General features: G+C 42.9%; 182 protein-coding genes and 1 riboswitch (1 of these 183 running past the window's edge). Of the genes, 110 read left to right on the top strand and 72 right to left on the bottom strand.

Going from position 1 to position 230,686, the window contains the following annotated elements; all coding sequences use genetic code 11:
• Together GL182_RS06425 and GL182_RS06420 are read right to left on the bottom strand one after the other, a co-directional pair.
• Positions 1 to 1,147, bottom strand: the 5' end (the start) of a protein-coding gene (locus tag GL182_RS06425) for a TonB-dependent receptor (RefSeq protein WP_163378827.1). Its footprint begins 1,283 nt before the window's first position; only the first 1,147 of its 2,430 coding nucleotides appear in the window; it begins with the start codon at positions 1,145 to 1,147; the stop codon falls past the left edge of the window.
• 183 nt (positions 1,148 to 1,330) lie between these two features.
• On the bottom strand, positions 1,331 to 2,344 hold the full coding sequence (locus tag GL182_RS06420) for a nucleoside hydrolase (protein ID WP_163378826.1): 1,014 nt from the start codon (positions 2,342 to 2,344) through the stop codon (positions 1,331 to 1,333).
• 185 nt (positions 2,345 to 2,529) lie between these two features.
• On the opposite strand from GL182_RS06420, the gene GL182_RS06415 reads away from it, so the two are divergent.
• The 6 genes from GL182_RS06415 to GL182_RS06390 all read left to right on the top strand — a co-directional run bounded on the left by GL182_RS06415 (position 2,530) and on the right by GL182_RS06390 (position 16,108).
• On the top strand, positions 2,530 to 4,437 hold the full coding sequence (locus GL182_RS06415; RefSeq protein ID WP_163378825.1) for a hypothetical protein: 1,908 nt from the start codon (positions 2,530 to 2,532) through the stop codon (positions 4,435 to 4,437).
• Positions 4,438 to 4,439: 2 nt separating this feature from the next.
• Entirely contained in the window at positions 4,440 to 5,585 is a 1,146-nt protein-coding gene (locus tag GL182_RS06410; RefSeq protein WP_240469703.1) for a PKD domain-containing protein, read from the top strand.
• A gap of 88 nt (positions 5,586 to 5,673) precedes the next feature.
• On the top strand, positions 5,674 to 6,684 hold the full coding sequence (locus tag GL182_RS06405; protein ID WP_163378824.1) for a Gfo/Idh/MocA family protein: 1,011 nt from the start codon (positions 5,674 to 5,676) through the stop codon (positions 6,682 to 6,684).
• Positions 6,685 to 6,697: 13 nt separating this feature from the next.
• Positions 6,698 to 7,729 (top strand): Gfo/Idh/MocA family protein, encoded by a 1,032-nt coding sequence (locus GL182_RS06400; protein ID WP_163378823.1) that lies wholly within the window; start codon positions 6,698 to 6,700, stop codon positions 7,727 to 7,729.
• Positions 7,730 to 8,097: 368 nt separating this feature from the next.
• Positions 8,098 to 14,532 carry a PAS domain S-box protein gene (locus GL182_RS06395; protein ID WP_163378822.1) on the top strand — a complete coding sequence of 2,145 codons (6,435 nt, stop codon included), beginning with the start codon at positions 8,098 to 8,100 and terminating at the stop codon, positions 14,530 to 14,532.
• Positions 14,510 to 16,108, top strand: coding sequence for a sensor histidine kinase (locus GL182_RS06390; protein WP_163378821.1), 1,599 nt, complete (start codon positions 14,510 to 14,512; stop codon positions 16,106 to 16,108). Before GL182_RS06395 ends, GL182_RS06390 begins: the two co-directional genes overlap by 23 nt.
• A gap of 55 nt (positions 16,109 to 16,163) precedes the next feature.
• Here the strand turns inward: GL182_RS06390 and GL182_RS06385 are convergent, their stop codons facing one another.
• The 4 genes from GL182_RS06385 to GL182_RS06370 form a co-directional block, all read right to left on the bottom strand.
• Positions 16,164 to 17,633, bottom strand: coding sequence for a Gfo/Idh/MocA family protein (locus tag GL182_RS06385; protein ID WP_163378820.1), 1,470 nt, complete (start codon positions 17,631 to 17,633; stop codon positions 16,164 to 16,166).
• Between the two features lie 552 nt (positions 17,634 to 18,185).
• Positions 18,186 to 18,596, bottom strand: a complete 411-nt coding sequence (locus GL182_RS06380) for a hypothetical protein (protein ID WP_163378819.1) — start codon at positions 18,594 to 18,596, stop codon at positions 18,186 to 18,188.
• Positions 18,593 to 19,429, bottom strand: a complete 837-nt coding sequence (locus GL182_RS06375) for a hypothetical protein (RefSeq protein ID WP_163378818.1) — start codon at positions 19,427 to 19,429, stop codon at positions 18,593 to 18,595. Before GL182_RS06375 ends, GL182_RS06380 begins: the two co-directional genes overlap by 4 nt.
• Before the next feature lie 215 nt (positions 19,430 to 19,644).
• Positions 19,645 to 20,349 carry a class I SAM-dependent methyltransferase gene (locus tag GL182_RS06370; protein WP_163378817.1) on the bottom strand — a complete coding sequence of 235 codons (705 nt, stop codon included), beginning with the start codon at positions 20,347 to 20,349 and terminating at the stop codon, positions 19,645 to 19,647.
• Positions 20,350 to 20,702: 353 nt separating this feature from the next.
• Between GL182_RS06370 and GL182_RS06365 the strand changes: the two genes are divergently transcribed.
• Positions 20,703 to 21,650 carry a ketopantoate reductase family protein gene (locus tag GL182_RS06365; protein WP_163378816.1) on the top strand — a complete coding sequence of 316 codons (948 nt, stop codon included), beginning with the start codon at positions 20,703 to 20,705 and terminating at the stop codon, positions 21,648 to 21,650.
• Between the two features lie 35 nt (positions 21,651 to 21,685).
• On the opposite strand, the gene GL182_RS06360 is transcribed toward GL182_RS06365, so the two are convergent.
• The gene (locus tag GL182_RS06360; protein ID WP_163378815.1) at positions 21,686 to 21,934 is read right to left on the bottom strand and encodes a hypothetical protein; all 249 of its coding nucleotides are present in this window, start codon (positions 21,932 to 21,934) and stop codon (positions 21,686 to 21,688) included.
• A 118-nt stretch (positions 21,935 to 22,052) separates the two neighbouring features.
• Between GL182_RS06360 and GL182_RS06355 the strand changes: the two genes are divergently transcribed.
• Entirely contained in the window at positions 22,053 to 22,655 is a 603-nt protein-coding gene (locus tag GL182_RS06355; protein ID WP_163378814.1) for a Crp/Fnr family transcriptional regulator, read from the top strand.
• A gap of 128 nt (positions 22,656 to 22,783) precedes the next feature.
• Here GL182_RS06355 and GL182_RS06350 read toward each other — a convergent pair whose 3' ends face one another.
• From GL182_RS06350 to GL182_RS06305, 10 genes are all read right to left on the bottom strand, one after another.
• Entirely contained in the window at positions 22,784 to 24,487 is a 1,704-nt protein-coding gene (locus GL182_RS06350) for a DEAD/DEAH box helicase (protein ID WP_163378813.1), read from the bottom strand.
• Positions 24,488 to 24,747: 260 nt separating this feature from the next.
• Positions 24,748 to 26,034, bottom strand: a complete 1,287-nt coding sequence (locus tag GL182_RS06345) for a citrate synthase (RefSeq protein WP_163378812.1) — start codon at positions 26,032 to 26,034, stop codon at positions 24,748 to 24,750.
• Between the two features lie 286 nt (positions 26,035 to 26,320).
• Positions 26,321 to 26,737 carry a BrxA/BrxB family bacilliredoxin gene (locus GL182_RS06340; protein ID WP_163378811.1) on the bottom strand — a complete coding sequence of 139 codons (417 nt, stop codon included), beginning with the start codon at positions 26,735 to 26,737 and terminating at the stop codon, positions 26,321 to 26,323.
• A gap of 19 nt (positions 26,738 to 26,756) precedes the next feature.
• Positions 26,757 to 27,107 carry an SUF system Fe-S cluster assembly protein gene (locus GL182_RS06335; RefSeq protein ID WP_240469701.1) on the bottom strand — a complete coding sequence of 117 codons (351 nt, stop codon included), beginning with the start codon at positions 27,105 to 27,107 and terminating at the stop codon, positions 26,757 to 26,759.
• Entirely contained in the window at positions 27,100 to 27,531 is a 432-nt protein-coding gene (locus GL182_RS06330) for a SufE family protein (RefSeq protein WP_163378810.1), read from the bottom strand. Before GL182_RS06330 ends, GL182_RS06335 begins: the two co-directional genes overlap by 8 nt.
• Positions 27,531 to 28,787, bottom strand: a complete 1,257-nt coding sequence (locus GL182_RS06325; protein ID WP_163378809.1) for a SufS family cysteine desulfurase — start codon at positions 28,785 to 28,787, stop codon at positions 27,531 to 27,533. Before GL182_RS06325 ends, GL182_RS06330 begins: the two co-directional genes overlap by 1 nt.
• Entirely contained in the window at positions 28,762 to 30,069 is a 1,308-nt protein-coding gene (gene sufD, locus GL182_RS06320; RefSeq protein WP_163378808.1) for a Fe-S cluster assembly protein SufD, read from the bottom strand. The genes GL182_RS06325 and sufD overlap by 26 nt, the downstream gene beginning before the upstream one ends.
• Before the next feature lie 26 nt (positions 30,070 to 30,095).
• Complete coding sequence (sufC, locus tag GL182_RS06315) at positions 30,096 to 30,857, bottom strand: Fe-S cluster assembly ATPase SufC (protein ID WP_163378807.1); 762 nt, start codon at positions 30,855 to 30,857, stop codon at positions 30,096 to 30,098.
• Between the two features lie 14 nt (positions 30,858 to 30,871).
• The gene (sufB, locus tag GL182_RS06310; protein WP_163378806.1) at positions 30,872 to 32,317 is read right to left on the bottom strand and encodes a Fe-S cluster assembly protein SufB; all 1,446 of its coding nucleotides are present in this window, start codon (positions 32,315 to 32,317) and stop codon (positions 30,872 to 30,874) included.
• Positions 32,318 to 32,570: 253 nt separating this feature from the next.
• Positions 32,571 to 33,044: an Lrp/AsnC ligand binding domain-containing protein gene (locus GL182_RS06305; protein ID WP_163378805.1), complete on the bottom strand. Its 474-nt coding sequence runs from the start codon at positions 33,042 to 33,044 to the stop codon at positions 32,571 to 32,573.
• Between the two features lie 296 nt (positions 33,045 to 33,340).
• On the opposite strand from GL182_RS06305, the gene GL182_RS06300 reads away from it, so the two are divergent.
• A complete protein-coding gene (locus GL182_RS06300) occupies positions 33,341 to 36,151 on the top strand; it encodes a prolyl oligopeptidase family serine peptidase (protein ID WP_163378804.1) in 2,811 nt (936 codons plus the stop codon).
• A gap of 200 nt (positions 36,152 to 36,351) precedes the next feature.
• Here GL182_RS06300 and GL182_RS06295 read toward each other — a convergent pair whose 3' ends face one another.
• Positions 36,352 to 37,380 (bottom strand): LacI family DNA-binding transcriptional regulator, encoded by a 1,029-nt coding sequence (locus GL182_RS06295; RefSeq protein ID WP_163378803.1) that lies wholly within the window; start codon positions 37,378 to 37,380, stop codon positions 36,352 to 36,354.
• A gap of 357 nt (positions 37,381 to 37,737) precedes the next feature.
• On the opposite strand from GL182_RS06295, the gene GL182_RS06290 reads away from it, so the two are divergent.
• From GL182_RS06290 to GL182_RS06165, 26 genes are all read left to right on the top strand, one after another.
• Positions 37,738 to 38,988: a PmoA family protein gene (locus GL182_RS06290; RefSeq protein ID WP_163378802.1), complete on the top strand. Its 1,251-nt coding sequence runs from the start codon at positions 37,738 to 37,740 to the stop codon at positions 38,986 to 38,988.
• A 32-nt stretch (positions 38,989 to 39,020) separates the two neighbouring features.
• Positions 39,021 to 39,866, top strand: a complete 846-nt coding sequence (locus GL182_RS06285; RefSeq protein WP_240469699.1) for a ThuA domain-containing protein — start codon at positions 39,021 to 39,023, stop codon at positions 39,864 to 39,866.
• A 77-nt stretch (positions 39,867 to 39,943) separates the two neighbouring features.
• Positions 39,944 to 41,365 carry a Gfo/Idh/MocA family protein gene (locus tag GL182_RS06280; RefSeq protein WP_163378801.1) on the top strand — a complete coding sequence of 474 codons (1,422 nt, stop codon included), beginning with the start codon at positions 39,944 to 39,946 and terminating at the stop codon, positions 41,363 to 41,365.
• A gap of 33 nt (positions 41,366 to 41,398) precedes the next feature.
• Complete coding sequence (gene uxuA, locus GL182_RS06275; RefSeq protein WP_163378800.1) at positions 41,399 to 42,559, top strand: mannonate dehydratase; 1,161 nt, start codon at positions 41,399 to 41,401, stop codon at positions 42,557 to 42,559.
• Positions 42,560 to 42,589: 30 nt separating this feature from the next.
• A complete protein-coding gene (locus tag GL182_RS06270; protein WP_163378799.1) occupies positions 42,590 to 43,414 on the top strand; it encodes a glycerophosphodiester phosphodiesterase in 825 nt (274 codons plus the stop codon).
• A gap of 243 nt (positions 43,415 to 43,657) precedes the next feature.
• Positions 43,658 to 43,879, top strand: coding sequence for a hypothetical protein (locus GL182_RS06265; RefSeq protein ID WP_163378798.1), 222 nt, complete (start codon positions 43,658 to 43,660; stop codon positions 43,877 to 43,879).
• A 163-nt stretch (positions 43,880 to 44,042) separates the two neighbouring features.
• Positions 44,043 to 44,630, top strand: a complete 588-nt coding sequence (locus tag GL182_RS06260) for an RNA polymerase sigma-70 factor (protein WP_163379135.1) — start codon at positions 44,043 to 44,045, stop codon at positions 44,628 to 44,630.
• 148 nt (positions 44,631 to 44,778) lie between these two features.
• Positions 44,779 to 45,750, top strand: a complete 972-nt coding sequence (locus GL182_RS06255; protein WP_163378797.1) for a FecR family protein — start codon at positions 44,779 to 44,781, stop codon at positions 45,748 to 45,750.
• 125 nt (positions 45,751 to 45,875) lie between these two features.
• Positions 45,876 to 49,328: a SusC/RagA family TonB-linked outer membrane protein gene (locus GL182_RS06250; protein ID WP_163378796.1), complete on the top strand. Its 3,453-nt coding sequence runs from the start codon at positions 45,876 to 45,878 to the stop codon at positions 49,326 to 49,328.
• A 42-nt stretch (positions 49,329 to 49,370) separates the two neighbouring features.
• Positions 49,371 to 50,849: a RagB/SusD family nutrient uptake outer membrane protein gene (locus GL182_RS06245; protein ID WP_163378795.1), complete on the top strand. Its 1,479-nt coding sequence runs from the start codon at positions 49,371 to 49,373 to the stop codon at positions 50,847 to 50,849.
• Positions 50,850 to 50,887: 38 nt separating this feature from the next.
• On the top strand, positions 50,888 to 52,225 hold the full coding sequence (locus tag GL182_RS06240) for a sulfatase (RefSeq protein WP_163378794.1): 1,338 nt from the start codon (positions 50,888 to 50,890) through the stop codon (positions 52,223 to 52,225).
• Between the two features lie 410 nt (positions 52,226 to 52,635).
• Positions 52,636 to 54,075: a sulfatase gene (locus GL182_RS06235; RefSeq protein WP_163378793.1), complete on the top strand. Its 1,440-nt coding sequence runs from the start codon at positions 52,636 to 52,638 to the stop codon at positions 54,073 to 54,075.
• Positions 54,068 to 56,119: a sulfatase-like hydrolase/transferase gene (locus tag GL182_RS06230; RefSeq protein WP_163378792.1), complete on the top strand. Its 2,052-nt coding sequence runs from the start codon at positions 54,068 to 54,070 to the stop codon at positions 56,117 to 56,119. Before GL182_RS06235 ends, GL182_RS06230 begins: the two co-directional genes overlap by 8 nt.
• A gap of 271 nt (positions 56,120 to 56,390) precedes the next feature.
• Positions 56,391 to 57,848 carry an alkaline phosphatase D family protein gene (locus GL182_RS06225; protein ID WP_163378791.1) on the top strand — a complete coding sequence of 486 codons (1,458 nt, stop codon included), beginning with the start codon at positions 56,391 to 56,393 and terminating at the stop codon, positions 57,846 to 57,848.
• 295 nt (positions 57,849 to 58,143) lie between these two features.
• The gene (locus tag GL182_RS06220) at positions 58,144 to 59,532 is read left to right on the top strand and encodes an alkaline phosphatase D family protein (protein ID WP_163378790.1); all 1,389 of its coding nucleotides are present in this window, start codon (positions 58,144 to 58,146) and stop codon (positions 59,530 to 59,532) included.
• 234 nt (positions 59,533 to 59,766) lie between these two features.
• A complete protein-coding gene (locus GL182_RS06215) occupies positions 59,767 to 60,111 on the top strand; it encodes a RagB/SusD family nutrient uptake outer membrane protein (RefSeq protein WP_163379134.1) in 345 nt (114 codons plus the stop codon).
• Positions 60,112 to 60,168: 57 nt separating this feature from the next.
• A complete protein-coding gene (locus GL182_RS06210; protein ID WP_163378789.1) occupies positions 60,169 to 61,098 on the top strand; it encodes a dihydrodipicolinate synthase family protein in 930 nt (309 codons plus the stop codon).
• A 10-nt stretch (positions 61,099 to 61,108) separates the two neighbouring features.
• A complete protein-coding gene (locus GL182_RS06205) occupies positions 61,109 to 63,814 on the top strand; it encodes a sodium:solute symporter family transporter (RefSeq protein WP_163378788.1) in 2,706 nt (901 codons plus the stop codon).
• Between the two features lie 84 nt (positions 63,815 to 63,898).
• Positions 63,899 to 65,416: a sialidase family protein gene (locus GL182_RS06200; protein WP_163378787.1), complete on the top strand. Its 1,518-nt coding sequence runs from the start codon at positions 63,899 to 63,901 to the stop codon at positions 65,414 to 65,416.
• 507 nt (positions 65,417 to 65,923) lie between these two features.
• Positions 65,924 to 67,018, top strand: coding sequence for a PAS domain-containing sensor histidine kinase (locus GL182_RS06195; protein WP_240469697.1), 1,095 nt, complete (start codon positions 65,924 to 65,926; stop codon positions 67,016 to 67,018).
• A 272-nt stretch (positions 67,019 to 67,290) separates the two neighbouring features.
• Positions 67,291 to 68,640 carry an NAD(P)/FAD-dependent oxidoreductase gene (locus GL182_RS06190; RefSeq protein WP_163378786.1) on the top strand — a complete coding sequence of 450 codons (1,350 nt, stop codon included), beginning with the start codon at positions 67,291 to 67,293 and terminating at the stop codon, positions 68,638 to 68,640.
• A gap of 116 nt (positions 68,641 to 68,756) precedes the next feature.
• Positions 68,757 to 70,304 carry a 4Fe-4S binding protein gene (locus GL182_RS06185; protein WP_163378785.1) on the top strand — a complete coding sequence of 516 codons (1,548 nt, stop codon included), beginning with the start codon at positions 68,757 to 68,759 and terminating at the stop codon, positions 70,302 to 70,304.
• On the top strand, positions 70,301 to 71,776 hold the full coding sequence (locus tag GL182_RS06180) for a cellulose synthase family protein (protein ID WP_163379132.1): 1,476 nt from the start codon (positions 70,301 to 70,303) through the stop codon (positions 71,774 to 71,776). Before GL182_RS06185 ends, GL182_RS06180 begins: the two co-directional genes overlap by 4 nt.
• 140 nt (positions 71,777 to 71,916) lie before the next feature.
• A complete protein-coding gene (locus tag GL182_RS06175; RefSeq protein ID WP_163378784.1) occupies positions 71,917 to 72,633 on the top strand; it encodes a glycosyltransferase family 2 protein in 717 nt (238 codons plus the stop codon).
• 67 nt (positions 72,634 to 72,700) lie between these two features.
• On the top strand, positions 72,701 to 73,588 hold the full coding sequence (locus GL182_RS06170) for a hypothetical protein (RefSeq protein ID WP_163378783.1): 888 nt from the start codon (positions 72,701 to 72,703) through the stop codon (positions 73,586 to 73,588).
• A gap of 11 nt (positions 73,589 to 73,599) precedes the next feature.
• Positions 73,600 to 74,928, top strand: a complete 1,329-nt coding sequence (locus GL182_RS06165; protein ID WP_205603594.1) for a carotene biosynthesis protein — start codon at positions 73,600 to 73,602, stop codon at positions 74,926 to 74,928.
• 9 nt (positions 74,929 to 74,937) lie between these two features.
• Here GL182_RS06165 and GL182_RS06160 read toward each other — a convergent pair whose 3' ends face one another.
• The 4 genes from GL182_RS06160 to nirB all read right to left on the bottom strand — a co-directional run bounded on the left by GL182_RS06160 (position 74,938) and on the right by nirB (position 80,516).
• Positions 74,938 to 75,618, bottom strand: coding sequence for a response regulator transcription factor (locus GL182_RS06160; protein WP_163378782.1), 681 nt, complete (start codon positions 75,616 to 75,618; stop codon positions 74,938 to 74,940).
• Positions 75,619 to 75,636: 18 nt separating this feature from the next.
• A complete protein-coding gene (locus GL182_RS06155) occupies positions 75,637 to 77,460 on the bottom strand; it encodes an ATP-binding protein (RefSeq protein WP_163378781.1) in 1,824 nt (607 codons plus the stop codon).
• Positions 77,461 to 77,591: 131 nt separating this feature from the next.
• A complete protein-coding gene (gene nirD, locus GL182_RS06150; protein ID WP_163378780.1) occupies positions 77,592 to 77,969 on the bottom strand; it encodes a nitrite reductase small subunit NirD in 378 nt (125 codons plus the stop codon).
• Positions 77,970 to 78,020: 51 nt separating this feature from the next.
• On the bottom strand, positions 78,021 to 80,516 hold the full coding sequence (nirB, locus tag GL182_RS06145) for a nitrite reductase large subunit NirB (protein ID WP_163378779.1): 2,496 nt from the start codon (positions 80,514 to 80,516) through the stop codon (positions 78,021 to 78,023).
• Positions 80,517 to 80,678: 162 nt separating this feature from the next.
• On the opposite strand from nirB, the gene cobA reads away from it, so the two are divergent.
• Positions 80,679 to 81,443, top strand: coding sequence for a uroporphyrinogen-III C-methyltransferase (gene cobA, locus GL182_RS06140; RefSeq protein ID WP_163378778.1), 765 nt, complete (start codon positions 80,679 to 80,681; stop codon positions 81,441 to 81,443).
• A 20-nt stretch (positions 81,444 to 81,463) separates the two neighbouring features.
• Here the strand turns inward: cobA and GL182_RS06135 are convergent, their stop codons facing one another.
• From GL182_RS06135 to GL182_RS06120, 4 genes are all read right to left on the bottom strand, one after another.
• Positions 81,464 to 81,856 (bottom strand): DUF7009 family protein, encoded by a 393-nt coding sequence (locus GL182_RS06135; protein ID WP_163378777.1) that lies wholly within the window; start codon positions 81,854 to 81,856, stop codon positions 81,464 to 81,466.
• 224 nt (positions 81,857 to 82,080) lie between these two features.
• A complete protein-coding gene (locus tag GL182_RS06130) occupies positions 82,081 to 83,511 on the bottom strand; it encodes a rubredoxin (protein WP_163378776.1) in 1,431 nt (476 codons plus the stop codon).
• A 167-nt stretch (positions 83,512 to 83,678) separates the two neighbouring features.
• Entirely contained in the window at positions 83,679 to 87,188 is a 3,510-nt protein-coding gene (locus tag GL182_RS06125) for a molybdopterin-dependent oxidoreductase (RefSeq protein WP_410265686.1), read from the bottom strand.
• Between the two features lie 31 nt (positions 87,189 to 87,219).
• On the bottom strand, positions 87,220 to 88,578 hold the full coding sequence (locus tag GL182_RS06120) for a NarK family nitrate/nitrite MFS transporter (protein ID WP_205603593.1): 1,359 nt from the start codon (positions 88,576 to 88,578) through the stop codon (positions 87,220 to 87,222).
• A gap of 448 nt (positions 88,579 to 89,026) precedes the next feature.
• Between GL182_RS06120 and GL182_RS06115 the strand changes: the two genes are divergently transcribed.
• The 17 genes from GL182_RS06115 to GL182_RS06035 all read left to right on the top strand — a co-directional run bounded on the left by GL182_RS06115 (position 89,027) and on the right by GL182_RS06035 (position 107,600).
• Positions 89,027 to 89,770, top strand: a complete 744-nt coding sequence (locus GL182_RS06115) for a DUF6503 family protein (RefSeq protein WP_163378774.1) — start codon at positions 89,027 to 89,029, stop codon at positions 89,768 to 89,770.
• A gap of 20 nt (positions 89,771 to 89,790) precedes the next feature.
• Complete coding sequence (locus GL182_RS06110; RefSeq protein ID WP_163378773.1) at positions 89,791 to 90,723, top strand: patatin family protein; 933 nt, start codon at positions 89,791 to 89,793, stop codon at positions 90,721 to 90,723.
• A 3-nt stretch (positions 90,724 to 90,726) separates the two neighbouring features.
• A complete protein-coding gene (locus tag GL182_RS06105; protein WP_163378772.1) occupies positions 90,727 to 91,416 on the top strand; it encodes an SGNH/GDSL hydrolase family protein in 690 nt (229 codons plus the stop codon).
• A gap of 390 nt (positions 91,417 to 91,806) precedes the next feature.
• Positions 91,807 to 92,328, top strand: a complete 522-nt coding sequence (locus GL182_RS06100) for a plastocyanin/azurin family copper-binding protein (protein ID WP_163378771.1) — start codon at positions 91,807 to 91,809, stop codon at positions 92,326 to 92,328.
• Positions 92,329 to 92,766: 438 nt separating this feature from the next.
• Positions 92,767 to 95,178 (top strand): DUF6797 domain-containing protein, encoded by a 2,412-nt coding sequence (locus GL182_RS06095; RefSeq protein WP_163378770.1) that lies wholly within the window; start codon positions 92,767 to 92,769, stop codon positions 95,176 to 95,178.
• A 106-nt stretch (positions 95,179 to 95,284) separates the two neighbouring features.
• Complete coding sequence (locus tag GL182_RS06090) at positions 95,285 to 97,195, top strand: DUF5060 domain-containing protein (RefSeq protein WP_163378769.1); 1,911 nt, start codon at positions 95,285 to 95,287, stop codon at positions 97,193 to 97,195.
• 107 nt (positions 97,196 to 97,302) lie between these two features.
• On the top strand, positions 97,303 to 98,406 hold the full coding sequence (locus tag GL182_RS06085; protein ID WP_205603592.1) for a hypothetical protein: 1,104 nt from the start codon (positions 97,303 to 97,305) through the stop codon (positions 98,404 to 98,406).
• Positions 98,407 to 98,451: 45 nt separating this feature from the next.
• Positions 98,452 to 99,510 carry an isocitrate/isopropylmalate dehydrogenase family protein gene (locus GL182_RS06080; protein ID WP_163378768.1) on the top strand — a complete coding sequence of 353 codons (1,059 nt, stop codon included), beginning with the start codon at positions 98,452 to 98,454 and terminating at the stop codon, positions 99,508 to 99,510.
• Positions 99,511 to 99,512: 2 nt separating this feature from the next.
• Positions 99,513 to 100,157, top strand: a complete 645-nt coding sequence (locus tag GL182_RS06075; RefSeq protein ID WP_163378767.1) for a cyclase family protein — start codon at positions 99,513 to 99,515, stop codon at positions 100,155 to 100,157.
• Between the two features lie 3 nt (positions 100,158 to 100,160).
• Positions 100,161 to 101,552, top strand: coding sequence for a four-carbon acid sugar kinase family protein (locus GL182_RS06070; protein ID WP_163378766.1), 1,392 nt, complete (start codon positions 100,161 to 100,163; stop codon positions 101,550 to 101,552).
• The gene (locus tag GL182_RS06065) at positions 101,549 to 102,586 is read left to right on the top strand and encodes a Gfo/Idh/MocA family protein (protein WP_163378765.1); all 1,038 of its coding nucleotides are present in this window, start codon (positions 101,549 to 101,551) and stop codon (positions 102,584 to 102,586) included. The genes GL182_RS06070 and GL182_RS06065 overlap by 4 nt, the downstream gene beginning before the upstream one ends.
• 73 nt (positions 102,587 to 102,659) lie before the next feature.
• Positions 102,660 to 103,304 (top strand): GntR family transcriptional regulator, encoded by a 645-nt coding sequence (locus tag GL182_RS06060; protein WP_163378764.1) that lies wholly within the window; start codon positions 102,660 to 102,662, stop codon positions 103,302 to 103,304.
• Positions 103,305 to 103,371: 67 nt separating this feature from the next.
• Positions 103,372 to 104,661 (top strand): MFS transporter, encoded by a 1,290-nt coding sequence (locus tag GL182_RS06055; RefSeq protein ID WP_240469694.1) that lies wholly within the window; start codon positions 103,372 to 103,374, stop codon positions 104,659 to 104,661.
• A 40-nt stretch (positions 104,662 to 104,701) separates the two neighbouring features.
• Positions 104,702 to 105,346, top strand: coding sequence for a SulP family inorganic anion transporter (locus GL182_RS06050; protein ID WP_410266153.1), 645 nt, complete (start codon positions 104,702 to 104,704; stop codon positions 105,344 to 105,346).
• A gap of 170 nt (positions 105,347 to 105,516) precedes the next feature.
• Entirely contained in the window at positions 105,517 to 105,942 is a 426-nt protein-coding gene (locus GL182_RS06045; protein ID WP_163378763.1) for a sensor histidine kinase, read from the top strand.
• A 72-nt stretch (positions 105,943 to 106,014) separates the two neighbouring features.
• A complete protein-coding gene (locus GL182_RS06040) occupies positions 106,015 to 107,007 on the top strand; it encodes an aldo/keto reductase (protein ID WP_163378762.1) in 993 nt (330 codons plus the stop codon).
• A 200-nt stretch (positions 107,008 to 107,207) separates the two neighbouring features.
• On the top strand, positions 107,208 to 107,600 hold the full coding sequence (locus tag GL182_RS06035) for an arsenate reductase family protein (protein ID WP_163378761.1): 393 nt from the start codon (positions 107,208 to 107,210) through the stop codon (positions 107,598 to 107,600).
• A gap of 442 nt (positions 107,601 to 108,042) precedes the next feature.
• Here the strand turns inward: GL182_RS06035 and GL182_RS06030 are convergent, their stop codons facing one another.
• Positions 108,043 to 108,912 (bottom strand): ChaN family lipoprotein, encoded by an 870-nt coding sequence (locus tag GL182_RS06030; protein WP_163378760.1) that lies wholly within the window; start codon positions 108,910 to 108,912, stop codon positions 108,043 to 108,045.
• Positions 108,913 to 109,049: 137 nt separating this feature from the next.
• Here GL182_RS06030 and GL182_RS06025 point away from each other — a divergent pair, with 137 nt between their 5' ends.
• A complete protein-coding gene (locus tag GL182_RS06025) occupies positions 109,050 to 109,901 on the top strand; it encodes an oxygenase MpaB family protein (RefSeq protein ID WP_163378759.1) in 852 nt (283 codons plus the stop codon).
• Positions 109,902 to 109,908: 7 nt separating this feature from the next.
• On the opposite strand, the gene GL182_RS06020 is transcribed toward GL182_RS06025, so the two are convergent.
• Together GL182_RS06020 and GL182_RS06015 are read right to left on the bottom strand one after the other, a co-directional pair.
• A complete protein-coding gene (locus GL182_RS06020) occupies positions 109,909 to 110,073 on the bottom strand; it encodes a DUF5522 domain-containing protein (protein ID WP_163378758.1) in 165 nt (54 codons plus the stop codon).
• A 2-nt stretch (positions 110,074 to 110,075) separates the two neighbouring features.
• On the bottom strand, positions 110,076 to 110,807 hold the full coding sequence (locus GL182_RS06015; protein ID WP_163378757.1) for an SIMPL domain-containing protein: 732 nt from the start codon (positions 110,805 to 110,807) through the stop codon (positions 110,076 to 110,078).
• 191 nt (positions 110,808 to 110,998) lie between these two features.
• Between GL182_RS06015 and GL182_RS06010 the strand changes: the two genes are divergently transcribed.
• From GL182_RS06010 to GL182_RS05970, 9 genes are all read left to right on the top strand, one after another.
• The gene (locus tag GL182_RS06010; protein WP_163378756.1) at positions 110,999 to 111,628 is read left to right on the top strand and encodes a hypothetical protein; all 630 of its coding nucleotides are present in this window, start codon (positions 110,999 to 111,001) and stop codon (positions 111,626 to 111,628) included.
• A gap of 63 nt (positions 111,629 to 111,691) precedes the next feature.
• Positions 111,692 to 114,145, top strand: a complete 2,454-nt coding sequence (locus GL182_RS06005; RefSeq protein WP_163378755.1) for a heavy metal translocating P-type ATPase — start codon at positions 111,692 to 111,694, stop codon at positions 114,143 to 114,145.
• Positions 114,136 to 114,318 carry a cbb3-type cytochrome oxidase assembly protein CcoS gene (ccoS, locus tag GL182_RS06000; protein ID WP_163378754.1) on the top strand — a complete coding sequence of 61 codons (183 nt, stop codon included), beginning with the start codon at positions 114,136 to 114,138 and terminating at the stop codon, positions 114,316 to 114,318. Before GL182_RS06005 ends, ccoS begins: the two co-directional genes overlap by 10 nt.
• Position 114,319: 1 nt before the next feature.
• Entirely contained in the window at positions 114,320 to 116,452 is a 2,133-nt protein-coding gene (ccoN, locus tag GL182_RS05995; RefSeq protein WP_163378753.1) for a cytochrome-c oxidase, cbb3-type subunit I, read from the top strand.
• Between the two features lie 12 nt (positions 116,453 to 116,464).
• On the top strand, positions 116,465 to 116,656 hold the full coding sequence (locus GL182_RS05990) for a cbb3-type cytochrome c oxidase subunit 3 (RefSeq protein ID WP_163378752.1): 192 nt from the start codon (positions 116,465 to 116,467) through the stop codon (positions 116,654 to 116,656).
• Complete coding sequence (locus tag GL182_RS05985) at positions 116,643 to 117,569, top strand: cbb3-type cytochrome c oxidase N-terminal domain-containing protein (RefSeq protein WP_163378751.1); 927 nt, start codon at positions 116,643 to 116,645, stop codon at positions 117,567 to 117,569. Before GL182_RS05990 ends, GL182_RS05985 begins: the two co-directional genes overlap by 14 nt.
• Positions 117,570 to 117,642: 73 nt before the next feature.
• The gene (gene ccoG / locus GL182_RS05980; RefSeq protein WP_163378750.1) at positions 117,643 to 119,058 is read left to right on the top strand and encodes a cytochrome c oxidase accessory protein CcoG; all 1,416 of its coding nucleotides are present in this window, start codon (positions 117,643 to 117,645) and stop codon (positions 119,056 to 119,058) included.
• 22 nt (positions 119,059 to 119,080) lie between these two features.
• Complete coding sequence (locus tag GL182_RS05975) at positions 119,081 to 119,506, top strand: FixH family protein (protein ID WP_163378749.1); 426 nt, start codon at positions 119,081 to 119,083, stop codon at positions 119,504 to 119,506.
• Complete coding sequence (locus GL182_RS05970) at positions 119,507 to 120,220, top strand: sulfite exporter TauE/SafE family protein (RefSeq protein WP_163378748.1); 714 nt, start codon at positions 119,507 to 119,509, stop codon at positions 120,218 to 120,220.
• A gap of 10 nt (positions 120,221 to 120,230) precedes the next feature.
• Here GL182_RS05970 and GL182_RS05965 read toward each other — a convergent pair whose 3' ends face one another.
• From GL182_RS05965 to GL182_RS05950, 4 genes are all read right to left on the bottom strand, one after another.
• Positions 120,231 to 120,899 carry a PorP/SprF family type IX secretion system membrane protein gene (locus GL182_RS05965; RefSeq protein WP_163378747.1) on the bottom strand — a complete coding sequence of 223 codons (669 nt, stop codon included), beginning with the start codon at positions 120,897 to 120,899 and terminating at the stop codon, positions 120,231 to 120,233.
• Between the two features lie 12 nt (positions 120,900 to 120,911).
• Complete coding sequence (locus tag GL182_RS05960) at positions 120,912 to 121,511, bottom strand: Ig-like domain-containing protein (RefSeq protein WP_163378746.1); 600 nt, start codon at positions 121,509 to 121,511, stop codon at positions 120,912 to 120,914.
• 596 nt (positions 121,512 to 122,107) lie between these two features.
• Positions 122,108 to 122,650 carry a phage tail protein gene (locus GL182_RS05955; RefSeq protein WP_205603591.1) on the bottom strand — a complete coding sequence of 181 codons (543 nt, stop codon included), beginning with the start codon at positions 122,648 to 122,650 and terminating at the stop codon, positions 122,108 to 122,110.
• Positions 122,651 to 123,168: 518 nt separating this feature from the next.
• Positions 123,169 to 123,951 carry an SDR family NAD(P)-dependent oxidoreductase gene (locus GL182_RS05950; protein WP_163378745.1) on the bottom strand — a complete coding sequence of 261 codons (783 nt, stop codon included), beginning with the start codon at positions 123,949 to 123,951 and terminating at the stop codon, positions 123,169 to 123,171.
• A gap of 336 nt (positions 123,952 to 124,287) precedes the next feature.
• Here GL182_RS05950 and GL182_RS05945 point away from each other — a divergent pair, with 336 nt between their 5' ends.
• The 10 genes from GL182_RS05945 (at position 124,288) to GL182_RS05900 (ending at position 143,934) form a co-directional block, all read left to right on the top strand.
• The gene (locus GL182_RS05945; RefSeq protein ID WP_163378744.1) at positions 124,288 to 126,120 is read left to right on the top strand and encodes a DUF1080 domain-containing protein; all 1,833 of its coding nucleotides are present in this window, start codon (positions 124,288 to 124,290) and stop codon (positions 126,118 to 126,120) included.
• A gap of 20 nt (positions 126,121 to 126,140) precedes the next feature.
• Positions 126,141 to 128,090, top strand: a complete 1,950-nt coding sequence (locus GL182_RS05940) for a hypothetical protein (RefSeq protein WP_410492708.1) — start codon at positions 126,141 to 126,143, stop codon at positions 128,088 to 128,090.
• Positions 128,091 to 128,678: 588 nt separating this feature from the next.
• Positions 128,679 to 131,867, top strand: coding sequence for a SusC/RagA family TonB-linked outer membrane protein (locus GL182_RS05935; RefSeq protein ID WP_163378743.1), 3,189 nt, complete (start codon positions 128,679 to 128,681; stop codon positions 131,865 to 131,867).
• Between the two features lie 27 nt (positions 131,868 to 131,894).
• A complete protein-coding gene (locus GL182_RS05930; RefSeq protein ID WP_163378742.1) occupies positions 131,895 to 133,673 on the top strand; it encodes a RagB/SusD family nutrient uptake outer membrane protein in 1,779 nt (592 codons plus the stop codon).
• 105 nt (positions 133,674 to 133,778) lie between these two features.
• Complete coding sequence (locus tag GL182_RS05925; protein ID WP_163378741.1) at positions 133,779 to 137,339, top strand: VCBS repeat-containing protein; 3,561 nt, start codon at positions 133,779 to 133,781, stop codon at positions 137,337 to 137,339.
• Positions 137,340 to 137,506: 167 nt separating this feature from the next.
• Positions 137,507 to 138,664 carry a glycosyltransferase family 4 protein gene (locus GL182_RS05920; RefSeq protein WP_163378740.1) on the top strand — a complete coding sequence of 386 codons (1,158 nt, stop codon included), beginning with the start codon at positions 137,507 to 137,509 and terminating at the stop codon, positions 138,662 to 138,664.
• 83 nt (positions 138,665 to 138,747) lie between these two features.
• Positions 138,748 to 139,566 carry a polysaccharide biosynthesis/export family protein gene (locus tag GL182_RS05915; protein WP_163378739.1) on the top strand — a complete coding sequence of 273 codons (819 nt, stop codon included), beginning with the start codon at positions 138,748 to 138,750 and terminating at the stop codon, positions 139,564 to 139,566.
• A gap of 2 nt (positions 139,567 to 139,568) precedes the next feature.
• Entirely contained in the window at positions 139,569 to 142,016 is a 2,448-nt protein-coding gene (locus tag GL182_RS05910; protein ID WP_163378738.1) for a GumC family protein, read from the top strand.
• 65 nt (positions 142,017 to 142,081) lie between these two features.
• Positions 142,082 to 143,128 (top strand): dTDP-glucose 4,6-dehydratase, encoded by a 1,047-nt coding sequence (gene rfbB, locus GL182_RS05905; RefSeq protein ID WP_163378737.1) that lies wholly within the window; start codon positions 142,082 to 142,084, stop codon positions 143,126 to 143,128.
• Between the two features lie 11 nt (positions 143,129 to 143,139).
• Positions 143,140 to 143,934, top strand: a complete 795-nt coding sequence (locus tag GL182_RS05900) for a thymidylate synthase (RefSeq protein WP_163378736.1) — start codon at positions 143,140 to 143,142, stop codon at positions 143,932 to 143,934.
• 14 nt (positions 143,935 to 143,948) lie between these two features.
• Here GL182_RS05900 and GL182_RS05895 read toward each other — a convergent pair whose 3' ends face one another.
• Positions 143,949 to 144,725 carry an aminotransferase class IV gene (locus tag GL182_RS05895; RefSeq protein ID WP_163378735.1) on the bottom strand — a complete coding sequence of 259 codons (777 nt, stop codon included), beginning with the start codon at positions 144,723 to 144,725 and terminating at the stop codon, positions 143,949 to 143,951.
• Between the two features lie 258 nt (positions 144,726 to 144,983).
• On the opposite strand from GL182_RS05895, the gene GL182_RS05890 reads away from it, so the two are divergent.
• Entirely contained in the window at positions 144,984 to 146,321 is a 1,338-nt protein-coding gene (locus GL182_RS05890) for a TolC family protein (protein ID WP_163378734.1), read from the top strand.
• A gap of 12 nt (positions 146,322 to 146,333) precedes the next feature.
• Positions 146,334 to 147,632: an efflux RND transporter periplasmic adaptor subunit gene (locus GL182_RS05885; RefSeq protein ID WP_163378733.1), complete on the top strand. Its 1,299-nt coding sequence runs from the start codon at positions 146,334 to 146,336 to the stop codon at positions 147,630 to 147,632.
• A 126-nt stretch (positions 147,633 to 147,758) separates the two neighbouring features.
• Here the strand turns inward: GL182_RS05885 and GL182_RS05880 are convergent, their stop codons facing one another.
• The 3 genes from GL182_RS05880 to GL182_RS05870 all read right to left on the bottom strand — a co-directional run bounded on the left by GL182_RS05880 (position 147,759) and on the right by GL182_RS05870 (position 151,966).
• Entirely contained in the window at positions 147,759 to 148,940 is a 1,182-nt protein-coding gene (locus GL182_RS05880; RefSeq protein WP_163378732.1) for a trans-sulfuration enzyme family protein, read from the bottom strand.
• Between the two features lie 134 nt (positions 148,941 to 149,074).
• Positions 149,075 to 149,175: riboswitch (SAM riboswitch) on the bottom strand.
• A gap of 71 nt (positions 149,176 to 149,246) precedes the next feature.
• Complete coding sequence (locus tag GL182_RS05875) at positions 149,247 to 150,449, bottom strand: OprO/OprP family phosphate-selective porin (RefSeq protein ID WP_163378731.1); 1,203 nt, start codon at positions 150,447 to 150,449, stop codon at positions 149,247 to 149,249.
• Positions 150,450 to 151,315: 866 nt separating this feature from the next.
• Positions 151,316 to 151,966 carry an SGNH/GDSL hydrolase family protein gene (locus GL182_RS05870; RefSeq protein ID WP_163378730.1) on the bottom strand — a complete coding sequence of 217 codons (651 nt, stop codon included), beginning with the start codon at positions 151,964 to 151,966 and terminating at the stop codon, positions 151,316 to 151,318.
• Positions 151,967 to 152,288: 322 nt separating this feature from the next.
• Between GL182_RS05870 and GL182_RS05865 the strand changes: the two genes are divergently transcribed.
• The 10 genes from GL182_RS05865 (at position 152,289) to GL182_RS05820 (ending at position 160,256) form a co-directional block, all read left to right on the top strand.
• Positions 152,289 to 153,362 carry a DUF4407 domain-containing protein gene (locus tag GL182_RS05865; RefSeq protein ID WP_163378729.1) on the top strand — a complete coding sequence of 358 codons (1,074 nt, stop codon included), beginning with the start codon at positions 152,289 to 152,291 and terminating at the stop codon, positions 153,360 to 153,362.
• 231 nt (positions 153,363 to 153,593) lie between these two features.
• Entirely contained in the window at positions 153,594 to 153,821 is a 228-nt protein-coding gene (locus GL182_RS05860; protein ID WP_163378728.1) for a hypothetical protein, read from the top strand.
• A gap of 3 nt (positions 153,822 to 153,824) precedes the next feature.
• Positions 153,825 to 153,977 (top strand): PIN domain-containing protein, encoded by a 153-nt coding sequence (locus GL182_RS24475; RefSeq protein WP_163379126.1) that lies wholly within the window; start codon positions 153,825 to 153,827, stop codon positions 153,975 to 153,977.
• Positions 153,978 to 155,028: 1,051 nt separating this feature from the next.
• Entirely contained in the window at positions 155,029 to 156,132 is a 1,104-nt protein-coding gene (locus GL182_RS05850) for a DUF4221 family protein (protein WP_163378727.1), read from the top strand.
• On the top strand, positions 156,125 to 156,472 hold the full coding sequence (locus GL182_RS05845; protein ID WP_163378726.1) for a hypothetical protein: 348 nt from the start codon (positions 156,125 to 156,127) through the stop codon (positions 156,470 to 156,472). The genes GL182_RS05850 and GL182_RS05845 overlap by 8 nt, the downstream gene beginning before the upstream one ends.
• Positions 156,473 to 156,601: 129 nt before the next feature.
• A complete protein-coding gene (locus GL182_RS05840) occupies positions 156,602 to 157,990 on the top strand; it encodes a glycosyltransferase family 1 protein (protein ID WP_163378725.1) in 1,389 nt (462 codons plus the stop codon).
• Positions 157,968 to 158,735, top strand: a complete 768-nt coding sequence (locus GL182_RS05835; RefSeq protein ID WP_163378724.1) for an FkbM family methyltransferase — start codon at positions 157,968 to 157,970, stop codon at positions 158,733 to 158,735. The genes GL182_RS05840 and GL182_RS05835 overlap by 23 nt, the downstream gene beginning before the upstream one ends.
• Before the next feature lie 19 nt (positions 158,736 to 158,754).
• On the top strand, positions 158,755 to 159,225 hold the full coding sequence (locus GL182_RS05830; protein WP_163378723.1) for a colanic acid biosynthesis glycosyltransferase WcaL: 471 nt from the start codon (positions 158,755 to 158,757) through the stop codon (positions 159,223 to 159,225).
• Between the two features lie 87 nt (positions 159,226 to 159,312).
• Positions 159,313 to 159,969, top strand: a complete 657-nt coding sequence (locus GL182_RS05825; RefSeq protein WP_163378722.1) for a glycosyltransferase — start codon at positions 159,313 to 159,315, stop codon at positions 159,967 to 159,969.
• The gene (locus GL182_RS05820; RefSeq protein WP_262889322.1) at positions 159,936 to 160,256 is read left to right on the top strand and encodes a DUF4407 domain-containing protein; all 321 of its coding nucleotides are present in this window, start codon (positions 159,936 to 159,938) and stop codon (positions 160,254 to 160,256) included. Before GL182_RS05825 ends, GL182_RS05820 begins: the two co-directional genes overlap by 34 nt.
• 710 nt (positions 160,257 to 160,966) lie before the next feature.
• Here the strand turns inward: GL182_RS05820 and GL182_RS05815 are convergent.
• The 5 genes from GL182_RS05815 to GL182_RS05795 form a co-directional block, all read right to left on the bottom strand.
• Positions 160,967 to 161,614 (bottom strand): peroxiredoxin, encoded by a 648-nt coding sequence (locus GL182_RS05815; RefSeq protein WP_240469692.1) that lies wholly within the window; start codon positions 161,612 to 161,614, stop codon positions 160,967 to 160,969.
• 80 nt (positions 161,615 to 161,694) lie between these two features.
• Complete coding sequence (locus GL182_RS05810; RefSeq protein WP_163378720.1) at positions 161,695 to 163,326, bottom strand: hypothetical protein; 1,632 nt, start codon at positions 163,324 to 163,326, stop codon at positions 161,695 to 161,697.
• Positions 163,319 to 164,476 (bottom strand): DUF4249 domain-containing protein, encoded by a 1,158-nt coding sequence (locus GL182_RS05805; RefSeq protein WP_163378719.1) that lies wholly within the window; start codon positions 164,474 to 164,476, stop codon positions 163,319 to 163,321. The genes GL182_RS05810 and GL182_RS05805 overlap by 8 nt, the downstream gene beginning before the upstream one ends.
• A complete protein-coding gene (locus GL182_RS05800; RefSeq protein ID WP_163378718.1) occupies positions 164,476 to 167,235 on the bottom strand; it encodes a carboxypeptidase-like regulatory domain-containing protein in 2,760 nt (919 codons plus the stop codon). Before GL182_RS05800 ends, GL182_RS05805 begins: the two co-directional genes overlap by 1 nt.
• Entirely contained in the window at positions 167,232 to 167,939 is a 708-nt protein-coding gene (locus GL182_RS05795) for a hypothetical protein (RefSeq protein ID WP_163378717.1), read from the bottom strand. Before GL182_RS05795 ends, GL182_RS05800 begins: the two co-directional genes overlap by 4 nt.
• Positions 167,940 to 168,111: 172 nt before the next feature.
• Between GL182_RS05795 and GL182_RS05790 the strand changes: the two genes are divergently transcribed.
• Positions 168,112 to 168,867: a TIGR00730 family Rossman fold protein gene (locus tag GL182_RS05790; RefSeq protein WP_163378716.1), complete on the top strand. Its 756-nt coding sequence runs from the start codon at positions 168,112 to 168,114 to the stop codon at positions 168,865 to 168,867.
• Positions 168,868 to 168,992: 125 nt separating this feature from the next.
• On the top strand, positions 168,993 to 170,330 hold the full coding sequence (locus tag GL182_RS05785) for an FAD/NAD(P)-binding oxidoreductase (protein ID WP_163378715.1): 1,338 nt from the start codon (positions 168,993 to 168,995) through the stop codon (positions 170,328 to 170,330).
• A gap of 11 nt (positions 170,331 to 170,341) precedes the next feature.
• Here the strand turns inward: GL182_RS05785 and GL182_RS05780 are convergent, their stop codons facing one another.
• The gene (locus GL182_RS05780; RefSeq protein WP_163378714.1) at positions 170,342 to 170,695 is read right to left on the bottom strand and encodes a hypothetical protein; all 354 of its coding nucleotides are present in this window, start codon (positions 170,693 to 170,695) and stop codon (positions 170,342 to 170,344) included.
• Between the two features lie 439 nt (positions 170,696 to 171,134).
• Here GL182_RS05780 and GL182_RS05775 point away from each other — a divergent pair, with 439 nt between their 5' ends.
• Positions 171,135 to 171,554, top strand: a complete 420-nt coding sequence (locus GL182_RS05775; protein ID WP_163378713.1) for a LytR/AlgR family response regulator transcription factor — start codon at positions 171,135 to 171,137, stop codon at positions 171,552 to 171,554.
• A gap of 6 nt (positions 171,555 to 171,560) precedes the next feature.
• On the opposite strand, the gene GL182_RS05770 is transcribed toward GL182_RS05775, so the two are convergent.
• Positions 171,561 to 172,793, bottom strand: coding sequence for an S-adenosylmethionine:tRNA ribosyltransferase-isomerase (locus GL182_RS05770; protein ID WP_163378712.1), 1,233 nt, complete (start codon positions 172,791 to 172,793; stop codon positions 171,561 to 171,563).
• On the opposite strand from GL182_RS05770, the gene GL182_RS05765 reads away from it, so the two are divergent.
• The 6 genes from GL182_RS05765 to GL182_RS05740 all read left to right on the top strand — a co-directional run bounded on the left by GL182_RS05765 (position 172,697) and on the right by GL182_RS05740 (position 179,530).
• Positions 172,697 to 173,014, top strand: a complete 318-nt coding sequence (locus GL182_RS05765) for a hypothetical protein (protein ID WP_163378549.1) — start codon at positions 172,697 to 172,699, stop codon at positions 173,012 to 173,014. The genes GL182_RS05770 and GL182_RS05765 overlap by 97 nt on opposite strands.
• A 138-nt stretch (positions 173,015 to 173,152) precedes the next feature.
• The gene (locus GL182_RS05760; protein WP_163378711.1) at positions 173,153 to 174,268 is read left to right on the top strand and encodes an o-succinylbenzoate synthase; all 1,116 of its coding nucleotides are present in this window, start codon (positions 173,153 to 173,155) and stop codon (positions 174,266 to 174,268) included.
• A 102-nt stretch (positions 174,269 to 174,370) separates the two neighbouring features.
• Positions 174,371 to 175,774 (top strand): sugar porter family MFS transporter, encoded by a 1,404-nt coding sequence (locus GL182_RS05755; RefSeq protein WP_163378710.1) that lies wholly within the window; start codon positions 174,371 to 174,373, stop codon positions 175,772 to 175,774.
• A gap of 8 nt (positions 175,775 to 175,782) precedes the next feature.
• Positions 175,783 to 176,937: an AGE family epimerase/isomerase gene (locus GL182_RS05750; protein WP_163378709.1), complete on the top strand. Its 1,155-nt coding sequence runs from the start codon at positions 175,783 to 175,785 to the stop codon at positions 176,935 to 176,937.
• A gap of 34 nt (positions 176,938 to 176,971) precedes the next feature.
• A complete protein-coding gene (locus tag GL182_RS05745) occupies positions 176,972 to 178,702 on the top strand; it encodes an FAD-dependent oxidoreductase (RefSeq protein ID WP_163378708.1) in 1,731 nt (576 codons plus the stop codon).
• Between the two features lie 369 nt (positions 178,703 to 179,071).
• Positions 179,072 to 179,530 carry a cold-shock protein gene (locus GL182_RS05740; RefSeq protein ID WP_163378707.1) on the top strand — a complete coding sequence of 153 codons (459 nt, stop codon included), beginning with the start codon at positions 179,072 to 179,074 and terminating at the stop codon, positions 179,528 to 179,530.
• Between the two features lie 120 nt (positions 179,531 to 179,650).
• On the opposite strand, the gene GL182_RS05735 is transcribed toward GL182_RS05740, so the two are convergent.
• The 5 genes from GL182_RS05735 to GL182_RS05715 all read right to left on the bottom strand — a co-directional run bounded on the left by GL182_RS05735 (position 179,651) and on the right by GL182_RS05715 (position 183,611).
• Positions 179,651 to 180,625, bottom strand: a complete 975-nt coding sequence (locus GL182_RS05735) for an MBL fold metallo-hydrolase (protein ID WP_240469690.1) — start codon at positions 180,623 to 180,625, stop codon at positions 179,651 to 179,653.
• Between the two features lie 89 nt (positions 180,626 to 180,714).
• Positions 180,715 to 181,263, bottom strand: coding sequence for a 5' nucleotidase, NT5C type (locus GL182_RS05730; RefSeq protein WP_163378705.1), 549 nt, complete (start codon positions 181,261 to 181,263; stop codon positions 180,715 to 180,717).
• Positions 181,260 to 181,856: a hypothetical protein gene (locus GL182_RS05725; protein WP_163378704.1), complete on the bottom strand. Its 597-nt coding sequence runs from the start codon at positions 181,854 to 181,856 to the stop codon at positions 181,260 to 181,262. Before GL182_RS05725 ends, GL182_RS05730 begins: the two co-directional genes overlap by 4 nt.
• A 108-nt stretch (positions 181,857 to 181,964) precedes the next feature.
• Positions 181,965 to 182,378: a peptide-methionine (R)-S-oxide reductase MsrB gene (msrB, locus tag GL182_RS05720; RefSeq protein ID WP_163378703.1), complete on the bottom strand. Its 414-nt coding sequence runs from the start codon at positions 182,376 to 182,378 to the stop codon at positions 181,965 to 181,967.
• A 36-nt stretch (positions 182,379 to 182,414) separates the two neighbouring features.
• Positions 182,415 to 183,611: an aspartate aminotransferase family protein gene (locus GL182_RS05715; RefSeq protein ID WP_163378702.1), complete on the bottom strand. Its 1,197-nt coding sequence runs from the start codon at positions 183,609 to 183,611 to the stop codon at positions 182,415 to 182,417.
• Between the two features lie 243 nt (positions 183,612 to 183,854).
• Here GL182_RS05715 and GL182_RS05710 point away from each other — a divergent pair, with 243 nt between their 5' ends.
• Both GL182_RS05710 and GL182_RS05705 read left to right on the top strand, forming a co-directional pair.
• Positions 183,855 to 184,616, top strand: coding sequence for a DUF1080 domain-containing protein (locus GL182_RS05710; RefSeq protein WP_163378701.1), 762 nt, complete (start codon positions 183,855 to 183,857; stop codon positions 184,614 to 184,616).
• A gap of 29 nt (positions 184,617 to 184,645) precedes the next feature.
• Positions 184,646 to 185,989, top strand: a complete 1,344-nt coding sequence (locus GL182_RS05705; protein ID WP_163378700.1) for a Gfo/Idh/MocA family protein — start codon at positions 184,646 to 184,648, stop codon at positions 185,987 to 185,989.
• A 48-nt stretch (positions 185,990 to 186,037) separates the two neighbouring features.
• On the opposite strand, the gene GL182_RS05700 is transcribed toward GL182_RS05705, so the two are convergent.
• Positions 186,038 to 186,481 carry a peroxiredoxin gene (locus tag GL182_RS05700; RefSeq protein WP_163378699.1) on the bottom strand — a complete coding sequence of 148 codons (444 nt, stop codon included), beginning with the start codon at positions 186,479 to 186,481 and terminating at the stop codon, positions 186,038 to 186,040.
• 153 nt (positions 186,482 to 186,634) lie between these two features.
• Here GL182_RS05700 and GL182_RS05695 point away from each other — a divergent pair, with 153 nt between their 5' ends.
• On the top strand, positions 186,635 to 187,456 hold the full coding sequence (locus tag GL182_RS05695; RefSeq protein ID WP_163379124.1) for a DMT family transporter: 822 nt from the start codon (positions 186,635 to 186,637) through the stop codon (positions 187,454 to 187,456).
• Positions 187,457 to 187,517: 61 nt separating this feature from the next.
• Positions 187,518 to 188,999 carry a nicotinate phosphoribosyltransferase gene (locus GL182_RS05690; protein WP_163378698.1) on the top strand — a complete coding sequence of 494 codons (1,482 nt, stop codon included), beginning with the start codon at positions 187,518 to 187,520 and terminating at the stop codon, positions 188,997 to 188,999.
• Between the two features lie 55 nt (positions 189,000 to 189,054).
• On the opposite strand, the gene GL182_RS05685 is transcribed toward GL182_RS05690, so the two are convergent.
• From GL182_RS05685 to GL182_RS05675, 3 genes are all read right to left on the bottom strand, one after another.
• Positions 189,055 to 189,606 carry an META domain-containing protein gene (locus GL182_RS05685; RefSeq protein ID WP_163378697.1) on the bottom strand — a complete coding sequence of 184 codons (552 nt, stop codon included), beginning with the start codon at positions 189,604 to 189,606 and terminating at the stop codon, positions 189,055 to 189,057.
• A 168-nt stretch (positions 189,607 to 189,774) separates the two neighbouring features.
• On the bottom strand, positions 189,775 to 190,323 hold the full coding sequence (locus GL182_RS05680) for a ferritin (protein WP_163378696.1): 549 nt from the start codon (positions 190,321 to 190,323) through the stop codon (positions 189,775 to 189,777).
• Positions 190,324 to 190,340: 17 nt separating this feature from the next.
• Entirely contained in the window at positions 190,341 to 192,227 is a 1,887-nt protein-coding gene (locus GL182_RS05675) for a CocE/NonD family hydrolase (protein ID WP_163378695.1), read from the bottom strand.
• A gap of 173 nt (positions 192,228 to 192,400) precedes the next feature.
• Between GL182_RS05675 and kdsB the strand changes: the two genes are divergently transcribed.
• A complete protein-coding gene (gene kdsB, locus GL182_RS05670) occupies positions 192,401 to 193,135 on the top strand; it encodes a 3-deoxy-manno-octulosonate cytidylyltransferase (RefSeq protein ID WP_163378694.1) in 735 nt (244 codons plus the stop codon).
• Positions 193,136 to 193,177: 42 nt separating this feature from the next.
• Here the strand turns inward: kdsB and GL182_RS05665 are convergent, their stop codons facing one another.
• Entirely contained in the window at positions 193,178 to 193,882 is a 705-nt protein-coding gene (locus GL182_RS05665; RefSeq protein WP_163378693.1) for a 16S rRNA (uracil(1498)-N(3))-methyltransferase, read from the bottom strand.
• 102 nt (positions 193,883 to 193,984) lie between these two features.
• On the opposite strand from GL182_RS05665, the gene GL182_RS05660 reads away from it, so the two are divergent.
• Entirely contained in the window at positions 193,985 to 194,440 is a 456-nt protein-coding gene (locus tag GL182_RS05660; protein WP_163378692.1) for a GAF domain-containing protein, read from the top strand.
• Positions 194,441 to 194,444: 4 nt separating this feature from the next.
• On the opposite strand, the gene GL182_RS05655 is transcribed toward GL182_RS05660, so the two are convergent.
• On the bottom strand, positions 194,445 to 195,611 hold the full coding sequence (locus GL182_RS05655; protein ID WP_163378691.1) for an acyltransferase family protein: 1,167 nt from the start codon (positions 195,609 to 195,611) through the stop codon (positions 194,445 to 194,447).
• 272 nt (positions 195,612 to 195,883) lie between these two features.
• Here GL182_RS05655 and GL182_RS05650 point away from each other — a divergent pair, with 272 nt between their 5' ends.
• From GL182_RS05650 to GL182_RS05640, 3 genes are all read left to right on the top strand, one after another.
• Positions 195,884 to 197,287: a Gfo/Idh/MocA family protein gene (locus GL182_RS05650; RefSeq protein WP_163378690.1), complete on the top strand. Its 1,404-nt coding sequence runs from the start codon at positions 195,884 to 195,886 to the stop codon at positions 197,285 to 197,287.
• Positions 197,288 to 197,388: 101 nt separating this feature from the next.
• Positions 197,389 to 198,141, top strand: coding sequence for a glucosamine-6-phosphate deaminase (locus tag GL182_RS05645; RefSeq protein WP_163378689.1), 753 nt, complete (start codon positions 197,389 to 197,391; stop codon positions 198,139 to 198,141).
• A 15-nt stretch (positions 198,142 to 198,156) separates the two neighbouring features.
• Positions 198,157 to 199,473 (top strand): sugar MFS transporter, encoded by a 1,317-nt coding sequence (locus GL182_RS05640; protein WP_163378688.1) that lies wholly within the window; start codon positions 198,157 to 198,159, stop codon positions 199,471 to 199,473.
• Positions 199,474 to 199,478: 5 nt separating this feature from the next.
• Here the strand turns inward: GL182_RS05640 and GL182_RS05635 are convergent, their stop codons facing one another.
• The 12 genes from GL182_RS05635 to pdeM all read right to left on the bottom strand — a co-directional run bounded on the left by GL182_RS05635 (position 199,479) and on the right by pdeM (position 211,166).
• The gene (locus tag GL182_RS05635) at positions 199,479 to 200,081 is read right to left on the bottom strand and encodes an NTP transferase domain-containing protein (protein ID WP_163378687.1); all 603 of its coding nucleotides are present in this window, start codon (positions 200,079 to 200,081) and stop codon (positions 199,479 to 199,481) included.
• A gap of 12 nt (positions 200,082 to 200,093) precedes the next feature.
• Positions 200,094 to 201,566, bottom strand: coding sequence for a hypothetical protein (locus GL182_RS05630; protein ID WP_163378686.1), 1,473 nt, complete (start codon positions 201,564 to 201,566; stop codon positions 200,094 to 200,096).
• A gap of 11 nt (positions 201,567 to 201,577) precedes the next feature.
• Positions 201,578 to 204,466: a TonB-dependent receptor gene (locus GL182_RS05625; protein ID WP_163378685.1), complete on the bottom strand. Its 2,889-nt coding sequence runs from the start codon at positions 204,464 to 204,466 to the stop codon at positions 201,578 to 201,580.
• A gap of 693 nt (positions 204,467 to 205,159) precedes the next feature.
• A complete protein-coding gene (gene gldC / locus GL182_RS05620) occupies positions 205,160 to 205,498 on the bottom strand; it encodes a gliding motility protein GldC (RefSeq protein ID WP_163378684.1) in 339 nt (112 codons plus the stop codon).
• A gap of 58 nt (positions 205,499 to 205,556) precedes the next feature.
• Positions 205,557 to 206,219: a 3-oxoacid CoA-transferase subunit B gene (locus tag GL182_RS05615; protein ID WP_163378683.1), complete on the bottom strand. Its 663-nt coding sequence runs from the start codon at positions 206,217 to 206,219 to the stop codon at positions 205,557 to 205,559.
• 12 nt (positions 206,220 to 206,231) lie between these two features.
• Positions 206,232 to 206,927 carry a CoA transferase subunit A gene (locus GL182_RS05610; protein WP_163378682.1) on the bottom strand — a complete coding sequence of 232 codons (696 nt, stop codon included), beginning with the start codon at positions 206,925 to 206,927 and terminating at the stop codon, positions 206,232 to 206,234.
• Positions 206,917 to 207,870 (bottom strand): bifunctional riboflavin kinase/FAD synthetase, encoded by a 954-nt coding sequence (locus GL182_RS05605; RefSeq protein ID WP_163378681.1) that lies wholly within the window; start codon positions 207,868 to 207,870, stop codon positions 206,917 to 206,919. The genes GL182_RS05610 and GL182_RS05605 overlap by 11 nt, the downstream gene beginning before the upstream one ends.
• Positions 207,857 to 208,546, bottom strand: coding sequence for a tRNA pseudouridine(55) synthase TruB (gene truB, locus GL182_RS05600; protein ID WP_163378680.1), 690 nt, complete (start codon positions 208,544 to 208,546; stop codon positions 207,857 to 207,859). Before truB ends, GL182_RS05605 begins: the two co-directional genes overlap by 14 nt.
• Complete coding sequence (locus tag GL182_RS05595; RefSeq protein ID WP_163378679.1) at positions 208,546 to 209,337, bottom strand: undecaprenyl-diphosphate phosphatase; 792 nt, start codon at positions 209,335 to 209,337, stop codon at positions 208,546 to 208,548. Before GL182_RS05595 ends, truB begins: the two co-directional genes overlap by 1 nt.
• Positions 209,338 to 209,340: 3 nt before the next feature.
• Positions 209,341 to 209,544, bottom strand: a complete 204-nt coding sequence (locus GL182_RS05590) for a DUF3098 domain-containing protein (RefSeq protein ID WP_163378678.1) — start codon at positions 209,542 to 209,544, stop codon at positions 209,341 to 209,343.
• A 4-nt stretch (positions 209,545 to 209,548) separates the two neighbouring features.
• Positions 209,549 to 210,439 (bottom strand): cell division protein FtsX, encoded by an 891-nt coding sequence (locus tag GL182_RS05585; protein WP_163378677.1) that lies wholly within the window; start codon positions 210,437 to 210,439, stop codon positions 209,549 to 209,551.
• 43 nt (positions 210,440 to 210,482) lie between these two features.
• A complete protein-coding gene (gene pdeM, locus GL182_RS05580; RefSeq protein WP_163378676.1) occupies positions 210,483 to 211,166 on the bottom strand; it encodes a ligase-associated DNA damage response endonuclease PdeM in 684 nt (227 codons plus the stop codon).
• Between the two features lie 127 nt (positions 211,167 to 211,293).
• Here pdeM and GL182_RS05575 point away from each other — a divergent pair, with 127 nt between their 5' ends.
• The gene (locus tag GL182_RS05575; protein ID WP_163378675.1) at positions 211,294 to 211,914 is read left to right on the top strand and encodes a hypothetical protein; all 621 of its coding nucleotides are present in this window, start codon (positions 211,294 to 211,296) and stop codon (positions 211,912 to 211,914) included.
• Positions 211,915 to 211,921: 7 nt separating this feature from the next.
• Here GL182_RS05575 and GL182_RS05570 read toward each other — a convergent pair whose 3' ends face one another.
• Complete coding sequence (locus GL182_RS05570) at positions 211,922 to 215,749, bottom strand: PVC-type heme-binding CxxCH protein (RefSeq protein WP_317167787.1); 3,828 nt, start codon at positions 215,747 to 215,749, stop codon at positions 211,922 to 211,924.
• A gap of 18 nt (positions 215,750 to 215,767) precedes the next feature.
• Positions 215,768 to 217,348 carry a sulfatase gene (locus GL182_RS05565; RefSeq protein WP_205603589.1) on the bottom strand — a complete coding sequence of 527 codons (1,581 nt, stop codon included), beginning with the start codon at positions 217,346 to 217,348 and terminating at the stop codon, positions 215,768 to 215,770.
• Between the two features lie 98 nt (positions 217,349 to 217,446).
• On the opposite strand from GL182_RS05565, the gene GL182_RS05560 reads away from it, so the two are divergent.
• On the top strand, positions 217,447 to 218,343 hold the full coding sequence (locus tag GL182_RS05560) for a LamG domain-containing protein (protein WP_163378674.1): 897 nt from the start codon (positions 217,447 to 217,449) through the stop codon (positions 218,341 to 218,343).
• Positions 218,344 to 218,365: 22 nt separating this feature from the next.
• On the opposite strand, the gene GL182_RS05555 is transcribed toward GL182_RS05560, so the two are convergent.
• Positions 218,366 to 219,577 carry a PmoA family protein gene (locus tag GL182_RS05555; RefSeq protein WP_240469688.1) on the bottom strand — a complete coding sequence of 404 codons (1,212 nt, stop codon included), beginning with the start codon at positions 219,575 to 219,577 and terminating at the stop codon, positions 218,366 to 218,368.
• A 270-nt stretch (positions 219,578 to 219,847) separates the two neighbouring features.
• Here GL182_RS05555 and GL182_RS05550 point away from each other — a divergent pair, with 270 nt between their 5' ends.
• The 3 genes from GL182_RS05550 to GL182_RS05540 all read left to right on the top strand — a co-directional run bounded on the left by GL182_RS05550 (position 219,848) and on the right by GL182_RS05540 (position 226,136).
• Positions 219,848 to 222,664, top strand: coding sequence for a M16 family metallopeptidase (locus tag GL182_RS05550; RefSeq protein WP_163378673.1), 2,817 nt, complete (start codon positions 219,848 to 219,850; stop codon positions 222,662 to 222,664).
• A gap of 64 nt (positions 222,665 to 222,728) precedes the next feature.
• The gene (locus GL182_RS05545; RefSeq protein ID WP_240469686.1) at positions 222,729 to 223,874 is read left to right on the top strand and encodes a sialidase family protein; all 1,146 of its coding nucleotides are present in this window, start codon (positions 222,729 to 222,731) and stop codon (positions 223,872 to 223,874) included.
• Between the two features lie 78 nt (positions 223,875 to 223,952).
• A complete protein-coding gene (locus GL182_RS05540) occupies positions 223,953 to 226,136 on the top strand; it encodes a right-handed parallel beta-helix repeat-containing protein (protein ID WP_163378671.1) in 2,184 nt (727 codons plus the stop codon).
• A gap of 4 nt (positions 226,137 to 226,140) precedes the next feature.
• On the opposite strand, the gene GL182_RS05535 is transcribed toward GL182_RS05540, so the two are convergent.
• Together GL182_RS05535 and GL182_RS05530 are read right to left on the bottom strand one after the other, a co-directional pair.
• Complete coding sequence (locus GL182_RS05535; RefSeq protein ID WP_163378669.1) at positions 226,141 to 227,322, bottom strand: lactonase family protein; 1,182 nt, start codon at positions 227,320 to 227,322, stop codon at positions 226,141 to 226,143.
• Between the two features lie 65 nt (positions 227,323 to 227,387).
• Positions 227,388 to 229,232 carry an alkaline phosphatase gene (locus tag GL182_RS05530; protein ID WP_240469684.1) on the bottom strand — a complete coding sequence of 615 codons (1,845 nt, stop codon included), beginning with the start codon at positions 229,230 to 229,232 and terminating at the stop codon, positions 227,388 to 227,390.
• Positions 229,233 to 229,430: 198 nt separating this feature from the next.
• Between GL182_RS05530 and GL182_RS05525 the strand changes: the two genes are divergently transcribed.
• Positions 229,431 to 229,754, top strand: coding sequence for a YtxH domain-containing protein (locus GL182_RS05525; protein ID WP_240469671.1), 324 nt, complete (start codon positions 229,431 to 229,433; stop codon positions 229,752 to 229,754).
• A 73-nt stretch (positions 229,755 to 229,827) separates the two neighbouring features.
• Positions 229,828 to 230,550 carry an SDR family oxidoreductase gene (locus GL182_RS05520; RefSeq protein ID WP_163378668.1) on the top strand — a complete coding sequence of 241 codons (723 nt, stop codon included), beginning with the start codon at positions 229,828 to 229,830 and terminating at the stop codon, positions 230,548 to 230,550.
• The last annotated feature ends 136 nt before the right edge of the window (positions 230,551 to 230,686 follow it).

Below are 230,686 nucleotides of genomic sequence, written 5' to 3'. Positions count from 1 at the left end.
GTGAAAATTCTTCAGTTACAGGGTTTCCTGCCTGGTCTTTGGCGACAATTTCAAGTTCCACCTGCTCCCTGCTCGAAAATTGCGTTTGGTTGGGTTGTATGCTTAATTTAACCTGATCGTCATGGTCTATAAATACCAGGCGTTCATTTAATGGCTCTCCCGATTCCTTCGCCAAAGTGAACCTTACGATACCTGTGGGGAATGCTGATTTTGGAATTTCCATGACAGTGTCTCCTGCCGCAGGAATCATTATTGAAGCATTGTAAAGCAATTCATCCCGGGCTATGCCCGTTAGCAAAAGGTTTTCAGACTCCTCTAGGTTAGAGCTTGTGGTAATCCTCAGCTTGTTTTCCAGGTGGACAATGGACAGGGTGTATCCTTTTTCAGCAACTTCCGGAAAAGGGATGTTTTGAGTCAGGTCATTTGAAAAGTTTACCCTGGCAACGTATTCCTCAGAAGCTGAGGGTGTGATTTTAAAGGAACCCATACCGTCATGCCGGGATTTGAATTCCGTTATTTTTGTCCCTGAATCATCAAGTATTTCTCCCGAGACTTCCATTCCTTTTCCGTCAGGGTTTGTTGCTTTAAAGGCTATTTTTCCGGGGATACCAGCGACCAGATTCCCCCCCTCCGGGAAAAACTGGAAATCTGGCGGGGTATTTTTTTCCTTTTGTGTTTCACTCCCTTCGGAATCAGCTTGCCAGACATATATTTCCTTGCGAAAATAGGGCGTTTCGTCAAAATTACCCATCCAATTGGTATAGCCAAGCAAGTAATACCGACCCTCCGCCAGCTCCTCAGGAAGTGAAATATCTCCCCTTGTTTTTCCCTGATCCAACTCAAGCCTGAGTTTTTTGATAAGCTCCTGTTTTTCATTGACCAGGTCGACGTAAAGGATCCTACTTTTTGAACTCGGTTTCAGGTTGGATGCATGAACAAGGTAGCCCTTCAGCCATATAATTTCTCCTGCCATGTAGTAAGACTTGTCATGATGCAGGTAAACTTTTTCCGGGGCAAAATTGGTCTTCCAGACAGACAGGTTGGTGGCCACTTTCTCCAGAATAGTACGCTCTGAAAAGGCCAGGGCAGCTAAAACCAGAAAAGCCAGTGCACTTATTAATATTATTTTTATGTTTCTTATCATCATTTGTATTGCGGGTCTTCGCCAATAATTTTTGCAATCAGTATCCCGTAAGGGCTCACTTTACTAACGTAAGAAACTGGAAAATAGGTTTAGAAGCTGATCCTATTGGCAAGCGAAATCAGCCCGGTCCGTACCGACATTAACCAGGGATGTTGGAGTGTTGGAAACGAATCATCGATATCCAAATTATTGGACCCTGTACTCCTGTATTTTCCGAAAGAGGTCTCCAAAAATGGCATCCCTGTTCAGGTAATTGGCTACCCGGTATAAATGTCGGGTATGGTCTACACTGTACGTAAGTTCATCTGTAAGGATAGGACTACTTCTGATCTCGGTATTGAACCATCCCGGATTAATCACATAGGCGATGGCTGAAATATCCCAAATCACCTTAGACCAGCCAAATCCATTTTCTGGCTGGTAGTCATTAAAAATTTCTACCAGGTAATCCCCAATCGCACCCTGACCCTTCAGGTAAGTTTCCACTTCGGCAACGGTGGTCAACAAATGGGAAGTAACCGGCTGGGTGGGGATTTGCACCAGGGGTACGCCGGAGTCAAAAAGCACCTGGGAGGCTATGGGGTCCTGCATCAGGTTGAATTCGGTGGCAGTTTTCCAATTTAGCCCTTTGCCTCCCAGCCATACCACTACAATTTTGTGGATGATTTCCGGCTCTAAAAGTATGGCGGAGGCTACATTGGTTGGGGCACCTAAAGTAAGGACATACAGGGGTCCATCCGAATTCATTGCTTTGCTAATCAAATCCTGGGCAGCCGGGCTTTCAATTGGTTTATCCAGGCTTTCAAGGAAGGCATCCGAACCCCGGTAAACAAAATTTTCCCGCTTTATGGCCAATTTATCCAACAGCCGCTCAATTTCCCCAAAGCTTTTCTCCATCCCATCCTTGGGACTTACAGAACGGTTATTGAGATAAGGTGCCGCATAGATGGCCTGTACTTCCATTTGGTCCGGTGAAAGCAACCCATAAACCACCGCAAACTGATCGTCAATCTCATTATACGTATCCGTATCTATCACCACTTTCACTTTTTCCTGACTGGGTTGTAATTGACTCAACCTGAATGGTTCGGTTAATTGTGGGTAATCCTGAGAAAAACAGGGATAAAGGGGCAAAAGGATAACCAGGATAAACCAAACCGTTTGGCTAAAACTTGGAGATATATTTAAGGAGTTTCTCATAATTTACTTAGAGGAATAGGAATTTTGGTTGTATGTGTCAAAAAGGTAAAAACAAATGGTCTTTGATGCAACATATTTCCTATAATACATTTTAGACAGCCGTGATATTAAGCCTTCCTAACTATTCGCGAATTTCAATTTGAAGGGAACTTTTGCTATATTCCCTTTCCAAAATATTCCTGAAAATGAAAACATTGCTGAAACCTGGCCTGGTATTTTTGCTTTCTTTTCTGATTTACCCTGGGTTTTCCCAGGTGAAAACGGATCATCTGAAATCGGTACCCTACAATGCGCCTTCTCCGCCACCGGAATGGGCCCTGTTGCAAAGGCAGTTAATGGATGCGCTCTATCCGGCGGCTATCGAATTCGTGGAGAAATACACCCATCCGGATGGCAGCTTGATATGGCGGGATGAATGGCCGGGAATGGATGGATCGGACGATGGTTATGAAAGTTTTTACAATTTCCCTCTGTATTACGCCCTGGGAGGGCCAGTGGAAATGGACAAGCTTTCCAGGAAATTATGGGAGGGAGTAACCCGGCAGTTTACCGAATATGGTCAGATCGTTGATGAATTTGATGCGGGCTACGATTGGATGCATCACGGAGAGGCCTATACCAATTTTTACTTTTTTGGTTTGGCAGATCCCACAGATAGAAAAATGAGGGAAAGGGCATTGAAGTTTGCGGCTTTATATTTTGATGATGGCACTGAGAATTCCAATTTTGACAGTGAGTTGAAAATCATCCGCTCCCCTTTAAATGGAAGCCTGGGTCCCAGAATGATCAACACAGCCGAAGATTGGGTTACCCACAGGCCTATCCTCTCCAATTACCCCCTGCCTTACGACGATATACCCCATGTCACTTCAGGAAAAGACTGGAACAACGACGAAAAATTCGCTTATATCCTGGAAGCGTTAAACGAAAGGATGATGAAAGGGGACGTGCCGTTGAACCTGGCGGCTACCAGCTTGATGCTGAATGCGTATATGTATACCGCAGATGACAAATACAAAAATTGGGTGCTGGAGTATGTACAAGCCTGGATGGATCGGGTAGAAAAAAACGAAGGCATCATTCCGGACAATGTAGGCTTGTCCGGACAGATTGGCGAACACATGGATGGCAATTGGTGGGGTGGTTATTACGGATGGAAGTGGCCGCATGGTGTCCGGAATAAACTGGAGGCTACCACCATTGGAGCTTCCAATGCGTACCTGGTATCAGGCGATGACCGTTACCTGGAATTGCCCAATTCTGTCATTGAAGCCATCAGCCGGGAGGCCAGAGAGGAGGATGGTAAAAAACTTTTACCCCATCGGTACGATCAAAGCGGCTGGTACGATTACAGACCCTTACAAGCCATGTATCCCACCCATATCTGGTACATGTCCAGAGAAAAGAAGGACTGGGAAAGGGTAAAAGAATTGTTGGATCCGGAGGAAATGTTGCAGCTAAATTACGTTAAAGGTAAGGGTGAAGAAAGGAATACGGCAACCTGGTTGGGGTATTTGGAAGGAGAGGTGCCCAACTATCCGGTTGATATCCTAAAAGCGACCTATCAGGAAATGCAAAACCGACTGGAGAAGATCAGAACGGATACTACTACTCCGGATCAACAGGACGTTCATCATTGGCTAAACCTCAATCCGGTAATTCTGGAAGGTATCGTGCAAACCATGCTTGGAGCTCCCAATCACATTTACCATGGTGGGCTACTCCATACCTCTGTCCGGTATTTTGATCCGGAGAATCAGCGGTCTGGCATACCGGCAGATATGGCTGCCCTGGTGGAACAAATAACGGAGGCCGGAATTTCCCTTACTTTGGTCAACCTTCATCCTACGAAAACCAAAAAGGTCATTATTCAGGGCGGCATGTTTGGTGAGCACCAAATAAAGAGGGTGAATCAAATTGAAAAATATCCATACCAGTTTGATACGATTAATCATTCATTTTTTGAGGCAGTGGTAAGCCCCGGGTCGGTGGTAAAGCTGGAATTAGAAATGTCCCGCTTTAAAAATGCTCCGAGCTATGCCTTCCCCTGGCATGGTGATGAAATACCGGTGGTAGATAAAACATATGACTAAGGATGGATTCAAGAAATCGATGGCGTTTTGGTTTGATGTGGAGCATGCTGTTATGCAGCGCCTCACTGGTCTGGTCTCAGGAAGCCAGCGAAGGATCCTATGCCACCGCCAGGGATGGCAGGGTATTTAAGATTTATCAGTTTTCACCTGAGACGATGCCGCATATAGACGGCAAAGCAGGTGATTGGGAAAAGGTGCCCGATTCCTACACCTATGGCACTTCATTACTAAAGGATACCGAAGATGGGCATGGGACTGAGATTGACACTACCGACATCGATGTTCGGGTGAAAGTAGGATGGGTCAAAGGTATGAACCGGTTATATTTTTTATACGAGGCCTATGACGATTTTTGGGATTTCGAACGGTTTAATCCTAAAGGGTACCTCAATGATATTTTCGAAATTGTGGTTGACGGTGATTTCTCCGGAGGGCCTTTTATTTATAATCCCCTGCATCCGGAAGCCAGAAAGTGGGGGAATCATCCGGATCATATCCAAAATCACCTGGAATTCAGCGGTTATCACGCCCAGAATTACCATATTTTCACTCCCCCGGTCAACGGCAGCTGGGTGATGATTTGGGGTTCCCAGCCTTGGATAGCTGCTTTTCCCCATGCCCACCAGGCCTATGATTTTGATTTTAAACAGGGAGAATCAGGAAAATTGACCCTTGAATTCTGGATTACTCCTTATGACCATGCCCCCTATGAGGGGCCGGAGCGGGCAGTGGAATCACAGCTATATGAAAACAAGGTAATCGGCTTGTCCTGGTCTGTTTTGGATTTTGATGGGGGAGACAGAGATGGACATTACAATTTATCCCACGACACCCGAATGGTATCGGACGCTTCCTATTTGTGCGCCTTTCGGTTGATGCCGCTGGAGAAGGACCAAATGCCTGAAATCAAGGCGGACTGGTCTTTTGCTTTGGTAAAGAATAAGGATAGGACGGTAGCCTTTAAAGATGAGTCGGAAGGAGAAATTGAAGCATGGAATTGGGATTTTGGAAATGGTGATTATTCCAGGGAGCAACATCCTGTCTATCAGTATCCTGAATCCGGAGTACATTACAATGTTACGCTGGAAGTATCCGGCTCAGGGGGAAAGGATAAGAAAACCCGTTTTTGGGAAGTGATGATTCCCTGATACTGTTTTTGAATTTGATTTGGTAGTAAGCAGAAATCTACTGCTGCCATCGTTACACATTTAAAAACTTTTTCCTAAGTTTAGCCTTATGAAGAAAATGGAAGGTAAAGAAGTAAAATGGGGTGTTCTTGGTGTGGGGGATGTTTGTGAGAAGAAAAGTGCACCAGCCATGCAAAAGGTAAAGGGCTCCAGCTTAGTGGCGGTCATGCGTCGGGATGGGAAAAAGGCCGCAGATTATGCCCGAAGACATGGGGTTCCCAAATGGTATGATGATGCCCAAAAGCTGATCAACGATCCGGAGGTCAATGCCATCTACATCGCCACTCCTCCCAATGCCCACCTGGAGTTGACTAAACAGGCAGCAGCAGCGGGAAAGCCGGTTTATGTCGAAAAGCCGATGGCCCGTAATTACCAGGAATGCAAGGAAATGATCCGGGTATGTCAGGCGGCGGAAGTGCCGCTATTTGTCGCTTATTACCGTCGAACCCTACCCAATTTTCTGAAAGTAAAAGAACTGGTCGAGGCAGGAGAAATCGGAGAGGTCCGCTATGTCAACATTACCATCAACCAACCCAGGCATCCGGACATGAAGGAGGATAAGGCAGCCAACTGGCGCATTGATCCTGAGGTAGCCGGAGGGGGATATTTTTACGATTTGGGTTCTCATCAGTTGGATTACCTGGATTTTTTGTTTGGTCCCATAACCGAGGTCAGTGGAATAGCCGGGAACCAGGCCGGTGAATACCCGGCAGAAGACATCGTATTGGCTAATTTTAAGTTTGAAAGCGGGGTTTTGGGTAATGGAAACTGGTGTTTTACCACGGGAGAATCATCGAAAAAAGACGAGATCAAGATTATTGGTACGGCAGGTGAAATCAGTTTCCCCTGTTTTTGGGGCACCTCGCTTACCCTCCGTAAAGACGGGGAAGAAGCACAGGAATTTACGTTTGACATGCCCGAAAATATTCAGTATTTTTTGATACAATCAATTGTAGAAGAATTATTGGGTAGGGAAAATGCCAGTCCAAGTACGGGAGAGACCGCAGCACGAACCAATTGGGTAATGGAAGAAATAACAAAGAATTATTACAATAAATAAGCGTAAGAAGAAGATGACTCAAAACAGACCATTAGGATTTGGGATTATAGGAACAGGGGCCATAGCCGGAATGCATGCTGCAGCCATAGCAGCTTGTGAAGGCAGTGAATTGCTGGCAGTATGCAGTTCCACCAGGGAGCGGGCCAAACAAGCTGCTGAAAAGTTTAAGGTACCGGCAGACCATGACCTGGATGAATTTTTAGCAAGGAAAGATTTGGACGTAGTGTGCATTTGTACCCATAGCGGACAGCACCTGCAGCCTGCCCTTGCTGCGGCTAAGGCAGGAAAACATATCCTCTTGGAAAAACCCATAGAGGTGAGCCTGGCACGGGCTGATCAATTGATACGGGCCTGTGAGGAAGGGGGAGTTAAATTGGGTGTAATTTTTCAAAACAGGTTAAAGCCTGGCTACCTGCAACTGAAGGAGGCTGTAAATGCAGGTAAAATAGGGAAACTGCTGATGGGAACAGCTGCCATTAATTGGTACCGGGATCCCTCCTATTATACATCCAGTAGCTGGAAAGGAACCAAGGAAGGGGATGGGGGAGCAGCCCTGATCAACCAGGGGGTGCATACCATTGATTTGTTGTTGGATATTATGGGAGATGCTGCTGCTGTATATGGTCAGGTGAGGACCATGGTCCACGAAATCGAGGGAGAGGATTTGGGTGCTGCCGTGGTTAACTTCAAAAATGGGGCCCTGGGAACCATTACCGGTGGTACCTCCCTTTACCCCGGTAACCCTGAGCGGCTGGAAATCTATGGGGATAAAGGAAATATCATTCTGGAAGCGGGGAAAATTGTGGCCTGGAATGTAAAAGGAGAGGAAGATAAGCCCTTAGTCGCAACCAATCCGGGAGGAAGCGGTGCCTCAGACCCCATGGCGATAGACTATAAATTGCACCAGGGACAGGTGGAGGACATGGTGGCAGCCATTCGGAAAAACAGGACTCCTATGGTAACCGGTAAAGATGCCAGAAGATCCCTGGCTTTGATCTTAGGGATTTATGACTCATCAGAAAAAAATAAAAAAATAGAATTATAGGTTTAAATTATTATGATATACCGGTTGATTTTTTAATTGGTTAAAAGTTTTCGTATACTATTTTTTCGCCTTCATTTATTTTGAGGAGATAATTTTTTGAATCAAAACTATTAATTTAAAAGCAAAGTACAGGTATTCTTTCGGTAAAAATCCATTGAAAAGGGCTTTATTAGTTTGTGATGGCTGGTATTAAGACAAACATTTAGGTAAATTTGTATTTTTAATGGTGGGTACACTATTTTAATGTTCATATTGTTTTTTGATAAAAATTTGGTCATTTGAATAGATATAGTACCTTAGGTATGAGATTAAATTATTTTACCGGTGTTCGAATAATCAGGAGTACTTAGTGCAAATTTTTGTTTTATATGGAAGGGAATGAGGGTTTTATAAGCTTGGGGGAACTGGAATCCTACCAAATTCTGGATACACTTCCGGAGAAGGAATTTGATGATATTGTCGGTTTAGCTTCGTTAATCTGTCAGGCACCGGTATCATTGATTACTTTTTTAACCACCGAGAAGCAATTTTTTAAGGCGCACCGCGGATTGGATCTTCAGGAGACTCCCATAGACCAATCTTTTTGCTTACAGGCAGTCAATAGCAAAGAGGATATTTTTATTGTAAGGGATGCACGAAAAGACCCCCGTTTCAGGGATAATCCTTTGGTGCTGGGTGGCCCCGGGATTGTATTTTATGCAGGAGTACCCCTGCACGCATCCAATGGACAGGCCTTTGGAGCTTTGTGTGTGATTGATACCCAAGCCCGGGAAATCAATGACAGCCAAAAATCTTCTTTAAAAGCTTTGGCTGATCAGGTAATCAAGTTGCTGGATTTGAGAAAAAAGCAGCTCCAATTGGAAGAGGCCAAGGATAGCCTTCAGGAGGAAAAAAACAGGTTAAATAATATCATCGAAGCCACCAGGGTGGGTACTTTTGAGTGGAATATTGAGACCAGTGAAGTTCGGATCAACAGCAGGTGGGCGGAAATTGTAGGCTATACCCTGGAAGAATTGCAGCCGGTAAACATGGATACCTGGTACAAGCTGGTACATCCGGATGATGTGGCACATTCCGATGCGGCCCTCAAAGATTGCTTTGATAGAAAGACGGAATATTATGATATAGAACTCCGCATGATCCACAAAAAGGGTCACGAAGTGTGGATCAATGACAGGGGAAGGGTAGTGAAATGGTCAGTTGAGGGCAAGCCGCTCTTGATGTCGGGTACGCATACCGATATTACGGATAGAAAATTGGCAGAGAGGGAACTGGATGACACCTTAGTTTCACTCAAGGAAAGAATAAAAGAACAACAATGCCTGCATCAGATCACCCAATTGAGGAACTCTGGATACGATGTTAATACATTTCTTGAAAAAGCAGTGGAAATTTTGCCTTCAGGATGGAGATTCCCACAGCTTGCTGCTGCCAGGATCCAGCATGGGCAAGAAAATTTTTCTACGCCAGATTTCAACCCCTCTAGATGGATACAAACTGCCAGTTGTAGTACAGAAGAAGGAAAAACCCTGAAAATAACAGTAGCTTACCAGGATAACGCGCCTGATCTTCAGGATAACCCATTTTATAAGGAAGAATACCAACTTTTAGAAATTGTTATCCAGAATATTTGTATCTATATAGACCAAAAAGTAAGTCGTAATCAGCTTCAATCTTCCAATGAGAAAATCCAGGATTTGATCAGTACCATCGATGGTATTGTCTGGGAATCTGATTATCAGCACTTTAAGCTGACCTATGTCAGCCCAAAGGCTACCGCAATTTTGGGATATTCTCCGGAGGATTGGAAATCAGAGGCAAATTTTTGGGAAAATCACCTTCATCCCGAAGACAAAGATAGGGTGATCGAATTTACCAAACGTGAGATAAAGAAGGGTCGCAACCATAATATTGAATACCGGATGTTTGCCGCTGATGGGAGTGAAGTATGGTTCAATGATATGGTTACCATCAACAAGAAAGATGGTGAGACTTTCCTCCGGGGATTAATGGTGGATGTAACGAAACGGAAGTTGGCTGAAAAGGAATTACAATTAAGTGAACAACGTTTCAGGTCTCTGGTGCAAAATGGAAGTGACCTGATCGCTATTTTGGATGTTGAAGGCAATTACCGCTATGTAAGCCCCACATCTACCAATATTTTAGGTGTATCTCCGCAGGACTTTATTGATAAAAATGCTTTTGATTTTATTCATCCTGAGGATAAGGATACGATTATTTCTTATTTTTCTGCTTTAGAAAGTTCTTTTCGAATTGCCATTCCACCCTTCAGGTTTAAACACCTGGACGGTAGCTGGAGGTGGATTGAAACAGTGGCGACCAACATGATGGATGACCCCTCTATACAAGGTGTAGTTGCCAATTCAAGAGATGTAACCGAGAAAATAGTTTCTGATAAGAAACTTGCCTTGAGTGAAAAAAGATTTAGAGCCATGGTTCAGGAAGGGGCGGATTTGACGGCTATTTTAAACCTGGATGGAGAATACCTATATGTCAGTCCAAATTTCCCACAAATCGTAGGTTTTTCTGAAGAGGAGCTCATCGGCAAAAGGGCCAGTGAATTTTTTCATCCTGATGATTTGGAAAAAACTGAAAGTGAGTTTAGGAATATAGCTCATCAGAAACGGATAAAATCTTCCCCATACCGATACAGGGTAAAAGGTGGAGGTTGGTGCTGGCTTCAAAGTGTGGCTACCAATCTGGTAGAAGATGAGGCAGTCAAAGGAGTCGTAATTAACAGCATAGATATTACCCATTTGATTGCGACCCAGGAAAAACTCAAAACGAGTGAGGCCCGGTATAGGGGATTTTACGAATCACAAACCAATTTTGTCATCAGGACCGATCTGGAAGGAAATTATACGTATGTAAATAAAAAATTCATAGCCGACTTTGGATGGATTTATCCTGATGGAAAAATTATCGGGAAAAGTTGCATGCCCTCCATCTGTGAGCATGATCAGGAAAGGGTGATTGCTATTGTAGAGAAATGCCTGGCCCTTCCGGAAAAAGTTTTCAAAATCGAAATTGATAAACCTAAGCAGGGGGGAGGTACGGTTACCACCCTATGGGATTTTATTTGTATGGTGGATGGCCACGGGAATCCTCAGGAGATACAATGCATGGGTATTGATATCAGCGAGCGGATCGAATTCGAAAGGGAGCTCAAGAAAAATAATGAGCGGTATGAATATGTAAATAGGGCCACCAAAGATGCTATTTACGAATGGGATGTAGTGGCCGATGAATTCCAATGGGGAGAGGGTTTTTACCGAATTTTTGGTTTTGAAAAAGGAGAGCAAGTTAGAAAAATCTCCGACTGGCCGAAATTTATGCATCCTATTGATTCCGCAAACCACCAAAGGGACTGGGATAATTTTTTATCTGATTCTGATCAAAACCGTTGGCACAAAGATTTTCGCTTTCGTCATAGACGCGGTGGCTACTTGTATACCGAGGAGATCGGGCATCTGATCCGGGACGAGTCGGGAAAACCTGTGCGAATGATTGGTGTATTGCGGGATGTTTCGGAAGTAAAAAAAGCGTCGCTTCTACGGGAAATGGAATATGAAGTTTCCAGTTTCTTCAAAAATGAAATCAACCTAAATGAAACACTTTCTGGAGTTTTGGCCTATCTATCCCGCTATGGAGGCTATTCGGGTGGAGAAATCTGGATGGTCGGTATCAAGGGCAAGCGGATTAATTTGGTTCAGAGCCATTGGCAAAACGATAAACTGGCTCAAATAGCTGGGAATACCGGTAGTTTCGCTTATGGAAGCGGGCTCCCGGGCAAGATATGGCAAGATGGAATCCTGCAGGTTTTCGAAAATTTATCGGACCTTTCATACTTTAACCGTAAAAAGCTGATCACTTCGGGGAATTTGAGAGAGGCCGCAGGAATTCCTCTCTTTCAAAAAGAGGAAGTGGTGGGCGTGGTGTTGCTTTTTGGAGAGAAACAGGGTGGTGACAATTTGATCGATAGTCAGGTATTCCATCCTTTGGGAGCATTTTTGGGGGCTGAGATCAAGCGGAAACAGCAGGAAGAAGAAATGATGTTGTTATTTGAAAGTGCACCCGAGATTCTGGCCATCACGGATCCTGATGGTTATTTCGTAAAGGTTAATCCTGCTTTCTGTGCGTTATTGGGCTATTCATCCGAAGAGTTGGTTTCAAAACCATTTACGGATTTTATTCATTCTGAAGACCTGGCAAAAACAAAAAGTGAGATGCCGGAAATGTTTTCGAGCGAACGAAAGACCCGGAATTTTGTAAACCGCTACCGTACCAAGTCAGGAGCTGTTCGATGGATTTCCTGGAATTCTTCCGAAGTTTTTGGAGAAGAAGGATTGGTTTTTTCCTACGGACACGATATTACCGAGATGGTGGAATTGCAGGAGTTACTGGATAATGCTTCCCAGCTTTCCCGGGTAGGAAGCTGGGAGATAGATTTGATAAACAATAAATTGTTTCTCTCATCAACTTCCAGGGAAATTTACGAACTCCCCAAGGATCAATTTCCGACACTTGAAGAAGCTATAAATTTTTATCGTCCGGATGTCAGGGAATTTTTAAAAGAGACCATTAATGAAACGATTCAATCAGGTAATCCATGGGATGTGCAACTTCCACTAATTACCTATGCGGGGAATGAAAAATGGGTAAGAAGCATAGGGAAAGCAGAGTATGAAGATGGCAAGTGTAGGCGATTGTTCGGATCCTTTCAGGATATTCATAAGCAAAAAACCAATGAAATCGAACTTACCAAAAATAACCGTTTATTGGAAGTAATTTCCCGGGTGATTGGTAAGTTCTTATTGGTAGGGGATTGGAATCAGGTTTTGAATGAGGTCTTGGAACTAACGGGAAAAGCGATCAGCGTCGATCGGGTGTATTTTTTTCAATGTCACCTACACCCTGTAAATGAAATGCCGGTAATCAGTCAAACAGCTGAATGGTCCAGAAAAGGAATACCTTCTCAACTTCATAATCCCGATCTCCAAAATATGCCTCTGGATGATTATCCTGACATCTATCAACGGCTAAAAAACGGAGAAACCTTTGCAAAGAATCGGAAGGATTTGCCATCCGGCAAATTGAAAGATATACTGGAGTCCCAGGGTATTGTCTCCACTTTAGCTGCGCCAGTCATGATAGACAATGAGTTAAATGGATTGTTGGGATTTGACGATTGCGCCAAAGAGCGGAGTTGGTCTGAAAATGAATTGTCCTTTTTGCAAACCATTGTCTCTAACCTTTCCTCAGCCATTCAGCGAAGAAAAAGCCAATTGGCACTACAGCAATCCTTTGAGGAAAAAAATGCCATTTTAGAAAGTATTGGAGAGGCTTTTTTTGCACTGGATAAGGACTGGAAAATTCGCTATTGGAACCATAGGGCAGAGCAGCTTATGGGCTTAAACCGAGCCAGTCTTTTGGGAGAGGACTTGTTTGGAGTATTTCCCGATGCAAAGAAATTTAAATTTCAGAGGCAATACCTTCATGCACTGGCAACGAAGTCTCCGGTTCATATCGAAGAGTACTTTGAACCTTTGAATAGTTGGCTGGAGGTAAACGCCTATCCTTCAGAAGATGGACTGAGTGTGTTTGTCAAGGACGTTACGAAGGAGAAAATGGCATTTGAAAATGTCCGCCAATCAAATGAGCGATTTGAAAAAATTGCGGAGGCTACCAATGATGCTATCTGGGATTTCGATGTCGAAAATAGCCGGTTGTTTTGGGGAAAAGGGTTTAGCACCTTGTTTGGTTATGATCTGGATTCCCTTACACCTACCTTGGATCTTCTAGTGGATTTCATTCACCCGGATGATCGGGAAAAGGTGGCCAATAAAATACAGCAATTTTTTAAAAGTGAAACCCTGACGAGCTGGTTTGAGGAGTACAGGTTTTTGATGGCCAATGGATATTATGCCTTCGTCATGGACCGGGCGGTTTTTATCAGAAACCAGGAAGGCAGGGTAAGCCGGGTGGTTGGTGCCATGACAGATATTTCCTATCGAAAGGAATATGAGGAGTCCCTGCAAGCCTTGAATCAGCAGTTGGAACAACATGCCAAAGAACTGGAAATTTCCAACAAGGAATTGGAACAGTTTGCCTATGTGGCTTCCCATGATTTACAGGAACCTCTGCGAATGGTCAGCAGCTTTATCGGGCTGTTGGAAAAGAAGTACGGAGATGTGCTGGATGAAAAAGCCCACCAATACATCAACTTTGCCGTAGGAGGTGCCAGGCGCATGCGTCAGATTATCCTTGATTTGCTGGAGTACTCCAGGGTAGGTAAAAATGATGAAGGGTTGAAAATCATCCACTTGGATGAAGTTTTGGATGAGGTTTGCCTGCTACACCGAAAGATTATTTCAGAAAAAAAGGCCAGCATCACTTACCAGGATTTACCTGCTCTGATTACCTATAAATCACCCATGACGCAATTGTTTAGCAACCTGATAGGAAATGCGTTGAGGTACAGCCAGGAGCAGGTGCCTCCAAAGATTCACATTTCTGCCAGTTCAGAAAAGGATACCTGGCTTTTTGCGATAACGGATAACGGTTTGGGGATTGATCCTCAGTTTCATGAGAAAATATTTATTATTTTCCAAAGTCTTCACAACAAGGAAAAGTATGGAGGGACGGGTATGGGTCTGGCTATCGTCAAGAAAATCATTGAAAACCTGGGAGGTAAGATCTGGGTTGAATCGGAGGAGGGAAAAGGGAGTACTTTTTATTTTACTTGGCCAAAAGTGGAAAATGACAGTGTGGAAAAGGTTTAAGGAATTTACTCCCTTACAATGGGGTTGGACTGTTTTCTTGTCGTTGAGTTTGTTGGCACTTTTACTGTCAAAGCGGATTTATACGATGGAAAAGGCCAATGAAACCATGCTGGTCAGGGAGGAAGCTTCCAAAGTACAGAACCTTTTGTCTATCTCTTTGGCCAATAGTGTCAGTTCCACGGAATTGCTCGCTTATATGGTAGAAAAAGGTTTGACAGAAAGTGATTTTGAATCCCTTAGTCGGAAAATTTTAAGTCAAAATGCTACCCTGGACGCCCTTCAATTGGTGGAAGCGGAAACCATTATCAAAACCTTTCCTCTGGAAGGTAATGAATCAGTAATCGGTTATAATATTTTTGAGGACATCAATCACCTTCAAGCAGCTGATTCGGCGATTGCACGGAAGAAATTGTATTTTGAGGGTCCTTTTGAACTCAGGCAGGGAGGTTTGGGTCTGGTAGGGAGATTACCTGTATTCAAAGACGGTCTTTTCTGGGGCTTTACCGCTGTGATCATCAGAATGGAAACACTCAAGAGTTCCCTGCAAATTGATGATAAGGGGATGAGTGAAAACTATATCTATCAACTGGCCAAACTGGATGGGTTTGATGCTTATCCCTTGTTCGATTTTGAAAAGGACCCTGATTTTGAAACAGGAATAGTTCATAAAGCATTTTTTGAAGAAGGAGATTGGTACCTCTATGTTAAGTTAAGGCATCCTACCTATTTCAGAAATACCCTCATATTTTTGGTTTTTGGATTGGTTTTCGCCGGTATGGTTGGGCTTTTTGTTTACCAAAAGACTACTGAACCGATAAAACTTAAGATGTTGGTGGAAGAAAAAAGCAAAGAACAGCATGAACTGAATCAGGCACTTGAGAAGAAAGCCCATGACTTATCCAGGTCTAATGAGGAACTGGAACAATTTGCTTATGTAGCCTCTCATGATTTACAGGAGCCTTTGAGGATGATCAGTAGTTTTATTGCCTTGCTTGGTCGCAAGTATGGGGAGAGATTGGATGAAAAAGGAATGCAATATATTCATTTTGCTGTAGATGGTGCCAGCAGGATGAGGCAGATTATTTTGGATCTGCTTACCTATTCACGGGTGGGAAAGAATCTTGAGGAAAATCCCCGTATTCAGGTAGCCTTTTTACTTGACGAGGTACTGCACCTATACCGGAAGCAGATCCGGGAGAAAAAAGCAGTAGTTCATTATAAAGATTTGCCTGAAGTATGGGTAGATAAATACCTGTTGGGGCAGCTATTTCAGAACCTTATTGGAAATGCATTGAAATACAGCAAAAAGGATGAATCTCCTCTGATTAAAATCAAGTTGGATTCCCAGGGGAACGAATGGTTGTTTTCAATAGAAGATAATGGCATAGGAATAGATAAAGCCTACCATGAAAAAATTTTCCTGATGTTCAATCGTTTGCATTCCTTCGAATCCTATGAGGGCACGGGGATTGGTTTGGCTGTAGTCAAAAAGACTGTAGAACATTTCGGGGGTAGGATTTGGCTGGATTCGGAAATGGGTGTGGGTACTACTTTTTACTTTACCCTGCCCAAATAAAAAAGCCACTAAATAATAGTGGCTTTGGTTATTGGAATGGTAAATTGAATCCGGTTTAAACGGTGGGCAATTCAAACCCTTCCCTATATGATTTGCTAACAAATTGATTGGCCGGCTCAAAATTGGTGATTTTCATGTTTTGGCCATCCCAGATCAATTTGATGTCTCTTGCCGGGTATATGTATCCATTTCCATTGGGATTTTCTTCCCTGTAATCGTAGCTTCTGATGGCCAGGTTACCCATCAGAACAGATTCAGTCAATGGACCTGCAATAGAAAACGGAGAACTGAGTTCTTTGTACTCTTTACTTCCATGCCCGGCTATACATGCATTTACCCATTGGGCATAGTGGCCACCGATAGCTCCTTCTACTCTGGGGAGAGTGGGAGCAACATTTACACTTTCATTGATGGAGGTAGGTAGCAATTTGGGGTCAATACCGTAGGTTGAACACATCATTTTTCCTCTGGTACCTTCAATGATCACACCATTTCCGCCATCACCCATTTGCTCATTGGGTCCTAATTCCTCCGGTCTGCTGGGCTTGATTCCGCCATCCATCCAGTGAAATTCCAAATCATCTCCTCCAGGTTTTTTAAACCTGAGGGTAATGTGAGAGGAGGGAGGACAACTTCTAGGAAAATACCCCTGGGTAAACTCACCCGTATACACAGAACCTACACTGCATTCCGCTTCAGTAGGATAGCCGAGATCCAAAGTCCGGAAGGCAGGTTCCATGATGTGGCACGCCATATCTCCCAGTGCACCCGTACCGAATTCCCACCAGCCTCTCCAATTGAATGGATGCAGGTTTTCTACATACCCTTTCTCTTCTGCCGTTCCCAACCACAAGTCCCAATCCAGGTTTTTGGGCGCTTTTTTGCCCGACTCACCAGGCCAGGGAACACCCTGAGGCCATACGGGCCTGTTTGTCCAGCAATGTACTTTAGTAGCCTCTCCGATTAAGCCGGCAGCATACCATTCACGCATCTGCCGTACCCCATCTCCGGAGGACCCCTGGTTACCCATTTGGGTGACCAGTTTGTATTTTTCCGCCGCTTCTGTTAGCATTCTGGCCTCCTGAATGGTATGTGTAAGTGGCTTTTGCACATAGACATGCTTGCCCATTTTCATAGCCGTTAGGGCTTGAACGGCATGGTTGTGATCAGGTGTAGATACCGAGACTGCATCAATGTTATTGCCTTCCTTATCCAGCATTTCTCTGAAATCCTTGTAAAACTTAGCTTTAGGATAAGCTTCTATACTACGGGAAGCCCTTTCAGGGTCTACATCGCACAAGGCCACTATATCTGCATTGCCGCTTTCGTAAAAACTCCTGATATCACTGTAACCCTTTCCTCCGGCGCCTATTCCTGCGATGCGGAGTTTGTCACTGGGAGCCTTAAATCCTGGACCTCCAAGCACATGGCGGGGTACAATGTAGAATCCAGCAACTGCAGTTGCGGATGTTTTCAGAAAATTCCTTCTGGAATTACTGTCATCGGGCGTATTGTTTTTCTTCATTTTATATTTTTTGATTAAACGAACGGTCTAAAATAAAAATAATTGATGAAATATTTCAGGAATTCTCGGTTTAATACAGGCCGTGCCCAAATTGGTATATGAAAGGTTACCCATAGGCTACTTTTTTGAAACGAAATAGATCAGGTGTTTATTGGATCCGGTTAATTGCTGGCTCCCAAGGGTACTATGGGTTCTCCGAGCATAGCAAAATTTTAATTTTAAAATGGGTTAATTCTTCCTTTCCTTAGGGCTTAAACCCAGATCATGTATTAGGTTTCGTTATGAAGGTTGAAATTGCAAGAAAATCAGGCAGTTTGCAAACTAGCACCGCTATGGTGAAGTTGAAAACTGCAACGATTGACTGATTTTGAAGTAATTTCAGTCTGGAATAGAATTCCTAATGCATATTTCGGGTTAAACCTTTGTATTCTATTGGTTAAGGAAATTCATAATCACTTCTGATATCGGGATGATTTGAAAAGCAGACTGGCGAAGCATTTTCAATCCCTTCCCCTGGCACTTTTTTATGAGGAGATTTTTTGGAGTCGGAGTTTAGCTTGCTTTTTTTTTTAACAGGGCCATTAAACCATTGATTTTGTCTGAAATGGTGGCGGGGTTTTTTTCTACAATAGCCAGAGCCAAAGCTCCAAGTCCACCGATAAGGTCAAAAGCGACCTGAATTTGTTTCAAGGAAGTTATGGTTTCCTTTATCTCCTGATTGAGGGCTTTAAGATGTTGCAGTGCCGCTGCTGTTTCTTTTTCCACGATGAGGGTGGAGAGTAATTTCATTTCCCGGGCTGTATCCATCAGTACCCTAGCATTCTTACCCATTTCTATAAAGGTGTCCTGGCTGATTTCCTGTTGGCTTATTTTTTCAAAGCGGAAATCATTGAATTTCTTGGCTATTTCTAAAAAGTCATCCGCCAATTGGCTCAAAAATACGCTATCCAATCTTTCTTTCATTGCTTCAGTTGCTCAAGTGCATAATGTAATTCATTTAAATCGTTTGCCAGTGACCGAACACCATCTTTAAAAATATCCCCATTAATATTCATGTCTTCAGCCGTAAATAAGTGATGCGTTTCCGAAAGGTGGTGCAAAATACGTACCAATAAAAGTGTTTTTTTGCGGATCCTTGCCGCATTATCCTTCAATTGATAATACCTTTCAGCAGCTAATTCTTTTTCTATAGTATTTAGGCTGGCATCCAATACCTGGGTCTTATAATACATGTACCAGCTTTCCTCTTGTATATCAAGAATTCCCAATAGGTTTTTCTCCAATACAAAAGTAAGCTTTTCACTGATCAAACTGATGTGAGGATCCGCCTCATTCATGTAACGGACCAATTTTTTCCTTCTGTATTTTCCTGCTGCAGCATTTATACCCATTTCAGAAAGTTTTTGATAGGCATTCAACTGTTCAGGGTCAAGTTGGTTCCAGCCCGCTCCAGCTAAACTAGCTGCAGGCATATCCAACTGATACCGAATCAACTCTGAGGAGGATAAACGGTATAATCCATCCCAATAATTTATTAAGGTCTGATATAAATCGCTAACCAATGAATCCGCTTTCTCATAGTCGGAACAATTGCACTGGATATTCCTTTCAATGCTGTAGTGGCTGATCCTCTCAAAGGTACAATCCCCGAGGCAACTTGTTGTAAAACCATAATCCAATTCATGGAATTGATCCAATCCCTTTAAAGCCTCTTCGGAAAACAGTTGGACGGGCTTCAAATTGGTACAAGCCAAAAATGGATATACCAGCAGGCAAAGGGCCCATCCTTTAATCATTTGCATGACATAAAGGTACCTAAATTTCCTGTAAAAAAGTGTATCCACACCTGGGAAGGCTGCCTTTAAGAAGAAAATTTGGTGTTTGATGTTAAGGTACCAGGTTTATCCGATGAAAATGTCGACTGAAATCCATGTTAAAATGCCATACAATATTTCGAACGTTATCCAGGTAGCTGATAATATTGCTAACGCATATTACTCGAGAATACTAATCATTCCTTCTGACAAAGATACCTTTTCAGTACATCATCCTCGGTAATTTCCCGGGTAAGCGCGAAACCTTGTTTGGTAATTAATCCTTTCATGATCCAGTCAAAGGTTGAATATTCTTCTTTGAAATGAATAAGGGTGTCTTCTCTTAGAAAATCTCCGCCACGATGAGCTTGTCGTTCAATAAATCCGTGAATTCCGTCATCTCCATCAATATCCGGAATCACCACATCGTAAATGTACAATTTTCCTTCTGGTTTTAAGGCCCTGTAAATTTTTTCCAAAGCCTTTGCTTTCCAGTAGTCTGGCAAATGATGCAGTGAAAGGGAACTCATGACGGCATCCAGACTTTTATCGGGCAAGCTGAAATTCAGATAGCCACTGTGTTGAAATTCTATATTCATTACACCTTGTTCTTTGGCTTTTTTTTGGGCAAGCCCCAGCATGGGTTGGGAAATATCGATGGCAAAGATCTTTTTGCATTTTTTAGCGAAATGTATAGAAAAGTTTCCTGTGCCACATCCAATGTCGGCCCATTGGCAGGTTTTATCTGGTGCCAGCCATTGATCGATCAGATCGTATTCATTTTGTATGTTCCTGAAATCATCATGAGAGGGATCATACACATTTACCTCCTCTAATGAAGCATAGTTTTTACCAGTTTGTTGGAATTCCTGGTAAAGCCAATTTTTTGCAAAATCATTCACGGATAATCTGGGTTTTAAAATTTAAATTGGATTTGATATCAAAATAAAGATTTACCGGGTATTAAAAAAATTGAATCTCCGGTTTTGATTGGATTCCCGTGTTATGGTAAATTTATTTTTAATTTCGGCCAGGTTTCTGTAGCCAAATTTGTTATACCTGCTTTTTTCCTTCACTTTTGATCGGATAGAGGCAGAGGTTTTGACCATAAAAAAAAGAATCCATGTGGCCTATTAAAAAAAGATTATTAACACATGAAATCGACACGATTAAAATCATCATTAAACACACAGGGCAATGATTATTTTAATCGTCAAAGATTCCATCTGACCGCTTAAAGACAAATTATAGACACATGAAAGCAAAAAAAAGCATTGCCATCCTTGGAATAGGGGGAGTAGGTGGCTATATCGGAGCGAAATTATCACTAAACAGGGAAGAAGATCTTTTTCGACTGGTTTTTATTGCCAGAGGCACTACTTATAAGACTATTCAATCTTCTGGCTTGCATTTTAGTTCGGAAGATCATGATTGCCACCTTGAACCGGATTACCTTCAGTACAGTGGGGCAGAGGAAGGTCCGTATGATTTGGTGCTGCTGGCGACCAAAGCTCCGGCTTTGAAGGAAGCCGTGATGGGCAATAAAGCCTTGTTTTCAGCAAAGACACTGGTAGTCCCGCTGCAAAATATGGTAGATGCAGCCAGTCAGGTAAGACCTTTGGTTGGCGAAGCAGAAGTACTGGATGCCTGTATTTATTTGATTTCAAATGTTCAACAGCCTGGTCATGTAAAACATTTGGGTGGTCCAGGAAAAATAGTAGCCGGAAAGCCAAAAAATAATACCCACCAATGGTTTTTTGATGCCTTGCAAAAAGCCCGGATTCCTGTGGAACAGACCGATAAGGTAGCTGAATACCTGTGGAAAAAATTCCTTTTTATTTCCAGTTTAGGTGCCTTGACAGCCGCTTATGAGGTGACTTTCGGCGAGATATTGAAATCTCCGGCATTATTGAGCAGCTGGCGGAAGTTAATGGAAGAAATAGTAAATCTGGCTCAAAAGCATCAGGTAGCCCTTTCCCATAAGGATATAAATGAAGCACAAGAGCTGATCCGTCATTTTCCTGAGGATGCCAGGTCTTCTTTTCAGTTGGATGTAGGCGATGGCCATTTTGGAGAAAAAAAGACACTGATAGATGATGTGATTGCTAAATCTTTACATCATGGCCTGTCTCCGGAAACCTATGAGTTGATGGAAAGCCTTATCAGCCAAAATATTAGGAAAAATGCAGGATTTGGTTCTTGAATAGAGGGAACCCTTCCATTTCAGTAAGGATTTATTCATGATTTTTCATCCGTGTACGGTTGAATTATCTTTTTATTTTTAAGTATAGTGACCACTAAAAAGGCCACAAAAGGGTAAATGGCGCCCTCCATCTGATCCATTTGATCCATTAGGGAAGTCGTTTCAGATTTAGAATAAATGTACACCTGCAATAAAATGATCAATAGGGCTGATCCAAGAAAGGTATACTGCAGGAAATTTATCAATACTTTTAACCCTGCCTTTTGCTTACTGTTCTTTGTCATGATTTTTCCGTTTGATTACCTTCCAAAGGTATTACCCGATAACATGTATAGCATTGACCTATGTTATTTAATTAATTAAATTGAGCCGTCAGGATGTTTTTAAATTTTTCTATAGGATATGCAAAACCGGGAATCAACAGAATATCATTTAAAAAAGGCCAAGGAACTGTTGTCTCCCTATTTGCCCATGAGTGATGAAGAGTGGGCTGTTTTCAGTGAAGGATTGTCGATCAGAGTATTCAAAAAGGGAATGACGGTGCTGAATACGGGGGAAGTGGAACCCTACCTATCCATTGTTCTGGATGGACTTACGAGACATTACCTTTTACTTCCCAATGGGGAGGAAAAATGCTTTGATTTCTCTTTTCAGCATGAATTCAATTGCTCCTATGCAAGCTACATTCAGCAAAAACCAAGCGTATTTCATATTCAGGCCCTGGAGGATACAGTGTTGGCTTCTTTACATAAAAATTTCCTGGACCAGTTATATGAGCAATATCCCATCAGCAACAAGTTTGGTAGGATAGCGGTAGAACAATATTATTTGTGGAGGGAAAAACGGGAGTTGTCTTTGCTTGTTGATGATGCTAAAACCAGGTACCTGAACCTGATGAGAAAATATCCCGAATACCTGCAACAGGTACCTTTGAAATACCTGGCTTCTTATTTGAACCTCAAGCCCGAATCTTTGAGCCGAATTCGAAATGATCTTAGAAAATAGGATGGAAGGGTTTTTTCCAGCCCCGGAGTTGGTAGGATTATACGCAAACCCATTTAAGTTTTAAAAAAAATAAGCCATTCTTAAAATAAGAATGGCTTAAACAATTTATTCATTTATTATAAGGGCCATCAGGGCTTTGATATTTCAAAATTGACCTGTTTTCCTTTTATGGTGTTGGTATTCATAACACTAATCACATGGGTGACATCCTTCTTGGGAATATCAACAAAGGAAAAGCTATCATAAATATCAATTTCACCGATATTTTTACCTGATACACCTGTTTCACCTGCTATTGCACCTACAATATCATTGGGGCGAATGCGGTCTTTTTTACCAAGATTCAGGAAAAGGCGCGCCATATTTGGTTCTCTTTCTTTTTTGTTTTTTCTACCGCCCCTGTCGCTGGAACGCGGACCCCTGCTGCTGCGGTCCCTATCGGAACGATCCCGATCCCTTCTGGGCCTGCGGTCATCTCTTCCTGAACTTCGATCCCTGTCAGGCGTGAAGTTCATTTCTTTGAATTTATCTACAGCTTCTCCCAACTGTAGTTTCACCAATCCAAGGGCAACCTGCTCCAGACTGAGCCCCTCTGCCAAAAGGTTGCCAATAGCTTCTTCATAAATCTGATTTTCATCGGATTTAGCAATTTGCCTGTGGATATCCTTGATCAGTTGATCTTTTTTCATTTGAATCAGCTGGTCTACAGACGGAGGAGCGGCTTTATCAATGGAGGTTTTTATAAACCTTTCCAGGTCATTTATTTTACCGGCATCCCTTCTTCCTGAGACAAAACTGATGGCAGTTCCCGTTTTACCGGCCCTACCTGTACGTCCTATCCGGTGAACATAATTTTCCTCGTCTAAAGGGAGGTCAAAGTTAAACACCGCTTCAACGTTTTCTACATCTATGCCCCTGGCAGCTACATCTGTTGCTACCAGTACAGAACAATGACCTTTCCTGAATTTATTCATTACTTTGGTCCGCTGTGCCTGTGACAGGTCTCCATGTAATGCTTCCGCAGGTACTCCTTTTGCATTGAGTTCTTCCGTCACCTCGTCAGTTACCCTTTTGGTGTTACAGAAAATAACACTCAGCTTGTATTGGTGAAGGTTGATCAGCCTGCTGATCAGGTCAGTTTTCAGTCCTGACCTCACTTCATAATAAAACTGAGAAATATTTTCTACGGTAAGTTCCTTTCGGAGTACTTTAACGATTTCCGGATTGGTTTGATATTTCCTGGTCAGCTCCAAAATGGGTTTGGGCATGGTAGCGGAAAAAAACACCGTTTGCCTGGCTGCTGGCATAGAACTCAATATGGTCTCTATATCCTCACGGAATCCCATGTCAAGCATTTCATCTGCCTCATCTAGTACGATCACTCCTACCTGACTAAGGTCTAGGGTACCTCTGCCCATGTGATCCATGATCCTGCCAGGCGTTCCAACCACAATCTGAACTCCTCTTTTCAGACTCCGGATCTGTCGGTCTATGGCTTCACCACCGTATATACAGGTGGAGGAGATTTTTTTCTTGTATTTGGAGAGTTTGACTATTTCACCCTCTACCTGTACCGCCAATTCTCTGGTGGGACAGAGGATCAGTGCCTGAGGTTTGCTTTTACTTTCATCTATCCTGTCAATGATAGGAATGCCGAAAGCGGCTGTTTTACCTGTTCCTGTTTGTGCCTGTCCGATGACATCAGCACCCTGAAGCAAAAGAGGAATGGTTTGATTTTGAATGGGGGAAGGTTGGGTATAGCCCATATCTTCCACTGCCCTAAGAATTTCTTCCGAAACCCCCAGGTCTGAAAATAATAATTCGTTTTCCATGAAATGTTCCTTACTTCTCAAAGCCACGGTATTCCTAAATATCCCAGTGTCGATCAACAATAAGGAACCCCACGGCGTAGGAGAAAAATTTATTTAATAATAATGTGCAAAATTAAGTAAAAATATTCTGATAAACAATAATTCCGTGTTGATATTTAGAATATATACTTACAAAGCATTAAAATTAGTTAATTATATTTTGCATAAATAAAAAAAGGGTCAACAGACCCTTTTTTAGTTTATATTTTTCATCCAAAAGCTTAACGTTTATCCATGGGAACGTAAGACCTGTCAGTAGAACCAACATATACCTGTCGTGGTCTTCCAATGGGTTCATTATTTTCCCTCATTTCTTTCCATTGAGCAATCCAGCCCGGAAGTCTGCCAAGGGCAAACATTACAGTAAACATATCTGTAGGAATACCCAAAGCCCTGTAAATGATCCCGGAATAAAAATCAACGTTCGGATACAATTTTCTATCTACAAAATAGGGGTCATTTAAAGCTGCAGTTTCCAGTTCTTTTGCAATTTCCAAAACGGGATCTGAAATTCCCAGCTTATCCAATACATCATCGGCAGCTTTTTTGATGATTCTGGCTCTGGGGTCAAAGTTCTTATACACCCTGTGTCCAAATCCCATCAAGCGAAAAGGATCATTTTTGTCCTTAGCTTTTTCCAAATATTTCTTGGAATCTCCTCCGTCTGCTTTAATGGACTCCAACATTTCAATCACGGATTGGTTGGCCCCTCCATGCAGAGGACCCCAAAGGGCATTTATTCCTGCAGAAATAGAAGCATATATGCTCGCCTGCGATGATCCTACTATCCTAACAGTAGAGGTAGAGCAATTTTGCTCGTGGTCCGCATGTAAGATAAGTAACTGATCCAATGCCTTGGAAATAACAGGATCTACTTCATATTTTTCGGAAGGCAGGGCAAACATCATTTTCATGAAATTCCCACAATAGTCCAGGTTATTATCCGGGTAATTAACAGGATGCCCCATTTTGTTTTTATAAGCCCATGCCGCAAAGGTTGGCATTTTAGCCATTAGCCTGACAATACTCAGTTGGATCTCTTCATCTGAATTATTGGGGTCGAGAGAATTGGGGTAAAAAGCGGTAAGAGAGCAAATCAGGGAAGACAAAACCCCCATGGGATGTGCTACTGAGGGAAATCCGTCCAATATTTTCTTTATATCCTCATGGACAAGGGTATGTTTTGTAATCCGATTAGAAAATCCCTCATATTGAGAAGCCGTGGGTAATTCACCATTGATCAACAAATAAGAAACCTCTAGAAAATTGGAATTTTCGGCCAAATCTTCAATATTATATCCCCTGTATCTTAGAATACCCTCTTCTCCATCTAAAAATGTAATGGCACTTTTGGTGGAACCGGTATTTTTGTAGCCCGGGTCAATAGTGATCAAACCTGATTGCCCTCGAAGTTTAGCAATATCTATAGCCTGTTCATTTTCAGTACCTTCAATAACTGGGAGTTCATATTCTTTTCCTTTAAAGGAGAGTTTAGCATTATCGGACATATTGATTAAATTAAATGTATTTTAAAATTCTAAATCTGTTCAATTCAAAATAATATTTGGATCAAATTTAAGAAAAATTGATCAATTTTCTTTCATATTATTGTTTGAATCAGCTTAAAATCGCAATGAAAAATAGATTATGCTACCGGTAAATTTGATAGTAATGGCCTTGTCACCTATAAATGTGGAGTTTAAAAAAGTTTAAACTCAGCTGGTAGCATCTGGTACCGGGCTTCACAAGCTTACACAAAAGGGACTGTTAAAAAAAGCCCACTGTGGGCTTTTCCTAACAAAAGTGTTCAAATACCTCTATCAAATGATCTCCAATCATTTGGGCATTTCTACCTTCGATGTGATGTCTTTCTATGAAATGGACCAGGTCTCCGTCTTTGAAAAGCGCCATGGCAGGGGAGGAGGGTGGATAAGGCATGACCAATTCCCTGAATTTTGCTACGGCATCCGTATCATTTCCAGCGAAGACGGTGGCCAATGTGGTGGGCTTTTTCGAAGATTTGTCTAAGGCATGTCTTACCCCCGGTCTGGCAGCACCAGCCGCACAACCACAAACAGAATTAACCACTACGAAAGTTGTCCCTTTATGCTCTTTGAGATGATCTTCAACGTCTTGGGAAGTCCTGAACTCTTTAAACCCTACATCTGTAAGCTCTGCACGCATAGGTGCAATCAATTCTTCTGGATACATATTTTTTTAATTTTATTTTTTACAAAAAACCTAACTCTAGTTTGGCTACTTCAGACATCATGTCCTGGGAGTAAGGAGGATCAAAGGTCAGTTCTACTTCCACATTATTCACTCCTTCGATTTCCGAAACCCTGGACTTTACCTCTGATGGAATAGATTCTGCCGCCGGGCAATTGGGAGAAGTCAAAGTCATCAGTATATAAACATTATTAACCGGGTATACGGTGATCTCATAGATCAAACCCAACTCATATACATCCACCGGAATTTCAGGATCATATACATCCTTGATGGCATCGACGACCTTTCGTTTGATTTCCTCCTGATGGTCTATTTGTTGATCTGAATTTCCCATATTGTCTTTATGCATCAATTTTAGATTGGTAGGCCAGTGCGAATAATTTCATTTGCTTGATCATCGCTGAAAGCCCATTAGACCTTTGTGATCCTATGATATTGCCCATCCCTATTTTTTCTATAAAATAAAGATCGGCATCAATGATTTCCTTGGCCTTTCTACCTGAAAGAACCCGAATCAATAAACTGATCAATCCCTTTGTTATGGCTGTATTGGAATCGGCCAGAAATTGGATTTTCCCATCCTGAAATGAAGTGATAAGCCAAACCTTTGATTGACAACCTTTGATTATATTCTCTTCTTTTTTTTCTATTTCAGGAAAATCAGGAAGTTGGTCTCCCAATTCCATGATATAATAGATGGTAGACTCCTTGTCATCACCTAAAATTTCAAACTCTCCAATGATTTCATCCTGAACTGTATTGATGTCTTTCATTAATTATTTCTTTTGGCAATTCTTACCAGACTTTCGTACAGCCGGTCAATTTCTTCAGTGGTGTTATAAACAGCAAAAGATGCCCTGACAGTTCCTTCAATACCATACCAATCCATCAAAGGTTGGGTACAATGATGTCCTGTTCGTACGGCAATCCCTGAAGCATCCAACATCATCCCCACATCAAAAGGATGGGTGTTTCTGACGTTAAAACTCATGACACTCACCTTATCATTTGCTGTGCCAACAGGCTCAAACCCCTTTATAGTGGCACATTTTTTCGTTGCATAGCCTAATAAATAGGATTCGTGGTTTTGAATATTTTCTTTTCCACAATCATTAATGAAGGAGAGTGCCTGCTCGAAAGCAATTACATCTGCTATATTTGGTGTTCCGGCCTCAAACTTATATGGGATCGTATTATAGGTGGTTTTTTCAAACCTAACTTCACTGATCATTTCTCCTCCTCCCTGGTAGGGGGGCATGGCTTCCAGCAATTCACGCTTTCCATACAACACACCCACCCCGGTGGGGCCATACAATTTATGGGCTGAAAAGGCGAGGAAATCACAATCCAATTCCTGCACATCTACAGACAAATGAGCCGTACTTTGTGCCCCATCAACCAGAAATTTTGCCCCTTGCTCATGAGCCAGATCAATCATCTCTTTGATAGGATTAACAGTCCCAAGAGCGTTTGATGCATGCACTACAGCAACAAGTTTGGTTTTTGGGGACAATAACTTTTTATAAGCTTCAAAATCAAGTTCCCCATTATTGAAAATAGGAATAACCTTTAAAATGGCGTTGTTGTTTTCACATAGCATTTGCCAGGGAACAATATTGGAATGGTGTTCCATGGTGGAAATGATAATTTCATCTCCCTCCCTGATGAATTTTTTGCCAAATGTGTTGGCCACCAGGTTTATACCTTCCGTTGTGCCTTTGGTAAAGATCACTTCTTCAGCGGATGGGGCATTGATAAATTCCTTTATACGGGTCCGGGTGAGCTCGTAATGTTCCGTGGCTCGGGAAGCCAGGGTATGGGCCCCTCTGTGAATGTTGGAATTGTCCTGCTCGTAGTAGGCCTTTAATGCGGCTATTACCCGTGCTGGCTTATGAGTGGTGGCTGCATTATCAAAATAGGCCAAAGGTTTACCGTTAACTTCCTGATGAAGCACCGGAAATTCCTTGCGTATACTGAGTACATCTATTCCCTTGTTATTTGTATCAATAACTTCCACCAAGTCGCTCATGTACTAATTTTTCACAATATTTTTTAAAAGGCTCAATGCTTATTTTTTCAAGTACTTCACCCGCAAAAGCGTATAGCAATAAGGCCCGGGCTGATTCCTTACTCATTCCTCTGGCTCTCATATAAAACAACGCTTCTTCATCCAACTGCCCGGTAGTACAGCCATGTGAACATTTCACATCGTCCGCCCAAATCTCAAGTTGAGGTTTGGTATTTACCGTTGCGTCCTCAGATAAAAGGATATTATTATTTTGTTGAAAAGCATTGGTTTTCTGAGCGATTTGCCGGACGAAAATTTTACCGTTGAAAACTCCCCTGGAATGGTCAGCCAAAATGCCTTTGTAAAGTTCATTTGATTGGGAATGCGGCTGGGTATGGTCTACGTTGGTATGATTATCCACGTGTGTTTTTCCGTTGAGGAGGTATAAACCGTACATGTTTCCTTCACAATTGCTGGCATTCAGGTCTATACTCAGGTTGTTTCGAATCATTCCTGCTTCCAAGCTCAGGACCACGGAGGTAAGGGTAGCGTCTTTATGAATATTCGCACCGGTATTGTGTACCTCAAGGGTGTTTTTGTTCCCATCCTGAAGTTTGTAATGGCGTATATGGGCATTTTCAGCTACAGCCCACTCAGAAACGGAGTTGACGAAGACAGTTTCATCGTTTAAAAAAACTGTCAGTTCTATCACCGAAGCCTGGGAATTTTTTCCAGCATTAATAAATATCCTGGGATAAACACAGGCTCCATTTTCGTCTGCCCGCACGTAATGAACCATTACCAGCGGTTTTTTTAATATCTTTCCATCAGGAATGTCTATCCGCAAGCCCTGAGAAAAGGAAAATGTATTCAAAGCACTGAAAGCATCATTTTCGGGCTTTTCAATTTGACCAATTTCCTGAATAGCGGAAGCATCCAGATCGGTGAAGTGGTGCAAGCCAAATAAACCCTCAGGCGAATCCGATAGGGCTTCTTCCGGAATGCCATTATTAGTTATAATTTGGTATCCATCAATTGAATCTAAAAGATCTCTTAGGGCTTCCACCTTTTCAAGATTTGAAATGGGAGAAGGAGAACCTGGATTTTCAATTGAATCAGCGATTTTTTTGCTGATATTGGTGTATTTGTATTCCTCAGCTTTGACTGTAGGAAAGCCAACTTCCTCCAAAACAAGTCTTGCTTTTGACTTTAAATCCGAAAAAAATTTCGGACCAGCGCTTTCCGGCTTTGCCTGGAGAAATAAGTCTGCTAATTTATGATCTTTTTTGAGAGACAATGTCATGTTGTAAGTTGAAATCTTAAAATGAATTAGACAGCTGTGCCAGCGACCTCATCCTTAATCCAGTCGTAACCTTTTTCTTCCAGTTCCAGGGCCAGGGCTTTGGTTCCCGATTTTACTATTCGCCCATTAAAAAGGACGTGAACATAGTCGGGTACGATATAGTCCAGCAGACGTTGGTAGTGGGTGACGACGATGGTGGCGTTGTCTTTGGATTTTAACTGATTCACCCCATTAGCCACCACTTTCAGTGCATCGATGTCTAATCCGGAATCTGTTTCATCAAGGATGGAAAGGGTGGGTTCCAAAACCGCCATTTGAAAAATTTCATTTTTCTTTTTCTCTCCCCCTGAAAATCCTTCATTCAAGGCCCTGCTGAGCAATTTTTGATCGATTTCCACCAATTTCATTTTTTCCTTCATCAGGGAAAGGAATTTTACTGCATCCAAGGGCTCCTGACCCCGGTATTCCCTGACTTGATTCACTGCTGTCCGCAGAAAATTGGTGGAACTCACTCCTGGAATTTCAACAGGATATTGAAAGGCTAGAAACACACCTTCCCTGGCCCGGTCTTCAGGACTGAGGTCCAACAAGTCTTTTCCTTTAAAGGTAACTTCGCCTGCCGTTACCTCATATTCTTCCCTGCCCGCAAGTACAGAGGCCAGGGTTGATTTGCCGGAACCATTGGGTCCCATGATGGCGTGTACCTCTCCAGGCTTGATTTCCAGGTTAATACCATTGAGTATAGCAGTACCTTCTACCGAGGCATGTAAATTTTTTATTGATAACATTTTTTATCTATTTTTTATCCTACGCTTCCTTCCAATGTGAGTGCAAGCAATTTTTGCGCTTCCACCGCAAATTCCATGGGCAATTGGTTCAATACTTCTTTGGCATAGCCGTTAACAATCAGCGCAACGGCATCCTCGGAATCTATACCTCTTTGGTTGCAATAGAAGATTTGATCTTCACCAATTTTGGAAGTAGTAGCTTCATGCTCTACCTGAGCAGTGGAGTTGTGAATATCTATATAAGGAAAAGTGTGTGCTCCGCAATTGTTACCCATGAGAAGAGAATCACACTGGGAGAAATTCCTTGCGTTCACAGCCCTTTTCATGATTTGTACCTGACCTCTGTAAGAGTTCTGAGATTTTCCGGCAGAAATACCTTTTGAAACAATTCTGGATTTGGTGTTTTTCCCAATGTGAATCATTTTGGTACCCGTATCCGCCTGCTGGTAATTGTTGGTAACGGCTACAGAATAGAACTCACCAATAGAATGATCTCCCTTCAAAATGCAGGAAGGATATTTCCAGGTAACAGCAGAGCCTGTTTCTACCTGTGTCCAGGATATTTTGGAGTAATCTCCTGCACAAATACCCCTTTTGGTCACAAAATTATAAATTCCACCTTTGCCGTTTTTATCTCCCGGGAACCAATTTTGAACGGTAGAATATTTTACCTCGGCATTTTCTGCGGCATAAATTTCTACGACAGCGGCATGCAATTGATTCTCATCTCTTTGCGGAGCAGTACACCCCTCAAGATAGGACACGTAAGACTTATCTTCCGCTATGATTAGCGTTCTTTCAAATTGACCGGTATTGGCAGCATTGATCCTGAAATAGGTAGACAATTCCATTGGGCACCTGACACCCTTGGGGATATAGCAGAAAGATCCGTCTGAAAACACAGCAGAATTAAGTGCTGCAAAATAATTATCTGTGGCAGGAACTACAGAACCCAGGTATTTCTTAACCAATTCGGGATGTTCCTTAACGGCTTCACTAAACGAACAGAAAACCACCCCCAATTTGGATAAGGTATCTTTAAAAGTTGTTCCAACAGATACAGAATCCAAAACGGCATCAACGGCTATTCCCTGCAATCGTTTTTGTTCATTTAAAGAAATACCCAGTCGTTCGTATATTTTAAGCAACTCAGGATCAATTTCATCGATACTCTTGGGTTTGCTTTTTTGTTTGGGTGCAGAATAATACCTCAGGCTTTGATAATCAATTTTTGGATAACTAACATTTGGCCAGGTAGGCTCTTCCATTTTTTCCCAATGCCTGAAAGCTTTTAATCTCCAATCCAACAGCCATTGAGGCTCTTCCTTTTTTGAAGAAATCCACCTGATGATATCCTCATTTAACCCCACGGGAGCCTCGTCAGCTTCATAATTTACCGACCAGCCATGTTCGTATTCCTTAGAGGTAAATTCTTCTAAAATTTCATTGTCTTTGCTCATAAAAAGAGTTATTTAGACTAATTATATTTTGATGCACAAATATACAACATTAATCTATTTTTTATTGTTCGAAGAGTCGGCAAATTAATAGAAAAATTTACTTATTTAAAGCCTAAAATGCTTTATATTAATCACTTAAAATATAAAAAATGCCAAATACAAACCTTTTTCATTCTATGAAAAAACACATTAAATATTTAAAAATAAAAATAAATTTTTTATTTAGATTTAATCTTAATAATTAACTATATTGTTATTTTTTACTCTCCAGAAGCTGTATCGGCCGGTTGATGCTTTCTTCCAGAACGATGAGTGTTTCAGTACGGTCTATCCCTTCCACCAATTGGATCTTGTTGAGCACATCCCTTAAGTGATTGGTGTCTTTACAGATTATTTTGGCAAAAATACTGTAGTTTCCGGTAGTGTAGTAGGCGTTAATTACTTCTGCGATTTCTTTAAGTCTTTCAATTACATTGTCATAAAGAGAGCTTTTCTCCAGATAAATTCCTAAAAAGGCAGAAATATCATATCCCAATTTTGAAAAATCGATGTTAAGGGTCGCACTTTTGACAATGCCCAAATCCTCCAACTTTCTCATTCGGACATGGACTGTACCTGATGAAACAAAAACCTTTTTGGCAATTTCGGTAAAAGGTGTTTTGGCATCTTCATTGAGCAGGGAAATGATTTTAAGATCAATATTGTCAATATCTAAAATTTTGTCCATTATTCAGCGAGTTAATTGTTAATTCCAAAATAAAGATCTGGTTTAATTATTAAATTGTCAAAGTATTTGAGGACTTTTTTCTATTTTGAACAACAGCAGCCGTATGTTCACCATTTTTTTTAAATTTACAAAGGGAAGGCTATTCCGGGTTTTCCGGTGTTGTAGCGAAACAATGTTTTTTTTTGCGGATTGACTTTTTTATAACATTTCAGCCTTGAATCAATTAAAAGCATACGCCCTTCCCTGTTTTAATTATAAATGTGTACTATCAAAATTAGTCAAAATAACCCCAGCACATGATTGTAATCAATAATTTCAAATCACTTTACCTGTTCATTATTGTGTTTTTTTGTTTGTCGCGCTCCGGAAATGGGCAGGAAAATAAACGGGCCTTGGCGCACAAGGACTATGATTCCTGGGAGTCCATTTCTAGTTCCACGATTTCAAATGATGGAAGTTGGGTCGGAGTAGAAATCGGGTTACAGGATGGGGATGGAAGGGTGGAGCTAGTTCCTGCTTCCACTTCAAAAAGTACCCTGTTGATACCCAGACTCACAAAATTGGTGTTTTCTGACAACAACCGGTGGGCGATAGGGCTGCTGGTTCCAGAAAAGGATTCCATCAGGAATATGAAGCTTCAAAAAGTTAAGAAAGAAAAATTTCCAAAGGATACCTTGTTAATAGTAAACCTGGAGCTGGGAGAATTAAGGAAAATACCCCATGTAAAAAATTATAGCATGCCTGCTGATAATAAAATGTGGTTTGCCTATGAAGTATCAGAAGAAATGTCAGAGTCAAAGGCTGAGGATGCAGAAAATGAGAAGGAAGAGGAAGAAAAAATCACCCTGCACGTGGCGCATTTTGAAGCTGATACAGTCTTCAAGCTGGAAAATGTGACCGATTATGGATTTGCTGCCAACGGTAAGCAACTTTATTATGTGCAACGCATCAATTCAGACCAAAAGCGTTCCAATCGGCTGGACATTATTGGATTGGAATCTGGTCAGGTGATGACAATTAATGATAGCTTGAAGCAATTCAAAAAAATGGTTTTTTCTGAAGATGGGGATCAGTTTGCTTTTTTAGGATGTATGGATGCCGAATCAGACGAATCAATCTCATTTGACTTGTTTTATATGGGGCTTGATGGTAACGTAAAAAAAGTGGCCCTTGATCCCGATTTGGAAATCGAAAAGATAAGCGAGCACTTTCCCCTGAGTTTTTCAAAGGACGGACAAAAATTATTTTTTGGTTGGCAAAAATATCCTCAGGAATATGCCTATGCTGCCGACACTACTATTCTGGATGAAGAGCGGGTAAGCGTTGATATTTGGGGCTGGCAGGATGAGGAAATTCAGCCCATGCAGCTAAAAAACCTGGAGGAAAAGAAGAAGGAGAGTTTTGTAGCCGTCTACCATACTGAATCAGGGAAAGTTGCTTCACTTGGGGATCCTGAGCGAGGTGACTTGTTTTTCAACAAGGATAAAACGGGTAAATGGGCCATTGCCCTGGATGATAGTCCCTACCGAAGAAATTACAGTTGGGACATTCAGATTGGAAAAGACCTGTGGCGGATTTTAACTGAAAGTGGGGAGGCTGTATTGTTGGAAGAGGAAATCATTGGCAATCCCCGGATCTCTCCTTCCGGGAAATATGCCTTTTGGTATAGCCATCCGGACAGTGTCTGGGTGGCCTATGGACTGGAAAGCAGGGAAAAGCTTTTTCTCACCGCAGGCATTGAGGATGTCTTTTATGATGACTTGCATGATAGTCCCGTATTGCCGGGAAGCAATGGACATGCGGGATGGTCAGCAGATGACCGTTATTTTCTGGTGTATGGAAAGTATGATACCTGGATGGTGGATCCGCTGGGAAAGGAAGCGCCAGTTAATCTCAGCAATGGATTTGGTGAGACCCATCAGGTTGAATTCCGGCTTTTAGACCTGGATCCTGACGCAGATTTTGTAGACCTGGAAGAGGATTTGATATTCAGCGGCAAGGATATGGTAAGCATGAGTAGTGGATTTTACCTGATTGATCCAAAAAAGAAAAAAAATCCTGAGTTGTTGGTGGATGGAAAGGCCGCTTTCTTTGGCTTGAAAAGATCAAAAGACAAATCAGGTTTCATCTACCAAAAATCCACCTTTCAGGAATCTCCCGATATATTCTTTACCGAAAAAGGATTTAATAAAAGCGAGCAGCTTACCCGTATTAATTCCCAACAAGAGGACCTACTGTGGGGTGAGGTTGAATTGGTCGAATACCGGGTAAATGATGGAAACATGATGAACGGTTTACTCTTTAAACCGGAAAATTTTGACCCGCAAAAAAAATACCCGATGATGGTTTATTTCTATGAAAGAAGTTCCGAGTCTTTACATCAATATCGTTCTCCCGTACCATCAGCCTCAATAATTAACATTCCGTATTTTGTAAGCAATGGATACCTGGTATTTGTTCCTGAAATTCAATATAAAATCGGATTGCCCGGTCCGAGTGCCTACGATTGTGTAGTGCCTGGTGTGCAAGCCATGATTGCCAAAGGATTTGTTGACCCGGCTAATATTGGCATTCAGGGGCAGAGTTGGGGTGGCTACCAGGTGGCTTACATCATCACGAGAACCAATATGTTTAAAGCTGCCGGGGCCGGTGCTCCGGTGGCCAATATGACTTCCGCTTATGGGGGGATCCGCTGGGGAACGGGCATGAGCCGCATGTTTCAATATGAGCAAACACAATCCAGAATTGGAGGTACCCTATGGGAGAAACCCATGCATTACCTGGAAAATTCGCCGCTTTTTTATGCAGACAGGATCCAAACTCCCACATTGATCATGCATAATGATGCCGATGGTGCCGTCCCCTGGTATCAGGGGATTGAATTTTTTATGGGATTGAAGCGCAACGATGTGCCTTCCTGGCTTTTGGTTTACAACAATGAAGACCATAATTTAAAAGAGCGGAAAAATAAAAAAGATTTGAGTATTCGGCTGGCCCAGTTTTTTGATCATTACCTGAAGGAAGCGCCCGCTCCCTTATGGATGGAAGAAGGAATCCCTGCCATAGAAAAGGGTAAAACATTGAAATATGAGCTAAGTGATGATTAGAAGTTTTTGGCAATGTCAAGCGAATCGGGCTAGGGTTTGTAATCAGAAACAATAATTGACAGCACATCCTGTTTACCCTGGCATACCCGTCCAAGTGAAGCGGGTTATTGGTATTTCTCATGCCTGACCTACCTGCTCTTACACCTTGATACTGAAAGTCGGACTTTGCGTTAGGGGATTAAACAGTTGTTTTCACAGCATCAGGTAGTTCTTTGGGACGATTCCCGGATGATCAATGCCGACCTCAAGGTGATGGTATTCGTTTTCTGAAGAATTTCCTGGTTTTCGTCATCCAGGTGATTGATCAGGTTTTTCATGGCCACTTCTCCCATGTGATAACTTGGGTAATTAATGGTGGAAAGATTAGGTTCTACCATTCGGGAAATCAAGTCATTGTTAAAACCTACAATGGCCATATCTTCAGGAACTTTGACACCTCGTTTTTTCAGAGCCATCAGGCAACTGGCGGCACTGGTATCGTTGGAGATCAATAGGCCGTCCGGTCTGGGATGTAGTTTTAATATTTTTTCAACGATACGTTCTCCCGAATCTTCATCTAACTCGTCGGTGATCACATTAGCCGAATCAAAAACAAAGCCGTGGTCCATCAAGGCGTATTTATATCCTTTCAACCGGTCTGCATAGACATTGATTTGCAGGTTGCCCAATACATGGACAATTCTTTTACATCCCTGTTTGATGAGGTGTGCTGTAGCATCATAAATCGCCTGTGTATTGTTGATGACCACTCCGGTACAATGATTGTTTTCGGGTACCCTGTCAAAAAATAAAACAGGAATGTTCTTCTGAAAAAAGGGCTGAAAATGCTCGATATTATCTGTTGTTCCTGCTTTTGAAACAAGCAGACCATCTACACGGCTGTTAAACATTATGTTTGTATTGGAAATTTCCTTGTCAAGAGATTCCACAGATTGACTGATGATAAGATTATATCCTGCTTGGGTAGCTATTTTTTCCATTCCGGCCAAAACTGAAGATTGAAACGCACTATTCAGCTTGGGAACGATAACCCCAATACTATTAGACCTTCTTTTGCGCAGGCTGGACGCAAAAATATTGGATTGGTAGCCCAGGTCCTTTGCCGCATGCAGGATTTTGTTTCGGGTTACATCCTTTACCCTTGGATGGTTGCTTAAAGCCCGGCTGACTGTAGTTGGAGATAAACCTACATTAGCTGCAATATCATAAATAGTGATTTCTTTTTTCATTAATTTACTTCAATTCTTAGCACAAATAATATTAGAAATAATTTTAGAAGTATGCAACCGATTTCAATACATTTAAAATTTGGATTAAAGTATTATAACCTAAGTTTTGGTTTAAAAAAGAATAAAATACCTAATTTTAATAAATTTCGAAATTGAAACCAAGATATGTAGCTGGTTAATGATGAAAAACTTTTCATTTATTTGGCGGATTTTACAAATCATTTTTTTTGTCCTTTATTGTTTTCCTGAATAAATGGATAATAGGAACCATAAAATTATATGAAATCGGTTGTAACAAAATAAATATATTGATATGTTTACGTTTATTAGCAAAGCACATTACATCCCAATTAATCTATGAATAAAATTAAACAGTTCATTGTTTTGTTCCTATCTTTTTCGTTTCCAATTTTAGGTTTGGCACAAAAGATAGCTACATTGGAAGTAGAACTGCCAGCGGTGTCTACCTACGCCTACCCTGTTTCTATTCCTTTAGATCCGATAACGCATGTACCGGATTCCTTGTTAACATTAGTGGAGGTAACTGCTGATGCAAGTGTAGAAATTCCTTTTCAGATAGATAATATGCAGGGACGGACCATCTATTGGATAGTGAAACCTACGGCAGGTGGTGAAAGGGTAAGGTCCTTTGAGATCCATAAAAAGCAACACCCAATGAAATCCGGCAGTCTTAATATTTCTCAAACAGATAAAGCTTTGATCATAAAAAAAGGGGACCGGGACTTATGGCAATACAACCATGCCATTGCCTACCCGCCCGAAGGAGCTGATCCGGCCTATGCGCGTAGTGGTTTTGTGCACCCCATGTGGTCACCTTCAGGAAAGTCTCTGACCAGAATTCAGCCACCGGACCATTACCACCATTATGGGCTATGGAACCCCTGGACAAGAGCTGAGTTTAAAGGAGAAACCATCGATTTCTGGAACCTCAAGGAGAAACAGGGAACGGTTCGATTTGCGAACTTTGTAAGTAAAACCCAGGGGCCGGTTTTTGCCGGCTACAAGGTTTTGCATGAACACCTGGTATTGCAAAATAGAGATGAGCCGGAAGTAGCCATGACTGAAGTACAGGGAACCCGCATTTTTGCACTCGATGAAGAGGAAGATTATTACCTGGCTGATATCAGTATCATGCTCAACCCGGCTACCGATCATCCGGTGATTTTAAAAGAATACCGCTATGGAAGCCTGGGATGGAGAGCTACAGAGAAGTGGGACAGAAATAACAGTGAAGTAATCACTTCTGAAGGCCTGGATAGAAAATCTGCTGATGGAAGTCTGGCAAGATGGTGCATCGTTCAGGGTGAAATAGATGAGGATTTTGCATCCGTGGTGATGATGTCATTCCCCTCCAATTACAATCATCCCGAACCTCTGCGGATCTGGCCGGAGGATATATATGACAGGGGAGACATGTATGCCAATTTTGCCCCAACAAAAAACATGGATTGGGATCTGGATCCCGGAAAAACCTATTTGCTTACTTACAGGTTTTTGGTTTCTTCAAAGAAGATCAGTAGCGAAGAAGCCGAAGCTGCCTGGCAGCAATTTGCACATAGCCCAAAAATCACCATCCATAAAGATTAAAGATGACCATTATACGCATTGAAATGGAGTCAATGACTAATTTTAAAACTACCTGTCTGGCCTTGCTGTTCATGATTTTCTCCATGGTTGTGGTAAAAGGCTACGCCGAAACTCCCAAAAATAACCTTAAGAATAAAAGGGTTTTGGTTTACACAAAAAACGGAGAAGGTTTTGTGCATGACAACATCCCTTATGCCGTGGATTGCCTGGAAAGAATGGCGGAGGAGCAAGGTTTTGACATTACCATTTCAGAAGACCCTTCCTTCTTTACAAGCAGGAATTTGGAGGATATTGATTTGATGGTTTTTACCAGTACAAACAACGATGTATTTGATACCAATGCCCAGCGGCTGGCTTTTAGAAAATACATTCAATCCGGAGGGGGTATTGTGGGTATCCATTCTGCTGTTGGTACAGAAAGGAACTGGGAATGGTTCAAAATGCTGATCGGAGGTCGCTTTGTCTGGCATCCGAAATTTCAGGAATTTAATATAAATATAATCGATAAATCACATGTATCTGTATCCGGCTTGCCAGATGTCTGGACCAGAGAGGATGAGTGCTACCTGATGCAGGAACTATACCCTGGGATAAAGGTGGTCATGGCCCATGATCTGGAGTCTCTGAATACGGACCAACAGGAGCGGGTACTGGAACTTTCCTCTCCGTTTCACAGATTTTATCCAGCTGTCTGGTATCAGGATTTTGATGGGGGGCATGTCTGGGTGACGGCTTTGGGTCACCACAAGGATGATTATAAAGACCCCGTATTTGTGCAACATATTTATCAGGGAATGAATTATATTGCCGGAAAAATCAGTAAAAAAGATGATTCGAAAATCTATGCAACAGCCTGGGATACTCCGGTTAAGTTTTAGTGCCAAAGGGTATGTCAACTGATTTGAACCATTTAAAATAACAATCAATAAACAGGACAACCAAAACACGTGTTTCCATGAAAAAAGAAAAACAATCCAATCTTTCCAGAAGAAATTTTATGAAATCCAGTACCAAGGGAGCTCTGGCAGCTTCCCTGGCCGTTACGGGATTTCCAACCATAGTTCCGGCATCGGTATTTGGGAAAAATGCTCCCAGTAATAAGATCAATATAGGGCAGGTAGGCTTTGGTAGAATAGCCATGACCCATGATTTGCCGGAGACCATGAAAAATGACATTGCCAGGGTGGTAGCTGTGGCGGATGTGGACCGGAATCGTGCTGCGCAGGGCAAAACCTGGATAGAAAAATATTATGCCGACAAAACCGGAAGCAGCAATTATGTGGATGTAAAAGTCTTTGAAGATTACAAGGAAATGATCAATCACAAAGACGTAGATGCAGTTATTATCAGTACGCCAGACCATTGGCATGCCCAGCCTGCCATGGAGGCTGCCCTTGCTGGAAAAGATATCTACTTGCAAAAACCTACCTCATTAACCATAGAGGAAGGGAGGATGATGAGTGATACCATTCACAGGACCGGTGCCATCTTCCAAATAGGAAGCCAGCAGCGATCCATGAACCCCTGGCCTCAATTTAAAAGGGCCTGTGAATTGGTAAGGAACGGTCGAATAGGAAAGGTGGAAAGGATTTTAGTAGGATTGCCAGGTGATCCTGCGGGTGGAAATCCGGAAGAAATGCCGGTACCGGACAACTTGAATTACGACATGTGGCTGGGGTCCACACCCTGGGTGCCCTATACCCTGGACAGGGTCCATTCTCAGGATAATCTTCGTTCCAGGCCAGGATGGCTCAGGTGCGAACAGTTCGGAGCTGGAATGATTACTGGCTGGGGTGCCCATCACCTGGATATCGCCCATTGGGGAATGGGCAAAGAGTATTCTGGTCCCATAGAGCTTGAGGCCTCTGCTTCCTTTCCTACCGATGGACTTTGGACGGTTCACGGAGATTTTAAAGTTACTGCAAAATATGACAATGATGTGATCATGGAAGTCAGTGGGGATTATCCCAATGGTGTAAGGTTTGAAGGAACAGAGGGGTGGATTTTCGTTGCCCGTGGTAATGTAGGTGTAACGGACAGTGATCCTGTACCAGGTGGAAAAGCCAGCGAGGCCTTCAAGGCCAGCGATCAAAAGATACTAACTTCAGAAATAGGGCCTGAGGAGATCCATTTGTATGCAAGTGAAGAGCAGCATAAAAACTGGTTGGATTGTATTGTTTCCAGAGAACAACCCATAGCACCTGTAGAGGTGGCGCACAGATCCTGCAGTGCTTGTTTGCTTTCCCATATTGCCATGAAGCTGCCAAGAAAATTGTACTGGGATCCCATACGTGAAAAATTCAAAAATGACGATGAGGCCAATGCCATGCTGTCCCGGCCCAACAGGCATCCTTACGGAACTCAATACGTGATTTGAGCAAATTATTTTAACAAAGGATAGCAAACAAGTATGTCTTTGATTCAAAGCTGGCGCTGGTTTGGGCCGAATGATCCTGTATCCTTGCAGGATATTCGCCAGGCCGGCGCTTCTGATGTGGTATCGGCCCTGCACCATATTCCTCATGGAGAAGTCTGGCCCCTGGAAGAAATCCTGGAAAGAAAAAAAATAATTGAAGCAGCCGGTCTGGTTTGGACGGTAGTGGAATCCGTTCCGGTACATGAATCCATCAAAACCAGGGCAGAAGATTGTGAACAGTTCTTGGAAAATTACCGGCAAACGTTGGTTCACCTCGCTCAGGCAGGTATCCGGCTGGTCTGTTATAATTTTATGCCTGTTTTGGATTGGACACGAACAGACCTTTCCCTGGAGATGCCTTCTGGTGCCCGTGCCTTGTATTTTGACTGGGCAGATCTGGCCGCCTTTGATCTTTTTGTATTAAAGCGGGAAGGAGCAAGGGCAGAATACCCTGCTCCCATTGTGGACCAGGCAAGTGACAAATGGACGGCCATGTCTGCCAAAAGAAAGCAGGAACTGGCGGATATTATCCTCATGGGAGTTCCCACAGAGAAAAGCATGACCTTGGAAGGGCTTTCTAGGAGCATTTCACGCTATCAATCCATTGGGAAGGAAGGATTGCGAGAAAATTTGCTATATTTTTTAAAGGGCATCCAAAGTACCTGCGAAAAATATGGGATGACCATGACCCTTCACCCGGATGATCCGCCTTATTCTATTTTAGGTTTGCCACGGATTGCTTCCGGTCTGGAAGATTTGGTATTCATCACGGATGCCATCAGGGAGCCTTTCAATGGAATCTGTCTTTGTACCGGATCTTTGGGAGCCGGGAAAGAAAATGATTTACCTGAAATCATCAGTGCCGTGGCGGATCGCATCCATTTTGTCCACCTCCGAAATGTAAAGAAAGACGAAAGAGGCAATTTCCACGAATCCGATCACCTCGATGGAGATGTGGATATGTTTGAGGTCATGAAACGATTGGTGAAAATTAATAAAAACCGGTCCAAGCCCATTCCATTTCGTCCTGATCATGGGCATCAAATGCTGGACGATTTGCAGAAGGAAACCATTCCCGGTTATTCTGCGATTGGCCGGTTAAAGGGACTGGCAGAATTGAGGGGTTTGGAAATGGCTTTGGAAAAGCACATTTAATAAAAATCCATTGATTTTTGCTGAATTGAAATGATTCAAAAACTAATCGTCTTCATTTTTCTTCTCGTGCTGAGTACGGTGCCTATTGTGGCACAGGATTTCGAAATGCCAGAAAAAGGTTTTTGCGCACATAGAGGAGCCATGGCCAGTCATCCTGAAAATACCATCCCGGCTTTTCTGGAAGCCATAAGAGTGGGGGCTCATATGATCGAGCTGGACGTGCAGTTTAGTAGGGACTCTGCATTGGTGCTGATGCACGATGCTACGGTGGACCGCACCACCAATGGAAGTGGGGCGGTAGCTGCACTGACTTTATCCGAACTCAAACGGTTGGATGCAGGGAGTTGGAAAGGCGATCAATTTTCCGGCATCCAAATCCCCTTACTGGAGGAAGTGCTGGAGGTCATGCCACGGAATGTCTGGTTAAACATCCATTTAAGAGGGGGGCAATCCCTGGGAAGCTGCGTTGTCAGGTTACTGGAAGAAACGGGCAGGAGTCATCAGGCATTTTTAGCGGTGCAGGAGCAGGCTCGCCTTGGTGCTCGAAAGGCATCGGATTCGGTATTAATTTGCAATATGGAGAGGTTAACTGGAGGCAGGGATTATGTAGCTGCTACAATCGAAATGGGAGCAAATTTCATTCAATTACGGGGAGAGATCTTACCTGAATTTAAGGATTATGCCCGGATGTTACATGAAAAAGGAATCAAAGTGAATTATTTTGGTACCGATGATCCGGTTGTTTTTGAGGCACTTTTTGAATTGGGGGTTGATTTTCCATTAGTGAATGACATTGCTGCAGCTATGGATTGGGCAGGGGATAATGGTCTAAAACCAGTTAAACCTATCTATTGAAAATCCGTTGACTATTCCGGAGCCTTTAGATTTCACTACTTCAAACTGCCAATCGGTAAGATAAATGGCCTATATCTATTATTCAATCAAATGATGTAGCGTTGCGCCCAAATGTTAGCTTTTCCAATCGAGAATGCCAAAAAGTTTTACATTCTATTTACGCAGATTGGTAAAATAATCTCATGCTTTCTGCTTAATTGGAGGGGTTTTTGTGATGGTATTTGTTAACAAACAGATGAAATTATGAAACGTTTAACTAATATTTGGAAGCAGCTATTGATGGTACTTTTTTTCTCTTTGGTTCAACTCCAATATGCGTTGGCCCAAACCGGTCAGGACTCAGGGGACGACTACCCCTTAAATCCTTCTCCTATACGAATAGTTTTTTATATCATCCTTTCTTTTATCGTTATTGCAGTAGTGTTCAAATTACTTTACAAACCCAGGAAAAAGAACCAGCCTTAAAAAGCTATGAATGAATGCGGGGATTGGGTGAAGTGACTTCAATAACAGTTTACGAATCGGAAAATGAAAGAACGAATCTGCGGGAGGAGAGGAGATGTGTAATTTTTACGTTGGCAATTTTTTGATTGGTAAAAAAATTCTAAATTGACATTCTTTGAAAAGAATGGCCCAACCCAAAATAACCGATAAAGCCCTTTGCGAGGCATTGTTTCACCAAGACAAAAGTGCCTTTGATACCATTTACGATAGGTATTGGAAAAGACTTTATTGTTATGCCTATAAGATTTTTGAGGACCAGGTGCTTTGTGAGGATGTGGTTCAGGAAGTATTCTTAGGTTTATGGGAGAGAGCCCAAAAGAAAAAGATCAATCATCTGGAGGCTTATCTTTTTAGGGCAGTAAAATTTCAGGTCTTGAATCTGGTCAGGAATATAAAACAAACCACAGATCTGGAAAGTATCTTTTCTCACCTTCCCGAACAGCTGGAGGCGGATCATTTTTTGGAATATGAGGAAGTGGATAAAATTTTGAAGAAGAGTGTTCTTGCCCTTCCGGAAAAGTGCAAAGAAGTATTTCAGTTGAGCCGGGAAGCTGAGATGTCTAATCAGGAAATTGCCGTAAAAATGAATATATCTGTCCGGACGGTAGAGGCCCATCTGTACAAAGCACTTAAATCCATTAAAAAAAACCTTAACCAAATTTATTTTTGGGCCGCTCTGCTGTTAGGTAATCCTACTTATATTTTATTTTGATGTTTTTATTTTTTATGATTATTAATTCCCTTTTTATTTGGAGTTTACGCATTTAAAATTGGCCAATTCTAGCCTTTGTAATTTTTTTTCTCCTGGGTCGTAAGTATTTCAGTGGGTTAAAGGTACTATCCTTTAGATGCTAAGTGAGATGAATAAAAAAGAATTCCTAAATCTGCTTCAGAAAAGAAGTACGGGAGAGCTGAATAATATAGAAGATGCCAAATTGCTGCGGATTTTGGATCAGCTACAGCGACGGGAATTGGATTGGGAGATGGATAGCCTGGAGGAAGTGGAGTTAAAATACAAGATGAAGGAAAAAATTGATTCAAGGCTCCAATCAAGAACAGTTACCACGACTTCCAACTATGGGATGATGAGATGGGCTGCATCTTTTTTATTATTGATAGGTCTTGCTTATCTGGGGTATCAAGTCCAGCAATTAACCCCAAATATGGTTTGGGAAGAAAGGATCACCAATGAGCGGCAGAAGGCCTCCATTACCCTGCCAGATGGCAGCATTGCATTTCTAAATACCAATACCAGGCTGCGGTTCCCCAAGGAATTTGTGAATGGAAAAAGGGAAGTTGAATTGGATGGAGAAGCTTTTTTTGAGGTGGTAAAAGACAAGGGGGCAACTTTTGAAGTAAACAGCCAGGGGGTAAAGACGGTAGTTTTGGGAACGGCGTTTAATGTCAGGGCACACCAGGAATTGCCTGTAAAAGTGGCGGTGCAAAGCGGAAAGGTAGCTGTTTTTCACCAAACTTCCACAGCCGACGCAAGTGGTGTGGAACTGCAGCCCAGGCAAATGGCTACGGCCATTCCCGGTGCTGAGCGCTTTGCGATAGCCGAAATGGATTCTGATTCTTTTCTGGATTGGAAAGCGGGTTCTGTATCCTTCGATATGGATCCCTTCGATGAAGTGATACAGCGGCTGGCTTCCATATACAATTACAGGATTGAATTAGTGGGCGAGGGAATGGATCAATGTCAGATCAAAGCGACCTATGCCAATGGGAACTTGTTTGCGGTATTGTACGGTCTGAAAAACCTGGTTGCATTTGATGTGGAAAATACCGGCGAAAGGACGCTAAAAATAACCTATAAAAATTGTAAAATATAAAAATTAACAGCCTATGCGATAAGTTCAAGTTTTAACCTTCAATCAGAAAAATCCGGAACTGCTGCAACAGTCCCGGATCAGTTTCGGTGGAAAACCACCTTGTTTAACAATAAACATTTAAAATTATGAAAAATAATTTACTAAGGCTAATTGTGCTTTATTCAAAACAAACCCTAAAGTACTTTTTGCTTCAATTACTTGTCATACAGGTGATTATGGCAGAACCAGGCTCCAGTCAGAGCATGGAAGATTATCAGGTACAGTTACAAGCCAAGAATCAGAAGCTGGTAACGGTGTTGGCAGCTTTAGAGCAGCAGACAGATTTTGTCTTTGCCTATAACCAGGAGGTAGCCAAAGACAAAACGAAAATTTCCCTCCATTTATCCACGGACCTTAAAACCATGCTTAAAAAAATCACAGAGCAGGTGGATTACGATTTCAAGCGTGTAAATGAGCAGATTTATGTGGTAAGGAGTGAGGTGGGATTAAATGGTAATGAAAAAACAGATTCTGAAAGTGTTTTTGAATTACCAATTCTTGCAATAGAAATCAAAGGGAAAGTTCTGGATAATACCGGACAGCCGATCCCGGGTGCTACAGTAATTATTGAAGGAACGAATACGGGGACTGTTACTGATATCGATGGTAATTTTTCTATTGATGCTTCCGAAGAATCTACTATTAGGATTTCTTTCATCGGGTACCAGAGTCAATCTGTCGCTGTGGGAAACCAAACTTTTTTAGAAATTACCTTAATTGAGGATCAATCCTCCTTAGAAGAAGTATTGGTGGTGGGATATGGAACCCAAAAGAAGGAGGACGTTACCGGAGCAGTTTCATCCGTCAATCAGAAAGCTATCAAAAATTTACCTGTATCAACGCTTGACCAAAAAATGGTAGGGCAGGTGGCAGGAGTTCAGATCCAGCAAGTATCCGGAGCGCCGGGAGCAGGAACATCGGTCAAAATCAGGGGTAGCGGATCTCTGGGTGCAGGAAATGAGCCATTGTATGTAATAGATGGTATGCCATATTCATCGGGGATGAACCAAACCCTGAATCCCCTTATGTTTATAGACCCCAATAACATCGAATCTATTACCATATTGAAAGATGCCTCATCTACAGCAATATATGGGTCTAGAGGAGCCAATGGAGTAATAATGATTACAACCAAAAAAGGCGAGTACGAACAAACTCAGATAAATTTTTCTTCGATGGTTGGCGTACAGCAAGTTCCTCAAAAGGGAAGACCTAATCTTTTGAATCAAAGGGAATTTGCCCAATTCCAAAGAGACCGTATTGATATAGGGGTAAGACAAACAGAAAATAGAGAGCCTACCCTTGATGATTATCCCGAGGAATATAGGAATCTGGATGCGCTATCTGGCAAGGGAACAGATTGGTATGATTTAATCTTTCAGTCAGCTTCAATCCAGGATCATAATTTTAGTATGCAAAAAGGAACAAAGGATTCCAGAATAAATTTCAGTTTGGGGTATTTCAAACAAGAAGGAGTCCTAAAAAGTACAGGGATTGAGCGGTTCAGTAGTAACCTGGGTATCGACACCAATGTAAGTGATAAAATAAAAGTGGGGGCCTCCATACAGCCCACCTTTATTAAACAGGACAGAGCGAATACCAATCTTAACAGAGGAGATGTACTTGGAGTAAGTATCTGGGCCAATCCAATTTCAACCCCATATGATGAAGACGGAAACCTAAAACCATATATAGTAGCTCCCCAAAGTAGGTTTCACTCTGCCTGGAGTTTTGCTAATCCGTTATTTGTTCTTCAGGAGTCAAAACGACAACAAAATACTTTTCAAAACCTGGGAATTGCCTATGCGGAATTGGAGATTTTACCAAATCTTAGGTTCAGAAGTTCCCTAAATACAATTTTTGAGGTTTCCAAGTTTGAACAGTTCATTCCAAGTACGGTTGGAGACTCTAACCGTCCTCCCACTCCGGGAACAGGTTTTTCTTCCAATAGCAGGAGCAACAGTTTTGATTGGTTAATAGAGAACACTTTGAATTATGATCTGACCAAGGGTGAACACAGGATCAATGCTTTATTGGGATATACCACCCAAAAATTCACATCGAATAGTATTTCTTTGGTAGCTGATCCTTTTCCGAATGATTTAATTAGAACGATAAATGCAGCTCAGGCAATTGAATCATGGGGTGAAGGAGTGAATGAGTGGAGCATGATTTCTTACCTGGGTCGGGTAAATTATGCCTGGAAGGAAAAATACCTTTTGACTGCTACCTTCAGGTCAGATGGTTCCTCAAGATTTGGTCGGGAAAATAGATACGCCCTTTTTCCGTCTTTGGCCGGCGCCTGGCGTATTTCAGAAGAAGAATTCTTCAATGGAGTTAATTGGATGGATGAATTGAAGATCAGGGCCAGCTACGGTAAAAGCGGGAACAACAATATAGGTAATTACGCTCATTTGGCTTCCATTAGTGCAGGTTCCTACGTTTTTGCTAATAATCAGGTTACCGCTTCTAGTGTAGGGCTACCTAACCCCTTTCTGACATGGGAAGAATCAAACCAATTTGATTTAGGTATTGACTTTCAATTTCTAAGTAATCGCCTTTCTTTATTGATAGATCTTTACAGAAGAGAAAGCAATAATATGCTGTTGAATGATGTGATACCAGCCATAACGGGTTTTAATTCTCAAACTATCAATCAGGGAAATGTAAGAAACACCGGATTGGAAATAGCTTTAGGTGGTTCTCCCTATGCGGGAGAATTTTCCTGGGACATAAATGCTAATATAGCCTTTAACAGAAATAAAGTAATTGCGCTTAATGAAAGCACTGTGCGGATCTTAGCTGGTAATAATGATGGTAATCCTACCCATATTTCAGTGGTAGGTCAGCCTATTGGTCAGTTCTATGGTTTCATTTTGGAAGGTGTATATACACCGGAAGACCTTGAAGATCCGGACATTGTTCAGACACCCCAGGTTTATGAAGGAAATGTTAAATACAGGGATGTCAACGAAGACGGGTTGATAAATGACGTTTTGGATTATACCATCATAGGAAATCCCCATCCTGATTTTATTTTTGGTCTTACCAACAATTTCGCTTACAAGGGAATTGATTTGGGTGTTATCATAAATGGCCAAAGTGGTGGGCAGGTGATGAATGGATTAAGACAAACTACAGATAATTTACAAGGATTTTTTAATGTAGATAGGGATTGGGAAAATAGATGGAGAAGTAGGGATAATCCAGGAGATGGAATACATTCAGGGATTCCGCAGGTAAGACCTAGCTGGGGTCATCGGGTTTCTACCCTATGGGTGGAAGACGCATCCTATTTAAGAATTTCAAATTTGACCCTGGGATATACCTTTTCTGGAAGTTTGATTGATAGATTTCGAATCCTTAAAGGCTCCAGAATTTATATGACCATTCAGAATCTGGCCATGTTTACCAACTATAAGGGAGCAAATCCTGAAGGTCAGGCTGCCAACCAAAACAATACGCTTGTACCAGGATTTGACATGACTTCTTACCCACTTTCTAGGACCACGTCTTTAGGTATAAATTTATCTTTTTAGACTGGTTGGAAAGTCTTAATATTTCACATTAATTATTCAGATATGAAAAAGCTATTATATATATTTTGTCTTGTTGCAATAAGTTCATGCTCCGAGGATTTTTTAGAATTATTCCCAGAAACCACCTTAAATGAAGGAAACTTCTATCAAAGCCAGGAGGAGTACATATTATTGGCCAATGGCTGTTATGTTCCAATGAGAAATTACGAAAAAGACCTGCATTGGGTATTGGCTGAATTGGTTTCTGACAATACGAGTTTTCAGTATAATATAAGGACTGGAGAAGCGGTGAGAGGGGTAATTGATCAATTTATTATCACCTCCGATAACCGTGGTTATAGCAGTTTTTGGGAACAATCCTATAATGGTATTACCCGGTGCAATAAATTGCTTTTCGAAATTGACAGGCCGGAAGTAGTTTGGTCTAATGAAGCCTTTAAAGAAAGGTCCTCAGGGGAGGCTCTTTTTCTAAGAGCACTATATTATTTTAACCTTGTAAGGCAATTCGGGGGGGTTCCTTTGGTTACCACACCGATAACTTCTCAAGAAGCCGTGGAGATAAAAAGATCCAGTGAGGAACAAATCTATCAATCTATAATAAATGACCTGAACCAGGCGATAAACCATTTTTCAAATGCTACCGATGTTCATGAAGACGGTAGGGCTAATAAAATAGCTGCCTTGGCATTGTTGGGTAAGGTAAATTTAACCATAGGTAATTTTGACGAAGCAGAAAACAATTTGAAGGAAGTGATAGATTCAAATGAATATTCTTTGCTACCCAACTATGAGGACTTGTTTGATCCTTCTAATCCTGATTTTACAGAAACAATTTTTGCTATTCAGTATTCAGAAAATAACAGGGAATTATCCAACCGGTTCATATTTATGTTTGTCCCATGGAGTTCGGAAGGAGAAATCACCGAACGCCCAAACATTAACATCATAAGCGCAGGATGGAATATTCCTACAAATGACTTAATTGATGCTTTTGAAGAGGGGGATAAAAGAAAAGCTGTTTCAATAAATACCTGGATAGGTGAGGATTGGGATGGAGAAATCAGAGAATTGTCCTATACTGGAAAATTTAAGCCTCCGGTTTCTGCACCCGATGACCGCTGTGGGGACAACCTTCCTATTTTGCGTTATTCAGATGTGCTGCTGATGTATGCCGAAGTCCTTAATGAATTGGGAAGGACAGGAGAAGCCATTCCCTACGTTGAAATGGTTAGAAATAGGGCTGGATTGACAGCGCCTCTTTCAGGATTTGATCAAACCTCTCTAGGAGAACTGATTCTAAAGGAACGACAAGTGGAGTTTTGTTTTGAAAATCAGAGGTGGTATGATTTAAAAAGGACCGGTAAAGCAGTTGAAGTAATGTCTGAGCATGGTATACGGGAGAAAGAAATGAAACCTTTTCTTTTTGATGCTTCCTTTAACATTACGTCAAATAAATTATTAGCTCCTATACCAGCTGAACAAATTTTAATCAATAGGCTTGAACAAAATCCTGGGTATTGAAAACCCCAATTTTATTCCAATCAAATGATGATAAAAATATGAAACACAGGAAAATAATTTATTTAATAGTTTTGCTCTTTCTGTTTATGCCAATAGAAGCGGCTATCAGCCAAACAGAGAAACCAAACATCATATACATCCTGTCAGATGATCAGTCCTGGACCGATTATGGGTTTACCGGACACCCGCACATAGAGACCCCCCGCATCGATCAACTGGCAGCGGAGGGGCTTACCTTCACCCGCGGCTATGTGACGGCTCCTCTTTGCAGTCCTTCCCTGGCTTCCATCATCACAGGATTGTACCCCTACCAGCATGGTATTACGGGAAATGATCCAGAGTTCACCTTTGAAAAACCACGGTACCAAACCGATTGGCAGGAAGCCAGGTCTCGGCTTTACAAAGACTACCTGGACGAATTCCAAAAGCACCCAACGGTACCCCAGCTGTTACAAAAACTCGGCTATGTATCCTTTCAGTCCGGCAAATGGTGGGGTGGCCACTGGAAGGAGGGCGGCTTCACCGATGGCATGACGCATGGAGATCCCACAAGGGGAGGCCGCCATGGGGATGAGGGATTGAAAATCGGAAGAGAAGGTATGGACCCCATTTTTGATTTCATGGATCAGGCCATAGCCGATCAGGATCCGTTCTTTATCTGGTATGCTCCCTTTTTGCCCCATTCGCCGCATACGCCACCGGATTCTCTTCTGCAAAAATACCTGCCCAAAGCACCTACCGAAGCGGTGGCTGCCTATTGGGCCATGTGTGAATGGTTGGATATCACGGTAGGCCAGCTATTGGATAAAGTGGAAGAGGAAGGATTGACCGAAAATACCCTGGTGGTATTTGTAACCGACAATGGCTGGATTCAGGATCCTGACCGGCCCAACCGATATGCACCCGGATCCAAACAAGACCCACAAGACATGGGCATCCGGACACCTATCATTTACAAGTGGCCGGGAAAAATCACCCCCCGCATGGATACCGAAAACCTGACGAGCAGCATCGACATGGCAGTGACCACCCTGGCAGCGGTAGGTATGGAGCCGTTACCAGACATGCAGGGAGTCAATGTGCTGGACACCAAAGCATTGTCGAAAAGAAAACAGATTTACAGCATGGATTTCTCCCATGACATGGTGGCCGTGGACCAACCGGAGCAAACATTGGAAAGCCGCATCATAATCAGTGGTTCCTGGAAGTTGATTGACCCGGGTATTGCCAATCCCGACAACCAGGACGTCCTACTTTACGATATTTTGAAAGATCCCATGGAAACTGAGAATTTAGCGGATGAGCACCCTAAAGTAGTTGACAAACTCCTGGCTAATCTGGATAAATGGTGGGTAGGTGCCAAAAAATCGAGGTAATTTATCTACAGTCAATTAATTTATAATAATGAGTGGGAACATGTTCCCGCTCATTTTGTCTATTTCTATTTTCTCCAATTGCCCAACTTTATTTTCGGACTTTTTCAATAAATATTTCTTTCTATACATGACTTTATTTGTAAAACACCTTAAGTATTTTACCATGAAGATTATTATTGAAGGGAAATTTGACATGTAACAATGACCTGATTTTTCCGACAGTAGATTTATAGCTTCTTTGGTAAGTAATCATTCCTTCCTAACTTGTATGCCATTGGCCATCCGCACCTGAGTCATTGGCAGTAAGTTGAATTTCATGGTGACAATATATTAAAGGTAATTCTGGAGGTAGATTTTATATTTACCCGACTGTGTTGAATGTAGATGTTAACATTTTAATAACATAATAGATGGACAGGCGATCCCTGCACTTTACCGTGTTTTTTGTGATCATAGGCCTTCTTTTTTCCTGTACGGAAAAAAGCAAACCCAACATCATTCTGATCAACGTAGATGATCTGGGTTATAAAGACCTGGGGTTTATGGGAAGTGAATTTTATGAAACCCCAAACCTGGATCAATTGGCAGGGCAGGGCATGGTTTTTTATCATGCCTATGCTGCTGCTGCCAATTGCGCCCCCAGCAGGGCCAGCCTGATGAGTGGCAGGAATACCCCCAGACATGGGGTCTATACGGTAGACAATTCGGAAAGAGGAAATGCAAAAACCCGTAAAATCATTCCTACCCCCAATCGGGATTTCCTGCCTGATTCCTTGTATACCCTGGCCATGATGCTAAAGGATAATGGCTATACGAATGGGACTTTTGGGAAATGGCATATCAATGAGGATCCCTTGCAACATGGTTTTCATGTCAATGTGGGAGGGGCGCACCACGGAAATCCGGGAAAGAATGGGTACTTTAGTCCCTACAATATCAGCTTTATAGAAGACGGGCCGGAGGGGGAATACCTGACCGACCGATTGACCCGGGAGGCCATCGCATTTATTGAAGCCAATCAGTCCAAACCGTTTTTCTTAAACTTACCCTTCTATTCCGTACATACCCCCATTATCGGCAAGGAAAGCCTGATTGAAAAGTTTAAGAATAAACAGGGAAGGGAAGGACAGGACCGGGCTGATTATGCGGCCATGGTAGCTTCGGTAGATGAAAATGTGGGTAAACTATTGCAGGTCCTTGATGAATTAAACCTTTCAGATAATACGCTTTTGATTTTTACTTCTGATAATGGCGGGATCAGGGATATCTCCTACCAAGACCCTTTGAGAGCAGGAAAGGGTTCCTATTATGAAGGAGGTATCCGAATCCCTTTGGTAATTCGCTGGCCTGGAAAAATTCCCGCCGGAACTACCTCCGATGTTCCCGTGACTCATATGGATTTTTACCCAACGATAAGGAATATCGTTGAAGCGGAGCAGGTGGGGGAGGAGAAATGGGATGGAATGGACCTGGCTCCCCTGTTTAAGCAAGAATCGCTAGCGGAGAGGCCCCTCTTTTGGCATTTTCCCGTCTACCTTCAGGCCTATAATCCCAAAGAAGATGGGGGCAGGGATCCCTTGTTCAGAACCCGGCCGGGGTCTGTCGTCAGAAAAGGGAAATGGAAGCTCCATCATTATTTCGAAGAGGATGATTACGAACTCTATAACCTGGCGGAAGATCCGGGAGAAACAACCAATTTAGCGGAAAGTCAACCAACAGTCAAGGATCAACTGATTGAAATGCTCGAAAACTGGAGGAAGGAAGTCAATGCACCTGTTCCGGATCAGGCAAATCCCCATTATGATAAAGCATTTGAAATGAACCTGATAAATGAAAAATTGAATGAATAAGCTGTCTCTAATAATGTTGCTGGTAGTTTCCGGCATTTTGATGCCTGAAGTTGCTTTTGGAACCAGGCCGGTAGCTAAAAAGCCCAACATCATTTTTATTCTGACCGATGATTTGGGATATGGTGACCTGGGGATATTGTATCAAAACCAGCGGAAAGCGGAAGGAGAACCCTATCATCGTACACCCAATTTGGATCAAATGGCCGCAGAAGGAATGATCTTAACCCGTCATTATGTACCTGCACCGGTTTGTGCACCTTCCCGGGCTTCCTTGCTCCTGGGTCAACACCAGGGACATGCCGAAATCAGAAACAATCAATTCGATAAAGCCCTTCCTGATAACCATAACCTGGCGACCGTGCTGAAAGAGGCCGGTTATGCGACGGCATTGATTGGTAAATACGGGCTTCAGGGTTTGCAGGGAGACAGCCCTGCTACCTGGGAAGCCTATCCTACCAAAAGGGGCTTTGATTATTTCTTCGGATATGTCCGTCACCGGGATGGACACAATCATTATCCGGCACACGATGTGGCAAACAGGGGACCGATGGAATTTTACGATGGAAATGAAGAGATATCCAGTCAATTAAAGGGAAGTTACACCACGGACCTTTTTACAGCCAGGGCAAAAAAATACATTCAAGACCATCAACAGGGCCATCCCGATCAACCGTTTTTTATGTACCTGGCCTACGATACCCCGCATGCAGGTCTGGAAATACCCAGCATGCCCTATCCTTCCGGGGGAGGGACGAGCGGAGGCGTTCAGTACCTGGGAGAAAGCGGCAATTTTATCAATACGGCCAACGGAGAAATAAACAGTTTTATCCATCCCGAATACCGCAAGGAAGAGTGGCCGGAAGTTCAGCGACGCTTTGCCAGTATGGTTCGCCGAATTGATAACGCCATCGGAGATCTGATTCACTTATTGAAGGACCTGAATATTGACGAGGAGACGCTGATCGTATTTACATCCGACAATGGTCCACATCACGAGTCCTACGGTTATGGAGATTATGATCCTGTTTTTTTTGAAAGTTTTGCCCATTTGGATGGAACCAAACGCGATACCTGGGAGGGAGGTATCCGTGTGCCGGCACTGGTTAGGTGGCCGGGAAAAATACAGGAAGGGCTGAAAAATGATTCTCCCTCCGGGTTTCATGATTGGTTGCCGACATTTGCTGAAATCAGCGGTTTGCCAGCGCCAGCCAATACCGATGGCAGGTCACTCTGGCCCATACTTTCCGGTCAGGCCAACGACCACGATGGTAAAGTTTACATCGAGTACCAGGTCAACAATAACACGAAGAGTTACGAATCTTTTCTGGAATCCAAAAGGGGAAAAAAGCGGGGAGAAATGCAGGTGTTGTACCTGGATGGCTATAAAGGTATCCGGTACAATATTTTATCTCATGAAGACGATTTTCGTATTTTTGATACGAAATCCGATCCCGGAGAAGCCAATGATCTCTCTGGAACGAATGGGGAGTTTGTCAAGCTCCAAAAAGAAATGAAAAATGCTGTTCTACGTTGGCGAAGGTACAATGCTTCAGCCGAACGGCCCTATGACGATTTGCCGGTTCCTGCGCTGGACCTGAATGAGATTCCTGAAACAGGGGTACAGGTTGCCAGCTACCGGGGGGATTTTCCATGGGTGCCTTTTATCGATACCGCAAAGGATCTACCATCGGAGCTTCACCTTTTGGCCCAACTGGATGACTTTGTTCCAAAGGAGGAGGCTAAGGTATTTGTATTCCAGGGGCTGCTAAAAGTAGATCAAACCGGTGCTTATGAAATCCGCTTTCACACCAATGGCGGTCTGGTGATGCATGTCCACGATGCGCTGGTGGTGGATAACGACCATTCAAACCTGGCAAAGGAATCCGGAAAGTCCAGCTTGTTTCTGGAGAAAGGGTATCATCCGGTTAAATGGGTTGCCAAAAGGCCGGAGGACAAGGAAAACCTGAAGTTGGAGCTGAAATGGTCCGGCCCTGGTTTTCAGGACAAGCCCTTGAGCCTGTATCAACCAAGGCCAACCAACTAAATGGAAGAATTATAAACATACGTTCGACCTATTTTCATAATAAAACCGTCATTCCGAGGCTCCTATGGCCGATTTGTGCGGAGGAAGCCGTGGGAATCTTTAGTAAACCGGGACTGCCACACCTAAAAACAAAAAGGAAGGATATTTTTCCTTCTTTTTTTAATTCCTGCTGATGTATTCATCAAAAAGCTAAGTTTCCACCGATTGAAATGGTCGTTTTCAGGTTTTTTCGGTAGATTGATAAGATCTGAAAATTAATAATTCTGACTGTATGGAAGAAAACAGGCGCACATTTTTAAGCAAAATCGGATGGCTAGCGGGAAGTTTGCTTACTCCTATCAATGCCATTTGGGCCAGGGTTCCTTTCAAAGGGTCAATTGCACCGGTATATTTCACCAATGGATTTAAGATGACGGAAGTTTCCCAATCGGAAGTAACTGTATGGAGCCGTCTTGGTGCTCAGGCCAAACCCAATCCCCTTATCCACCAGAAAGAAAAGCATCCCAGTCAAAACAACGAATATCCTATTGACTTTGATGAACAAATGCCTGTAGAAAAAATGGATGGAGGCCTGACCGGTTCACCCGGATGGGTACGGGCAATTCTAGAAAACAAGGGAGACAGGATGGTGTCCGACTGGCAGGAGGCCAGGGCAGAAAGGGATTTTACCGTCCATTTTTCCTTTTCAGGTTTGCATCCCGCTACGGAATATAAGGTGCAGCTGGAAGGTAAAGCGGAAAAGGGTGAAGTTACGGCCTTAGAAACCGGATCATTTATGACTGCAGGTAGTCAGACAGATCCTTCGGAACTTTTACTGACTACTTCTACCTGCCAGTATTTCTGGAATCATGATGATAGGGAACGGGGTTTTAAAACCTATGATGCCATGCGAAAGCTACAACCGGATTTTTTTGTGCATACCGGTGATTATGTGTATTACGACAGAATAGGGCCTCTGGCTACTACCCTTGAAAAAGCCAGACATAAATGGCATGCCATGGATGGCTGGCCCGCTTTAATGGAATTTTACCGGCAAGTCCCCCTTTATATGTTGAAGGATGATCATGACCTCCTGAAAGATGATGTTTATCCCGATACCAGTCCTTTGGGTGAGTTTACCCTGGCGCAAGGCCTCCAGGTCTGGCGGGAGAATGTCCCCTTAAAGGGGGAGCCGTACAGGACCTACAGGTGGGGTAGGGATTTGCAGATATGGTTAGTGGAGGGCAGAGAATTCCGGACGCCGAAAGATAATCTTTCAGGAAGTTACAGGACCATTTGGGGTGAAGCACAGAAGCGGTGGTTTATGAATACCATCAAGGCCTCCGATGCAACCTTTAAAATCCTTTTTTCTCCTACCCCAGTGGTAGGTCCCGATAGGGAGAAAAAAATGGACAATCATGCCAATCAACTGTTTGATGAGGAAGGAAATTGGTTGAGGCAATTATTGTCTGAAATCGAGGGTGTTTTTGTGGTCAATGGAGACCGGCATTGGCAATATTTTTCCATAGACGATGAAACAGGCCTAAGGGAATTCGGTGCAGGTCCCGTGTCGGATGCGCAGTCAGGGGGCTGGTCAGATGACGATGTGCGTCCCGAACATCAATTCTTAAGGGTAAAAGGAGGATTTTTGAGCATCAGGCTATCTCATCAGGCTGGTAAACCAAAAATTGAATTCAGACATCACGATGTAACTGGTATGGTAATGCATCAGAAGGAATTTGAAGCCTAGGGATGTAATCAATTGTACCTGTTCGGGAAACAGGTTGAATGAAATAAAAAAAAATACAATCCGGTATTCCTCTTTATCCGGTCATTAACCGCTACTTATTAGGATAAGTGTTTGTATCATTTGTTTAATATCAATACGTTAATAAAGCTTAATGATGGATACCAGCTATTTAAAAAATCATCAGAACTTGACTAAACACACTTTTTTAACGATAGTCATATGCTTTACATTTTTTCTGTTTTTTGGATTGCTTTTTCAAAATTATGCTCAGGATTTCGGTGAACAAGGTCACCCGATGAATAAAAATACCGATAACTTAGACATCCTTAACTATTGGGGCACTACTTCCGATGCTGATCAAAAATTTTATGAATCGGCTTATACCATTTTATCTTCGAAAAAAAACAGCTCCTATGCGGACCTTCTGGAATCAACCTTATTTAATCAACTGGTTGAACGGCAGGGAAGGAAAATTTTGGCCGGTCCCATGCTTGGGCAAATCAAATCCGATGGTGCTACAGTATGGGTTAGAACATTGGAACCGGCAAAGATTGAGGTGAAAATAGAAAAGGAAGATGGAATAGTTGTTTTTGGTCCGGTATATTCCAATTATGAAACGGATTTATCTGTTGAAATAAGGATTGATGGGTTACAATCTTCCTCTAGCTACCCCTATCAGCTAATAGTTAACGAGAAGGTTATTTCTCCCAGCACCGATCAAGTGATCAATACCGTACCGGAATTGGGAACTAACGAAGAGGTTAAAGTTGCCTTTGGTTCTTGTCCCCACCGCTGGGGATTGGGCAATCACAAGCTATTGGAACAGATCAGGAATAGGGGAAATCATGCCATGTTATTATTGGGAGATATTGCGGTACAGGATCGAAATGATCACCTGGGTTTGCATCGTGCCGATTACCTGCTCCGGGATTTTTTACCTGCCTGGAAAGATTTTGCCTCTAAAGTTCCTGTTTATGCCTCCTGGGATGATCATGATTATTTTGATAATGACAAAGCCGGAATACCCGAAGGATATTCCGATAAAGACCGGGAGGGAGTCAGGAGCGTATTTCAACATTCCTGGGTAAATCCATCTTACGGGAATGAGCCAATTAACCAAGGAATTTTTACCAGGGATAGGATTGGTCCTTTTGATATTATCATGACAGATAACCGGTTCTTCCGGACAGGGCAAAAAGGGTCCTTTTTAGGCAAAGGCCAGATGGATTGGTTGAAAGAGCAATTATTGGACTGTAAAGGCCCCTTTATCATCTTATCCTGTGGTACCATGTGGAGCGATTACGTTTCCAATGGAAAAGATTCCTGGGGTGTAAATGATCCCGAAGGTCGAGAAGAGATTTTTAGTTTTATTGAAGAAAATAAGATCAGTGGCGTACTACTGATATCAGGGGATCGACACGGTGCCCGTGGATTTACGATTCCCAGGAAATCCAACTTTGGATTCTATGAATTTGAAGCAGCAAGTCTGGGGGCAAGAGTTGGACCCCCGGCACAGGATCCCTCCTGGGATACCCAGTTGTACGGTATTGATGCGGAATTTGCCTTTGGTGAATTTACTTATCATCCGTCTAAGGAAGATCCAGCTGTTACCTTCCGACTTGTAAGTGAAGATGGTAACTACCTATTTGAAAAAACCATAAATAAAAGTGAATTAACACCATGATGATCAAACTCCTTTTTTCATCTGTTTATATTTTTTTTTATTGGTCAGATGGAATCTTTGACGATTAAAATCATCATTGCCCTGTGTGTTTAATGATGATTTTAATCGTGTCGATTTCATGTTAATCTTCATTTAAAAGTGATAAAAATTGTTTTATTAACATATCAATAAAAAAAAGCCATTATTAATATGGAATACATCAAGCTGATTTCTTCTTTAAAAGAGATCTAATGGATATTAAATAAGAAAGGCTCCATTTTAAATTTTGTTAAAAATGGGAGATCGAGGCTTAAAACCAACCAGGTAAGACAAAGGGCATATGGCGATCAGTTTTCAGCAGTTGCATACAGTGATTCAGGCCAGAAAGTCAACGATGAAGCAATTCTTCAGGAAAGGATGTTGGAGTTGGCGTTTGAAGGCAAGCGTTGGTTTGATCTGGTGAGGTTTGACCAGGCATTTGAGCGGGTGCCCTCTTTGCAAGGAAGGAGTAGTGAACGCCACCTTTTGCTTTGGCCAATATCCCTGGGTACCATTAGTTTGAATGCTAAAATTGAACAGAACCCGGGATACGGAAATTGAGAGGAACTAGAATGGAAGCCAAATAGTATCTTTGGCTTCCATTTAAAAATAGAAAATATGAGATTTAAAAAAATTGAAGGGCTGATTGCCGCTACTTTTGCTCCCTATAATGGAAAGGGGGAAGTTAACCCAGATATCCTATCCAACTATGCCCATTCTCTAAAAACCAATGGCATAAAAGGGGCTTTTATCAATGGCACAACCGGTGAAGGTGCGTCTCTGGACCTGGAAGAAAAACAAATTTTAATGCAAGCCTGGGCAAGCGAGCAGACGGAAGCTTTCAATGTCATGGCCATGCTTGGGGGAACTAACCAAAAAGAATCGATCATACTGGGTAAACTAGCGGCGGATTTGGGATTATATGGGGTGGCTGTCACGGCGCCCTATTATTTCAGGCCGGGTAATGTGGCCCAATTGGTGGATTACATGCAGCCCATCGCTGCTACAGCTCCCGACCTGGCTTTTTACTTCTACCATATTCCGCTGCTCACCAAAGTAGATTTGCCCATGTTAGGATTATTGGAGGCTGTAACCGATAAGATTCCCAATTTTGCGGGTATCAAGTACACCCACCATAACCTGATGGAATTTAACCAGTGCCTGCGTTTCAATAATGGCAGCTATGATGTGCTTTGGGGTTGGGATGAGACCTTTTTAGCCGGACTGGCCATGGGGGCAAAAGGAGCCGTAGGCAGCACCTATAATTTTGCGGCACCACTGTATCAGGGTATTAAAAAAGCCTTTGATGAGGGAGATTCAGATAAGGCATTGGCACTTCAGGAAAAGTCAATTGACTTTATCAACTTGTATGGAAGGTTTGGGGGACCGGCTGCTGGAAAGGCCATATTGAAGCTTTGTGGCATCGATTGCGGTGATTTCAGGGCACCAGTGAAAAGCCTGAACCAGGAAATGATGGACGCATTGAAAGCCCAATTGACGGCACAGGGATTTTTTGATTTTATAAATCTAAATACCCAAGTTTCATGAAATCCCTGCTATGGTAAAAGTGTATAAATCGATTCTTTTTTACCTGATCTTGTGTCCGTTGCTGTGGAGCCAACTCTGGGCACAGGGAGTACCGAAGACCTATGGTGATTATAATTGGGAAAGGGTAGCGGAGCTGCCTGCCTGGCCGGAGCAAAGTGTTTCCCTGGGATATGCCGGAATGTATGCCGGTACACACAACGGGGCATTGATACTGGCTGGAGGAGCTAATTTTCCAGATAAAAAACCCTGGAAGGGAGGGGAGAAAAAATTCTGGGATAGGATTTTCGTACTGGAAAAAGACAAAGCCGAGGCCAGATGGGTGGAGGGTATTGACATACGGCTTCCGGTAAGCATGGCCTATGGGGCATCTGTGAGTACGCCCAAAGGGCTTTTCTGTTTAGGGGGAGAGAATGAAGAGGGGTACCACAACAGCACCTGGTGGATATCCTGGGACAGTAACAATCAAAAAGTTGCTTTGAAAGAAGGTATTGCTCTTCCTATGGAACTGGCTAATGGATCAGCTGTTTATGTCGAAGGTTATGTTTACCTGGCAGGAGGTGAAAATCAGGAGGTATGGAATCGATTTTACCGGCTTGACATCAATGACCCGGGAGCGGTGTGGGAGGCATTACCACCTATTCCGGGACAAGGCCGGTCTCATGCGATGATGGCCGTGCAGCATGACGGCAGGGAGCAAAAAATATTTTTAGCCGGTGGAAGAAGAAAGCAGACAGATGCGCCTGCCTACTTTTATGACGATTTTCTGTCCTACTCCCCGATGAGGAAAGAATGGGTAAGGCAGGGAAACATAGAAGACGGACAGGGTAAAGCGATTCCATTGGCAGCAGGCACAGCAGCAGCTTTTGGTTCCGGTCATATCTTGCTGTTGGGTGGAGATGAAGGAATATTGTACCGGCAACTGGAGCAAATTGCCCTTAACCTGGAGGATGCTACTTTGAGTAGGTCAGATTCCTTACAGTTGATAGCAGAAAGAAATGGAATGTTGGATGCGCACCCGGGTTTCAGTCAAAGGGTATTGGCCTATCATGCGGTGACAGGCACCTGGTCCCGGTTGGCCGATATGCCTTTCCAGGGCCCGGTAACCACTACTGCTGTATTTTGGGAAGGGGAACTTATCCTGCCTTCGGGAGAAGTTAGCCCCGGAACCAGAACTCCTGCCATCCGTGGGATGAAACTTTCAAAAAAAGAAGGTTTTGGCTGGGTGAATTATTCAGTACTGGGTTCGTACCTGGGAATTTTGGTGGTTATGGGGATTATCATTTCCAAAAAACAAACCTCCGTTACAGATTTTTTCAAGGCAGGAGGAAGGGTGCCTTGGTGGGCCGCGGGAATCAGCGTTTTCGGTACTCAGCTCAGTGCCATCACTTTCATGGCGATCCCTTCCAAAACCTTTGCCACTGACTGGACATTGTTTTGGCTACTCATGACGATCATAATGGTTTCTCCCATTATCATTTTTTGGTTTTTGCCTTTTTTCAGACGGCTTAACCTCACCTCAGCATATGAATACCTGGAGATGAGGTTTGACAAAACCATTCGTCTGCTGGGAAGCCTGATTTATATTGCCCTGCAGCTGGGAAGGTTAGGTATCGTATTGTTGCTGCCTTCTCTGGCACTTGCAGTGATTACCGACATTGATGTCATGGCCTGCATCCTTTTAATGGGAGTATTGAGTATTTTGTACACCGTCTTGGGGGGAATTGAAGCCGTCATTTGGACAGATGTGATCCAGGTAGTGGTATTGTTAGGGGGAGCCCTGATGTGTTTGGTGCTGATGGTATTCAGCATTGATTTGAGTTGGGAGGAATTAGTTACCTTTATCATGGAGGATCAAAAAATGAAGTTATTTGATACCCGGCTGGATTTCACAGGAACGGCCATTTGGGTCATCTTACTGGGAGGCTTGGCCTCTAATATTGTACAGTATGGCAGTGATCAAACCGTGATACAAAGGTACCTGACCACCAAAGACGAATCCTCAGCCGCCAAAAGTATTGTGACAGGGGCTTTGATGGCATTGCCCTCAGCCCTGATTTTCTTTTCTATAGGGACGGCCCTGTATTTGTTTTACCTCAGCCATCCCCAGGAATTATCACCTGTCATGTCCAATACCGACAGTATTTTCCCCTGGTACATCGTTACCCAATTGCCCAATGGGGTGTCAGGCTTATTGATTGCGGCTGTTTTTGCGGCGGCCATGTCCAGCCTGGACAGCAGCATGAATTCGGTGGCTACCGTGGTGACCACCGACTTTTACCATCAATGGTACCCCCGCGATGGGGAAGGTAAAAATTCCCTCCTTTTTGCCAGGTCCATTACCGTGATCGTTGGTTTATTGGGGACAGGTTTTGCTCTGGTGATGGCCAATATGGGCATTCCTTCGCTCTGGGACCAATTCAATATGCTGATCGGCCTTTTTGCCGGGGGGCTGGGGGGCATCTTTCTGATTGGTATACTTTCCTCCAGCACCAATGCAAGGGGAGCGCTGATCGGCATTTCTGGCAGTGCGGTCATTCAGGTTGTGATCAAGTATCAAACCGAGCTGAGCATCCACCTTTATGCATTGACCGGTTTGGTGAGTGCCATGGTGCTGGCTTACCTGGCCAGTAAATGGTTTCCCAGGCCAAGCAAAGAAAAACTGGCAGGACTTACCCTCAAAACCATGGGTAAAAGGGTAAAAGAGGAATTGGCCTGATGGCAAAAAAGATAATAAGGAGGTCGTTAGGGCAAACCATAACAGGCCAATACAGAAAAAAACTAAACTATTAATCAAGTGATTATGAAACTGCTTAACATTTGCTTACTGATTTTTATACTGTCTGGCTGCCACAGCGAAAAAAATTGGCCATTATCAGAAGACATGGCCTGGAAGCAGACCTATGTTCCGGTAATTACAGGAAAAGCTACCACCATAGGCCGGCTTGAAATGAATTTAAAAACGGAGAAAAGCTTTAACGGGATGGGATTGGACCTGGAGTCCGACATAGAAATAATGGACATTTCCCTTTTTCGGATGATGGATAATGGGCTGGAGAAAATGGGGTCTTTCAAAGCTACTGATGGCCAATGGTTGTTGGAGGCAGAAACGGTTTTGCCGGCGGGGAATCAGCAACTCGAAATCGCCATAACTACAGGAAAAGACGCTGATATAAAAGAAAGCATAGATTTAAAGGTGGCTTATGTGAATTTGGCAGGTGAAAGTGTCAGGCCTCAGGGGCAGGAAAACCTGATGCCGTACCGCCTGGCTAAATCGCTCAGAAACAAGGGGGACGATGGGGTGCATACTTACAGGATTCCAGGTCTGGCGACCAGCAAAGCGGGAACACTATTGGCTGTCTATGATGTGCGTCGTGAGCAGGGAGCTGATTTGCAGGGAGATATTGACGTGGGCTTAAGCAGGAGTACGGATGGAGGTCAAAATTGGGAGCCCATGAAAATCATCATGGATATGGGAGAGTGGGGCGGCTTGCCCCAGGATCAAAATGGGATAGGAGATCCTGCCATATTGGTAGATGAAGAGACGGGCACCATCTGGGTAGTGGCTTTATGGTTGCATGGAAAACCCAATACGGCAGCCTGGAACAGCTCCGGTCCGGGTCTGAAACCGGAAGAAACAGGGCAGATGATGTTGGTAAAATCTGAGGATGATGGAAAAACCTGGTCTGAATCCATCAATATCACAGAACCTATGAAAGACCCTTCCTGGAACCTTTTTTTCAATGGTCCGGGAAAGGGAATTACCATGAAGAATGGCACCTTGGTTTTTGCCGCTCAATATAAGGATGCTGATAAAATGCCCTACAGTACCATTATTTACAGTGAAGACCGGGGAGCGTCCTGGAAGGTAGGAACAGGTGCCAAATCCAATACCACGGAAGCTCAGGTGGTAGAATTGGCTGATGGAAACCTGATGTTAAACATGAGAGACAACAGGGGAGGTTCCCGATCTGTGGCGGTTACAGCGGACATGGGAAAAACCTGGAAGGCCCATCCCAGTAGCAGGTCTGCCCTGATTGAGCCAGTATGCATGGCCAGCCTGATCAAATTCAATGAGGAGGTATTGTTTTTCTCTAATCCGGCCTCTACGGAAGCCAGGCAGGATATTACCATAAAAACCAGCATGGACCAGGGAAACAGCTGGCCGGAGGACCTGCAGGTATTGTTGGATCAGGAGAAAAGTGCCGGCTATTCTTGTCTGACCATGATTGATGGTGATCACATCGGTATCATTTATGAAAGCAGCCAGGTCCATTTGGCTTTTCAGATCATCCCAATGGATGATTTGATAAAGGAATAAGGATAAACTTCTAAATGAAATTACCAGGGATCCATTTTCCCACCTGTTTGTCATCAGTTGACGGGCAGGTGGGATTTTTATTATAATGGCAATGCCATGTCAAATTTAGAGGACAGATAGTCAGCAAGCCCATGGGGTAGCGGTAAGGATAAAGGAAACTGCGAGGATTTGGTTATTTTTTATTCTTTTATTTGGAACCCTGGATCGCTGTATATTTGTCTTCATTTTATTGATGGAGAAAGGGTAAAAAAAAATTATTTAAAGCATCAAGGGTGAATGAGATTTTTCTATAGATTAAAAACAAATTTGTTTATTTATAAAATTCACGCATCGATTTTGCGCATGAAGCAGGTTTTTTTGGCTCAGTAATTGTTTAATTCAACTTGTACAAAAGAAAAACTTGAAATTGATTTTTTGGTCGTAGAGAGGTCCGTTGAATTTCCGAAAAGGTTGGATTTTAATTTAATGGACTTTTGAGACGGAATGTCAATTTTAAAAATATCAAAGATGTTAGAAGATTCAGTGAAAATTTTGGACAGTTCAGCTTATGATTTGGATTTGTTTTTCAAGATGTCTCCGGATTTACTTTGCATTGCAGGATACGATGGCTTTTATAAACAGGTAAATCCTTCCTTTCAAAAATTAATGGGGTATACTGAGGAAGAATTGCTAACCCAACCGATAATTTCTTTTTTATATGGCGACGATCAGGACATTACCGCTAAAGTCCGAAACCATACAACTATTGGAGATACATCATTGAGAAATTTTGAAAACCGTTACCTCACCAAAAATGGGGAAATGGTATGGCTTTCCTGGACTTTTTTCCCGTTGCAGGAGGAAAAATTGCTGTATGGAATAGCAAAAAATGTGACTTACAAAAAGGAAATGGAGTTGCATAGGAATGATTTGATTAGAAAACTCAGCGAAACGAACGATAAGCTCAAGCAATTGACCTTTGCGGCTTCACATGATTTAAGAGCCCCTGTCAATAACATTCTCGCCATTTTTAAATTGATGGACCTGAAAAAAATTGAAGATCAGGAAACCTACGAATTGGTAGCTCTTTTGAATCAATCCACAGATGCCTTGAAAAGCATGTTGGATAGTTTTCTGGCCAATCTGAAGCAAGAAGATGTGATGCAGGTCAAGGTAGAAAAACTTAATTTTAAAGAGGTTTTTAACCAGTCTATCAATACCATTCAATCGTTGGTAGACAATTCGGGAGCTGTGATTTTGCCCGATTTTTCACTGAGCCCGGAAGTTCATTTCAACAGGACCTATCTGGAGAGTATTTTTCTCAACCTGATATCCAACTCCATAAAATATTGCCGGCAAAACGTAAAACCATTGATTGAGATCCGGTCTTTTGAAAAGGATGGTAGTGTTAAACTTGAGTTTATTGACAATGGCCTTGGTTTCGATTTAGACAAAGTCAAATTGAAGATTTTCGATTTTGATCAAAAGTTTCACCATCACAAAGACAGCCAGGGAATTGGGCTTTACCTGGTGCACAAGCAAGTCACCGCATTGGGAGGAAAAATTGAAATCAAAAGCAAGCCCAATCAGGGAGCGAAATTCACCATTTCTTTCAAAGGATAAGAGGATGATAACAAAAATACCGGATTTTAACCTATTTATGGTACTATTTCGCTACAGTTGGGGTTAATTATTCGTCAGTGGTAAGCCTGCTCTATCAAATGATATTTTTGGCAATCCGATTGCGTTTCAAAAGCAGGCTTCGATTTTTTTAAATGCTGATTTTTTTCATCAACTTGTCAGGAAAATAGCAGCTTCTCGTCTGATAGGTAATATAAGTCCGGTTTGATAACAGGTGGGTTTATTAAAGGTATTTACATTGAGAATTTTCACAAATGATTGAAAACAACATTGTCATTCTGGGTAACGGAATTTCAGGGGTGACTTGTGCCAGGCATATCCGAAAAAACAACCCAAAAGTCCCGATTACCCTTGTATCTGCGGAAACCAGGCATTTCTTTTCCAGAACGGCCCTGATGTATATTTATATGGGACACATGACGTATGAACATACCAAACCCTATGCGGATGACTTCTGGGAAAAGAATGATATTTCACTCCGATTCGGATGGGTAAAAGAAATTGACTTTGGGCAAAAGCAACTGAAATTTGAAGATGGAGAAGTGCTGGGCTATCAGCAATTGGTTCTGGCCACCGGCTCAAAGCCCAATAAATTTGGCTGGCCAGGCCAGGATTTGAATGGGGTTCAGGGTTTATACAGTTACCAGGACCTATTAAACATGGAGGAAAATACCCGTGATATTGACCATGCCGTATTGGTAGGCGGGGGCTTGATAGGCGTGGAAATGGCAGAAATGCTGGCTTCGAGAAACATACCGGTTACCTTTTTGGTTCGGGAAAAAGGTTTTTGGGACAATGTACTTCCAAAGAAAGAAGCGGCACTGGTGGGCAGGCATATCCGTGAACACCATGTGGACCTTAAATTGGAAACAGCATTGGAAGAAATCATACCAGACAGCTCAGGTAGGGTTAAAGCTGTAAAAACATCCAATGGAGAGACCATTAATTGCCAGTTTGTAGGACTAACAGCAGGTGTAAGTCCAAATATTGAGGTATTGAAAAACAGCGAATTGGAGACCAATCGCGGAATCCTGGTGGATCATCAGTTCCGCACCAATTTACCTGATGTCTTTGCCATAGGGGATTGTGCGGAATTTAAAACAACACCCGGAAAGGGTCGCAAGCATATAGAACAGGTATGGTATACGGGCCGCATGCATGGCGAAACCCTGGCTCATAACCTTACACAAAAGAAAGCGGTGAATTATACCCCAGGGATCTGGTTTAATTCTGCTAAATTTTTTGACATTGAATACCAAACCTACGGTCAGGTCCCTGCTGAATGGACCGAAGACAGCTGGTCTTTTTATTGGGAAAGCGAATCCGGAAAAGTAGCCTTGAGGTTTTTATTTGATTTAGAAGACAGGATACTGGGAATGAATGCATTTGGTTGGAGAATGAGACATGAGTTTTTTGACCGGGCCATAAGCGAAGGCTGGAAGGCAGAAAGGGTAATCCGGCAGTTGGATAAGGCTGATTTTAATCCTGAATTTCACAAGAATTTCCATCAGCAATTGCTCAGCCAGTACAATCGGGAAAAGGGAACTTCCATTACCCTACCCAAACAATCATTTATTCAAAAGTTAATCGGTTCAAGATCATAAAATAAGCCATTAGATAGACTGGTGGATGGCCCGATACCTTTTGGGGAAACATGCGAAATTCTCCCAAACCCCTTTCGGGAAAGGCTACCTGACCATAAAAAAAAAATTATAAACACATGAAATTCCTTCAAAATATTGGATTGATTCTTTTTATACTGGGTTTATTGGTATTCACAGCCCTACCTTTTTTGGGTACTTATCAGCTTGAGCCTTCGATGGTGGAGGAGCACACCAAAGAAATGCACCAGGAAGCCATGCAGGAAATATTGGAACCCATGGTTGGCAAGACTTATTCCTCCAATTTTTCTTTTATCAAAGCATATAATCAGCATTTCAATACCTACAACGAGGCATTAAAAGAAGAACAGGCCTGGGATCAAGTGATCTGGGATGATTATCTTTTTCCGCTGACAAAAGCGGCATCATCCGGTCCCGTGGCAGAGGCTCCGAATTTGTTTATGGCATTATCCATAGGGCTGGCAGTTTTGGGAGGTTTGCTTTACATTTTTCCCTTGTATAGAAATGTACCTGCTGGGATCAAGCATGATGGGATTTATTTTTCGGCCATGAAAGCCAGGGGCTGGCTGGGGATTATAACAGGGACCTACCTGATAGGGTTTTATGTTATCCTCTATTGGTACCCTGAATACCTGGCCAATCTGGTAATCATGGTAGATCCACTAAGCTATTTGCTTTCGGGTAACCCGGCCAGCCAGTGGTTTTTGTATGGCTTGATTTATACACTGGCCATTTTGGTGATGGGAATCAGGATGTTCAGAAAGTATAAGGGAAACAATTACCAAACCATTCGTACCGTATCGGTGATGTTTTTTCAGTTGTCCTTTGCCTTTCTTATTCCTGAAATCCTGGTCTTGTTTAACATGCCCTGGCATGATTTCAAAAATATATGGCCCTTGGATTATTCCTTCTTTTATGAATACCGCATAGATGGCATGTTAAGTTCCGGAGCACTGGGCATGTTTATGCTGGTTTGGGGTATTATACTGATCGTGATAGGGGTGCCCATTTTTACTTACTTTTATGGCAAGCGCTGGTATTGCAGCTGGGTTTGTGGCTGTGGAGGCCTGGCCGAAACCCTGGGAGATCCCTACAGGCAGCTATCAGACAAATCTCTCAAATCCTGGAAGATAGAACGCTATCTGGTCCATGGAGTGCTGGTTTTTGCCGTGCTGATGACCGCCATCACCATTACCAATTATTTCATGGAGTTTTCCTTGCTGGGCCAGGCGACGGATCAATTGCATGCTATTTATGGATTTGCGATTGGATCGGCTTTTGCAGGTGTTATTGGTACAGGATTTTATCCTTTTATGGGGAACCGGGTTTGGTGTAGGTTTGGTTGTCCTTTGGCAGCTTACCTGGGAATGGTGCAGCGGTTTAAATCCAGGTTCAGGATTACTACCAATGGTGGGCAGTGCATTTCCTGTGGCAACTGCTCCACCTACTGCGAAATGGGAATCGATGTCCGCTGGTATGCCCAAAGAGGACAAAATATCGTCCGCTCTTCCTGCGTGGGTTGTGGGGTATGTTCAGCAGTCTGCCCCAGAGGAGTATTGAAGTTGGAAAATGGGTCAGAAGAAGGGAGAATCAACGATATGCCGATAATTATAGGCAATGAATCGATAAATGTAAAGTCATCATAATGTGGATTTATTTGTTTTTAGGGATATATGGTTTGGCCATGTGCTTTATACTGTGCTATAGTCTGGCACAGGCCAATCTGTTGTGGTACTTTTTCCGGTTTAAAAAAAATGGGACTGCAGCAGCCCTAAGCTCGGATAGTGATCTCCCTGCAGTTACCATTCAATTGCCTGTTTTTAATGAAAAATATGTCGTCCGCAGGTTGATGGCTGCGGTGGCCCGGATGGATTACCCATCCGATAAATTAGAAATTCAGATTTTGGATGACAGTACGGATGAAACCTCTTCGATCATACAGGAAGAACTTCAAAAATTTCCAAATACCAATTTTCAATACCTATACAGAGAAAAAAGAACAGGTTTCAAAGCAGGAGCCTTGCGGGCAGGACTTGAAAAGGCCGCTGGTGATTTGATTGCTATTTTTGATGCTGATTTTATCCCGGATGCTCAATTTCTGTTGAAAACAGTTCCCCATTTTACTGACCCGCAGATAGGAATGGTCCAGTCCAGGTGGGGTCATTTGAATGAGAGTTATTCCCTGTTTACCCGCTTGCAGGCCTTTGCCCTGGATGCTCATTTTATGGTGGAGCAGATGGGCAGAAATGCCCAGCAGGCCTTCATCAATTTTAACGGGACCGGGGGCATTTGGAGAAAATCATGCATAGTAGATGCGGGCAACTGGCAGGAAGATACACTAACGGAGGACCTTGACCTGAGCTACCGGGCCCAGCAGAAGGGATGGAAATTTTTGTACCGGCCCGATGTGGTTTCACCTGCAGAGCTTCCCCCAGTTATGTCTGCCATAAAATCCCAGCAATTTCGCTGGACAAAAGGTGGAGCTGAGTGTGCTGTCAAGCATCTCAGACAGGTTTTGACCGGTTCATTTCCCCTTAAGGTCAAAATTCATGCTGCAGCCCATTTGCTTAATTCCATGATATTCATCGCTGTCCTGTTGGTAAGCCTTAGCAGTATACCCATATGGTGGGGATTTTATCAGGGACTGATTCCCCTCTTCTATTTTAAAGCAGCAGCTCTTTTTCTTCTCAGTTTCGTGATTATCGCTTCCGTGTATTTTTTCGCCAATCTTTCATTAGCCAACTATTCACGCAGGGGATTGATTCGTTACCTATGGGAATTACCGGTTTTTCTTTCGGTTTCCATGGGGCTTTCGGTACACAATGGGCAGGCAGTTTGGGAAGGATTGACCGGTAAAAAATCGCCCTTTATTCGCACCCCGAAATACAATCTGGGTGAAAAGCCAGGGGCCTGGGTCAGCAATGTGTATCACCAATTAAAAGTTCCTGCCGGAACCTATGTGGAAGCGATTCTGGCCCTGGTTTTCCTTTTTCTGGTTGGCCTTTCCATTTACACAGGCACCTATGAAATGTTGCTGTTTCATGCCATGCTGGCTATGGGTTTTAGCCTGGTGAGTTTGGCTTCCTTCAAAAGCTATTGGATAAGGGAAGGGCTTTAGATCCCTTGAAATGTTTTATGGACCACAAAAAGCAGAGGCGACCAGACCCGTATGTGTATTACCATATTACTGCTATCAGCTTCTTTTAGCTTGGCCCAGAAAATTAATAAAAAATGAAAAAAGACCTTAATTGCAAATAAATGACCGTTGAAAGTGAGCAAGATTCCTTTTCAGAACTACAAATTGACGTTCTCATTCCCGCCTTCAATGAAGAAAATGCAGTTGGAAAAGTCATCGCAGCTATTCCATCTTTTGCAAGAAATATTGTAGTGGTCAACAACAACTCCAATGACAATACCCGAAAGGTAGCATCAGAGGCGGGTGCCATTGTGCTGGATGAGCCCCAAAAAGGATATGGAAAGGCTTGTCTCAAAGGTATGGAATACCTTAACGACCTGGAGACTGCTCCTGAAATAGTGGTTTTCCTCGATGCTGATTACAGCGATTATCCCGAAGAAATGCACCAGCTTATTCAAGTCTTGGTGGCAGGGAATTATGATATGGTAATCGGTTCACGGGCCAGGGGCAATAAAGAAAAGGGCTCCATGACCTTCCCCCAGGTATTTGGAAACTGGCTGGCTACCTGGTTGATGAGAAGGATGTTTTCGGCCGAATTTACGGATTTGGGACCTTTCAGGGCTATCCGATGGAATGAATTGAAGCAATTGGAGATGCAGGACCAGGATTATGGATGGACCATTGAAATGCAAATCAAGGCCGTTAAACTGGGTTTGCGATATACCGAAGTTCCGGTCAATTACCGGCAAAGAATAGGGGTGTCCAAAGTAAGTGGCACCATACATGGGGTGGTAGGGGCAGGCTATAAAATCTTGTGGACCCTTTGGAAATACCGATAAGGACTTCCCTGTAAAAATGAGATAAAGTTGTTTATTTTCTCTAAATTGACCTAAAAATAGAAAGGTGATGAATAAAAGTTTATGGTTGCTTACGTTGCTTGTCTTATCTCTTTCCTGCGCCAGGCCAGAACGGGAAGAAGTGGATTTTGAAGCCTGGGGAGAATATTGGTTTCAGGGAAAGGCTGAAATTAACAGCTATGACCTTACCCAATACCGCTATGGTGAACCCAGAGAAGGAGAAGCAGTTTTGATTTTTGTGACAGAGGATTTCTCCAGGAAGAAGCAGGTTAAGCTGGATGATCCTGACGGAGCGGGGAGGGACAAAATTTCGGTCATCAAGATGAATCAAACCCGGGACTTTCTTACCGGCATTTACCCATACCACATGATGCTCTCTGCTTTCACGCCTACCAAGGAAGCCTCACAGGGCCTCAAGTTTACTGCTTCGTCTCAGGAGTGGTGTGGACAGTCTTTTACACAGGTAAACCTGAATAGCGGTGAGGATTACAGTGGTCAGTTGTATTCTTATTTCGAGGAAGAGGGAGATAAGAGTTTTTCCGTCTCAGGCCTTGCAGAGGATGACCTGTGGAACCTGATCAGGATCAACCCCAACCAAATCCCCACCGGAAGTGTACAGATGTGGCCTTCCCTGATTTACCAGCGATTTACCCATCAGGACTTTGAATCCGAAGAAGCATTTATTCGTCTGACAGATAGTAGCAATAACCGGAGGCAGCTGGAAGTAACCTATAGTTCAGGAAAAAGGGAATTGAAAATTGATTTTGAAAAAGCCTTTCCCTATACCATACTGGCCTGGGAGGAAACCCATACCCTGGAAAACGGGGAAAAGGAAATTACCAAAGCTACCCGCAAAGGGATGAAGGTGGTCGATTATTGGACAAGAAATGCCCTGGAAGATGAATTTTTACGTGATGAATTAAATCTTAATCCATAAATCCCGACTCCTTGAAAGCCATTCTATGTTTGATCGGGATCACGTTTGGCTTGCTGGGCATGGGCTATTGGATTCCCAGAACCGCTTTTCCGGAGTTGTTGGGGTTTTATGGTATAGCTTTTATTGCTTACCTTTTTTTTGTTAAGCTTCATAAAAACACAGGATTTTCACCAGTACTGGTGCTGGTGTTGGCGATGGGCTTAAGGTTGCTGTTGCTGGGGTCCATGCCAGGACTTTCAGATGATTTTTACCGCTACCTCTTTGATGGCCAATTGTTGCTGAGAGGTATCAATCCCTACCTGGAATTGCCGGATTCACTCCAGGGTCTTCCGGATAATGCCTACTGGGCTGCCTTACTGGAAAAGATGAATTCCCCTGGATATTACTCCCTTTATCCTCCATTGCATCAGCTTTTTTTCTGGCTGGCCGCCATGGCAGGAGAGCATATTTTCCTCAATGTCCTGGTTTTGCGTATTTGTTTGTTGTTGGTGGAAGGGATTAACTTGTGGTTACTTCAAAAGTTGCTTTTTCTATGGCGCAAGCCGGCTCACCATATTTCCTGGTATGCCTTTAATCCATTGGTCATCATGGAACTGACAGGGAACCTGCATTTTGAGGGACTTGTTTTGATGGGATTGTTGCTTGCGATTTACTTTTACAGCAAGAACAATGCCTTGGGAACAGGCCTGAGTTGGGCCCTGGCCATCGGTGTAAAGCTTAACCCCCTTATCCTGGCACCCGTATGGATCCGTTTCTGGGACCATAGAAAATTTTGGAAATTCACCCTGACTGCCGGCTTTTTTGTGCTTCTTTTTTTAAGCCCGATTGTATTGCTGGATGGGGCAGAGCATTTCTACCAGAGCTTTCGGCTTTACCAAAGTAAATTTGAGTTCAACGCTTCTATTTATTACCTGGTCAGAGAAATTGCGGTACTATTTGTCAGCTATAATCCCATCGCTTATGTAGGACCTGCTCTGCAGGGGGTTGCAGCCCTCATTTTGCTGGGAATGGGCTTGTACCAGCGGAATTTTACCAGGGAAGCCCTGGTTTCGAAAATGGTATGGATGTACCTCGTCTTTTTATTGCTACAGACCACAGTTCATCCCTGGTACCTGATTCCAGCTTTGGGTATTAGCGTGCTGACGGCTAATCGCAGCTTTGTGGTTTGGACTGGTTTGGTGTTTTTATCCTATCATGCCTATGCTCAGCCGGCGTTTCAGGAGAATTTATGGATCACTGGCTTGGAATATGGTTTATTGGCCATAGCCATAGTAAACATTGTTTACCGGGATTATGAAAACCAAAGGAGCCTTTCTAAGGGCACTTCACTTGATCCTTGAAAGCATGGCTTAGGCGTTCTCGATATGATCTTTCAATCCAGGTTCTTCCTCGATCTTTTTAAGTAGCTCCACCACATTGCTGACCTTGAGTTTTTTCATGATATTAAACCGGTGGGTTTCAATGGTCCGGATACTTTTGCCCAATTGTTCAGCGATTTCTTTGTTGCCCATACCATCTGCTATCATTCTAAGTATTTGTTTTTCCCGTTTGGTGATTTCGTATCGTTTGGCAGTTCCCATCGGTTGAACGATTTTTCTGTCTTTGACATTCAGGTAGCTGTTGACCAAAACCTGACTGATGTCCCCGCTAAAATACTTTCCCCCCTGATGGATGGTTTTGATGGCTTTAAGAAACTCATCTTTACTGGTGTCCTTGAGCAGGTAGCCGGCAGCACCACTATCGACGGATTGCAGAATATAATCCTCATCATCGTGCATGGAAAGGATCAGGGATCTGGTGGAACCCGGATTTTTGGAAAGTATTTTTGTGGCCTCCAATCCATTCATAACCGGCATCCGGATATCGATGATCAATAAGTCCGGCTTGAGTTTTTCAACCGCTGCCAGGGCTTCCTCTCCATTGGAAGCTTCCCCGACCACTGTTATATCCCCTTCATTTTCCAATAGATTTTTGATGCCGTTTCGTACGACCACGTGGTCATCAGCTAAAACTACTTTTATTTTTTCCATAATGCTTTTTTCAATCGGTTAATCTAAGGGCACACTGATACTGATACTGGTGCCTTTTCCCGGTGCTGTTCGTATGTCACATTGGCCATTGATGAAATTGGCCCTTTCCCGGATGTTGAATAATCCATGCCCTGAGGCAGAAAAGTGGCCTTTATCTTCCAGTTTTTTGATGTCAAAGCCTTTTCCATTGTCTTCAATTTCCAAATGCAGGGTCTGTGAATTGTGGGAGAGGGTGATTTTCACCTCCCTGGCTGCAGAATACTTGATGGCATTGTTTACGGCTTCCTGACAAATCCGGTAAAGGTTGTTTTCTACTTTTCCTTCCAGCCTGCTCAGAAAACCTGTTTTATTCTCAAATACTACTTCCAGGTCCGAAATTTTGGTAATTTCCCGGGCAAATTTATTCAGTACAGGAACAATCCCGTAATCTGAAAGGGCATTGGGAGTAAGGTTAAAGGAAATCCTCCGCACTTCCCTGATGATGTTTTTGAGCAGGTCTTTCGCCGTTTGCAGTTTGTCTTTTTCGAAATCTGAACTGACGGAATGGATCCCTTCCAAATTGAACTTCATGCCCGAGAGCAACTGCCCAATGCCATCATGCATGTCTCTGGAAATTCGCTTTCTTTCTTCTTCCTGCCCTTCCAATATCAGCGCTGAGCGGAATTGCTGCTCCTTTACCTTTTTCTCTATCCTTTCCCTGTTGATCTCCCGGGAAATGGCTTCTGCTTCCTTTTTCTCCGTTTCGTTAGTGCTGACCATAAGAATGCTATCTGTTTGGCCCAATTCATTTTGAGTTGGGATCAGATTCACTTTTAGCCATACAAAATCTCCGGTTTCATTGACTACCTTTATTTCCCCATTCCAGGCATCACCTCTATTAACCATGCCTTTGATATTTTCCAGGTACTGCGCATCGTATCCCTGATCTTGCAGCCATTCAAACAGGTTTTTGGGGCGAAAGGCTTCAAATTCCATCAGGGAAATAAATTGGTCTGAAAAATCCCGGAAATCTCCTGCTGCTCCACACCTGGCATAAATGGTGAAATCATCCACTTTGACATCTACTTCGAGTAGGTCCTGATAGGCTTGTTCCAGAGAACTGTACAAGGCACTCAATTCCAGGGTCATCTTTTTTGATTTCTGCTGTGACCTGAGCAGCTTCATAAAAGTTTGCCTGATGGTTTTGGCCGAAGGAATGAAAACGAAAAATATTTCAAAAATAATGACACCCAATGAAATCACCAACAGGAATAATTCAATGTTCCTCAGGTTCATTACTTTAGACTTGGCTTCATGGTCATATTGGAATACAATGAGATCCATGCCTTTCAAAAATGCCGATTCCCTGGTAATGATGGTTTGGATATCGCTTCTTAAATGCTCTGCAGGAAGGTTGATGTCCTGCCGAAGCTTATTTACTATGTTTGAAGCAGCCTGGGCCATGAGCTGATGGTCAGGTTCGATGTCCCGAAACAGGGCTTCAACTTTCTTGCTGTTTTTACCATTGATTTCCAACGCATCATTTCCCGTTTGCAGCGCCTGGTGAGTTTCATTCCACTCCTGCAGCGCCAGGTCAAGTTCTTTCAAAATAGCCTCCCTTCCTGAGGAAGCACTAGCACTACTGTCCTTTAATAAAAGGGCACATTTACTTATCCTTTGACTCAGCATGCGTTGCCTGCCCGAAAGGTTGACTACTCTGGAGTCATTCTTTTGCTCACTGATAAACTTCTGAACCAGAACCTGACTAACGATGATGCTAATGGCGATGGCACAAAGGGCTACCAGGTAATACCTGCCCAGTTTTTCAAATGTTGGTTTTTCGGATAAATTTTGATTTTCCATGCGATATCGGCTGCTTAAAAATACGTAAAACCACTTAAAATTCCCACTAAGTGATGGGGAAGGAAAATAAAAAAAAGCAGGGTTTGTCCATCAAACCCTGCTCCCGATCAAATCAACCCGATGTTAAGGTATCAATCCTCGAAGCCTACGTACACAAAACCGTCCTCCACCTTGACAGGGTAGGTGTCTATGCTACAGGTATCTCCATTGAGGTTTTTTCCCGATTTCAGGGAAAAGGTTTTTTTATGAAAGGGACAGGCTACTTTGGGTTCGTCTCCTTGAGAACCAATCATCCCCCGGGACAATGCCATTTGCATCTTGTGGGGGCACAGGTTCTGACAGGCATACCATTCATTCCTTCGGCTGAATTTGTAAATGGCAATTTGCAGGTCTTTGTATTTGATACAGGCACCTCCGTTTTCCGGAAGTGCGCTTACAGGGGCAGCTTTAAACCAGGTAGTGATCCGGGACGTAGCTGCCGTTTGGTATTTTTCCAAATTTGCTGACATGATATAAAACTAAAGGTTGATGATGTATATTAATGGATTGTGCTGAAGCTATCACCAGGATGCCGGGATTTTTTGCCCACGCATTTCCTGAAAGGCTACGGAAGGGTCTCCACCGTCATCGTTAACGAAATGTTTGAATTTGGCTCTGAGTTGGGGATTATTGACTACTTCCTTCCATTCGCAGGCATAAGTTTGTATCATAAATTCCATCTCTTTTTCCAATGTTTCCCCAATTCCCAGTGTGTCATTCACCACCACATCACGAAGATAATCCACCCCCCCTTCCAGTTTGTTCAGCCAGGTGGCCGTTCTGTTCAATGGTTCTGCGGTCCGGATATAAAACATCAGAAAGCGGTCGATGTATTTCAAAACAGTTTCCCTATCTACATCATTGACAAGGAGTTGGGCATGTTGAGGTTTGGAACCCCCATTGCCACAGACATAAAGGTTCCAGCCTTTCTCCGTGGCGATAAGGCCAAAGTCCTTGCTTTGGGCTTCGGCACATTCTCGAATACAACCGGATACAGCCCCCTTTAATTTGTGGGGAGATCGCAGACCCCGGTACCTTTCTTCTACCTGAATGGCGAAAGAAACTGCATCCTGTACACCGTAGCGGCACCAGGTAGATCCCACACAGCTTTTTACCGTTCTCAGCGATTTGCCATAGGCATGACCACTTTCAAATCCGGCATCGATCAGCTCCTCCCAAATGTCAGGAAGCTGGTCCACCCTTGCACCAAACATGTCTATCCGTTGTCCACCGGTAACTTTGGTGTATAGGCCGTATTTTTTGGCTACCTGACCAATGACGATCAGTTTTTCCGGTGTGATCTCTCCTCCGGGTATCCTGGGCACTACAGAATAGGTGCCGCCTTTTTGAATATTGGCCAGGTACCGGTCATTGGTGTCCTGGATGGTGTCCTGCCTGGTAATCAATTCGTTCCAGGTACTGGCAAGGATGGATGCAACCGCAGGTTTGCATATCTCGCAGCCGTCTCCTTTTCCAAATTGATCTATCAGTTCATCGTAGCTTCGGATGTCTTTTATTTTTACCAAATCCATAAGTTCCTGACGGGAATAATCAAAATGTTCACAAAGGTTATTTTTGACCTGCTTTCCAAGGGCTTTGAGTTGGTGTTTAAGCAAATCATTGACCATTGGAACACAGCCACCACAACCTGTTCCGGCTTTACAGCAGGACTTGATTTCGTCCAAACTGCCAAGACCCTCGTTTTCGATAAGTTGACAGATATCTCCTTTGGTGACGTTTTCGCAAGAGCATATTTGCACCTCGGCAGGAAGGCTTTTGAACCCTGCTCCCTCAGTGGCTTGCCCATCCCTGTTGCCAAGGATCAGGTCTTCCGGCTTTGGAGGCAAGGGCAGCTGGTTTTGGGTCATTTGCAACAGCATGCCGTAGGCTGTTGCATCTCCCACCAACAGGCCACCTAAAAGTCGTTTACCATCTTTTGAGACATTGATTCTTTTGTATATGCCGGAATTTTTGTTTTCATAAACGATGGCTTTGGTGGATTCGGTTTCTCCGAAAGGATCGCCGAAGCTGGCCACATCCACGCCTAGAAGTTTCAGTTTGGTAGACATGTCAAAACCCAGGAATGGTTTGGATGCTTTACCACAAAGCTGGTTGACTACCTGGCTGGCCATTTCATAACCCGGAGCTACCAGACCATATATCATGTTTTGACAGGAGGCCGCCTCTCCAATGGCAAAAATGTCGGGATCATCTTCGGTTTGAAGAGATTCGTTGACGATGATTCCACCACGGGGAGCGGTGGACAATCCACAGGTTTTGGCCAGCTCATCACGGGGTTTGATGCCGGCAGAAATGACCAGCATGTCTACGGATAAATCGGATCCGTCCGCAAATTCCAGACCGGTAAGTTTTCCGTTTCCATGGATTGTTGTCGTATTTTTGCTCAGGTGGATGGAAATGCCCAGGTCCTCCAGTTTTGATTTCAGGATGGCAGAACCGGCCTCATCCAATTGCCGCGGCATTAATTTTGGGGTAAATTCAATAACATGGGTGTCTAGTCCCATGTCCATGACGGCTTTGGCTGCTTCCAGTCCAAGTAGACCTCCTCCAATAACTGCCGCAGATCTGGCCGTTTTTCCAAAGGCCATAATAGCATCCAGGTCTTCAATGGTCCGGTATACGAAAACCCCCTTCTTTTCTACACCTCTGATGGGAGGGACAAATGCAGCCGAACCTGTGGCCAGCACCAGCTTGTCATAGTGCCTGGCTGTACCCGAATGGCTGATCACCTTTTTTTGTTCCCGGTCGATGGCTACAATGAGTTCATTGGTCCGCAGCTCAATCCCCTTTTCCTGATACCAGGTGCGAGGAGCCATACTCAAGTCATCTACCTTGGACCCGGAAAAATAGGTACTTAAATGAACCCTGTCGTAAGCCGGCCATGGTTCTTCTCCGAATACCGTGATTTGAAAGTCCCCATGGGAAGAGGCAGCTAACAGTTTCTCGCAAAACTTGTAGCCTACCATCCCGTTTCCTATTACTATTATCCTTGTCATGCCGATTCATTTTTCTAATAAAGGAAAAATTACTTTCCTAAGTAATACAACTGAATCCTTATGCTGAATTCAAAAGCTAAGGTAAATAAATTTTTTAATAATACGTAAAAATACGTAAAAAAATACTTAAATTTGTTTTAAGTAAATAAGTAGTAAATAGGCATGAAAGACGTGGAAGCAAGATTAACCCTGGTCGGGGCGGGGCCCGGAGACCCTGATTTGATTACATTGAAAGCGATTAAAGCACTGGAAAGTGCTGATGTCGTTCTTTATGATGCCCTGGCCAATGAGGCATTATTGGAGTATGCGCCTCAGACTTCTCTCAAGATTTACGTAGGGAAAAGTGCCGGGATGCATTTCCGACAGCAAAAGGAGATCAACCGCATGATCATCAATTATGCGTCCACCTTTGGCCATGTAGTCAGGCTCAAGGGAGGTGATCCTTACGTATTTGGCCGGGGTCATGAGGAGTTGGAATACGCCCATAAGCATGGGATTCCCACCACGTATGTTCCTGGAATCAGCAGTGCCATGGCCGTTCCTGGCCTAGGTGGCATTCCCTTGACCAAGCGGGGTATAAACGAAAGTTTTTGGGTAGTGACAGGCACATTGAAAGACCAGAGTACAGGAAAGGACCTGTATTTTGCCGCTCAATCCTCGGCTACGGTGGTGGTCCTTATGGGATTAAAGAAACTTCCTGAAATCGTAGGAATATTTAAAAAGTACCGGGGTGAGGATGAACCCATTTCCCTGATTCAAAATGGAAGTAAAACCAATGAACGGTCTATCACAGGAGATTTAAGTACTATTCTTTCCCTGCAGGAAGAAGCAGGGCTTGGTGCTCCGGCCATTATCCTTATTGGAAAGGTGGTCAGGGAAAGGGAACTGATGAAAAAGGTACAAAAGGAAATAAATTGGGTTAAATGAATTAAAAACAGATCCATTATTTATCCAAAATCTTGATCATCCTCCAAAGAGTTGGGGTTTGGAAAGTTGTCGCTTTCGTCTTCACCAGGCCTTTGGTGCAGGCATTGAAAATCTTTTTCTACCAGGATCGTACAAGCCAGATCAGTACCTTCATCCTGAACATGACGTAAGCTGACTTCATCGGTTTGCGCCCAGGCAGTAGCACGATGGGCAGGAAGCCGTACTTCCAGCTTTTGTGCGATAAAGGAAGCCTTGGGAAAATCAGCGGCATCACAGGGAATCAGTTTATAAGAAAAAACCTGTTTATTGCCCAGGTGAAGCTCCTGACAGAGCTGTAAGCCCTGTCCGATGGTATCCACTTCTGACTGGCTCAACCTGAGCCGGATGGAATTGTTATTGATCCTGAGTTTCATGTGTTTATAATTGTCTTTTAGCGGTCACATAGCCTGTCCCGATCACATCGGGAGAATCTCGCATGGTTTATAATCATCCCGGTGTGTGACGGGTACGTCATGCTCGATTTCATCTGTTTATATTTTTTTAATTGGTCAGATGGAATCTTTGACGATTAAAATCATCATTACCCTGTATGTTTAATGATGATTTTAATCGTGTCGATTTCATATGATTTAATGATTTATTGATCGATTCGCTTAAATGCCGATTTTGGGTTTTCACAAAGGGGACAAATATAGCTGTCAGGAAGTTTCAAAAATGAGGTTCCGGGCAGTATATCTGATGCAGGGTCACCGTATTTTTCATCATAAACGGTAAGGCAACTTTCACATTGGTATTTCCTTAGGTGCTTTCTATGGGCGACGGGCTTGTCGTCAGTGGATTCAGGAGACTTGGGAACTTCCAATTGGTCGTAGTATTTATAACTCAATTCGATCAATAAGGGTGGCAATGTTTCTATGGGTACATTTTTCACAAAGTAAAAATACTCAGAAAGGTTGGGATTGAAATCTTTCGAGTACAAGATATTGAACGCATCCGGATCATCTGGCCTGTTTTTTTTTGCTTTTTCTATGGCCACTGAAGTAAATAAGGCCATGTGTCTGGTCTTGACGGAAAAGCTCAATCCATAGGTACTGATATCCTGTTTGTCCAAAGCCCTTACCAGGTAATTTTTTATTCCAAGGGCTTCTTCATCCATTACGGGCAAATGCCAGTTGAGTTCCAGGGAACTATGCCGGATATTTATGCCAAACTTACCCAATAGCTTTTCCCAACTTAAACGGTCTTTTTCAGCTATTCCCTTAATGATGATGGATTTCCAGGGTGTGAGGCATATCTTACCAATATTTGTGGCCACACAAAGTTGGCAAAGCGCTTTAAGAAAGTTAATGGTAAACTTGTTGTTTCGCCAGTAAAGTCCCAGCCAATACTTACCTCCGACAATGCGATTCATGCCTTCGTAATAGGGGGAATTAGATTCCGGATAGTCCAGTTCATGTTCGACTTTTAGACTATTGGGGGACAGGGAAGTTTTGACTTTTTGGTAGATTTCTTCGTATTTCCATCCACTTTTTACCGGGTTGATTGCTTCTATTTCTTTGGCAATTTTGGCCAGGTCATAGCCGTAGATCAGGTCTGGAGCTGCCCAGGGCTTAGGGCTAATTTCTGAAAATCTCAGGTACAGGTACCAGTAATTGTCAATTGACGATGCCACAAAATTGATGTTGCCGGTAAAAAGTGGGACCAGGTTTTGGACCGGATCTGTGATATTGATTTTAAGTTTTGGCCTGTAATCAAAGGTGTCCAGGATATAATGATAGGTGTGAGATGCCAACCAGTGGGTGGTAGGCATCACGTCAAGGGCAGGGTAGGAGGAAACGATATTTTGGAATTCTTCCCCATCTGTATCGTATGCAGTATCGATGGCCTGAAACGTACGGGAAAGGGTTTCCAGGTTCTTGTTTTTAAGGGGAAAGAGAACATCCTGCCTGGAGCCCAGGTGAATGTATCCGGCACCAAGTTCATTGGCTGTTAGGATCATTTTCAGGAAGTCTCCGGGAGAAATGATTCCTCCTTTCACAAAAACCCTGACTAAATCTTCTTTTTGCATATCGTTTTATCTGGCTTGCCCATAGGGGAAGCTAATTATTTTATTGGTAACCAGCTAATTTCCTTTAGAAAGTCAAATTATCTCCTTGTTTTGGTTATTCATTGGTTTCAGCGAGCAGTCAGGTGAGATGCAGGACTTGAAACTGAAGCAAACGGTACAGGGTTTTTTCAGCCAGACATTACCAGGGCCTGCAACTCCCTGTCCAGTATCCCTTTTACTTCCGGTTTACAACTTCCGCATCCCAGACCTGCTCCTGTTTGTTGGCAAAGCTGGCGAAACTCCCTACATCCCGAATGGATGGCATTGCGGATGTTATCATTGCCGACATTGCCACAGGAACAAACCATTTCTCCCATCATTTCCTCTCTGTTAGATTTACCTCGCAAAAGCTCCTGGCGTTTGGAGGAAAGTTCTGATTTTTCCTCAATCAGGTTTTTAAATTCAGCAAATTCTGATTTGTCCCCCATCAGAATGGCACCTACCAGCTTGTCCTGGTACACAATGCATTTTTTATAGTAGGTCTGCGAAGTGTCAATTAGCAGAATTTCCTCGTATCCATCAGCATTGGGAGGAACCTCCGCTATACCAATGGAGCAAAGGTCCAGGTTGGCAAATTTAAGGATATTCATTGGAATACTCCCTTTATAGATGCTGAGCAAATCACCCGTAACAAACCGTGCGGCAATATCGGCCTGCATTTCAGCTGCAGCGGTGATGCCGTTAAGTTTTCCCTTGTGCTCAGCGATTTCTCCCATGGCAAAAATGTCAGGATCACTGGTTTGCAGGTAATCATTGACCTGTATCCCACGGCCACAAATCAAGCCGGCAGATTTGCCCAGTTCAATATTCGGCCGCGTGCCTATGGCGTAAACCACTGCATTGCATTCCAGGGTTTGCCCGCTTTTCAGGCTGGCAGTGAGCTTTTTGCTGTTTCCATGGGTCTGCAGGTGGGATAACTGGTTATTCATATAAAGTTGTACCCCCATTTCTTCCAGCTTTTCACGAAGTAAGGAACTGGCCATAGGATCCAACTGTCTTTCCATTAGCCTGGATCCCAGCTGAACGATGGTAACTTTCAGGTTGATTTCCCGAAGTGCCGCCGCCAGTTCCAGTCCAAGTAAACCTCCGCCAACGATCAGTACATGTCCCTGAAAATCCAGGTATTCCTTTAATTCATCTGCATTTTCTCTATTGCGCATGGTAAATACTCCGGGTAAATGCATGGGGGCATCTCCCGGGATAAAGGCCCGACTACCCGTAGCCATGATCAAGGTCCCATAATGATGTACCCTTCCTTTTTCATCGGTTACCGTTTTATTGGAACGGTCTATGGATTCGATGCCATTTTCTACATACAGGTGGATGTTGAGCTTATCCATATCCGTGGAAGATTTGAATTTTAACAGCTCTTCCCAGTCCCTGTGCTGGTTGACGTAATCGGGAAGCAAGACCCGGTTGTAAAAAGGATGTTTCTCTTTGGAAAACACATGAATTTCATCTTCCTGGTTGAATTCCCGATAGGAATTGACAAAACGGTAAGCTGCTGCCCCTGCGCCTATGATGACAATTTTCTGCTTTGGTTTCTTGTAGGGCCCCACTTGCACTGTAGAATACTTGAAGTCGGGTTGCTTCGAAACCGGATCGATACCGTTGCCGGTCAGGTTGTTGGCCCGGGCAAAATCGTTCTGAAGGATTTTACCCCAGTGCATGGGAAGAAAAACTACCCCCTTTTTAATTTTATCGGTGATTTGGGCATGGACACGTACTTCTCCCCGGTTGCCGGAGACCAGTACCGTGCTGCCTTGCCCAATGCCCCTTTCGTTGGCATCTTCCGGGTGGATTTCCAGAAATGGTCCGGGCAGGTGCTTTTTAAGCCGGTTGACCTTGCCTGTGCGGGTCATGGTATGCCATTGGTCCCTGATCCTGCCGGTGGTTAAAATAAGCGGAAAATCAGGCGTTGGTTTTTCGTAGCTGCCTTTTGGTCCGGAGACCTGTATTTGTGCCCGGCCATTGGGGGTATGGAATCTTTTGTTGGTAAAGAGCCGACTGGTCCCACCCTGGGTTTTGTCGGGAAAGGGCCATTGTACCGTTCCCTTGTTTTTGAGGTGACCATAATCCAAGCCGGATATATCGATGTTGGTACCCTTGGTCATTTGGCAATACTCAGCATAAACTTCTGCCATGTTGCGAAAGTTAAACCCGTGAAATCCCATTTTTTGTGCAAATCGCATGAGTATTTCAGCATCAGGAAGGGCCTCTCCGGGAGCTTTGGTAAATTGACTTAGGTGGCTGATCCTCCTTTCGGAATTGGTCATGGTACCTTCCTTTTCTCCCCAACCGGCAGCAGGAAGCACCAGGTCAGCATAGGGTATGGCCTCGCTCTTGCTGGAAATGTCCTGTACCACAACGAATTTCGCTTTTTTCAGGGCAGCCTCTATCTTCCGTGCGTCGGGCATACTTACCAGGGGATTCGTGCAGATAATCCAAATGGCTTTGATGGTTCCTTCTTCTATACCTTCAAATATTTGGGTAGCAGTTTTACCGGGTTTTTCAGATATGCTTTCAACTCCCCAAAATTTGGCTACTTCCGCCCTGTCTTCCGGATTTTTGAGGTTCCTGTGAGCGGCCAGCAAGGTGGCCATGCCACCCACTTCCCGGCCCCCCATCGCATTGGGTTGTCCGGTAAGGCTGAATGGGCCAGAACCTGGTTTACCTATATGGCCGGTGACCAGGTTCAGGTCGATCAATGCCAGGTTTTTATTGACACCATCCGCACTCTGGTTGAGTCCCATGGTCCAGAGCGTGAGGAAGCCGCTGGCATTCCCAATATAGGAGGCGGCAGTTTTGATGTCTTCCATGGGCACTCCGCAAATCTCCGCAGCCTCTTGAAGGGATGTCTTCAGTACCTGTTCTTTGTAGGCATCAAAACCGTCCGTATGATGGGTTATAAATTCCAGGTCAATGTCTCCCTGCTCAATCAGACACCTGCCTAGGGCATGATAAAGGACTTCATCTGTGCCCGGAATGATTTGCAAATGGATGTCTGCTATCGAGCAACTCTGGGTGCTGCGAGGGTCTACCAGAATTATTTTCACATCCGGATGGGATTCCTTATGCTTTTCTATCCTTCTCCAAAGTATGGGATGGCACCAGGCCGGATTGGCACCGGCTACAAAAAAGCAATCTGCCAACTCAATGTCCTCGTAAGCGATGGGTACACTGTCCTCTCCCAGGGTTTTGATGTAGCCAATGACAGCGGAACTCATGCATAGCCGGGAGTTGGTGTCTACATTGTTGGTTTTCAGAAAACCTTTGGCCAATTTATTGACCAGATAATATTCTTCGGTAAGGCATTGACCGGAAACGTAAAAAGCCACAGAATCCGCTCCGTGTTTTTGTATGATGGCATTAAATACTGCACTGGCCCTGTCCAATGCGGTGTTCCAATTCACTTTTTCTAAAGGATGGTTTTTACCCCAACGAATTTGGGGATGAAGCAGCCGGTCTGACTTGTCTTCTACTACATAATGGAGGTTCATGCCTTTGGAACATAGCATTCCCTTGTTGACGGGGTGTTCAGGATCTCCCTCTATGGAGATTTTTCCTTTTTTGTCCTTCTGTACGTTGATCCCACAGCCTACGCCACAGTAAGAACAGGTGCTTTTATAACTGGCCATTGACATGCTTGATTGGGTTAGCGTTAGAATATTAACTGTTGACCATTTCCGGTTGTAAGGCAGCCTTTTGGTCCAAAGAGGCTTGCAGCTCTTCCTGAGCTACCTTTTCATCTACTTTTGAAAACCTGATTAAAAGTGAGGAAGCACTGATAGCGGCCACCGTAATCCCCAGGATGGACAGGGCATCACTATAGCTTATCCCTTCCATTTTCAAGAGAACTCCGGCCATCACCGCTCCTACGTTTCCTCCTGCTCCCACGATTCCTGAAATCATTCCTATGGCTTTCTTATTGACAAAGGGTACCACAGAAAAAGTGGCTCCTTCAGCCATTTGGACAAATAGGCTAAAAAGAATCATGGTACCTATTGCCAGGGATAACAAGGTCATTTGGGAAAATAAAATGAGAGCGATACCTTCTACCAGTAATACCACACCCAAAAATCCAACCCTGCCCTTCAGACCCCATCTGATACCGGCTTTGTCACCGAAAAAACCACCCAGCGTCCTTGCAAAAAGATTCATTACCCCGAACAAACCTGCAATTAAACCTGCAGTTTTTAAGTCCAGCTGGAAGAAGTCATGGTAATAGATGGCTGCAATATTGTTGATGGTGAGTTCTATTCCGAAACAAGCGCCATAGATCAGGAACAATGCCCATACACGTCTGTCGGATAAGGCAGATTTCAGGGCGCCTTTTCCATCAGCCTTTTTCCTTCTTTTATATTCCAGGTCCTTTTTGCTGAAATCCTTGATGTTCCCCTCCGGAAAATCTGTTGTCCAATGGTAATAGGCAATACCCGTCAAGATCATGGCAATACCTGGTACCATCATGGCATATCTCCAGGCTTCCCCTTCAAGAAACCCCAATGAAATGAATAGGGTAAAAATGATCGGCATGACCATTTGGGTGACCCCGCCCCCCATATTTCCCCATCCCGCTGAGGTGGCGTTGGCAGTCCCTACCACATTGGGAGCAAACATCACGGAAGTGTGGTACTGGGTGATCACAAAAGATGCCCCTATGATCCCAATGGCCAGCCTGAACAATAAAAAAGTTTCGTAACTGTCGCTTAATCCTATCAGAATAACAGGCAAAGATCCCAGGATCAGCAGGTAGGTATAAGTAATGCGTGGACCGATGCGGTCTACCAGCCAGCCGATAAATAACCTGGCCAGTACGGTTACCGCTACGGATGCAATGATGATATTACCAATCTGTGATTTGGTCAAATCCAATTCTTCCCGGACGACGGCCATCAATGGAGCAATGCCAAACCAGCCGAAAAAACAAAGGAAAAAGGCAAACCAGGACAGGTGAAATGCCCGCATCTGCGGGGATTTGAAGTCAAACAGCTTGATGGTAGTTGCTTTTTTGTTTAGAAGTGTCATGTTGTGCTTTTTAAGGTTGTGATTGTGGATAGGAAGGTTGGGTTTATGTTTTAGGTCAATTTCGCATGTGCTTTATAAATGCTAAAGGTAAGGTAAGTTTTTAAAAATAAGTAAAAATACGTAAAAAAAATTACGTAAAAACCACAAAATACTTAGAATATAAGTAGGGGTAGTTTATGGGGCAGCCCCCAAATCCTCAAAGTGGTAGATAGAAATCAATGTCAATTATTATTCAAGTCCTGGAAACACTTCTAACTCCTTCAGGTTAGTTTTAATAAAATTTTATGGTTAGTAGGTGAAGAATATGTATTATTGTCTCTGACTGCTTAGATGTATCCGAGAAGATAAACCGTTTTTTAGGTGGTTTTTTACGGTGAGGCAAAAAATAATAGGTCAGTTAAAGTTTATACCTACGTCTTTATGATAAACCATATAATTTTGTGATTTTATGAAAAAGTTAAAGTACCTGCTATGTCTTGGGATTATTTTTTCTTTTGGCTCCTGTCATTCGGATGATGAAGCCCAAAAGATCATTGATCAATCCATAGCTGCTCATGGAGGGGAACTGTTTCAAAATGCCAACATCAGCTTTGATTTCCGTGACCGTCATTATGAAATTTTCAAATCCCCGGATAGGTTCAGGTATGTCAGGTTATTTACGGATGAATCGGGATTGGTAGAGGATGTGTTGGATAACGATGGTTTTGAGCGGAGAATCAATGGAGAACCTGTCGAATTAACAGAGAAGGAGGTAAATGCCTATTCCAACTCGGTCAATTCAGTGGCATATTTTGCTTTTTTACCCTATGGACTCAATGATTCAGCCGTTATCAAGAATTATGTGGGAGAGACAACGATGGAGGGCAACGGATATCACCTCATCAAGGTAACTTTTAAGCCTGGGGGTGGGGGAGAAGATTATGAGGATGAATTCTTGTATTGGATCAATAAGGAAAATTCAAGGATGGATTACTTGGCGTATTCTTATCATACCGATGGGGGAGGGTTGAGGTTTAGAAAGGCCATCAACACCCATACAGTTTCTGGAATTCTTTTACAGGACTATGACAATTATAAACCTGCCGACGAAACCTTGCCGGTGGAATCTATGGAAGAGTTGTTTAAATCAGGGGATCTTGAGCTTTTATCAAAGATTTTGTTGGAGAACATTGAAGTTGAATTGATTCCGTAAAATTAAGTAGTGGAAATAGCATGCAACAAAAAAGAGCATTGGTAATATCAGGGGGAGGGAGCAAAGGTGCCTTTGGTGGTGGTATTGCCGAATACCTTATCCGGGATTGTAATTATAAATATGACATCTTCGTGGGGACCTCTACCGGAAGCCTGCTGGTACCGCTGTTGTCTATAGACGAAATCGAAAAGATAAAGGCCATCTATACCACAGTGACTCAGGATTGTATATTTAGTACCAATCCTTTTATTATTTCGAAAGAAAATGGTGTATACAAAACCCGGATCAATCACCTGAGTACGATAAAAATGTTTTTAAAGGGGAAAAAGACCTTTGGAGAAAGCAAAGCCCTATTCAAACTCATCAAAAAAATCATCACTCCCGGAGATTTTGATAGCATGAAACAGAATACAGCTGAAATTTATATCACGGTATCTAACCTGAGTAACAATACGGTAGAATATAAGCGGCTGAAGGACTATGAATATGATGATTTTTGTGAATGGATTTGGGCTTCATCCAACCTGATCCCCTTTATGAGTTTGGTAGAAAAAGATGGTTGTGAATATGCAGATGGGGGATTTGCAGATCTTGTCCCTATTTCTGAGGCCATTTATCGTGGAGCCACCGAAGTGGATGTGATTGTTTTGAAAGCCAGGGCAGGTAGGGAGATGAAACGGCCTGTTAGGAATGCTTTGGAATTGACCACCAGGGCATTTGATTTTATGTTGGATCAAATATCAAGTGATGACATCAAAATTGGCGAGTTGCTGGGCAAGAGGAAAAAGGTGACCCTTAATTTTTATTATCCTCCTGCAGTGCTCACCGAAAACAGTCTTATTTTTGACCCTTATCAGATGAAAAAATGGTGGAGGCAGGGCAAGCGCTTTGCAAAAGAACAGAATCCGGTATGTAAATGTATAGAAGTAGGGATCCAGGAAGAAAACATATAAGAAATGATGAGCAGAAAACTTGTAGGATCGTTGTTGCTGATTTTACTTCTTATGGGGATGAATAAACCAATTTCACCCAAGTTGTTTGTAATCGGAGATAGTATTTCCATGCAATACGGTCCTTATTTGGCGCAATACCTACAGGGGACCTGGGAATATGACCGAAAGAGAGATGAGGGTACCAATTCTTCCAACCTGGACAATCCTGCCGGAGCCAATGGAGGAGATTCAGGTATGGTGCTGGACTATCTCAGGCAAAAATTAAAGGATCCTGCCTTCAGGCCCGATCTGATGTTGATCAATTGCGGGCTTCACGATATCAAAACCGATGTCCAAACTGGAGAGCGGCAAGTTGGCTTAGACCAATACCGGGAAAACCTGGAGCAGATATATGGAATATTAGCGGAAAGAGGAATTCCTATGGTTTGGATCCGCACCACCCCGGTGGATGATGAGCAGCACAATGCCCATCAGTCATCCTTTCACCGGTATAGTGCAGACCTGGCTACCTACAATGCCGTCGCTGATGAAGTGTTTGCCTCCAGAGATATTCCTGTCATTGACCTTCACCGGTTTACCCTGAACCTGGGAGAAAACCTGTATGTGGACCATGTCCATTTTGATGACGCAACCAGGGCCAGGCAGGCGGCTTATATTGCCGGGTTTTTGAGCTTATATAAGGGCAAACTGTAACAATAATTACATTTAACACCTGGGGATGTCCTTCAAAACCGGCTGAATATTTTTTTGAAAGGTCATTGGAAAATTTCCATTTTGTTGATTTACAATTTCATTGGTTTTATTATCTCAGGACCTTTCATTTAAAAAAAACATGCATATATTTACATTTACAAAAAATGTATACGGTATTCAATAATGAAAGCGGTTACCATTTAATGAATCAAGAATGAATTTTGGGCGATAATTACTAATTATATGTCCATTTGGGAGAATCATCGAATATGAAAAAGTGGAAGTCTAAATTAAATTTTAGTTTTCCGGTAAAATATGAACAGGTATCAAATCCATATTATTTATTTCGCTTAAAGGTCAAAGCTTCTAAACCGATATTACTCTTAAAAAATGAATAGTATAGCTAAAATTTCTTTATGCTCTATTTTCTTTTTCCATTTCATTTTTCCCCCAAATGCAAGAAAGACGGAAATAAATAGCATTTCTATACCTGCAAGAGAGATTTTGGCGTCAGAGAACAGGCGAGATCTTGTGGAAAATACCGATACCACCGAAGTAGAGATCATCACTGAAGGAATCGAATTGAGCTATTCGGTGACCGAGTTACAGGCCAAATCCGGAGATATATTACGGATTCGCTATATCAATAACAGTGATATGAATCATAACATGGTATTCGTTAGGGAGGAGGCGGATATTCGGCCAGTAGGAGTTGCAGCCCTGCAGGCCATAGCGAATGATTGGATTCCGGAAAAAGAAATGGACCGCATTTTTGCATACAGCAAGCTGGCACATTCAGGGGATACCGTGGAATTTTCCTTCAAAGTGCCGCCACCGGGAACCTATCCCTACATCTGCACTTATTCGGCTCATTGGACGCAGATGCAGGGTAGGTTGATTTCAACGGAATAAAACACTTCTCCTACAAATCCATGCTAGCTACCATTCAATACATAATAATATTACAGTATAGTATTACAGTGGGGTGTTAATGCTGATCAAAATTTAATCTAAACCTGAAGCAAATGGATGTCTAAATCTAATTGTTCTTCCTTTCAGATGGGTTGCTGGTGCTGCTTTTTTTATTAAGGTTGAGGAAAGTGACAAAATGCCATCCCGAATCCCTAGCATTTTTGGGTGCCAGCCAGGTAAACAATTATAAATTCTCCCTTGCAGATAAGGAAGATATATTTCTGTGGTATTGATGAAAGGAAACTTCTAGTGATTTGAATAGGACAATTGGTAAAACTTAGAATCCTCAAACCTGACAGTTTTAATCCTTTCTTTATCAGTTGAATAAAGGGAAATGTAGCGGATTTAATGTAAATACAAACTCTTGAAAAACATTTTATGGCAAGTTCAATTAATCAGGTTTTATTCAGTTCATTATTTGTTTTGGCCACAAGCCTAAATGCTTCTATTCCCCTTCAGGCCCAGTTTCAACCTTCGGATAATATGAACCCGATGGATCATGGACCCTTTGTAACCACCACCATTGCGCATGATCCTCTTACAACGAGTAGCATATTCGTAAATAAGGGAATCGCAGTCAAGGTAGGAACCGATCCTCAGGCAGTAATGACTTTTGATACAGATTTACTGCGGATGGCCAGTGCCTGGACCGGTGGGTTTCTGCATTGGTATTTAGGACGTGATGGACTGGAGGATTGGCCCAGTCCGGATGGATTTACTCATTTCGAAACCAGCAAAACGCCGGGGTGGTCACTTGATGGAGATTTTGATGACCCCAGAACCTGGCCATATGGACCAATTCCAAAAAAGCAAGGGCATTATAAGGGACTTTATATCAATGGCGATAAGGTTCTTTTTTCCTATTCGGTTGGTGATAGCGATGTGCTGGAATTACCTGGTTTCGAGCTGGTTGATGGCCACCCCGTATTTACCAGGACACTTAATTTGAGCCCCACTGATGAAACGATTTCCTTGCGGGTCCTGCAAGTACCAGAAAATGCAGAAATGAAGATCGGTTCAGTCTCCGATTCAAAGCAGCATATCACCTTAAAGGTAGGCAACAATACCCGTGTCGTCGGCTTGCAAGGAGATTTTGATGCCACCCCAGCATGGAGGATACAAAACCGCCACCTTATACTGGATCTTCCCGTGTTACAACGCAATGTAAAATTCATGCTTGCTATCGGCCCGGTTCTTTCCGACCAGGGATCGTCTTATATGGCTTCTTTCCTGAATCAGGCCAACAGTGTATCCAATTTGTCAGATTTAGAAAATCCCGGACCGGATCAGTGGGAACCAGTACAAACGGAAGCGCTGATGGGAGCCGAAGACGGACCATTTAGGGTAGATCAGCTTACCATTCCCTCAGAAAACCCCTGGAAATCTTTTATTCGTTTGATGGACGTAGATTTCCTTTCCGATGGGCGTGCCGTGGTGGTTTCTCTGAGTGGAGATGTATGGTTGGTCGATGGAATAGAAGAAGAGTTAGGCACTTTAACATGGCATCGGTTCGCGACCGGTTTGTTTCAACCCAGCGGAGTAAAAGTAGTGGATGACCAGATTTATGTGATTGGACGGGATCAAATCACGAGGTTAAATGATTCAAACAATGATGGTTTTGCGGATTTTTATGAGAATTTCAATAATGAGCTCATGGCTTCCACCAATTTTCATGCATTTACCTTGAATTTGGAAACGGACGCAGAAGGGAATTTTTATTTTGCCAAATCGACTCCCTGGCCTCCCTATCTAAGGGGAGAAGGGCCTGCTAAAAATGCCGAAATAACTCCCCATCATGGTGTGCTATTTAAATTATCTCCCGATGGGGAGCAACTTGAAATTATCGCCAGGGGTCTTCGTAATCCCAACGGAATGGACGTTAGCCCTGACGGAGAAATCGTTTACGCTGACAACGAAGGAAACTGGGTGCCTACCAGCAAGGTGCACAGGATTAAGAAGGGTGGCTTTCATGGATTTATTCCCTCCGCCCATCAACAGGGCAATCCTGGCTCATTTGAACCTCCCATTGTTTGGACACCGCATTATATGGATAATTCTCCAGCTAAGCCCATGTTTATCACAAGCGACAAATGGCCGGAAGAACTCCGGGACGATTTATTATTGGCCTCTTACGGTCGTGGAAACCTTTCCCTGATTCTAAAGGAAGAGGTGGATGGTGTATGGCAGGGGGCTCATTTAAACTTGCCAATATTGTTTAAATCGGGTCTGGAGCGTGGCCGCTTTCACAAAGATGGGCACCTTTATATTGCAGGGATGACCAGTTGGCAATCCATTGGGGAAGACTGGGGTTCTTTTCATCGGGTCAGGTACACCGGTCAGCCTTTGAATGTACCCATAGCAGTTCAAACCAAAGCTGGGGGAATTGAACTGCGTTTCAGCCAAAATCTCGATTCTCAGGTAGCAACAAATACCGAAAACTATCAATTGCAAAAGTGGACCTATCCCTGGACAAGTCAATATGGCACACGGGGAAAGCAATATTCTGTTGACAATCCCGGAAAAACTGAACCGGATCCTGTGCAGATTGAGTCTATTCGTTTATCCGATGACGGAAAATCAGTATTTATCGAAATTCCGGCATTGAAACCTGGTTTAGTAGATAGTGCTATAGGCACACTTGAAGAATTACCGGATATGATAGAAGCTTCATTGGGATTGGTACTGTCAATAAGTTACCAGCTTGCTACCGATGAAGGGGTGGAATTAAGTCACATGATCCATAAAACCATACACCGGGTACCTTCTGAGGGATTTGATTTGAGTCAATAAAAGTGAAAGGAATACGAACCAAAATAACATAAACCCAAAAATCATGAGGAAATTAACATTATTAATACCATTTATATTTTTATTATTGAGTTGTCCGGGTTACCTAATGGCTCAAGCTAATGTTTCAGTTGATGGCGAATTAAAAAAGTGGCATCCAATTACCATAACATTCGATGGTCCTGAAGTCGGCGAAACCGATGAATTCAATCCCTTCAGCGGCTACCGGTTAAATGTTACCTTTAGACATGAAGACGGAAGAGATGCCTTGGTGGTACCCGGGTATTTTGCCGCAGATGGAAATGCTGGAGAGAGCAGTGCCCAGTCGGGAAATAAGTGGCGGGTGCATTTCAACCCGCCCAATATCGGTCAATGGACCTATACGGCATCTTTCAGAACAGGGGAAAACATCGCGGTAAATACAAGTTCAAGTGCAGGAGAACCTGTTTCCTTCAATGGAGCTACCGGAACATTTTCTATTGCCGAAACGGATAAGAGTGGCGTAGACCACAGGGGAAAAGGGATCCTCCGGTACGTGGGCGAGCATTACCTGAGATTTGATAATGGAGAGTGGTTCATGAAAGGAGGGGCCGATGCCCCCGAAACCTTATTGGGGTACGCAGATTTCGATGGCACCTATACCCATACAGGCCTTTCAAAAAGCCATGGAGATAACCTTATTTGGGGTACCACCCAACACAAAGACGGCCGTGGAGCCACACCTTTAAAAACATATGAAGCTCATGTTCAGGACTGGAAGGATGGGGACCCGACCTGGAAAGGAGACAAAGGAAAGGGACTTATCGGGGCCATCAACTACCTTTCTTCTAAGGGGATGAATGCGTTTTCATTTTTGACTCTTTCTGCCGGTGGAGACGGTAAGAATATCTGGCCATGGATCAGCCATACAGAAGTGGATAGGTATGATGTTTCCAAACTCGACCAGTGGGAAGTTGTTTTTTCTCATGGAGATAAGCTGGGAATGTTTCTTCATTTTAAAACCCATGAAAATGAAAATGACCAGCTGTTAAACGGGGGAAAATTGGGTCCTGAGAGAAAACTCTATTACAGAGAATTGATCGCCAGATTTGCCCATCATCATGCCTTGAACTGGAACCTTGGTGAAGAGCATGACCTTTGGGAGGAATTGAATGACCCGGATCAGCTCAATGCCAAATCAGATGCCCAGTATATTCACAGCCTTGACCCATACGATCATCCAGTGGTGACCCATACCTTTCCAGGGCAGTACCAACAGGCTTATACTCCCTTATTGGGTTTTGAATATTTTGAAGGCCCCTCTATCCAAACCAATAGCATGCGTCCCTGGCATAATTTTGATGTAATCTCCTATTGGGTAAACGCATCCAGTCGAACGGGTAGAAAGTGGAATGTTTCCATGGATGAAGCCGGAACAGGAGGATTGGGTGTCACCACCGATGATTATGATGACAATTATAACCAGGATGAGGCCAGGGCCACCTACTGGGCAACCATCGCCGCAGGAGGTGACGGCGTGGAATGGTATTTTGGTTATTCCGAGGAGCAAAATGACCTGAACATGGAAGATTGGCGAAGCAGAGATGCCCTATGGGACTATACCCGACATGCCATGGATTTTTATAAAAGCCATAATATTCCTTTTTGGGAAATGGAAAATGCCAATAATTTAACCCGGAGTGAAAAAGATTTTGTCTTTACTGATGAGGGGGAGCTCTATGTCATTTACCTTCCTGCAGGAGGCGGTGCTTCACTTAACTTGCAGGGCCATAGCGGTACCTTTACCGTGGATTGGTACAATCCCAGAACCGGGGGAAGTCTTCAAAAAGGTAAGGAAATGGTAATTAACCAAACTTATTCAAGGGAACCGGCTTCTGTGCTTTCAGCCCTTCCCGATATCAAAAAGCCAAGGATACAGGGAGGAAATGTGACGGAAGTTACCGGACCTGGATGGGTTAATCTGGGCATGCCGCCTGATGAGGTGAAGGAAGATTGGGTAATTTTGGTGAGGAAAAAATAATTCATCCATGTAATTTAAACTATCGTTAAAAAATAAACAGAAAATAGCAATAGGAGCACCTGAGAGCTTTTCTTTTGAAATTTCTATTTTCAACAAACTTAACCATTATGAAAAAACCAAATTATTTTACCCTGACACTAATTGTACTCTGTTTGACCGGGTTTTTTACCCGCTCGTCTCTGGCTCAAAATACTGTTGTCACTATAAATGGAGATGCCTTTTATGTTAATGGTAAACCTACCTACGAAGGCAGGACCTGGAAAGGGAATAAGATAGAGGGGCTACTCATGAACTCCCGCATGGTACAAGGGATCTTTGATGACCTGAACCCGGAAACCAGGAAATTATTTGGCTATCCGGATACCGGTGAATGGGACCCTGACCGGAATACAGCAGAGTTTATGGAAGGAATGGAAGAATGGAAAAAGTATGGTCTGAATTCTTTTACCATCAACATGCAGGGAGGCAGCCCTACCGGATATGGAAATAAGGAATGGTACAATTCACCTTTTCATCCTGATGGAGAGTTAAGGCCTGAATACATGGATCGGCTGAAATTAATTCTGGATAAAGCCGATGAAATGGAAATGGTGGTCATGCTGGGCATTTTCTACTTTGGTCAGGACCAAAATCTGGAAGATGAACAAGCAGTAATCAATGCAGTAAAAAATTCGGTAAACTGGGTTTTGCAGGAAGGGTACAGAAATGTGTTGATAGAAGTGAATAACGAATGTAATGTCAATGCTTATGTGCACGAAATCCTAATGCCGGACAGGGTACATGAACTCATTGAATTGGTAAAAACCATGGAAGGCAATGGATACCGGCTCCTGGTTAGCACCAGTTATGGAGGAAATACAGTACCCAAGCCCAACGTGGTGAAATCTTCCGATTATATTTTAATTCATGGCAATGGGGTGAATACCCCGGAAAAAATGGAGACCCTGATCAAAAATACCAGAAAGGTGGAAGGGTACCGATCCATGCCGGTGGTAGTGAATGAAGATGATCATTATGACTTTGATCTGGAAAGAAACAATTTTACCGTGGCCGTAGAAAACTATGTTTCCTGGGGATACTTCGATTACAGAAGGGATGGCGAACCCTATGAAGAGGGGTATCAAAGTGTGCCAGTGGACTGGGGAATCAATTCAGAGCGAAAGCAAGGGTTTTTCGACCTGGTGAAAGAAATAACTGGAGGAAAATATTAATTTTTTATTAATCAGGCTAATTATAAAACCACATTATAATATACTATGAAAACGTATCGATTAGCAATAGTTCCCGGTGATGGCATCGGCCATGAAATCATTCCTGCAGCCCTTAAAGTTTTGGAGGCAGCTGCGAGGAAGTTCAATTTTAAACTGGATTATACCTTTTATGACTGGGGAGCAGGCAGGTACCTCAAAGAGGGTGCTTTTATGCCGGAAGATGGTTTGTCCACGCTCAAGACTTTTGATGCTGTATTTTTCGGTGCCGTGGGATTGACCGAAGTGGACGACACCCTTCCCGCCAGGTTATATACGTTTAAGGTAAGAACTGCTTTTCAGCAGTATGTCAATTACAGGCCAGTAAAACTGTTTAAGGGATTGGAAAGCCCGCTCAGGAACAAGACGTCCCGGGAAATAGATTTTGTGGTGATCCGGGAAAACAACGAGGGGGAATTTGTGCAGTCAGGTTCCATCTTAAGACCGGACAGCCCGGATGGCCTGGCAACGGATACCAGTATCTTTACCCGGAAGGGAATCGAGCGGGTAGCCCACTTTGCATTTAAACTGGCACAAAAAAGAAGGAAAAAAGTCACCAATGTCACCAAGTCCAATACATTGATTCACAGTTTGAAATATTGGGATGAGGTAATTGCAGAAGTGGGGGAGCAATACAAGGATGTGAAGTTGGAAAAAATGTACATTGACAATGCAAGTGCCAATTTTATTTTGCACCCGGAATATTTTGACGTCATCCTCACCACCAACCTGTTTGGGGATATTCTGAGTGACCTGGGAGGCGGCATAATGGGAAGCCTTGGTCTGGGAGGAAGTGGTAATATCAACCCGGAAAAGGATTATCCTTCCATGTTTGAACCCATTCATGGTTCGGCACCCGATATTGCCGGAAAGGGAATTGCCAACCCTGTGGGTACGATTTGGTCAGGAGCTCTCCTGTTGGAGCACGTGGGGGAAACGGCAGCAGCAGGTGAGATAGTGAAGGCCTTAGAAGCGGTATTTCAACAAGGGGTGAAAACCATTGATCTTGGAGGTAAGGCCAAAACGGAGGAATTTGCAGATAGCGTAATCAAAGTACTGAACCAGTAAAGATGAATTGGATAGACCTCACGCAGACCATAAATCCAATGATGCCTGGTGTTGCCATCAGTGAAGCCAAAACCCTGAAGAAAGATGGGTGGAATGCTGTGAACATTCAAATATACAGCCATGCAGGCACTCACATGGATGCGCCAGTTCATTTTGGGGTGGATGGTCCTACCATTGACCAGATGCCGCTGGATAGCCTGATGGGCCAGGCCAGAATCCTGGACCTGAGGGGTATTTCCCCTGGTGCGATAATGGATACAGGGGACCTGGGAAGCTTAAAGGAAACTTTGAATGACGGTGATAGTTTAATAATAAGGACCGGTTGGAGTAAATACGCTGTTTCTGATCCCGGAAAATACAGGGATCAGCTGCCCAGGATCAGCGAAAAACTGGCCCATTGGCTGGTCCAAAAGAAGGTGAAAATCCTCGCCGTCGAGCCCCCTTCTGTTGCTAACGTAAATGATTTAGCGGAGGTAACCTTAATCCACCGGATTCTGTTTTCCGGACAGGTCATCATCGTAGAAGGCATCTGCAACCTGGATGAAATCAAAGTAGAAGAAGTGGAGTTGATGGTTATGCCACTAAAAATCGGTGGGGGTGACGGTGCCCCCGCACGGGTGCTGGCCAGGCCATTACATAATAGTTAACGCATGGAAGACATTAAGAATCCCCTTACAAGGCCTTTTAAAGATGAAATCAGGAGCTTGTTTTTTGATCAACAATTAACCCTGGTGATTGTTGACGATGATCCAACGGGCACCCAAACGGCTCATGATGTGCCAGTGCTGGGGCATTGGACAGAGCAGGCTTTTATCGATGAATTTAAAAATAAAACTCCGTTGTTTTTTGTTCTGGCCAATACCCGGAGTTTGACTCAACGGAAAGCCTCAGAAAGAGCCAGGGAAATAGGACAAAATCTACTGAAAGCTGCTGAACGAACAGGACGAAGGTTTCTGGTGATTAGCAGGAGTGACTCCACCCTCAGAGGGTATTTCCCTTCAGAGGTTGAGGCCTTGAGTGAGGGTGCAGGATTGGGCAATCTACCTACCCTGCTGATTCCGGCTTTTTTTGAAGGAGGAAGGATCACCGAAGACAATGTTCATTATATTATGGAAGGCGGCACTAAAATACCGGTATCTGAGACGGTATTTGCTAAGGATAAAAGCTTCGGATATGTGAATGCTGACCTGACCAAATGGGTAGAGGAAAAAACCAGCGGAAGAATACGTCATGAAGCGGTGAAAAGCCTGTCTATAGCGGATATTGAGCGAGGCGAAGAGGCTATTTTTGATAAGTTGGATTCACTTGGTGAGGATGATGTGATGGTGATCAACAATACGACCTACCGGCACCTGGAAAAAACCTGTATGGTTCTTCACTGGTTAATCAAAAAAGGCAAGGGGTTTAACTTTAGAACTGCAGCATCCTTTGTTTCTGCTTTTTCGGGTATGGGACCATTGTCCTGGCATCCTCAAAACAGCTCCTCGTCTTCTGGTTTGGGAGGTTTGATCATAGTAGGGTCCTATGTAAAAAAGTCTACTTCGCAGCTTGAACATCTCCTGAAGAAGAAAGGGATTAAAGCCATTCCCATCTCTGTAGAGAAAATTATCGCTACAGAGATTTTAAATGAAGCTTACCTGGAGGAGATGGTTCAAAATATTGAAACTTGTTTAATTGCCGGAATACATGCGGTGGTGTATACTTCCCGAAACCTGATCTCAGGAGATAGCCCGGAGGAAAGCCTGGCCATAGGAGAAAAGGTTACCGGATTTTTAGTGAATCTTGTCAGGAATATCCATGTACAACCGGCATTCTTTATCGCAAAGGGAGGCATTACCTCCAATGACATTGCCGTGAAGGGTTTGAATATGAGAAGGGCCAAGGTATTGGGTCAAATTATCCCTGGGGTGCCTGTATGGGAATTGGGGGAGGAGACCAGGTTTCCAGGAATGCCTTATGTGGTATATCCCGGTAATGTAGGAGATGCGGAGAGCCTGGCCAGGGTTTATGATTTGTTTACTGCAAACCCCTCAAAATCATGAAAAAACTTAAAGGGGTAATTGTAGGCGCAGGGTATTTCAGTCAATTTCACGGTGATGCATGGTCCAGGATGGAAAAAGTGGAAATAAGGGCCATCGCAGACAAGGACATTCAAAAAGCCAGGTTATATGCCAAGAATTTTAATATTCCCGGTGTCTACGCTGATTTGGTGACCATGCTGGAAAGGGAAAAGCCAGACTTTATTGATATTGTGACCCCTCCGGTAACCCATAAAACCATCATTGAAATCGCATTATCTAAGGGAATTCATATCATTTGTCAGAAACCTCTGGCAGATACCTATAAAGAAGCCAGGGAAATCAGGAAACTGGTGAAAGCATCTGATGTTCGGTTTATGGTGCACGAAAACTGGCGGTTTCAGCCCTGGTACAGGGAAATCAAATACCTGGTAAATGCCGGAAAAATTGGAAAGAAAATATTCCAATACACCTTTAAAATGAGGCTTGGCGACGGCTGGGGAGAGAATGCCTACCTGGACCGACAACCCTATTTCCGGACCATGCCCAGGCTCCTGATCCATGAGACAGGAGTACATTTTGTGGATACCTTTCGTTTTCTTGAAGGAGAAGTGAGTGAGGTTTTTGCCAACCTGAAAACCCTCAATCCCATCATCAAGGGAGAAGATACCGGAATGGTTTTTTTCCGTTTCAAATCAGGTTGTACAGCGCTATTTGACGCCAATCGTTATAACGAGCCCTTACATGATAACGCCAGGTTTACCTTCGGTGAAATGTTGGTGGAAGGGGATCAAGGAAGCATTATCCTACACACCAATGGTGAAATATCCATCAAACCATTGGGCATGCCGGTGTATAAGCTTCCATTTAAACCTACAGAGACTGGTTTTTCCGGGGACAGTGTTTTTGCTTGTCAGGAGCATTTTATCAATGGAATTATCAATAAATCACCTTTTGAAACAGGCATTGAAGATTACCTTAAAACCCTGAAGGTGGTAGAAGCTATCTACCAGTCGAACCGTACAAAAACTAATTTCCCGATAAGCCATATTAAATGAGAATAAATAACTATTTTAGTATTTGGTGTACAGTATACTAAAAACATTTATAGCTTGTCAAAACCTTAATAAAATGCTGAAAAACGATGAATTGGGCATTCAGGCCTACCGGGAACTTCGAAAAATGATCATCAATGGGAAGCTGGCTCCCGGACAAAAAATTGTTCAGGAAAAATTGGCTTCGCAAATGGGAATCAGCAGGACGCCGCTTCGCGTTGCCCTTCACATGCTTGAAGCTGAAAACCTCATAGAACCCAAAAACAAAACAGGATTTAAGGTAAAAACCATAGACAATAAAGAGATATTGGAAATCTTTGATTGCAGAATAGCCCTGGAATCAACGGCTGCCGGTATTTTGGCCAAAAACATAAGCCCTGCTGATGCACAAAAGCTAAGCCGTTTTTTTCAGCCCTATGAAAATAAAAAAGGAGGAGAATACGACAGTTATAAAAAAACCGATACCCAATTTCACGATTTTATTGTGGAAAAATGTGGGAATAAGTATTTATACAAGTTATTTAAACAAGGTAACCTCATCACCTATATCGAACGGATCGGATTGATCCGACCTCCCGAGTTCACACTTGATGATCATTTGGATATCATCCGCGCGATCTTAGCTCATGATCCGGATGCTGCAGAAAAAGCCATGAAATCCCATTTGATAAAATCCAAGGAGGTTATAGAAGAGCGAATGAAAGGGGAAGACCTCACCTAAATTTTATAACACATATAATATGTGATATAAATCAGATACCATTTATTACACCAAAACCCAAAATAGCGTGCCCAACCTCAATAAAAAACCCATTTTCCCCAGCCGGTATTTTATGGTGGCAGGAACATTCCTTTTGTCCATGTTGGTTTATGTGGACCGGATAGGTATTTCGGTGGCCAAGGAACCCATGACAGAAGCCCTTCAGCTAAGTGATAAACAATTTGGTTGGGTTTTGTCCATGTTTGCATTAGGCTATGCCCTTTTCCAAACACCACTGGGAATTTTATCGGACAGGTTTGGCCCCAGGAAGGCTTTGGCAACTGTGGTAAGTTTATGGTCCCTGTTCACGGCCCTGACCGGTGCGGTGACGAATTTCATAACCTTATTTTTCATCCGGTTTTTATTTGGGGTAGGGGAGGCCGGCGCCTATCCTGGCATATCAAAAGCGGTATATCATTGGATACCAATCAGGGAAAGAGGGATCGTGAATGGTATCAATTTTTCAGGGGGCAGGTTTGGGGCTGCATTCGCACTGCCTTTGATAGCGATCGTCATTGATTCCTTAGGCTGGAGAAACACTTTTTTGACCTTGGGATTATTGGGAATCGTCTGGGCATTGGCTTGGTATTTTTTGTTCAGAGACAATCCCGAAGATCATCCCATGGTGTCTGAATTTGAAAAGGAGGAAATTGTGCTCCAGAGGTCCAGGCAGGAAAAGGAAGTAAATACCGCATTCTCAGTTAAACCTTTGGTCAAGTCCAGGAATTTATGGTTGGCCATGGGGCAATATTTTGCCAGTAATTTTACTTTTTTCTTTTGTCTCACCTGGTTGTTTCCGCATGTCAAGGAGCAATTCATGCTGGATAATATTGAGGCCGGCCTTTATTCTTCCTTGCCATTGGTGGCAGGAGCCTTTGGAAACATGTTTTCCGGCTGGTTGGTGGACACGATTTATAAAAGTGGCAGGTTTAAATGGTCCAGGGTCATTCCGGCATCTATAGGATTTAGCCTGGCTGCTTTGGGACTTTTGGCCAGTTTGTATTCCGGAAACATCATGTCCTCCATCTTCTTTTTGTCCATTGCCATTTTTGGTGCGGACATGACGATCAGTCCCTCCTGGACCTTATGCAATGATATTGGGAAATTACATTCCGGAGCTGTATCAGGCACCATGAACATGGCGGGAAATATAGGTTCCTTTATCACGGCCTTAGCTTTTCCCTATCTCAGGGATTGGACAGGATCCGTCACCCCATTTTTTATTATCGGTGCGGTGTTAAATCTAATGGCCATTTTCATGTGGCTGAAAATTAATCCTGATAAAACCATTGTTTTTAAGCCTTCAAAAAGCAATTGAATGCGAGGTTTTAAATCACATTACCCCTAATGCAGGCATTTTGATAACCCGGCTTGTCTGGCGCTTTCCAAGGTACCAGATGGATGGATTAAACCTGAATACTGCTTTTATTATAAGATTGATCACTTCTATCATGGGAGGCCGGCCTGGTATGATCTCGGGTGCCACAGGCGCCATTGCCGTGATCATTGTGGCTTTGGTGATTGAACATGGTATTGAGTACCTTTTCGCTGCTGCCAACTTGATGGGGCTGATTCAGATACTCGTGGGATGGCTTAAATTGGGTAAACTGATTCGCCTGGTGCCACGTCCGGTAATTTTCGGTTTCGTAAATGGGCTGGCCATCATCATTTTTATGTCTCAATTCAGCCAGTTTAAAGTGGTGAGCGACAGTGGTTCCGTTGAATGCCTCAGTGGAAATAATTTATATATTATGTTGGGATTGGTGGTGTTGACCATGGCAATTATCAAGTTTTTGCCTAAATTGACTAAAGCCGTAGCTTCTTCTCTGGCAGCCATACTTGTGATTCCTCTAACCCTGATCGACGAGATTACAGAAACAAGGGGGCATGGAAATAAGGAATGCAGCGCCCGGGGTGTGGGAAATGTAGCCACCGGTTTCTTTGGTGGCATGGGAGGAGGTGCCCTGGGGACAAAACCTGATCAATGTCAATGCAGGCGGTAGAAGCAGGGTTTCCACTATCCACAGCATTTTGGGAATGGCAGTTTGGTTTTAACCTTTTCTTCACTTCAAATTCATGGCTAAACATAAAATCAGGATCTTCATTTTTGATCAATTGTAGGATGAGGTGATTTTTCGGATTACCTTTTAAAAAAAATTAAACAGCAATTTTTATGGACAGTCCCATTCCCGAGGATGAATGCAACAGGTTAGTACAATTGGCAGATTATGACCTGGATAACGATGAGATGCCCTTTCCTAAGGCTAAACTGTTGCAAATTTTAGGTAATCTGATTTCCAATGCCATCAAGTTCACCCCTGCAGGAGGCCAGGTAGTCGTCAATCTTAACCTCATTGAAAGATCACAATATAGGAAATTAGTGGTAAAGGTAACCGATACTGGTGCCGGAATGACCGAAAGGCAAATCGAAGACATCATGAAAGGGGAAGGCAATACTACAGCAGGAAGTGCCGGAGAAAAAGGATATGGTTTTGGCTTGCCCCTGGTAAAACACCTGATTGATGGCATGAGGGGTTCTCTAAAAATAGATTCCAAAATAGGTGAATATGCAAGCTTTGAGGTAAGCCTACCGGTTTGATTTTTTAGCATTGGGTTTGATTTTGGTTTTAAAATCCCTTTTTTTGAATAATAAAAGATTAAAATACAAGTTATGGAGAAGTACTTATTGCCCCACAGTTCGCTGGAAATATCCCGCTTGATTTTTGGTTGTTGGGCAGTAGTAGGAGGCTTTAACTGGGGACCACAGGACAAAAGGGATTCCCTGGCGGCGTTAAAGGAGGCCTATGACCAGGGGATCACCACCTTTGACACGGCGGAAGCTTATGGAGCAGGTGCTTCCGAAAACCTGCTAGCCGAAGCTCTTGGTAAAGAAAGAAAGCGGATAGAAATTGCTTCCAAGGTAGGGCCCGGGGATTTTTTGCCTCAGGATCTGATCAGTGCCTGTGAAAGAGGGTTGAAAAACCTAAAAACAGATTTCATAGACCTGTACCAGTTGCATTGGCCCAATCCGGAAATCCCCCTGGAGGATACCCTGGGGGCACTGCAACAACTCAGGGATCAGGGCAAGATCAGGGCGTATGGGGTATCTAATTTTGGTGTGAAAAGCCTGGAAACCTGCAAAGCATCCGGATATTCCATCAGTAGCAACCAGATGGCCTATAACCTGCTTTTCAGGGCCATAGAATACAGCATCTTGCCCAAATGTGTGGCAGATGAAGTGCCCATACTTTGTTATTCTCCCATCATGCAAGGCTTGCTTACCGGTAAATTTTCCTCAGAAATCGAAGTTCCGGACGACAGGGCCAGAACCAGGCATTTTACCAAAGAGAGGTCCCAATCGAGGCACCAGGATAAGGGATGTGAAACCCTGACCTTTCAAACGATCGGGCAGATAAAGGCCTTTGCTGAAGAGGTAAATATTCCTATGGGAAACCTCAGCCTTGCCTGGCTGCTCAAACAAAACGGCGTGGCAGCGCCTATTGTTGGAGGAAGAAATGCGGAGCAGGTTAGGAGAAACATGGGCACTTTGCAGGTGAATCTTACTGCTGATATGGTGAATCGACTTGAGGAAATTACGGCCCCTCTGAAAAAAGAGCTTGGCCCAAATGCGGATCTTTGGCAGACGGATAGCAGGGTGGTATAACCTCTCGTTCCCCCGGACTGAAGCCAAAATATCAGATGGAGTGTATCAGTTTCCCTGGACAAGGGTTTTGTGTTGGAACACTTAATTCATTTTAGATGTAAACGTATTAAAATTGAAGGAAAATAAGCAAATGGCATAATTTATGTTCCATGGTTATCGTATTTTAACTTATTTTTTATTCTTCTAAACTTAGCGGAAACATGTTTGAATTAGGCAAAAACGAAATTAAATTTCTTTACAACAGCAAAAAATTGGAGGATAAGGAAGCTTATGCCTATGCTTTAACCCTGCACAAACATGTAATCAACGAATTGGACATTTCTAAAAATGACATGACCCCAACACAGGTTTCGGAATTGGCCAATAAACTGAATAAAAGAATAATTGATCTTTTTGACAAGGATTCGGAATATTTCAAAGATCAGATTCAGGGGAAAAACATAGTAGAATCAGACCTTTTAACATTATTGATCAAGGAAAAATCTGCGTTGAAAACACCCATTTTAATTTCAGAGGAAAAGGCTGAGGTTTTGGAATACCCGAGGGATACGATTAAAATAGACATGGTGTTCAATGCAATAAAGGAGGATTAGCAATCTCCCTTTTCAATTTTGTCAGGTGGTTTTTAATGATTTGGAGATTTCTCTTTCTGAGGTAATTTTTTTAAAACACCTGAATAGCAATAAAAGGCAGAAAATTTCAAATACGGTCAATATCACCAAACCGGGTAAAGCAGGTTGTTTCATGGCTGATTTTTGATTTGATTTCTCAGGCAATAAACAGAGTTTTTTTTAATTCGACTTGAATAAATCTTGATTTTTTCCCGACATCCACCCGACATTTAATTTTTGAAACAAGGCATACCTCCCCGGACCAGTAGTAAAGCTTGCCTGTCAAACAAGGTGTTTTTTTTCCGGCAATCCTCATAGGAAAATTGTTATCATAAAATTTAAAATCACGGTTAAGCATTTGAATTAACCATAGTTTTGCTCTGATTCAATGGTTCAATTAACAAAAAAAAATTCAACCGTGATGTTATTTTCCCGGTGGTTTTGTCAGGATAATGTAATCTGCCAAGGATTGAATCGCTTTGAAATCCGGGTTTTGGAAATCCGGTGAAGGGAAGGAGGATATGGTAATAATTCTTAGATTTTTTTTTCTTTGCTTTAATTCATTGACCGTTCCTAATCCCTCATCGCTATGGAATCTGCCCGTAACGTGCAGGATTTTGGTTTTCCGGTTTTTGCGCCAGGATTGAAGAATGCTTTCGGCCATGGTAGCATCCCTGAGCAATTGCGCATTAAAATATCGGGGTCCCATGTGCTGGGCATGTTCCCCCATAGCCTCATGGAACTTTATAAAATAGGCATCCTCTTTACCCGGGGGCTGGAATAAGGCAAAATAACTTTTGGCCTTTCGGTCCAGTAATGCCAACGCACCCAAACCCTTTCTGCTAACCATATTCGCATACCTTCCGGGAACATTGGCAGCCGATACCAGCTGGTCTTTTTCTTGGGCCAGGTTGACCAGTGGTGCATAATCCCGATAATTGCTCCAGGCCCGGCCCTCTTCTACAAGTTTGGCTTCTGTAATCAACCCGGAAAGGTACTCGTCCATGACAAGCTGAACATCTCTTTCAAACATCTCCAGGCTCAAGGTCACCTTCTTATGTTTTGCAATCAAGCCCTGGTACAGCTTTTTCTGCAATACGTGGGTAATGCTGTCATCATGTTCCTCACCGAATACCAGGATTTGGGCTTTATCCATAGCAGCTATAATTGCCGGTAGTTCTACGGTTTCCCCGGTTTCTGCGGCCACTATTTTCCATGGGTGAACAGTGTTCTGTCGAGCATTTATGGCATAGGGAAGTGTACAAAAGAATAGGAGTATGAGCGATTTTTGCATGTCAGGTTCCTGAGTTAAGGTTCGAAAATAAACAATGTGGAATAATTTTTCCCAAAGCAATTTATCTTTTTAGTGATCTGGTGGTTTTGATGCATGGTTTCTCCTGGTTAAATTGTACCCCTAATGGAAAATATGCCATGAGCAATAAACCATTTACCAGACAAATAAGGCGATTGCACCCCGTAGAGGACCATGAAAAAATTGCCTTTTTGCTTTCTTTCCACTGTTTCCCCTGGGATATGGAGAAAGCACTGGAATTTGCTTTGTTCCGGACTTTTGCCGTGCCCTCCATTTCCAGACTACTGGCTGCTACAGGGGAATTTACAAATAGGACCCGGAAGCGCTATGATGATACAGAGCTGATCCTTTATGAAATATTGGAGCACGGAAAAGACAGCCAGCGGGGTAGGGCCGCCATTGAGCGCATGAATGCCATGCATGGGCGGTTTAAAATTCCCAATCAGGACTACCTCTATGTGCTGTCTACCTTTATTTTTGAACCCATCAGGTGGATGGATAGCTGGGGCTGGAGGCCATTTACAGCGATGGAAAAAGAAGCGATTTTTGTTAACTACAGGGAGTTGGCCAAAAGCATGGGAATTCGGGAGGTTCCGACAACTCTTGAATCGTTTGAATCCTTTAACCTGGAATATGAAAGGGAGCATTTAACTTTTCACCCATCCAACCGGCTGCTGGGGCAAAAAACCTTGGATTTGCTATTGGGTTTTTATTTACCGGAATGGCTTTTTGTACCGGGGCGGTACCTGGCTTTCTGTTTGATGGATGTACCACTCAGAAAGGCCATGGGGTTTCCGGATCCACCGAAATCCTTACAGTTGCTGGTGAAGGTAGCGTTGAAAACAAGGGCGTTTATTTTAAGCGTTTTGCCTGAGAGGAAGCTGCCCCGCCTGGGCACCCAAAGAAAGCGGGATACCTATCCGGAGGGCTATGAAATAACCCAGTTGGGAACCTTTAAATCTGGCAGGTAATCCTTACTTAACTTTTTTCCCTGCCATAGGGACAGTGCCTGCAGCCATTGCTGCAACAATAGCCCCTAAGCAGGTGGTATGCCTTGGTGAAAACCATTAAAGGCCCTTCATAATAATAATGAATACCTTCCTGGAGTAAATGGGCCGGAGGAAGTTGATTTTTCTTGCTCATGGCTATTTGATACGGTAATCCAGTTTCATGGTGATGGAGGCAGTCTTTGCTTTTGAAGAGGTATTGAAAGTTCCTCCCCAGGAATAGTCTTCACCTGAGTTTTGCCCGGTAATTTGAAAAATACCCATATTGGCTGTAATCAGTTTGCCCAGCGTAGCTCCGGAGTTTTCTGCAATTTTTTCAGCTCTGATTCTGGCGTCTTCGGTGGCCTCGGATATAAGTTCAATTTTGAGGTCCGCCAGCTGGGTGAAATAATACCTGGGGGCCTGTGAATAAAATTGAATTTCCTTGTTGAGCAACTCGGTAATTTCACGCGCCATTTTCTCTACTTTTTCTACCTCTCTGGATTCTATGCTGATCGTTTGGCTCAAGATATATCCCAAAAAAGTCTCCCCCATATATCGTCCCTCATTGTTATACTCAGCCCGGGTATTTTGTCTGGTTTGCACGGCACTGAATACGATTTCCTCAGAAGCAATTCCTTTGGAATTAAGGTATTCGGTTACGGCCTTTCGGTCGGCTTCGAGACCTGAATAAGCTTCTCCCAGCGAGTTTGCTTGTTTCTCAAATATACCTTCCCATACAATCAGATCAGAAATAAAATCAGTTTCACCCAGTCCGGTAACGGAAATTTTGGTCGCTTCAAGACTTCTCTTCCGGTAGGCATTACCCAGAACAATGGCAGATCCCAGGATGGATAAGGCAAAGATAATCGCAGTTAGGTGTTGTTTCATGTTCAGCACTTGTTAGTTGGTAAATTTCGTTAAAAACAGAGCCATTTAAAATTTTTTTGCTACAAATAAAATGGCAGATAGAATTTTAAACTGATTTTATCAAAATATGACTTTTATCATATTTGAGCCTAAATATAAATCACTGTTCTACTTAGTCCCATGATTTAGATTTGTAAAAAAAAGACAGGCTCATGCAAACCAAGCTGGACACTCAATTTTCTTTTCCCGGTGACATCATTACAGCTCACACCAATCTCCCCCCGGATCAGGATTTCGGTGCACATGTTGGCAGCAAATCTGTAGGGAAAAATTTATTACCGAACGCCACCGTACGACTGTATACGGCTCATTTGCCTAAAGTGTTGGACTGGCTGCATGGTCTGGATCATCCCAAAAATCTTGAAAACGAACCCTGCGATATACCAGTGCTCCTTTACGATCGTGAATTATCTTTTGAGCGCCTGCTTTTTCATTATGATGGCAGTCCCTCTTCGGCCAGGATCATCAAACATTTTCTTGCGCTTTTTGCCCCTAATATTCAGGATAGCAAAGCCACCATCATTTCACCTGCATTTATACCCAGATCCAAATTAAAAGAGGAACAAGAAATCATACAGGAAGTAAGCAGCCATATCGCAGAAACTTCATTTATCAAATTTAACTTCAATAGAATCGGGGATTTTTGGTCCTATGCTGTTAAGCATCAATGTACTATTTTGGTTACCTCAAAGAATAACCAGGCGGACCTGGCCAAAGTATTATTCCATTTTTATAAAGGCGGCATGTGGTATGACAGGCTTTCATTTTATTTGGCCAATTAAATCACTATATTAAATGATCTTTGTCATGTTTTTAGCTTTGAAGGTGAATTAAATTGCCGCCAAATGGATAATACATCTACCCAAAAGGAAAAAAAGCAGCAAACTTCCTGCTATCATTGTGGTGAACCCTGCGAGGGAGATGGACTTCGTCATGAGGGAAAAGATTTCTGTTGTACCGGATGTCGTACGGTATATGATGTGTTGTCAGAAAATGACCTGTGTGATTACTATGATCTGGCCGATGCACCGGGTAATACTCAAAAAAATCAGTCAACCAGAAACAACCGGTTTGACTATTTGGAAGACAAGGACGTTTCAGGGAAATTGGTTGATTTCCAGGACGATGAACAGACCCATGTCACTTTTTACGTACCCATGGTCCATTGCGCTTCCTGTATTTGGTTGCTCGAAAACCTGAACAGGTTGCACGAAGGTATTATCTCCTCCAGGGTAGATTTCCTCAAAAAAAAGGTTCAGGTTAAGTTTCAGCAGGACCTGATCAGCCTGAGGGATACTGTGGCCCTTATGGCAAGAATAGGATATGAACCACGGATCAACCTGTCTGATCTGGATGTCAGAATAAAGCCAAAAACAGACAGGAAGTTGATCTACAAATTGGCCGTAGCTGGTTTCTGCTTTGGAAACATGATGTTTTTCAGCCTTCCTGAATATTTTTCCGAAGCTGAATTATTGGAGCAGGGTTTCAAAGAGTTGTTTCAATACCTGAATGTATTGCTTTCCTTACCGGTATTTTTCTATGCTGCTACCGATTATTACCAATCGGCTTGGCTGGCTTTGAAAAACCGAACCGTAAATATGGATGTTCCTATAGCCATTGGAATCGTAACCCTATTTGCTTACAGCTTGTTTGAAATATTTTTAATGGGGCAGGAAGGCTATCTGGATACCCTCGGAGGCCTACTTTTCTTTTTATTACTGGGCAGGTGGTATCAGCAAAAGACTTTTGATACCCTTTCTTTTGACAGGGATTACACGGCTTATTTTCCCATTGCGGTGACCAGATTGAAAAGAGACCAGGAGGAAGTTATTCCTTTAATGAAGGTCCAGGTAGGTGATATCATCAGGGTTAGAAATGAAGAACTGGTGCCTGCAGATAGTATTTTATTGGACCAGGAAGCTGCTATAGATTATAGTTTTGTGACTGGTGAGGAGGTGCCTGTTGGCCACCGAAAAGGCGCGCTGATTTATGCTGGTGGGAGGCAAAAAGGCCCGGCCATCAACCTTGCGGTTCAAAAATCACCTTCCCAGGGATACCTGACGGATCTGTGGAACCACGAAGCTTTTTCCAAAAATGAGCAAAAGGATTCTCTGGCCTCTCTGGCCAATCGGATCAGCGGAAAGTTTACCTTTACCATTTTATTGATTGCTTGTAGTGCTTTGCTTTATTGGAGCATGCATGACCTATCTATGGGTATCAAGGCTTTTACTGCTGTCCTGATCATTACCTGCCCCTGTGCGCTGGCCATGTCCACACCATTTACCTTGGGGAATATCATGCGGATATTTGGTAAAAGTGGCTTCTATCTGAAAAATTCAGAGGTAATCGAAAACCTGGCTGAAGTAAATACCTTGGTGTTTGATAAAACAGGTACCCTCACCTCACCAGCCAATGCCAAAATAAGGTATGAAGGGGAAAAGCTTTCAGATGAAACGCAAAGGGTTTTAAAAGCTTTAGTGAGTTATTCGGTTCATCCTTTGAGCAACCGGATAAACCGCTGGTTGGGGCAGGTTGCTCTTGCTGATTTGGACGCACTGGAGGAAATCCCCGGTAAAGGGCTGAGGGCGGTTTATAAATCTCAAAAGATTGCTCTTGGGTCAGCTTCTTTTTTAGGTTTACAGCCTGATGATAAAATGAGCTCAAGGGGTAATAAAGTTTACTTTTTCGTAGAAGGAGTTCATTTGGGGACGTTTTTCATTGACAGCGGTTTCAGGAATGGAATGGGTAAGATGGTGCAGGAATTAAAAAATAATTTCTCTGTTCACCTGCTTTCAGGAGACCTGGACCATGAAAGGCAGTTTTTGGAGAAGGAGTTGGGCGATGAAATATGCATGCATTTCCAGCAAAGCCCTGCTGATAAACTGACCCATATCCAGGGTCTTCAGCATTCAGGTAAGCAGGTTTTGATGGTAGGGGATGGATTAAATGATGCCGGGGCACTCAGGGTCAGCCAGGTAGGCATTGCCGTCAGCGATAATATATCCCATTTCAGTCCGGCCAGTGATGCCATTCTGGATGGAGAAAGGCTTAGCCAATTGCCCCAATTTCTGGATTATGCGAAAGCCGGCAGAAAGGTGATCAAAAGTAGTTTTGCACTGAGTTTTACTTATAATGCAGTAGGAATTTTCTTTGCCGTTCAGGGTTTGGTAAGTCCTGTATTATGTGCTATTTTAATGCCTGCAAGTAGTATCTCAGTGGTTTTGTTTACCACTATGGCTACCAATTTCCTGGCTTACAGAAGAGGATTGAACCATAAAACCCCGGACACATGGAAGTAATTTTTGTATTGATTGGCGTGAGTTTACTGTTGGCAGGCGGTTTTTTGTGGTTGTTTTTTAAGGCCATGAAAAGTGGCCAATTTGATGACCAGCATACCCCAGCTATCAGAATATTATTTGAGCAAAAAGTAAAAAATAAAACAAATAAAAAAACACCTAATAAATCGAAGTGATATGTCAGGAACAACACTTGAACAGTTTAGTTACGATAACAAGATCGTAAAATACTTTGGTGCAGCGACCATTATATGGGGTTTGGCCGGAATGCTCATAGGGGTACTTGCTGCTACCCAGTTATTCCTTCCCGAGGCCAATCTGGGAAATCCTTACACAACTTTTGGCAGGCTCAGGCCATTGCACACAAATGCTGTCATTTTTGCATTTGTTGGGAATGCCATTTTTGCCGGTGTTTATTATTCCATGCCCCGCCTATTGAAGGCGCCGATGTGGAACAAGACATTGAGTTGGTTTCATTTTTGGGGCTGGCAGGCCATCATTCTGTCTGCGGTCATTACCCTTCCTTTGGGCCTGACCTCCTCCAAGGAATACGCTGAACTGGAATGGCCCATTGATATCGCCATTACCATTGTCTGGGTAGCTTTTGGTGCCAATATGATCGGTACCCTGATCAAGCGCAGGGAAAAGCACATGTATGTGGCCATTTGGTTTTACCTGGCCTCCTTTGTGACAGTAGCAGTACTTCACATTTTCAATTCCCTTGCTTTACCCGTGTCCCTTTTCAAAAGTTATTCCGCCTATGCAGGGGTTCAGGATGCTTTGGTGCAATGGTGGTATGGACACAATGCGGTGGCATTTTTCCTGACTACCCCTTTTCTGGGCCTGATGTATTATTACCTGCCCAAGGCGGCCAACAGGCCGGTATATTCCTATAAATTATCCATCATCCACTTCTGGTCCCTGATTTTTATCTATATCTGGGCAGGACCCCACCATTTGTTATACACAGCCCTGCCTGAATGGGCCCAGGTGTTGGGCGTTGCTTTTTCTATTATGCTGATTGCTCCATCCTGGGGAGGAATGGTAAATGGACTTCTGACCCTTAGAGGTGCCTGGGATAAGGTAAGGGTAGATCCGGTACTGAAATTTATGGTGGTGGCCGTTACGGCTTACGGCATGGCTACTTTCGAAGGCCCCTTACTTTCACTTAAAAATGTCAATGCTATTGCCCACTATACCGACTGGATAGTAGCCCATGTTCATATTGGGGGACTGGGTTGGAATGGCTTTTTGACATTTTCCATGCTGTATTGGTTGTGGCCGAAAATGTGGAAAACGAATTTGTATTCCGTAAAATTGGCCAATACCCATTTCTGGCTGGGTACCATGGGTATCTTGTTTTACGCATTGCCCATGTATGTGGCGGCCCTTACCCAAAGCTTGATGTGGAAAGAATTTGGGGATGCAGGCAGGTTGGCCTATCCTAATTTTTTGGAAACCGTCATCCAGATTGTCCCCATGTACATGCTGCGGGCTTTTGGAGGACTGCTTTATCTCTCCGGAGCCATTATCATGGTGTATAACCTGGTCAAAACCGCCGCATCCGGGGTTTTCCAGGAGGAAGAGGCAGATGAGGCACCAGCCCTGGCCAAACATGTATCTACCAAGGGTGAGTTTTGGCACAGAGCATGGGAAAGGAAACCTGTTTTCTTTACCATCCTGGCTACCGTGGCCATCCTGATCGGTGGGGTGGTGGAAATCATTCCTACCATTCTCATTAAATCCAATGTGCCTACGATTAGCAGTGTTACCCCCTATACACCACTGGAATTGCAGGGAAGGGATTTATATATCTCTAATGGTTGTGTGGGCTGCCATTCCCAAATGATACGGCCATTTCGTTCTGAAACGGAGCGTTATGGTGAATACTCCAAAGCAGGTGAATTTGTATACGATCGGCCTTTCTTATGGGGATCCAAACGTACCGGACCTGACTTACACCGGGTTGGAGGTAAGTACCCCGACAGCTGGCATTACCACCACATGGTAGATCCAAGGACCATGTCTCCCGGCTCCTTAATGCCTCCCTATCCCTGGATGACCACCAATATCATGGACCATAGCAATATTGGAGCAAAAATAAGGACCATGCAAAAATTAGGTGTTCCCTATCCTGAAGGATATGACGAAACTGCTATCAAGGACCTGCAGGCACAAGCCAGCGAAATCGTAGCAGGACTTCAGGAATCCGGGGTAGAAGTATTGCCTGATTCAGAAATTGTGGCCCTTATTGCTTACTTACAGCGCTTGGGTACGGATATTAGTAAAAGCACCGCAACTAACCCTTAATTCTTAACAGTTATGCAAAAAGAAATTTTAAGATCGATTGAAAATATTGAAATATATCCCATTATTTCCCTGCTTATATTTGTGATTTTCTTTGTTTGCATGTTTTGGTGGGTCATCCGCGTGGACAAGCAATACATAGACAAAATGAAAGAGATGCCTTTGAAAGATGAAACTCAAAAAGATGAATCCTATGAAAACGTATAAATTGATTGTAGCTACGCTGGTTGGCATACTGTTGACTTTTCCGGGTTTGGCTCAGGAAGCAGAAGAAAGTTGGACCGCCCAAATGCAGCAACTTGATAGCAGCCAATTGACCTTGTTATTGATTATAGGTATCGTGTTGTTGTTGATTGTCATCATCATGGGGGTCATGCTATATCTGCTTTCCTTTTTAATGTCCGTCATCCGGCAGGATAATCCTGCACTGGCGGCCCAACCTTCCTGGTGGGAAAATTTTAAGGAAAAATTTGTTACTGGCAAAATGAAACCTATAGAGCAGGAAGCAGATATTCAGTTGGACCACAGTTACGATGGAATTGTGGAGCTGGATAACTTTATGCCTCCCTGGCTGAAATATGTATTTTACCTGAGTATCGCATTTGCTGTTGTTTATTTTGTCAACTACTCCGTTTTGGGTATAGGAAAAACACAGATGGAGGAATACGAAGAAGAATTGGCAATAGCCGCCATGGAGGAAGAAGATAGAGGAGCTTCCATGCTGGCAGCAATAGATGAAAATTCGGCACAGTTTGACGCTACCGAATCCAGTATTGAAGCCGGAGGTGAATTGTATGCCGGCAATTGTGCTGCCTGCCATGCCATGGATGGAGGGGGAGGCGTAGGTCCTAACCTGACAGATGAATATTGGATTCATGGTGGTGACATCAAGGATATTTTTTCCGTGGTGAAGTACGGCGTAGTGGAAAAAGGCATGATTCCCTGGCAAGACCAGCTGAGCCCCGAGCAGATGCAGCAGGTATCCAGTTATATACTTACCCTTCAGGGCACCACTCCTGCAAATCCCAAGGAACCGCAAGGAGAAAAATTTGAACCGGCGATTGAGGATCCCCTGGATGCTCTTGGAGGAGATGAACTGGGTGCTGAACCTGTAGAATAATCAGTCAACCGTTGGGTCAGCATTTCGAAACCTGATCCAACGGCTATCTTCAACGAAGAATAGAGGAAATAAAATGGCCAATAAAAACGAGAATCTTAATCCGGAGAAGTTCAGAGATGCCCTGGGTACTGTCAATAAGGAGGGCGGACGCAATTGGGTTTATCCGAAAAAGGTTTCCGGTAAATTTTATCAGTGGAGAACGTATTTTTCCTGGTTGTTGCTGGGTATTTTATTTGCCGGGCCTTTCATTCAGGTAAATGGCAATCCCTGGTTGTTATTCAATATATTTGAGCGCAAATTTATTATTTTTGGTGCCGTTTTCTGGCCTCAGGATACCTATCTGTTGATTTTTTTATTGCTGATTTTTGTGGTCTTCATTATTTTGTTTACCGTGGTTTTCGGTCGTGTATTTTGTGGCTGGGCCTGTCCGCAAACCCTGTTTATGGAAATGGTGTTCCGCAAAATCGAGTATTGGATAGAAGGAGACGCCAATCAACAGCGGAAACTCAATGCCATGCCCTGGAATGGAGAAAAGGTCAGGAAAAAAACCTTGAAAATGTCCATTTTCATTTTGATTTCCCTGCTCATTTCTCATACGGTGATGGCTTACCTTATCGGTATAGACCAGGTGAAGGAAATTGTCATGCAACCCCCTGCTGAAAACCTGGCTGGATTTCTAGGTTTGATAGCTTTTACCGGGATATTTCTCTTTGTCTTCTCCTGGTTTAGGGAGCAAGCCTGTATTGTAGTATGTCCTTACGGCCGCCTGCAGGGCGTCATGCTGGACAACCAATCCATCAATGTAAGCTATGATTATGTAAGGGGAGAACCCAGGGGCCCCATCAGAAAAAACAAGACGGAGGACCAGGCACTGGGAGATTGTATCGATTGCACCCTTTGTGTTCAAGTCTGTCCCACGGGTATAGACATTCGTAATGGGGTACAAATGGAATGCGTCAACTGCACCGCTTGTATGGATGCCTGTGACGACGTGATGGAAAAAGTGGAACGCCCCAAAGGTTTGATCCGTTATGCATCTGAAAATAGCATACAAAAAGGAACTTCAAAATTAATTACAGGTAGAGTAAAGGCTTATTCGGCTATTTTGCTCCTGTTGATTACCGGATTTGTGGGCCTATTGAGCACCCGAACCGACCTGGGGGCCACAGTAACCCGTTTCCGGGGCATGACCTACCAGCAAAGGGAAGGCGATAGAATTAGCAATTTGTACGAACTAACACTGATCAACAAAACCTTTGAGCCACAGGAGGTGGATTTGGTTCCGGAAGACCCAACCATTACCCTGGAAAGGGTAGGAGATACCGATTGGAACCTGGAAGGGCAAACCAAATTTGAAGGACGTTTTTTCCTGGTAAAGGCGCAGGCCGACATGCAGGTGCCTCAGGAAAGTATTGTGCTGCTTTTGCAGCAAAATGGTCAGACCATTGATAAAATTGAAACCAATTTTATGGGACCCGTGAAAAAATAAATGAACTTTAAATCTAGAAAATATGAATTGGGGAAATGGAATAGTATTGGTCTTTGTTGTCTTTGTGGCTATCATGGCAACGATGGTGACCATATGCATGAAACAGGATGACCTGCATTTGGTGACTGAGAATTATTATGAAGAAGAAATCAAATACCAGGATCACATTGATAAGGTCAGTAATTCCCTTGAATCCACCAAAGAGGCCATGAGTTTTGATGCCCACAATAAAATGCTGAATTTAAATCTTCCAGTTGGTTCCAAGGGAGAATTACATTTGTTCAGGCCTTCGGATGCCAGGTTGGACAAAAAAATGGAAGTCAATATCCAGGATGCCAACGTCAACTCGGTAGATCTGAAAACCTTATCTCCGGGTTATTGGAGGATAAAGTTAAGCTGGGCACGGGAAGGGGTTGATTTTTATGAGGAAAAGAAAATAGATATTTAAATGCTGTGGACCGCCTTTTTATGGGGATTTTTAGGGTCTTTTCATTGTATTGGCATGTGTGGACCGATAGCCCTGGCACTGGCAGGGAAGGACCGGAACAAATACCTGTTAAACAAACTCCTTTACAATTCGGGTCGTACCCTTACCTATACCGTATTAGGCGGATTGGTAGGCATGCTAGGGTTTTCCCTCGCCATGGCAGGGATACAGCAGTGGCTCTCTATTCTGATGGGTGCCGTGATTATCAGCATGGCTTTTTTTTACAGGAAATCTGAGAAGTGGATAGCCGGATCCGGACTATCAATAGTTTTGATCCGGTTGAAATCCAAGTTAGGCCGTTCCATTAAAAGGGGAGGCCCCAAAGCCTTTTTTTTCTCGGGTCTGTTGAATGGGTTGCTGCCATGTGGCATGGTATATATGGCCCTGCTCGCATCACTGGCCATGCAGGGACCGGTTTCCGGTATGGTTTACATGTTGTTTTTTGGATTGGGTACCATTCCGGTCATGATTCTTCTAATGCTGTCAAAAAATATTTTCCCGCTTGGATTCAGGCTGAAGATGAATCGGCTCCTGCCTTATTTTGCGATGTTTATCGGTGTTTTGTTTGTCATCAGAGGTATGGGTTGGGGGATACCTTTCTTGAGCCCCACCTTAGGTTTACCCACTACTCAGGCTACAGAAATGGTGGATGGAAACATTACCCACTGTGATTGATCATTGGTCATTACCACATGTTCAAATCATTTGCCGAAGGGTTGCTATCTTTTTTGAACAGGTAATCAATCAGCGCAAATTCGTGGGTTTGGCCAAATAAGAGGTAGCTCCGGGTTGAAGGAAATTCATAAATATAACCTAATCTGATTTTGTCAAATAAAACCCCAAATTGCAGGTTACTGGCATAATCAAAACGAAGCCCTCCACCAATCCATAGTTTATTCATTAACAGGGTTTTTACATTAAATTCAATATTGTCCGGTAAACCTTCCTGACTACGATAAAACCCATTGATAATCAGTGAAATTTGAGGAGACAAAGTTTCCCTGAATCCTCCCTGAATGAGGTAAACAACAGGTTTTCCATCCATAAAATCCTCCCCTCCAGAAATGCGCCCCTTATTTACATTGTGCATGGCATAGGAGAAATAGTATGATTTATGGGTTAAGGCCAATCCCAGATTAAAATCGAAAATCTGCATGTCGGAGAATCCACCCAAATACTGCCCGATCAGCGGATCCCCGGCTTGCTCGCTGGTCAAAGCATTGCCATCCAATCGGATGGTTTGATAATTCAAACCGGCACCCAGCCTTAATTGGTGGCTGGCACTTACCCTTACCCCGCTGGCGTAGGAAGCCAGAAAGGTTGTTTCTTTGAATGCCCCATAGGTATCATGCAATAAATTAATGCTTTAAGCACTATTTACTGCCCAGAAATCGTTGATCCCATCCCCATTTGGAGTAAAGGTATTGGGTACAAAAATTTCCTCCATGGCCATTCGGAGTCTGTTTAGCGTAAAGGTTTCGAAAATGGTATTTCCCGCACGATCGGTGCTGCTAACTTCTACCGTAAACGAAGTTTTACCTGGTAATGCCTCCTGGCTGTCCCAGTAAAGCGTATTCCCTGAGAGGGCAAAGTAGCGGTTATCCTCTGAGGAGCCTGTCAAGGCGTACCTATGAATGTTGTCCTGGGGGTCTAATGTTTCGAAGGTGCCGATTGGCGTACTTGGGTCAATATTAGCCGGGAATTCCTGTCCGGAAAACTCAATGGCTTCGGGAAGTGCTTTGTCTTCAATTAAGATGTTTAACATCACCTGTAACTGATCCGGGTTTTGAATGTTCCCCATTTCAAGCCTTCCAGAATACTGGTATAATCCTGCAACCCTGCTGTCAAACACCGGAATCTCCCATTGTACAGGTAGCGGCACATCATCGCCGCTATTGAGCTGACTTTTTACCGATTCAGGTAAAGAAAGGCTTTCCAATGGACTGTTCCATGGGATGGAAACCAAATCCGGATTTTCGATACTGGTAAGATTATGGTTCAGCAGTCAAAGCCTGCATTGGCCTCATTTCCACCTACATCTGTCGCTGAAAATTGAACCTGAATTATCTGGGAATTGGTATAGACAGTTCCCGGAGCAGGCGATTGGACAAAGCCAGATATTTCGCAGTTGTCTCCGGCTGAAGCCACTGCTGTAAAATCGGGTAATTCATAGGCTCCATCTAAATAATAGGTTTGGTCTCCAGGTAGGTCCTGAATAAAAGGAACTGTTTGGTCTTCAATGAGGACTTCCTGAGTTTGCCTGCTTTGATTGCCATTTCATCTGTTTATAATTTTTTTTTATTGGTCAGATGGAATCTTTGACGATTAAAATAATCATTGCCCTGTGTGTTTAATGATGATTTTAATCGTGTCGATTTCATCTGTTTAAAATTTTTTAAGCGGCCATAACTTGACCCGTACCGAGGGTCAGGGATGAATCTCATCATGGTAATCATACCTGGGTTTGTCGCCTCCGTCATGCCCGATGTCATATAATTAAAAGTCTTGGAATCAAGGAAAAGAATTCCCCGAAAAATGATCAGAGAATTCCTTTCAAAATGATTAGCTTCTGGAAGGATAAATTCCCTCGATACAGATGATAAAGTTTATTCCTGAATAAGGAGGCATCTGATCAAATGCCTGACCTTGGCCGGCAGTTCCAATCGCCTGTGCATTCATTTGGGTGTTGGCAGAATTGTCATAAGCATTTACAGGTACCATTGGACTTGAACGATCCAATTGCACCTGACTTAAGGCAGGGAAATTATTCTGCGGGGTATTGCTGTTTCCTCCTCCTGAATTGGCGGAAAAAGAATGGTTGTGTGGAGGCATATTGGCTACAGTAAGCGTGGTGCTTTCTTTACCTCCCTTTTCTCCCAACTGCCGGTTGGAAAGCCCGGGACCCTGAGCAGGTCCGATGGGTACCCTTCCTCTCAGGTCAGGTAAAGCAAAATTGGTTCTGCCATCTCCTCCATACGTTGTCCCTAAAATCGAAAATAATGCCTGGTTCTGGCTGATGGCTAAAAGTTGTCCGTTGCAGAATGCATAACCTCTGGGAGCGAAGTTGCCGGCAAACATTTTTATTGTGCCCATTAATTCTTCCATAATAATTATTCTAAAGGTTTTAGTTAAAAGAAAGCTAAATATAAATTAAAAAAATTAACATTTAGAATAGGTTAAAATGCTAATTTTCAACCGCTTGCATTTGGTTATATAAAATGGTTTTTTGAATCATAAAAAATGTTTTTTATCAAAAAATAAAGTCTAAACTTTTTTTAAAAGCTTTAGTGGTAGACTAAAATTTTGGGATTATTTTAAATTGGCATAGGTTGATCTCTCAATTTTACCTTGGTTTAAAAAAGCCCGGTTTTTGGTGCCTATTAAGAAATATTGACCCTTGTATTTTTGGGTTTGCCGAATTTTAAACGCTACTAATGTCTTTTGAATGAAAGGGCCCGCTATGGTGAACCGAAATAAATAGGAAATCATATTTGCTAACAAAGTAGCCATCCGAACTTTGAGCCCATTCAGGTCCATGACAACCAATGCCAGACCAGGTGGAAGCCTGCAACCGTCCAGAATGAAGAAAAAGACCCAAAACATGGGTGTTGTGTCGGGATGGTTTATTTTGCCGTCCACCCCCCGTCTACGGTAAGCATAGATCCAGTCATGTAGCTGGCGGCTTCACTGGCAAGGAATATGGCGGCTCCCTGAATTTCTTTTAATTTCCCCCATCTGCCAAATGCCGTTGCTCCAATGATGAATTTTTTAGTGGCAGGGTCATCTGCCACCGGAATATTCATTTCTGTCAAAAAAGGTCCGGGACAAATGCCATTCACATTGATATTGAAAGGAGCCAGTTCTATGCCTAAGGCTCTGGTCATTTGTACCACGGCGCCTTTACTTGAAGTATAGGGTGTCCTGTCCGCCAATCCCACCAGTCCAAGTGTACTGGCCAGGTTGATAATCTTACCTGAGCCCGCAGTCTTCATACGGGGGGCGACCGATTTGATGCAAAGCCAGGTTCCGGTCACGTTTACAGCCATTACCTGGTTAAAATCTTCCAAACTAAGTTCTGCTATGCTTCCCCGGATATTGATCCCGGCACTATTGATCAATATATCAATTTGTCCGAATGCCTTCATGGCAAAATCAGCCATGGCTGCTGTTTGTTCCTGATCGGTAATGTCTGCAGCAAATGAGAGGGCCTCAACACCAAATGCCTCCTTGATGGCTTCAGCACTTACCTGCCCATCCTTTTCCTTCCGGTTTACGATAAGCAAATCTGCCCCTGCAGAAGCGAGCCCGGCTGCCATGGCCAGGCCAAGGCCTTTCGAGCCACCGGTAACAATGGCTTTTTTGCCACTTAAGTCAAATAGTTTGATTCCCGGGAGATTATCTTTCATGTTTCAGCTAAGTTTTATTTAAAAGTTAAGTGGATTGGCCCAATCAGCCAGAATAGTAAACAGGCCGAAGGCAGGATACCAGAATCAATTATTGATGAGCTGGTTTGACATCTGATACTTTACCCGTTTAACAATTTTACAGGCCTAATCTATTATATCAGGTGTGAAAGTTAAGCATTTTATCGTCAAATGATAAGCTGTGCCGTTAAAATCCGGAACCTTTGGAAAAGGGAATCAAGTCGTAAAAAATATTGACTTTCCGTAAATGTTGTCGATAAAAAACTATTTTTGCCAGTCTAATGCTATCTTGGCAATATTTATTTTCAGTCATATCTTATGGATCAATTTAAAGCGTTTAAATCAAATTTCGGTTGGCTAACGACCGTTTTATTCATTTTTAACCTGCAGGCCCATGCACAGACCGTTTTCAGTTTTGACAATTTTGATGGATTTGAAAATCCAGGTAAAACCTGGAATATAGTGGGGGAAGCCCGGGCAGATATCCATGAAACGGGACAATTGAGGATTTCCAAAGGAAGTGGTATCCTGGCCAATGTGCCTACGCAAAAAAATAAAGGAGAAGACCTGTATACCAAAGCTTCCTATGGAGACATGGACCTGGAGCTGGATTTTTTGATGGCTAAAGGAGCCAATTCAGGTATTTACCTGCAGGGCATGTACGAAATCCAACTTTTGGACAGCTGGGGCAAGGCAACACCCGGTTCGGGTGATAATGGAGGTATTTACGAACGCTGGGATGATTCCAGACCAAAAGGTCAGCAGGGATATCAGGGTTATGCTCCCAGGCAAAATGCGAGTAAAGCACCCGGGCTTTGGCAAAACCTGAAGGTGTCCTTTCAGGCCCCCAAGTTTGATGTCAACAACAAAAAAGTTGAAAATGCTAAGATTATTTCGGTAGTGCTCAATGGGGTTACCATCCATGAAGAAGTGGAGCTTTTTGGTCCGACCCGAGGAGCAATGGCTACAGAGGAAATGGCCAGAGGGCCTGTCAGGATTCAGGGAGATCATGGAGCAGTAGCGTTCAGGAATTTAAAAATTACCAGCTACGACAATCCAAAGCCTGTACTCAGTGATATTGCTTTTGACTTGTACAAGGGAAGATTTGAAAAGGTACCGGATTTTTCTCAATTGACAGCAGATAGGAGTGGACAAATCGATAGGCTGACAGCAAATATCAGGGGAGCTGATGAACAGTTCTTGATCCGGTATCAGGGGAATCTGGAAGTGGAAATTGATGGAAAATTCAGGTTTAACCTCTCCGTTCCAGGAGGCGCAGGTAGCCTGGCCGTGGGTGATGAGCAGGTGATTGCAGCTTCCATGGGCAATCTTTCAGGAGAACACCAACTGACAGCAGGTAAATATCCTGTAGAAATCTTATATGCTAAAGTTCAGGATTGGATCCAACCTGGCATAGCCTTGGAAGTTTCCGGCCCGGGTATCCGTCCTTTTCAGCTTTCTGACGGTGCTTTCAGCAGTTCAACCGGACCCGATCCCATTCTGGTCGATCCAAATGAAAGGCCTGTATTGAGAAGTTTTATGGATATCCCTGATGGTCCCAGGATTACCCATGCGGTTTCTGTCGGATCTCCGGAAAAAGTCCATTATACCTATGATATGGATTGGGGGAATTTGGTACAGGTTTGGAGGGGAGACTATTTGAACGCAACTCCCATGTGGAATAGCCGGGGTGATGGGTCTTCCAGGCCTTTGGGATCGGTTACTAATTTTGGCAATCCTGCCTTATCCCTGGCTCACCTTCAGACCATCGAACAACCCTGGCCAACGGACACCCTGGGAAGTAATTATAAAGTCAGGGGATACAAAATCCTTTCCAACGGCCATCACCTCCAATTTACGTTTGAAAGCTATGGCGCGAATGTATCCGATGAACTGGAAATCCTGGCCGATGGGCAGGGTATAAAAAGGGTGCTGACCATAGAGAACGCCAAAGCCAACACCTTTGTACGGCTGGCACAAGATGGTCAGATAAAAGATTTGGGAGAAGGGTTATTTGTAATCGGGGATCAATCCTATTACATCCAGTTGGGGGAAACAAACCAGGCCAAGCCTGAAATCAGGTCCATTGATGGGAGAATGGAATTATTGGTACCTGCCCGGGAAAACATGGAATATCTTTTATTGTTTTAATACCTAGATATAGAGATCAAATGAAATTCAATAGCAATCAAATACCTGTTTTATTCCTCCTACTGATGGGGATCATGGTTTTGCAGCCTGCCAATGCCCAGGAGTCACCGATGGAAGAGGATTATTTCAAAATTCTGAGGGTCAAGGCACCAGAAGGTACTTTACTGGAAGTGGGTGGGCTGACGGTCATGCCCAATGGAAACCTTGGGGTAGCCACCAGAAGAGGTGAGGTGTATGTGGTGGAAAACCCTACCGGACCCAGACCCTATTTTAGAAAATTCGCCTCCGGGCTACACGAAATCCTTGGTTTGGTTTACAGAGATGGTGCATTTTATTGTTCCCAAAGGGGAGAGTTGACCAAATTGGAAGACCTCAACCAGGATGGAGTGGCTGACCATTACGAAACGATTTACAACTGGCCTGTTTCCGGGCACTACCATGAGTACAGCTATGGTCCGGTCGTGGATGAGGAAGGGAATTTTTATGTTTCCGGAAACGTCGCTTTTGGCAATGAGGAATGGTGGAGAGGAGAAAGCCGGGTACCCTACAGGGGTTGGATCATGAAAATCAGTCCGCAGGGAAAGATGGAACCCTGGGCAACGGGCATGCGCTCCCCTGCAGGACTTGGGTTCATAGATGGCAGGCTTTTCTACACGGAAAACCAAGGGGACTACATGGCATCAGGGGGATTATGGCACATCAAAAAAGGTTCTTTCGCGGGTCATCCTGCCGGATTGAGGTGGACGGGCTTGAAGGACTCACCCCTGGACCTCAGTACAGAGGCATTTGATGCGGTAGTGGATCCCAGAAAGGTAAAGAATGAGCAAGGCAGGTACATCAAACCAGAAAATGTGACCAATGAAGACTACCTGTCCCTTTACCAGGCCAAGGAAAAACTGCCTGAAATAACCTTACCAGCTGTTTGGTTTCCTTATGGGATTCACGGAATTTCTACTTCCGAACCAATTAAAATTCCAGAGGGATATTTCGGCCCTTTTGCCGGGCAGTTGCTGGTAGGTGATCAGGGGCAAAGCAAAATTATGCGGGTAATACTGGAAGAAGTAAACGGGGTACTTCAGGGAGCAGCCATTGATTTCAAAAGTAATTTCCGTTCTGGTGTGCTGCGCATGGCCTGGGGTCATGACGGGTCCCTTTTTGTAGGTGAAACCAACCGGGGTTGGGGTTCTGCCGGTGATGCCAATGAAGGGTTGGAGCGCCTGGTATGGAATGGGGAGCTTCCTTTTGAAATGAGGAATATCAAAGCCATGCCGGATGGTTTTGAGATAGAATTTACCCAACCTGTGGACAAGAAATCGGCTGAAGACCTTGCCTCTTATAGCGTGCAAACCTTTATCTATAAGTACCATCCTGTCTATGGGAGTCCCCCGGTGGCCAATAAAATGGCTAAAGTTCAGGGGGTACAGGTTTCGGAAGATTTGATGCGGGTAAGGATTAAAATTGACGGCCTGACCCAATACCATATACATCACCTGCAATTGGATGGGATCAGAGAAAGAGATAATTTTTATTCCCTGGTGCATCCTTCGGCCTATTACACACTGAATGAAATTCCTGAAGGCAAGATGCTGGCAGACAAAGACATGAGTACCTATCATTCTTCCGGTCAAAAGGATAGTACCGAACCAGCTAGTGTTAGCCCGCAGGCAGTATCTTCGGATGAGAATGAAGAAGCGCAACCGGAAAGCACAGACAATATTGACGAGGCCCTGGTGAGTGCACTGCTTTCCAAGCACACTTGCATTGCCTGCCACAACAAGGATTCCAAACAAGTTGGTCCAGCCTACAGAGAGGTGGCCAAAAAAAATTACAAAGCAGAGGAGATTGTAGCTTTGATCCATACCCCAAAGCCTGAAAATTGGCCGGAATATGCTACTCCCATGCCTCCCATGCCTCACGTGCCGGAAACAGAAGCATTAAAAATAGCCCAATGGATCAATTCACTCAAATGATAAAAAAACAGCCTGCCTGGGGGCTGTTTTTTTATTCCTGTATTTTTTAAATTTTTCTTTTTACAAAATAATAAATTATTATTATTTTAATATGTATAATAAATATTTAAGTTTTGAATATATTGTTTTTGAATAAACTGTTTTTTTAAAGCTTTTTATTGAGCTAAGTATTTGAGTTAGAGATTATTTTATTTTTGATTGAATTAAATTCAATAATTATTTTTTCTTATGAAAAAAAATTGTAGAATTGCTCAAACATTTAAAATAAGATCTAAGTTTATATTTAGCTTGAAATTTTAAATGTTGCTCCTATTAATAAACCTAATCTAAACCAATATGAAAAATCCTTCTACTCACCTTTTTTTGGACTGCCCTGGTTTTCTACCTGAACACAAAATTTCAGTCCTGCTGGAATAGAGATCCTATTAAAATTTATTGAAAATTCTGAATCTGCTTTAATGCTTTCTGATGCTATAAATGGTTATGGTTCGGTCGCTATTAAAATAATCATTTTGTTATTCTTCAATACCAATACTTAAAAATTTAATTAATAATTCAATTTTATACTTTAAACTCAATAATTTGCTTATGTCAAAAATCTACAAGTTATGCAGTATGGCACTGTTGGTTCTTATGGTAAATTCGGCTGCCGTCTTTGCCCAGATAGAAGTGACAGGTACTGTTTCGGATGATTTAGGAGAGCCGCTGCCGGGTGCTGCGGTTTTGGTAAAAGGTACCGCTAACGGTACAGTGACAGATTTAGATGGTGAATACACCATCACCGTACCCAATCAGGAAGCCACCTTGGTCTTTTCCTTTCTGGGTTTCACCAATTTGGAAGAAGTGGTGGGTAACAGAACTTCCATTGATGTTCAATTAGAACAGGGAGTCAGTGGTTTGGATGAAGTAGTCGTGACAGGTTATGGTTCTCAATCCAGAAGAGAGATTACCGGTGCTGTTACTTCTGTGGATTCAGAAGAATTGTTATCTATTCCGGCCACCACCTTTGCCCAGCAATTGCAGGGTAGAGCAGCCGGAGTCACGATCGTCAATGACGCCACTCCGGGAGGAGGGGCTACTGTAAGGATCAGGGGCTTTGGTACCATTAACAACAATGATCCTTTATATGTCATTGATGGTGTGCCTACCCAAAATCAGGGTAATTTGAATCCAAATGATATCGAGTCCATTCAAATTTTGAAAGATGCTTCTGCAGCCTCTATTTACGGTTCCAGAGCAGCCAATGGGGTAATTATCATTACGACCAAAAGAGGTAAAGTAGGCGAGCCTACGATTGCTTTTGATGTTTTTTATGGTACCCAAAAAGCTGATAGGGGCCCTGATCCACTGAATGCAACAGAATTGGGTGAGTATCTGTACCTGGCCAATGTTTATGCCGGTAGAACGCCTAGCCATGGTCAGTATTCCTGGGGACCTAACGGTGAAGTAACTATTCCAGATTATGTATTTCCAAGCCGTGGTATGGAAGGTGACCCTGAGGTAGACCCCAGTTTATACGCCTTGGAGCCCGGAAATATTTATCCCATTACCAGGGCATCCGATACCGACTGGTGGTCAGAAACCACAAGGTCAGCCCCTATCCAAAGTTACCAGGTCACTGCCAATGGAGGTACTGAAAATGGAAGGTATGCCCTTTCTTTAAACTATTTCAGTCAGGACGGTATTGTCAGGGATATAGGTTATGACCGGTATTCCGTAAGGGCAAATACTGAGTTCAAGGCTTTAAAGAATCGTTTGACCATTGGTGAAAACTTATCCGTTACCGTAGGAAATCGTAAAGGAGGATTCGGAAACGGTTCTGCAGGAAACAATGCAGAGCAGAATGCCGTATTCAGTTCTTCCCTACAGCATCCATTGCTCCCTGTTTATGATATCATGGGAAATTATGCAGGAAGTAGGGGAGCCAATTTGGGTAATAACTTTAACCCGGTTGCGGTTTTGGGTAGGGCCAGAGATAACAGGAACCTTTCCCTGAGAGCATTTGGTAATGTTTACGCCCAAATAGATTTGACAGATAATATTAATGTCAGGTCCAGCTTTGGTGTAGATGCCAATAACCGACGTGCCCTGTACATCGGAAGACCTCAGCCGGAATACGTTGAGGGTAACTTTGTAAACAGTTCAACCTCTGAGAACGAATATTCCTATCAGTGGGTATGGACCAATACGATCAGCTATACCAAGACCTTTAATGAAGTTCATGCTTTTGATGCTTATTTGGGTATAGAATCCATAAAAGAATTTGGTGAGATTTTTGGTGCGGCAAGACAGCGTTTTGCCTTCGAAACAGTTCCAATCATTTCTTATCTGGATTTAGGTGATCCGAATACAGCAACCAACTTCGGCAGGGTAGTCAATGATTACAGGTTGTACTCACAATTTGGTCAGTTAAATTATTCTTATGACGGGAAGTATCTGGTTCAGTTCATTTTAAGAAATGATGGCTCATCCAGATTCCTGGCGGCTTCCAGAAATGCCACTTTCCCTGCTTTCAGTTTAGGTTGGAGGTTGTCTGATGAAGCAGTCGTTGCGGAAGCGCTTCCATTCGTTTCTGACATGAAATTGAGGTATGGTTGGGGAAAAACTGGTAACCAACTGATTGGAGATTACAATGCCTACACTACTTACAGGTCTAACATTTTCAATGCCGGCTACCCGATCGATGGTTCTACCTCTACACCTGCTTTGGGTTTTGATGCGCAGAGATTCGGTAATCCAAATGCAAGATGGGAAGCGACAACTTCCAATAACCTTGGATTGGATGTTGAATTTGTTGACGGAAAATACTTCTTCGAACTGGATGTTTGGAATCGGGTAACTACCGACATGTTGTTTCAGACGCCCATCAATTATGGACATGGTGATGCCACTGCTCCTTTCTTCAATATCGGACAAATGACCAATAAAGGTATTGATTTGAACTTGGGTATGAATGATACAGCCCTGGGCGGTGAACTGAGATATGGTGTTTCTGCGAATTATTCTATGTACAGAAATAACGTAGACAACCTGGCCGAAAATGATGATAATGTTCTTTTTGGAGCCTCTACCAGGGTGCCTTCTGTGACCATTACCCAATCTGGCTTCCCCATATCTTCCTTTTTCGGATACAATAACCTGGGCATTTTCCAAACCGAAGAAGAGGTAAATGCACACCCTCCCTATGGCAATTACAATGCTGTGGGTAAGTTTAAAGTTGAAGACGTGAATGGTGATGGTGTCATCACAGATAGTGACAGAACGGTGATCGGCAATCCCCATCCTGATTTCGTTTATGGAATTAACCTTAACCTGGGGTACAGAAATTGGGACCTGACTTTATTTGGCAACGGATCTGTAGGGAATGATATCTTTAACTACATCAATTACTGGACAGACTTTAATACATTCCAGGGAAACAAGTCTAAAGCGGCTTTGTATGATGCCTGGCAGCCAAATAATACCGGAGGAACCCTGCCAATCATGGATGCCAACGACCAGGTAAGTAGCCGTCCATCAAGCTACTTTGTAGAAGATGGTTCTTATTTCAGGATGAGAAATGCACAGCTAACCTATAACTTACCTGAGGCTACGTTGAGTAACCTGGGGATGAGCAGGGCTTCCATTTATTTTCAGGGACAAAATCTCTTTACGCTGACCAAATACACCGGTACAAACCCTGAGATACAAACTGGAAGTAACAATACCGTTGGATTTGATGGTGGTTATATGCCTGTATCCAGAAACTTGATTTTGGGAGTAAACGTGACGTTTTAATCAACCACAACTTAAAGAAGCAATTTTATGAAAAGAATATATTTTAAAATAGCAACTGCTGCTTTGGTAATGGGAGCGATTACGACTTCCTGCCAGGAGGAATTTCTGGAAACCGTTCCACAAGGGCAGTTTAGTACTGTGGGCCTTGAAAATGCCCAAGGGGTAGAAGGACTTTTGTTGGGAGCTTATGCCATGATAGATGGTTATGGGCTGGACGGCCAATCGGGCTGGAATGGAACCATAGACAACTGGGTTTATGGTGGTGTGGTATCTGATGATGCCTACAAAGGAACGGATGCCGGTGATCAGCCGGAGCAATCATTTCTTGAAACTTTTGATTTTCAGCCAACCAACCTGCACCTCAGAAACAAGTGGAGGGCTGTTTATAAAGGTGTAGCCAGAACCAACGATGTCCTGAACACCCTAAAAGAAGCGGACGATGTTTCGGATGATAGAAGGGCTCAAATCATTGCAGAAGCCAGGTTTTTAAGAGGCTTTTTCCATATGGAAGCAAGAAAAATGTGGCGTTCTGTACCTTATATTGGAGATGAGACTTTCGTTTTGTCAGATTTAGAAAGTAGCAAGGTTCCGAACAATAGTGAGATTTGGCCGGACATTGAGGCCGATTTCGAGGCTGCCATGAATGTTTTGCCAGAGACGGCATCAGAAGCTGGAAGACCCAGCAAATGGGCTGCACAGGCTTTCCTTGCCAAGGCAAAAATGTTTCAAGGATGGGATCAGTCCACTGGAGAGGCGAATACAGCCGTCTTACAAGAGGCAAAAACGCTTTTGGATGACATTGTGAACAACGGTCCATATACCCTCACGCCTACTTTTGAGGAAAACTTCCTCGTTGGTAGAAGGAACAATGAAGAATCTATTTTTGAGATTCAGTTTTCCATTTCCAGTGCTACTACGGCGGCAGCCAATGAGGGCACTACCCTAAACTACCCTTACACGGATCCCTGGGGATGTTGTGGATTTTATCAGCCTTCTCAGAATCTGGTAAATGCATACAAAACGTCGGCTGATGGTTTACCGCTTTTGGATACCTTCAATGATGAAGATGTAACCAATGATCAGGGATTATCCTATAGTGATCCTTTTGATCCATATGAGGGACCATTGGATCCACGGTTGGACCATACTGTAGGTCGCAGGGATATTCTTTATAAAGGGTATAAAATTCATGGAAGTGATTTTATAAGGGATCAGAACTATGCCGGTCCGTATTCTCCTAAAAAGCATGTAGCAGAACCAGAGTTTTTCGGTATTGGTGCCAATCCCAGGCTTTCTGCCAATAACTACCGCATCATGAGATTGAGTATGGTGATGCTTTGGCTTGCTGAAGCGGAAGTAGAATTGGGTAACCTGGAAAGAGCCCGCGAGCTGGTTAATTTGATCCGTGAAAGGGCGGCAAATCCTGCAGGCTTTGTTCCAGATGCCATTCAGGGTTCAGAAAGAAATGATTTTACCATTGTAGAAGGAGAGCCAGCTGCCAATTATGTTATTTCTACTTATGATGCCCCCTGGACAGATGAAGATGTTGCCAGAAAGGCCGTAAGAATGGAAACAAGGTTGGAATTTGCCATGGAGGGACACAGGTTCTTTGATTTACAACGTTGGGGAATCGCTGCTGAAACCATGAATGAGTATTTGGCAGAGGAATCTACTAAAAGAACTTACTTGGGTAATGCCTCCTTTGAGAAGGGTGTTCATGAGTATTTTCCAGTTCCTTTAGAAGCCATAGAAAGGTCCTTTAGGGATGGTTCTCCTACCCTTACACAGGATCCCGCTTTTGATTGATTTTCTATTAAAATGAATAAATGAGAAAAGGTGAGGTTAATTCCTCACCTTTTTTTTATGCCCCGGATTGTAGGTCATTAGGGCCATTTGTTATAATTTAGATTCATGGGGAATTGTAAAACAAACCTTAAAGCGCTATTGATTTTTCTGCTTGTCTGCACCTTTTTTTCTTGTCAGGAAAAGGAAACAAAACTCTTTCGCCTGCTTTCTTCTCAGCAAACGGGGATAGCTTTTAATAACTCCATTCTGGAATCCGACTCTTTCAACATCATGACGGAAGAATTTATCTATAATGGTGCCGGTGTGGGGGTAGGAGATTTTAATCAGGATGGCTTGCCTGATTTATTTTTTGCAGGAAATGAAGTGGGCAACAAACTCTATTTGAATCAGGGAGAAATGGTATTTGAGGATGTATCTGACATTTCAGGGATTGCGGCCCCAGATAGCTGGTGTACCGGTGTGGCAGTGGTGGATATCAATGGTGATGGCCGGTTGGATATATATGTGGCCACAGCTATGAAAAAAGACTCCCTGGACAGGGCCAACCTGCTTTTTGTCCATCAGGGATTAGATGAGCATGGCATCCCTGTTTTCGAGGAGATGGCAGCAGCCTACGGGATCAATGACATGGGGTATAGCATGTCGGCTACTTTTTTTGACTTTGACAGGGATGGATTATTGGACCTCTATGTACTAAACAACCTTTTGGTTACCTCCCTGCCTGGCGTGTTCAGGGAGAAAATCACCGACGGCACTGCCGGAAACAATGACAAGTTATATCGCAATAATGGTGATGGCACTTTTTCAGATGTAAGTCAGGAAGCCGGAATAAAGATAGAGGGATATGGTTTGGGGCTTGCCACTACCGATTTCAACGCTGATGGCTGGCCGGATATCTATGTAAGCAATGATTACCTATCGAATGATATTTTGTACCTGAACAATGGCGATGGTACCTTTTCTAACCGCATTGAGGACTATATCCGGCATCAAAGCCACTTCTCTATGGGAGTGGATATGGCGGATATCAATAACGATGGATTACCGGATCTGCTGACCCTGGACATGCTGGCAGAAAGCAATTTCCGGATGAAGACCACCATCAGCCAAAATTCCTATCAAAAATACATCAATAATGAACGGTGGGGCTTTGAGTACCAATATGTCCGCAACATGCTTCATCTCAATAATGGAAATGGCTTCCCCTTCAGTGAGATTGGGTTTCTTGCAGGTATCTATCAGACTGATTGGAGTTGGTCTCCTCTGCTGGTAGACATGGACAATGATGGGTTCAGAGACCTGCTGGTGACCAATGGGTATCCCAGGGATGTAACCGACAAGGATTTTACCAATTTCAGAGCCGATATGGGCAGTGTGGCCAGCACAAAGTTGCTTTTGGATTCTATTCCCATTGTTAAAATCCCCAATTATGTCTTTAGAAATAATGGAAATCTTACTTTCGAAGATTCCAGCAGGGACTGGGGCTTGGATCTGCCGTCTTTCTCCAATGGGGCAGCCTTTGCAGATCTGGACATGGACGGAGACCTGGATTATGTCGTCAGTAATATCAATCAGGAAGCCTTTATTTTTGAAAACACTTTGAACAATACCCGTGAAAACGAAAGCCCCCATTTTTTGCGATTGAAATTAAAGGGGCTCCCCAATAATCCACAAGGTTTGGGAGCCAAAATAAAAATCACCCTTGTCAATGGACAAATCCTCTTTCATGAACATTACACAGGCCGGGGGTACATGTCTTCAGTGGAAGATATCGTACATTTTGGGCTGGGTAGGGACAATGCTATTCAAGGTCTGGAAATCCTCTGGCCTGATGGACGCTGGCAGGAAATGGAAAATATTCCTGTTAATCAGGTGCTATCCTTAGATATCAGGGATGCAAATACCATCTCTGAAGAAGATACCCGTACTTTTTTAACCGGTCCTGCTTCATCTTCTCTATTGAAAGAATCGAGACAGAAGGTTGGTTTGGATATCATGCACCAGGAACGGGACGCAGTAGATTTTAATGTGCAAAGGACACTACCGCACAAGCTTTCCCAATATGGACCGGGCCTGGCGGTAGGGGATATTAATGGTGATGGATTGGAGGATCTGGTTGTAGCCGGGGCTGCAGGATATGCCAGGCAGCTGTTGTTTCAAAAAGAGGACGGGACATTTCGATCCCAACCTTTTCCCTTGTCAGAGGAAAGCCAGATGGAAGACATGGGCTTATTGCTGTTTGACTGGGATAAGGATGGGGATCTGGACCTGTATGCAGTCAGTGGAAGCAGTGAGTATGCCCTGGGGAATGAAATATACCAGGACAGGCTGTACGAAAATGATGGTGAGGGAAATTTCAGCCTGTTATCAGGTGTACTTCCTGAAATCCGGGAAGTGGGCACCGTGGTGAGGGCTGCAGACTTTGATGGAGATGGGTATTTGGACCTTTTTGTGGGAGGCAGATCAGGGCAGGGGCAGTATCCCCTGCCGGGGAAAAGCTTTTTATTGAAGAATGACGGTGAGCAGTGGACTGATGTAACGGAGGCCGTCGCTCCGGGGTTAAAAGAGATTGGAATGGTAACGGATGCCTTGTGGACAGATGTGGATAATGACGGGAAGGTTGACCTGATGGTGGTAGGGGAGTTTATGGCAATCACCATTTTTAAAAATGTGGATGGTAAATTGGAATTATTGGAAAATACCGGTCTGGAAAAGCAGGTGGGCTGGTGGAACAGCATAGCTGCTGCTGATTTTGATCAAGATGGAGATATGGATTACCTGGTAGGAAATTTGGGGCAAAACAATTTTTATCAGGTAAGTGAAGGTAGACCCCTTACCCTCTATGCCGGAGATTTTGACCGGAACCAGAGTATTGATCCCATTCTATTTGCCTATTTTAAGGATGAAGATGGAAACTTCAGGCAGTTTCCTGTGCATTTTTGGATGGATTTATACAGCCAAAGCACCCTGTTCAGAAAACGTTTCCCCAATTTTAAGGCCTATGGCAGGGCTGGTCTCCAGGAGGTATTGACTCCGGATGAACGCAGTACTTCGGAAAAGCTGGTGGCCAACCAAATGTCCAGCAGCTATTTGGAAAACCTGGGCAATGGAAAATTTAACCTGAAACCATTACCGGTATTGGCGCAAATCGCTCCTGTATATGGCATGACTACTACGGATCTGGATGAAGATGGGCATCTTGACGTCCTGATGACGGGCAATGACTACGGAAATGAAGTTTTTTCAGGCAGATTGGATGCATTTGTTGGGCTTTGGCTGAAGGGGGATGGACGAGGTAATTTCGAGGCTATCTTGCCAGCGGAAAGTGGTTTTTATGTCGGTGGGGATGGCAAATCATTGGTGCAGTTAAAGGGGGCAGGAGATCAAATGTTATTTATTGCCGGACAGAACAGGGACAGTTTACGTGTATTTGAACATCAGGAAAAATCAAGGGGTAGTAAATCCTTCTTTAATCCCCATCCGGATGACTTCATCGTACTGATCCATACCAATAAAGGAGACACCATCAGGCGTGAACTGTACCATGGTTCAGGGTTCCTTTCCCAGGCTACCAGGTGGTTGCCTATACCCCATGATATTGAGGAAATTGAAGTGATGAATTATTCTGGAGAATGGCGAAAAGAGAAGGTTCCATTTGCTGACTGAGGCTGGAAGTTCTGAATTTCATCCCCAATTAAAGGGGCTTTAGCCTATACTTAAGTTTTTTCCACTTCGTTTATTCTGGGTAAACAGAATCTTTTGAAACAGGTATGAATGAAGTTTCATACCAATTTAAAAGGTATATTTGGACTTTTAATTAACCATACAGCTGAATGCCAAAATTACTCAGGATAACTACCGTTCCCCTTTCCCTAAAATTATTACTTAAGCACCAGATGCATTACATGTCAGAGGCAGGATTTGAGGTGCTGATGGTCAGTTCGGAGGGAAATGAATGGCATGATGTTTTGAAAAGTGAAAAAAATGTCCGCAGAGAGATTATACCGTTTACCCGTAGAATCACTCCATTAAAGGACTTGTATTGCCTATGGCTGTTGTATCAATTATTTAAAAAGGAAAAACCGGATATTGTGCACAGTCATACTCCCAAGGCTGGATTATTATCCATGATTGCGGCATGGATGGCCAGGGTTCCGGTGCGTATCCATACATTGGCCGGATTGCCATATGTATCAAAAACAAAAGGCAAGCAAAAGCTACTTGTGGCTATGGAAAAGCTGACCTTTCGTTTTGCCCATGAAGTTTGGGCCAATGCAAAATCCCTCAAAAAGTTCATTATTGAGGAGAAATTGGTAAATCCAGATAAGGTCAAAGTAATTGGCAATGGCTCTTCCAACGGCGTGGATTTGGATCTTTTTAATCGTGAAAACCTCCAGGAAAATCATTTGGTCGCTGCGACCATGAGGCTTACTCCAGGGGAGGATGAATTTTTGATTCTGGCAGTTGGAAGAATGGTGAAAGATAAGGGAATAGCCAACCTGGTAGAAGCCTTTATTCAATCAAAAATTGTTAATCGATCCAAATTGGTGTTATTGGGGGATTTTGAGCAGGATCTTAATCCATTGGAAAAGAAAACCATCAATCAAATCGGTGATCATCCGAGAATAGTACATGTTCCGTGGACGGATCATGTGGCCTATTACCTGGCTTTATGTGATGTCCTTGTACACGCTTCCCACAGGGAGGGATTCCCCAATGTTTTACTGGAAGCGGGCGCCATGTGTTGTCCGGTAATTTGTTCCGATATAGCGGGTAACAAAGAATTGGCCGTTCATAAAAAAACCGCGTTGGTATTTCCTGTTGGTCAGGTGCCGGCTTTAAAGGAAGCCATGGAGTTTGCTTTTGTAAAAAGGACTGAAATGCAAGGTTATGCAGAAAGAATGTTTGAGCGGGTTAGACAAGATTTTGACCGGAAAAAGGTTCATAATGAAATTTTGAAGGCATATAAGCGCTTGTTGGATAAAGAATAATGTCGATTAAATTAATTACAAGCTTTAATTTCCTAAACGTTCATATTTAATTAATTTTGAGCGCATTTAAACTGAATTTTTGTATGACGAGGGTGATCGCCATGATGGCGTTTTCTATATGGATGACTTCTTGTATCAGTAATAAGAGGATCAACTACCTTCAGAATATTAAGGGCAATGACCCCATCGCATTGGATGAATTTATTCCTTATGCAGAGGTGGATTATGAATACGTATTACAACCCTTCGACATCGTAGATATTGATTTCGCCTCTCCCAATGGAGAATTATTACGTGCATTTGAATACCAGGGAGCAACCGCAGCCAGAGGAGGCAGGGGCGGTGGTGGCGGAGGAGGAGCCATGGATATTTTTTATTTTTCCGGTTATTCTTTGGATAAGGATGGCTTTGTGAGAATACCCGTATTGGGATTGATTAAATTGTCTGGTTTGACAGAGGAAGTAGCCAGAGAAAAAGTACAGGAAGCGATCAATGTTTATTTTAAGGAAGATGTAGACGTACGTTTAAGGATAGGAGGTATCCGGTTTACTACCTTGGGTGAATTTCAAAGTGTAGGGCCAAAAGTCATCCTTAAAAACAGAGCTACCATTTTTGATGCCATTTCTATGGCAGGTGAATCCAATATTTTGGCAAGGAAAAATGAGTTGTTCCTGATCCGGCAATACGATGGAGGAATGAAAATTCACCAAATTGATTTGAATGACAGGCAGCTATTGGCTTCTCCTTATTTTTTCATTCAACCAAATGATGTTTTATATTTGCAACCCATGCAAATCCGGCAAATCGGCTCAGGAGAGAACCTCTCTTCCAGTCTTCAATTGGGTATATCCATTATTACGGCGATGATGTTTATTTATGGAATTACTTCAGGAATTTTTTGACAATGGAAAATTTGGATTTATCTCAATTTGAGGAACAGGAAAAACCGATTGATATCAAGTATTATATCATCAAATACTTCAGGTATTGGCCGCTGTATTTGTTTTGTATTGTATTTGGATTGGTAGCCGTATTTCTCTTTCACCGGTATACAGTCGAAAGGTATGAAGTAAAAGGCAGCATGATGATCAAAAGTAATGCCTCTCCTGAGGTAAGGATCCTGGACCGTTCCAATATTTTTTCCGGAACAGAAAATCTGACGAATGATATTTTACTTTTTTCTTCAAAAAACCTTGCGGCAGAGGCATTAAGCAAGCTTCACTTTGATGTCAGTTATTTTGCATCTACCAATATCAAGGAAATTGAGCTCTATAATAATAGTCCGATTAGGGTGGAGGTGGATTGGAATCATCCCCAACTGACCAATAGGAAAATAAGAATCAATATTCTTTCGGATTCCACCTTTCAGCTATTACCTGGAGAAAACATGTTTTTGGATCAATTTTTTATGAGTTATCCTTATGCAGAAGAAGAGGAGGAATTTTTCAGGAAACCCTATTTTTTCGGTAAGGAAGTCAATGAAGGAAAGGCCAGGTTTACCATTCATTTGGAGCATATTTCAAGGCAATACGATGAATATGAATTTCTACTACATCCTCCTCAGGCTTTGATAGATCAATATGCCGGAGCGGTTCAGGTAAGGCCCCTGGTCAATTACGGGTCGGTACTGGAGGTAAGCATGAATACCAAAATAGTGGATAAGGGAAGCGACTATGTCAATGCTTTGATGGATGCTTTTCTGGAGTATGACTTAAAGGAAAAAAACCGGATATCAGAGAATGCGCTGAAATTTATTGAGGAGCAGCTCTACATTGTGGAGGACTCCCTGAATTCGGTGGAGAGACGCATGCAGTATTTTAAAGTTGAAAATAAAATGCTGGATGTAGATGCTGAATTTGGAGGCGTGCTGAACAGCATACAGCAGCTGGAAGAAAGCATTCAATCCATTGATTTTGAATTGGCTTATTACAATACCCTGAGAACTTATCTCGTCAACAAGACCGGTACCTATGAGGAAATCGTGTCTCCATCTGTCATTGGTATTGCAGATGGTCTTTTAGGTGAATTGATTAGAAACCTGGTAGAATTGTCTCTGGAAAGGAGGAAACTGCTGGCCGTTGTCAAAGAAACGCACCCGGATGTAGCGGCTCTCGACCAGCAGATCGAGCGAATGAAAGAAAATATATTTGAAAACATAGAAAATTTAATTGCCAACACAAACAATAAGAAAAGAGAGTATCAAAAAAAACTGGCTGGATTTGACCGGCAATTTGCCCAATTGCCACAGGCAGAATCCAGTTATTCCAATATTTTCAGGGAATTTAAGCTGAGGGAAAACCTGTATACCTATCTATTGGAAAAACGGGCTGAGGCGGGAATAGCAAAAGCTTCCAATATTCCGGATAACAGTATCGTTGACTATGCCAAAAGGGGAGTGCTTATTTTTCCTAAGAAAACACAAAATTATTCCTATGCCATAGGGCTTGGTTTTTTTCTTCCACTGGGTTTTTTGCTGATCTTTCATTACTTGAACAATCGGATCATGGATCAGATTCAATTGAAAAATATGATCAAAATACCCCTTTTGGGTACGATAGGTTATAGTGATAAGGAAACTAATTTGTTGGTGGCCCAGCATCCCAGATCCCTTTCATCTGAATCTTTCAGGTCGCTGAGATCCGCTCTTTTTTACATTGCCAGTGAAAAAAAATGCAAAAAAATCCTCGTTACATCCAGTATATCAGGGGAAGGAAAAACCTATATCAGCCTTAACCTGGCTTCAGCCATGGCATTGAGTGGTAAGCGGACTTGTATAATAGGACTTGATCTCCGGAAACCCAAACTTTCCAATTACCTGGAGATTTCCAATAAAAAAGGCCTGTCAACCTTTCTCGTGGATAAGGATAAGGCGGAAGATATTATCATTGCCACAAAATATGAAAACCTTTCAGTAGTGCCTTCCGGACCAGTACCCCCAAACCCGGCAGAATTGTTGCTGAAAAATAAAATGGTAAATTTCTTGGAGAAGTTGGAAGAGGAATTTGACATCATAGTCATGGACTGCCCACCTGTAGGATTGGTTTCCGAGACCATGGATTTGCTACGTTTTTCAGACGTCAACCTGTATATTGTCAGGCATGATTTCACCCATAAAAACCACCTCCTGATGATCAATGACCTGTATGCCAATGATCAGATCAGAAATTTTTATGCTATTTTTAATGGTCTGAAGAGCGGCGGCGATACCTATGATTTTGGAGGATACAATTATGGCTATGGCTACAATTATTCCTATATGAAGAAAAACAGGTATGGGGAAGGATATTATGAAGTAGAGCAACGGCAAAGAAGGGGTTGGTTGAATAAATTTTTGAATCGATTTAAAGCCTGATTTACTTTGTGATTTGTTAAAGCTTTAAGACTTTTGTAAAGACCGGATATTTTAATTTTGAATCTATGAAAAAATCTATTTTGATCACCGGTGGAGCAGGGTTTATAGGCTCGCATGTGGTCCGGCTTTTTGTTAACAAGTTTCCCGATTACCGGATCATTAACCTGGATTGTCTTACCTACGCCGGAAACCTGGAAAACCTGAAGGATTTAGAAGACAAGGACAATTATGTGTTCTCCAAGGTAGACATCAATGAAGAAAAATTATTGGAAAAGGTTTTCAACGATTATCAGATTACTGATGTGATCCATTTGGCTGCTGAATCCCATGTAGACCGTTCCATATCCGATCCACTTGCCTTTGTCAAAACAAATGTGATGGGAACAGTAAACCTGTTGAATACAGCAAGGAATTTCTGGAAAGACCTTAATAATCACCTTTTTTACCATGTTTCCACTGATGAGGTGTATGGTTCACTGGATAACGGAGGGTACTTTACCGAAACCACCCCCTATGATCCGCAGTCTCCCTATTCTGCTTCAAAGGCATCTTCAGATCATTTCGTAAGGGCCTATGCCAATACTTATGGTATGAAAACAGTCATTTCAAATTGTTCGAATAACTATGGCCCCAACCAGTTTCCAGAAAAGCTGATTCCACTTTGTATCCATAATATCAAGGAAAGAAAGCCTTTGCCAGTTTATGGGAAAGGAGAAAATGTCAGGGATTGGCTGTATGTGGAGGACCATGCCAGGGCCATTGATGAGGTATTTCACAAGGGATTACCTGGCCAAACCTACAATATTGGAGGGTTTAATGAATGGAAAAACATTGCGATTGTCGAATTGCTGTGCCAGATCATGGATAGAAAATTGGGCAGGGCAGAAGGGGAATCTGCCAAATTAATCACCTTCGTGAAGGACAGAGCGGGCCATGACCTGAGGTATGCCATAGATGCCCAAAAGATCAATAAAGAATTGGGTTGGGAGCCAAGTCTTACTTTTGAGGTGGGCATTGAAAAAACCGTGGATTGGTATTTGGAAAATGAATCATGGCTCAAGGGGGTGACATCTGGCGATTACCTGCACTATTATGAAGCACATTACAGTTAATCGATTTTAATATGAAACAATACCATCAGCTGTTACAACATATCCTGGACAGTGGCATTCAAAAAGGAGACAGGACAGGTACTGGCACAAGAAGCGTATTTGGTTATCAAATGCGCTTTGATTTGGCGGAGGGTTTTCCTTTGGTAACCACTAAGAAATGTCATACACGATCCATTTTTCATGAATTACTCTGGTTTCTCAAAGGAGACACCAATATCGCTTACCTGAAAGAAAACAAGGTGTCTATATGGGATGAGTGGGCCAATGAAGCCGGGGATCTTGGCCCGGTTTATGGCTATCAGTGGCGACATTGGCCCGATGGAAAGGGCGGAGAAATCGATCAGATCCAAAACCTGATTCATCAAATCAAAACCAATCCCAATTCCCGTCGTATGATTGTGAGTGCCTGGAATGTAGCAGATGTGGATCAAATGGCCCTTCCCCCTTGCCATTTGCTTTTCCAGTTTTATGTTGCCAATGGAAGACTCTCTTGCCAGCTTTACCAAAGAAGTGCTGATGTGTTTTTAGGGGTTCCCTTTAATATTGCCTCTTATGCCCTGTTTTTAATGATGGTAGCTCAGGTCTGTGAGCTCGAGCCAGGCGAATTCATCCATACCTTTGGAGATGCTCACCTCTATAACAATCACCTGGAACAGGCCAGGTTACAGTTGAGCAGGGAATGCAGACCTTTGCCCCGATTGGAACTAAACCCTGAAGTTAGGGACATATTCTCCTTTACCTATGAAGACATCAAATTGTCAAATTATGATCCTCATCCGCATATTAAAGCAGAAGTATCCGTATAATCGCCAGAGCTTGGTCAGGGAAATTTAAAAATGGATTCTATATCGCGGATGGGTTGACAGTCAAATTGTCTGTTTTCCATATTTTCAATGTAGCTGACACCGGCAATATTGCTGACAAAGACCTGATCTGCATCCAACAGGTCCCTGGGTGAATAAGATCCGATTTGACAATCTTTCCCCTGGTCTTTTAATAGCTGCAGGATTTGCTTCCTGGCTACACCTGCTACACAATGATTTTCAAGGGATGGTGTATAGAAAACTCCTTTTTTAACCCAGAATAAATTGGAACTTCCGGCCTCTGATAGGTGGCCGTTTTCATCCAGTAGGATCACCTCGTCCATTCCCTTTTCCTTCCTTTCCAGGTTGGCCATTACATAAGGTAGGGCATTCAGTGTTTTACAATTGGCCCATGGAGAGGAATGAACCTTGATCGAAGTGCAAAAATAAGCTTCCTTTTTTATTCTGGGTACAGGCTGAAAAGGCGTAACTGTCAGCCATTCAGCATGTCCAGTTGTTTCCGGGGTATATTTACCCAGGCCCTCTCTGAAGATATTCCAGCGAACCCTGTATGGTATTGGCTTTAAAGGCAGGTTGTTGAGTAGTTGCTCCACCAGCTGTATATCGGGATCCCAAAATGGTTGCATTTTCAGTTGACGCATCCCCATCGATACCCTTTGCTGATGGTCTTTCCAAAACCGGATTTCTTCATCTGCATACACCATGGTTTCAAAAATACCGTCACCAAATAGAAATGCTCTATTGACAGGAATGGTTGCTGCTTGTTCATACATACCTTTCGGATTTAAAAAAAAGTGTATCATAATCGTACAGTAAGTTGTCCGTAATTGAATGTTTAATCCGTGATAATTGCTTCTTGAAGTTAAAATTACTTAAAAAATCAGGTTAACATGCGATTATTCCCTGGTAAGGTGTGATATTTAATGTGATTAATTCTTTAGCACCAAATTTGATTTGTTAATAAAAGATTTACTAACTTTATAATTCTATTTTAAGATTTTACTCCTTCATCTTATTTAATCGTTCTATTCATGAAATATGTTTTGGCTTTATTTTTTTGCTGTTGGTATTTCTCTTTCAGCACTTTTGGTCAATCAACAACGGGAAAGCTTACCCTTGAACAAAGTGTTGCCATTGCCCTGGAAAACAATCTGGATCTCAAAAGGGCAGAATTAAATCTTTTAAATGCTGAAGCCAATTTAATGGAGTCGCAGGGGCAGCAACTTCCGTCTTTTTCAATGGGCGCTTCTTCAGGGTTCCGATGGGGAAGGTCCATCAACCCGGTAACCAATGATTTCGAAACAAGGAGGATAGGTAATGTCAATATATCCGGTAGTTCCAGTGTACCCCTATTTGCAGGAGGACAGATAAGCAACAGCATCAAACAGGCAAAAATTAATACGTCTACCAGCCGCTTGAATGTTGAAACCAGCCGGAACGATATCTCTTTAAACACCATCAACTTATTTATCAATGTGGCTTTTTCACAAGAGCAGTTGAATATTGCCACTTCCCAACTAGAAACCAGTAAGGATCAACTGAAAAGAACGACAAGTCTGGTTCAAGCAGGATCCTTGCCAATGGGGGATCAACTGGACCTGCAAGCTCAAATGGCCACCAATGAACTGGAGGTTATCAATGCGGAAAATAACCTTAGGATAGCCAGATTAAATCTTTCCCAATCGCTTCAATTGCCCTTTACCGATGAGTTTGGTATCGTAGTTCCAGAGCTTGAGGTAGAGGGATTGGAAATTGACAACAGAGGCGTTGAACACATCTATTCTGTAGCATCCCAAAATCTTCCGCAGATTGAAGCAGCAGCACTGGGGGTAGAGGCGGCTGAATTGGGAGTGCGCATATCCAAAGGGGCATTTGCGCCAAGCCTGAACTTGAGTGCCAATGTATTTTCAAACTATGTAGATCAAACCAATTTTGGATCTACTGATCCATTGTTGAGTCAATTTGAAAATAACCTTTCTCAGTCAGCCAACCTGCAATTGAACATACCGGTATTTACAAATTTCAGGAATCGGGCCGGGGTCCAAAGAGCCAGGGTGCAGAAGCGCTTGAGCGAAATTCAGGAGATTGAAACCAAAAACCTGCTGCGTCAGGATATAGAAACGGCATATACATCGGCCTATGCTGCAAAGCAATCTTACCGAAGCTCGCTATTGCGGGTAGAATCCTTGCAGGAGGCCTTTCGTATGGCCCAACAACGCTTCGAGGTGGGGGCCATCAATGCAGTCGATTTTCAGGTTGCCCAAAACAATCTTTTTAATGCCCAGGCAGATTTGGTCACCGCCAAATACGAATATGTATTCCGTGTAAAGGTTCTGGATTTTTATTTAGGACATCCCCTCTCACTTTAATTTTAAGAAATAATGGCAAAGAAAAAGTCAAATAAATTAATATTTATTTTATTGGCAGTAGTAGCTGTTTTAGTAGTTTTCACCATTATCGCCAGGAATGCCGGATGGGTGGGAGGCGAAAAGCCGATAGCAGTGGAAATCGAAAGCGTATCCAAAAAGGATATCATAGAAAAGGTCAGTGCTTCCGGAGTGGTCCAGCCGGAAAGAGAGGTAAAAATGAGTCCTGATGTAGCTGGTGAAATCATTGAACTTAATGTAGAAGAGGGGGATTCTGTTAAGATTGGGGATCTTTTGGTAAAAATCCGGCCCGATAATTTTATTTCAGCCCTGGACAGGTCCCAGGCAAACCTCAATCAACAGATGGCCAATTTGGCGCAATCCAGGGCCACTCTGAAGCGTTCTGAAGCCCAATTCAACCGGGCCGAATTGGCCTATAACAGAAACCTGAAGCTGTATGAAGATAGCGTCATATCAGATGCTGATTTTGAGCAGGCCAAAGCTGATTTTTTGACAGCTGAAAATGATCTGGAGGCTGCAAGACAGACAGTACTTGCCGCTGAGTATATTGTGAAAAGTGCGCAGGCTTCGGTGGAGGAAGCTTCCGAGAACTTGCGTTTGACCAATGTGTACTCTCCCACAGATGGTACGGTCTCCAGCCTTTTGGTAGAAAAGGGTGAGAGGGTAGTAGGTACGGCGCAAATGGCGGGAACGGAAATGCTTAGAATAGCTGATTTGTCACGCATGGAAGTCAGGGTAAATGTTAATGAAAATGATATTGTCCGTATCAGTATGCAGGACACTACCTTAATCGATGTGGATTCCTATGCATTCAGTGGCAAAAAGTTTACGGGAATAGTTACGGCTATAGCCAATTCTGCCAATGAGAAAGCAAGTGCCGATGCTGTTACCGAATTTGAAGTGAGGATAAGGATTTTAAACGACTCCTATAAAGAATTGGTAACCAAAGAAAATCCTTTTCCATTCAGGCCTGGGATGACCGCAAGTGTGGAAATCATCACAGAAAGAAAAGCAGATGTGCTCTCTATTCCCCTGGCTGCAGTGACTACCCGTGCAGACCAGACCTTTTCATCCGGGCAACAAGAAGGAAACTTGAAAGAGCTGGTGTTTTTGAAGGATGGGGAAGTGGCCAGGATTCAGGAAGTGAAAACCGGTATTTCTGACTTCGAGAACATCGAAATTTTGGAGGGGCTACAAGAAGGTCAGGAAGTGATTACCGGACCCTATTTCGTGGTGAGTACCCAACTGGAAAATGAAAAACCGGTCAGCAGATCAGAAGGCACAACACCATAAATTGAATGTACTAAAATTAATAATTGGAACGATAATCAGGGCACATGGATTTTGAATAATGCCCATGAAAACAAAAAAACCTTCTTATTAAAAGAAGGCTTTTTTGTTTTCTTATCGTACTTTGATTTAGGTCTTGGATTGATCCAGGGCTCTTGAAATATCCAGGATGATGTCATCTACATGCTCCAAACCGACGGATAACCTTACCAATCCATTGAGTATTCCTACCCTTTCCCTTTCCTCCTCCGTCAATTTGCTATGGGTAGTGGATGCAGGGTGGGTAATGATGCTTCGGCTGTCACCCAGGTTGGCAGTGACCGTGATCATTTGCAATTGATCGATAAACTTTTTGGCTCTGACCAGGCCACCTTTTAAAGTAAGGGTAATGATGCCTCCTCCATGACGCATTTGTTTTTTTGCCAGCTGGTATTGGGGATGGGAGGGAAGAAAGGGGTATTTGACCGTTTCTATTTCTGCATTCCCTTCAAAATATTTTGCGATTTTCAAGGCACTTTCGCAATGGCGGTCCATGCGGACGGCCAATGTTTCCATACTTTTGGCCAAGACCCAGGCATTGAAGGGAGAGAGCGAGGGACCGGTATGCCGCATAAAAAATTGTACCTCCTCAATCAATTCTTTTTTGCCCAATATCAGGCCTCCCAGGACCCTTCCTTGTCCATCGATAAACTTGGTAGCACTGTGCGTAACGATATGTGCTCCCCATTTAGCTGGTTGCTGAAGGTAGGGGGTAGCAAAACAATTGTCTACCACCAGGATCAGGTTATGGGCATTGGCGAAATTGGCGATGTATTCCAGGTCAATAATCTCCAATCCCGGATTGGAAGGGGTTTCGATAAATACCATTTTGGTATTGGGCTGGAGTAGCTTTTCCCATTCTCCTATGGCTGATATGTCACCATATGTATGTGAAATCCCCCATTTTGGAAAAACCCTGGTCAACAATTGATGGGTAGAACCAAAAAGAGATCTGGCAGCCAGAATGTGATCCCCTTGCTGCAATAAGGCGGCCATGCTTCCAAACATCGCCGCCATCCCCGATGCCGTACAAACCCCATTTTCGGTTCCTTCTGCAGCGCATACCTTTTCGATCAGATCGCTGGTGTTGGGATTGGCATACCTGGAATAGATATTACCGGGAATCTCATCGGCAAACATTTGTCTGGCCTGTTCTGCTGAGTCAAATACAAAACTGGAGCTCAGGTAAATGGGTGCTGAATGTTCCCTTTGATTAGAGGAGGAAGCATTGATACGAACGGCCTGGGTTTCAAAATTTTTATGATCGGGCATGAATATTTTTTTCTGGATGACAAGATGTAGCTATCCTCTTCCCGTCTATCTTAATGATCAGACGGGTGATGCAGCTGTTTGGATGAATAAGGGTAAAAGAAATCTGGAATGCTGAATGTTGCGTCATAAAGGCTAATTTATCGGTCCCTTAGGGGCAGGTATTGGCACCTTTCCTACATCCGGAAGGTTGCCAGAGGTTCATGGAGCCTGTTCTCTCACCTCTTCTTTATAAATCAGTCACCTGAATTTTATGCAAATAAACAGACTGCCGGCCTTTTATCCAAATCCAAAACTGCTTTTGACTAGTTAAAATGAAAAATCATACTGAATCCTGAAACGCCAACCGCTGGCCTCCCGGTTGACGGATTTTTCTTCAAATTCAAAATGGGTAATGTCAGCGGTTAACTTATTCTGGTGTCCATTAAAAAAACAATTGACCGCCAATGATATTTCTTCCTCACTGTTCATTTGAAGTTGTTGATTTGGTTGGTATATGGCATACCTGGATGCCAATTCCAAGAGTGGAGCTTCTTTTTCTATGGATTGGGGATTCAATAATAAACCACCCTGGACAAACCAACCATTTAATTTCGTCAACTGGTTCAGTTGGTTGTCCTTTATACTTTTCTGGTGGAATTCACTGTGCCAGCTAAAGTTTTTGTATTTCAGGGTACTTTCAAGGAGAAATTGATCTATGTTATACCGTCCCGGGACATTTCCTTCAAAACCTACCAATTGACCGCCTCCCTGAGAAGAGTATCGGGTATATTGGCTGGTATTGGTCGTCCCTGCCCAGGCCAGAGATGCCACTGGTTTTTCAAAACGGTTCAGGGCGGATCCACTCATTGATACACCATCTCCCAGGATATTCCATTGCAGCCTGCCTGAATACATCAATTTTTGGTCATCATTATTTCTGGCACCGATTCCGGTTCCCGTTAAAACCATCAGGTGATAATTGAAATCAGCCAGCCCTCCTCCGTCCAATCTGCCATAAATGCTGGCTCCCTGCTGCCGGTCCAGTGTAAAGGGTCTGTTGATAATGGACCTTTCCATCATTTGCTGGTTCCCACTTGATATTACCCTTTCCCTGGAATATTCAGACTTCCATTGTCCGATTTTAAAATTCAGCCAAGGCCATTTTTCAACCATCACCCGGAAGTCCAGTAGCCTGGAGACCCCTAGTTCATATTCAAAATAATATTTAAGCCAGGGTTGGTGGGCGTGGCCTCCGACCTTTAGTCTGGCTCTGTTGATTTTAAAGAGGTTTTGTCTTTGTTCAAAAAAGTCATCATACGTAATAGGATCCTGGTCGCTCGGTGTGGCAAAACGAAATTGAAGCCTTCCGCCCAGGTTTAACTGGTATTTGCCATCAGTGGAAGAGAATTGAAAACCCCTGGAGCCATAGCTATATTTTGATTGGGGAACAGGATCATTGGCTCCCTGAAATGCATGGGTCATACCAGGAACCAGCAAGGCAATATATGCCATCAAAAATTTTAAAGACATGCCCGGCGGAATTTATTTGTTGTCATAGATACCCATCGGGCTTGAAGGGGCTTATCGAGGAATAAAGTGCAAATAACGGAAGCTCTAAGATTAAGCATATATTAATTTAATATTACCTAATTGTTAATTTTCCTACAAAGTTAATGATACAAAATCAAAGACCAATTGTTTTTTGCAGTTGAAAGGGGATTTCAGGAAGATGAATAAGGCGAGGATGACTTAATTTAATAACCTGAGCTCGATTCTAGATAAGGTTTATAGAAATGTTTACAAAAAAAGAAAGTAAAAAATCCAGATTGCACAAAATCCCTCCGCCGCAGTGGAGGGTACAGCCTGCCCTGACCAGAGTCAGGGGGGATTTATTCGGTAATATCTTAAATATTAATTCGTTAATTGTTACTTATTTTGAAATCTTTACCGATTCCGGGCATTGCTGTCAGAGTGAAAATTAACATTTTAAAAAACACAGAAATCGGGGTGGCGATGTGGATTTTTAATATGTTGATTTACAGGTATTTAACATACACACCATCTGTAATACCTGTATGCGTTTCCGATCTTGATGTCCTTTTTCCGATTTCCGTATGTTCAGGCTCCGATTCAGATCGCCTCGCTGCGCTCGCGATGACGGGGTTTAGCGTCACTGCGGGGGTGCCAACCTGAACATAATCGAATTTCGTTAAAACGCTGGGCACCCGCGGCAGTCTAAAGCCGTACGTAAATCGAATCACTATCCTAATCCCTATTCTCGATGGATTTATACCTTCGCTTCGATTCAGATCGCTTCGCTGTGCTCGCGATGACGGTAGGTATCGCAGGGACAACATAGCCGGTATTTAAGGACGTTCTTTAATAGAATTCACGTTTTATTTCAAAAATTTGCTGATGGTCTTGGCCCAGATGGCGTATCCTTTCTCGTTCATGTGCAGGTTGTCCTTTAAAAAAATATCTTCCATTGGTTTCTTTTCTGAATTCAACATCGGCTTCCACAGATCAGCATACTTTACTTTTTTCTTTCCACGGGCATACTTTTTCATGGCTGCATTAAGTGCAATGTATTCATCAGCCAGATTCCACCTGGCCACGCTGGGCTTGGCGCTGATCAGGACGATTTCGGTATTTGGCGATTCATTTTCAATTTGTTCTACGATCAGGTTATAAGTAGTGATGATTTCTTCTGTGGACTTACCTGCAGATATGTCGTTATCTCCCTCATATATAAATACCTTTTCCGGCTTGTAGTCCAACACAAGCTCATCCAGATAATGCAGCAAGTCACTTGCCTGAGATCCCCCAAAACCAGCATTTACAATTCTTTCTCCCGGAAAATCCTGCTGCAAACTTTTCCACATCCGGATAGTGGAGCTACCGGTAAAAACTACTGAAGATTGGTAATCGGAGGCCGGATAATCTTTGGAGATCTGGCTTACCTGATCAGAAAAGCGGGTAGGATCCTGGGCAAACGCCAGGGAACTGCTGATAATAAACAGCAGGGATAGGTAGAAGAAATTTTTCATGGCTTGGTTTATAATTCAGGTCTAAACTACTATAATAATTTGAATATTAAAACCAGATAGCAACATGTACCGTCTCAAAAGCGGACACAATAAGCGGACAAAACTGAGTTTTGAATCGGTTTGGTGATAAACTTCAACCATCCATAGCATGATTCAATCCGGAAATTCCATACATTTATTAGAAAAAATATTTATAATAAATTGATTTTTAATTAGTTATGGTTTAAATCCGTTTTTGGATGACAATTGTTTTTCTCACATCTATACACAAGCAGGCATGGTATGCGTTTTGAAATGAATTCCGCTAAACATTAACCTATTCATGAATAATTTCGAAAAATTCCTGATATTTTGTTCCGGTGCTTACCTGCCATTGGTCAGGAGGTGTCCTGCAAGTACAAACAGGTTTATAGGGATTGGGGCAACGGTCCTTTTTACGGCAGTTTTTGCAGGACTATCTGTAAGCTATGCCTTGTCTACCATTTTTTCCTCTTTATGGGCAATTTTGGTCATTGCTTTGATCTGGGCCTTGATGATTTTTAATTTGGACCGGTATATTGTTTCCACCTTAAAAAAGCAGGATCAATTTCTTCCGGAATTCAAACAAGCCCTTCCCCGCCTGGTATTGGCTTTGCTGATCGCGCTGGTTATTGCCAAACCATTGGAGCTAAGGATTTTTGAAAAGGAAATCAACAGAGAACTGGATGAACAGCGTCTGGCTACGATAGAAAAAAGCCGGGAAAAAATTGCAGAAGGGTATCCGGAAATCAATGATTTGGAAAGTAAAATTGAGGGTCTCAGGGCTGGGATTGCCGCTAAAGAGGATTTTCGAAACCAAAAGCAAAAGGAATATGATCAGGAGAGATTTGGCGTAAAAACGGAAGGGACCACCGGGCTTGCGGGCATTGGCGTAAATGCTGAGAAGAAAGAAAGGCAACTGGATCAGGCAGAGCAGGATTACCAATATACCCAAAAGCTAAATGAAGCCAGGATTCAGGATCTGGAAGCGGAAATTAGGAGAATCAATGTATTGAAGGAACAGGAATTTCAAAACCAAATGGTGTCCCTGGATGCTTATGATGGATTGGCAGCCCGGTTACAGGCTTTCAGGGATTTGACGCTAAAAAATACGGCCATTTATTGGGCCAACTGGATGATTATTTTTTTGTTTGTCATGATCGAGATGGCACCCATCCTGGTCAAGCTGATGGGAAGCAGAGGACCTTATGACCAGTTGCTGGATTTCCATGAATCAGGCATTAACCTTGCAGGAGAGGAGCAATGGTACAAAAAATCCGGGGATAGCGCATTGAGAAAGGAAGTTTTTGATGACGTGTATGATAAAAGGAAGGCGCATCGTGTCGATTTTGAACTGGGATTGCTTGGGGAAAAATAAAACAGCAGATAATACGCTATTCGACATTTGCCATGTCGAATCCGGATAATCAGGGTTTGCAAGCCTGATATACATACAGCAAATTGGAGCTAATTTTCTTGTGGAAAACAAATTACCCTGGCTTTCCGACGGCGATCGGGAATCCATTAGGCAGGAGCGAACAAATTAAAGAAACTAAGTATTACCATAAAAACGTTATATTTACATCATTAGAACAAATCTGTTAAAAGAATGGATATAACTACCAGAAAATTAAATTTTATACAGAACCTGTTATCGATTAGTGATGAAAAGATCATTGGTAAGCTGGAAACTTTATTGAAAAAGGAAAAGCAGAAAGAAGCCCAACAGCCATCTGTTTATGATCTTTTGGGGGTACTGACTAAAGAAGAAGGGGAAGAAATGGAGAAAACAATAGCATCCTGTTGTGAAAACATCCATGAAGAAGACTGGAAATGATCCCTGCTTGCTCGATACAAATATCGTTATTGGTTTACACCTATTCCAGAAAATGATATTTGGATAGCTGCAATGGCCCAAGAACACGGTTTACCATTAGTTACCCGTGATGCCCATTTTAAGTATTTGCCTGATTTAAAGATTTTGTTCTGGTAAAATAACGTGCTATTCGACATTTGCCATGTCGAATCCAGATAAACAGGGTTTGCAACCCTGACAACGAAAGCGACCGGTGATTCGTAGCGGTTTCTGGAGCTGGTACCGGGTTGAAGCATTTCCCTACATATACTCCAAAACTCAGGAATTTACCACCAATGGGGCAAAGCATACCTCTGATACTATGATTAGCAGGCAATATGGGTTATGGGAGTATAGATTGCACGAATCCAGATTTCACCAAAACTGCTCCATACTTCCTGTTATATTTTTTCCCCTATGACCCGCTTCTTGCTTTCAGTGCTAATCAAATCCAATATATTATTTGAAATTTTTGATTCCCGAACCCAATGAAAATTTGTATAGCCAACATTTACTCTTGAATTATCGACCAATAGCCTATTTAAATCGCATTTTTACAGTTTGCTTTCATTTTTTTCTGTCAAAACCTAATTTATTTCTGAAATATTTTATAAAATAAGATTACTAAATAATAATCTGCTATTTAATTTTAAATTATTATTTATTTCGGTACTTAAATTAAATTTTAGTTTAAAACAAAATTTTCTATTAAAAGTATTTGTTTAAAATTTTCTATTAAAAGTATTTGTTAGGAATTTTATTTAAATAAATTTGGAAATTTTATAATTTATTATTTTCTTCAATCTAAATTTAATTTCAACTAAATTATTTTATTATGAAAATTCTAAAAAAAATGACTGCTATTGTGTTTTCACTTATAGCAGTAGCAGGGTTGTCCGTCCCTAAACTGGATGCGCAATGTACTCAGACTACAGCAGAGGGAGTAAATGGCAGATGCGTATTGCCAGATGACCTTAATGATTACATTTGCCTTGAGGATCTGAATAAACCTCATTGTTTTATTAGTGGGGGAGGATGTTAATCTATGGAAGATATGGTTACAATTATCATTGTAACCATATCTTATAATAACTAACTAAAATATCTATTAAATAAAAATTTACCTTTAAAAAATATGCGAATTAGATTTTTATACTTTAGTATATTTTTGATATGGAGCTGTGATTCAATGAATAAAAATGGCTCAAATATTGAACCGGAAAATGAAATAAAATTTAAAAAAATTGGTGAAAAAATATTTCCTTTAGACTCATTAACATCAAAAATGGGAAATTATTTTCAATATTTTGAAAATGATACGTCAAAATATTTTGTTTTAATGAATAAGTTTAATAATGATTTAATATTTTATGATTATGAAACTGGAAATAGCCAGTTTTATATTAATATGGAGAAAAATGGACCAAATGGCGTTGGTGATGTTTCTGGGCTGCTCGTTCACTCTCTTGATTCTATCTTTATATATTCTTACAATAATGGTTTATTACATATAATTGATAGCTCAGGCAAGATTAAAAATAAATATAATTTAATCTCTGATGGCCATAGGTATCAAGTAAGGCCTTATATTTCTAATACCACTCCAATGGTTAAAATTGGTAATAAGTTATTACTTAACTCATTTGGTTCAAGATTAAAATATTCAAAATCAAGCGATAGTAATGAAAAATTAATCTTAGAACTAGATTTGTATGATAGATCAGTAAACTATTTTTTTGAATATCCAAAAATGTATTCTACAGGTATTTGGGGTACAGCATTACATTTTATGTATAATTCTTATAACCCAATTGAAAAAAAATTTATCGTAAGCTTTCCTATTGACAATAATATTTATTTGATTGGAAAAAATAGAAAATCTGAAAAATATTTGGCAAAAAGCAGCTTTATTGATAAAGTTAAACCACTTTCAACTGCAAATAAGATCGACCCCCCGCCTACAGTTGAAGAATCTTACTTTTTAAGATCTCAGCCAACTTATAGTTCAATTCACTTTGATGAATTTAGTCAAATGTATTATAGAGTCGCTTATAATTCAATGAATGAGGAAGATTTTTATTCTGGAGATCTTATTAAAAGTAGATTTAGGGACGCATCTATAATCGTATTAAATTCAAAATTGAAAAAAATTGGAGAAGTTAACTTAGGAAAATATGTCTATCATCCTAATTATCAATTTTATAATAAAAACGGAATTCATATAATGAAGCTTGCAATTGAAGATGAAGATAATTTGGTATTCGATATATTTAAATTAAGTAAAGATGAATAAAACTAGTTTATTTAATGTTTTATTATTAATTTTTATTATGTATTCTTGTAAAGAAAAAGATATTCAATATAATAAGTTAAACAAATCTTTAAGTAAAATTCATTCTACAGAATTTAATGATGTTAATATTCTGTTCGTTATACCAAATTCAGGATGCACTGGGTGTATAAATGCTGCAGATCAATATTTATTGGAAAATGTTGATTCAAACGAAAATATTTTTTATATACTTACAAATGTTGTTTCAAAAAAAGATGTTAATCTGAGACTTGGAATAGATATAGATAAAAAGAAAAATATATTGATAGATGAAAAAATATACTTTTTCAAAATGGTTTAAGAACAATTTACCCATCAGTCTTATATTTGAATTCTGGAGAAATTGCTAATATTGATTACTTAGAACCAGGGAAAATTAATTTGGTATTTTCAGAAATTAATTATTATTTGTTAAATAATTCATTTTGATATGAAGTATATTATTTTTTTTATCCTTGAAACTCCAAGTCATTTAAATTCTAGTTTCCTAATTGCTAAATCCTTAAGGTCTAAAGGATATGAGATTATATATATAATTTTTTCTAATAAATATTTAGAACTATTATCAAATGAAGGTTTTAAATATGAGTTTATAAAAGATTTTAATATTTCGAGAAATAGAACCAATAATTTTTTTTCTCGTTCTAATTTACTTTTATTTTATCAAGCTAAATCTGATTTTAAAAGGGAATTTTTATCAGGTTCAATTTTCAATTCTATTATTCGTAAGTATAATCCTTCATTATTTATAGTGGATTTGTCATTAATTTTTTATTCCATTATTTTATGGGAAAAGAATATTCCATTTATAATAACATGTACGAAAGTAAGTCTTAATTTTGACAAAATTATCCCACCTTTCACATCTAATGTAATTCCAAAGTTTTTTCGCAGAAATTTTAAAGATAAAATTATTATTTTATTTATTTGGGCAAAAAGGTTATTATACCAGTATGCTATTAATAAATATCAACAATTATCTATTTATAGTATTTCCCATCTTTATTTAGTAAGAGAATATTGTAAATTGTATAACCTAAATTTTAATTCAATTATTAATACTAAAAGATGTACTCATTTCGGTTGGAAATTTGTTCCGGAAATAATTTTATCTCCTAAATATTTTGATTTCCCTAGACAATATAACAAAAATCAAACACATGTTGGTCCAGTAGTTGATTTTAATAGGAGTCATTATTTCTGCAATGATTCTAATTTAGATAGATTAAAAAGTATTTTAGATTCCGATCTTAATTCTAATTCAAAAATTTTGTTTTGTTCATTTGGATCCTATGATTTTAAATATAATAAATCTAGGTTTTTAATTTTCAGGAAATTAATCTCTATTATTTCAAAGCGAAATGATTTTATTTTAATACTGTCTTTTGGAAGGGGTATTTCTTCACTTAAATCAGGTTTTAATAATATTTATTTTTTTAATGATGTCCCTCAAATTTCTGTTTTAGAAAAGACTGCCCTGATGATCAACCATGGAGGAATGCAGTCCGTAACGGAGTGTATCATGCTCGAGGTACCCATGTTGGTATTTCCTCTGAATCCCGATTTGGACCAAAAGGGTAATGCTGCCAGGGTAGTATACCATAAAGTGGGACTTCGGGGGAATCTTAAAAAGGAAAATCCTAAATCCATAGAATTAAAAATTGATCAGCTTATTAACAATAGGAACTACTTTGTAAGTAACATTAAAAAATTAAAAGAAAAAATGCTAGACTCTGGGGATTTTGATAAGGGCATCGCATTTATTGAAGACTATATTAAAAACCCAACTATCCGCCATGAATCTTCACGCACTTTATAAAAATGCAATGCAGCGTGGCAAACCCGATAGCGTTTCATTTTTAACTAAATGGATCACTAAGGTACTAGGAAATAAATCGGTAATCATTCTACAAATCGGTTCCAATGATGGAAAGACAAGAGATCCTATATTTGACCTGATCAGTAAGAATAAAAAATGGAGAGGCATATTTGTAGAGCCAGTACCCTATTTATTTGAGCGACTAAAGAAAAATTATTTGTCCCTTGGCCATCCGGATCGTTTTCTGTTTTTTAACGGTGCAGTAAATGAAGGTATAAATCAGGATTTTTATTTTGTGGATGAGCACGCAAAGTATGTCATATCGAATTTACCCGAATGGTACGATCAGATAGGATCTTTTAACAAAGAACATATTATCACTCACATGGATGGCATTTTGGAGCCATTTATCAAATCTATTAAAATAACAGGGATTACTTTACCTGCATTGATGTCCAATTTCGCATTAAGCCAGGTGGACTTGCTGCATGTAGATACTGAGGGATATGACTGGAAAATACTATGCCAATTGGATCTGGGGAAATACCAGCCGACGATAATTTTGTATGAACACAAGCATTTGAAAAATACCGAAATAGCCAGCTCTATAGATCATTTATCGGACAAGTATGAATTGTTCAGATTTAAGAATGATTTCATTTGCTTTCACCGCCAGAAACATTTTTTGACTCCAAAGGATTTGAAATTTTTGCGGAAGAATTATCCAAAAAATTCATATTCATAAAATCCAAAACAACCTGCTCATGAGGATTGCATTTATAGTGGAGGTTTTTCCCAAGCTATCCGAAACCTTTATTCTGAATCAGGTGACGGGATTGATTGATCAGGGACATGAGGTGGAAATATTTCCCTCCCGCAGAGTCCGGGAAAGTAAAGTGCATCCAAAGGTGAAAAAATACGGGTTATTAAGCCGTACTTTTTCACCCCCAAACCTGCCTGAAAATAAATTGGTTGCCAAATTGAAATGCATATTCTATATTCTTAAAAATGCAGGAAAAATTGAAGTAATCAGCAAGATTCTTTCCTTAAAAATTCCTGTCCGATTTAGAATTAACCTGTTTTTCAGGCTGCTTCCATTTCTTAATAGACCACCGTTTGATATTATCCATTGCCATTTTGGCACCATGGGTAAAATAGCCGTATATGGAAAAAGTTTAGATATTTTCACGGGAAAAATGATATTGTCCTTTTATGGCTACGATGCTACCAGGTAGAGGTTGGATGCAGGGTATTATGAAAATATCATTCCCCAATTTGACCATTTTATAACCATTTCAAATTACCTTAGAGAAAAGATCATAATGCTTGGTTTTCCGGCGGAAAAAATAAGTACCATTCCCATTGGTGTAAACCTGGAAGATTGGGCCCAGCAAAGAAATACTGAAAAAAAGTCCGGACTAAAACTATTAACGGTAGCCCGGCTGGTAGAAAAAAAAGGAATTTATTACAGTATCATGGCATTTAGCAAAGCTCAGGCAGTGAATCACGGATTGGAATACCATATTATCGGTGGTGGGGAATTGTACAATAATTTGGTTGAATTAATTGACGAACTTGGTTTAACCGACAGGGTTTTTCTTCACGGGCCCAGGGATCAGAAAGAAATAATGCAATTCTATGCCGTATCCGATATTTTCGTTTTACCAAGTATAACAGCTTCCGACGGCAATACAGAAGGGCAAGGCTTGGTACTTCAGGAAGCTCAGATAATGGGGCTTCCGGTGATTTCCACTTTTCACAATGGAATTCCTGAGAGCATATTGGTTAATCAAACCGGGATTTTAGTACCTGAAAGGGATATTGAGGCACTTGCTGAAAAAATCGAACATTTGGTAAACAACCAGCTTTTACGTGACGAGATGGGCAAAAATGGTATAGATTTCGTTACTCAACGGTTCGACAACAGGAAATTGGTAGGCAAACTTTGCGAAACCTATCGGAAAGTTTTAGACGAATAATTTGTCTGACCTTAAAAAATGCCGCTATTTTTTGGGCTAACTGGATGATTATTTTTTTGTTTGTCATGATCGAGATGGCACCCATCCTGGTTAAGTTGATGGGCAATAGGGGGCCCTATGATCAGTTGCTGGATTTCCATGAGGCAGGCATTGTTCTGGCAGGAGAGGAGCAATGGCACAAAAAATCCGGGGATAGTGCATTAAGAAAGGAGGCTTATGATGACTTGTATGATAAAAGGAAGGCGCGACGTGTGGATTTTGAACTGGGTATGCTTGGGGAAAAATAAAACAGCAGAAAACGTGCTATTCGACATTTGCCATGTCGAATCCAGATAAACAGGGTTTGTAACCCTGACAACGGGAGCGATGGGTGATTTCTAGCTGTTTCCGATGTTGATACCAGGTTGAATCATTTCCCTGCATTTACTCCAAAACTCAGGATTTTACCATCTATGGGGCAAAGCATACCTCCGTACACCTATTAGCAGGCTAGGGGAGCATCATTTGCTTTGGCCAATATTGATGGCACGATTCCAGATTTCACCAAAAACGCCCCATACTTCCTGTCATATTTTTCCCCTATGATTCGCTTCTTGTTTTTCAGGGCTAATCAAATCCGATAAATCATTTGAGTTTTTTGATTCCCGAACACAATTAAAAATCATAGGTCCTTACATTTCCTCAATTTTGGCTAAACTCGGGGATTTTGGAGTGCTATTTCTTATTGAAGAGGATTTGGTAACGATTTATTGGTTATAATAATAGTTATAATTTTAGGATCAGTCTCCCTGCTTCAATTGCCACTGTCTAGGCAATTATTAAAGAACGAAAAAGAGTGCCTTCTTCATCAATTACTAAATCTTCTGGCATTGGGCTGCCAATAATCAAATGAAGGCCACTGAAACGATATTATTCCATGAGTAAAAAATATTCCCAATTGAAACAAAACAGGCAGACCCTTTTCAGGCCTGCCTGTTTATTTAATGAGTGATTGATTTTAAATGCTTTTTTTGGCCAGGTAGAAATCTACCATTTCCAAATCACTGTTTTCCCGCTCTTGCATTTCAGCTACGGTTTTTGGCGGCGGAACAATAACTTTATCCCCTTCCCGCCAGTCCAGAGGCATGGCTACCTTGTATTTGTCAGCCGTTTGTAAGGCCACCAGCGACCTTTTTATTTCATCCATATTCCTTCCTACATTCAGGGGGTAGTACATGATCAATCTTATTTTCCCTTTAGGGTCAATAAAAAACACGGCCCTCACGGCTGCCGTTTCACTTTCTCCAGGTTGGAGCATGCCGTATTTTTTGGAGACCTTCATGTCAATGTCTGCGATAATGGGAAATTCAAACAAGACACCTGTATTTTTTTTCACATTATTTACCCAGGCAATGTGGGAATGAATAGAATCTATACTTAATCCTATCAATTTGGTTTTCTTCTCATCGAAGAAATTTTGTTCCAATGCAAACCCACTCATTTCTGTGGTGCAAACAGGCGTGAAATCAGCTGGGTGAGAGAACAGAATGGTCCAGCTGTCTTTGATGTATTCTGAAAATTTCATCGGTCCCGTAGTTGTCATGGCTTCAAAATCCGGAGCCTGGTCGCCGATTCTAGGCATGGTCATTATATCTTCTTCGTTCATGGTATTTTTATTTATTTGATACCATAAAATTGACCATAAAAACTTCCCTACCCTGTGATTTTTATCACCTCAGCCGGTTTTTATTCCAAATCGATCCGATACTTTGCATTTTCCCATCTGTTAGTCAGGCTGTCCCGGTAGTGAATGCTCATGATAAATGGGCCCTGGAGCTGGGATGGGCTAAAATATAGCTCCTCTCCGGTACCCTGGTAGAGGATGTTGAGAAAATCAGGAAAATGAGACTCCTTTTCCGGATTACGGATTTCATTTTTGAACCGTTTCGGATATTGTAGTCCTTCGTATTCGATGAACAATGCTTTCTCAGGCAATGGAAATTGGCCAAAGTCATTTTCAAAAGAACTCAAACTGATCAGACCATTGAACCTGTGATCATTCAGGTAAAAATTCCTGTTGATAATATCCATTTTCCGGATATTTTTGGGATGGAAGGAAGCAAAATCATCACTTTCAAAAACAGGCATGCCATCCACCAGTAACAGCGGGTTTTCCTGGAAAACCTCATCAAAGGGAATATTGTAGTTTTTAAAGATGGTATTTTTATTTTGGCTCCTTACCAGCACTGTAGGCACGTATTCCCGGATGACCGTGGCAACCTCCTCAAAACGATTGTAATCGTCTAGCAGATAGCTGTAGTCCGTTACAAACTGAAATGGAATGGAATCCCGGGTCACTTTTTCCGGCGCCAGGTAATACTGCTGACTTGCCCTTGCCAGCAAGCGTTCTTCCAGGAATTCCCTGTCCTCCGGATTCATGATCAATTCGGGTAGTTCAAAGCTTTCATCTGGCCTTACTTCCCAAAAGGGAGAGTCCAGGATAAAATTTACCTGTTCTTCAGCCGAAGAAGCCTGAATGATGACGTAGTCGTAATGCAGAAAGTTGCCGGTTTCAAAATAGCAATTGCCGGTACTATCCGGTCTGCTGATAAAAAGCTGAAATTGTTTGCCATGAGCGGTCAGGTAATAAATGCTCTCCGGATCAGCAGTTTTATCCAATACCCTTCCTTTGATGATATGTCCGTATAGCTCGGGAATGAGTTTGGAATCTGAAGGGATTTCTCCATACATTTTGTCGAAATCAAGAGGTACCTCTGGCTGAATGGGCGGGTTGGCCTTGCGTATGACAACCGAGTGCAAATGGGTTTTGGGAAGGGAAATTTTGATTTGGCCTGAAGTTTCCTTTTCCATACTGCCGGTAAAGGGAGGATATCCTGTTGCTTCATTGGAACCCTCCCGGGATTTATCAGTGATTTTGGGTGGTTTATTGGGGTTGATTATGGTAAGGATATCCTGAAACACCCCATTGCTTCCTGAAGTATAAGGGCTGATCCTGGTATATACCCGGAGCAGGTAGTGGTCTGAATCAATAGTGGAAGGGATATTTAAATAGGTCTGAGCTCTTCCGTTTTTCAATAGGGCCATCTCCTGGATTACAGGTACGCCCTGCCTGTCCAGCATTTCCAAATAGATTACTCTGGAAGGGCTTGGATTGTTGCCTGCCATGACCTTGACATCCATCCATAGCTGTTCTTCGGTTAGTAAAATGGGATTGGATACATGTACAGCCACCTCTTCTTCAGGAATGTTACTGCTGGATTGCCCCTTCAGATCCACCTGGGCAATAAGTAGCAATATCGCCCAGAGGCTTAAGATTTTGCCGGAAAAAACTTGTCTGTAGCGCATGATTTTATTCATCTATCCAATAGTCAGGTTTAATAGTGGTCCCTCCTCTGATTCTGCAATCTGTACAGCCGGCTGTGGATGCAAAAAAACCGGAGCAGGGAAAGGTTTCACAATCTTCGTATAAGGGAACATATTCACCTTGTCCAAATTTTTGATCATAGTCGGCTATGGCTACAGTGTCGATCAGGCAGCCCTGATAATCTCCAATAACTGTCCGCCAGGGACTTACCTCATCCCGATTGATGTACAATTCTTTCTCTCTGGAAATGCCTGCGGAGATGTAGCCAATTACCGGGATATCCGGGTTTTCAACATGGTAAATGTTGCTGCTAACCGCAGATGGTAAAGGACTAAAAATGCTGCCTATATCATCCGAATTTCTACGGATTCCTTCCCAAAACACATAAGCTTCTCTGTCCAGTACATATTGCCTGGCATGGATCCGGTAGCGAATTCCCAGCTTTTCGGAAAGGCTATCTATGGTTAGGAGCTCCTTTTGAAAAATCCGGTTATCCTCAAATCTGGAAGAAGCTTCCAAAATAACTCTTCTGGACTGATCAAAATTCCAGCAGCGGTAAGTCAGGTCTTCCTGGTCGATCAGCACCATATTGCCACTCGCATCGTCGTAATTGAAATAAGAAATTTGAGGCGTCCGGTACATCCAGGTTTCCTCATAAACCCAAAGGAAAAACTCGGATTGTTCATCTCCCCGGGTATTGGAATATACCTGTACATCTCCTTCTTGTTTGGTGTAGCTGATGTCAAATTCCGGAGAAATCAGTGGGCTGATCATTTCAGATAGGTACCTTTCCCCGTTTTCCAGGTGTATACTTAGGGAATAATTTTGATTTTCGGGTAGATTTTCGGAGAGCTGGAATTGCCCATTTCCCATGGACTGTAGGGACCACCTACCTTCCCTTTCTCCCAGAACCACCACCTCAGCACCTGGGAAACGTGAAGCAGTACCATCGGCGTACAAGGAGGAGGTACTGCTCAGGTTGATCTGTGTGGTGCCTCCGCCCACCTCTATGTATCCTTCGACTACCAATATGTTATCTTCAAAGTCACTGATTTCAGGAAAAAATGGTTCCCTGCATCCCAAGTTGGTTAATAGCAGGATACCAATGATGTAGTAAGTGGTTTTGTTCAAGAGGACATCCATTAAAACTTGAAATTATAGGTGATAAAAGGGATGGGCCTGGCAAAAATAGATAATTTATACCCCTGTATGGATCCGTTTTCCGGAGAGAAATAAATGGAATAGGGGTTGGCCCTGCCTAGTAAATTATAGATTCCCAGCGACCAGGAAGCATGGGCAAGCTTGCGGATTTTATGGTTGCCTTCAATATTAAAAGAAAGGTCCACTCTGAAATAATCCGGGATCCTGTAAGCATTTCTTTCCGAATAAAATACCCGATCTGATCCATTGTAATTGAATTTGGCCACCGGATAGGTTATGGGTCTGCCTGTGCTGTAGTTGGCGTTGATAGAAGTATTGATTCGTTGGGTAAACTCAAAATTCCCTGCAATCATGATATCATGAGGTTGATCAAAATTACTGGGGTACCATTTTCCTGAGTTTACCCTTTCTCCCCATTCGTTGGGGTTGGTTTCCAGCAAGGACCTGGAATAGGTATAACTGACCCATCCATTCAGCTTTCCTTCATTTTTTTTAGCCATTAATTCAATGCCGTAAGCCTGGCCACGGGTATTGAGTACATCTTGTTCCAGTTCATTATTCAATATCAGGGTAGCACCACTTCTGAAGTCGACCAGGTTTTTCATTTTGCGGTAGTAAACTTCCGCAGAGGTTTCAATGGTGTTGTTTTTAAAGTTTTTGAAATATCCTAAAGCAAATTGGTTTCCCGTCTGAGGTCTCATGAAGGGATCACTTAATTTCCAGGTGTCGGTGGGGGCTATGGCTGCGGTATTGGTCAACATGTGCAGATGCTGCCTCATGGTGTTGAACCCTGCTTTGATGGAAGTGAAATTGTCTATGGCATACCTGGCAGATATCCTCACCTCTGGACCCTGATAAGTTTGGATAATTTTACCGGCTCCATAGCTAATTTCGCCAGTTTTGGTATCATCAGTCCTGATGGTCTGATTGGGGTATTGATTGAGGGTGTTAGGACCAAGGTAGTTGTATATGACATACCTCAGCCCATAATTAATGAGCAATTTTGGATCCACCTCAAATTCATCCCCAACATAAAATGCGGATTCAAGTGCTTTCTCCCTATTTACCCTCTCATTTAAAACGATAGACTCCGGACCCTGTGGCCTTTGTTTTCCAGGATTGAGGTTATAAAAAATGTGATTCATCCCGAAACTGAGCTGGTGTTTCTCGTTGAGTTCATAGGTAAAGTGGTTTTTCCAACTGCTTTGATCCATAGAAAATCCGAATTGAAAAGCATTAAGTGAATCCTGCTGACTTAAGATACCAAAGCCGTACTGATCATGTCCCAGGTGGAAATGACCCTCCAGTTTATCATTGAAAAAATGGGTCCAGCCCATATTGAGGTTCAGGTTGTGGTAATCATACAAGGTATCCGTGTCAAAACGAAAAGCATCCTGACTCCAATATGCAGAGATCGTGAACTCGTTGTTTGGATCTGCTGCGTGTCGGAAATTCAAATTTAAATCATGAAAAGAAGCCCTGCTTTCGCTAAACCCAGATGTTTCATCCAAAAACCCGAAAAGCCAATTTGAATAGGTGCCTCTGCCTCCTAAAGCAAAGGTAGTTTTTTCAGATAACGGACCCTCCAGGAATAGTCTGCTGGTCATCAGACCAATTCCTCCTCCACCTTGTAATTTTTCTTTGTTTCCAAATTTGCTTTTCACATCCAGTACAGAAGAGAGCCTTCCACCGAATTGTACCGGAATGCCTGCTTTGTAAAGATCTACCCCTTCAATCATATCGGGATTAAAGGCGGAAAACATTCCAAAAAGGTGAGTAGGGTTATAAATGGTTGCTTCATTGTATAAAATCAGGTTTTGGTCAGCAGCACCGCCCCTGACATTAAACCCCGCGCTGGCTTCGCCCACCGTTTTCACCCCCGGTAAGGTCAAAACAGCCCTCAATACATCCACTTCTCCGAGGACTGAGGGTAGTTTTTTTAAAGATTGCACTGTAATATTGGCCAGACCCATTTCCGGTCTTTCAATATTGGCAGACTTTTCGGAAGTAACGGTGACTGCTGAAAGGGAAATGATATTGTCATCCATGGCTACATCAAGCTGTCCATCTCCCAAAAGGTTGATTTGACGTTGTTCCTGATAAGCGCCAAAATTTTGAAAAATCAAGGTATGTCTTCCTTTAGGCAGCGTTATTTCATATTGCCCTGACTCGTCCGTAATGGATTTGGCATCTTGTCCAGAAGTGTAGACCAGGGCGCCGATTATGGGTTCTCCAGATTCCACGCTCTTTACCATACCTTTTAGGCGGGCATTTGGTTTTGATGGATTGGTGTTGGCTTGGCCGACTTCCCATAACCGGTTTTTAGCAAAATCCTGGTTGGCATTTTCCGAAAGGCTTGCTTCAATCTCATTGGGTTCAACACTTTCCTGTTTGATTTGGAAGAAATCTGCCGGAAGGCCTATTTCCAATCGTTTTTGTTTACTAAGGAAAATCCTTTGTTCTGGGTCAATGGTGAAAAAAATCTCTTCAGGCGTTAGTATTTCCCGTAATAAGTCTCCTATCGGACTGTCATAGGCATTGAGGTTGACAACAATTCCTTTGACATCCTCGGTTTTAAAGAAAAACCGATAGGAGGTTTTGTTTTCAACCATCTGTGCAAAACGCTCGAATTCCAAGCCCGCAAAGATACCGCTGATGCGTTCCTTTTGAGGTGTTTGGGCCCTGCTGAGGAAGCTTGCCACGAGACAAAGAAAAATTACCGAAAGTATCTTTTTACTCATTTTTGACTTTTTTCATTTGCCAGGATTACCAAAGTCTTTAGGTAGGCTTCTTTATTTTTTCTGAAACGCAGCCCATCTTTCCGTAATTGCCTTTTAGTTGTTCTCTTGTCTATTTGCAAAAGTGGAAAAATTCTTCTTTTCGCCGGCACCGGTATCAATTGGCCGTTCATTTCAAAAAAGTATTTCTGCACCTCCTCATAACTCCTGACTAATGCTGAAGTAGACGTTTCCTGCTTTCTTTGTTTGCGGTGCTTGCAATAAAGGCCGGTGTGACCCTTGACGATTTCCCGATAAAATCCATTTTTGTGAAAAATAAACCCTTCGGGTTGATTTTTTTTAACAAATACAGTTCCATCATGTAACACGATGTATTCAATTTTAGCATGATTTAAAATCATCTTTTGTTTGAAAGTAGGGGAAAATGAAAGTATCAGGTCATCCCATATTTCATATTGCAGCGGGATATTTTCAAAAATAAAACCGCTGATAGACAGGGTGCCATTTTCCATTTTTGTGCTGGAGTAATAGGGATGCCCATCCAGAGATCTCCTCTTTTCTACATAGTGGCTTCCGGTATTGATTTCCGGAGACCATTGGATTACCTGTTCATACTGGCTGGTGAAGGCTTTATTGGCCGTGGTTTGGCCATAGATGAATGAAACCCGGGCTAAGATGAAAAAAAATAAAAGGAAACATTTTATCATGATGCAGGTTTGATAGGATACTTTGCAATTCTCTAAAGCAGATTTAAATATAGCTTAATTTTCTCCTTATTTGATAGTTACCTGCTTTTAATTCTTTATTTTTGTTTCTTTGGTTTCAGCCATTTGACATTCAATCTTTAAAAAAAATCATTCCTGATATCAAAATGCAGCCATGTTAAAAGAACCCAAAAAAATCATTAATCCTTTGATCAATCCCGAGGAGGAAGCTTTTATGGCCGGCCCTCAAAGCAGATTTAAAGATTTAAAATTTGGAATAAAAGTTCTGGTAGAATTTATTCATGGATTCAGGATGTTACATTTTGTGGGGCCATGTGTTACCGTTTTTGGTTCTGCACGTTTTGAACCGGGAGACGAGTTTTACGAATTGGGGGTAAAGGTCGGAGCCACGGTAAGTCACCTGGGATTTACCGTCATGACTGGCGGAGGTCCCGGAATCATGGAGGCAGCCAATAAAGGGGCCAAGATGGCTGGAGGAAAATCCGTGGGTTGCAATATTATTTTACCCTTTGAACAATACCCGAATGCCTATTTAGATAAATTCATGAACTTTAAATATTTCTTTGTAAGAAAAGTACTGCTATCCAAGTACAGTTATGCGTTTATTGTTCTCCCGGGAGGATTCGGTACAATGGATGAATTTTTTGAGGCATTGACGCTCATACAGACTCAGGTGATGAAACGTTTTCCTGTGGTATTGATGGGTAAAGCATTTCATGCCCATTTATATGAACACCTAAAATATATGGCCCATGTAGGCACCATTAGTCCGGAAGATATGGATTTGTTTTTATTGACTGATGACGTAAATGAAATGGAACAACATCTAAGGAAATTTGCCATAGAAGGATTCGGTCTAAAAAGAAAAAACCCCATTAAACCTTCCAAATTATTAGGTGAAGAAGGGTAAAATCTAATCCATTTTTTTAGCTCATTGGAAGTCGCTCAATTTAATTTTGGCCTGATTATTGGAAAAACAAGTATTGCAGATAAGTATTTACTTTTTTGAAGTTGCGGCAGTAAGGTTCAAAATGAATGAAAAAGAATACAAAACCATTTAACCTACCTCATACAGTACTGATAGGAGCAGGTAAATCTGTTGCAGAATTCCTTTTAGTGCTGGAGAAAAAGCCCTTTGAGGGAAGGGTAACCATCATCGGAGAAAGTTGGACAGATTTATTCTTTCTCCAAAGCCTGTGTTCCTTAATGAAGATATCGCTGGAGATAACTAAATCTGAACCAGGTGATTTGCCAGGTCAAAAAGGTGTTTATTTTGTTTTTTCAGAGGTATTAAAGATTGATTTTGATAGGAAGGAAATATTTTGCCGGAAAGGAGTTTTGCGTTATGATGCTTTGATTTTAGTAAATGAAAACCGGCCAAAAGCCTTGCTTCACCAACATCTGAAATACATCAGAAAGTTTACTTCTGCTCATGAGTTTGAATCCTGGATCAGGGAAGGGAAAACTGCAGCCGTTATAGAAGGAAGCGATTTTTCTTCTCTGGCTATGGCGGAAAGATTATCGACATTAGGCGTAAAGACTTGTCTGGTATGCAAAAATAGTAATTTGGCTGATGAGTACCTTCCCAATGAGGAGGCCTGCCTTTTAGCCAAACATCTCAAAAATAAAGGCATCGGAATATTTTTCAATCAGCAAATTGATACCTATTTAATCGATGAACCAGGAAACATTACAGGGGTTCGATTGAATGATGGGAAAGAATTTTCCTGTACTTTGGTTATTCATACTTCCGGTTTCTTTCCTGAATTCTCCTATTTAAGGGAAACAGCTTTTTATTCAGGAGAGAAGTTCTTTGTTAATCATTCCCATCAAATCATTACAGTAAGCGATTCCTATGCATTAGGGCAAAATTTGTCTCATCATGAAAAAGCTGAAGACAAGGCTTTAATTGGTACCTCTATGTGCAGTGGTCCGGGCATAGCATCCTTTTTTCAAGACCATTCTAATGCCAAGAGAACCAAATATCCTTTTGTTCAACTCGAAGTGATGGGATTAACCTGGTCAGTTTACGGGGATTTTTCCACTAAGTGGGGAAGGGATACGCAAAATTTCTATTGGGAACACCCAAATGGGCAAATTTCTTTTAGAATGCACTACGATATGGATGATTTTTCAATTAAATCCCTGGCCACATTGGGTATCGAATTTGAAAGTCAATTCGTAGAAAATGCCATCCAATACCGATGGGAAGCAAGAGAATTAATCGAAAATTTGGAAGTGGGAATGGCGTACAGCCCGGCATCATCAGAGATTATCGGCCTGATTTCGAAAGCTTTCTCCGTAGAATTTAAAGAATTGAATAAAGAAAATAACCCCTCCTTGATCGATAGGATTTTAGAGAGGTTATTTTGAGATAATTCTTTTTATTCAGTTTCAATACCACAGTCCAAATCTTCAATTTGCTGCTCTGATTCCGCAACAGCATTCTGCCATTCCGTTCTGGACTGTCCGGTCAATGCCTGACAGTTCCCATAAGGTCTCAGGGCATCCAGATATGCCCGTGCAGCAGTCCTGAGATTTTCACAACTGGCAGCAGTCTGGGTTTGACCATGGGAAATTGCTGCCTGTTGCATGGCATTAATTTCATCTTGTAATTCAACAGACCACTGAACCGAACAGGCAGTAGGAGAACTGTCCTCTGAAGAACAACTTAAGAAAAGTGAACAAGAAGATATAAAAAGAATAATTAATGAATGTTTTTTGTTGAAATTAAACATAATTGAATGGTTTTTGTTCTAAAAGCTTTGCTCTAATGTAAATAAAATAGACAAAACAAAAAAATAAAGTGCATAAAAATAAGATCAAATAGCTAAAAACAGGATATGTAATTTTCAAAGGAGATCGTATTTTGAAATCAACCCCTTTTTTGCATGTTGGCAGGATCCGGCTTGAAGACCGAATGCCAATTCGGGGACATAAGCCATAGCTGACCGCCTCTTCGAATGGAATTATTTTGATTTTTCCGTCACCCTTACCTTTTTTAAATCTAATCTAATTACCTCCAAATAATGATTTTGTATCTTTTCAAAAATAAATTAAGAATTTGGAGTCAATTCGGAGAGGGTAAAGGAATGGTATTCAAAATATTTTCGGTTAACAACAAACATTTAATTCTCCTTTCTGTTTAATGTTTGATAAAACGTTAGAACGACTGTTATGGGAGTAAAAGAAAATATACAAGAATTATCCGATCATTCTATAAATGGCTTATTTGGAGAGCGAAATGAATCGAAAGATTTGTTGATCAGGGATGCCATCTTTATTCGTGATAAGGGATGTCTGACAAAGATCAAATACCAGAACATCATTTACCTCAAAGGGGATGGCAACTACACCACCTTGGTGACCAGAGATAAAAGTTATTCTTTACGGAACATCTTGAAGGAATTTGAAGAAATGCTTCCATCAGCTCATTTTTTGAGGATTCACAAATCTTTCATCGTCAATCTCAATGAGATCAACACCATTTCACCTAAAGAAGTAAGTGTCTATAATCAAAAAGTACCTGTTGGTCGTACCTATTATCAAACGTTAATCAATGGGGTGCATAAGTTAGGTAGTAATGGTTTTGACTGACCATGTTTATTCGCCAGCTTTATTGTACCAAAGAAGGCTGCTGTCTCCATAGCTTAAAAAACGATATTTCTTTTCTACGGCTTGCTGGTAAATTTCCTGCCACCTGTTTCGGGTAAATGCAGCAACCAAAAGCATTAAAGTAGAACCCGGTTGGTGGAAATTGGTGATAAGTCCATTGCAAATTTTAAAAGTATATCCAGGGAATATGAAGATTTCGGTAGCACCTCTGAGTTGGTCTAACCGATGTTTTTGCATGTAGTCTAAAACAGCTTTTATACTTTCTTCTTTGGTTGGTAGATGCTGGTGTTTCTGATAGGGTTCCAATTTCGGAATAAAGAAATCAAGTTCTTCTCCTTCCCCATTCAAGAGCAGGACACCAAACCAATAAAGGCTTTCCAGTGAGCGCATGGAAGTGGTGCCCACAGCTACTATGTTTCCTGTAGCAGAAAAAAGTTTTTGAATATTTTCTTTTGTAAAAACCATTTGTTCCCGATGCATGGGATGTTCGGTGACATTATCATGCTTGACGGGCTGGAAAGTACCCGCTCCTACATGCAAGGTGAGATATTGAAGAGAAATCCCCTTATTTTTGATATCAGTCAGGGTTTTTTGAGTAAAGTGGAGTCCTGCAGTGGGAGCAGCCACCGCACCCTCCATTTTGGAGTATATGGTTTGATACCTTTCCTTGTCTGTTTCTATGGCTTTTCTTTTTAAGTAGGGGGGCAACGGTACTTCTCCGCTGGCTTCTACAAGGGTGGCAAAGGACAACTGGCCTGGCTCCCAACTGAATTGTACAGATTTATTTTCTTTATCAAGCAGCAAAGCCTGCATGGTATACTGCTGATCTCCAATTCCAATTTCCTTTTGAAGTATTTCTCCTTCATTCCATCTTTTTAGATTCCCAATCATACAGCTCCATATTACCGGAGTCCTGCTTTCCATACTTTGCTGGACCAATTGGGATGGGGAGACCGGGTTTAAAAGGAAAATTTCTATTGTTGCACCAGTTCGTTTTTTAAAAATTAACCTCGCAGGTATGACCTTGGTATCGTTAAAAAATAAATGACTGTTGGCCGGCAAAAGTTCCGGTAGGGCTAAGAATGGGTGATGGGTAACTACTTCATTTTCAAAATGCAATAGCCTTGAAGCATCTCTTTTTTCAAGTGGAAATTTGGCGATTAGTTCTTCGGGCAATTCATAATGATAATCCTGTATTTTCGGGGAGTTTTCCAGCAACATTTTCCAGCAATATATACAAACTTAATTTCGGGACAAATATAGGACTTTCGCCGCAATTGGGCATTCACCGTATAATTTCTTTTGTCATCTTTGAGAAAGGAAAAATCTATTTTAAAATAACAGTTGACGGTTATTTTAACCAAAAAATTCCCGAAAAAATAGCCATCTTTGAAAGCGCATTAATTAAATTAACGAGTGAAAATAGGGGAATTATCAGGTAATCAGGAAGTATTAGAATCCAGATAGACAAAACTAATTTCAGATTGTTTCGGGTGTTGCAGGGCTTAAACCTGAATATCTTCAATTTAAATGGGTAAGGATTTAAACGGATTTAAGGTTGCATAACCTGTCTCAGGAAGATGAAAGAAATGTTCAAAGTCAAAGTAAATATCCAGCCATATACTTTAAATTTTAAATTTGATGCCGGTACAAGCAGGGGGGTACTAAGAAAAAAAGAAACCTATATCATAGGCATACAGTCTGACACTTTCCGAGGGGTTTCTGGGCTGGGAGAAGCTGGTCCTCTGAAAGGACTGAGCCGGGATGACCGTCCTGATTTTATGTCAAAGGCGAAAGTAATAATTGAAAAGGTGGAGGGCCTTTCTTTTGCTGAAGATTGGCAGGAGATATTGCTAGCGATCCAGGAATTACCCCAGATTGATGAATTACCCAGTCTTCGGTTTGGACTGGAAACGGCGTTCCTGGATTTAATCCATGGAGGAAAAAGGAAAATCTTTTCCTGTGGATTTTATGATCAAAGGCAAGCTATTCCAATTAACGGGTTGATATGGATGGGGGGCAAGAAATTCATGCAAGAGCAGATCGAACAAAAGCTTGAGGACGGTTTCGATTGCATCAAGATGAAAATTGGGGCCTTGGATTTTGACCTGGAATGCCAATTATTGGAAATGATCCGAAATCGATATAGCGCAAAAGAGATATCCCTGCGGGTGGATGCCAATGGGGCCTTTAACTTGCAGGAGGCCTTGGGAAAATTAAACATTTTGAGTCAATATGACATTCATAGTATTGAACAACCCATTAAACCGGGAAATACAGCGGAAATGGCCTATTTATGCCAACACTCACCTGTCCCTATTGCTTTGGATGAAGAATTGATAGGTGTGATCCATGTAAATGATAAAAAAACTTTGCTTGAACAAATAAAGCCCACTTATCTGATTCTGAAACCATCCTTGTTAGGGGGGATCGCAGCCACCAGAGAATGGATAGATATTGCCGAAAACACAGGTATTGGCTGGTGGATGACTTCTGCATTGGAAAGCAATATTGGTCTTAATGCTATTGCCCAATTTGCTTCTTCTCTCATGCCGACCTTGCCACAGGGTTTGGGCACAGGGCAGTTGTATCACAATAATTTCTCATCACCACTTACCATCACTAATGGAAGCCTTACCTATGAGCCACAGAAGCCATGGTCTATTCCCTATCTTTTCCCGTCCGGTTTCCAATGAAGTGCTGACATCATTATGTTTATCTGAGATTACCCTTTATTTTTATGACAAAGTACCTTTCAATTCCCGAAACAAGCAAGTGATAATCTTCGTCCAAAGCACATGAAGCAAACCCTTTACATCATTTTTCTTTCTCTTACTGCTGCGGTGGGGGGATTTCTGTTTGGCTATGATACTGCAGTAATTTCCGGGACGATTGGGCAGGTCAGCAGACAGTTTGATTTGGATGCCATGGCCCAGGGATGGTATGTAGGATGCGCCCTTGTAGGATCCATATTGGGGGTGGTATTAGCAGGAAGATTATCCGATTTGATGGGTAGGAAAAAAGTCATGCTCTTGTCTGCCCTCTTGTTTGCTGTTTCCGCATTGGGTTGCGCCCTCACGCAGCACTTTGACGTTTTGGTTTTGTACAGGATTATTGGAGGCGCAGGGATTGGCATGGTTTCCATTGTTTCTCCCATGTATATCTCCGAGGTGGCACCATCGAAATACAGGGGAAGCCTGGTGGCACTTTACCAGCTGGCCATAACGGTAGGTTTTCTTGGAGCTTATTTGGTAAACTACCAATTGTTAAAATGGTCAGCTTCAGCTGATTTCAGCGAAAACAGTTTTCTTAATTTGGTGATTCAACAGGAAGTTTGGAGGGGCATGCTGGGAATGGAATTGGTTCCTGCCATGCTGTTTTTACTTATTTTGTTTGCCATTCCCGAAAGTCCAAGGTGGTTGGTGATCAATGAGCAGCATGCAGCTGCTGAAAGCGTGTTCAACAAATTGTATGGAATTCCGGATCTGGCGGAGAAGAAAATAAAGGAGGTTACAGAACAGGCTGCAAAGACTACTGCTACCCATTGGGGGCTGCTGAAAAACCCGAAAATATTGAAACCTGTATTGTATGGGATGGCCATTGCCATCCTGGGTCAGTTTATGGGGGTGAATGCGGTGTTGTATTATGGTCCTGGTATTTTTGAGCAAAGTGGTTTATCAGATGGGGATGCTTTGTATTATCAGGTGATGGTAGGCCTGGTCAATGTGTTGACTACCGTTTTGGCGCTATTGATCATTGATAGAGTAGGGAGGAAACAATTGGTTTATTTTGGGGTAAGTGGCATGGTGATCAGCCTATTGATGATTAGCTTTTATTTCTCATTTGGAGAATCTTTAGGTTGGACATCATTTGTACTGTTGGTTTTGTTTTTGGTCTATATTTTCTGTACTGCCATTTCGATTTCAGCAGTAATTTTTGTTTTACTATCTGAAATGTATCCCAATAAAATCCGTGGGTTGGCCATGTCAATCGCTGGATTCTCATTATGGGTAGGGACTTATTTGGTAGGTCAATTGACTCCCTGGTTTTTGGAGAATTTGGGTCCATCTGGCACATTTCTTTTCTTTGCCGTCATGTGCTTGCCGTATATGTACATTATATGGAAAAAAATTCCGGAAACGGCCGGTAAAAGCTTGGAGGATATAGCCGCCTACTGGTTGGGAAACGGCAATGATAAATGATAATTTGAATGAAACAATACCTGGATATTTATAAGCAAGAGCTACTGGATGGGGTTATTCCGTTCTGGATGGAGAAAAGTAAGGATAAAATCCATGGAGGTTATTTTACCTGCCTGGATCAACGAGGAGAAGTCTATGATACCGACAAATTTGTTTGGCTGCAGGCCAGACAGGTGTGGATGTTTTCCGTTTTATACGATAAAGTGGAGAAAAATCCGGATTGGTTGGAGATGGCGGGGTTGGGCCTCGACTTTTTAAAGAAAAATGGGAGGGATAAGGATGGAAATTTTTATTTCTCCCTGGATCAGAAAGGAAAGCCACTCGTCCAGCCTTACAATATTTTCTCCGACTGTTTTGCTGCCATGGCATTTGCAGCCTACTACAAAATCGATCCCAGGGAGGAAGATGCTGATCTAGCGCTGAAGACCTTTGACAATATCCTTAGGCGAAGAGATAACCCAAAAGGAAAATACAATAAAACCTATCCAGGTACCAGGAACCTGAAAAGCTTTGCCCTGCCCATGATTTTAAGTAATCTAACCCTGGAGATGGAGCATTTGTTAGGTGATCAAAGGGTAGATGAAATGGCTTCCAGGGTAATCGGGGAAGTAATGGGAGTCTTTTATCAAAAAGATTCCGGCCTGATCCTGGAAAATGTTACTGAAGATGGAAGTTTTTCGGATTCTTTCGAAGGTAGATTGAGCAGTCCGGGCCATGCGATTGAAGCCATGTGGTTTATGTTGGATCTTTCACTTCGTTTTGGTGATGAGGATTTGAGGGATAAGGCCATAGCTTGTGGTTTAAGGACTTTGGAATTCGGATGGGATGAAACTTATGGAGGAATTTATTATTTTTTGGATTGCAAAGGACATCCTCCGGAGAAGCTGGAATGGAATCAAAAATTATGGTGGGTACACCTGGAGACCCTGGTTTTTTTAGCCAAGGCTTATGGCATGACTGGGAATATTCAGTGTCTGAATTGGTTTGAAAAGGTACATGACTATACCTGGCATCATTTTAAGGATCCTGATTTCCCGGAGTGGTTTGGGTATTTGGATCGATATGGAAAGGTGCAGTTATCCTTAAAAGGGGGTAAATGGAAAGGATGTTTTCATGTTCCCAGGGGGCTTTTTCAGGTTTGGCAAACGTTAGAGAAGTTATAACTAAACCGGGTTGCAGGTTAAAAATTACACAAGAATGAAAAGAAGAGATTTTATTGGAAGGGTAGCTTTGGGAAGCGGAACAGTGGTTTCTACTTCTCTTTTGGGTATGTCATCCCCTACCCGGGAGAACCAGAAAAAGGTAGAAATCCATGAAAGCGGAAAGAAATTTCAGGCAGATTTGATCATTGCAGGTGCCGGATTGGGTGGCTGTGCTGCGGCATTTGCAGCAATGAGAAATGGCCTTACGGTGGTATTGACTGAAGAGACGGATTGGCTTGGGGGCCAGCTTTCTCAGCAAGGCGTTCCTCCGGATGAGCACCAATGGATTGAAACCCATGGAGCACCGGAATTGTATCGTGAATTCCGGGAAAATGTAAGGGCTTATTATCGCAGGCATTATCCATTAACTGCAGAAGCCGCAGCCAATGAGCGGCTAAATCCGGGGAATGGATCCGTATCCCGGCTATGTCATGAGCCAAAAGTAGCCCATAGGGTTCTGGAAGAAATGTTTGCTCCCTATGAAAGTGCGCGAAAAATCCTCATTTTAAAAGATCATAAGGTAAAGTCTGCTGCTGTCAATAGCAATCGGGTATCGGAACTGACGGCAAGGGATTTAAAATCCGGGAGGGATTGTGTATTAACCGGCAGCTATTTTGTGGATGCTACCGAACTGGGGGAATTGCTTCCTTTAACGGGTACTGAATATGTAACTGGAAGTGAGGCCAAAGCAGATACAGGAGAATTGCACGCTGGACCGGTTCTCAGACCTGATAATAACCAGGCATTCACCGTTTGTTTTGCCATGGATTATGTGAAAGGGGAGGATTGGACCATTCCTCAACCAGAGGATTATGATTACTGGAAAAATTTCAGGCCCCAAATGGATCCGCCCTGGGCTGGAAAAATGCTGGAGCTCAACTACAGCAATCCCCGGAACCTGGAACCTAAGGAGCTTGGTTTTCATCCGGAAGGAATAAAAACAGGGGAGAACCTGAACCTGATGTTGTATAGGAGGATTTTGCACCAGGATAATTTTGAAGCGGGATTTTACCAGGGAGATGCCACCATTGTCAATTGGCCACAGAATGATTATGTCTCGGGAAATATCATTGACGTCAGTGAAGCCGAGTTCGATAAGCATGTACAGGCGGGCAAACAACAAAGCCTGTCCCTGCTGTATTGGTTACAAACGGAGGCTCCCAGACCAGATGGAGGCAAGGGTTGGCCTGGTTTGAGATTGAGAAATGACATGATGGGTACAGCGGATGGTTTGGCCAAGTATCCTTATGTCAGAGAATCGAGAAGGATCAAATCAAAGTTTACCGTTTTGGAGGAGCATGTAGGCGCAGAACAACGGGCACAGGTATCTGGATTGTCCGGCGAAAAACTTAGGTCTGCACCTTTTTTTGATAGTGTAGGTATAGGTTATTACCACATTGACCTTCATCCCAGCAGTGGTGGCGACAATTACATTGATTTTGGTTCCCTGCCGTTTCAAATTCCCCTCGGAGCCCTGATTCCGCAGAAAACAGAAAACCTGCTTCCAGCTAATAAAAATATTGGTACCACCCATATTACCAATGGATGCTACCGGCTGCATCCGGTAGAGTGGAGCATAGGTGAAGCTGTAGGAATGCTGGTCCCATTTGTATTAGACAGGGAAGTTCTACCGGCAAGCGTGAGATCAGACCGGTCTTTGCTTAAGGATTTTCAGGTTTTTCTTCATAACCAAGGAGTAGAAACTGAATGGCCGGACAAAAATTAAATATAAAGGCCAGTGGAAAAAGGGATCCATTGGCCTGCTTTATTGTTTTTAATTGCCTATCAGATATTTTTCATTTAGGTAGATAATGGATAATGCCTCAGATCCTAAAGCAGGACATGATCAAAATAGCTGGGTTTGAAAAAATATATTAGAGATTTCAAATAGGAATAATCCATTTTTTTAATCAAATTTGTACCTGCTTAAAAAACAAGGCCATATTATCCGGGACCGAGGTACCTATTGATTTTGATTTTTTTCTTCAGTTTCAAAAACTATCCGATGGATTGAAGATTCAACGCTATGGGCAACCTTTTCCGGTTAGATGATGTTGTAATTAGGCACAATAAACGTTTCAACAAAAATTAATTTATGGCAAAATCGAAAGAAACTTTTAATAAAAAGGAAAAAGAGAAAAAAAGATTAAGGAAGAAGAAAGAGAAGGAAGAAAAAAAGGAAGCCAGAAAATCCACTTCCAATAAAGGAGGGGATTTGGATGACATGATAGCCTATGTAGATGAAGAAGGCAATATTACCTCTACCCCTCCGGATCCTACCCAGAAAAAGAAGAAAATCGAATTAGAAGATATCGAGGTAAGTGTATCCAAACAGGCACCGATAGATCCGGAAGACCTGAGAAGAAAGGGCAAAGTTACCTTCTTTAACGAGTCTAAAGGCTATGGATTCATCAAAGATCTGGAATCTCAGGACAGTGTTTTCGTACACGTAAAAGGCCTGGTAGATGATGTCAGAGAAAATGACCAGGTTACTTTTGAAACAGAGAAAACCCCAAAAGGGCTTAGTGCCATTGATGTAAAATTGGCCAAATAAATTATTGGCTTATCTTCCCGATTAATAAATAAAATTGTGATCAGCTAAGTAGTGGAGTGCCAATATGTTGTCTCCGCTTCTTTGCACACAATCCTTGCCCATTTTTTTACTTATAGGATCTTATTGAAATAAATTATTTCCCAGGACAGGAGTTACGAGGTGGCCGGTAATTTCATGTTCATGGCTTTTTAAGATATCCCAGGGCTCCATCCTTGGCTCATCGGAAAGATCAAATGTACCATAATGCATGGGAATGAAATGCTCCCCTTCAAGGATATTAAAGGCTTTAATGGCATCTTGGGGGCTGATGTGTGCCTGTGACATGAACCACTCTGGTTTGTAGGCACCCACTCCCATCAGACAATATTCAGGAGTCCCCATCACCTGCCTGATATCCTCAAAGTGCTCCCCAAACCCACTATCTCCCATAAAATAAATGGTTTTTTCGGCATGAGCAATGTGGAAGCCACCCCATAAACTTTCATTTAAATCCCATAGCCAGCGGCGGGACCAATGCCTGCTGGGCAAATAAGTAACGGCCAAATCTTTTATGTCATATTGCTGATACCAACCGGCTTGCTGAATTTCCTGGCCCTGAGTCCAATCTTTTATTACTTCACCCAATTTCAATCCGGTTAGAATTTTCATGTCAGGATTTCTTTCACTTAAAAATTGAATGCTTTTCTTGTCGCAGTGGTCCCTGTGGTTATGGGAAATTAACAGGTAATCAATGGAGGGAAGGCTTTCTGCAGGGAAGGGAAGTGAACTGTCTCTTTTCAGGAAAAAATTATCAAATAATATCGGGTCTGTTAAAATTACCTTTCCATTCATTTGGATCAAAAAACTTGCATGCCCCAGCCAGATCAGGAAATCACTTCCGTCATTTGGAATAACGGCTTTCGGATTGATATCGAGGGTCCTCGTTTCCGCTTTCTTTTCCTCTTTTTGTGGGTTTTTGGAGGTTTGCCATTTCCATAAGTCACCAAAACTTGAATCAAAGTCATGGTATAAGTTGCTGAATTTCCCGTCCCGATCTACCGGATTTCCTTTCCAATTGGGAGAGGGGTGCATGGTTTTCAACATAGGATTATGCATGTATGTGATTTCAGAATGATCCTCAATTGAATAACAGGAGGTTAAGAAAGCAAAAATAATCAATCCAGATAGTTGAAAAAACACCTGTTTCATTTTTCTGATTTTACTGCTAAGCTAGCATCATGTAACAAGATATCCTCCACTACTTCCCAGGAATTTACTCTCCTGTGTTTACCTTCAGGAGATAATTCATTATGGGGTTGTGTAAATAGGTAAGTTTCCCCAGAAAAGACATCCAGATTTTTAAAATGATCATCAATCATGATGTCAGTCTTTATGATTTCTTTTGATCCGCAAAAGACCATTTGTTTCCAGCCGATATAGGGGAAATGTTCATTGAGCCAGGATTGTTTTTCTGTGAGGCTCAGCGGGAATTCCGTTGCTGCTGATACGATAAACAACCGGTATTTTGCGTTTAAGTTTGCCAAAGCTTTTTTGGCGCCGGGGATTAGTGGTGCATTTTTAAAAAAACCTACCGTATTTACATGCTTATAAAGAAATGGGAAGGCCTCCTTCTCAGTCAATCCGTTCAGTTGTTTCAACTCAATGGCTTCACCTGTTTCCTGGAAATGCATGTCTATAAACTGCCGGTAAACATCCGCCAGTACCCCATCCATGTCTACTGCAATTGACTTCATGAGTCTTTATTGTTTAGTGCATCCACCAATTGTCGGTTGAGTTTTCTTTCTCTTTCCAGTGTATTTCGTCGATGTTGTTCAAACTCCTCACGCAGATCCTCCAGGGTTTGCCTGGTCTCGGCAGTAATCCGATGACCTCTTTTAAATCGGAAAAAAGAAATGACTAGCAAAATTAAAAGTAGGATGATGATTCCCCATACCAGGTTATTGTAATAGTTTTTGTGTAAAAGCATCCCAAACAGGGTAAAACTGTCCTTTTCAGCAACTGCCTGCTCATAGTCAGCGACTGTAGCACTTAGTTCCTCATTCAAGGCTTTAATCTGGTTACTGTTTTCATCCAGTGTTTGCTTTAATTCCAGAATATTGCTTTGGTAGGAACTGATGGAATCCAGGATATTGGATTGTATCTTATCCAATTGGCTTCTCCTTATTACTTTGTATTCCTGGTAATTGGAAGAAACATCCTTTAAATATTCAAATTGTTCCGAAATGGTACCGCTGTCCAATGAGGAAGTACCAGTTGATTCAACCTGCGCACTGAGGTTTAGATTGAATCCTAAAAGTGTGGCGAACAAAAAATATGCAATTTTCATGGTCATGGTGCTGTTTTCATTTTGATGGTCAGATCTAAAATTCTTATCAATAATGATGCAAAACTAAAAAAAAATGGAAATTCCAGGCTTCAATTTTATGATTAAGTCTTACTCTTTCTCTTTTTTCCTGAAATCCAGAGAAACTGAATTGATGCAATACCTGATGCCGCCTTTATCCTTTGGGCCGTCAGGAAAACGATGTCCCAGGTGTCCTCCGCATGCGGCACAACAAATTTCTTCTCTCACCATCCCATGAGAATAATCCATGGTGACGGTGACGGCATCTTCCGTAACCGGATGCGTAAAACTGGGCCAGCCACATCCGCTGTCATACTTGTCCTTGCTATGAAAAATTTCGTTTCCACAAGCCTTGCATTCATATATGCCAGTTGATTTGTTAAGGTAATATTCCCCGGTAAAAGCCCTTTCGGTTCCTTTTTGTCTCAGGACTCGATAGGACTCAGGATCTAATCTTTGTTTCCATTCCTCTTCACTGATCGTTTGTGGGTTTTTATCTTTCATAATCATTTAACTTGGTATATGCAGTTAACCTATTAATCAGGTTAATGGTTTCTTTACGGATTCAATCGATTGAATAATGCTGGAACAGGCCATCCTGATTTCTTCATTGCTTATGGTAAGGGGAGGAGCAATGCGCATGGCATGGTCACAAAAAAGGAACCAGTCGGTGATAACCCCATTCTCAATGCAGCGGTCAATGATAGGTTTAAGTACATCGAAGGATTCGAAGTTCAGGGCCATCATTAGCCCTTTATTTCGTATTCCTGTGATTTTCGGATGAACCAGAAGCTCCTTGAATAAAAGTGCTTTTTGCCCAACCTGATCCGTCAGGTTTTCCTCCCGGATTACCTGAATGGTCGCAAGTGAGGCAGCAGCGCTGACCGGATGACCACCAAAGGTAGTGATATGTCCCAGAAGTGGATTGTTTTTGAAAACAGACATGATTTCCCGGGAAGAAATGAAAGCTCCTATCGGCATACCTCCCCCCATTCCTTTGGCACAAACCAAAATATCCGGCCGGATATCGAAATGCTCAAAAGCCCAGAATTTCCCGGTTCTTCCAAATCCCGCTTGTATTTCATCCAGGATCAACAACGCACCAGTTTCTGCACATCTTTTCTTTAGGGCCTGAAAATACGCTTTACTACCCACACAGACCCCTGCTTCACCTTGTATGGTTTCGATGATCACAGCAGCAGTACTGGTGGTTATTTTTTCCAAATGGTCCATATCTCCGTATCCGATATGGCTGATTCCTGGCAAAAGTGGGCGATAGGCCCTTTTAAAAATTTCATTTCCCCCTACCGATAAAGCCCCATGTGAGGATCCGTGATAGGCATTAATGCAGGAAACAATTTCCCGCCTGTTGGTATATCTTTTGGCTAATTTTAAAGCCCCTTCCACGGCTTCACTGCCACTGTTAACCAGGTAAACGTTGTCCAGGGGCGGTGGCAAAGTATTTACCAGGGCTGCCGCCAGCAAGGTTTGAGGTTGCTGTACGTACTCCCCATACACCATTAAATGAAGGTATTTATCCAATTGCTCCTGAATAGCCGCTAATACCTTCGGGTGTCGGTGTCCCACATTGCTTACACCTATTCCTGAAATCAGATCCAGGTAAGATTTGCCATCAGGGCCATACAGGTATACACCGGCTGCCCTTTCGATTTCAATCATCAGCGGGAAATCGGTCGTCTGTGCCAAATGGGAAAGAAAGAGCTGTCGGTTATTCATATAAAAGATTACGTTTTCTGATCAGGATTAGGTTGGAAAATACCTGCAAAAGTAAGGATATCTTCCTGGCATTAAAACCCAATTCTCCAGCTGATGGTTTCAGCAGGAAAATTTACCCCCTACAGGTCACTGGTTTTTCCCTATTATTATCCTGAGCCCCGAAATTTATCCTAATGTATGTGGGTTTATTTGACACAATTCGCTTAATTTGAAATCTTCAAAACCATAAACTTAAAAATACCTATGAAATTCCAATGTTATAGTTTGGCCCTGCTTTTAGGGGTGTTTTTCTCCAGTGCAGTTTTGGCACAACAAAATGAAACAAGATTACCTCCTCAGGCGACAGAATTTTATGAGCCTGAAGTAAAAGTTGTCGCACCTGGTAATCAAAATCACCTTCCTCCCGCAGATGCCATTGTACTTTTTGATGGGAACGACCTGAATGCCTGGGTAAGTGAGCGGGATGGTAGTTTTCCCAAATGGAATATTGAGAATGACGTCCTAACAGTGGCGCCCAAAACCGGAGGTATCAAATCCAAAGAAGCTTTTGGAGATGTTCAGGTACATATTGAATGGCGATCACCCAGCGAAGTATCTGGTGAAGGACAGGGCAGAGGCAATTCAGGGTTTTTCTTCATGGGGAAATATGAATTACAAATTCTGGATTCCTACGATAACAAAACCTACTCCAACGGACAGGCAGCAAGTATCTACAAACAGCATCCTCCGCTGGTCAATGCCATGAGGCCTCCCGGTGAGTGGAATACCTATGATGCCGTTTTCACTGCCCCCAGATTTAACAGCAATGGGATGTTGATCTCTCCTGCCAGGATCACCGTTTTCCATAATGGAATTTTGGTTCAGAATAATGTGGAATTGAAAGGCCCTACGGAATACATTGGGATTCCCAATTATGTTGCCCATCCGGAACAGCTTCCTTTCCATATTCAGGATCACAGCAACCCGGTTAGTTTCAGGAATATTTGGGTCAGGAGACTTGATTGATTCATTACATAACCAAAACCTGAAAGACCATGAAATCAAGAAGAAAATTTATTCAAAACTCACTCCTGGCATCTGTAGGAACGGCAGTGCTACCAAACCTGGTGACGGCTGCCCATATGGAAGCATCGAAAACCAGAATAAGTGCCAATGAGCAGATTAATTTCGGATTAATCGGCTGTAAGGGTATGGGCTGGTCTAATATGAACAGTCACCTGTTGTTGCCAGAAGTCAATTGTGTAGGACTGGCAGATGTAGACCAGAATGTGCTGGACCAGAGAACTGCCGATGTAAACAAGCTCAGGGGAAAAAAGCCCAAACAATACAAGGATTACCGGCAGATGTTGGAAGATCCGGATATTGATGCGGTCATTATCGGTACTCCCGACCATTGGCATTGTCTGAACCTGGTGGACAGCCTTTCGGCAGGTAAGCATGCCTATACCGAAAAACCACTGGCCAATAGTATTGAAGAGTGCAACCTGATGGTCAAAGCTGCTGAACGGTACGGAAAACTGGTCCAGGTTGGTCAATGGCAACGAAGTGGCTCCCAATATGAACAGGCCATCAATATGGTCAAATCAGGGAAGTTGGGAAATATCAGACTGGTGAAAACATGGGCATACCAGGGATGGATGAAGCCAGTCCCTGTGGTCCCAAATGGACAGCCTCCTGCTGGGGTAGACTATAAAATGTGGCTGGGACCCGCTCCTGACAGACCCTTCAATGCCAATAGGTTTCACTTTAACTTCCGTTGGTTTTGGGATTATGCCGGAGGTTTGATGACTGACTGGGGGGTTCATGAAATTGACATAGCCCTCTATGCCATGGGTGTAAGTGCTCCAAAGTCGGTCATGGCATCCGGTGGTAAGCTTGCTTATCCTGACGATGCCTCTGAAACGCCCGACACCCTGCAGACCGTCTATGAATACGATGGTTTCAACATGCTTTGGGAGCATGCCACGGGAATAGATGGAGGAAATTACGGTACTACTGAAGGGATTGCTTTTATTGGAAATAACGGGACTTTGGTGGTCAACCGTGGCGGCTGGAAGGTAATCGCAGAAACGGAAAATGTAAACGGAGAGCGGAAGGAGAAAATTGAATCCATGGAACTGGTCAGACCTGAAGGAAATGCCCAGCGGATCCATTGCAAAAACTTTGTAGAATCCATCAAGGCAAATGATCCCAATATGCTGAACTGCGGCATCAAAACAGGATCCATTGCGGCAATCAACGCACATATGGGCAATGTTTCCTATAAACTGGGAGAAAAAATCTACTGGGATGCTGATAAGGGTAAATTTACCAATGGAAAGGCAAACAGGATGATTAAGGCCAATTACAACAATGGATGGAAGCTTCCGTCTGTTTAGGAAGGAGGATAAAAAACAAAAAAGGAGCTTATAGGGCTCCTTTTTTTGTTAATAATTGTCCAACATTTTCTCAATGTGAGCTTTGGCATTGAACATGTCCTGAAACGCATCTTTTATCACATGACCCTTGTCCAGCAAATAAGTAACCCTTTTGGGAATGCCAAGCAGTGGAACCAGCGCATCGTACTTCTTACAAACCTCGCCTGATTCATCGGAAAGCAATTCAAAGGGAAGATCATGAGCTTTTTTAAAGCGCAAATGTGTGGGAATGTCATCTCTGCTGATTCCAATAACGGGTAAATCAAGGTCTTTAAAATCGGCAAATTGATCTCTGAATTCACAAGCCTGAGCGGTGCATCCACCAGTAAAATCCTTTGGATAAAAGTAAATCACGCAGGGTTTACCAAATAGGTCCCTGGAAAGTTTGAAATCAGTACCGGAGGTAGAAGGTAAGGTGAAATCTGGTGCTTTTTGTCCTTTCTTTAATCCCATTTTTTTATTTGTTTAACAAACATCCCAAAATTAAGTTTGAAAAAATGGATTTTATTGTGGCTTAGGAACCAATTTTTTCTATTGTTGCTTTTAATTAGAAATTTTCTTTTCATGATAAATTGATCTGTTTTGAGCAATGAAAGTGTCCGGCACATGTTGTTGGCAAGTTTTTTTTTCGCCCTGATGAATGTAACGGTCAAGTTTTTACCGCATATACCAGCCATAGAAATCATTCTGTTCAGATCAGTCTTCAGTTTCATTTTCAGTTTCCTGATTTTGAAAAAGCAAAGGGTGCCCGTTTTGGGAAACAATAAGAAATTATTGATCATGAGGGGAGTTGTAGGTTCCATAGGACTGATCACTTTTTTCTATACCCTGCAAAAGATTCCCCTGGCCAGCGCAGTGACCATTCAATACCTCGGACCTATATTTACCAGTATTTTGGGTATTTTTATAGTAAACGAAAAAGTCCGGCCGATTCAGTTTTTTTACTTTGCGATCGCTTTTTCGGGGGTTTTGATGATTGAAGGTTTTGACTCCCGGATTGATCCCTTATTCTTGGGCATTGGGGTGACATCAGCCCTTTTTTCAGGGTTGGCCTATAATGTGATCAGAAAATTAAAAAATACCGAACACCCTTTGGTGATCGTTTTTTATTTTCCTTTGGTCACCATCCCTATTGCCGGTCTGCTAAGTTATTATTTTTGGGTCATGCCGGTAGGCTGGGATTGGGGGCTGCTGCTTTTGATTGGTGTCCTTACCCAGTTTGCTCAATATTTCATGACCATGGCCTATCAAAATGCCAATTTGGCAAAAGTGGCGAGTTTGAATTACATTGGAATCATTTATGCCCTGGGTTTTGGTTTTGTGCTTTTTAATGAAACCTATAATATCTGGACTTATGGCGGTATGTTACTGGTGCTTTCAGGTGTGATCATGAATTTGTTCAATTCAAGGAGAAGCAGGATAAATTAAGGTATAAAAGATGGAATAAGCCGCTGAAACCTGTAAATTTGGGCTTTACAATATTACTTTTATGAAAATCACCAAGGACCTTTACCAAAGCTCACTAACCCTGTTAACAGACTTTTACCAGTTTACCATGGCATATGCCTATTGGAAGGCAGGGAAAGCCGAAGAAGAAGCTGTTTTCAATCTTTTTTTCAGAAAAAATCCCTTTCAAAGTGGATTTACCATTGCTGCAGGTTTGGATTATGTCATTGATTATTGCAGGAACATGAAATTTACAGACCATGACCTGGCCTATCTGGCAGAAATGAAAGACGAAAAAGGAAACAGAGAATTTGATCCTGAATTCATTTCCTATTTGAAAAACCTGACATTCAGCTGCGACCTAGATGCGGTAGAAGAAGGGGAGGTGGTATTTCCCAATATGCCCATTGTAAGGGTTAAAGGACCTCTTCTTCAATGTCAGCTCCTCGAAACGCCTTTACTCAATATCATTAATTTTCAGACACTCATTGCTACCAAGGCAGCTAGGATAGTTCTTGCCGCAAACGGTGATCCGGTGATGGAATTTGGTCTAAGGAGAGCACAGGGGATTGATGGTGCCCTCGCGGCAAGCAGGGCTTCTTATATTGGAGGTTGCTCTTCTACTTCCAATGTGATGGCCGGAAAGCTTTTTGATATCCCTGTATCCGGTACCCATGCCCACAGCTGGATCATGTCCTTCGATAATGAGATGGAAGCTTTTGAGGCTTATGCAGCTACTTTTCCAGACAATACCATCCTTTTGGTAGATACCTATGACATTACCCAGGGTGTAAAAAATGCCATTGTCATTGCTGAGGGTTTAAGAAAAAAAGGGAAAAAACTCAAGGGCATTCGGATCGATTCAGGAGATTTGGCCTATTTCAGCAATATGGCCAGGGCCATGTTAGACCAGGCAGGGTTTTCCGAAGTAAAAATTGTAGCCAGCAATGATTTGGATGAACACATCATTACTTCCCTTAAAATGCAGGAAGCATCCATAGACATTTGGGGGGTAGGTACCAAGTTGGTTACTGCCTATGATCAGCCTGCCCTGGGTGCTGTTTACAAACTTTCTGCCTTGAAGAACCAGAAGGAAGAATGGATCCCTAAAATTAAACTTTCTCAGCAATCTATAAAAATAAATATTCCAGGGTACCATAATGTGGTCAGGTATACAAGCAATGGAAAAGCCATGGCCGATATGATTTATTTGGAGGGAATAGCGCATGGGAATAAGGTCACCATCATAGATCCAAACGATCCCACCAGGAGAAAGAAGATTTCTGTCGAACATGCGGAAGCTGAAACACTGCTGAAACCCATATTTTCTAAAGGTCAGAAAATTTATCAAAGACCTTCTATCCATCAAATTCGGCAAAGGACTCAGGAAAGGTTAGCTGTTTTTGACAAAACCCACAAAAGATTGGTTAATCCACACATTTATCCGGTAGGATTGGAGGCCAGCTTGTATGAATTCAGAACGGCCCTGGTATTAAAAGCCAAATCCCTGGAAAATGGAAACTGATAACCTTATCCGAGGGTTATTCCTATCGGCCAATTAAAAAGGGAAGTACAGGTTTTTAGCGGAGATTGTCAAAGGACAGCGGGAATCCTGGCCGCCAGGCCATGATTTTTGGGATGTCAAAAGGGTGGCTCTTGTTGTCTTCCAATTTTTTCAACTTCATGATTTCAAGATTGCCACAGGAAAAAGACAGGGTGCCCTCATCATCAATTTCAAAGGTGTGGGCGGACTTTAAGACGGTGAGAAAAATATCCTCTCCATCTCCTTCACACCACTTTTCGGTCATCCCCATAAAGCCCAAAACATCAATTCCGTTACCTTCTAAATAGGTGAGGATACTGAAAATATTGCAGCCGGTGTGCCCAAAGGCAGTTTTGTTGACGGTATCAAAATAAAGGGTAGGTTTTTTGTCCGGAAAAAGCTCATCAAAAGGTTTGAATTTGTCGTAGATGTAACTCAATTCCCATAAACCCTCTAGGTCCTTTTGAGAGGTTGTTTTTTTTGAATTTTCCGGAAATGGCTCTACTTCAATGGTATCAGGAATCTGGGCAAAACCCAAACCTGCTATCAGGAAAAACAAAACCATCCAAATAGGCAATAATTTTTTCATGAGTGTAGGGTTTATTATCCGATGAAATATAATGATTAATTGATAAGAATAAAATAATTTATTCAAAAATTAAGCCACAAACCAAATAGCTGCCTGTTTATTGACTTAAAAATTAAAAATCCTTCAGGAAATGTTTTCCTGAAGGATTCAATTGAAATTGTTGAGGTATTATTCCTTTTCTTCTGTCGTGGAATGTAGTTTTCCCATTTCCTGATCAATGGTCCAAAGTCCGATGCCTTCTTCTCCGATGATTTCAAAAATCTCCAGGGCTCTTCTGGCCAATGTTTCTTCTTCCCTTTGCTCGGTAACAAACCATTGCATAAAACTGAAGGTAGCAAAATCTTTTACATTGAAACAATGGTCTACAATGTTATTGATAGATTTGGTTACCGCAATTTCATGTTCCAGGATAAGCTCAAAAACCTCCCGTAGGGAATTGAAGTGCTGCCGGATGTTGGTAATTTCAGGTTGGATGGCATGGCCTCCGGCTTCATTGATGTACCGGAACAATTTTAACATATGGCCCCGCTCTTCCTCAGCATGGTCATAAAGGAAACGGGCAGAATTGGTAAAACCCTGCATTTCAGCCCATGAAGCCATGGAAAGATAGTAAGCGGAGGATTTTCCTTCCATTTCTACCTGCTTGTTAAGTTTTTCTTCGGTATCCATCAGGAGTGACCTTTTTAGGGTCACTATTTCTTTTTCTTTGGTTTTCATATGCTTGTGTGTTTAAATTATTTGTTTGGCAATACCATAACATTTATTTTTCCAGGAAAATTTTCCGTGTGAAAGACTTTATGAATGGCTTTTACAAAATCTTCTTCCGAAGCTTCAAAAATATTGTCTACATATTTCTGAGGGTTTCTGTCTATTAACGGAAACCAGGTACTTTGAATTTGGATCTGGATTTTATGCCCTTTCTTAAAGGTATGATAAACATCCTGTAATTGAAAATCTACATCCGTAATTTGATCGGGAACAAAGGGGATGGGCTTTTCAAAACTTTCCCTATACCTGCCCCGAATGACCTCTGACCTCACCATCAGGTGGTAATTTCCCATGTCTACACCATCCTGCACATAAGGGTGATTGGGATGGTCAGCAGGAAAAACATCGATCAACTTCACCACCCAGTCTGCATCTGTCTGCGAGGTAGCCACTTTCAGCTGGGCCATGATTTCCCCGGCCAGTGTGATATCTTCTTCTAAAACGGATGTTTCAAAGGTCAGGACATCAGGTCTTCTGGCAGCAAATCGCTGGTCATCTGCCATGTATTTTCTGGGAGTGAAAGTGATTTTGATATCCTGGCTGTAAGGAACAGGCTTGGCAGGGTCGGACTCAAAGGTTGAAAACCTATTTCCAGTAGGTTTATCCTGAGAAAGCCCTCCATTTTCCTGTAGGTAAAAGCTCGTCCACTCACTTTCTTTTGGAGGCCATTCCTGAAACTCTTCCCATTGGTTCAATCCTGTATCAAACATATAGGCTTCAGGTAATCCGGGGCCCCCTTCTGATTCCTCTTTAAGAAAATGATGGAAAAATTTTCTTTCTACTTCTTTTTGGTACCAGGTGGAGATGGAATCTCCAAAATACATGTTGGAAACCACCTGTGGACCCTTTTCCCTTGACCAGTCTCCGTGAGACCAGGGCCCCATTACCAGACTATTGTAGGTCTCAGGATTATTTTTTTCTATGGTTTTGTAAATGGTCAAAGGCCCATAGAGGTCCTCTGCATCAAACCATCCTCCTACGACCATAACGGCAGGAGAAACATCTTTCAGGTGTGGGATAATGCTTCTTTCCTTCCAGAATTCATTGTAATCCGGGTTGTTTTTTAGCTGTTGCCAAAAGAAATTATCCTCTCCATAATATTTGTCAGCATTTTTCAACGGACCCATATCCATAAAAAACTGATAGCCATCGTTGGTTCCCGGGTTCACCATATCATACCAGGCTTCAGTTGTAGGTTCTTCCTTTTGGTAGCCAAACACACTTGTAGCCAACCAATAGCTCAAGAAATAAGCTCCATTATGATGGAAATCATCAAAATAAAAATCTCCAATAGGTGCTTGAGGAGAAACGGCTTTCAGGTTGGGATGAGCAAAAGGAAGTGCTGCCGCACTATAAAACCCGGGATAACTGATGCCCCATTGCCCCACTTTTCCATTGTGATTGTCTACATTGGCCAGTAACCATTCTATTGTGTCATAGGTATCAGTGCTTTCATCAATTTTTTGAGGATCGTCACTTCTTTCATTTAAAGTAGGACGCATATTGTCATAGCTTCCCTCTGACATCCACCTTCCCCTGACATCCTGATACACAAAGATGTACCCATCTTCCATAAGAAAGGAGGAGGGCCCCAAACTGTTTTTCATGTTGCCCTCACCGTATGGTCCGGCACTGTAAGGTGTTCTTTGCATCAGCATGGGATAGGTCCCGGATTTGTCTTTAGGGCTATAAACCACTGTATGAAGGCTGGTACCATCCCGCATAGGCACAGAATATTCCTTTTTATCATAATTATTTGCAACAAATTCCTCTTGTCCCTGCCCCATGGATAAGGTGCCGGACAACAGAAAAAGCAAGGACATCAGCCAAAGACTTTTTACATTATTTTTCATAAACATTTTTTTAAGGGCTTGATCACAAATTTTTATTACCCAAGCCTGTTTCCTCATATTGAAGTAAAATTCATTAGTTTTGCACATCCATTCGTCTAAGGATTTGTGTTGGACAAAGCCAAAATCTGATCGAATTTGATAACCTTATAAAGTTAAAACAGTATTTTGAATAAATGAAGACCATAGCATTAATTCCTGCAAGATTTGGGGCGACCAGGTTTCCGGCAAAACTATTGGCAGACCTAAGGGGAAAACCATTGATTGCAAGGACCTATCTCAGTACCCTGGCCACCGGGGTTTTTGATGAGGTCATGGTAGTGACTGATCATCAGGACATTGCCATGGCGGTAGAAAATGAGGGAGGAAGGGTATTTTTTAGTCAAAAAGAACATGAAAGTGGCTCAGACAGGATTGCCGAAGCTGCAGCATCCCTTGATGCAGACATTATTGTCAATGTGCAGGGTGATGAGCCCTTTCAGGACAGCAGTTCCCTTTCAGATTTGATTGCAGTTTTCGCTGATCCACAGGTAGAAGTAGCCTCATTGATGAGTCCCATAAAGGGGCAAGACCTGATTCATAATCCCAATATTGTAAAAGTAGTGGTGGATGCAAAGGGGTTTTCCCTCTATTTCAGCAGGTCCCCGGTACCGTACCCACGGGATGAAAGCAGTAAGCCGGTATATTTCAGGCATATTGGCATTTACGCTTACAAAAAGGAACTGCTGATGGCATTTACGGGCTGGGAGAAATCACCTTTGGAAAAAATTGAAATGTTGGAACAGTTGCGGCTACTTGAAAATGGTTACAAGGTTAAAATGGTAAAAACCGAACATCAGGCAGTAGCCATTGATGTTCCGGAAGATCTGGAAAAGGCCCTGGCCTATTATGATGCCAGGTTTTCATCATAATTTTTATTATTAAAACCGACCTGGCTAGGATCTCGGAGGAGATTAACAATGGAGCAAATTAAGCGTGTGCACTACGGCCATGCCTGCTGTTTCTGTTCTTAATCGGTGTTTTCCCAGGGAACAGGGTTTAAATCCCTCTTCCAAAGCCAATGTAATTTCCCCCGGACTGAAATCTCCTTCCGGACCAACCAGGACCAGATAGGATTGGTTGGGACTGGCCAACTGATACAAATGCCGGTTATTTTCTTTATCCAGATAGGCAATGAATCTTTCGTAAGTAGCAAAACTTCCATCAGATATGAAGTCATCAAATGCTGTGATTTCATTCATTACGGGCAGCCATGCTTTATAGCTTTGCTTACAGGCAGCTATGAGCTTTTTTTCCAACCGATCAAAATTAACCTGATTTCTCTCTATATGGGTCGTTTTGAGGAAAGTGATTTCATTGAATCCCAATTCGGTGATTTTTTCCAACATCCATTCCATCCGGTCCATGTTTTTGGTAGGAGCGATGGCCAGGTGAATATGGTATTTTTCGAGAGGAGAAAAATCCTGGGATATAATTTTTAGTTTACACTTTTTGGAATGATTATCTTCAATCATGCAGGTAAAAATTGAGCCCTTGCCATTGGTAAACAGGACGGTGTCACCAATGTTTTTTCGTAAAACTTTGACCAGGTGGTTCGATTCTTTTGCCTCCAGTTCAAAGGATTCTCCACTGATGTTTTCCTCGAAAAATAATTGCATATGCCTGGTTTTTGTTTTTACGAATTTATACATTAATGCTTAAAAAGTAAGTAGTAATTCCTTAATATTGCAGCTAAACCTTAACTTATAAATGTATCTTCTATGCAGACTGAAAAGCTATCCCATTTGATCAAAACCAGTTCAGATCCAGACTGGCAGCTCTGGTTGGAAGAAACCCTTTCAGCCTTTTCCTGTGTCACCGGTACTATCCATGTGTTGGATAAAGAAAGCAAGCTTTTGGAATTAAAGGCCCAGGTAGGAATACCGGAATTTTTATTGCCCAAAATGTCTCAGATCCCGGTGGGCAAAGGAATGGCAGGCATCGCTGCTGAGAGAAAAGAAGCCGTTCAGGTATGTAACCTGCAATCCGATGATTCCGGAGTGGTAAGGCCAGGTGCCAAGGATACCAGGGTAGAAGGTGCCATTACTGCTCCCATGCTTTTGGATGGGAAGCTCTATGGAACACTTGGCATAGCCAAAAAGGATCCCTACGAATTTTCTGCGGAAGAAAGTGCTGCTTTGATGCAAATAGCAACAGCCATGGCAAGTGCCATTTAGGGGTTTAAACTTTGACAAATATTTTAAGGCGGTAAAGGATATAAAGAAAAACCCACACCAGCAAAAAAGCACCGAATGCCTGGAAAACAGGATGCCAATCCTCAGGTAAAGGAGCATATAAACCGCTAAATAATTTGCTGCTGGTATAATTGAAATTGATGAAACTGTAGGCAAAATAAATTGTTAGGGAATTCAAGCCAATGACCTGGAAAAAAAATGCCCATTTTCTGATTTTCCATACATCAATGACCAAATAAAACAACATTAAAAACAAGAATGCCATACCTGTGGTCAAAAGGATGAAGGAGCTGGTCCACAGGTGTTTGTTGATGGGGAAATGAAGGCTCCAAAGCAAACCTACGGCGATTCCTATGACTCCTGCCAGGCTAAGGTATTTTATCTTTCGGTTATCCAGCCAGGCCTTACCCAGAATTTCTCCCGCCAGCGTACCAAAAATGGTCAGACAAAGGGCAGGTATCTGGGTGAGCAGACCCAACTCATCATAATTGCCCTGTAATAGCCTTCCCGGCAGAAAGGTTCTGTCAAACCAGCCTACCAAATTGCCTTCTATGCTAAGGTCTCCTGCGCCGAAACCAGGTACAGGAATCAAATACAATGCCCCATAATATAAGAAGAGTATGACCAGTCCTGTAATCAATCTTTTGGTAAAGTCCAGGTTCAGAAACAGGAGGGTGGAAACAAAAGTTGCCAAACCAATCCTTCCCAGTACACTGCCTAACCTGATTTGGTCGGGTTCAAAAAAAGGAATGGGAGCATTTTTATAGAGAATGCCCAACAAAATCAAAATTAGCATTCTGATAAAGGTTTTCCTGTAAAGGGTAAATTTGGATAGCCCCAGGGACCTGCCCTTATTCAATGAAAAAGTCAGGGAAACACCTGCAATAAATAAAAACAGGGGAAAGATAAAATCATAAAAAGTAAAGCCATTCCATTCCGGGTGGGTAAGCTGATTGGCGATCCAGTCCAGTGCGGCTATTCCTGTTTTACCCTTCAGCAAGACCAAAAAAGTACCTCCTCCGGCTATCAGCAACATGTCAAATCCTCTCAAGGCATCAATGGAGAGCAGTCTCCGGGAAGTGGTCACATCTGAAGAAGCGGGAGACCCCAATTCAGGATCTCTTTTAAGGTCTGGTTGACTGGTTTTATTCATGATTAATATATTAGGTAAAATGGGCTTTTACATTGAATTATCCTTTGGTTTGAAGGATTCCTTCCAATATATTTTATTTTTCTGAAATTTAAAAGTATTTTTATTTTTCACAGGGACAATTTGTTTAGGTTGTCAATGGGTAATTTTTGTCAATTAGTGGTAATATTTAAGATGAAATCGACACGATTAAAATCATCATTAAACACATAGGGCAATGATTATTTTAATCGTCAAAGATTCCATCTGACCATTAAAAATCAAATTATAAACAGATGAAAAAGAATAGAAGAGATTTTCTAAAAGCAGGAAGTATATTGGGACTGGCAGGTTTATCTGGCTGGTCCTCAGAAATTAAGGCGGCTACGAATCAGCAAGTGGCTTTAAACCATCCGGCTGATTTTAACATGTGTGGTTATGCAGCAGCTCCCCTGGAAAAGGTAAGGATTGGCTTTGTAGGACTGGGAAACAGGGGGCCAGGGGCTGTGGTCAGAATGAGCAAAATTGAAGGTGTGGAGATCAAGGCCCTTTGTGACCTCAGGCCGGAAAGGATAGCTCATGTCAAAGACAGGATTAAAGATACTCCCCATAACCCGACGGTATATACTGGCACTGAAGATGCCTGGAAAGAAATGTGTGAATCAGAAGATTTAGATCTGATTTATATTGCTACTCCCTGGTACCTGCATGCTCCCATGGCCGTGTATGCCATGGAACAGGGAAAACATGCCGCGACAGAAGTACCTGCAGCCATTAGCCTCGAAGAGTGTTGGCAGCTGGTAGAGACTTCTGAAAAAACCCGGAAGCATTGCATGATGCTGGAAAATACCTGCTATGATTTTTTTGAATTGCTGACTTTAAACCTTACCAGGCAAGGGTTTTTCGGGGAGATCATTCATGGAGAAGGTGCCTATATCCATGATATCCTGGATGGAAATTTTTCCAAAACCAAGTATTATGACATGTGGCGGCTCAAACAAAACCTGCGCAACGGAAACCTGTATCCCACCCATGGATTGGGTCCGGTAGCCCAGGTCATGAACATCAACCGTGGAGACCAGATGGATTACCTGACGGCGGTTTCCAGCAATGATTTCATGATGGGAGAAAAAGCAAAGGCGCTTGCTGCCAAGGACGAGTTCTACCAGGAATTTGCCGGAAAAAGCTATCGAGGCAATATGAATACCACTACGATTAAAACACACCAGGGACGAACCATTATGTTGCAGCATGATGTCACCTCTCCCAGACCCTATTCCCGCCTGCACACCATTAGTGGTACCAAAGCTTATGCCCAAAAGTATCCTGAACCTGGGAAAATAGCCCTAGGTCATGAAGGTTGGTTGGCAGAGGAAGAGATGAAGGAGCTAGAAGAAAAATATTATCCGCCTATCGTAAAGAAAATAGGTGAACTGGCCAGGCAAATTGGAGGCCATGGGGGCATGGATTTTTTAATGGATTGGCGTTTAATTGACTGCCTTAGAAATGGCATACCCCTGGATATGGATGTCTACGATGCAGCCGCCTGGAGTGCAATAGGCCCTTTAAGCGAATGGTCTGTGGCCAACAGGAGCGAAACCATTGATGTGCCGGACTTTACCAGGGGAGCCTGGCGAAACAATCAACCGGTAGATGTGGAATTGAGTAAAGGAGGGAATACCAATATTTTGACCGTTTGATACCAAAGCAACAGGAAAAAACAGCAAAGCTTTCAAAGCTTTTGGTATTACCCCCTTTTTCCACCACTTTTAATCTTTAATAGAATCAATAGACCAATTGAATGAAAATTTATAAGCGCAAAGACCCAAATGAAATGGGAAAAGTAGCAGGGGATCATGCTGCTGAAGCAATCTTGTCTGCCATTAAAAGCAGAGGGGCAGCAAATATTATTCTTGCCACCGGTACCAGTCAATTCGAAACCCTGAAAGCCTTATTGAGCCATCAGGAGATAGACTGGAGTAAAGTGACCATGTTTCACCTGGATGAGTACCTGGGGTTGCCCATAACCCACCCTGCCAGTTTCAGGAAATACCTCAAGGAAAGGTTTTTGGATGAGGTAAAGGAATTGAAGAACTATTTCCTGATTGACGGGGAGGAAGACCCTGAGAAGGAAACAGAACGATTGGGTAAGCTTATTTTGAAACATCCCATAGATGTAGCCCTGGTAGGAATAGGTGAGAATGGACATTTGGCATTCAATGATCCACCGGCAGATTTTGAAACAGAGAAACCATATCTGGTCGTAGACCTGGATGAGGCTTGCAGGAAACAGCAGTTAGGTGAAGGATGGTTTCCTGACCTGGAGGCTGTACCCAGACAAGCCATCAGTATGTCTATCCATCAAATCATGAAATCAAAGAAAATCATTTGTTCTGTTCCGGACAAAAGAAAGGCAAATGCCGTCAAATCCTGCCTGGAAAACAAAGTAAGCCCGGAATTTCCGGCCAGTATTCTTCAGGATCACCCTGATTGTGCCCTTTATTTGGATGAAGCGGCAGCTTCACTGCTGGGTTCCGGGTATTCGTTTAACTGATAGTAGATTTTAGTAATGTCCAAAACCCAAACCGTTGAAATTGGTTCTTTAAACCCAAGGCAAACCTATATATCGATCGCCATTATTGGTGGTTTGTTCTTTATTTTTGGTTTTGTGTCCTGGGTCAATGCCATATTAATTCCTTATTTTAAAATCGCCTGTGAACTGAATAATTTTCAGTCCTACCTGGTTGCCTTTGCTTTTTACATCTCTTACTTTATTTTTTCAGTTCCGGCTTCATATTTGCTAAAGGCAGTGGGTTTTAAAAAAGGGATGATGGTCGGTTTTTGGGTGATGGCACTGGGCGCTTTTGTTTTTGTGCCGGCGGCAATGGTTAGGACTTACGAACTGTTTCTGTTAGGATTGTTTATGATTGGTGCAGGATTGGCGGTATTACAAACTGCTGCTAATCCTTACATTACCATTCTGGGGCCTAAGGAAAGTGCTGCGCAAAGGATCAGCATCATGGGAATCCTAAACAAAGGGGCAGGGATATTGGCACCCTTGATATTTGCAGCCGTCATACTCAGGGTATCTGATGATGAGATCATCTCGCAGTTACCGGCCATGGGTGAATTGGAGAGAAATATTTTTTTGGATGAATTGGTCAGTAGGGTAATCGTGCCTTACACCATTGTGGGAACGGTTTTGGTGATTTTAGGCATTCTGGTTCGCATTTCCCCATTGCCCGAAATCAATACAGAAAATGAAACGGAATCCGTTTCCCGGGCCAATGCGGATAAGTCATATATCCTGCAATTCCCCCATTTGATTTTGGGTGCACTGGCCATTTTTCTTCATGTAGGCACCCAGGTGATCGCCATCGATACCATCATGAGCTATGCCATTTCAATGGACATTTCTCTTCTGGCTGCCAAGGTGTTTCCTTCCTACACCCTGGCAGCCATGATTGCCGGTTATATATTTGGTATCATTGCCATTCCCAGGTTTCTTTCTCAGGTTACGGTTTTGAAAGCATTTACCACCATGGGACTGATTTTCACTTTTGCCATCCTATGGTTTCAGGGAGACGTTAACATTCTGGGACTGCAGGTGGACATATCGATTTGGTTTGTGGTATTATTGGGATTGGCCAATTCCCTGGTTTGGGCTGGGATTTGGCCATTGGCCCTGGATGGCCTCGGGAAATTTACCAAGCTGGGGGCTTCGATTTTGATTATGGGACTATGCGGAAATGCTATTTTGCCTATGATATATGGCTATTTCGCTGATGAAATTGGTTTAAGGGAAGCATATTGGGTTTTGGTGCCTTGTTACCTTTACCTGATGTTTTATGCCTTTAAAGGGCACTCCATCAAAAAGTGGGCTTGATTGAATCAAAAATAGTCCAAATTACCAGCTAATAAAGCTTCATAATCTTCCGGGGTATCGATGTCAATTTTACCAAGGTCGAATGGTACCGAGGCCGTTTTTTCTTTTTGAGAATGGATAATTTTCCTTGCTCCTTCAGGTCCCGTTAGTTTTTCAAGAGCGGAAAAGCAGCTTCGGTCAAATATGACCGGTACACCCAACCGGTTATTATAATGGGAAGCCACAATACTTTTTTTCTTCAGGTATTTTATCCGGATCAATTCTTCCAAGTGGTTTTTATCCACAAATGGCTGATCGGATAACATGACAAGGGCTTGTTTTACTTCTGCTGAATTTTGTAACTGTTTTATTCCAAGGCTAACTGAAGTGCCCATTCCCTGTTCCCAAATGGGGTTATTCAGGATCTCCACTTCATAAGGCTTGATTAGCCTTTCTATTTCTTTTTGGTAAGCCCCGGTGACGACAATTACCGGATGACAATTTGCCTTTTGGGCAGTAAGGATTGCCCTTTCAATCAAGGTCATGCCCTCATATTCCAGGAGTTGTTTGGGCTTTCCCAACCTGCTGGAATTACCTGCAGAAAGGATAATGACGGCTGTTTGCTCCATTCTTATCAGGTTTTACCTGGGAAGATCATTCCCCATAAAGGCATTGGGATTAACCTTTGGGATCGTACTTCCCCATTTCGACTGTAAGGCATCGATAAAGAAATTAGCCAGGAAGGCGTTGGCCCTGGCATTCGTATGCACGCCATCCACAGAAAATCCTCCATTGGGTGGGATGATAGAATTGGTCAGGGGAACGGATCCTGCATTGATGGTTCCAGAAGCCACCTGGTCTAAAAAGTCATTGACATCTACCAATACCAACCTTTCGCTCTGGGAGGCTACCGCAGACTGAATGATGCTGTTGAAGGTGCTTATTTTTTCTTCCAGCAGTTCTTGTTCTGAAGGTAAAAGTACAAATTCATCTCCTACTGGAACGGTGACACCCCTGATGGCAGTTGAATTATCACCGACTGACTCACCCAATACGGTGGCCAGGGTTAAAGCTACTTTGTCATTTGGATTACTCAACCGAATAGATGGAATGCCCATTTCATTGAGGTCTGTCAGGGTTTTGTCTTCCATGAGAAATCCGTTCAGCCCAGGCTGAAAGGATATGTTACGCAGGTTTTTCTCATTGTCGCTGATCAAACCTGCCTGTTCGACCTCCTCCAAGGCCCGGTTGTAATCTGAAAAAGCGCCATTTGCCAGGGAGGCAAATGCCTGATTTAAGGGAAGCGCATTCCAACTTATTGTACTAAAAAAAGGCAGGCTATTCAAATTGGGTATATTTCCAACGGCCCCTTTTGCCTCCGGACTGGCCTGTAAGATGCTGCCTAGCGCCGTTTGGTACAACTGTTCAAAATCTTCATCAGTTGGAAGGAGTAGCTCATTGGCACCTCCCTGCAGGGCATAGGGGAGCACATCGTTTTTACCCAACCAAAACACAAAAAAAGTACCGCCATTGCCCATTGCAGCTGCAGCATCACCGATGAGTGTGGAAGTTCCCGGATTACTGGCAAAACGGGCATAGTGCAGGTTAAACATGGGATGATCAGGGGCATTGATATTTCCTGTTTGAGGGGACAAAGCAGCTGCCAGGTTCATGCCATTTACGCCAAAATTGTTGATTTCTGCCCGATTTCCTTCGTAAGGAAGCAGGGGATTTCCCGGGACAATAGGGGCAGGAATGACAGCCCCGGAATTGGGGTCCGCCCTGAGTATCAGTCTTCCGATATTGCTCCCAGGAGGACTTAACACATAAGATCCTACTTCTGCATTGATATCAGGCAGGTTAAATGCTCCTCCGCCGACTTCTTTTAACTGCTCGGCAAGAATTGCTACATAAGAATGCTGCTGACCGCGGTTATACAAAGCTCCGTCCATTACCCCGGCAGTAACAGAACTTCCGATGGCGATGGTTTTACTGAAATCGACCTGCCCGGGATCGGGAGCTGCATCAGTCGGTTCCGGAAACTCATAAAACCCATCACAGGCTCCCAATAACAAAAGGAGAAATATAGAAATGTAATTCAAATTCCGTTTCATTTTTCCTGGGGTTAATTTAACAGCTCATCGAAGGTTATAGAAAGGTAATAGATGGCACCGATGGTAGGACCGCCGAAATTAAGAAAATACCGGTTGTTGAAAATATTGGAGCCACCCAATTTTACCACAGATTTAAGACTTCTCAGTTTATAAGACACCTGTGCGTCTACATTATGTACTTCGGGTACATCACCCCTTGCAAAAGATGATTCCCATCTAAATGCCGTCTGGTAGCGGTAGCTCACATTGAATCCCATATTTTTGGCGACCTTTCTATTCCCAAATTGGATATTGTATTTGTGTTCAGGGGTATTGAATTCGGATAGAAACCCTTCCTCGAAGGCGGTAATCAAACGGTTGAAATTATAATTTCCCCCAATGGTGTAATTATTTGGCAGGCTATAGGAGATTCCTATGACAGCACCATGTGCCCGAACTTCCCGGTCTACAATGTTGGTATAGGTCTGGAAGGTATTTTCCTGGCCGGGAATAGTTACCGGAGTCAAAAGGGTAGGGGCATTGACCGCATTAATGGCACCCTGATCGGTGGTGGGTGAGGCACCGGGATAAACCGGTCCGGGTGCTTTCCTGATGGCTGTTTGGGAGATGAAATCGTTGTACAGGTTGTAATAATAAGCCATGTCGACCAGCAATCGGTTATCAGCTAATAAACCCTTGTATCCAACTTCAATAGAGTTGACCTTTTCTGGTCTTAGGGCAGGTAAATCCGTCACCTGCTCCAATAAATTGGTAGCAGAAGCAGCTACCGGACTGGCACCTGCAGCTACGGCCTCTGAGTATTGTTGTACAGAGGCCAGGGAAAATGCATTTTCGAATACCTTGTATTTTTCTCTGTAGTAAGGCAATCCGGAAATCAGCCTCGCAGAAACCACATTTAAATCGATGTGTTGCGCCTGGGTAGTGGGCATCCGGAATCCTGTCTGATAGGATAGCCGGAAATTACTGTTTCCCTCGGTGAATACCCCGGATATTCTTGGACTAAACTGCCCGTCAAAATTTTCATTCTTGTCATACCTGACCGATCCGGTGATTTTTAGTTTTTCTTCTAATATGCGTTTTGAAGCCTGGGCATAACCACCAAATTCGGTGACCGAAATATCATTCCCTTCTACGTCTGCAAAAATAGTCCCGTTGGACCTGAGGTCATAAACCCGGTAGGAGGCTCCTACCTGCAAGTCCATGAAGTCGATTTCGTTTTTAAAATCGTATTGGCCCTCTGTCATATACATCCTGGATCGGTCATTGAACAAGGAGCCCTGGGGTATAAAATCAGCCCTGATGTTTTGTTCGGAATTTTGAAATTCTGGCGATCCTGGCACGTAACGTCCCTGATCAGCCTGTGTCCGGGCAAAGCGGTGCGCTTCAGCCTGTTGCTCGGTTGATCCCAATGTTCCCGGAGCAACCTGCTGCAGGGCAAGGGCTCCCATGTAGTTTATGGTATACTCTCCAAACCACTGGGCATTACCTTTCCATTCATCGTTGATATTTACCCCCGTTAGGTCGGCAATATAGGAGTCACCTGAATTTTCCCGGGTAGTATACCCCCGAACAAAATAGTTGTCTGCCTTCAGCTCCAGTTTGTGCTGGGTAATATTGAAATTGTTTAAAGAATAGCGTTGGGCACCTGTGTATACCGAGGTGCCCGAACCGTAATTGAGGGTATAGGACAATTCAGCCCTGTCATTTACCCGATAGTGGACTGCTCCGCTTACTTTATAGTTTTTGGCACCGTAATCCACCAGGTCCCGCTCATCATATCCTGTTCGCGAAACTACCTGATCCGGAATACTGGCGATATAGCCTCCCAGACCAAAAGCATTGGCCTGCTGTTGTATGGCGCCAACATTTCTCAATAAACCGATATTGTTGGATACTTCATCTCCAAACACATGAACCCTGTTTTCACCGGGATTAAAGGGCAAGTCGCCCTGCGAGTTTTCATTGAGATCTGTCTGGTCGGTACCGTACCAGTCTTCCGCCTCCATAAAGGATGCACTGATCTTGAAAGCCAGTTTATTATTAAATGCATGGGCATAGCGCAGGGAACCTTCAAACATGGGTTGGGGGGAAGCGGGCTCTCCTGCTCTTCCTCCCACATGGTTGATGCCCTGCTTGTAAAAGGCACTCAGGCCCTGGTACTCAAAGGGACTTTTGCTGTTGATCAACAATATCCCATTAAAGGCATTGGGTCCATATAGCGCAGATGAAGCTCCTGGAATAAACTCCACACTTTCCACGTCCAATTCTGACGGTCCATTGAGATTGCCAATCGGAAAGTTCAGGGCAGGGGCCTGGGTATCCATTCCATCTGTCAATTGGACAAAACGAGTATTCCCTGTAGAATTAAAGCCCCGGGCATTTAAGATTTGAAAATTGATGGAGGTGCTGGTTACATCCACGCCTTTCAGATTGGCAATGGCTTTATAATAAGTATCACTGGCAGTTTCTCTGATATCCAGGATATCCATTTTTTCAATGGTTACCGGTGATTGGAGGATACTTTCTTCTACCCGGGAGGCAGAAACTACCACTTCCTGACCCAGCATGGTTTGTTCTTCCAGGGTAACAAGAAGTTCGGATACCTGATTTTCCGTTATGGTCACTTCCTGGCTGGCAAAGCCTATCATGGAAAACACCAAAGTATGGGGTGGTGGCTGACTGATTTGTAGGGTGAAATTACCATTGATATCAGTTATGGTGCCTATTACTTTTCCTTTCACCAGGATATTTACACCGATCAGTGGCTCATTGCTTTCTGATTCAACGACCTTTCCTGAAACCGAAACGGTGTTTTGGCCATTTGCCTGAACAATGAAAAGGAAATAACCCAGCGTTACCATCCAAAAGGATAACCTAAATGCTTTGGTAATTTTGCTCATGATTCATTAGGGTTTAGATTTGCGTATTGCGTAGATAGGTTGGTCAAAATTTCATAATCATTGTTTATATTTTAAAATATGCCTTTTTCTATCATAGATTAATGATGAAGCAACGTTTTATTTTTAAACGGTTAATTTTAGTTTAAGGTAAGGAAAAATAAAGATATTTTCACTATAAGATTTAGGGATTGCCGTATTCTCCATTGGATGGTCCATGGTATTGCTGGCTGAGTGCTGACCATGAAGCAGCAATAATCCAAACCATCCTCGAGGGAGCATTTTTTTCCTGTTTATTTTGCCCTTTTAACCCGACGTAAAAATTGTAACGACAGCCTTAAACCCGAAATATGCATTAGGAATGCTATTGCAGACTGAAATTACTTCAAAATCAGTCACTTTGTTGCAGTTTTGAACTTCACGATAGCGGTGATAGTTTCCAAACTTCCTGATTTTCTTGCAATTTCAGCCTAAATAACGAAACTAAAGCATAATTCGGGTTAAAAAACAAACTTGGTAGGGACCCATGTTGGTAGCCCCGGGAAAGCCCATTAGAAAAAACTGCCTTTTCCTAATGCCAGTGACCATGTTTTTTGATACCTGTCATCGGTGGGGTAATAAAACGGCAGGCCATAAAGAATTTGCAGGCAGATAAAAAAAAGCCCGGAATTAAATGGGCCAATCTATTTATGGCTATTATTTTGATTTGTTTTCCTCGTTGACATGGGTGACCAGGCGGTCACAAAGGGCTTTTATTTCTTCGGAAAAATACTCATCACCGGTACTGTTCAAAATGGTCTGTCCCATACCACCCAAAATATCGATGTAAAACCGCTTCATTTCTGCAACTGACATTTCGTTGGTCCACAGGTCAATCCTCAGGGTACTTTGATTGAGATTGTCCCATACATTCAGGCTTATACTCCTGGTAGATTCCAAACCTTCAGCTTCTTTATCCGAAGCATCCCATTCTATGCTTTTAGGTAAATTTTTATCGTCTAGGGATACGGAAAACTTGATTTCAGATTTTTTCATTTTTTTTGTTTTGAGGACACAAAACTAGCAAAGAATGTTGAAACAGTTGGCATCAACCTTAATCAAAACTTTCCATTTCCGGGATTTCTCCCTTGATCACTAATTTACCGGCTGTCTTGTCTCTGATTTCATCTAAAGTTACTCCCGGAGCTCTTTCCAGTAATTTAAATCCACCCTCCGGAAGTATACTGAAAATGCCGAGGTCGGTAAAGATTTTATGAACACATTTTATTCCGGTTAGGGGTAATTTACATTCTTTCAATAATTTGGAACTCCCGTCTTTGTGGCAATGATGCATCGCTACAAATAGCCGGGCTTCAGATGCCACCAGATCCAAAGCTCCTCCTACACCCTTAATAAGTCCTGATGATATCTTCCAATTGCTAATATCTCCGTTTTCAGACACCTCCAGCGCACCCAGGATGGCCATGTCGATATGCCCACCCCGGATCATGGCGAATGCTTCGGCGGAATCAAACAAGGAAGAACCTTTGACCATGGAAATGGTTTCTTTTCCGGCATTCACCAGGTCAGGATCGGTGTCTGCTGATTTGGGGAAAGGCCCTATACCAAGCAAGCCATTTTCAGATTGCAAGACCACTTGCAGGTGGTCAGGTATATAATTGGCCACCAGGGTGGGTATGCCAATACCCAAATTGATATATTGGCCATTTTTGATTTCTTTGGCTATTCTCCTGGCGATTTGGGTTTTGCTGAGCATTTTCTGAGAGGGTTAGGCTGAAACGGTGACGTTTTCAATTCTTTTTTCATAGGCTTCTCCCTGAAAAATGCGCTGAACATATATCCCGGGAGTATGTATATGGTTGGGGTCCAACTCCCCCGCAGGTACAAGTTCTTCTACTTCTGCGATGGTAATTTTCCCGGCGGCAGCCATGAGGGGGTTGAAGTTTCTGGCTGTTCCCCTGTAAATCAAATTGCCTGCAGTATCACCTTTCCAGGCTTTGATCAGTGCAAAATCGGCTTTGATCCACCTTTCCAATAGGAATAACCTGCCGTCAAACTCCCTGATTTCCTTGCCTTTCGCCACATCTGATCCTATCCCGGTAGGGGTAAAGAATGCAGGAATACCAGCGCCTCCGGCCCTTATACGTTCTGCCAGGGTTCCCTGTGGGATCAGTTCCAGCTCAAGGTCTCCTGCCACAAATTGTTTTTCGAATTCGGCATTCTCTCCAACATAGCTGGCAATTAATTTCCTGATCATTCTCTTTTTCAATAAAAGGCCAATTCCGAAATCATCCACTCCGGCATTATTGGAAATGCAGGTCAATTGCTTCAAATCCCTAAAAATCAGGGCCTGAATGGCAGCCTCTGGTATACCACAGAGCCCAAAGCCACCCAACAAAAGCACTGCTCCATCAGTGATGTCATGAATGGCTTCAGGAGCGTCGGCTACCACTTTATTTATCATTTGAGTCGTGTTTTTCTTTACCGAAAAATTTTGCTGCCATTTGCCTGTCCTTTTCCAGCTGTGTTTTCAGGTCTATTAAATTTGCGAATTTTTTTTGGGCTCTCAAAAAATCCAGGAACATGATGCGTATGTTTTTACCATAAATCTCTTTTTGAAAGTCCAGAATATGAACTTCAATACTTTTTTTGCTTCCGCTTACCGTAGGCCTGTTGCCGATATTTAGCATCCCAGCGAAACTTTCTTCCTCAATCTCTACCTTAACCAGATAAGCTGCATCTGCCGGTACCAGTTTATCAGCTTCTTCCACCCGTATGTTGGCGGTAGGAAATCCTATCGTGCGACCTATTTTATCTCCCTCTACAACAGTTCCTTCCAATTGATAGGGCCTGCCCAGAAACTCATTGGCGATCCCGATATTTCCAGTGTTCAGTGCCTTTCTGATTTTGGTACTACTAATGCCAATATCGTCAATGTCCTGGCGTGGTATTTCCTCCAGGTCAAATTTGTACCTTTCCTGTCGGGCTTTCAGGTGTTCAAAACCGCCTGCTCTATCCTTGCCAAAGCGGTGATCATATCCGATCACCAATTTTTTAGTTTTTATTTTATTTACCAATATCTCCTGAATAAAATCATCCGATGTCATTTCGGAAAATTCAGCCGTGAAAGGTATGCTGATCAGGTGATCTATTCCAAAGGAGTCCAGCAAGTCGGCTTTTTCATCAAAAGTGTTTAACAATTGTATGCCATGGCTATCGGGAAACAAAACCATCCTGGGGTGTGGCCAAAATGAAACCAAAACGGTTTCCCCTTTGATTTTACGGGCAAATTCCTTTACCCTTTTGAGGATTTTCTGATGCCCAAGGTGAACTCCGTCAAAGGTTCCTATGGTCACTACAGGATCCTTAAATTGGGGTAAATCAGCAAGAGATTTATAGATTTTCATGCTGCTCACTTTTAATTTTATCCACCAGAAGGTCCAGTTCCCAGGCATTGTCCAACCTGAACTCCCCAATGGCTGTCCTTTTTAATGCGGAGAGGTAAGCACCGACGCCTAGTATTTCCCCCATATCCCTGGCGATGCTTCTGATATAGGTGCCTTTCGAACAAGCGATTTTAAAATGAATTTCAGGCAGGTCTATTCCGGTTATTTCAAATGTCTTGATGGTAACCGGTCTGGGATCCAGCTTCATGTCTATGCCCTTCCTGGCAGATTCATACACCCTTTTGCCATCTTTTTTGATGGCAGAATGATTGGGAGGTATTTGCATGATATCTCCCGTCAGAGACTGGGCAGCCCCAAAAATGGCTTCTTTTTTCAGGAAATGGGGGTCGGCGATTTCCTTTACTTCTCTTTCCAGATCAAAAGACTCGGTGGTTTTTCCCAGGACGATGGTACCGACATACTCTTTTTCCTGTGCCTGATAGTGTGTTATATTTTTGGTTTCTTTGCCGGCGCAAATGATCAGCAATCCGGTAGCCAAAGGATCAAGGGTTCCTGCATGGCCCACCTTTTTCACTTTCAGCGCATTTCTTATTTTTTTTACCACATCAAAGGAAGTCCATTGATAAGGTTTGTTTACCAGAAATACGGCGCCATATGGTTTTTCCAAATTGTTCATTAAAACCAGCCTGAAGATATGGCAAGCAGTCCCACCACCAGGCAGTAAACGGCAAAATAACTCAACTTACTTTTTCTTACCAGCTGAATCATCCAGGTACATGCGATAAGGCCGGCAACAAATGCAGCTATGAAAGCTACTGACAGGGTAATGAATTGTTCGTTTTGGTAGGTCAGTGCTCCATCCATAATGTCTTTACCAATTTTCCCCAATATCAGCGGAACGACCATGAGAAAAGAAAATCTTGCTGCCCTGTTTTTGTCAATACCCAACAGAACAGAAGTAGAAATGGTGGCACCGGATCTGGAAATTCCCGGCAACATGGCGAAGGCCTGGGATAAGCCAATGATGACCGAATGACCGAATGAAACCGGCTTCCCTGTATTTTTCGCCCGGTCAGCAAGGAAAAGGAGCAAAGCGGTGATCAATAACATAAACCCAACAAAGACCACTTTTCCACCAAATAGTTGTTCCAACTCTTCTTCAAAAAACAAGCCGATGATTACCGCTGGGATCATGGAAAGGATCACTTTAACCGAAAACCTGGTTTCTTCATTGTCTTTGAACTGGAAGAGCCCCTTAATGATCTCATAGACATCTTTTCTAAATACCACAAGGGTACTTAGGGCAGTGGCAAAATGAACTACAACCGTAAACATTAAACTTTCCTCTGGCAGCTTACTGCTTCCCAATAAGGCGGCAGCTATTTCCAAATGGCCACTGGAGGAAACTGGTAAAAATTCCGTTAATCCCTGGACAATACCCAGAATGATGGCTTCAAAAAAAGTCATTAATTATTTTTTTTTATAAAAGATGGCGTAAAATTGAAAAAGAAAACCGAAAAGTACTGTGACAGGCCCCAGGGTAAGTCCCATAAAACCAAAGCCATGCATTTGCTGGTCCAGTCCCATGATGGTAAATCCCAAAACGATTATGGCTATGCCAATCAGCATCAAACGGTAATTGTATTTGGTAAAAGGTAAAGGGTTGTTATTCATAATTTTAATAAAGTTCGTCCAGGGACATGTTCAGGTATTTGTTTATAGATCTATAGGTACTTAGCCATGACATCAGGGCGCCCAGTAAGATTAAACTTCCAAAAAGCATGACAAGCAATTCGGTATCATACAACAGCTGCAAGCCTTCAATGAAATTTTTCCCATATTCCAATAAAGTAAAGATTATGCCCGAGGCGATGATTCCGGCTAAGGCTCCATAAAGAAACGAACGCCAAAGAAATGGCCTTCGGATAAATCCTTTGGTGGCTCCTACCAACTGCATGCTTCTGATCAAAAACCGCTGGGAAAACAAGGCCAGCTTTATGGTATTACTGATTAGAATGACCACGGTCACCAATAATATTACAATAAGTGAACCCAACACAATACTTACTTTCAAGAGGTTTTCATTGATGGAGGCGACCATGTCCTGCATATAGGTTACCTCAAAAACACCGGGGATCTTTTCCAACTCGGTTACAATAACAGCAATTTCCTCAGAAGTTTGAAATTCATCCTTTACGGAGAAGGTAAATGAATCCCTCAACGGGTTATCGTCCAGAAAGGCCGTAAAATCTTCTCCCACTTCCTCCATGAAAAGGCTTGCTGCATCCTCTTTTGAGGTAAATTGAATACTTGTTCCAGTTTCCTTTTCTAGTACATACGGTTTGGATGCCATCTGTCCGATGAGTCGTTCAATGGAAGATTTTTCCAAATCCTTGTTCAGGAAGACTTGTATTTCAATATTTTCCCTGATTAAAGAGGTCAATTTTTTGGCCTGAATGACGATCACACCAAATATGCCCATCATTAACAAAGACAGGGTAATACTAAATAACACGCTGGCAAACTTATAGCTGCCAAGCTTTGTTTTTTTTCTTTGCAATTTGGCCATTCATCGCTATTTATACAACTCAAAATTAATCAGGTATATTAACTTAACCAACCTTATTTTTTAATTTGATTGGAATCACGGCTTCAGCGGTGGTTACCAGGATGGCTTCTGCGGTTTTAGCAGACATTTTCATCAGTCCGGTGAAATTTCCGAATGCAGGCATGATCAGACAGTTTCTGGTGTAATAGTAGCAGGGCAATTTGAGAAATTGTTTGCTTTTTCCCTTAATAACCAATCCCGGATGTAAGTGCCCGCAAATGTTCAATTTCCCTTCTGCCACTTGCTTCAAGGGCTCATGGCTCAATACAAACCTTCCCATTATACAGGCTTGTTTATGGATTTGCAGGCGACTGCTTTGATAAATCTCTGCTGGTAAAATATCGTGGTTGCCCAAGACCAAATGGAAGTTTACCGTTGGATTTTCATCCAGAAATTCAAGTAGGTCTGCCCAGGTCTCATTGTGATCACTATGGAAGAGGTCTCCCAGGAAATAAACTTTCTGAGCCCCCAATGTTGAAATCAACTGATAGATTTTATGGTAATCGTTTATATGAATGGTTTCTGGGATGGGAATCCCTGATTTCCTAAAATGTCCGGCTTTGCCAAAATGGGTGTCTGATACCAATAAGGATTTCTCTTCCTCTAACCAAATGGCCTTTTCCTTTAACAGGTGAACCTGCAAGTCCTCATGTTGCCATATGTATCTTCCGTCCGCTGAGTGATTCAATCCTGGTCCTGGTTTTACTTACAAAGTTAAGCTTTTTGGTATAGAAATTGTCTAGCCCAAAGAAGAACATTTGTGAGCTTATGCCCGGTAATTCCGGAACCGCATAAGCAGATTGAACACCTTTAGCATGAAAACAAAACCAATTATCTTATTGTCAGTGATTTTGATGAGCTTGTACCAGGTGCAAGGTTTCTCACAGGAGCTGGAATTCAGTGCCGGAATGACCCACAAACATTTATTTGGCAAACAAGCCGATGTTTATTCCCCGGCTTTGGGGATTGAACTGGCCGCAGGAAGACAGGAGCTCACACCCTTTTCTGCAGATATGGTCACCTGGGGCCTCAATGTAGGGATATACCGCATGGACAGGATCCCGGAAGGTCAGGAGGATGCTACCGGGCAGTACCAGCAACTAATAGCCACAAAAGGGACCTATCGTTACGATTATTACTACAATGATTACCTGACTTTTTTTTATGGTGCGGATGCAGGGTTTCAGTTTATTTCTCCCAAATCAGAGGAGCCAATGATTGTTACGGCTGATAATGGTACCAGAATTTTTACCAGAGGGGTAGTTGCACCCAATATCGGAGTCAATTTTGAATTTAACCCCTACATTGCCGTCTACTATAAATTCCAGTATGAAGTGGGTAAGTTTTTTGGAGACCAACCCCAATGGGGTTCTCCTTCCTCAAAATGGAATCATTTGTTGACCAATGCCGCAGGTTTAAGAATAAAAATTTATTGATTCTCCTTTATTTGATTTTTTTTTGTGATTGCAGATAGGCCATCAAATTGACCACTTCCTGGTTGGACAAGGGCTCGAACAATCCTGGTGGCATGAGCGATAGGTCTGTAATTTCTTTGTTTTGTATGTTGGATTTATTGAGTTGAACGGGATCTTGTCCGGCAATTTTCAAGGTGATTTGCCTGGGGCTTTCCGCTACCACATTCCCTGTATAGGTCCTGCCATCCATCGTAGTAATGATAACCAGTCGGTAGGCGTCCTGGATTTCAGCACTGGGTTCCAGGACATTCAAAAGAATGTAATCCGGATCTTGTCGATTGGATCCTGTCAGGTCCGGACCAATGTCAGCCCCTTCTCCAAACATTTTATGGCAGCTTCCACAAGATTGCATGAATAATTTTTTACCTGCCTGAAGGTCGGCCTGTTTCAGGGCATCGGCTGTCAGTAGTTTCCGGTAGTTCTCATAGGCAGCCTCATCGCTGGGAACGTGTTCTATGGGACCCCATATTTCTACAAATCCACTACCGATTACCCGATGTAACTGTCTGGCCAGGGTGACGGGCACCTCTTTTTTTGTAATGTTGCCTGTTTTGATTTCCTGCATCAGCAGATTTCCATATACTGACCTGGAGGCAAGGCTTTGAAGGATGGCGGTTTTTTCTTCTTCAGAAACGCTGGGATACAAGTCAATCAGGGTTTTGCCCAGGGATGCTCTGTTAAAGCCGGCTACGGCACGAATGGCAGCTCCTCTCAGCTCACTGTCTTCCAAAAGGCTGGGAAGCAAGGGGATTAACCCTGTTTTTTGCTGGGCAGCCAGCATCTGTATGGCCCTGACTTTAACTTCTTTGCTTTCTGACTTATTTTGTATGGCTGCCAATGCTTTCTGGGTAGCTTCGGCATCTCCAAACCGGGCGGAAATTTGGGCAACAAGGTCCTGCAGCCCGCTGCCTTGATTGAGTTGTTCCGCAGTTTCTTTCCAATTTGCCGGCACTTCCAGGTCAGTGCGGCCTTCCATCCCATTAAGCATCCCTTCCAAAAGCTGGGCTTTATTCCGGTCAGCCCGCTGTATGGTGGCTACCAAAGGTGCCAACAGATCCCCATCTACAGCTCTTCGCGCGATGAAACGGGTTAGCAGGGGGATATTGGACTCAGCAGCCAGGCCAAGAAACCTTTCAGGATCCACTTCCATCAGGTATTCGGTTCCAAACCAAATCATTTTAGGAATATTATGGTCGGATTGGTCCTCCTCCCGCTGCGTCAGGGCAGCTGCCATTTCCCATTTCCAGTCTTCTGGAATACGTTGAAGAGCTGCGGCGAGGTATAGTCGTACGGTGGCGGACGGATCCTGCTCCGCCAGTTCCAGAAACTTTGCCCGGGCAGTTTGGGGCGGGTTTTTGTCTTCGCATAGTAGTTGGATGGCCCAGGATCGGATATAAGGATCCCGGTCCTCCAGAAGGGCGATCAATTCCTCTTCCTGCCAGCCACTGACCTGGTGCAAGGTCCAAAGGGCGCGCAAACGGTAATCGGTATTTTTATCATTGGCGAAGATTTCCTTGAGTACGGCAATGGTTTCCTTATCTAAACTTTCCTGGGCGGCTCTTTTCTGTAAAATTCCCCGTGCCCTTCTGGAATGCCAGTCACTCTTGCTGGTCTGAAGAGCCACCAATTCCTGATCCGGCAGGTTGTTGAGGTCTTCATATCTGCCTTCCCAGTTTTCGGCCAGGGATTGTTCCGGCATGATCCTGAAGATTCTGCCTGTTTCGGCATGGAGCACCTCTTGCCCACAGATATCAGCATCGTGCCAATCGAGTACATAAACAGCTCCTTCAGGACCTATTTCCATGCTGAAACCGACCCACTGGGCATTATTGGCTAATAAAAAATCATCCCCGTGCTGCCCGCTAAAACCGGACCCCTCGGGAAGGAGTTTGTCCGTCAAAACGGCGTGTTCATGAATATTTGCCATGAAAACCCTACCTTTTTCTTCCTCGGGAAAAGCATCAGATTGATAAATCCTGGCACCTCCATGTGCCGACCGGTGGCTGTGGTCCGTAATGGTTTTGATATCCTCATACACATAGGGATTAAAATGTTGCCCTCCCTGCCGGTGGTAAATGCCACCCGGTACCACATGCCAGAGGTGAGGTATCACGCAGGCACTCATGATCAATTGGCCTTTGGAATCATAGTCTATTCCCCAGGGATTACTGAATCCATGTGCCACTACCTCAAATTGATCTTTGGTGGGATGGTAGCGCCAGACCCCTCCATTGATGTCCACGCCATCGGACTCCAGTAAATCTTCAGGAAAGGGGTCGTTATGGTAATACAACTTCTTTTTTTCGGCTCCGATAGGTTTTCGGATTTTGGAAGGGGTGGCAAAGCCCTGCAAGCCATACAGCCAGCCATCAGGTCCCCAGTGCAGGCTATTTAAGGTTTCATGCCGGTCTCTGATGCCCCATCCGGTAAGCAGCACTTCAATATCTCCTTCATCTGCCTGGTCATCTTTATCTCTGTCAGGAACAAAAAGGAGGTTGGGAGGTGCCCCTACATACAGCCCGTCGAAACCAACGGCCAAAGCAGCGGGGAAGGCCAAACCCTCCATGAAAACCTTTTTTTTATCGGCGACCCCATCACCGTTGCTGTCTTCCAGTATCAGGATCCGGCTGTCTCCGGCATTGGAAAACCCGTGACCCCGGGATTCATAATCCCTGTTTTCAGCCACCCAAAGCCTGCCTTTATCGTCCCAGCAAAAAGCCATAGGCTGGGTGATCATGGGTTCTGCAGCAAAAACATTGACTTCAAAACCAGCTTTGACAGTCATTTCTTCCACCGCTTCCTCGGGACTTAGAAATTTGGCTTTTCTACCTTCCTCCTGGGCAATTCTCCACAGGGCGGTAGTATTGTACATGCCGGTATTTCCGGTATAAGCTCCCCAGGCCTCTGTTAGTTCCAGGTCCTGAAACTCTTCTGTATAAAAAAGCAGCCGGTGCTTCAATACCAATTGTTCTCCGGAAGCGATTTCCCAATCCTGATCGCGGGTGTAGGCAGGTCCCACCCCAAATTGTCCATCTACCCGCCATTTTTGGGGATAACCCCTGTTGTCAGGATGGTCAAAGAGGGCAATGTTGGCCCGGTTTTCCCGATCGGGTACCTGCATGCCGATATTGAGCCACATGGAGGGCTGGCCCTCAGCCATTTCATTTTTTTGTCTGGCCGTATTGATCACTTCTGCATCCATGCCCTCTTTCCAGGGCATCCGGAGAAACAAGCCACCGTAATCATACTTTCCTATGGTGATGGCTGTTTTTGCCAGCCCGACCCATTCCAGATCCAGGTAATACTGTCCCTCTTGAATACCAAAAGACCAATTCTGAGTTTCTGTCATGATGGGTTGCCCCAGGCTGTCAAGCATTTCATAAACGGTTTGCCAGGCCACCTTGTCTCCCTTGGCCTCAAGTACATTGGCGGCAACTTTCCTCCAGTGACTTTCCTCAGGATGGTGAAAATAATCCCTGTCATTAACCCGGGTGAATCCCCAATATAAACCTGTCTGGTGCCGGTGGTGCCCCGGGCTGTATTCTGTCAACATCCCCTCGCCATCAGGGGCAAGGATCGGATGGATATAGGGCCTGAAATCCTCTCTGGCTTCCTGAACCAGTATGGCTTGCTCAGGCAAACCCTCCCTGTACACCTGGATTTGTCCCGAAGATTCGTCCTGCACGATTTCCAACTGTACAGGTTCTTCCAGGTCGTTTGTTGCTTTATTGCTCTTACTCTGGCCACATCCATATATTAGCAGGGTTAGAATAATGAAATAGCTGATCCGCATCATTTTGGGTTTAAAGGCTGTTTAATAATTACTTTTCGGATGGATGACCCCATATTGGGTTTTTATTCTTTTCAAACGGTCCTTCAGACTGGTCTGGAGAGAGTCGTATTCGGCATGGTCGTAAACATTGTTCATTTCCATGGGGTCTTTTTCCAGGTCATACATTTCCCACTCATCGATTTCATAAAAATGCATGAGTTTATACCGCTCTCCGGTTACCCCTTCGTGCTTTTGTACGCTATGGACCCCTGGGAATTCATAGTAATGGTAATACAAGTAATCCCTCCAGTTGTCAGGCGTATTTCCCATCATTAGGGGAAGCAGGCTCCGGCCCTGCATGCGGTCAGGTGCTTCCACCTTGGCTATGTCAAGAAAGGTCTGGGCAAAATCAAGATTGGACACCAGGTCTTTATTCACGCTTCCTTGCGGTATTTTACCCTTCCATTGCATCAGTAGGGGCGTTCTGAACGACTCCTCATACATAAAACGCTTGTCAAACCAACCATGCTCTCCCAAATAAAAACCCTGGTCTGAAGTATAGACAATCAGGGTGTTTTCATCGAGCCCGTTCTCCTCCAGATAATCCATTACCCTCCCTACATTGTCATCGACAGAGCGGATGGTAGCCAGGTAATCGCGCATGTACCGTTGGTATTTCCAACGGACCAGCTCCTCTCCCTGCAGGTCCATTTCCTGAAATTCCTCAATGATGGGATCATAAACCGCATCCCAGGCCGCTCGCTGCTCCTCATTCATGCGGCCATAGGTCCGGTTAAAACTACCTTTGTTCTTGTTCTCTTCCGTCCATAGCTTCAAATCCGAATCCAATTGCATGGTTTCCCGAATGGTCATGTCCTGCTCTTTGGCGGCGGTTCCCCGGCTGCTGTAATCATCAAATAGGTTGGCGGGTTCAGGAAATTCCACATCCTCGTATAGCTCAAGGTGATCCGGCCCCTTTTCCCATTCCCTGTGTGGTGCCTTGTGTTGAAGCATCAAAAGGAATGGTTTTTCTTTATCTTTATTGTCCTCCAGCCAGGCCAGAGACTTGTCCGTAATCAGGTCAGAAACATAACCTTCTACAGCCCCGGTATCTGAGGCGGAAATAAAATCAGGATTGTAATAGTGCCCCTGGCCAGGAAGGATTTCCCAGTGGTCAAAACCCGTAGGAGCAGACCGCAGGTGCCACTTGCCTATCAGGGCCGTGGTGTAGCCGTTTTCTTTCAAGAGTTTGGGGAAAGTGATTTGGGTTCCGTCAAAAGTATCTCCATTCGTGCGGTGCCCATTGACATGGCTGTGTGCTCCTGTAAGAATGGTGGCTCTGGAAGGAGCACAAATGGAGTTGGTGACATAGGCCCTGTCAAAACGCATGCCCCCCCTGGCAATCCTATCGATATTGGGGGTAGGTGCCAGGCCTGCCAACCTGTCTCCATAGGCGCTGATCGCCTGGAAAGCATGGTCATCTGTGAAAATAAATAAAATATTCGGAGGTTTCGGGGCCGATGTCTCTTCTGCTTCCTGATTGGTGCAGGATGCGGCTGCCAGGGCAAAAGTGAATAAAAGGACAAAGCTATTGTTTACTAGAAAATTGACTTGTTTCATCATTTAGATTTATCAGGTAGAAAGGGTAATATTTTATAAATTTACAAAATTGAAAAGCAATCAATATAAAAATATTTCTTTTCACAAAGAAATCTGAACCAATGATAAGGAAAAGAATTTTTCAGTTTACTGTATGGCTGTTTATTGTTGTTGTACAGGCCAGCTTCGGAAGACAAGAAGCTACCCAGATATTGGCAGATAAAAATGGGCTGGTGGCAGTCTGGGATTTTAAAGAACGGGCAGGTATGGACAGAAAAGCGATAGGTAGGGGAAACTTCCCATTGAAAGAAATGAATGGTCCCGTTTCAAGAATTGAGGAAGGACCATTATCAGGTTTTGCTGCTGTTTTTGAGCAGGAGGTTTTTTTGGCTATTTCCCATGAAAACACCGGTGCCCTTAATATTCATGGGCAAATGCAGGAAATTACCGTTATGGCGTGGGTAAAGTGGCGTGGGAGTACAGGGTTTGTAGGAGGCATGTGGAACGAATATACCGATGGTGGAAAGAGACAGTACGGACTTTTTGTGGACCTTCCGCACTATAATGGTGCCAATCAGGTTTGTGGTCATGTTTCCGATACCGGGGGACCTACTCCTCCATTTCCATACAGTTGTGATTATTCAGCCAGCAGACAAACCCTCAGCCGGGACAAATGGCATTTCATCGCCTTTACCTATGACGGGCAGTATATCAAATCATATCTGGATGGGGAGTTTCAGGAAAGGGCACCTGAACCCATTAAAAATACCAAAGGTTTTCCGGGATTGCCAGACGGACTGGTCCATTCCAAAAATCCCTATTATTTCCCTGATGGATTGGGGGATAATGGATCGGATTTCACCGTTGGGGCCGTGGTATTGAAAAGGGGAATGGGGAATTTTTTCAATGGATATATTGGCGGACTGGCCATTTTTGACCGGGCTTTGGAAGCAGGAGAAATGAGGGAAATCCATCAGTTGACCATGTCGGGAAACACGAGAAGTAAGAACAAACCATGAAAAACCCGCATCAAAAAGGCCTTTAGTCCAGAATGGTTGCCTGAATGGGGTTCATCAGGTCATTCCTAATGTTGTCTATCACCCTTTCATCGGGCTCCCCCTGGTGTACATAGTACCTGAAGCTGCTTTTGAATGTTTCTCCCGGAGCGATATAAAATTCTCCATCTACCATGGGCGCATACACCCAGTAAGGCATGGTAGGATGAACCCTTATGGCCTGCGGGTAACGGAAATTATCCGGAAAACCAAATACCGTGCTTCCTGCGGTTTCTCCATCCACCTCACCAAAGGCAGCCACCCAGGCAGCATGTGTGTGATTGGCATTTTCATTGGTATAGCCCTCCGAAGTCAGGATATTCCAGGAATTGGTAAAATGAACCGAGTCCACTTCATTCCATTCCCTACTGCCCCTGAAACCCATGCCGCCATAATGATAATCCAAAACAAATAAGGTATCGTTGCTGGTATTTGTCTGCTCTGAATAAAGGTCAAACAGGTAATAATCGGCAGTAGGATAGACCATAACCCGCCATTTTTCCTCCAGGACTTCTCCATCTTTTAGGCTGATGTGGCGCAAAATACTTTCAAACAAAGCCGTATTCACACCTTCCTCAGAATGTACCAAATCCACATGTTCTACCGTACCGGTTTCCTGATGTTGGTTCCAGAAGTCTACTTTTTCACCTTTGAAACGGGTATTTACCCAGGCATTGAATATGGCATGTTGGTGGGTATGGCCGGCAGGAAAAGCATCTGTGAGTACCTGGCCATCAGGGCTGTAGAGGGGGTGGATCATGCCGCTTCTTTTGTAATAATCCGGCAAGGCCTCCTGCGGGAAGGCAGTCGAAGTTTGGTAAAACAACACAGGGTTTCCATCAATAGCTATTTCCAGCCCCTCCTCCGATGGGCTTATTTTCGGGCGGTAAGCTGTTTCCTCTTCACTGGTTGTTTGTCTTAAGGCATAATTTCCGATACTTTCAGCTGCCATGGAATCAATAAATACCAGTAGCTCTCCCGATGCCAGTACCTGTGCGGGAAAGGACTCCTGGCTGTCTTCGTTGACCAATTCGTAATTACTGCCAACGGGAAGTTCCTTTCCGGTAGAGATGAGTAAAGGGCTGTTCTTCCTTGCTACATCCCCACTTTCCAACGTAAACCGCATCAGGGGAGGAGAGGAGCAAGCGAATAGGACCATTAAGGTCAAAACATACCGGAAAGCAATTTTTAGCATCATGATACAAAGTTTGATATCACCGTAAATCCACCACATAATCCCCTATTCAATTGATCAGGAAAGGATAAATCCTGACGGGTTAGCAGATTTTAGATATCAAATATCGAAAGCATAAGCAGGATTTCCAATCCCATCCCTGTATATTATTTCCCCTGTCGATCAGCCTGCCGGAAAATGCCGCCATTTATCCGGATTTTTTTTCAAATGGCAGATAATTTTAGCATATTGACTGTCTTATTAAGCAATCAACTTTCTTTTTATTAAATACAGATGAAGAAAAGGCAGCAGTTAATATTTACCCTATGTTTTAGTTTACTTGTCTTTTCCTCTCTGGCACAGGTCGATTCCTCCAAAACCGTGCCCCTGGATGACAGGGTTAAAACCGGACAATTGGAGAATGGGATGCATTTTTACATCCAATACAATCCCAAGCCTGAAAGTAAACTAGAGCTTCGGCTGGTCATTAAAGCGGGGTCCATGCAGGAAAAGGACAACCAGCTTGGCCTGGCCCATTTTGTGGAACACATGGCCTTCAATGGTTCTGAGCATTTCGAAAAAAATGAATTGATCAGTTACCTGCAATCCATAGGTGTGGCTTTTGGCAGCGACCTGAATGCTTATACCAGCTTTGATGAAACGGTATACATGTTGCCCATTCCTACGGATGAGGAAGCAAAATTGAACAACGGCTTTCAGGTGATGCGGGACTGGGCAGGGGGATTATTGCTGGAGTCGGATGACATTGATGCAGAGCGGGGGGTAGTGGTAGAAGAATGGCGGACCGGACAGGGGGTGGATCAGCGCCTGCGCGACGCTTACCTGCCTGTATTGCTTCATGATAGTCGCTATGCTGAAAGGCTGCCTATCGGAGACATGGACATTATCCGCAATGCGGAGGAAAGTGTGATCCGGGAATTTTATGAAGATTGGTACCGTCCCGATTTAATGGCCATCGTGGCAGTGGGGGATGTAGCACCGGAAAAGGTAGAGCAATTGATCAGGGATTATTTCGAAGGGTTGGAAAATCCGCTAAATGCTCCGGAAAGAACCTATCATGAGGTACCGGTACATGAGGAAAATTTTGTTAAAATCATTACCGATGAGGAGGCCCCTGGCATTCAGGTTCAGTTGTATTACAAACACCAACCTGAACCAAGCCGTACCTACGGGGATTATAAAAACCGGATCCTCAGAACCATGTTCGGGGGCATGCTCACCCAAAGGTTGGATGAGATCAGGCAAAAAGCAGATGCCCCCTTTATCTTTGCAGGAGCCAGGTATGGCAGCCTGGTGAAGGGATTGGAGTTTTTCACTACCTCTGGTGTGGTGGGCCCAGGCAAAGCCAAAGCCGGATTGCAATCCTTTTTGGAAGAAAACCAGCGCATTGTCCAGCACGGTTTTACGGAAAGTGAATTGGAGCGGGTGAAACGTTCGCTGTTAAACAGTGCTGAACGGAGTTTCAAGGAAATGGATAAGGCAGAATCCCGCTCCCTGGTGGGGAGGTATGTCTCACATTTCCTGAACCAGAGTTTTACAGAAGGTCCTAAGCAAAGGCATGAGATTTATCAGGAAATGATTCCCCAAATCACCATACAAGAAGTGAATGAATTGGCGCAGCAACTGATAAGACATGACAACACCGTGGTGATCATCACCGCCCCTGAGAAGGACAGGGATACCCTGCCAGAAGAATCCGAACTCCTGGCTTTATTGCAAAAAGCACAGGAGATAAAAACCGAGCCGTATCAGGAAAAGGAATTGAGAGAGGAATTATTGCTTAGCCTGCCGGAGCCGGGAAAATTAGAGACCATAGATACCCTGGCATCTGTGGAACTGGTCACAGTACTTCTGGAAAATGGGCTGAAAGTCCATTTCAAGCCTACCGATTATAAAAATGATGAGATCCTTTTTACCGGATCCAGTGAAGGCGGAACTTCACTTTATCCTGAAGAAGACCACTACAGTGCGGCCTATGCAGGTACGGCAGTCAATGTCATGGGGATCGGGGATTTCTCTCCTTCCGATTTAAGAAAGGTGTTGGCCGGAAAAAATGTGCAGGTGACTCCCAATATAGGTACATATAGCGAAAATATTTCCGGGACCACTTCGCCCAGGGATTTTGAATTGGCCCTGCAACTGATGCACCTCTATTTCAGCAGCCCCAGAATGGATAGAGATCTCTGGGACGTCTTTTTGACCAACCAAAAAAACCAATTGGAAAGTGCTGCTGTCAATCCTGATTTCCAATTCAATAAAAAAGTAAATGAGATCATCAGCAATGGTAATCCAAGAGGTATGGGGGTTTATTCTCCGGAACAGCTGGAAGCCATTGATGTAGCACGCAGCCTGGAAATCTACCGGGAGCGATTTGGAAATATTGCTGATTTCGAATTCCTTTTCACGGGTAATATTGACCTGGAAACGACCATCCCACTGATAGAACGTTATTTGGGAAGTTTGCCGGGTAACCTGTTGGAAGAGGCGGAAGAATTCAAGGATTTGGGCATCAGGCCTCCCCGGGACCAAAGGGAATTGGTCAGGGTAGGGGTGGATGATAAAAGCCAGGTAATCCTTTATTTTAACGGTGAAACACCCTATGACCTGGAAAAATCCCAGCAATTCTCCTATTTGGGTGAAATATTGACCATTAAACTGATCGAAACCCTGAGGGAAGAAATCGGTGGCGTCTATGGAGTCAGTGCGAGAGGTGCCCTGAGCAGGGTTCCGGAGGAAAGGTTTAGTTTTACCATTACCTTTCCTTGCGGACCGGATGCTGTTCAGAAATTGACGGATGCCGTTTGGGAAGAAATCAAGAAAATTCAAGAGCATGGCCCTGAAGCAGAAGATCTGGAAAAAGTCAGGGAGACCAAACGCATATCCCTGGAAGAAAACTTAAAGCGCAATGGGTTCTGGCATGGACAGCTCAACGCAGCCATCAGTGGAGACCTGCCTTTAGATACCGTCCTGGGGGCCCCTGAAAGGGTTTTGGGCGTCACTGGCAAACAGGTGCAGGAAGTAGCACAAGAGTTCCTAAAGGAACCCAATTTGCTGCAGATCATCAGGTATCCGGAGGGTTATGAAGAATAATGCTGTTGAGCTAAATGTTCACAGGGACATCCTATAAGAAATTTGAAATTTATCCGCCATGGTAATGAGCTTAGTATTCTTTTTTTATTTCAGTATCTTCCTAAATTTCATACCCCCTGCTGCCTCATCAGAAAAGGAAGAACTGGATCTTTTTGTCAGCGGTGAAGGGGGTTACCATACCTACCGGATACCCTCCCTCATACGGGCAATGGATGGTACTTTGCTAGCTTTTGCGGAAGGTAGAAAATCAGGTAGTGGAGATACGGGAGACATAGACTTGTTGGTAAAAAGATCCAAAGATGGGGGGAGAACCTGGTCCGGGCAGGAGGTATTGTGGGATGATGGTAACAATGTCTGCGGTAATCCCAATCCGGTTTTGGATGAAACTACCGGAGAAATTCATTTGCTTTTAACCTGGAATCTTGGGGAGGACCATGAAGGGGATATTATCTTAAAAAAGAGTAAAGATACCCGCCGGGCTTTTGTCATGAGCTCAGCAGACCATGGAGAAACCTGGTCTGAACCAAAGGATATAACTAAAGATGTCAAGCAACCCGAATGGGGCTGGTATGCTACCGGTCCCGGAGTCGGTATTCAAATCAAAAACGGTCCCCACAAGGGAAGGTTGGTTATTCCCGCCAATCACAGTTATGATGATCCGCAGGGAAACGTAAGGGGAGGGAAATACGAATATGGTGCCCATGTGATTTACAGTGATGATCAGGGACAATCCTGGCAGCTGGGCGGAGTAATCAAACCCAAAATGAATGAAAGCCAACTCATAGAGATGGCTGACGGAAAAGGCACCTTGCTGATGAATATGCGCTCTTATTTCGGTAAAAACAGAAGGGCTTTATCCCTAAGCAGGGATGGAGGTCAATCCTGGACGGATCCGGTAGAAGCAGTGTCACTGGTAGAACCGGTCTGTCAGGCGGCATTTTTGAGGTATGCCTGGCCTGAGGATCTTTCAGGTGACCTGGTGTTGTTTTCCAACCCGGCAAGTACAAAAAGAGAAAACATGACCCTAAAACTGAGCAGGGATAGTGGCAGGACCTGGGACGCCTCCAAAACCATTCATGCCGGCCCTGCTGCCTATTCCTCACTGGCAGTCTCACCAAATGGAGAAATCCTTTGTCTTTACGAAAGGGGTGAGGAAAGCCCCTATGAGAAAATCAGTCTTTTCCGGCTCAGCCTGGATGACATTCAGTAAAGAAAGGGAGATGATTCCATTTTGAAAGTTAAAAAAGCGATGATTATTGATATTACAGCACCAGGAACTTGGCGGAAGATGGGTTTCATCTTTTTAATCTCCTCCTTTACAGCAGGCCTGCTTATGGGGCAAACCCCTTCCGCTGATTCCATTCAGCCTGTGATACCTATAAATGGTCCGGGCTATTATGGAAAGGCAGGCAGTACCTATGTATTGACCCGTGACATACATGCCGAAAAAAGTGCCCTTTTTCTGGGCAAAGACCTGACACTGGATCTGAATGGCCATACCATTACCTTTGCAGCAGGGGCATACGATACCCTTGAAAACGGAGGCTTCGAAAGGGGGCTGCAAGGCTGGGACCTGTCGGAAGCACCTGGAGCAGTACTGTTGGATACCAGAAAATCCCGTCCATTTGTGGGTGAGAAATTACTTAGTCTGCAAAAAGGGGACGAAATCCTTTCCTCCTATATTGATTTGCCTTATGCGAATAGGTCCTATTATGCGATTTGTGGCATTACGGGTAGAATTTTCAGAGACATGGGAGGAGATCTGGCCAATGAGATGAAAATCAGCCTGATGGTGGAAGATGAACAAGGCAAGGTAGTAGAGGTGATGACGGATTATGGGTCAGGCCCGGTAAGCAGCAGTCCTGCCTTTAATAAAAGTCCTCGCCTGGGGGGCGGTTTTATTGCAGCGCACCTGCAAGGTCTGCCTGCAGGTAAGTACCGGATCCGGGTAAGGGCAGAAACAGATTGCCTGGTAGATGAAATTGGTATTTTTCCGGCATTTGATGTGGGCATTGGAATTGTGGGGAAGACACATCCCAAAGGGCTATACGAGCACTTGTATGAAAACCACCATGCTGCCTTTTATGATTATACGGAAGATTTCCAAATAGGAACGCCATTGCCGGAAATTGCCCAGGTGAACGGAAAGGGCACAGTCACAATCAAAAATGGCACCATAAAAGCAGGGTCCCGGGGGGTGATGACATGGGGCATCCAATCTACCGCTGAAGACGTGGAGTTGATTTTGGACCAGGTGACAGTCATCAATCAGGGGATCAATGCTACTGCGGTGGATGTACCGCAAGCCCGCATCAGCCATTGCAGGTTTGAAGTGAGCAATCCCCAATTGATTCACCGGCATGGATCGCAGCATTATGCCGTGGACCTGAGAGGTACTGGAGCCTCAGAAATAGCCTATTCTTCATTTTACGGAGGGCAGGGATGCCTGGTATTCAAGGGAAAAAAGTCATCCATTCACCACAATACTTTTGTAAATCAACAAAGGGTAACCAACCATTACAGCATCATGGCCATGGGTGACAGCTCCCTGATTTATGAAAACAATATCGTTCCTGAGATCGGTTCGGGTATAGAGATTTTCCGTCACAAGGGCATAGAAATATTCAACAACAAAATTAGGATAGCAGCTTCCCCACCGACCACAGAATATGGCAAAGAGGAGTATAGCACGGCTGCTATTAGAATTGCCGATTACCGGGATACTCCGGGATCTCCTACCGGGGCTTTTGGAAATAAGGTTTACAACAATACCATCGAAGTGTTTGGAAGGAATTTTCCGGAGCACCCGGAATATACGCCTATGGCCTGGGCCATTTTTTACAGTGCCAGCGCAGGAGACAATATTGTTTTTGGAAACCACATCACGGTGGATCATCCAGATCCCAGCCCTTCTTCCGAGGCGGCCGCTTTCTATATCGGGGGAGGGCTTACAGGTTTTGGAGGAGAGTTTCGGGACAATACGGTCTACACCAACGTTCCCGCAGCCTGGATAGGATGTCGGTATGGCGGAACCGTCAATACCCGGCTGGCATACAATCATTTTGTCAATACCAGTGGCCGGGAAATGGTGCCTTACCGGATGGGCTGGGAATCCTGCGAGAGCTGCTATGCCAAAGATGTAATCTTTATTGGGAATAACTATAGGCAAATGGAATTTGGTATTGACCGTACTGATCAGCCTCATTCCTATCAACGGCAGATGCCCCTGAAGGTAATTTGGAAGGGTGATCCCAAAGCCATGCCTCCCATCCGGGTGGAGGAAGCGCATGGCGAACTCATCTTACGTGGGCAATTCAACGAAGAGGCTTTCTGGCAGTCCGAATTATTGCTTGAATCTTATCGGCAGCCCCATAAAACCCAAAAGGAAGGTTATTGGCTTGTGGTGGGCGAAGAAAGGCAATATGTATCTCCTACCACGGAGCAGCCCATCATTTTTGGAATGGATGAGTAGCCATTTATTTTAGAAACAACTGTTCGATAAAAACAGCCCTGGGTATGGAGATGCTTTTTCCGGTCGGTTCAGGGATGCCGGTCTGATCATTAATTCGAAAAAAAACGACATTGTCGGTTTCCATATTCGCCACCAAAATCAATTCTCCTTTTTCATCTACCTTAAAATTTCGGGGATGTTGACCTCCGGTGGGAACATGTCCCTGAAGGCTAAGCAGGCCGGTTTCCTGGTCCACCTGGTAGATGGCCAGGTTATCCTGACCCCGGTTGCTGGCATAGAGCCAACTGCCATCCACTGACAGATGGATATCTGCAGCGGCATTGTAATCTGATTGGATCTTCGGTGAAAGCATTTCGACACGGCCCAATAATAAAAGGTCACCGTTTTTTGGCTCTATGGTGTAAATGCCCACTGTATTGCTCAGTTCTTCCACGGAATAAGCGAAGGGAAGGGCAGGATGGATGACAAAATGCCGTGGACCTGAACCAGGTTTGACAGGAAAAACTTCGGGATCTTTTTTCACGCTGCCTTTTTTGAGGTTGACTTCGTATTTCAAAATCTGGTCAATGCCCAAATCCGATGCGTAAACCCATTTGCCATCCAGGGATGGAATCATGGCATGCATGTGGGGTTTGGTTTGGTTGGGATGAACACTGCTGCCTTCGTGTTGAATAAAGGAGACGGCCTCACTGATACCTCCTGATTCCAGAATTTTGAAAGTAGACAGGTTGCCACCCTGATAGTGGGAAACAAATACTACCTGACCGGTAGGATCTACGCTGATGTGGCAGGGGCTGGCACCTACGGAAGAGACCTGGTTGATCAGGTTGAGTTTCCCGGTTTTTTCATCAATGGCATAAGCCCCAATGGTACCTGCGGGATCATTTTCATCTTTCCCTTCCCGGTAGGCAGCATATAAATATTTTTTCTCAGGGTGCAGGGCCAGAAAGGTAGGGTTCTTTTTGTGATGGACCGTTTGGACCGTATCTGCACTGAGCTTGTCCCTATCGAATTTTAATACATACAATCCCTTACTGTTGTTTTCACTGTAGGTTCCAATATATAAAATCTCGGTAGGGCTTTGCGGCATGGCTAAATGGGGGTAAAAGATGAAGGATAGGAAGACCAGCAGCATACGTAATATTCCAGGAGGGTAGGTAGCTTGCTTGGTAAAATTTTGTTCCATGGCTTAAGGTACGCTTTTTTTGTGAATTTCAGATGCTTTGTATGATTTTGAAGCAGGCGAGCAGACTATTCGAGGTAGCGTTGAATGGCAGCTATGATTTTATCATAAATCGCCGTATTTTCATACACTCCCCTGAAGGTATCCGACTGCGGACCATAGGCAAATACTGGTACCATGATCCCGGTATGGTCTTCAGTCGAGAATTCCAGTTCTAATTCCTGGCGGCCCAGATTACCCTGGGGAAGACTAATACCACCTGTTTCATGATCAGCCGTTACGATGACAAGTGTTTGCCCATCCTTATCGGCAAAGCGCAGGGCTTCGGCTACAGCCTGGTCAAAATCTATCCCTTCCTCTATAACGGTGCCGACCTCATGGGCATGTCCTCCGGAATCGATATAGGCTCCTTCCACCATTAGAAAGAAAGGCTGCTTTTTGGATTGGAAATAGTCAAGACTGGCTTTAGTGGCATTCTTCAGATAATGCTTTCTTCCCTGCATGACTTTGGGGAGTCCCTGGTTGGAAGCAAAATAGCCCACCCTGGAAGCATTGCTTGCAGCCAGTTCCTCCAGGGAGCCAGCCAGAAAAAATCCCTGGGCTTCTAGTGTTTTGGTTTCGTCAGTACCAAACCTCATGAAATCATTTTTACCGCCTCCAATAAAGAGGTTGAGCGAGCTTTCGGACAATTCGGCAGCAATTTCCCGGATCAGGTCCCGATCTGTCTGGTGGGCATAAAAAGCGGCAGGAGTGGCTCCCGTCACATTATCGCTGCTTACAATTCCCGAATGGAAGCCATGGGATTTTAAATATTCCGGTAAGTTTTCGGCTGCCGATCCATCCGGAAGGCTGCCTACACTTCGGTTTTTGACCTTTTGGCCCGAAGCCAGGGCTGTACCTGCAGCAGCAGAATCTGTGGTGAAATCATCCGCAGCCTGGGTTTTGATCAGTCCCATATTTTTCAATTGGGTGATGGTAAGCTGATTGTTATTGGCATACATGGTGGCAGAAAGTTGGGCCAGCCCATTTCCGTCACCAATTAACAAAATGATATTTTTAACCTTTGAAGGTATGCCATCCGTTTCGAAAGTGGGTCGGTATATTTCGCTGACATTAGGGCTTTTATACAGCCTCTCCGGCAGGCTTTTCAGATAAGAATCAGCTGCGTATGGCTGATCGGTATTGATAAAATCCACGCCCATTTCGCTTAATGCCTTCCAGGCCGTTTTGCTGTCCGGGCTTGCCCAAAACCTAAAAGGCTTGCCAAAACCATGTGCGATTTGGATGGGCTCTTTTAATTTCTGAGCATCCTCGTCGGTTATCCTTCCCTTGCCGTTCCACCGTGAAAATCTCCCAAAGCTCAAACTGAACAACTCAATTTTTTCAAGCGGCAGGTTCAGGGTGTCTTCCGTACTCTGGTAATCAAAAAACACCGGAAAGGGATATTTGTGGTAATCCTCTTTGGCAGGACGGTTTCCGGAAACCACGATTTTAACAAAGGGTTGGGTTTGGTCTTCCCATAAAGCTCCATAGGGTGCGATATCTTTCAGCAGTTGTTCCATGGTCGCATAGGCCTCGGTTTTAAAATCTACCAAAAGCATAAACGGTTCCTGCTTCCCAATACCCAGTTGTTTGGCTTTCAAAATGGGATCCAGGTAAAGGGAAGTTAAGGTCTGGTCCTTTTTGATGCTTTCTTTTTCATGGGCTACAAACAAGGTGTCATTCATTAAAATGACATCTGCTTCAATAGAAGCTGCTCCTGATGCATAGGCTTCCCAAAAAGGAACATTTTGTAAATAGTCGTTGTGGCTGTGGATTTTGGCTTGCTGGGCAACCAGCCTGAAAAGCAGAAAAAAGAACAATAAGCAGGTAAAGCTGCAGGTTTTGAGACGCATAAGTGGAAAGAAATTCATGAAGGTTTATTTTCGTAAAAATACCATAATGCGAAGGATTATCTTTACGGGCTTTGGTTAAATTATCGTCAATTTTCAGTATTTTTTAGATTGATATGGATAATCCAGGTAAATTTTGGAGTGGATGATGAGAAAAATAAATTTATCGCAACTTTGGTATAAATCTTGTAGTTTAATATTATTAGAAAGTCTTCTGAAATGGAGATGAGTTTTTCAAATTTTAAACCATTAATATCAGATATTATGAAATCAGCGAAAATAATTTTAAGCGCATTAGCAGGAGTAGCAGTAGGAGTTCAGATTGGATTATTGATTGCTCCTGAAAAGGGAACTGATACCCGCAAGAAACTGACCAAAAAAGGCGAAGAATATTTGAAAGACATTAATGGGCAGATTGATGGCCTTCTGAAAGGAATGAACGAAAAAATGGAGAAAATGAACAAGAACATTGCTACCGTTGCGGAAGAGACCAAAGCAAGGGGAAAGGAACTTTTGGCAGAAGCTAAAGATAAAACCAAGTAAATTGTACCCTTATTTTAGAGGTCAATGAGCATTCATTGGCCTTTTTTTGTTTATACCTAAAATTAAGACAATTATGACATTAGTAAATACTACCGCCATCATTACAGGAGGTAACACAGGCATTGGGTTTGGCATTGCCGCAGCCCTGGTAGCGGAGGGCGTAAATGTGGCCATTACCAGTCGTTCAATGGAAAGGGCCAGTGAAGCCGCTGAAAAGATCAAAAAAATGTCCACTTCCAAAGGAGAGGTACTACCCCTGGAGGTTGATGTAAGGGATTTTGATGCCCAGAAAAGAGCCGTACAGGCCGTACTTAAGGAATGGGGGAAGTTGGATTATTTTGTAGCCAATGCAGGTGTAGGCCATTTTGCCCCCATCCAGGAACTTTCTCCAGAAAAATGGCACGAAACGATAGATACCAATTTGACAGGTGTTTTTTATGGAATCAAGGCATCTGTGGATGCCCTTAAATCAACCAAAGGTTTTTTTCTGACCATCTCCAGCCTGGCCGGAACCAACTTCTTCGCAGGAGGTTCTGCCTATAATGCGAGCAAGTTTGGTTTGACGGGCTTTTCTCAGGCCATTATGTTGGACTTAAGGCAGGAAGGTGTACGGGTAAGCACCATCATGCCTGGCTCAGTGGCTACCGGCTTCAACGACCATGAGGTAAATGATAAGGATGCCTGGAAAATCCAGATTGAAGATATTGGGGAAATGGTTGTGGGACTGTTCAAATTAGATCCCCGTACGCTTCCCAGTAAAATTGAAGTCAGGCCCAGCATGCCCCCTCAAAAATAAGGGCATTAGCCTGTTTGCTATCCACTCCATTGCCGGCAGACCATTTCAGGCTGCCGGTTTTTTTGATTAAAAAATTAAGGTTTTAATTGAAATTTTCAATGAAAACGGCCATATTTACAAATAGAAGATGCTTTTA

Origin of the sequence: Cyclobacterium sp. SYSU L10401 (assembly GCF_010993705.1) — a bacterium.
Lineage (GTDB): Bacteria > Bacteroidota > Bacteroidia > Cytophagales > Cyclobacteriaceae > Cyclobacterium.
The sequence above is the reverse complement of the archived record's forward strand: the minus strand, read 5'-3'. Positions and strand labels throughout refer to the sequence as shown.

Bases quoted from the DNA above. Each gene is read 5' to 3' on its own strand.
- GL182_RS06420 (WP_163378826.1), bottom strand. From the start codon at position 2,344: ATGAGAAACTCCTTAAATATATCTCCAAGTTTTAGCCAAACGGTTTGG.
- GL182_RS06415 (WP_163378825.1), top strand. From the start codon at position 2,530: ATGAAAACATTGCTGAAACCTGGCCTGGTATTTTTGCTTTCTTTTCTG.
- GL182_RS06410 (WP_240469703.1), top strand. From the start codon at position 4,440: ATGGATTCAAGAAATCGATGGCGTTTTGGTTTGATGTGGAGCATGCTG.
- GL182_RS06405 (WP_163378824.1), top strand. From the start codon at position 5,674: ATGAAGAAAATGGAAGGTAAAGAAGTAAAATGGGGTGTTCTTGGTGTG.
- GL182_RS06400 (WP_163378823.1), top strand. From the start codon at position 6,698: ATGACTCAAAACAGACCATTAGGATTTGGGATTATAGGAACAGGGGCC.
- GL182_RS06395 (WP_163378822.1), top strand. From the start codon at position 8,098: ATGGAAGGGAATGAGGGTTTTATAAGCTTGGGGGAACTGGAATCCTAC.
- GL182_RS06390 (WP_163378821.1), top strand. From the start codon at position 14,510: ATGACAGTGTGGAAAAGGTTTAAGGAATTTACTCCCTTACAATGGGGT.
- GL182_RS06385 (WP_163378820.1), bottom strand. From the start codon at position 17,633: ATGAAGAAAAACAATACGCCCGATGACAGTAATTCCAGAAGGAATTTT.
- GL182_RS06380 (WP_163378819.1), bottom strand. From the start codon at position 18,596: ATGAAAGAAAGATTGGATAGCGTATTTTTGAGCCAATTGGCGGATGAC.
- GL182_RS06375 (WP_163378818.1), bottom strand. From the start codon at position 19,429: ATGATTAAAGGATGGGCCCTTTGCCTGCTGGTATATCCATTTTTGGCT.
- GL182_RS06365 (WP_163378816.1), top strand. From the start codon at position 20,703: ATGAAAGCAAAAAAAAGCATTGCCATCCTTGGAATAGGGGGAGTAGGT.
- GL182_RS06360 (WP_163378815.1), bottom strand. From the start codon at position 21,934: ATGACAAAGAACAGTAAGCAAAAGGCAGGGTTAAAAGTATTGATAAAT.
- GL182_RS06355 (WP_163378814.1), top strand. From the start codon at position 22,053: ATGCAAAACCGGGAATCAACAGAATATCATTTAAAAAAGGCCAAGGAA.
- GL182_RS06350 (WP_163378813.1), bottom strand. From the start codon at position 24,487: ATGGAAAACGAATTATTATTTTCAGACCTGGGGGTTTCGGAAGAAATT.
- GL182_RS06345 (WP_163378812.1), bottom strand. From the start codon at position 26,034: ATGTCCGATAATGCTAAACTCTCCTTTAAAGGAAAAGAATATGAACTC.
- GL182_RS06340 (WP_163378811.1), bottom strand. From the start codon at position 26,737: ATGTATCCAGAAGAATTGATTGCACCTATGCGTGCAGAGCTTACAGAT.
- GL182_RS06335 (WP_240469701.1), bottom strand. From the start codon at position 27,107: ATGCATAAAGACAATATGGGAAATTCAGATCAACAAATAGACCATCAG.
- GL182_RS06330 (WP_163378810.1), bottom strand. From the start codon at position 27,531: ATGAAAGACATCAATACAGTTCAGGATGAAATCATTGGAGAGTTTGAA.
- GL182_RS06325 (WP_163378809.1), bottom strand. From the start codon at position 28,787: ATGAGCGACTTGGTGGAAGTTATTGATACAAATAACAAGGGAATAGAT.
- sufD (WP_163378808.1), bottom strand. From the start codon at position 30,069: ATGACATTGTCTCTCAAAAAAGATCATAAATTAGCAGACTTATTTCTC.
- sufC (WP_163378807.1), bottom strand. From the start codon at position 30,857: ATGTTATCAATAAAAAATTTACATGCCTCGGTAGAAGGTACTGCTATA.
- sufB (WP_163378806.1), bottom strand. From the start codon at position 32,317: ATGAGCAAAGACAATGAAATTTTAGAAGAATTTACCTCTAAGGAATAC.
- GL182_RS06305 (WP_163378805.1), bottom strand. From the start codon at position 33,044: ATGGACAAAATTTTAGATATTGACAATATTGATCTTAAAATCATTTCC.
- GL182_RS06300 (WP_163378804.1), top strand. From the start codon at position 33,341: ATGATTGTAATCAATAATTTCAAATCACTTTACCTGTTCATTATTGTG.
- GL182_RS06295 (WP_163378803.1), bottom strand. From the start codon at position 37,380: ATGAAAAAAGAAATCACTATTTATGATATTGCAGCTAATGTAGGTTTA.
- GL182_RS06290 (WP_163378802.1), top strand. From the start codon at position 37,738: ATGAATAAAATTAAACAGTTCATTGTTTTGTTCCTATCTTTTTCGTTT.
- GL182_RS06285 (WP_240469699.1), top strand. From the start codon at position 39,021: ATGACTAATTTTAAAACTACCTGTCTGGCCTTGCTGTTCATGATTTTC.
- GL182_RS06280 (WP_163378801.1), top strand. From the start codon at position 39,944: ATGAAAAAAGAAAAACAATCCAATCTTTCCAGAAGAAATTTTATGAAA.
- uxuA (WP_163378800.1), top strand. From the start codon at position 41,399: ATGTCTTTGATTCAAAGCTGGCGCTGGTTTGGGCCGAATGATCCTGTA.
- GL182_RS06270 (WP_163378799.1), top strand. From the start codon at position 42,590: ATGATTCAAAAACTAATCGTCTTCATTTTTCTTCTCGTGCTGAGTACG.
- GL182_RS06265 (WP_163378798.1), top strand. From the start codon at position 43,658: ATGAAACGTTTAACTAATATTTGGAAGCAGCTATTGATGGTACTTTTT.
- GL182_RS06260 (WP_163379135.1), top strand. From the start codon at position 44,043: ATGGCCCAACCCAAAATAACCGATAAAGCCCTTTGCGAGGCATTGTTT.
- GL182_RS06255 (WP_163378797.1), top strand. From the start codon at position 44,779: ATGAATAAAAAAGAATTCCTAAATCTGCTTCAGAAAAGAAGTACGGGA.
- GL182_RS06250 (WP_163378796.1), top strand. From the start codon at position 45,876: ATGAAAAATAATTTACTAAGGCTAATTGTGCTTTATTCAAAACAAACC.
- GL182_RS06245 (WP_163378795.1), top strand. From the start codon at position 49,371: ATGAAAAAGCTATTATATATATTTTGTCTTGTTGCAATAAGTTCATGC.
- GL182_RS06240 (WP_163378794.1), top strand. From the start codon at position 50,888: ATGAAACACAGGAAAATAATTTATTTAATAGTTTTGCTCTTTCTGTTT.
- GL182_RS06235 (WP_163378793.1), top strand. From the start codon at position 52,636: ATGGACAGGCGATCCCTGCACTTTACCGTGTTTTTTGTGATCATAGGC.
- GL182_RS06230 (WP_163378792.1), top strand. From the start codon at position 54,068: ATGAATAAGCTGTCTCTAATAATGTTGCTGGTAGTTTCCGGCATTTTG.
- GL182_RS06225 (WP_163378791.1), top strand. From the start codon at position 56,391: ATGGAAGAAAACAGGCGCACATTTTTAAGCAAAATCGGATGGCTAGCG.
- GL182_RS06220 (WP_163378790.1), top strand. From the start codon at position 58,144: ATGAATAAAAATACCGATAACTTAGACATCCTTAACTATTGGGGCACT.
- GL182_RS06210 (WP_163378789.1), top strand. From the start codon at position 60,169: ATGAGATTTAAAAAAATTGAAGGGCTGATTGCCGCTACTTTTGCTCCC.
- GL182_RS06205 (WP_163378788.1), top strand. From the start codon at position 61,109: ATGGTAAAAGTGTATAAATCGATTCTTTTTTACCTGATCTTGTGTCCG.
- GL182_RS06200 (WP_163378787.1), top strand. From the start codon at position 63,899: ATGAAACTGCTTAACATTTGCTTACTGATTTTTATACTGTCTGGCTGC.
- GL182_RS06195 (WP_240469697.1), top strand. From the start codon at position 65,924: ATGTTAGAAGATTCAGTGAAAATTTTGGACAGTTCAGCTTATGATTTG.
- GL182_RS06190 (WP_163378786.1), top strand. From the start codon at position 67,291: ATGATTGAAAACAACATTGTCATTCTGGGTAACGGAATTTCAGGGGTG.
- GL182_RS06185 (WP_163378785.1), top strand. From the start codon at position 68,757: ATGAAATTCCTTCAAAATATTGGATTGATTCTTTTTATACTGGGTTTA.
- GL182_RS06175 (WP_163378784.1), top strand. From the start codon at position 71,917: ATGACCGTTGAAAGTGAGCAAGATTCCTTTTCAGAACTACAAATTGAC.
- GL182_RS06170 (WP_163378783.1), top strand. From the start codon at position 72,701: ATGAATAAAAGTTTATGGTTGCTTACGTTGCTTGTCTTATCTCTTTCC.
- GL182_RS06160 (WP_163378782.1), bottom strand. From the start codon at position 75,618: ATGGAAAAAATAAAAGTAGTTTTAGCTGATGACCACGTGGTCGTACGA.
- GL182_RS06155 (WP_163378781.1), bottom strand. From the start codon at position 77,460: ATGGAAAATCAAAATTTATCCGAAAAACCAACATTTGAAAAACTGGGC.
- nirD (WP_163378780.1), bottom strand. From the start codon at position 77,969: ATGTCAGCAAATTTGGAAAAATACCAAACGGCAGCTACGTCCCGGATC.
- nirB (WP_163378779.1), bottom strand. From the start codon at position 80,516: ATGACAAGGATAATAGTAATAGGAAACGGGATGGTAGGCTACAAGTTT.
- cobA (WP_163378778.1), top strand. From the start codon at position 80,679: ATGAAAGACGTGGAAGCAAGATTAACCCTGGTCGGGGCGGGGCCCGGA.
- GL182_RS06135 (WP_163378777.1), bottom strand. From the start codon at position 81,856: ATGAAACTCAGGATCAATAACAATTCCATCCGGCTCAGGTTGAGCCAG.
- GL182_RS06130 (WP_163378776.1), bottom strand. From the start codon at position 83,511: ATGCAAAAAGAAGATTTAGTCAGGGTTTTTGTGAAAGGAGGAATCATT.
- GL182_RS06125 (WP_410265686.1), bottom strand. From the start codon at position 87,188: ATGGCCAGTTATAAAAGCACCTGTTCTTACTGTGGCGTAGGCTGTGGG.
- GL182_RS06120 (WP_205603593.1), bottom strand. From the start codon at position 88,578: ATGACACTTCTAAACAAAAAAGCAACTACCATCAAGCTGTTTGACTTC.
- GL182_RS06115 (WP_163378774.1), top strand. From the start codon at position 89,027: ATGAAAAAGTTAAAGTACCTGCTATGTCTTGGGATTATTTTTTCTTTT.
- GL182_RS06110 (WP_163378773.1), top strand. From the start codon at position 89,791: ATGCAACAAAAAAGAGCATTGGTAATATCAGGGGGAGGGAGCAAAGGT.
- GL182_RS06105 (WP_163378772.1), top strand. From the start codon at position 90,727: ATGATGAGCAGAAAACTTGTAGGATCGTTGTTGCTGATTTTACTTCTT.
- GL182_RS06100 (WP_163378771.1), top strand. From the start codon at position 91,807: ATGAATAGTATAGCTAAAATTTCTTTATGCTCTATTTTCTTTTTCCAT.
- GL182_RS06095 (WP_163378770.1), top strand. From the start codon at position 92,767: ATGGCAAGTTCAATTAATCAGGTTTTATTCAGTTCATTATTTGTTTTG.
- GL182_RS06090 (WP_163378769.1), top strand. From the start codon at position 95,285: ATGGCTCAAGCTAATGTTTCAGTTGATGGCGAATTAAAAAAGTGGCAT.
- GL182_RS06085 (WP_205603592.1), top strand. From the start codon at position 97,303: ATGAAAAAACCAAATTATTTTACCCTGACACTAATTGTACTCTGTTTG.
- GL182_RS06080 (WP_163378768.1), top strand. From the start codon at position 98,452: ATGAAAACGTATCGATTAGCAATAGTTCCCGGTGATGGCATCGGCCAT.
- GL182_RS06075 (WP_163378767.1), top strand. From the start codon at position 99,513: ATGAATTGGATAGACCTCACGCAGACCATAAATCCAATGATGCCTGGT.
- GL182_RS06070 (WP_163378766.1), top strand. From the start codon at position 100,161: ATGGAAGACATTAAGAATCCCCTTACAAGGCCTTTTAAAGATGAAATC.
- GL182_RS06065 (WP_163378765.1), top strand. From the start codon at position 101,549: ATGAAAAAACTTAAAGGGGTAATTGTAGGCGCAGGGTATTTCAGTCAA.
- GL182_RS06060 (WP_163378764.1), top strand. From the start codon at position 102,660: ATGCTGAAAAACGATGAATTGGGCATTCAGGCCTACCGGGAACTTCGA.
- GL182_RS06045 (WP_163378763.1), top strand. From the start codon at position 105,517: ATGGACAGTCCCATTCCCGAGGATGAATGCAACAGGTTAGTACAATTG.
- GL182_RS06040 (WP_163378762.1), top strand. From the start codon at position 106,015: ATGGAGAAGTACTTATTGCCCCACAGTTCGCTGGAAATATCCCGCTTG.
- GL182_RS06035 (WP_163378761.1), top strand. From the start codon at position 107,208: ATGTTTGAATTAGGCAAAAACGAAATTAAATTTCTTTACAACAGCAAA.
- GL182_RS06030 (WP_163378760.1), bottom strand. From the start codon at position 108,912: ATGCAAAAATCGCTCATACTCCTATTCTTTTGTACACTTCCCTATGCC.
- GL182_RS06025 (WP_163378759.1), top strand. From the start codon at position 109,050: ATGAGCAATAAACCATTTACCAGACAAATAAGGCGATTGCACCCCGTA.
- GL182_RS06020 (WP_163378758.1), bottom strand. From the start codon at position 110,073: ATGAGCAAGAAAAATCAACTTCCTCCGGCCCATTTACTCCAGGAAGGT.
- GL182_RS06015 (WP_163378757.1), bottom strand. From the start codon at position 110,807: ATGAAACAACACCTAACTGCGATTATCTTTGCCTTATCCATCCTGGGA.
- GL182_RS06010 (WP_163378756.1), top strand. From the start codon at position 110,999: ATGCAAACCAAGCTGGACACTCAATTTTCTTTTCCCGGTGACATCATT.
- GL182_RS06005 (WP_163378755.1), top strand. From the start codon at position 111,692: ATGGATAATACATCTACCCAAAAGGAAAAAAAGCAGCAAACTTCCTGC.
- ccoS (WP_163378754.1), top strand. From the start codon at position 114,136: ATGGAAGTAATTTTTGTATTGATTGGCGTGAGTTTACTGTTGGCAGGC.
- ccoN (WP_163378753.1), top strand. From the start codon at position 114,320: ATGTCAGGAACAACACTTGAACAGTTTAGTTACGATAACAAGATCGTA.
- GL182_RS05990 (WP_163378752.1), top strand. From the start codon at position 116,465: ATGCAAAAAGAAATTTTAAGATCGATTGAAAATATTGAAATATATCCC.
- GL182_RS05985 (WP_163378751.1), top strand. From the start codon at position 116,643: ATGAAAACGTATAAATTGATTGTAGCTACGCTGGTTGGCATACTGTTG.
- ccoG (WP_163378750.1), top strand. From the start codon at position 117,643: ATGGCCAATAAAAACGAGAATCTTAATCCGGAGAAGTTCAGAGATGCC.
- GL182_RS05975 (WP_163378749.1), top strand. From the start codon at position 119,081: ATGAATTGGGGAAATGGAATAGTATTGGTCTTTGTTGTCTTTGTGGCT.
- GL182_RS05970 (WP_163378748.1), top strand. From the start codon at position 119,507: ATGCTGTGGACCGCCTTTTTATGGGGATTTTTAGGGTCTTTTCATTGT.
- GL182_RS05955 (WP_205603591.1), bottom strand. From the start codon at position 122,650: ATGGAAGAATTAATGGGCACAATAAAAATGTTTGCCGGCAACTTCGCT.
- GL182_RS05950 (WP_163378745.1), bottom strand. From the start codon at position 123,951: ATGAAAGATAATCTCCCGGGAATCAAACTATTTGACTTAAGTGGCAAA.
- GL182_RS05945 (WP_163378744.1), top strand. From the start codon at position 124,288: ATGGATCAATTTAAAGCGTTTAAATCAAATTTCGGTTGGCTAACGACC.
- GL182_RS05940 (WP_410492708.1), top strand. From the start codon at position 126,141: ATGAAATTCAATAGCAATCAAATACCTGTTTTATTCCTCCTACTGATG.
- GL182_RS05935 (WP_163378743.1), top strand. From the start codon at position 128,679: ATGTCAAAAATCTACAAGTTATGCAGTATGGCACTGTTGGTTCTTATG.
- GL182_RS05930 (WP_163378742.1), top strand. From the start codon at position 131,895: ATGAAAAGAATATATTTTAAAATAGCAACTGCTGCTTTGGTAATGGGA.
- GL182_RS05925 (WP_163378741.1), top strand. From the start codon at position 133,779: ATGGGGAATTGTAAAACAAACCTTAAAGCGCTATTGATTTTTCTGCTT.
- GL182_RS05920 (WP_163378740.1), top strand. From the start codon at position 137,507: ATGCCAAAATTACTCAGGATAACTACCGTTCCCCTTTCCCTAAAATTA.
- GL182_RS05915 (WP_163378739.1), top strand. From the start codon at position 138,748: ATGACGAGGGTGATCGCCATGATGGCGTTTTCTATATGGATGACTTCT.
- GL182_RS05910 (WP_163378738.1), top strand. From the start codon at position 139,569: ATGGAAAATTTGGATTTATCTCAATTTGAGGAACAGGAAAAACCGATT.
- rfbB (WP_163378737.1), top strand. From the start codon at position 142,082: ATGAAAAAATCTATTTTGATCACCGGTGGAGCAGGGTTTATAGGCTCG.
- GL182_RS05900 (WP_163378736.1), top strand. From the start codon at position 143,140: ATGAAACAATACCATCAGCTGTTACAACATATCCTGGACAGTGGCATT.
- GL182_RS05895 (WP_163378735.1), bottom strand. From the start codon at position 144,725: ATGTATGAACAAGCAGCAACCATTCCTGTCAATAGAGCATTTCTATTT.
- GL182_RS05890 (WP_163378734.1), top strand. From the start codon at position 144,984: ATGAAATATGTTTTGGCTTTATTTTTTTGCTGTTGGTATTTCTCTTTC.
- GL182_RS05885 (WP_163378733.1), top strand. From the start codon at position 146,334: ATGGCAAAGAAAAAGTCAAATAAATTAATATTTATTTTATTGGCAGTA.
- GL182_RS05880 (WP_163378732.1), bottom strand. From the start codon at position 148,940: ATGCCCGATCATAAAAATTTTGAAACCCAGGCCGTTCGTATCAATGCT.
- GL182_RS05875 (WP_163378731.1), bottom strand. From the start codon at position 150,449: ATGTCTTTAAAATTTTTGATGGCATATATTGCCTTGCTGGTTCCTGGT.
- GL182_RS05870 (WP_163378730.1), bottom strand. From the start codon at position 151,966: ATGAAAAATTTCTTCTACCTATCCCTGCTGTTTATTATCAGCAGTTCC.
- GL182_RS05865 (WP_163378729.1), top strand. From the start codon at position 152,289: ATGAATAATTTCGAAAAATTCCTGATATTTTGTTCCGGTGCTTACCTG.
- GL182_RS05860 (WP_163378728.1), top strand. From the start codon at position 153,594: ATGGATATAACTACCAGAAAATTAAATTTTATACAGAACCTGTTATCG.
- GL182_RS05850 (WP_163378727.1), top strand. From the start codon at position 155,029: ATGAATAAAAATGGCTCAAATATTGAACCGGAAAATGAAATAAAATTT.
- GL182_RS05845 (WP_163378726.1), top strand. From the start codon at position 156,125: ATGAATAAAACTAGTTTATTTAATGTTTTATTATTAATTTTTATTATG.
- GL182_RS05840 (WP_163378725.1), top strand. From the start codon at position 156,602: ATGAAGTATATTATTTTTTTTATCCTTGAAACTCCAAGTCATTTAAAT.
- GL182_RS05835 (WP_163378724.1), top strand. From the start codon at position 157,968: ATGAATCTTCACGCACTTTATAAAAATGCAATGCAGCGTGGCAAACCC.
- GL182_RS05830 (WP_163378723.1), top strand. From the start codon at position 158,755: ATGAGGATTGCATTTATAGTGGAGGTTTTTCCCAAGCTATCCGAAACC.
- GL182_RS05825 (WP_163378722.1), top strand. From the start codon at position 159,313: ATGCTTGGTTTTCCGGCGGAAAAAATAAGTACCATTCCCATTGGTGTA.
- GL182_RS05815 (WP_240469692.1), bottom strand. From the start codon at position 161,614: ATGAACGAAGAAGATATAATGACCATGCCTAGAATCGGCGACCAGGCT.
- GL182_RS05810 (WP_163378720.1), bottom strand. From the start codon at position 163,326: ATGAATAAAATCATGCGCTACAGACAAGTTTTTTCCGGCAAAATCTTA.
- GL182_RS05805 (WP_163378719.1), bottom strand. From the start codon at position 164,476: ATGGATGTCCTCTTGAACAAAACCACTTACTACATCATTGGTATCCTG.
- GL182_RS05800 (WP_163378718.1), bottom strand. From the start codon at position 167,235: ATGAGTAAAAAGATACTTTCGGTAATTTTTCTTTGTCTCGTGGCAAGC.
- GL182_RS05795 (WP_163378717.1), bottom strand. From the start codon at position 167,939: ATGATAAAATGTTTCCTTTTATTTTTTTTCATCTTAGCCCGGGTTTCA.
- GL182_RS05790 (WP_163378716.1), top strand. From the start codon at position 168,112: ATGTTAAAAGAACCCAAAAAAATCATTAATCCTTTGATCAATCCCGAG.
- GL182_RS05785 (WP_163378715.1), top strand. From the start codon at position 168,993: ATGAAAAAGAATACAAAACCATTTAACCTACCTCATACAGTACTGATA.
- GL182_RS05780 (WP_163378714.1), bottom strand. From the start codon at position 170,695: ATGTTTAATTTCAACAAAAAACATTCATTAATTATTCTTTTTATATCT.
- GL182_RS05775 (WP_163378713.1), top strand. From the start codon at position 171,135: ATGGGAGTAAAAGAAAATATACAAGAATTATCCGATCATTCTATAAAT.
- GL182_RS05770 (WP_163378712.1), bottom strand. From the start codon at position 172,793: ATGTTGCTGGAAAACTCCCCGAAAATACAGGATTATCATTATGAATTG.
- GL182_RS05760 (WP_163378711.1), top strand. From the start codon at position 173,153: ATGAAAGAAATGTTCAAAGTCAAAGTAAATATCCAGCCATATACTTTA.
- GL182_RS05755 (WP_163378710.1), top strand. From the start codon at position 174,371: ATGAAGCAAACCCTTTACATCATTTTTCTTTCTCTTACTGCTGCGGTG.
- GL182_RS05750 (WP_163378709.1), top strand. From the start codon at position 175,783: ATGAAACAATACCTGGATATTTATAAGCAAGAGCTACTGGATGGGGTT.
- GL182_RS05745 (WP_163378708.1), top strand. From the start codon at position 176,972: ATGAAAAGAAGAGATTTTATTGGAAGGGTAGCTTTGGGAAGCGGAACA.
- GL182_RS05740 (WP_163378707.1), top strand. From the start codon at position 179,072: ATGGCAAAATCGAAAGAAACTTTTAATAAAAAGGAAAAAGAGAAAAAA.
- GL182_RS05735 (WP_240469690.1), bottom strand. From the start codon at position 180,625: ATGCATAATCCTATGTTGAAAACCATGCACCCCTCTCCCAATTGGAAA.
- GL182_RS05730 (WP_163378705.1), bottom strand. From the start codon at position 181,263: ATGAAGTCAATTGCAGTAGACATGGATGGGGTACTGGCGGATGTTTAC.
- GL182_RS05725 (WP_163378704.1), bottom strand. From the start codon at position 181,856: ATGAAAATTGCATATTTTTTGTTCGCCACACTTTTAGGATTCAATCTA.
- msrB (WP_163378703.1), bottom strand. From the start codon at position 182,378: ATGAAAGATAAAAACCCACAAACGATCAGTGAAGAGGAATGGAAACAA.
- GL182_RS05715 (WP_163378702.1), bottom strand. From the start codon at position 183,611: ATGAATAACCGACAGCTCTTTCTTTCCCATTTGGCACAGACGACCGAT.
- GL182_RS05710 (WP_163378701.1), top strand. From the start codon at position 183,855: ATGAAATTCCAATGTTATAGTTTGGCCCTGCTTTTAGGGGTGTTTTTC.
- GL182_RS05705 (WP_163378700.1), top strand. From the start codon at position 184,646: ATGAAATCAAGAAGAAAATTTATTCAAAACTCACTCCTGGCATCTGTA.
- GL182_RS05700 (WP_163378699.1), bottom strand. From the start codon at position 186,481: ATGGGATTAAAGAAAGGACAAAAAGCACCAGATTTCACCTTACCTTCT.
- GL182_RS05695 (WP_163379124.1), top strand. From the start codon at position 186,635: ATGTTGTTGGCAAGTTTTTTTTTCGCCCTGATGAATGTAACGGTCAAG.
- GL182_RS05690 (WP_163378698.1), top strand. From the start codon at position 187,518: ATGAAAATCACCAAGGACCTTTACCAAAGCTCACTAACCCTGTTAACA.
- GL182_RS05685 (WP_163378697.1), bottom strand. From the start codon at position 189,606: ATGAAAAAATTATTGCCTATTTGGATGGTTTTGTTTTTCCTGATAGCA.
- GL182_RS05680 (WP_163378696.1), bottom strand. From the start codon at position 190,323: ATGAAAACCAAAGAAAAAGAAATAGTGACCCTAAAAAGGTCACTCCTG.
- GL182_RS05675 (WP_163378695.1), bottom strand. From the start codon at position 192,227: ATGAAAAATAATGTAAAAAGTCTTTGGCTGATGTCCTTGCTTTTTCTG.
- kdsB (WP_163378694.1), top strand. From the start codon at position 192,401: ATGAAGACCATAGCATTAATTCCTGCAAGATTTGGGGCGACCAGGTTT.
- GL182_RS05665 (WP_163378693.1), bottom strand. From the start codon at position 193,882: ATGCAATTATTTTTCGAGGAAAACATCAGTGGAGAATCCTTTGAACTG.
- GL182_RS05660 (WP_163378692.1), top strand. From the start codon at position 193,985: ATGCAGACTGAAAAGCTATCCCATTTGATCAAAACCAGTTCAGATCCA.
- GL182_RS05655 (WP_163378691.1), bottom strand. From the start codon at position 195,611: ATGAATAAAACCAGTCAACCAGACCTTAAAAGAGATCCTGAATTGGGG.
- GL182_RS05650 (WP_163378690.1), top strand. From the start codon at position 195,884: ATGAAAAAGAATAGAAGAGATTTTCTAAAAGCAGGAAGTATATTGGGA.
- GL182_RS05645 (WP_163378689.1), top strand. From the start codon at position 197,389: ATGAAAATTTATAAGCGCAAAGACCCAAATGAAATGGGAAAAGTAGCA.
- GL182_RS05640 (WP_163378688.1), top strand. From the start codon at position 198,157: ATGTCCAAAACCCAAACCGTTGAAATTGGTTCTTTAAACCCAAGGCAA.
- GL182_RS05635 (WP_163378687.1), bottom strand. From the start codon at position 200,081: ATGGAGCAAACAGCCGTCATTATCCTTTCTGCAGGTAATTCCAGCAGG.
- GL182_RS05630 (WP_163378686.1), bottom strand. From the start codon at position 201,566: ATGAAACGGAATTTGAATTACATTTCTATATTTCTCCTTTTGTTATTG.
- GL182_RS05625 (WP_163378685.1), bottom strand. From the start codon at position 204,466: ATGAGCAAAATTACCAAAGCATTTAGGTTATCCTTTTGGATGGTAACG.
- gldC (WP_163378684.1), bottom strand. From the start codon at position 205,498: ATGAAAAAATCTGAAATCAAGTTTTCCGTATCCCTAGACGATAAAAAT.
- GL182_RS05615 (WP_163378683.1), bottom strand. From the start codon at position 206,219: ATGCTCAGCAAAACCCAAATCGCCAGGAGAATAGCCAAAGAAATCAAA.
- GL182_RS05610 (WP_163378682.1), bottom strand. From the start codon at position 206,927: ATGATAAATAAAGTGGTAGCCGACGCTCCTGAAGCCATTCATGACATC.
- GL182_RS05605 (WP_163378681.1), bottom strand. From the start codon at position 207,870: ATGAAAATCTATAAATCTCTTGCTGATTTACCCCAATTTAAGGATCCT.
- truB (WP_163378680.1), bottom strand. From the start codon at position 208,546: ATGAACAATTTGGAAAAACCATATGGCGCCGTATTTCTGGTAAACAAA.
- GL182_RS05595 (WP_163378679.1), bottom strand. From the start codon at position 209,337: ATGACTTTTTTTGAAGCCATCATTCTGGGTATTGTCCAGGGATTAACG.
- GL182_RS05590 (WP_163378678.1), bottom strand. From the start codon at position 209,544: ATGAATAACAACCCTTTACCTTTTACCAAATACAATTACCGTTTGATG.
- GL182_RS05585 (WP_163378677.1), bottom strand. From the start codon at position 210,439: ATGGCCAAATTGCAAAGAAAAAAAACAAAGCTTGGCAGCTATAAGTTT.
- GL182_RS05575 (WP_163378675.1), top strand. From the start codon at position 211,294: ATGAAAACAAAACCAATTATCTTATTGTCAGTGATTTTGATGAGCTTG.
- GL182_RS05570 (WP_317167787.1), bottom strand. From the start codon at position 215,749: ATGATGCGGATCAGCTATTTCATTATTCTAACCCTGCTAATATATGGA.
- GL182_RS05565 (WP_205603589.1), bottom strand. From the start codon at position 217,348: ATGATGAAACAAGTCAATTTTCTAGTAAACAATAGCTTTGTCCTTTTA.
- GL182_RS05560 (WP_163378674.1), top strand. From the start codon at position 217,447: ATGATAAGGAAAAGAATTTTTCAGTTTACTGTATGGCTGTTTATTGTT.
- GL182_RS05555 (WP_240469688.1), bottom strand. From the start codon at position 219,577: ATGATGCTAAAAATTGCTTTCCGGTATGTTTTGACCTTAATGGTCCTA.
- GL182_RS05550 (WP_163378673.1), top strand. From the start codon at position 219,848: ATGAAGAAAAGGCAGCAGTTAATATTTACCCTATGTTTTAGTTTACTT.
- GL182_RS05545 (WP_240469686.1), top strand. From the start codon at position 222,729: ATGAGCTTAGTATTCTTTTTTTATTTCAGTATCTTCCTAAATTTCATA.
- GL182_RS05540 (WP_163378671.1), top strand. From the start codon at position 223,953: ATGGGTTTCATCTTTTTAATCTCCTCCTTTACAGCAGGCCTGCTTATG.
- GL182_RS05535 (WP_163378669.1), bottom strand. From the start codon at position 227,322: ATGGAACAAAATTTTACCAAGCAAGCTACCTACCCTCCTGGAATATTA.
- GL182_RS05530 (WP_240469684.1), bottom strand. From the start codon at position 229,232: ATGAATTTCTTTCCACTTATGCGTCTCAAAACCTGCAGCTTTACCTGC.
- GL182_RS05525 (WP_240469671.1), top strand. From the start codon at position 229,431: ATGGAGATGAGTTTTTCAAATTTTAAACCATTAATATCAGATATTATG.
- GL182_RS05520 (WP_163378668.1), top strand. From the start codon at position 229,828: ATGACATTAGTAAATACTACCGCCATCATTACAGGAGGTAACACAGGC.